This is a genomic window from Bradyrhizobium sp. AZCC 1578 (genome assembly GCF_036924675.1).
GTDB lineage: Bacteria > Pseudomonadota > Alphaproteobacteria > Rhizobiales > Xanthobacteraceae > Bradyrhizobium.
In genome coordinates, this window is sequence record NZ_JAZHRZ010000001.1 from 4,203,861 (window position 1) to 4,431,754 (window position 227,894).

The window sequence follows — 227,894 nt, forward strand, 5'->3', positions numbered from 1 at the left end:
GCTGCCGCATCTGTGGACCGGCATCACAAAAGTCCGCCCCGGCGCCGGCATTGCCGTAGTCGGCAATCCCGTCCAGTGCGCCGACACGCTGCAGCAATTCATCGACGCCGGCTGCCACTCGTTCTGCCTGTCCGGCTATCTGCATGACGAGGAAGCCGAGCGTTTTGGCCGGCTGATCCGGCCCATTCTCGCCGAGAACAATCGCGGCCGGTGGGTGGCGTAGCGCGGACGGCGGATGCCGGCCGTCATGCTGCAGTGCAGCCGAATGCCCGATGACGCCGGGCGCATTGCTGCGCTGCGCCGAGGCAAACTCTTTATATCGCTATATCGCTCGCGGTGGTGTGTGGGCGGCGCTAAAGTCGGGCCGCGAATTCAACTGGGTACCGCCAAATGAGTGGATCGAGCTCGGTACTTGCGTGGAACTCCGCGTTGGAGGAATTCGCGCTGTTTCGAACGCTCAGTTCCGAACAGCGGCTAAAAGCCCTCAACGCCATGGTCCGCCAGGATCTGGTGCGCGGGCAAATGCTGGTCGCGCAAGGCGGGCCGTCGGACTCGCTCTTCCTGGTGCTGCACGGCGCGCTGGCGGTGCGCAAGACCGGCTATCTCGAACCGATTGCCGAGCTGCGCGCTGGCGAACTGGTCGGCGAAATCGGCTTCTTCGCCGATGTCCCGCGCACCGCTGATGTGATCGCCATCCGCGACACCAGCGTGCTGGCGTTGACGCGTCCGGCCTATCAGAAGCTCGTCGAAGAAGCCCCCGCCATCGTGGAGGCGCTGCTCGCGGCGCTGGCGCGGCGGTTCGCCAAGGAGACCGCGCGCATCACGCCGTTCCCCACTTCGCCGAAAGCGCGAACGGTGGCGCTGATCGACGGCGGATTGGAGCCTCTGCCGGAAACCTTCGATCGCCGGATGCGCGAGGGGCTGGCTGCGACCCATGCCGAGATCGTCGATGCTGCGCGTTTGCATGCGATGTTTCCCGGGCGCGCGCTCGATGCGCATGAAGTCACCGAATGGCTCAACAGGCTCGAACACGCCGCGCCGCTGGTGGTCTATCTCGGCGGCCGCGAGGCTCAGCCCTGGGCGCGCAAGGCGATCCGTCAGGCCGACATGGTCGTGTTCGCCTGTCGCGGCGATGCGCCCGCGGCCCCATTGACGGAAATCGAGGCTTTCGCCTGCGAGGTTCATTCGATTTCGGCCCGCCGTCTCGTCCGCATCCATGACCGGCGAAGCGGCGAGGTCTCCGGCACCGCGGCATGGCTCGCCCGGCTGCCGGCCTTCATGCACCATCATGTCGCGCTCGAAGACCAAATCGATATCGACAGCCTGATTCGTTTTCTATGCGGCCGCGCCGTCGGCTTCGTCGCCGCCGGCGGCGGCAGTTTTGGAACCGCGCATGTCGGAATCTACAAGGCCTTTCGCGAGCGCGGCGCGATGTTCGACATCTTCGTCGGCACCAGCGTCGGCTCGGCCATGGTCGCCGGTTTTGCCAAAAATCTCGAAGCCGAGCATCTCGAACGCGGCACGCATGAAATCTTCGTCAGGAGCCGAAGCTTTCGGCGGCCGACCTGGCCGCGCTACGCGCTGTTGGATCACAAGGCGTTCGATCGGGCGCTCGCCAATCAATACGGCGCTGACTGCCGGATCGAGGATTGCTGGCGGCCGTTCGCGGCCATCGCTACCAATCTTTCGACGCACAATCTCGAACTGATCCGCACCGGGCCGCTTTGGCAGGCGGTCCGCGCATCGAGCGCGATACCCGGGCTGTTGCCGCCGTTCTACACGGCTGAGGGCGCGATGCTGGTCGATGGATGTCTGATCGACAATGTGCCGGTGGCATCGATGCACCAGCTCAAGAGCGGCCCCAACCTGGTCGTGCATTTCGGCGAACCGGCGGCGGAGATGTTCGATGTCGATTATGCCTCGCTACCGGGACGGCTGGAATTGATCGCCGCGATGCTGACGCCGTTCCGTAAAAAACTGCTTCCGGCGGCGCCGAGCGCGGTGAACGTTTTGTGGCGAAGCCTGGTGGCGCACCAGCGCTACGATACGTTGCCGGTCGGGCCGTTCGATACGGTGATGCGGCCGCCGCTTCCGCTCGATATCGATGTGACGGATTTCGATCGCCACACGGAAATCTTCGAAGCTTCCTACCTCTGGGCCAAGGGGGCCATCGCGGCGCTGGAAGCGGGAGGCAGTTCGGCCATCTCAGCCATCCTCGACGCCGGCGCGCTGGAGCGGCGTCAGGCGACGGCTGTCGCGGCCTCCAATCGCCCACCCAGCAATCGTCTCGCCTCGGCCGCCGGCTTCGGCGCGCTGAACAGATAGCCCTGCATCTGGGTGCAGCCGAGCTGGCGCAGCAGCTCGCGCTGCTGCTCGGTCTCGACACCTTCCGCCGTCGTGCTCATGTTGCGGGCGGCTGCAATGTTCACCACTGCCTGCACGATCGCCGCCGAGCCGTCGACCTCGATGTCGCTGACGAAGCAGCGGTCGATCTTGATCTTGTCGAACGGGAATCGTTTCAGATAGCTCAGCGAGGAGAAGCCGGTGCCGAAATCGTCGAGCGCGATGCGCACGCCGATGGCGCGAAGCTGATGCAGGATGGCGAGAGCCGTTTCGTCGTCATGGATCAGCACCGCCTCGGTGATTTCGATCTCGAGCCGGTCGGGCGGCAGGCCGGAGGCGGCCAGCGCGCCGGTGATCCGCAGCGCCAGCGTCGGCGACTTCAACTGGATCGGAGAAACGTTGACGGCGAGCCGAACCCGAGACGGCCAGCTAGCCGCCTCGGTGCAGGCGGTCTGCATGACCCAATCGCCGAGTTCGTTAATCAGGCCGGTGTCTTCGGCAATCGGAATGAATTCGGCCGGAGAGACCATCCCGCGTTCGGGATGCCGCCAACGCAACAGCGCCTCGCAGCCCGTCACCTCACCGCTCGCGAGATCCAGCAGCGGCTGGTAGTGAATTTCGAAGCCGCCGTCGGCCAATGCCTGTCGCAGATCCTGCTCCATGGTGAGCCGTGCCTGGGCGCGCGCATCCATCGCTGGCTCGAAGAAGCGATGGGTGCGGCGTCCCTCGGCCTTGGCGGCGTACATGGCAAGGTCGGCGTGCTTGATCAACTGGTCGAGTTCGATGCCGTCCTCCGGCGCGAGCGCGATGCCGATGCTCGCATCAGTCGAGAGATGATGGCCGAGGCACCGATAGGGCTGCCGTATTGCCTCGTAAATGCGGGCCACGAATTCCTCAACCTCCGTGCGGCCGGCGATCGCGGTCTGGATCACTGCGAATTCGTCGCCGCCGAGACGGGCAATCAGATCGCCGGGCTTGATGCAATCCTTGAGGCAGGCTGCGACCGCCTTCAGGAGTTCGTCGCCGACATGGTGTCCGAGCGAGTCGTTGATGCCCTTGAACTCGTCGATGTCGATATAGAGCAGTGCGAATCGGTCTCCGCCTGCGGCCTTGCGGAGCTCGCGCTCGATCTGCTCGCGGAACAGCACCCGGTTCGGAAGGTCGGTCAGCGCGTCGTAATGCGCCAGATGCGCGATCTTCTCGTTGGCAAGCCGGCGCTCGGTAACATCGTCGACGACGTTGATGATGTAATGCGCCTGGCCCGCCGAGTTGCGGATTCCGAGCCGTTTGGAGGTGACGTAGCGCGGGCCCATCCCCTGGGTTTCCCAGACATGCTCGTCCTTGAACAGGCCGTCGGGGGATTGCAGCGTTTTCTCTTCGTCGGCCGCGATGATCTCGGCGGCGGCCTGCGGAAAGATGTCGGAGGCCGTCCTGCCGATGATCAGGTCGCGCGAGATGCCGAACTGGGCTTCCGCCACGCGGTTGACCAGCAGATAGCGCCGGTCGTGCACGTCCTTCACGGTGATCTGGGAGGGGATGTGATCGATGATCTGGCTCAGGAAGGCGTAGTTGCGGTCGCGCTCCTGCTCGAGGTTGCGCCGCTCGGTGATGTCTTCCATGGTGGCGATCCACCCGCCATCCGCCAGCGGCTTTCTCACCGTCAAGAATGTGCGCCCGTCGGCGCACTGGATGACGCTGTGACCCGCCTGGCCGCGCGCGATGTTCTGCACGACCGAATCGCAGAATTCATCGACGTCGCCATCGAACGAGCCGCGATCCTTGCGATGCTGCATCAGGTCGCGAAGATGACAGCCGGGCTTGACCACGTCTGCCGACAGATTGTGCATGTCGATGTAGCGCTGGTTGAAGGTGACGAGGCGAGCCGAGGCGTCGAACGTCGCCAGACCCTGAATCATGTTGTTCAGGGCGATATCGAGCCGGCCCCGCTCCGTTTCCAGCCGCTGCTGCGCTTCGCGGCTCTGCCGGGTGATCTGGCGGACGATCAGGAACAGGATCAGGGCGATCACCACCGCGGACAGCGTTGCCGCGATGAGCAGGAATCTGGTTTGCTCCTGCCAGTCGGCGAGTGCGGCGGCAACCGTGTTGGTCGCGACCACCACGCCCGAGTGGTGCGCGAGTGGAGCCGCAGATCCCAGCCTGGCAGTCTGGTCGATCGGACTTTGCACGCGCAGCGTCTGCGCGCTGCCGCTTTCCCGCACGCGCTGCAGCAGCGGCGCGTTCGAAAAATTCTGACCGATCAGTGCGTCAACACGCGGATAGCGGGCCAGCAAGGTGCCGTCGGCATGAAACATCGAAATAGCGGCGCCGGTTCCGAGCGCGACGGAAGCGAAGAATTTTTCGTAGTTGGCAGGGTTGATGCGCCGCGTCATCACGCCGAGGAAGATGCCGTCTTCGCCCTTCAATCGATGAGCAATGACGGAATTCAGGTTGCCCGTCAGATAGCCGCGAACCGACTCGGCTAGAATGGAAGGTGATCGCGAATCGAACTTGAAGCTCTTGAAGTAGGCCCGCTCGGAAATGTTGAGCTTGGGCGCCGGCAGCGGCCGCGACCAGTTGATCATGTCTCCATTGGAATCGAAGATCGAGATGTCGCCGAGATAGGACAAGACGCCCGCCTTCGATCTCAGGACTTCGTGCGCTTCTGCGCTCGCGACGCGTTGCCGGAATTCCTTCTCCGAGCCGATGCCGGAAATCTGCAGCCGGGAGATCACGTCGTCGGCGAGCGTGTCGGAGTCCTCGAACTGCTGGTCGAAATGGCGGGTGAGCAGAAGAACGGTGTTCTCCAGCTCGCGCTCGCTGTTGACGAGCGCGCGCTCACGGAAATCGCCGGCCATCATGATGGTACCGACGAAAATCGCTGCGACCAGCAAGCCGCCGCAAAGGGTCAGCCACAACACCGGGCCCCGGATCGTTGCGGCAAGGTGCCGTCCGGCGGCCGCGGTTCGGGCCCTCATGCCTCGCAGGTGGTGAAACAGGTCGCGCATTCTCCCTTCTCCCCGGGAACATGCATACGATGCGCGCATGTCATAAGCCGTTAGGAAATCCGGTTACCTAAGTCTTAATCGAGGGTCCTTCGGGGCAATCGCCGGGTCTAACGGCGATAGCCACCGGCTCGCGAATAGGTGGGGCGGTTTTCCTGTGCCGGCCGGCTAGTCTGGCTGGCGCGCGCCTCGCTGGCGCGCGGGGTCGTCAGTTTGAGGTCTTCCAGGAAGATCGGCTTTGAAAAATAGTAACCTTGGGCGTAGCGGATCTTGGTCGCTGCTTGCAGGTAGGCCAGTTCCTCGAAAGTTTCGATGCCTTCGGCGATCACGGTCATCCCGAGCGCTTCGCTCAGGGATTCGATTGCCCGCAAGATGCCCTGGCTGCGCGGACGCTTATGGATATCGGTGATGAAGGAGCGGTCGATCTTGATCTCGTCGGCGGTAATGTCGGCCAACGCCGACAGCGACGAATAGCCGATGCCGAAATCGTCGATCGAGATCTTGACGCCGAGCTTGCGGAAGATCGGCAGGATCTCGTCCTGGAAATGCGTCTTGGTCACGAAGGCGTCTTCCGTCACCTCGATCATGAAGCGCTTTGGAAATCCGGTGGCTTCGATCGCCTGGGCGAACGGGCGCATGAATTCGAGATTGCCGGCCTGTTTGGCCGCGACGTTCATGCTGATCGTGGTGTCCGGGCCGAAGTTTTCGTTGATCAGGTCGATCGATTTGACGATCTCGGCAAGCACCAGGTGGGTCAATTCGTCGATCAGGCCGAGTTCGGTGGCAAGATTGATGAAGGTGCTGGGGGCTTGAATCACCCCTTCGTCGTCGCGCAGTCGCACCAGCGCCTCGACGCCCATGAGCTCCTGGGTCCGGATATCGACCTTGGGCTGGAACGCGCAGCAGAAGCGCTTTTCCAGGATCGCCACCCGCAGCGCCTGCTCGACCTTCATCCGCGCCAGCGCTTCGCGTTCCATGCTGGCGTCGAAGAACGCGGCGGCGCCCTTGCTGCCGTTCTTGACGCGGTACATCGCGATATCGGCGTTTTGACGCAACTCTTCATAGCTGCGTCCGTGCTCGGGGTAGAGGCTGACGCCGATCGAGGTGGAGGCGAAGATTTCAGACTGGTCGATGAAGAACGGCGCCTTCAGTCGCTGCAGAATGAAGCGGATGAATTCGGCGACCTCGCTCTCGCTCTGGACCGGGTTGAGCAGCAGCACGAACTCGTCGCCGCTGATCCGCGACAGAATGTCGGTGTCGCGCAAATCAAGTCCCACCCGCTTGGCGATCTCCGCCAGCAGCCCGTCGCCGACCGAATGTCCGTAGTAGTCGTTGATGTGCTTGAAATTATCGACGTCGAGGAAGGCCAACGCGAAAAGGCCCTGTCCGTTGTCGTACTTCAAGAGACTGTTGACGCGATGTTCGATCACGCGCCGCGTCGGCAGCCCGGTCAACTCGTCGTAGTAGGCGGAGCGGAACAGATGCTCCTCGAACGCCTTCTGTTCGGAAATGTCGGTCGAGCTCGAGATCAGTAGATTGCGCTCGGCGATCCGAACCGGCCGGTGGGATGTCAGGAATACCTGCTTGGCTTTGCCACCGGCAATGGATTCTTCCAGCACCGCCGGGCGGCCGGAACGCAGCAATTCGAGGCAGGTTTCGCGGCGATCGTTCAGGTGCGAGGCCTCCGGCGCGGCGGTGGCCATCTGCAGCGCGGCTGCCGCGGCGTCGTTCACCAGCACGAACTCGCCGTTCTCGTCCTGAACCGACACGCCGGTCGGAAGCAGCCTGAAGATATCCTTTAGGATATTCAGTTCGGATTCGAATGCGCTTTCGTTGCCGGCCTGCGTAGCCGCCGCCTGAAAGTCGTTCTTGTAGGGACTTTGCATGCCGCGGAGCTTGGCAAAGCCGGTTGTAGTATTGGTTAAGCGCACTTCCGAAAAGCCGCAACAACCGTAGGAGTCGGCGATTTCGAACCGCACCGGGCTCGATCGTCATTAACAGAGTGTCAACGCAATGCGAGAGAGTTCGCGCGTGCCGGCGGCAATCGCCTAGCTCGCCGGGATCTTGCATTGCATCGTGCAATGCACGCCGGTCTTCAGGAAGCTGATCTCGGTCTTGCCGTCGAACGAGCGCAGTGCCGATTGCAACAGCTTGGTGCCGAAGCCCGGCGGGCCGACGCCTTCGATCACGGGGCCTTCGGTTTCATCCCAGGTGAGATTGAGGCGATCGTCCGACACCGACCACGACACCTGCAGCAGCCCGCGGGCCGAAGAAAACGCGCCGTACTTGCCTGCATTGGTGGCCAGCTCGTGGAAGATCAGCGCCAGGCTGACCGCGAGTTTGGCCGGCAGAAACAGCGCATCGCCGTTCAAATTGAACCGGACATGGCCGTAGGGTCCGAGCTCGGAACGCAGCATATCCTTGATGTCACAGCCGCTGCCGTCCAGCCGCGCGATCAAATCGTCGGTCGCCGACAATGCGCGGAGGCGGCGATCGATACTGCCCCAGATCTGCGGCTGGTCCTGCAGGACCTGGTGCAGCACGGCGTGGATCGTCGATGTCTTGTTCTTGAGCCGGTGCTGCAACTCCTCGACCAGGAGCTTGCGATATTCCTCTTCCTGGACCAGGCGTTTGGCGTCTTCCCGTTGTTGCGCGACGATCCTCCGGTAATGGTCGACGCCCCAAATGGCAAAGCCGCAAACTGCCCAGAACATCACGAGCAGCGCAAACCGTGCGGAATCGGCCGTGGCACTGCTGAAATTGACGAAGACGCCGAGCGCGCCTCCCGCGATTGCCGTCGCGATCCCGACCCGGGCGCCGCCGACGGCGGCGGCCAGGAACACGGCTGGAAAATAAGGCGTGAAGAATACGTCCGGACGAATCTGGGCAATGCCCCACCGGGCGATCGTCGACAAGGCAAGACAGCCGGCCGCGAACACGGTGCTGGAAAGCAGGGAGGGCTGGGAGATCCCCTGCCAGCCGTGCCTGAGCTCGTCGATCAATTTCTTCATCGGGGTTGTCACTTCACGTGATCAGCGCATCCAAAATATGGCCGATCATACCGAAAATCGGGGATTTCGTGGCGCGGAAGGCAGCAAGGCCAGCCGAGCGCCGGGCGATTGCGATGGAACAAGCTCGCTTGCCTTGTCCTTGAGAGGCGGGAATATTGGCATCAACGAATTTCGACGGGGGTAACAACATGGGACGGCTGGACGGCAAGGTCGCAGTGATCACCGGCGCGACCAGCGGCATCGGATTGCACACCGCGGAGCTATTCCTCGCCGAGGGCGCAAAAATCGTCATCGCCGGGCGCCGCGCGCCGGAGGGCGAGGCGCTGGCCACGAAGCTCGGCGCCAACTGCATCTTCCGCCAGACCGACGTCACGGTGGAAGAACAGATGAGCGCGCTGATCGGGCTTGCGGTGGAAAAGTTCGGCCGCATCGATTGCCTGTTCAACAATGCCGGCGGCCCGGCGCAGACCGGCGGCATCGAAGGCCTCGAGGTCGAGCGGTTTGACGCCGCGATGGCGACGCTGGTGCGCAGCGTGATGCTCGGCATGAAACATGCGGCGCCGCATATGCGCAAGCAGGGTTCCGGCAGCATCATCAACAACGGCAGCATTGCCGGCCGCCTCGCCGGCTTTTCGTCGTCGATGGTCTATAGCGCGGCAAAGGCCGCCGTCATTCATCTCACCAAATGCGTGGCGATGGAGCTCGGCGAAGCCAACATCCGCGTCAATTCGATTTCGCCCGGCGCGATCGCGACCGGCATTTTCGGTAAAGCGCTCGGCCTGTCGGTGGAAGCCGCCGAAAAGACCTCGGCCGTGATGCGCGAGGTCTACAAGGCCGCGCAGCCGATTCCGCGCGCCGGTCTGCCAGAGGATATCGCGCACGCCGCGGTGTTTCTGGCCAGCGACGAATCCTCCTTCATCAACGGCCACGATCTGGTGGTCGACGGCGCCATGACCGGCGGCCGCAATTGGAGCCAGCAGCAGCAGGGCTATGTCACGCTGAGGAAGGCGTTCGATCAGGGGTAGGGTCACGGCTACAAATTGCAAGCGGAGACGCAAATGTCTGCAACATTCCGGCTGTCACAACCAGCCAACTCTCGCCCGTTCTATCTCGCCATCATCGCCGGGGTCGCCTGTGCCTTCGTCATCAGCAAGACGCTGCCGTCGACTATGGACGCGGTGTCAGCGATCATCGAGCCGCTCTGCGCCAACAGCGTGACCGGTTCGACGCAGGATGTCGTCGAGCCGATCAGCTCGCATGCACTGCCGAACGTGCCGGGCAAGCGCGTTACGATCGTGCGCGTATTCTACGGCCCGGGCGGCTTTACGCCTGCGCATCAGCATGCCGGCTCCGTTACCGCCTACGTCACCAAGGGCGAGATCCGCTCGCAGCTTGCCGGCGGCCCGATCGAGACGTTTGGGGTAGGTCAGTCGTTCTTCGAGCCGCCTGGCTCGACCCACCTGGTCTCGGCCAATGCCAGCACTACGGAGCCGGCGGAATTGATCGCGGTGTTCGTGGCCGATGAAGGCGCGCAGCTCACGACGCTGGTGAAGTAAGAGCGCACCCCGATCCCAACTCGTCATGCGCAGGCATAGCCGTTCGAAGAACGGCGTCGCTTCCGCTCGCCTATGCCCCGCGCATCCATCGAAAAGAATCAAGCGAAGCGCGATGGATTGCCGGGTCAAGCCCGGCAATGACGGCTAGATCGCCTTCACCACCACCCGCAGCCCGTCCCGCGGCTTCGGGATCGGCCACATCTGCCAGTCCGCCTTGTAACCGGGCTCCAGCGACACTTCGAGATTCTGCAGGAAATGCCGTGCAAAGGTCTTCGCCTGCATGTAGGCGAAGTGCAGGCCGAGGCACATATGCGCGCCGCCGCCGAACGGCACCCAGGCGAAGCGGTGGCGGGTGCGCTGCGCCTCGTCGGAGAAACGCATCGGATCGAACTTGTCCGGCTCGGGCCAGATCTCCGGCATATGGTGCGTGAACAGCGGATTGACGCCGACCAGCGTGCCGGCGGGAATGTCGTACCCCTTAAACGAAAAGCCGCGCACCGCGCGGCGCGGCATCGACGGCACCGGCGGCTTCAGCCGCAGCGCCTCCTTGAACGCCATTTCCGACAGCGGCATCTTTTCGAGATTGTCGATGCTGGAGGGATCGTTGGCCTCGATACCGAGGCCTTTGACTTCCTCGCGCAACTGCTGCTGCCATTCGGCGTGGGCGGCAAGCTCGCCGACAAAGGATGTCAGCGACGATGTCAGCGTGTCATGCGCCGCCATCATCAGAAAACTCATGTGGTCGATGATGTCCTGGGTCGACAGCAGCGCACCGTCCTCGTGCGTCGCCTGGCATAGCTGCGAGAACAGGTCATCGCCGCCGCCACGCGCGCGGCGGATCGGAATCTGCTCGGAGAAGTAGGCAACGATCCGCTTGCGGCCCGCAACGCCGCGACCCATCTGCGTGAACGGCAGCGGCCGCCGGATCGGCGCCACGGCGGCGGCCACCATGTCGATGAAGGCGCGGGTGATCTCGTCGACCTCAGGCCCGATATCGGCGCCGAGGAACGACGTCGCCGCCAGATCGAGCGTGAGCTGCTTCATCGCCGGATACACCAGCATCTCGCCTGGCTGCGCCTTCCACTGCTTGACCCGCGCGGCAATGCCGCGGTCGAGATCGACGAGGTAGGACTTCATCGGTCCCGACTTGAACGCGACCGACAGCGCGCGGCGGTGCAGGCGGTGCTCTTCAAAATCCAGCAGCATCAGCCCGCGCGGAAACAACAGGCCGAGGATCGGCCCCCAGCCATGGGTGGAGGAGAACAGGCGCGCCTGGTCGAATAGCACGAGCTCGTTGGCCTCGGGCCCGAGCATCGTCACGCTGGTCTCGCCGAACAGATGGGTGCGGTAGATCAGACCGTATTTGGCGGCCGACTTCTCAATCTGTCCCTTGGGGTCGGCCAGCACCGCCAGCGTGTTGCCGATGAACGGCCACCCCTCGTTACCGGGAATGTGCCGTAACGCCTTGGGGTTCGGCGGCACCGGGATATTGACGGGGGAAGCCACACTCTGCATCGACATGGCAATTGCTCCGGTTGAGCTTCGGATTGCGAGTATTATCGCCCGTGTCAGCGGCTTTGTCGCGGCCTTAAATTGTCTCCCGGTATGGCAATAGGGCAAAGCTGCCAACCCCGTCATTGCGAGCGTAGCGAAGCAATCCATGTCCCCCGCTTGTGGCGCTATGGATTGCTTCGCTTCGCTCGCAATGACGGGGACAGATCTCGTTGCCCCTCACAAAGCCCACTACGCCTTGCGCTTCGCCGCTTCCTTCTGCAGGTCGGGCGCATTCACGGCGGGAATCGCGACGCGGCCGGGGCCGGTGTGCTGCAAGGCGGCGGCGGCCTTTTCGTTTTCCATGATCTTGGCCATCACGGCCTGGCCCGCGCGCTCGAACACCGCGCGGTTCTCGACCAGGAATTTTTGCGATTCGCGCAGTTTCGCGACATAGCCGTTGATTTCGGGGATCACGTAGCGCGCGACCATGTCCCAGCTACGCCTTGTGTTTTCCGGATTGGCCCAGTCGTGCACGAAGCCGATGATGGCACCGACGCCGCCCGAGACCTGCATCAGGTTCTTGATGGTTTTGACCAGATCATCCGGCGTGCCGATGGTGGAGGCGGCATTTTCGCCGCCGGCGGTTTTCTCGATCGCGTCCTCGGGTGAGGTGAACGGCTCCAGCCCCGGCCGCTGCAGCGTGCGCACATTATATTCGTTGTGCCAGCGCATCAGGCCGGCACCGGCCTCGCGCTGCGCCTGTTCGCGCGTCTCGGCAATGTGCCAGCTTAGCAGCACGCGCCAGTCCGAACGGCTCACGGTGGTGCCGGCCTTTCTGGCGGCATCCTCGGCAAAGCCCCATTGCGTCGGCAGCGCCATCAGGCCCTGCGTCGACATCGAGCCGAGCGAGATGATGCCGATGCCGTATTTGCCGGCAAGCGTCATGCCTGACGGTGAAATCTGCGACGCCACCACGAACGGCATGTCTTCCTGCAGCGGCAGCAATTGCAGCGCCGCGTCCTGCATGGTGAACCAGTCGCTCTTGGCGGTGACGCGCTCGCCCCTGAACAGGCGGCGGATGATCGCGATCGCCTCGTCCTGGCGGTCGCGCTGCGTCATCGGATCGATGCCGAGCGTGTGCGCGTCGGAGGCGAGCGCGCCCGGACCTGAGCCGAAAATGGCGCGGCCGCCAGTCATCCAGTCGAGCTGCACCATGCGCTGCGCGACATTGTAAGGGTGGTGATAGGGCAGCGAGACCACGCCGGTGCCGAGCTTGATGCGCTTGGTGCGCTCGCCGGCAGCGGCCAGAAACATTTCCGGCGAAGCGATCATTTCCCAGCCCGAGGAATGGTGCTCGCCGCACCAGAATTCGTCGAAGCCAAGCGTGTCGATCTGTTCGACAAAGTCGAGGTCGCGACGAAATTGCAGCAACGGATGCTCGCCAATCGGATGATGCGGGGCGAGAAAGGCTCCGAATTTCAGGCGTGCCATGGGTGGTTCTCTCCGGATCTATTGTTCTTTGGAATTGCTTGGCAGGAAACCTACGGGGTGGGCCGTAGCAAGGCAACCTCGTCAGCCCGCCGGCAGCGCATGGTTGTCGCGCGTAGCTGGCTGACTTGCCGCCGCCCGGAATTATGCGGGCCTTCCCGACTGAATTTGAGGAAAGTTACCCGTCAGGTAATCGCCGGGATGATCAGGGCTTGAGATCATCGGGCTCAAGGACCCCGGACAAGGCCGTTCTCATGCATCAGATCGTCTCCAATCCCGTCGATACTTCGCGTCGCTGGCTCGTGCTCGCGACCGTCGTTGCGGCACAGTTCATGTTCGGGGTCGATGCCTTCATCGTCAATGTCGCGATCCCGACCATTGCGGCCGAGCTGCACGCGAGCGCGGCGCAGATCGAGGCGGTCATCGCGATATACCTGATCGCCTATGCCACCCTCGTCATCACCGGCGGAAGGCTCGGCGATATCTACGGCACGCGCAACGTGTTCATCGCAGGCGTCGCGGGCTTCACAATTACCTCGCTGTGGTGCGCGCTGGCGCAATCCGGTCCCGAACTGATCGCCGCGCGCTTGGCGCAGGGCGCGACCGCGGCATTGATGGTGCCGCAGGTGCTCGCCACCATTCACCTCTTGTTCGCGGACGCCTCGCGCGCCCGCGCCTTCGCAATGTACGGCATCGTGCTCGGGCTGGCCGGTGCCGCCGGCTTTCTGCTCGGCGGCGTTCTGGTGACGCTCGATCTCGCAGGCGTCGGCTGGCGCGCGGTGTTCTTCGTCAATGTACCCTTTGGCGCTGTCATCATGGCTGCGGCTTTCAGGATCATGCCGATGGCGCCGCGCCGGGCCGGGACGCGGCTCGATATATCAGGCGCCATCGTCCTGTTTCTCGGGCTGTTGTGCCTGATCGGCCCGCTGCTGTTCGGCCATGACCTGCACTGGTCGCTAGCGGTCTGGCTGGCGATGGCGGTGGGTCTTGCCATCATCGCCGCCTTCCTGCGGCTGGAGCGTGCGGTCGCCTGCCGCGGCGGCATGCCGCTGATCGATCTCTCGTTGCTGTCGGATGCCGCGTTCATGCGCGGATTGGCTGCGGTGTTCTCTTTCTTCTTCGCCAACCTGTCGTTCTATCTCGTTATGACAATTTACATGCAGAAGGGACTGCACATTCCGCCGCTGCAGGCTGGCCTCGTCTTCCTGCCGCTGGCGCTGACCTTCGTGATCGCCTCGCGGCATAGTGGAATACGGGCCAAACATCGCGGCACGCTGGTATTGATCGAGGGTTGTGCGGTGCAGATTGCGGGCCTTGCGGTCCTGGCGGCAGCGGTCGAATGGATCGAGGCGCCGTCCGCGATCGTACTTGCGCTGGTGCTGACGATTTTCGGTTATGGCCAGGGGCTCGTGATGGCACCGTTGTCGAGCGCCGTGCTCTCGACTGTGAAACCGGCAAGCGCCGGTGCGGGCTCCGGCATGTACGGCACGACCGCGCAAATCGCCAACGCGGCCGGCGTGGCCGCAATCGGCGCGGCCTTCTTCGCGATCGAAGCCGCCCAGTCGGCGCGGCCGGCGCTGCTCGTCGCGTGCGCGCTGTTTGCGTTGTCGATCATCGTCTGCGCCGCATTCCTGACATGGATGCGTCGGATCACAGGATGACAAATTAACGTCAACTGCCAAAATTTGATTGTGGGGAATGACAGTGCACGGCCTTTCTATTTTGCAGTGCAACAACTATCTGTTCTGGGTAGCGTGATTTAAGAACAATCGCCCCAGGAGCCTGTCGTTGTCTCTCGCCAAGAACGTCGAATTCTTGCGCCATTTCCCGAAGCTGAACGGGTTCAATGGCCTGGGAATCTATGGCCGAAGCACGTTGCCCGGGGCCGGCAGTCCGCTCGTCGAAATCAGCGGATTCGGCACCAATCCAGGCGCGCTCAAAATGTTCGCGTTCGTGCCGGAGCAATTGCTGCCCGCACGCGCCCTTGTCGTCGTGCTGCATGGCTGCGGCCAGACCGCGGCCGGTTACGATTTCGGCACCGGCTGGTCGACGCTCGCCAAACGCTACGGGTTTGCGTTGCTCATGCCCGAGCAGCAGGCGTCGAACAACGCCAACACCTGCTTCAACTGGTTCAATCCGGGCGACATCGCGCGCGGCCGCGGCGAGGCCGCTTCGATCCGTCAGATGGTTGCGCGGATGGTCGCCGATCACAAACTCGATTCGCGCCGCATCTTCATCACGGGGCTTTCCGCCGGCGGCGCGATGACCTCGGTGATGTTGGCGACCTATCCGGACGTGTTTGCGGGTGGTGCCATCATCGCCGGTCTGCCCTACGGTATCGCCAGCAATGTCCGCGAAGCGCTCGGCGGCATGATGCAGTCGACATCACGCCCCGCCGGCAAGCTGGGCGATCTCGTGCGCAAGGCCTCCAAGCACAGGGGGCCATGGCCGAAAGTATCGGTATGGCACGGCAGCGCCGACCGCACCGTCAACCCGGGCAACGCCAATGAGATCGTCAAGCAGTGGCTCGACGTCCACGGCCTGCCGGCGGCGCCGATGTCGATGGGAGACGTCGACGGCCATCCGCGCGAGGTCTGGTGGAACGAAGACGGCGAGACCGTCGTGGAGTCCTATACCATCACCGATATGGCCCACGGTACGCCGCTGGGGCTTGCCGGCAATGACGAGCGCTACGGCGCGGAAGGCGCGTTCCTGATCGAGGCGGGAATTTCCTCGTCGTATCACATCGCAAATTTTTTCGGCCTGACCGAGCGCGTCAGTCCGGCCAGCGAAGCGGCCAGGCCAGCGCAGGCGCCAAAGATCGTTCGGTCGGCTGCCACGGAATCCCTGCAGTCGTCCGATATCGCCGCAAGACTCTGGTCGAGGACCCACAAGCCGGTTCGCGAACACAAGCCGGCGCCGCGCGAACCGAAGCGCCGCGGCATCGATGTCGGCAGCGTCATCACCCGCGCGCTGACGGCCGCAGGCTTGATGAAGTAGCCGGACACCACAGCGTCAGCCGGACAATTTCAGCTCACATCGCGTCGGTAAGGAACGGATTGGTCAGCCGCTCCTGACCGAGGCTGGAGCCGGCGCCATGGCCGCAGATGAAGCCGACGTCGTCGCCGAGCGGCAATAGCTTTTCCCTGATCGAATTGATCAGCGTGGCGTGGCTGCCGCCGGGCAGGTCGGTGCGCCCGACCGATCCGTTGAACAGCACGTCGCCGACATGGGCGAAGCGCAATTCCTTGTTGAAGAACACGACGCTGCCGGGTGAGTGGCCGGGGCAGTGCAGGATGTCGAAGGTGAGTTCGCCGATCGAGACCTGATCGCCTTCGTCGAGCCAGCGGTCGGGCCCGAAATTGCGCACCCCGGTGATGCCGAAGCGCTCGCCGCTCGAGACGACGTTGTCGAGCAGGAATTTATCGGCGATATGCGGACCCTCGATCTTGACCTGCAGCGCGTCACGCAAATCGGCGGCGCCGCCGACATGATCGATATGGCCGTGCGTCAGCCATATCTTCTCGACCGTGACGCCGGTCTGCTTGATCGCCTCCAGAATTTTGGGAACGTCACCGCCGGGATCGATCACCACGGCCTTCTTGGAAGGCTCGTGCCAGATGATGGTGCAGTTCTGCTCGAACAGCGTCACCGGCACGATCATCGCGCCGGCCTTCGCCTGGTTCTCGGCCTGGGTATCGGTTCTGTTTTCCATCTGGGGAACATATTCATCCCCGGAAGGTCGTCAACACGGGGTTTGCGATCATTTTGTATCCGGCGTGCGATCCACACGGCTCCGTGATAGCGTTGCGCGTCGTGTGACGGGTTGGAGTGCGACGTCTTGTATCGCCTTCGCCGGCCAGTTTCGGATTTCATCGGGGTTCGGCAGTTGGGATTTCCATGAGCCAGGATTCTGCATCGAATAAGGCTTCGACATCGTCGCTGGTCGGGCCTCGCACCACGGCTCGCGCCTTCTTTGTCAGCGATCGCCTGAACACGTCGGGCCTTGAGCGCGGCGATGTCCTTGCCACCACACCGCTTGCGTTTCGCGTCAACGAGAATGGTGTCGCGATTCTCTTCCGCTATGGCGTGGTGGTCCTGATCGGACTGAACGCGCTGGAAGAAGAGGAATTCCTTCGCGGCCTTGACAAGCGCATGACCGGCAAGTTTGCGCGGCGTGACGAGGAAATCGCAATCGTCGAGCTGGCCCCGGAAAGGGAGGACCAGATTCCACCGGGCGGGCCGATCTGTCTGCAAAGCCTTTCGCCCGAGCGGCTGATCCTGATCGGCGAGGCGCTGGCGAAGAGCGTCGTTCTGGCTCGGCATGAACGCGAGGTTGCCAGCGTATTTGACACGACCGAACCGTTCGCGCGGGAACTGGCGCTGAGCGGGCGTATGCGCGGCAGCCGTCGCTCGATCCTGAAAAATATCGGCAGCGCGCTACTGGTGCGGCATCGGGTGTCGGGGCCGGTCGAGGTGGCAGAGAAACCCGACGTGCTCTGGGACAAGCCGCATTTGGAGCGGCTGTATGCCCGGCTGGAGGACGAGTACGAGCTCAATGAGCGTGCGGAATCGCTGAACCACAAGCTCGCCGTGATTGCCGAGAGCGCGCAGGTGTTGACCGATATCATCGACACGCGTCGCTCGCTTCGGCTCGAAGTGATCATCGTGCTCCTGATCCTGTTCGAGGTTCTGGTGACGATCTATCAACTCGCCATGGGTCGGCACCCCTGAGCTTTGTCGTCCCGGCCAAGCGAGCCAACGGGTCGCGCGAACGCGCGCCCGATGACAGGCTCCGCGAGCGCCGAGCCGGGGCCGGGGAACAAATTTGCGGCCGACTCGGCGAGGGACCACCTGTTGGACGGCCCGGAATCGGCTATGGTTCGAGCATCATGGAGTCACCCGCCCGCCACATCAGCCTCGTGCCTCCGCCCGACCGTCGTCAGTCGGAGACGGCGCTGGCGATCGCGCGCGGCACACCGCGGTTGCTGCGGTCGCTGGGCTTTTCGTGCGTCAGCGAATTGCCGCTACCGTCGGGCCGGCGTGCCGACCTGGTGGCGCTGAACGAGAAGGGCGAGATCTGGATCATCGAGATCAAGTCATCCGTGGAGGATCTGCGCGCCGACCAGAAATGGCAGGATTACCGGATGCATTGCGACCGGCTGTTCTTCGCCTTCACGCAGGATTTGCCGTGCGAGATCTTCCCGCAAGACACCGGCCTGATCATCGCCGACGCCTATGGCGCCTATCTGCATTGCGAGGCGCCCGAGCATCGCCTGCCGGCCGCAACGCGCAAATCGATGACGGTGAGGTTCGCGATGGCCGCCGCGCAGCGCATCAACCGGCTGATCGATCCGCAGGGTCACGGCGAGTTTTAGACCGCGAAGCGGGTTCGCCGGCGCATCCGCAATTCGAGAGCGCGTCTGCCAAATGCAGCCAACGAGACGGGCGGGCCGGTACAGAGCCCGCCGCGCTAGCGGCGCTCTGCCCCGAATTCATAATCGATGATGTCAGCTTTTGAGCGCACAGCGGACTCGGATCGGAGATTGCGCGAGGTTCGAAATGGGCCACTTCCGGACATCGCCGGACTCAACGTCACGCCACATCTCGACTGATCGATCTTCGCTCTCGCCTGTGCGGCGCGACATGGCTATTCGCTAGCAGGCAGGAACACAAAATTTGCGATCAAGGTTATACAGACGCGCTCTTCTCATCGTGCGTAGCCCTACGATAGGGAGCGGACCAGGAGTGAGCCATGGCCAAAGCGTTTAAGGTTGGCGATCACGTGAGCTGGAATTCGGAAGCCGGACGTGTGCGCGGAAAAATCATCAAAGTGCACAAACGAGCAGTCAACTATAAAGGCCACATCCACCGTGCTACACGGGAGGATCCGCAGTATGAAATCAAGAGCGACAAGACCGATCACATCGCCTTGCACAAGGCCGGGGTGTTGAGGCGCCTCGGCTGATGGCCCGACCGTGAATTCGAAAGCACTGCGGCCGGCGTGACGTCGTGTACTAAGTCCGCTTGCGCACGCCAGTGGAAACGGTCTCGTGTGCACGCACCGGGGTGCAGGTCGTGACTACGAGCGCAAACCTGCTGCACTGCCAGTCAGCGCCGAGCGCGGCGCTGGTGGGTGATGTCAGGTTGACCGACAGTAATGCCACTACGCAGGCAAACACCATCCACGCCGCGATCAGCACCGCTCCCTTGTGGGTCCTTGGGTGGGAAATCATGGCCTTGGCTCCTGTACGATGGCCGGAAGAATAAGGGGCAGGCTCCACAGTCCTTGGTGATCTAACTCACATCCTGGTCCACATTTTTCGCTAATGGCCCCACGGCGTGCGCGATTGCTGGCACTGGATCAGCGCCGCAGCCGGATTCGCGCACCGGGGCAAACAGCATCTTTATTCGATCACCTCGCCGGCACGCGGCGAGCAGCGTGGGCGGAATGTCAACGCCGAGCGCCTTGGCTGTCCTGAGATCGACGACCAGCTCAAACTTGGTTGGCTGCTCGACGGGCAGGTCGGCGGGCTTCGCGTGCGGCTGCCTGGGTTTGATCTTGATCAAGTTCAGCATCGTCGCCGCCACGATCATCACCAACACGCCACCAACGCTGAGCGTGATCTGCAGCGCAAGTCCGTCCGAGATGTCGAGCAGCGCCAGGTGGCTGGCGAACGTCAAGAGAACGCCGACGCAATAGATTGGCAGCGAGTTCTGGCCACAGAGGATCGCGCCGCGCATCACCGGTGTCATCAACCCTCGCCACTTGCGGGGCACGAGCCATGCCGCCAAAACCGCAAGGGCCAAAAAATGCAGCAGTCGCAATGGATCGAGATTCGATTTGTCCATCGGGAAAAGCACCGTCAGCAGCGCCTGCGGGACCAGCACTTCCAGCGGTTTGATGCGCCAGCTCAACGCGATGATGAGGCTGAACACCAGATAGAGAACGGCAGCCACAAGCGCGGCGCGCGAGGTCCCCCACGGCCGGGCTCTCTCGCCTTCGATCATCCACCACGCGCCAAGCACGATCAGCAGCTGCCAGGCCAGCGGATTGAAGGCCCAGTGGCCGTTTGGCCAGGCCGGGACGGTCCAGCCAAAGACATGCACCAGCGCATAAAGCGCCAGCGAGGCGCCAAGCGTCACGTTCGGCGCTCGCAGCAGCAGCCACAGCAGCGGCGCAAACAAGAGGTGAAGAAGCACGAAGACCGGCAACACGTCGGTGTTGACGGGACGGTATTGCAGGACCGCCGCGCGCGCGAGCGTTGCGCCCGGATGGTCCAGCAAGATGCGCGTATTGCTCTCGTCAGCAAGGCGGCCCGTGCCTGCGAGGTGAACCAGGATGGCGCAGGCGAGCGTGAGCAGCAGAAATGCGACATAAATGTCCCAGCTTCGCCGCAGCGTTCGGCTGATCACTCCGGTCCAGCCCTCGCAGCGCCATGCTTTGCCGTAGGCCAGCGCGCAGGTTACGCCCGAGACGAACATGAACACTTCCGCGGCATCGCTGAAGCCGTAGTTCCGCAGCGTCAGCCAGCTCCCGATGTTGTTGGGGACATGGTCAAGAAAGATGCACCAGAGCGCGATGCCCCGGCAGGCATCTATTCGCAGGTCACGACCCTGGCCTTTCAGCTCCGGCAGCGCGCCTACCAATGGCTTCGGGGTGGCGGTTCGATCATCCATCTGGTTGCCCCATCCGGCGTGCGAGCGCGCTTCAAGAGGGACCGAATTTGATAAAAAACATCGCCGCCGCACTGCCGGATCGTGACAACGCCGCAGTCTAGAGCTGCTTCACGCCGAACTCGGCCACGAAAAGCTATTGCGATAACGACCATATGCGCTTGGTAGAATCTCCTAGCGCGTGAGGCTATCCGTTGACGATTATCGTTCAGCGGCACGGCGCGCGTAAATCAGCCGGAGGTCCACACAGACAGGTTCCTAGGTCCTATGATTAAGGTACCGTAGAGATCTCGGCATCAATTGATGGACGGATTCGGGAGCCAGTCTTCCGCCAGCCTCTTCCTCGCCAAAGACCCGAAGGTGGGTATATGATATTCTTTTCAATTGGATCTCCGTGCAATGGGATGACGGAGAGCTTTTATGAAAGTTCTTATTGTCGACGATCATGCATTGATTCGCGAGGCGTTGCGCGGTGTCCTGAAACAACTGAAGCGAGACGCCGTCATATTTGAAGCTTCGAACAGCCGTCAGGCAATGCACATAGTCGAGGAACATCCCGACATCAGCCTCATTTTGCTTGATATCAATTTGCCTGATCGAGATGGCTTCTCTGTCCTCCGCGAACTGCGAGACCGCTATGCGACCATTGCTATCATCATTCTCTCATCCTCGGATGATCAAGATACAGTCAAGCGCGCTTTCAAACTTGGCGCTCTGGGTTTCATCCCGAAGACTACCGAACGTGAGGTCATGCTCAACGCCATTAAGTTAGTGTTCTCCGGTGGTATTTACATTCCCTCGGAGATTCTGGAGGAAACAACGTCTCCGCGGCTTACAAATAAGCTAGCAACGCACGACTCTCTTAAGGATCTCGGGTTGACTGATCGGCAGATTGAAGTGCTTGCGCTCCTGATGAAGGGAAAAAGCAACAAGGTCATTGCCAAGACCCTCAATATGGCGGTGCCGACAGTGAAGAACCACGTCACGGTCGTTCTCAAGGCACTCGGCGTAACAAGCCGCACCGAGGCAGTAATTAAAGTAGGAAAAATGGGCTGCGAATTGTCGCCGAAATCTGAGTCATAAAGCCGTCCCGGTGTCTCTCCTATCGTCATGATCCATAAAGAGCTCGCGCATAACAGCGCGGAGCCGCATTGGGTCGACAGGCTTGTGCAGCAAAATGTATCCTCTATCCTTAGCGTCACGTAATGGTTCAGGTGCCGTATCGCCGCTGATGAGAATAGCTGGAATTGATGAACCAAACGCCGCATTGATTTGTTCAATTGCTCGAATCCCGGTCTTGCCGCTCGCAAGATGATAGTCCGAGATTATAAGATCGGGGCGTTGTTCGCGCTCAGCAAGTCGGTAAAGTGCAGCTTCGTCGGACCCGGCGGTAAGGACGGAGTATCCCCATTTGCCAAGCAATCCGCCCGTTCCCTCCTGCACAATTGGAGCATCTGCAATAACAAGAATTACCTTGCCTTCGACAGCGAATGCTGCGGGTTGAGGTGGGTCGACCGGCTCGGTGGACGTGACGCATTGATCTGCCATCGGAACCAGGATCGCGAATCGCGAACCTCGGCCCACAGTCGAAGCTAACTCGATTTGATGGTTGAGAAGCAGGCGAAGCCTGTCGACAATGGCTAAGCCAAGCCCCAGGCCGCTGTACTGGTTCCGTCCGGGGGCAGGAACTTGGAAAAACTCGCCGAAGATATTCTGCTTCTGATCCTCAGGAATGCCGGGACCGCTATCCCATACTTCGATACGCAACATTTCACCGCGGCGACGACATCCAACAATGATCCCGCCCTGCAAGGTATAGCGCACAGCATTGGATACCAGATTGAGCAGTATGCGTTCGAGCAGCATGGCGTCGCTGCGCACCCAGGCGTCACTTCGCCTAACACGTAGACGCAGGCCTTTTTCTCGCGTTGCCTGATCAAACCTCGTCTCTAGCGTTTCCAACAGGCGCGCGATCGGGAACTCGGTAATTTTGGGGGTAAGCATCCCAGCATCGAGCCTGGAGATATCCAGAAGCGAATTGAACATATCGTCCATTTCTTTACGCGTTGCATCGACCCGCTCGATCGTCTTTGTTCTTTCCCGCGATTTGAGAGGCGTGCGCAACTGTGCAACGAACAGGCCTAGTGCATGTAAGGGTTGCCGCAAATCATGGCTTGCCATGGCAAGAAAGCGCGATTTTGCTGCATTGGCGAGTTCCAGCTCTTGCGTTCGCTCTGCGACCTTCCGTTCGAGTTCGATCTGCGCGCGGCGCAGACTTTCCTCCGCTTTCTTGCGCACCTCGACATCAGCACTCAGTAACAAGCTTGGAACGGTAATACTGATCAAGAACATCAACACCAGCAGGAATGAAGCGTTGAGATCCGCAGTCGTGAAGGGACCGCCGCCCATTAGCGTCCCCCAAATCGTGATGCCCGCAAGCACCAGCGCAACCGTTGCGGTGTCGCGTGGACCGCGGCGCAGCGCCGCCCACAACATTGGCAAGATCGCAAGAAAACCCAATGGATCTCGGCTTGGCGTTTGCTCGATCAGGGGACTGAAAGCAATGAGTCCAACAGTCGCTGCGGTCGCGAGGACGCCGACCGTCTCCAAAAATTCATTGCGGTTGAAAGCGTGATAGTGGCTTGATGCCCAAAGCACAATAACAGGGGCAATGACCAGCGCACCGGTCACATCTCCCAGCCACCATGTGACCCAGGCGTCCACGAAATTCGTCGGTTCGATGTACCCGGCGGTTGCAAGGCTGATCAGTCCAATGCTGGCGCTGATTGGTGTCGCGATCACGAAGCAAATCAGAGCAAACTTCGCGACAGAATTTGGCATCGAAAACGTATTACATCCGCCCGACCATCGATTGATCAGGTAAGCGCCAACAATCGCTTCAAGAGAGTTACCGGTCGCAATCGCAATTGCGGTGGCAACCGAGCCGGCGGTCGTCGCATTGGCGATCACCGCCGCCGTGAAAATTGCGGGCCAAGTCCGATATCCCCACAATAGCACCGCCCCCAGCGCGACACCCGTCGGTGGCCAAATTGGTGTTGCACTGGGATGAATAGAGGCGAGAGCAAGGCCGCCTTTTGCCAGGGCGAAATAGATCAGTCCAATTGCGACCAGACCGCCGGCATAGCTAATGCCTCGGCGGAACTTTATCTCCGGCGTTAGTGATCGTGGATCGGACATCGTTGACGCCTGGACTAGGCAGTTGGATCGTCTGCCTGACTGACCCACCCCGGCGGCCACCGCAATTGCCCTGCATAATCGCAATTCGGGTTCGTTGAGAAAACTACCCAGAGGTAGCAGAACGCGCAGCTGGCAGTAAGCCTTTGCCCCGCGAAGTCTGAAAAGGGGTCATTCTCGGACATCGCGGCTAGACCCTCGAGGTCCGCTCTTCCCTGACCAGCGGACATTTGTCGGGACGTCGATCACGGCCACCAAGTGCCAAGGGCGGAAGTCGATCAGCGTGTGCCCGGCATGTCACCCCCTAACGTTTGGCTCGGTCTTCCCAGTCGACCCACTCTACGTCATGGACTTCCAGGTAGCCGGAAACGGCTGCGCCGACGGTTGGGAAAAAGCAATTCTCGCCAAGCTGCGCCAACAGTCCGAATTTTTTCAGCTTGTCCTTTACGGGATCCTTGAGTTCGGCAAAACAAAGCTCGATACCCTGTGCGTGCAACGTCTCGTCCAACACGGCGAGCGTATCGCCGGCGGTGACGTCAACGCTGGTGACCGGCTCCGCCGCAACGACCAGCCAACGGACGGGCGTCGGGGATTTCGCAACCGCGTCCAGAGCGCGCTCCTTGAAAAATTCAGCATTGGCGAAGAACAGAGGCGCATCCCATCGGAACAGAACCAGCCCAGGGATCTGGCGTGCATCCGCATATCTCGTGATGTCGTGATAACCTTTGACGCCGTCGGCGCGCCCCAATACGGCGGAGTGCGGGCGCCAGGCGTCCCATAGAAATTCGGCAATGGCGATAGCGATTGCCAGACCTATTCCCGGAATCACTCCGAGCGCGACGACGCCGGCAAAGCAGACGATCGATAGCCAGAACTCCCACGGCTGAATGCGGAAGATCCGCTTGAGGTCGGTGACCTCAATCAAGCTGATCGCAGCGGCGATGACGACAGCGGCCAACGCAGCGTTAGGCAAATACTGAAGGAGGTTGGGCGCCACCAGCAGAAGGAAAGCGATGGCAAGCGCACCAACGACGCAGGTCAGTTGAGTGTGGGCGCCGGCGGCTTCCGCAACAGGCGTACGCGAACTGCTGCTGCTGATCGGAAAACCTTGAAAAAGACCGGTTGCCAGATTGGCGGCGCCGAGCGCCACCATCTCCTGGTTGGGATCAACGTGATCGCCCAATCGTGCGGCATAGGCGCGCGAAAGCACGCTGGTATCTGCAAAAGATACCATGGCGATCGCGCAACCGCCGATCAGCACCGGAACTAAATCGCCAGGACCGATCCAGGGAACGGCGAAACCCGGCAGACCCTGCGCAAGGGGACCCAGAACCGCCACGCTGTAACGCGTCGTAAGGTCCAGCGCAGCGACAGCGGCGGTTGCCCCGACGACTGCAATCAGAATGCCCGGCAGCCGCTTGTATTTCTGGAGCAGCAGGATAACCGCCAACGTGCCGAGCCCGATCCCGAAGGCCACCCAGTTGGTCTTTCCTTCAAGGACGGCACCGGCGATCGCCCACAAGCTCCGCAAAGATCCTTCGCTCTCGATCGAGAAGCCGAACAGCTTTGGCAGCTGGCTGATCAATGCGGTCAATGCAATTCCGTTCATGTAGCCGTAGCGTATCGGCTTGGAGAGCAGCTCGGTCACAAAGCCCAGGCGCGCGATGCCTGCCAGAATGAGTACCGCCCCGGAAACGATGGCCATCATGCCGGCCAAGGCTGCCGCACGGACCGGATCCCCGCCAGACAACGGAACGACAACGCTAAGGATGATAGCTACAAGCGCCGAGTCCGGTCCCAGCACGAGGATGCGGCTTGGGCCGAACAATGCGTAGGCAAAGAGCGGAATGATGGTTGCGTACAGACCGTAGATGCCGGGCAAGCCCGACGCCTCCGCGTAGGCAATGCCAACCGGGACCAGCATGGACGACAGCGCGAGCCCGGCGAGGATATCGTGCCTGAGCCACCCCGCTTCATATCGAAGGAGGGTGTCGAGACCTGGCAGCCAGCGCATCCAGTGCTTCATTGCCGGTCACTCCCAAGCCTAGCCGGGCGCGCTTGGGCTCGGCGCCGTTGCGACCGGTCTTCACGCATACCCTGCCGTGCGAGATTTTCCGTTGATCCGGGCTGATTATAGCCGATGCCTGCGGCGCAGGACGACGGCCGCCTTCGGCAAACCTGGAGGGGCCCCGAGATGATCGGGGATTGACAGCGGGGGACTACCGCGGCGCGCGCTTGGCGAGAATGCGCTGCAGGGTGCGGCGGTGCATGTTCAGACGCCGCGCGGTTTCGGAGACGTTGCGGTTGCACATTTCATAGATGCGCTGGATGTGTTCCCAGCGCACGCGATCCGCCGACATCGGATTGGACGGCAGCTCGGATTTCTCGGTGCCGCTGGCGAGCAGCGCCGCGACCACGTCGTCGGCGTCGGCAGGCTTCGAGAGATAGTCCACCGCGCCCATCTTCACCGCCGTGACGGCGGTTGCGATGTTGCCGTAGCCGGTCAGCACGATGGTGCGCGCGTCGGGGCGCTTGCGCTTGAGCGCCGACACCACATCGAGCCCGTTGCCGTCGCCGAGCCGCAGATCCACGACCGCAAAGGCCGGTGCTGACTTGTTGATCTGCGCCAGCCCGTCAGACACGGTGTCACAGGATGTCACCGCGAAACCGCGGGTTTCCATCGCTCGCGACAGGCGCTCCAGAAACGGCTTGTCGTCCTCGACGATCAGCAGCGAGCGGTCGGCGAGATCGTTCAGTTCGGCGATGTCGTTCAAGGCAAGGTATCCCGGTTGCGGATGCGGAGCACTTATAGACCATATGGCGCGGTAATTTTGCACTGCCAAGGGCCCCAGCGTCGAGCAGCCCCGGTTTCCTGAATCTTAACGCCTTTTAATCCACTGGCCCGGCAGCACTTTCCTCGGCCTCGAAGCGGACGCGCGGCCACGCGATCCGCACCACGGCGCCGTGATCGGGAAAGGTCCGGTTGGAGAACGAAACTTTCGCGCCGGTGCGTTCCAGAAGCGTCCGGGCGATGAACACGCCAAGGCCGAGGCCGGCGCGTTCGCGGTGGGGTTCATCGGCGCTGCGGCGCCTTGATAAATAGGGCTCGCCGATCCGTTTCAGCATGTCGGGGGCGATGCCGGGGCCGTCATCGGAGATGACGATTTCGACCGTATCCGCGTTCCACCAGGCGTTAACCTCTACCGTCGTCCGCGCGAAATCGACGGCGTTCTCCAGGATGTTGCCGACGCCATACAGAATCGCCGGGTTCCGGGCACCGACAGGCTCCCGGGTGGCTGCGACAGCAAGCCGCACCCTGATCGTGACGCCAAAATCGCGGTGTGGCGCCACCACTTCCTCGATCAGCGTAGACAGCGGCATGAGGTCGAACGGCGCCCCGGACGAAGATAGCTGGGTGATCTTGGCGAGGATGTCGCGACAGCGCTGCGCCTGCTCGCGCAGGGTCTTCAGATCGGAGGCCAACTGGTCATTGCTCTCGACGGTCTTTTCCAGCTCCCGCGAAATCAGGAAGATCGTCGATAGCGGCGTGCCGAGTTCATGCGCGGCAGCCGCGGCCAGCCCGTCGAGCTGGGTCAGATGCTGCTCGCGCGTCAGCACCAGCTCGGTTGCGGCCAGCGCGTCGGAAAGTTTGCGCGCCTCCTCGGTCGCCTGGAATGCATAGAGACTGGTGACGCCGATCGCGAGCACGATCGAGAGCCAGACGCCGAACAGATAGATCGGCGGCAGCACCAGCGGGTCTTCGCTGTCCCAAGGGAGCGGCAGATGGAAGAACACCAGCGCCGAGGCGCAGGCGACCGCCAACAGCCCGAGGCCAGCCGTCATCCGGATCGGCAGCACCGTCGCCGAGATCAGGACGGGGCCGAGGAACAGAAATGAAAACGGGTTCTGCAAGCCGCCGGTCAGGAACAACAGCGCGGCCAATTCGACGATGTTGAGCGCGAGCAGCGTCGCCGCATAGACCGGTTCCAGCCGTTGCATCGGGTTGAAGGCAACCTGCAGCGCAAGATTGAGCAGCGCCGAGATCCCGACGACGGCCACGCAGGCAACAACGGGAAAGTCGAACTCCAGTCCATGCGCCACGATAAAGATCGCGGTGAGCTGGCCGAGCGCCGCCAGCCAGCGCAGCCGGAGGATCGTATCGAGACGGACATAGCGGTGCGGATGGCGGAAATCGGAGGCTGCGACATCGGACATTGCTGGAGTTTAGCTGTCGCGGCGCGCGATCACAAATTCGTTGGATCGCGTGTGGGGCAGGGCCTCATGGCCACGAAGTTCAAAGCCTTGCGCTCATCCCCGCGATGGCCCAATGAACGGATTGCATGACGACAGGTGACGCCACGCCAGCGCAATCGCCCGCGGCCGGGCCGCAAGGTCCCGCCGCGATCGAGGTTGCGCATCTGATAAAACTCTACAAGACCACCCGCGCGGTCGACGACATCTCGTTCCGGATCGCGCGTGGCAGCGTCACCGGGCTGCTCGGCGGCAATGGCGCCGGCAAGACCACGACCATTGCCATGATCATGGGGCTGGTGCTGCCGACCTCGGGCCGCGTCCAGGTGCTGGGACACGCGATGCCGGAGCAGAGCGCCGAGGTGCTCGGGCGGATGAATTTCGAGAGCCCGTATGTCGACATGCCGATGCGGCTCACGGTGCGGCAGAATCTCACCATTTTCGGCCGGCTCTATGCCGTGGAGAATCTCGCCGAGCGCATCGAGCAGCTCGCCTCGGACCTTGACCTGAAAGATTTTCTCGATCGCGCCAATGGCAAGCTCTCGGCCGGGCAGAAGACCCGCGTCGCGCTGGCAAAGGCGCTGATCAACCAGCCGGAGCTGCTGTTGCTCGACGAGCCGACGGCCTCGCTCGATCCGGATACCGCCGACTGGGTGCGGCAGCATTTGCAGAACTATCGCAGGACCCATGACGCGACCATCCTGCTGGCCTCGCACAACATGCTGGAAGTGGAGCGGCTGTGCGACCGCGTCATCATCATGAAGCGCGGCCGCATCGAAGATGACGACAGTCCCGACCAGATCATGGCGCGCTACAACCGCACCACGCTGGAAGACGTGTTCCTCGACGTCGCGCGCGGCCGGGTGGCGGAGACCGCGCCATGAGCGCTACCGCCACCCATCACGGGATTTCCGCGCACCGCATCCAGGCGATGGTGCTGCGCTACTGGTATCTCCTGATGTCGTCGTGGCCGCGGCTGTTGGAGCTGATCTACTGGCCGGCGCTGCAGATCATCACCTGGGGTTTTCTGCAGAACTACATCGCGCAGAATGATAATTTCTTCGCGCGCGCCGGCGGCACGCTGATCGGCGCTGTGATCCTGTGGGACATCCTGTTCCGCGGGCAGCTTGGCTTTTCGATCTCGTTTCTCGAGGAGATGTGGGCGCGCAACCTCGGCAACCTCATGATGAGCCCGCTGAAGCCGATCGAGTTCCTGATCTCGCTGATGATCATGAGCCTGATCCGGCTCGCGATCGGCGTGATTCCGATGACGCTGCTGGCGCTGTTCTTCTTCGATTTTAATTTCTTCGCCATCGGCCTGCCGCTGATCGCGTTCTTCTGCAATCTGATCTTCACGAGCTGGTCGATCGGGATCTTTGTTTCAGGCCTGGTGCTGCGCAACGGGCTGGGTGCCGAGAGCATCGTCTGGACGATGATGTTCGGCCTGATGCCGCTCGCCTGCGTCTACTATCCGGTCGCGGTGCTGCCGGCCTGGCTGCAATGGATCGCGTGGATGCTGCCGCCGACCTATGTGTTCGAGGGCATGCGTACGCTTCTGATCGATCACGTGCTCAGGATCGACCTGATGGTCTGGTCACTGGCCATCAACGCGGTGCTGTTTACCGCTTCCTTTGCGATCTTCCTCGCTCTTTTGCGCAGTGCCAAACATCACGGATCTTTGCTCGGGGGTGGCGAATAAGTCACAGTTTCCCGTGGTTTTCCGGGGTTTCTACGCCTTTTGGCGCGTGGACAGGCCCGTTCGGCGCATTGACGCATTATTTTGCATTCTGCACTATGCTGCGGCGCAAACAGAAGGTCAGAAATAAAATGCCGATTGGTGAGTTTGGCGGCGCACCGCCGCTGGTGGCCGAAGGCAGTCCGGCGCTCACGACGCCGATGTACTGGATGTACGAAATGGGCCACGCGTCGCTCAATCCGGCACGGGCCGTGACCGACGCCACCAAGATACTGTTTCAAAACCCGCTTAATCCGTGGTCGCACACGCAATTCGGCAAATCGGTCGCGGCGGCCTGCGAATTGTTCGAGCGCACCACGCGCCGCTACGGCAAGCCCGAATGGGGGCTCGACTTCACCGAAGTTAACGGCATCCAGACGCCCGTCGAGGTCCGCTCGATCTGGGAAAAGCCGTTCTGCCGTTTGCTGCACTTCGATCGCAAGCTGACCCGGCCGCTGCGCGCGCCCCATCCGCGCGTTTTGATCGTGGCGCCGATGTCCGGCCATTACGCGACGCTGCTGCGCGGCACGGTCGAGGCGTTCCTGCCGACGCATGAAGTCTACATCACCGACTGGTCCGACGCGCGCATGGTTCCCCTCACCGAGGGCCGCTTCGATCTCGATGACTACGTCGACTACGTCATCGAGATGCTGCATGTGCTCGGTGGCAACATGCATGTGATCGCGGTGTGTCAGCCTTCGGTGCCCGTGGTGGCGGCGGTCTCCGTGATGGAAGCCGTGCGCGATCCCTTCGTGCCGCTGTCGATGACCTTGATGGGCGGCCCAATCGATACCCGCCGCAACCCGACCTCGGTGAACAACCTTGCGGCCGAACGCGGCATCGACTGGTTCCGCAACCATGTCATCACCAAAGTGCCGTTCCCGCATCCCGGCGTGATGCGCGACGTCTATCCGGGCTTTTTGCAGCTCTCGGGCTTCATCAGTATGAACCTCGACCGCCACACCGACGCGCACAAGGCGCTGTTCAACAATCTGGTGAAGGGCGACGGCGACATGGTCGACAAGCACCGCGAGTTCTATGACGAGTACCTCGCGGTCATGGATCTGACGGCGGAGTATTACCTGCAGACCGTCGATCTCGTGTTCGTCAAGCACGCGCTGCCCAAGGGCGAGATGACTCATCGTGGCACGCCGGTCGATCCATCAAAGATCCGGCGCGTGGCGCTGATGACGGTGGAAGGCGAAAACGACGACATCTCCGGGCTCGGCCAGACCGAAGCGACGCACGCTTTATGCCCCCATATTCCCGATCATCGCCGCGTCCATTACGTGCAAAAGGGCGTCGGACATTACGGCGTGTTCAACGGATCGCGATTCCGTTCCGAAATCGTGCCGCGCATCTCCGATTTCATGATGTCGGCGACGAATACCAATGAGTCAGCGGCTAAGATCAAGCCAACATTGGTCCGTGCGGCCGAATAGTGCGCCGGCGGCACCGATTCCGTGTCGCCCATAAGTTGCTGGGAAGATTCAAACAATCCGGATTTCGGTCGAATCAAGGGGTGAGTTCAGACTCACTCCTTGAGACCGCTTTTGACGTCCGGTTCCAACCGAAATTTTGAGTTCCAGGCCCATCCCCTAGGGGCGATTCGTCGCCAAGCCCCTGTATATTGGGCAAATGATTTGTTTTTTGCGCCGAGCAATTTAGATGCGATTTCCCTGGCGGCGGATATGGCAGAATCCGGGCGAACTCCTGCTCCCCGGACTCCAAGAAATGGCTACTCGCGCCCTCCTTTATCGGCGGCCCGCCGAACCCGCGACTCTTTTGGTCAAACACTGCTCGCAAGTCTTTGCGATCAGGCTGCGCCGACATCGGCGGGCGCGGCGTTACACCTTACGCATTCACCCAACCGATCGCGAAGCCATCCTGACGATGCCGCCGCGCGGCACGCTCGCGGAAGCCAAGGACTTTGCGCAGCTTCACGGCGGCTGGATCGCCGCCCGTCTCGGCCGTTTGCCGAAGGCTGCGCCCTTTCAACCCGGCACGATCGTACCGTTGCGCGGCGTGCCGCATCGCCTGGTGCATCGCGCCGGCGAACGCGGCACGGTGTGGACTGAAACCCGCGACAGCGGCGAGAGGATTCTGTGCGTGGCCGGCGGCTACGATCACATGGACCGGCGCGTCCACGACTTCCTCAAGCGCGAAGCGCGCAAGGATCTGCACAAGGCATCGCTCGCCTATGCGGCGGAACTTGGCGTGCGGGTCAGGCGGGTGTCGATCCGCGACCAGTCGAGCCGCTGGGGTTCGTGCACCTCGGCCGGGTCGTTGTCGTATTCCTGGCGATTGATCCTCGCGCCGCCCTATGTGCTGGACTATCTCGCCGCCCATGAGGTCGCGCATCTCGTCGAGATGAACCACTCAGCCAGGTTCTGGAGGGTCGTCGACCGCATCTGCATTCATGTCGAACGCGCCAAGCGCTGGCTCGACACCCATGGCAACGATTTGCATCGCTATGGGGTCGAGGATTAGGTCCCGTCGCCCCTGCGAACGCAGGGGCCCATAACCACAGCAGTTCGTTGCGCGTAAAGGCGTCTACTCCATCGCCCACCCGACAGGCCGCGGCGTATGGATCCCTGCGTCGCAGGGACGACGGATTGGTTTGCGGCTCGCTACCTTCCGAACAGCCGGTCCACCAGCCAGCCATCGAGTCCTGCAGCCGCCTCGGGGCGCGCATTTGGATTGGGTGGCGGCGCGGAAGTTCGTGCCGGCGCAGGCCGATATCCGCCGCCTGATGGGACCGGCGCGGACTGCGGCGGCTGTGCACTGACCTGCGACGCGGTCTGGAACATGTTCGACAAAAATCCGCCCCGCTGCGCGTTCGGCAGGCCTGCCACCGGCACGCCCTGATGCGCGGAGCGCATGAAGCGGGTCCACACTTCCACCGGCAGGCCGCCGCCGGTCGCCTTCTTGGTCGGCGAGTTGTCGTCATTGCCGAGCCAGACGCCGGTGACGAGATTGGCCGTGTAGCCGATGAACCAGGCGTCGCGGAAATCCTGGCTGGTGCCGGTTTTGCCGGCGGCCATCCAGCCTGGAATCTCCGCTTTCCGCGCGGTGCCCGAGAGCAACGTCTCCTGCATCATCGCGTTCATCATCGCGACATGGCGCGGCTCGATCACCTGCCCGAGCGGGTCGGCCGTGCGCCTGTACAGCACTTTGCCTTCGTTGGTGCGAATCTTCGTCACCACATACGGGGACACGCCGAGCCCGCCATTGGCAAACGGCGCGTAAGCGCCGACCAGCTCAACTACCGAGACTTCAGAGGTGCCGAGCGCAATCGAGGGATTGGCCTCGAGTTTTGATGAAATCCCGAGCCGGTGTGCGGTCCGCACCACGTTCTTCGGCCCCACTTCCAGGCCGAGCCGCACCGCGACCGTGTTGAGCGACATTGCCAGCGCCTGTGTCAGCGTCACCGAGCCGAAATATTCATGCGTATAGTTCTCCGGCCGCCAACCTTTCAGGTCGAGCGGCGCGTCCTGTCGGATCGTTTCCGGCGAAAGCCCGCCCTCGATCGCGGTCAGGTAGATGAACGGCTTGAACGCCGAGCCGGGCTGGCGTTTGGCGGTGACTGCACGGTTATACTGGCTCTCGGCGTAGTTCCGTCCGCCGACCATGGCGCGCACCGCGCCGTCGGGCGTCATCGCCACCAGCGCGCCTTGCGTGACATGGAACTTCACGCTCTTGGCCGCCAGCTCATCGATGATCGCGGCTTCCGCCACGCTCTGCAGCTTCGGATCGATCGTGGTCTCGACCACGATGCTCAGGTCGATCTGGCCGACGAGATCGTCGAGCACTTCGCCGATCCAGTCGGCGACGTAGTTGATGGTGCCGGCGCCGGCCGGCTTCACGTTGTAGGAGGGATGTCCGATCGAGGCCTTGGCCTGGGCGTCGCTGATGAACTTGGCTTCCGCCATCGCCGCGAGCACGATTCCGGCGCGCGCTTCCGCGCCTTCGGGGTTGCGGTTCGGCGCCAGCCGCGACGGCGACTTGACGAGGCCGGCCAGCATCGCGGCTTCCGCGACGGTGACGTTCTTCGCCGACTTGCCGAAATAGCGCTGCGCCGCGGCCTCGACGCCATAGGCGCCGGAGCCGAAATAGACGCGGTTCAGGTAAAGCTCGAGAATTTGGTTCTTGGAATGCTTGCGCTCCAGCCATAGCGCGAGCTCCACTTCCTGCAGCTTGCGCGCAATCGTCCGTTCCTGGGTCAGGAACAGGTTTTTCGCGAGCTGCTGCGTCAGCGTCGAGCCGCCTTGCGAAACGCCGCGATGCAGGATGTTGGCGACCGCGGCGCGTGCAATGCCCACGGGATCGATGCCGTAATGCGAATAGAAGCGGCGGTCCTCGATGGCGATGAACGCCTTCGGCAGGTAGGGCGGCAGATCCTTCAGCGCGACATTGGCGCCCGGCGCTTCGCCGCGCGAGGCCAGCACGCTGCCGTCGATGCCGACAATCTGGATGGTCGGCGGGCGCTTTGGAATTTCGAGCGACTGGATTGCCGGCAGATGCGCGCCGACCCAGACCACGACGCCGATGATCGCGATCGCCGCCCACAGGCCGAGCACCGCGCCCCAATAAACGAGACGGCCGAACCTGAAGCGGCGTTTCGAGCGCCGCTTCGCGCCGCTTTTGGCGCCACGCGGCTTGCGCTCGCGCGGCGGCTCGTCCTCGTCGTCTTCGTGCTTGCGCTTCGGCACTGGCTTTTTCGATTCGTCGTCGTCGGTGGCAGCCGGAATGCGATCCTCGGGCGAGAGACGCAGCTCCGCCAGCGCTGCCGGAAGCCCGAACAGCGGCTCCTTGCGTCCGCCGCTCCTTTTCCGTCCCCACGCCATGCCAAACGCCGTTCACACCCGTCTCGCCGCACGCTAGCGGTCGCTGTTTAAGGGTCGGTTACGGAAAGGTTAATGCGGGATTAGGAGGTGCGGCGGGGCCGTATTAGGATTGACGCAAACGGCAGCGTTCTAAGGAGAAAGCGGCATGGGCCACATCGATCCCACCAAGGAAGTGTTCGCGCAATTCAAAGCCAATGACCGGCCGGGTCCGATCCACATGCTCAACCTCGTCCGGCTGCGCGTCGAGGCGGCCTATCCCGACGGCCGCAAGGCGACCGGCGCGGAAGCCTATGCTGCCTATGGGCGCGAAAGCGGACCGGTGTTCGAACGGCTCGGCGGACGGATCGTATGGCAGGGCAGGTTCGAACTGATGCTGATCGGGCCGCAAGACGAGCGCTGGGACCATTGCTTCATCGCCGAATACCCTGATGTCGCAGCGTTCGCGGAAATGATCCGCGATCCCGTCTACCGCGAGGCGGTGAAGCACCGCCAGGCCGCGGTCGAGGATTCCCGCCTGATCCGCCACGCTGTGCTGCCGGCCGGCAAGACGTTCGGGGAGATTCCTAAGTGAGTGCCCACCCTACAAAAAATCGGCGGTCCCCGAAGGACCGCCGATCGCTCTTCCGCCGATCGTTCTCTTCGCTCAACGGGCCTAACCCGCCGCGCCCTTGTCCTCGAGGATCGGGCCGAACATTTCCCAACGCTCGCCGTTGAACTTCATCATCTGCAACTGCTTGTTGACGCGGTAGTCGGTCGGCGTGGTGCTGACCGAGATGCCCGGCAGCAGCAGGTCGAGCTGAACGTTCTTCAGGTTGGTGGCCTGTTTCAACACGTTCTCGCGGGTCAGATTGTCGCCGCATGCCTTGAGCACATGGATCAGCAATTGCGTGGTCATGTAGCCATAGGAGTTGAAGCTCGAATCCTTGTCGCCTTCAGGATAGTACTTCGCCATGAACTCGAAATACTTCTTCATGCCGGCGTCGTCCTTCCAGGTCGGATCGAGCGGATCCTTACCGTAGTTGACACTGATCACGCCCTTGGAAGCCTCGAGGCCTGCCGGCTTCATCACCGCGCCGACCGAGGTGGCGTTGATGTCGAGGATGTGCACCGGCTTCCAGTTGAGCTCGGCGATCTTCTTGATCGCCTGCGCCGCCTGCTTCGGTGTCGACGCCGAGAAGAACAAGTCCGCGCCGGCGTCCTTGATCTTGAGGATCTGCGAATCGATGGTCGGATCGGAGACTTCGTAGGAAGCTTCCGCCACGATCATCTTCGCCGCCTTGTCGCCGAGGCCGGCCTTGATGCCGTTCAGATAGTCCTTGCCGAGGTCGTCGTTCTGGTAGAGCACGCCGATCTTGGCGTTCGGATGTTCTTTCAGGATGTACTGGCCATAGATGCGCCCCTCGACGAAGTAGTTGGGGTTGAAGCCCATCGTCCACGGAAAATTCTTCGGATCGGTGAACTTCGACGCGCCGGTGGCCGCGAATAGCTGCGGCACCTTCTTCGCGTTCAGATACTTTTGAACCGCTGCGTTCGAGGGCGTACCGAGAACCTGGAAGGTGAGCAGCACCTCGTCGCTCTCGACCAGCTTGCGTACCTGCTCGACCGCTTTCGGCGGCGAATAGGCGTCGTCATACTGAATCAGATTGATCTTGCGGCCGTTCACGCCGCCCTGATCGTTGATCATCTTGATGTAGGCCGCCTGGGTCTTGCCGATCGTGGCATAGGAGGAGGCCGGTCCGCTGAATGGATTGGTCTGGCCGATCTTGATCTCGGTGTCGCTTGCGCCGGTGTCGTATTTTTTCTGCGCCGACGCCGTCGAGACCGACAGCGCAAGTGCGAGCGCCGTGCCGGTGGCCAGATGGAAAATACCCTTCCTCATAATGCTGCATTCCTCGTTTGTTTTATGATTGGCGCTGATCTGTCCGCCGGCCGGTCCGGCCGCACGGATGTCGTCGCTGCCACAATAGTGGCGGAAGCCATGTTGCAATGCAAGGCATCCAAAAGCCGGGTTTCGGGCGTCAGGTTCCGTCTGCTCAAAAAGAATCCATTGCTTGTGTCAGCCGCAAAATGATGCACGGCCGCGCGGGCATTGCGTGGCCCAAACAAGCAAAGGCCGCCGGCATCGTGTGATGCCGACGGCTGCTGTCTTGAATCGGGCAGGCGCTAACCGCTCGGTCCGGTATCCTCGATGATCGGGCCGAACAGTTCCCAGCGCTCGCCGTTGAACTTCATCATCTGCATCTGCTTGTTGATGCGGTAGTCGGTCGGTGAGGTGTTGGTGACCATGCCAGGTAGCGACAGGCTGCCGGTGACGTTCTTCAGATTGGCGGCCTGCTTCATGATGTTTTCGCGCGTGAGGTTGTCGCCGCATTGCTGCAGGATCTTCACCAGCAATTCCGCGGTCCCATAACCGTAGACGTTGACGGTATTGAGCTTGTCGCCCTCCGGGTAATATTTGTCCATGAAGGCGAAATAGGCCTGGATGCCGGGATCGTCTTTCCACTGCGGATCGCCCGGATCCTTGCCGTAGTTGGTCGAGATGATGTCCTTGGAGATGTCGAGACCCGCCGGCTTCAGCGTCGCCGAAACCGGGCTCGCATTGATGTCGAGGATATGGACCGGCTTCCAGCCGAGGTCGGCGACCTTCTTGATCGCTTGCGCCGCAAATTTCGGAGTCGAGGCGTCGTAGAGCAGGTCGGCGCCGGCGGCCTTCAGCTTGACGATCTGCGAGTCGATGGTCGGATCGGTCAGCTCGTAGGAGACTTCGGCGACGATCATTGACGCGGCCTTGGAGCCGAGCCCTTCTTTCAGGCCCGTGACGTAGTCGCGGCCGAGATCGTCGTTCTGATACAGAATGCCGATCTTGGCGTTGGGATGATTTTGTAGAATGTATTTGGCGTAGATGCGCCCTTCCGACTGGTAATTGGGATTGTATCCCATCGTCCAGGGAAAGTTCTTGGGGTCGGTGAATTTCGAGGCGCCGGTCGCGGCGAGGAGCTGCGGCACTTTTTTGGCGTTGAGATATTTCTGCACGGCGGCGTTCGAGGGCGTGCCGATGATCTGGAAGGTGAACAGCACCTCGTCGCTCTCGACCAGCTTGCGCACCTGCTCGACGGCTTTCGGCGGCGAGTAGGCGTCGTCATACTGGATCAGGTTGATCTTGCGGCCGTTGATGCCGCCTTTTTCGTTGATCATCCTGAAATAGGCGGCCTGCGTCTTGCCGATGCCGGCATAGGCCGAGGCCGGGCCCGAGAACGGAACGGTCTGGCCGATCTTGATCTCGGTATCGCTCGCGCCGGTATCGTATTTCTTCTGCGCGTTGGCGGGTGACGCCAGTGCGATCGCGACCGCCGTGCCTGCGATCAGATGAAGAACGCCACTTCTCATATAGTTGCTCCCTTCCCTTGATCTCGACCGATGATCCTGTTCCGGTCATCCGTTCGGAAGGCCGGACGTCATCGTTGGGAGCGAGTGTGGCGGAACGGTTTTGTCAATGCAAGGCAGTACGGGAGAGGCCGTTACGCCGGCCAGAGCAGCACCAAGGCGAGCGCCACGGGCGCCGCCTGCACGCTGAGGATCCGGCCAACCGGCAGCGGAATTCGGGTGGACACTAATACGCCGCAGGTGAAAAGTGCGGATCGCTTGCCGATATCTTTGTAGGGATGACGATGCCAGAGAATTTCAACCTCGACCGCCTGCCAACGCCGATCGGCACGGCGCTATTGGTCACCGATGCGGACGGCCTGCTCCGCGCGCTGGACTGGGAAGACTATGAGCCGCGCATGAAGCAGTTGCTGCGTCTGCATTATGGCGAGGTGAATTTGAACAACGGGCGGGCGCCGCGTGGTTTGCGCGCCGCCTTGACCGGCTATTTCAAGGGCGACCTCGACCGCCTCGCGGCAATCGAATGGCGCGTCGCCGGCACGCCGTTCCAGCAGAAGGTCTGGAACGCGCTGCCGAAGATCGCGGCAGGGACGACGATGAGCTATGGCGCGCTCGCCGCAAAACTTCGGATGCCGCGCGCCGTCCGCGCCGTCGGCCATGCCAACGGTTCGAATCCGATCAGCGTGGTCCTGCCCTGCCACCGCCTGATCGGCGCCAATGGTTCGCTGGTGAAGTACGGCGGCGGGCTGGAGCGCAAGCGCTGGCTGCTCAAGCACGAGGGCGTGGAGATTGCGTGCTCGGGAACAGGAGAGGCGGATCGGCTGGGCGCGTTGCGCTCGGCGTCGTCACCCGTTTCAAGTCAATCGGGGTCACGGGGCGCGTTTCGCATGTCGCGAAGGATATAGATGAATACAATCAGCAGAGGCCCCCACGCCAGTAACGCGCCCACCAGCATCGCATTTACTGTTGCCATGCTGGCTCCTCCGCGATCACCGGCACGATAGATGGTCTCTGTGCGCCGCAGATTCCGGCACCTGGTAGAGCCACTTCCAATAGGTCCGGTTGCGCTCCAGTTGACGCTTGTAGATCTCTCGGCACTTCGACGAACAAAACTGCTGGAAGTACCAGCTACGCCGGACCAGCCCGAAGGGTCGCTTGCATTCCGGATTTCCGCAACAATTTTTCATGACGCAATCTCCGCATCGGCACGCCGTAACCAGCGAATGAAACTCTCGTGGCCCTTGTCGAGACAGAAGCGCCCGCAGTAGCGCTCGCGCGCTGGATTTCGCAGAGAGATGATTTTGGGGCCTTCGCTGTCACACTCGGAGCAACGCGGTTCTGTACGCATGGCGACCTCCTTCCGGGGAATTGCCATTTTCCGATCAAAATGTGTGATGCTTTGCGCCCTTCGTTTCTCGAAGGGTGATGCGAAGTCTGGCGTGGTCGGGGCTTGTCTGCAATTCGTCCAGATGTTTGGCGAGATCATCCTTACGTATGCTGGCTCGCCCTGGAGCGTTTTCCAGCGAAGTGGACACCGGTTCGCGTCAAGAAAACGCGTCAAGACAAGAATCTAGAGCCCGGTTCTGATTCAATCAGAACCGAGAGGCTCTAGGGCCGGATCGGTTCATTTGGTTGCCGCCGCGCCATTTGGCGCCAGCGCGGCTTCGAGGCACTTGATCAGCGCTTCCCCATCGCACGGCTTGCTCAAGAAGCAGGTCGCTCCCGCCTTCATGGCCCGGGCGCGGTCGCTTTCGACCGAAAAGGCCGTGACGAATATGAAGGGAAAGCGATGGCCGGTGGCGAGTAGATGAGCTTGCAGCTCCAGCCCGCTCATGGCGGGCATTCTGACATCCGTTATCACGCACGAAGTGTCATTCAGATGCGGCGATTGCAGGAACTCCTCGGCCGATGCAAATGAATGGACGACGTAACCAAGCGACCTGACGAGATTATGGGTCGCGGCGCGAACCGACCCGTCGTCGTCGATGATTGATATGGCCCGATTGGACAAGGCGATCCTTTATCTGGAGACGACCAGAGGATGTCTTTTGCTGTGCCGCCGCGTCTTGGGAGAGTGCGCTGCAAATCAGCGAGGGAAAATCATACTTAGGTTTGCGACCGGCCGGATGCAGGCCCGGTCCCGAGTAGCTCGGCCATCCGTACCAGATCGGGCAGCGACTTCGCTCCCATTTTCCGCATGATATGCCCGCGATGTATCTTCACGGTGATCTCCGCCAGGCCGATTTCGGCTGCGATCTGCTTGTTCATGAGCCCCGACGTCACCAGCGCCATCACCTGCCGCTCGCGGGGAGTTAGCGTCGCGAAAAGCGCTTGTAGCTCCGAGAGAACCATCGCTTCGCCGCGGCTGTTGCGGTCGCGCTCGATTGCCGCGGTTACGGCATCCAGCATGTCCTGATCGCGGAATGGCTTGGTCAGAAAATCGACGGCGCCGGCCTTCATTGCGCGAACCGTCATCGGAATATCGCCATGACCGGTCATGAAGATGATCGGAATGTGAATGTCGGCCTTGGCCAGTTCGGCCTGAAAGTCGAGGCCGCTCAGCCGGGGCAGCCTGATGTCAAGAATCAGGCAACTGGGGGCATTCGGAAGCTTGTACTGCAGAAACTCGTGAGCCGAACCGAACACCTCGACGCGCAATCCCACTGAGCGAAAGAGATTGCTCAGTGACTCACGTACCGATGCGTCGTCGTCGATGACGAACACGACCGGTTCCTCGACGCTTGCGAGGCTGGAAGGCGATGCCGGCCGCGCGTTCACGCTGCATCCTCCTGAGTTAACGGCAAGGTGAACTGGAATGTCGCGCCAGGGCCGGCATTTCCGGACGCGGACAGCCGCCCACCATGAGCGCCGATGATGGAGCGGCAGATCGACAGGCCCATTCCCATGCCGCTGGATTTGGTGGTGAAGAAGGCGTCGAACAGCCGGCCAGCGTTCTCGGCTGCGAGGCCAACGCCGCAATCCTTCACCGTCACCACGATCTGCCCGTCTTCGTCCTGGCCTGTCCGGATCACCAGTTCCCGCGGCCGGTCCGTGACCGGCTGCATCGCCTCGATGCCGTTGATGACCAGGTTGAGAATGACCTGCTGCAACTGGACCCGATCGGCGATGACCAGCGGCAGGTCGGGCGAGAGCTCCAGCCGCAACGATACCTGGTGGCTGAGTAGCTCATGCTGCACCAGGCTGATGACCTCGTTGATGACATCGTTAATGTGAAGCGCTGTCTTCTGATCGGTCGCCTTGCTCACGAGCGCGCGGACCCGCTGGATCACTTCGCCGGCACGATTGCCGTCCTTGATGATCGCCTCCACGGTCCCGCGCGCTTCCTTCAGATCGGGAGGCTCGCGGTCGAGCCAACGCCGGCATGCGGCGGCATTGGTGACCACGGCAGCGAGCGGCTGGTTCACCTCGTGGGCGATCGAGGCGGCAAGTTCGCCAAGCGCAGTCACGCGCGTGACATGCGCAAGCGTCGCCTGCGCTTCATGCAATTCCATCTCGGCTCGCTTGCGCGCCGTGATATCGGTTACCGCCCCAACGAATTCGATGCTGCCAGATGCATCCTTCACCACATGCGCGGTGGCGTGGACATGCTTGATCGATCCATCGGGCATCAGCAATCGATAGCTATGCGCGAAGCCCTTGCCCTCGCTGGACGCGCGGTCGATGGTCCGTTGCACGCGTCCGCGATCGTCCGGATGAATGCGTTGAATGACGGTGGCGAGCTTGATGGAGGGGGCCTTTCTGAATCCAAATATTCTGAACGTCTCTTCCGACCAGATGATTTCGCCGCTGGCGACGCGCAAGCCGAAGCTGCCGGTGTGGCTCAATCGCTGGGCTTCGGCCAAATACATTTCGCTCTGCCGCAGCGCATTTTCAGCCTGCTTGCGCTCCGTGATGTCCTCGCACGCGATCAGGACGATCAATCGGCCGTCCAGCCGCCGCACGGCTTTAGCGTTCTCGCGAACCCAGAGGGTTGAGCCGTCCTTGCGTACCTTGCATATCTCCCAACTGTGGGTCTGGCCGATATTCTCCAGGCATATGGCGACGTTGCTCTGGGCGGCGGGTTGCTCTTCGGCCGGAAAGACTTTCAGCACGGATTTCCCGAGCAATTCGCTGACGGAGTAGCCAAGTTGTGCGGCGCCGAATGTATTGACGGACAGCACGGTTCCCGTCGCATCGACCATGAAGTACATCACCGGGTTATGCTCGAACACCTCCCTCCATTGCGCCTCGCTGTGGCGCAGCGCCTCGATCGCGCGCGTTTCGGGCGCTCAGTCGGCCCTCAAGCACGGCTTCCATCTGCCGTCGGGTACGCCCCACCAGGCCCATCATGACCAATGAGGCGGCAAGCGAAGCAATCAGCAGCACGAACGCAATGAAATGAGGCGCGGCCATCGGCACTGGGCCGAGCAGCAGCCAGATTCCGGCCACCGCTCCCAACGCCAGCGCCATGCTGCCGAGCAGCCATTGCTCGGCCGAGCTCCCGGACTTTATCGTCGGCTTACGCATCATCAGCACTGACACTCGGCCATCCCGAGCGGCGCTGCGTCGCCAGGTGTTCGCGACCATCAGCGGCGACAACGTCGCCCTCCTAACGGGCTGGATACTAGCAGCTTTTCGGATTTCCGGCGGGTAAAATCGGCTGATCATCCGCGGCTCTTTAACGTTCGGGCGCGCGATCTTTCGTGGGCGAGGGCCAGACTGCGATCCTAAACCTCGGTATGATCCGCCCAACCGAATGGAATGTTTGGATCAACCTCCGTTCAATGGTCCGCTCCCCCTCGACGATTACGCTGATTGGCTATCCGGATGGCGGCAGAGCGCAGGTTTTGCCATGCGGGAAGAGTGTTACGGAAAGGCCCAACGACCTGACCCCTTGCCGGCCCATCGCCGTGGTCAAACCCGCTTCGTTGGGGATCACCGACCGAACTCAGGGGATTGATATGCCGAAAGCACATTTGCATTTGATCCGTTGCTCTGACGACATCGAACCCGCAACAAATGGCCGCGACCGCAGGTTTCAGCCTATCGTTATCGATGGAGGCAGGCGAGCAAACGTCGTCCCGGTAGAGAGCCCGTGGGAACGCCTATTTGACCTGTTCGATCTGGGCATCCTGATTGCGCAGGCAAGCTATCTTACCTTCGTCGCGGCGAGCTTGGCCGCACTCGAGTCTCACGCTCGGGCTGCGGCAGAACGGACTACTTAGCAGCGCAGGGTGGGCAAAGGCGCGCATGCGCCGTGCCCACCATCTCTCGGCGATCGCACTTCTCTGATGCGCGTCGTCCCTGCGAACGCAGGGACCCATAACCACCGTACTTCGTTGTTGAAGCAAAGCCGTCTCGCAGTGTGCCATTTCCGCGGGCCGCGGCGTATGGGTCCCTGCGAACGCAGGGACGACAGTCGAGTATTGCGTTGCTAGTTCCGCGTCATTGCGACCCGTTGGCTCGCAATGACGGCTGGACCGCCGCGAGAGCAACGACATATCACGCCGCCGGCTTGGCGACGTTGTCTTCGGCAGAGAGCAGATGAAGCAGCGCGCTCTTGATCGCGGCCTGCCGGGTCGGCGCGTTGATCTGGGCGCCGAGCAAATCGGTGACGTAGAACACGTCGCGGGCGCGTTCGCCGAAGGTCGCGACATGAGCGGAGGCGATGTTGAGGTTGAGCTTCGAGATCGCGGTGGTGAGCTGATACAGCAGGCCCGGGCGGTCGAGGCCGGAGACCTCGATCACGGTGTAGCGATCCGACCACTGGTTGTTGATGATGACCTCGGGCTCGACCGCGAATGCACGCACCTTGCCGCGGTTGGCGGCCTTGCGTGCCACCACTTCGGGCAACCGCAATTTGCCTTCGAGCACGTGCTCGATCATCTCGCCGATCCGGGTCGCTCGCCGCCCCTCGTCCTCGTCGCGGTCGTATTCCCTTGATATCGCGATGGTGTCGAGCGCGCGGCCGTCGGTGGTGGTGTAGATCTGCGCGTCGACGATGTTGGCGCCGGCAGACGCGCAGGCACCCGCAATGATCGACAGCAGCCACGGATGGTCGGTCGCCAGTATCGTCAATTCGGTGACGCCGCGCGCCTCGTCGAAGCCGACATTGATCGCGAGCTGATGTCCGGCCTGTTCGCTGGCGCGGATAAAGCGCGCCTGGCGGATTTTTCGCTGCAGATCGACCTTGAGCCAGTAGGCGGGATAATGCCGCCCGATATAGGCATTGAGCTCCTCCTCCGGCCATTCCGTGAAGGCGGTGCGGAATTCGGCCTGCGCCACTGCGATGCGCTGGGCGCGGTTCACTTCCGAGAAGCCGCCGGTCAGGACCGGCTCGGTTTCGTAATAAAGCGTGCGGAGCAATTGCGCCTTCCAGCCGTTCCACACGCCGGGGCCGACGCCCCGGATATCTGCGGTGGTCAGGATGGTCAGCAGCTTCATCTGTTCGACGGATTGCACGACGGCGGCAAAATTCTCGATCGTCTTGCGGTCGGAGAGGTCGCGCGACTGCGCCACCGTCGACATCGTCAGATGCTCTTCGATCAGCCAGGCCACCAGCTCGGTGTCGGCGGTGTTGAAGCCGAGCCGCGGGCACAGTCGCCGCGCCACCCTGGCGCCCGCGATCGAATGATCCTCCGGGCGGCCCTTGGCGACGTCGTGCAGCAGGGTCGCGACATAGATCACCGCGCGATGTTCAGGCTGAATCTTGCGGAACAGGTCGCTGGCGACCGTGAACTCGTCATTGCCGCCGCGTTCGATCTCCTGCAGGAAGCCGGTGCAGCGGATCAGATGCTCGTCCACCGTATAATGGTGGTACATGTTGAACTGCATCATCGACACGATCTTGCCGAAGGCGCGGATGAAGTGACCGAGCACGCCGGTCTCGTTCATCCGCCGCAGCACGGTCTCGGCGTCGTTCGACGTCAGGATCTCCATGAACAGCCGGTTGGCTTCCGGATTTTCGCGGAGCTGGCTGTTCACCAGTTTCAGCGAGCGCGTCACCGTCCGCATTGCGTCGGGGTGGAAAGCGAGGTTGTTCTTCTGCGCCAGATGGAAGATGCGGATCAGGTTGACCGGGTCGTGCTTGAAGACGTCGGGCGCGGCGAGATTGATGCGGTTGTTGTCGATGATGAAGTCGTCGCTGTCGGGCACCCGCCGGCGCTTGGGGGCCGGCCGCAGCCGCGCCACCATCCGGCTCAGGACCGGCGCGGGCTTGGCCTGCTCCTCTTCCAGCTTGGCGCACAGGATCGCGGTGAGGTCGCCGACGTCCTTCGCCACCAGGAAGTAGTGCTTCATGAAGCGCTCGACATCCTGCATGCCGGGGTGCGAGGTGTAACCGAGGCGGACTGCGATCTCGCGCTGCATGTCGAAGGACAATCGTTCCTCGGCGCGACCGGAAACAAAATGCAGATTGCAGCGCACCGACCACAGGAAATCGGCGCAGCGGCGGAACGTGCGGTATTCCTGCGCGTCGAACACGCCGCGCTCGACCAACTCCCCGGTCTCGCGCACGCGGTAGACGTATTTGGCGATCCAGAACAGCGTGTGCAGGTCGCGCAAGCCGCCCTTGCCGTCCTTGACGTTGGGCTCGACCAGATAGCGCGATTGCCCGGCGCGGCGGTGTCGCTCCTCGCGCTCGGCGAGTTTGGCGGTGACGAATTCGGCAGCCGTGCCCTGCACGACGTCCTTGTCGAACCGGGCCACCAGCTCGTCATAGAGCGGCCGGTCGCCGGTCAAGAACCGCGTCTCCAGGATCGCGGTGCGGATCGTCATGTCGCCGCGCGCCTGGCGGATACACTCATCGACCGAGCGCGTGGCGTGGCCGACCTTCAATCCCATGTCCCACAGGCAATAGAGAATGGCTTCGGCGACCTGCTCGCCCCAGGCGGTCTGCTTGTAGGGCAGGATGAACAACAGATCGATGTCGGATTCCGGCGCCATCAGGCCGCGGCCGTAGCCGCCGGTGGCGACGACAGCCATGCGCTCCGCGCCGGATGGCACGTGCGAGCGATAGAGATGCCGCGTCGCGGCCGCATAGAGAATGCGGATGATTTCGTCCTGCATGAAGCAGAGCCGCTCCGCGCAGCGGCGGCCATGGCGATCCTTCAAGAGCACGGCCTGCGCGGTGGCGCGCGCCGCGATCATCTCGGCCTTGAGCAATTGCGCCAGCGCCGAGCGGAACACGTCCTCGCGGCCGGCATGTTTTTCGGCCAGCGCATCGACCGCTGCGGTGATCCGCGCGGTATCGAAACGGTCATCCGCCCCGGCGCGGTCCTCTGTCACGATGCTGTCCATGATCTCCCCGATATCGGACGGCGCAGGGGCTGTCACGGGCGATTGTACGGTCAACGCAAAGCTATGCCGCCGCCTCGGTGAATGCCAGCCATAACCCGTTGGAAAAGTGGGGATTTCCGATGGAGCATGCGGGCAGCCACGAGGGTGTGTGATGACAGCGCGTCGATAGCCCAGTATATCCGATGCACAAAAAAATCCGGGAGTAGAAAATGGACGCCGCCGAACTCCGAGCGATGCAGGCCCCGATCAAGGAACGCTACAAGTCCGATCCCTCGGCCGCGGTCATTACCCTCAAAGCCAAAGGCTCGATCGACCAAGAAGGCATTGCCTGCAAGGTCGAGACCGGCCGCGCGCTGGCAGTTGCGGGGCTGCACCCCGCCACCGGCGGCTCCGGCCTGGAACTCTGCTCCGGCGACATGCTGCTCGAAGCCCTGGTCGCTTGTGCCGGCGTGACGCTGAAGTCGGTTGCCACCGCCACCGATATTCCCCTGAAGACCGGCAACGTCATCGCTGAAGGCGACCTGGATTTCCGCGGCACCCTCGGCGTCGACAAGGAAGCCCCGGTCGGCTTCGAGGAGATCCGCCTGCGCTTCGAGGTCGCAACCGACGCGCCGCAGGACAAGCTCGATCTGCTGCTCAAGCTGACGGAGCGCTATTGCGTGGTCTATCAGACCATCAAGAACGGCCCGAAAGTCTCGGTGTCGATGAAGCGGGTGTGAGGCACATTGCTCGACGTCGTCCCTGCGAACGCAGGGACCCATAACCACCGAAGTCCATTGGTGAGGAAGTAGAAGAGCCGCACCGCCCATAATCGAAACGCCGCGGCGTATGGGTCCCTGCGTTCGCAGGGACGACAGGTAAATGTCCCCCGAACTCGCCTTCATCCTGACGCTCGGCCTGCGCATGGCGATCACCGCGGCATTCGTGGTGACGGCTTCCATCGTCACCGAACGCTCGGGCCCCGTCATCGGCGCGCTGATCGCGACGCTGCCGATCTCGGCGGGGCCGTCCTACGTATTTCTCGCGCTCGATCATGACGCGGCCTTCATCGCCGAGGGCGCGCTGGCGAGCCTGCCGATCAATGCCGCGACGATCTTCCTGGGGCTGACCTACGTCGTGCTGGCGCAGCGCCACGGCGCGCTGCTCAGTTGCCTCGCGGCGGTCGCCGTATGGCTCGCGTTCGCCGCGATCATCCGCTCGGTGCAATGGTCGCTCGCCGGCGGTCTGATCGTGAACGCCATTGCGTTTGCCATCTGCGTCCCGCTGCTTGCCCGCTACCGCCACGCCAAAATGCCGCCGATCCGGCGGCGCTGGTACGACATTCCGCTGCGCGCCTCGCTGGTCGCAACCTTGGTGGCGACGGTGGTCACGACATCCAGCTGGGTCGGTCCCAAGATCAGCGGCATGATCGCGCTGTTCCCGATCGTGTTCACCTCGATGATGCTGATCCTGCATCCCCGGATCGGCGGCCCGCCGACCGCGGCCGTGCTCGCCAACAGCGCCTGGGGCTTGATCGGATTGGGCATCGCGATCGCCGTGCTGCATGTCGCAGCACCGCAGTTCGGCTCGGCGGTTGGGTTGAGCCTCGCGCTCGCGACGTGTATCGGCTGGAATCTGAGCCTGTGGTGGCTGGGGCGGAGCAAGGCGGCGACCTAGCCGTCATTGCGTCGCTCGCAATGACGATGGACTACCCCTTCGGCAGCTTCGCCTTCAGTGCATACAACGCCTCCAGCGCCTCGCGCGGCGACATCTCATCGGGATGCAAGGCCTTCACCGCTTCCACCAGTTGCTCCGCCTCGCTCGGGGCCGCGGCTTCGGCGGCAGCGCGGGAGGGGACGGCGAACAGCGGAAGATCATCGGCGAGCGCGCGGGCGGTCTGGCCGCGGTCCTGCGCCTCGAGCTTGGCCAGCACCGACTTGGCGCGCGCGATCACCGCCGGAGGCAGGCCCGCGAGCTTCGCCACCTGGATGCCGTAGGACCGATCGGCCGAGCCCGGCAGCACCTCATGCAGGAATACGACATCGCCCTGCCACTCCTTGACGCGCACGGTGGCGTTGAACATCCGCGGCAGCTTGGCGGAGAGCGCGGTCAGCTCGTGATAATGCGTGGCGAACAGCGCGCGGCAGCGATTGGCCTCGTGCAGATGCTCGATCGCGGCCCACGCGATCGAGAGGCCGTCGAAGGTGGCGGTGCCGCGGCCGATCTCGTCGAGGATAACCAGCGAGCGCTCGCTGGCCTGGTTCAAAATCACGGCGGTCTCGACCATCTCGACCATGAAGGTCGATCGTCCCCGCGCGAGATCGTCGGCCGCGCCGACGCGTGAGAACAGGCGGTCGACGACGCCGATCCGGGCGCGCGATGCCGGCACGTAGGAGCCGATCTGCGCCATCAGCGCGATCAAGGCGTTCTGGCGCAGGAACGTCGACTTACCGGCCATGTTCGGGCCGGTGATCAACCAGATCTGACCCGACTTCTGGCCAGGCCCCGGCGAGAGGTCGCAGGCATTGGCAATGAACGGCTGGCCGTCGCGCTTCAGCGCCTGTTCGACCACCGGATGCCGGCCGCCCTCAACGGCGAAGCCGAGCGAGCCGTCGACCTCTGGCCGCACGTAATTGTCGTCTATCGCAAGCTTCGCGAGCGCGGTCGCGACATCGAGCAGCGCGAACGCATGCGCCGCGGCGCGCAGATCGTCGCTGGCGGCCAGCGCCATGGCGCAAAGCCGCTCAAAAATTTCCAGCTCCAGATTGAGGGCGCGGTCGCCGGCATTGGCGATCTTGGCCTCGATCTCGCCGAGCTCGGACGTGGTGAAGCGAACCTGCCCCGCGAGCGTCTGGCGGTGTATGAAGGTCGCGTTCAGCGGCGGCGCCATCAGTCTGTCGCCGTGCTGCGCCGTGACCTCGACGAAATAGCCGAGCACGTTGTTGTGCCGGATCTTGAGTGCCTTGATGCCGGTATCGTCCGCGTAGCGCGCCTGCATCGCGGCGACCACGAGGCGGGAGGCGTCGCGCAGGTTTCGGCTCTCGTCGAGCGCGGTATCATAGCCCTCGCGGATGAAGCCGCCGTCGCGCTTGATCAGCGGCAGTTGCTCGGCGAGTGCGCGTTCGAATTCGCGCGCGAAATCGCGCGAGGGGCGGCGCAGCGCCTCCATCACGGCGATGATTTCAGCCGGTGCGGCTTCGAGCTGCACGAGGCGCGCCAGCGCCTGGTCTGCCGCGAGAATGCCGTCGCGCAAAGCGGCGAGGTCGCGCGGGCCGCCGCGACCGACCGACAGCCGCGCCAATGCACGCGACATGTCGGGTGCAGCGCGCAGCGTGGTCCTGATATCGTCACGTGCGGCGCTATCGGTAACAAATGTCGCAATCGCATCCAGCCGCCGGGCAATCGCGGCGCTGTCGGTGAGAGGCGCGGCGAGCCGTTGCGCCAGTAGCCGGGAGCCTGCGGCGGTGACCGTGCAGTCAATCGCATCCAGCAGCGATCCGCGCCGCTCGCCGGCGAGCGTCCGGGTCAGTTCGAGATTGGCGCGGGTGGCGGGATCGATCGCCATCGTCGTGCCCGCAGCCTCCCGCGATGGTGGCGACAGCGGCGGACGCTTGCCGACCTGGGTGCGGTCGATATAGGTGACGGCGGCGGCCGCAGCGGTCGCCTCCAACCGCGTCATCGCGGAAAGACCATCCATGGTCGCGACCGCGAAATAGTCACAGAGGCGCCGCTCCGCGGTGGCGCCGTCGAAGACGTCGCGGGTCAAGGGCGTCACTGACGGCAGTTCGCGCAGCAGCGGCCCCAAATCAGGATCGCCATAGAGCGCGTCGGTGACGATGGCCTCGTTCGGATTGATCCGCGCCAGCGTCGCCGCCAGTTCCGCGGTCGAACATTCCGTGACCATGAACTCGGAGGTCGAGATATCGATCCAGGCGAGGCCAATGCGGTCGCCTCCGGAGGAGGCGCGGGCGCGCGCGATTGCCAGCAGATAATTGTTGGTGCGGGCATCGAGCAGGGTGTCTTCGGTCAGCGTGCCCGGCGTCACCAGCCGCACCACGCCGCGCGCCACCACGCTCTTGTTGCCGCGGGCGCGCGCGGCGGCCGGATTCTCGGTCTGCTCGCATACGGCAACGCGATGGCCGGCATTGATCAGGCGATGCAGATAATCCTCGGAGCGTTCCACCGGCACGCCGCACATCGGGATATCCATCCCCTGATGTTTGCCGCGCTTGGTCAGCACGATGCCGAGCGCCTTCGAGGCGATCTCGGCGTCCTCGAAGAACAGCTCGTAAAAATCGCCCATCCGGTAGAACAAGAGCAGCCCGGGGTGGGCAGCCTTGATCTCAAGGTACTGTTCCATCATCGGCGTGACGCGCGAAGGTGCATCGGTCGCCGGCGTGGCCTCGGGAGCTGCGGGGGCGGGGATGGATTGCTGGATGGTCATGCGGGCGGCAAACTACAGAATTTCGCCGCTCGGTCCTATTCCCTTACCTGCGTTGTCAGAGTTTTCCACGCCTGGGCCGCTCGACCGATTATACGCCCGGAGCATGACGGCCCCTCCGCGAAACCGCCGCGGGGCAGCCATGCCTCAATTGACCTGCCGCGGGTGCGCTCCTAAAACTCGCCATCAAATCTGGGTCAACGCCTAAAGCACGGCATTCAGGGAGAGATTCTATGCGTGATGTATTCATTTGCGATGCCGTCCGGACCCCGATCGGCCGTTTCGGCGGATCGCTCGCCAAGGTGCGTGCCGACGATCTGGCCGCAGCCCCGATCAAGGCGCTGATGGCGAAGCATCCCGATCTCGACTGGTCGCAGGTCGACGAAGTATTTTTCGGCTGCGCCAACCAGGCCGGCGAGGATAACCGCAACGTCGCGCGGATGGCGCTGTTGCTCGCGGGCATGCCGGAATCGGTTCCCGGTCAGACGCTGAACCGCCTCTGCGCGTCGGGTCTCGATGCGGTGGGCGCCGGAGGCCGCGCGATCCGCGCCGGGGAAATCGACTTCGCGATTGCCGGCGGCGTTGAATCGATGACGCGGGCGCCGTTCGTGATGGGCAAGGCGCCGGAAGCGTTTGCGCGCTCGGCCGAGATTTACGACACCACGATCGGCTGGCGCTTCATCAATCCCCTGTTGAAGGCGCAGTATGGCGTCGATGCGATGCCGGAGACCGGCGAGAACGTCGCCGAAGAATTCCAGGTATCGCGCGCCGACCAGGATGCGATGGCGATCCGCTCACAGCAGCGCGCCTGTGCTGCGATCGCCTCGGGCTATTTCGCCGAGGAAATCACGCCGATCCAGGTGCCCGGTGGCAAGGCAGGTCCCATCACCGTCGACAAGGATGAGCATCCGCGTCCCGAAACGACGCTCGAAGGATTGGCAAAGTTGAAGCCGATCGTGCGCAATCCCGGCACGGTGACGGCGGGCAATGCATCCGGCGTCAATGACGGCGCGGCGGCGATGATCCTTGCCTCTGAGCTAGCTGTGAAGAAGCACGGGCTGACGCCGCGGGCGCGCATCCTCGGGCTTGCTTCGGCCGCGGTGCCGCCGCGCATCATGGGCATCGGTCCGGTGCCGGCGACGAAGAAGCTGATGGAGCGGCTTGGCATCAAGATCTCTGACTTCGATTTGATCGAGCTCAATGAAGCCTTCGCTTCCCAGGGCATAGCCTGCCTGCGCCAACTGGGCGTCAAGGACGATGCCGACTTCGTCAACCCGCATGGCGGCGCGATCGCGCTCGGCCATCCGCTCGGCATGAGCGGCGCGCGGCTGGCGCTGACGGCGGTGCACGGCATGGAGAAGCGGGGCGGAAAGCTTGCCTTGGCAACCATGTGCGTTGGCGTCGGCCAAGGCGTCGCGGTCGCGATCGAAAAGGTCAATTAAGACAATGGCTTGGGAAGGTGAAAAATCGCTCTTTCCCAAATTAGTTATGTCATATAATGATCCGGCGGCGCGGCTCAGCGACAAAATCGCAAAGCATTTTGCGCGGCGACTGCGATGCGAGGGAGGAATTCGTCATGACATTGGTCTATCCAGTGCAAAGTCTCGCGGCGCATCCGCCGCGGCTGTCTCCCGCCTACAAAAGCACGGTCAAGCGTTCGCCCTCCAAGCCGCTGATTCCGATGCGTCATACGCTGTCGGAATTGACCGGGCCGGTCTATGGCCACGAGACCGTGCGCGCGAACGATCATGACCTCACCGTTCACGGCAAGGGCGAACCGATCGGCGAGCGCATCATCGTGCACGGCCATGTGCTCGATGAAGACGGCCGCGGCGTGCCGAACACGCTGGTCGAACTCTGGCAGGCCAATTCCTGCGGCCGCTATGTCCACGTCGTCGACCAGCATCCCGCGCCGCTCGATCCGAATTTCACCGGCGCCGGCCGCGCGCTGTCCGACGCGCAAGGCTACTATCGCTTCGTCACCATCAAGCCCGGCGCCTATCCCTGGGGCAATCACCACAACGCCTGGCGGCCGGCCCATATCCACTTCTCGGTGTTCGGCCACTCCTTCGTCTCGCGCCTGGTGACGCAGATGTATTTCCCCGGCGATCCGCTATTCCCGTTCGATCCGATCTTCAACTCGGTCACCGACGAGAAGGCGCGCAACCGGATGATCTCGTCATTCGATCTGGAGAACACCAAGCCGGATTGGGCGCTGTGCTACCGCTTCAACATTGTGCTGCGCGGGCGCAACGCCACGCCGATGGAGAACAGTTAAGTGCCTCAGACCAAACCGGACGGCATTACCCCGTCGCAGACCGTCGGTCCGTATTTCGCCTATGGCCTGACGCCGAATGGCAAATACGACTGGAACGATGCGTTCAACAACAATCTGGTGACGCCGGACACCTCGGGCGAGCGCATTCGCGTCGAGGGCACGGTGTTCGACGGCGACGGCGTGCCGGTGCCGGACTGCATGCTGGAGATCTGGCAGGCGGACGCGCAGGGCCGGTTCTCCGATCCGCAGGACAAGCGGGCATTGCCGAATACGTCATTCAAGGGATTCGGCCGCATCGGCACCGATGCCAAAGGCGGCTATGCGTTCGACACGATCAAGCCGGGCGTGGTGCCCGATCCCGACGGCAAGCCGCAGGCGCCACATATCGTGCTTGCGGTGTTCGCACGTGGCATGCTCCTGCATAATTACTCGCGAATTTATTTCGACGGCGAGGCGGCCAATGCCGCCGATCCGGTGCTGGCGCTGGTCCCGGCCGAGCGCCGCTCCACGCTGATCGCGACGCGCCAACCGGGCAGCGGCAATGCGATCTATCGTTTCGACATCCATCTGCAGGGCGATAACGAGACGGTGTTCTTCGACGTGTAGCCGCGACTGCATCGCAGGAGCGGCGCGACAGGCAAGACTTCGCACATGATGACGCTTCGCCAGGTCGAGGTGATCCGCGCCGTGATGGTGACCGGCACGATCGGCGGAGCTGCGAGACTTCTGAACGTATCCGCGCCGGGCATCAGCCGGCTGGTAAAATATACCGAGAAGTCGCTGGGCGTCCGGTTCTTCCAGCGCCAGAACGGGCGCTATTTCCCGACAGCGGAAGCCCGCAACATCTTCGAGCAGATCAACGGCGTCTACGAGAAGATGGATGATCTCTCCGAGATCATCTCCAAGATTGGACGCGGCGACCTGTCGGAGCTGCGCATTGGCTCGGTGCCGAGCATCTCGCAGGTGATGGTGCCGCGCGCGATCGAGCGGGTGCGGCGCCGCTATCCCGAATTGCGGATCGACATCAACATCCTCAAGATCGAAGAAGCCGTCGACTACCTGTTGCTCGGCCGCGGCGATTGCGTCGCCATGAGCTACCGGCTCGAGCATCCCGGCCTCGACTTCCTGCCGCTGGCCTCGGGCGAGTTGTTCTGCATCGTGCCGGCGGGACATGAGCTTGCGGGATGCAAGCAGGTCTCGGCCAAGGAAATCATCCGCTATCCGCTGATCGGCATCGATCCCAACGATCCCTATGGACGGATCATGGCGGAGATATTTGCGCGCAACAAACTCGACTACGACATCACCATCCGCGCGCGCTTCGGCACCACGGTGTGCGCGCTGGTGAAAGCCGGCCTCGGTATCGCCGTGATCGACCAGTTTACCGTCGCGCATGGCGGCTATCCCGGCGTCGAACTATTGAAGATCGTCGAGCCGACCAGGTTCGACACCTACATCGCGGTAAAGCGCGGCGCGCCGCTGTCGCTGCACATCGAGCATTTTATCGACTGCCTGCGCTCGGAAATGCGGGCGGTGGGGCCGGGCAAGGCGGCGCTGCGAAAGCCCGATTCCAAGCCGCGCAAGAAATAACATGATGTTATCTATCTGGCATAAATGGGTAATTGTGTTAGGTCGGCAAAGCGCTATCGTTCGGCCGGATCGGGACGTTCCCGAGCCGTCCGCTGGCCCTTACGCGCATTTGCGCCCGACGACGAGATCATGAGCCCTGCCGCCCGCCCGATTGCTCCGGCCGATCGCCGTTTCCTCACCGGCCTGATCGGCGCGCCGATTGCGCATTCAGCATCGCCTGCGATGCATGAGCGGGCCGCCGAAGCGCTCGGCGCTCATTGCCACTACCAGCTTATCGAAGTTGCCGGTGCAGGCCGCGAAGAGTTGCGGTTGCTGCTCGACGGCGTGCGGCGCCTCGGCTTTGCGGGCGTCAACGTCACCTTCCCGTACAAGGAAACGGTGGTTTCCCTGCTCGACGAATTGTCGCCCGGTGCGCGCGCGATCGGCGCCGTCAACACCGTCGTGGTCCGGGATGACCGGCTGATCGGGCACAACACCGACACAACGGGATTTGCCCGGGCGATCACCGAACTCGTCCGCGATCCCGCGCAGAGCGTTGTCGCCGTGATCGGCGCGGGCGGTGTTGGCAAGGCGATTGCCTTTGCGCTTGCCGGAATTGGCGTGGCGGAAATCAGAATCTTCGACACTGATGCAGCCAAGGCAACGCAACTTGCCGGCCTGATCGAGAGCCGTGGCAGCACAAAGGTTGCCGATAGCGTCGAGGAAGCCATGCGCGGCGTCAGCGGCGTGGTCAATGGCTCGCCGGTCGGCATGCTGCCGAACCGTCGCACGCCTGTGCCGGATGCGCTGCTGCACAGGGATATTTGGGTGGCGGACGCGGTCTACACGCCGCTCTGGACGCCGCTGTTGAATGCCGCCAAAGCGAAGGGCGCCGAGGTCATGACCGGACGCGAGCTCGCGATCTACCAGGCGGCGGACGCCTTCGAACTGTTCACGGGACTGAAGCCATCGGCCGTCGAGATGGGAAATGCATTCGACGCCGTGATGGCCAAACGCTACGCTAAAGTGAATGCGGCGTAACAGCACGGCCGCTTACAAGGCCGTCTTTTTGAAACAACAAGAGGGGATGGAAATGAGATCTGGAATCTTTGCCGGGCTATTGCTCGCTACCGTATCGGCCGCAACCGCATTTGCGCAGGGAGCACCGATCAAGCTCGCCGATGTCGCCGAACTGTCGGGCGGCGGCGCCACCGTCGGCAACAACTGGAAAAACGGCATCGATCTCGCGATCGAGGAGATCAACGCCAAGGGCGGCGTGCTCGGCCGCAAGCTCGAAGTCACGCATGCGGATTCGCAATCGAATCCCGGCGTTGCGCGCGCGCAGGTGCAGAAGGCGCTCGACAATGAGCCCTACGTCCTGCTCGGGCCCGGCTACTCGGGCTCGGTCAAGGTTACCTCGCCGCTCGCCGCGGAAGCCGGCATCACCCAGATCATGGGGGGCGAGGCGGCTGAACTGACACAGGGCGGCAACAAGTTTCTGTTCCGCACCTCGTTCGGCCAGCAATCCTCGATGCCAAAAGTCGCGAAGTACATCAACGATGAGCTGAAGGCCAAATCGGTCGCGATCGTCTGGGTCAACAACGACTTCGGCAAAGGCGGACGCGACGTCATCACTAAGGAATTCGCCAAATACAACATCAAGGTCGCGGCAGACCTTTCCACCGAAGCGGGGCAGGCCGATTTCGCCGCCGACGTCAGCAAGATCAAGGCCGCGGCGCCCGATGCGGTCTTCGTCTACCTCAACGAGGAAGAAAGCGCGCGCATCCTGAAAGAGCTGAAGCGCCAGGCAGTCGCTGCGCCGCTGGTGGGCGAGACTACCCTGGTTGGTCAAAAGGTCGTCGAACTGGCTGGAGACGCGGCCAACGGCGCGCGCGGCCACGTCGGGCTTACCACCGACGCACCCGTCGATCTGGTCAAGGCCTTCCGGGAAAAGTTCGTCAAGAAGTACAACTACGTGCCCGATCACAACGGACTCAAGGGCTATCTCGCGATCTACATGGTCAAGGCGACCACCGAGAAGATGGGCAAGGTCGACGCCAAAAAATTCGCCGATACGCTTCACGGCCTCACCATCAAGGCCGCGAGCGAGCCCGGCATCCTGATGGATGTGACTTTCGATGAGAAAGGCGACATCGATCGCCAGGGATTCCTGGTCGAGATCGTCGAGGGCAAGCAGGTCGTCAAGCAGGTGCTGCCGAAGCTAAATTGAGTTACGGCGACGGTGGCGCGCGGAGGGGCGCGTCACCGCCGCGATCAGAAATTTCGAAACAGCATTGATATCGTCCGCGTCTGACGGGTGAGGGAGAAGCATGTCCAATCTGCTCGATCTGCTCGTGGCAGGCCTAGCGACCGGGGCGATCTATGCCCTTGTCGCCGTCGGTTTCACGCTGCTGTGGCAGACGTCGCAAACCATCAATTTCGCGCAAGGCGAATTCGTGATGCTGCCGGCGTTCCTGATGCTGGCGGTAATGCATGCGGGCGCGCCGTTCTGGCTCGCCATCATCCTTGGCATCCTGCTGTCGCTGCTGCTGTTGGGGCTCGGCTTTAAGCTGCTGCTGGTCGACCCGATGCTGCGGCACGGCGTGCTGCCACTCGCGATCGCAACCATGGCGCTCGCGATCGGCATGAAAGAGGCGGTGAAGCAGTTCTTCAGCGCGGAAGCCTCGCCGTTCCCCTCTATCGTGCCGGTCGGTGATGTCTGGATCCTCGGCCGCGTGGTCTCGTTGCAGAGCCTCGGCGTGCTCGCACTTGCGATCGCCGTGGTGATCGGCCTGACTGCGCTTTTGAACCGCACGTCGATCGGTCACCAGATGCAAGCGACCGCACAGAATCCGACGGTTGCCCGCATCATCGGCGTGCCGGTCGAACGCATGATCCTGCTGACGTTCCTGATCAACGCGTTTCTGGTGGCCTTGGCGTCGCTGCTGATTACCCCGATTTATCTGGCGAAATTCTCCTCCGGCGAAGTGCTGGGGCAGGCGGCGTTCATCGCGGCGATCGTCGGCGGCTTCAACCAGGTGCGCGGCGCCATTGCCGGTGGGCTGTTGATCGGCGTCGTCGACAATCTGGCGGCGGCCTATGTATCGACGCAGTACCGTGCCGCGGTGCCGTTGATCCTGCTGATCGTCATCATCCTGTTTCGTCCGCAGGGGCTGCTCGGCCGGCCCGAGGAGCGCACGGTATGACCGCAATCGGAAAATACTGGCGTATTGCCCTCGGCGTTGCCGTCATCGCGGCGCTGATCATCGTGCCGATGAATTTCAACCGCTATGGCCTGTATATCCTCAGCCAATGGGCGGTGATGACGATTGCCGCAATGGGGCTCAATCTGACGCTGGGATATGCCGGCCAGGTTTCGCTGGCGCAGGGCGCCTTCGTCGGCATCGGCGCCTACGCGGCAGCGATCATGACCACGCAGGGCATGCCGCTGATTGCGGCGCTCGGCGTTGCGATCGTGCTGTGTTTTGCGATCGGATGGATCCTGGGCTATCCGGCGCTGCGCGTGCAGCACCATTACCTTGCCTTCGTGACGCTGGCGTTCTCGACGCTGGCCTTCCTGGTGTTCCGCAACGAGGACTGGCTCACCAAGGGCATCTACGGCATCTCCAATATTCCGCGGCCGAATGTCCTTGGCTTCGCGACCAACCGGCCGCTGCCGTTCTATTATTTCTGCCTCGGCTCGCTCGGCATCGTCTCGCTGGCGATGTGGTGGCTGATCCGCTCGCCCTGGGGCCGCGCTTTCGTGGCGCTGCGCGAAAATCCGGTGCGGGCGCTATCGCTCGGCATCGACACGCGCCGCTATACGCTGATGGCGTTCGCAATCGGGTCGGCCCTGGGCGGCGTCGCCGGCACGCTTTATGCGCCGCTGACGCAATATATCGATCCGGTTCCGTTCAACCTCTCGCTCTCGCTCGATCTATTGATGATGGTGATCGTCGGCGGCTCTGGATTCTTCTTCGGGCCGTTCCTCGGCGCAATGATTGCGGTGCTGCTGCCGGAATGGCTGCGCTTCACGCAAGGCTACTATTTGATGCTCTATGCGGTCGCCGTGATGCTGCTTCTGATCTATTCGCCGACCGGCATTCTCGGCATCCTCGATCGCTATCTGACCGAGCGTCGCACCAAGGTGGCGTCCGCCTTGCGGGCGGTCGCTAAATCCCGGCTGGAGACGGCACCATGACCGCAGTCCTCGAAGTCAGCAACATCAAGAAGAGTTTTGGGGGCATCAAGGCGGTCGACGGCGTCAGCTTCGACGTGCAGGAGGGCGAGATCCTCGGGCTGATCGGCCCGAACGGCTGCGGCAAGTCCACGCTGTTCAACTGCATCCTCGGGCAACTCACGCCGACCGATGGCGAGGTAAAGGTCGACGGCAAAACCGTCACGGGATTGCGGCCGTCCGAACTGAATCGTCTGGGCGTCAGCCGCACCTTCCAGCTTCTGCAGGTATTCCCGAAACTCTCGGTGCGCGAAAACCTGATCCTTGCTGGCCAGGAGCATCAGGGCAACATGGTGTCGCGGCTGTTCGGCCCCTCCGATGCCGGGCTGAGCGCGGCGGCCGACCAGATCATCGGCTTCTTCAAGCTCGACCATCTCGCCACCGAAGCCGCAGGCGGGCTGTCGTACGGCCAGCAAAAGCTGCTCGACGCCGCGATGGCGTTCATGGGTGGCCCGCGGCTGGTGCTGCTCGATGAACCGGCCGGCGGCGTCAACCTCACCATGCTCGGGGATCTCAAGGAACGGCTGGCCGCGATCAACCGCGAGAAGCGCGCCACCTTCGTCGTGATCGAGCACAACATGGAATTCGTGATGTCGCTTTGCACCCGCGTCATGGTGATGGCGGAAGGCAGGCTGCTGGCGATGGGCACGCCTGGCGAAGTCCGCGCCGATCCTGCCGTCATCGAAGCCTATCTCGGCCACTAAAGGGATCGATCCATGAGCGATGCTATCCTGGATGTTCAAGGCCTCATCGGCGGGTATGGCAAGATGACGATTCTCAACGGCACCAGTTTTTCGGTGCCGGCGGGCTCCATCACCACCGTAATCGGCCCGAATGGCGCTGGAAAATCCACCGTGTTCAAGGCGATCTTCGGCCTGTTGAAGCTGCGTGAAGGCAGGATCGTATTCAAAGGGCGGGACGTTACCGGGCTGAGGCAGCGCGAATTGCTGACGTCGGGCATCTGCTACGTGCCACAGGGACGCAACATCTTCCCCGAATTGTCGGTGCGCGACAACATCCAACTCGGCGCCGTCGTCGCCGGGCGGGACATCACCGATCTGCCCGCGCGGATCGAGGCGGCGCTCGACAAGTTTCCTGCGCTGCGCAAAAGGGCAACGCAGCAGGCGTCCACGCTGTCTGGCGGCGAGCAGAAGCAGCTCGAAATCGTCCGCGGGCTGCTGCTCAATCCGCAACTGGTGCTGATCGACGAGCCCTCGATCGGGCTATCGCCGCTGATGGTGCAGCAGACTTTCAACATCCTGAAGGAATTGCGCGACCGCGGCGTGTCGATCCTGATGATCGAGCAGAATGCGCGCTCGGCGCTGGAGATTTCCGACTACGGCATCGTGCTCGAACTCGGCCAGACCCGGCTCGTCGACAAAGCGGAGCGGGTGCTGAACGATCCCCGCATCGGGCAACTGTTCCTGGGTGGCGCCATGACGGAAACTGCAGCATGAACCAGCGCTCGATCGCTACCGTTTCGCTCAGTGGCGCGCTCGACGAAAAGCTGCGGGCGATCGCTGCATCCGGATTCGACGCCGTCGAGATCTTCGAGAACGACCTGCTGTCGTTCGCAGGCAGCCCGCGCGACGTCGGCCAGATGTGCCGGGATCTCGGGCTGTCGATCTGCGCCTTCCAGCCATTTCGCGACTTCGAGGGCATGCCGGAGCCGCAGCGAGGGCGCAATTTCGCCCGCGCCGAGCGCAAGTTCGACTTGATGCAGGAATTGCAGACCGACTTGATGCTGATCTGCAGCAACATCTCGCCGGCCTCGATCGGCGGCATCGACCGCGCGGCGGCCGATTTTCGCGAACTGGGTGAACGGGCCGCCGCGCGAGGCTTGCGCGTCGGCTATGAGGCGCTCGCCTGGGGACTTCACGTCAACGATTATCGTGACGCCTGGGAGATAGTGCGGCGCGCCGACCACAAATCGATCGGCATCATCCTCGATAGCTTTCATGCGCTGGCGCCGTCGTTCCCGACGCTGCCGATTCAATCGATCCCGGCCGACAAGATCTTTCTGGTGCAGCTCGCCGACGCGCCAAAGCTCGGCCTCGACGTTTTGTCGTGGAGCCGGCATTTCCGCTGCTTCCCGGGGCAGGGCGATCTTCCGGTTGCCCGTTTCGTGGAAGACGTGCTCGCTACCGGCTATGCGGGCCCGCTGTCGCTGGAAATATTCAACGACCAGTTTCGCGCCGGCTCGGCGGTGCGCACCGCGACCGACGGGCTACGCTCGCTGATCCTGCTCGAGGATGACGTCCGAACCGCGGCGTCGAGCAGTCCTGCGATGCCCTTGCCGCCGAAGGCGCGCAGCCGCGGCTTCGGCTTCATCGAATTCGCCGTCAGTGAAGAGAAAGCCAGCGACCTCGCGGCGCTGTTCGGCCAACTCGGCTTTCGCAAGACGGGAGCGCATCGCAGCAAGGACGTCGAGCGTTGGTCGCAGGGCCATATCGATCTCGTGATCAATTGCGAGCCTGATAGCTTTGCGCATTCGCATTTTGTCGCGCACGGTCCCGGGGTCTGCGCTATCGCTGTTGATGTCGATGACGCCGGCAGCACCATGGCGCGCGCCGAAGCGCTGCAGGCGCGCACCTTCTATCAGCCGGTAGGGCCGGGCGAGCTTGAAATCCCGGCGATCCGCGGCGTCGGCGGCAGTCTGCTGTATTTTCGGGAGCAGGCCGGCAAGAACTGGGAGCTCGATTTCGAGCCGCTGCGCAGCGATGCGGCTACCGATCGTCTCGACGCCGTCGACCACATCTCGCAATCGATGCCCTACGATGAGATGCTGTCGTGGCTATTATTCTATACCGGCATTCTCGATCTGAAGCGTCTGCCTCAGTTCGAGATCGCCGATCCGGTCGGCCTGGTGCAGAGCCAGGCGCTGATCAACGCCAACGAAAACCTGCGGGTGGTTCTGAACGGTTCATCGGCGACACGCACGCTGTCGGCCCGCTTCATCCACGAATTCTTCGGCTCCGGCGTCCAGCACGTCGCGTTCTCCTGCCGCGATATCTTTGCAGCCGTGGCCGACATGCGCGCGCGGGGTGCAGATTTCCTGAAGATTCCCGACAATTACTACGACGATATCGAGGCCAAATACGGCCTCGACGCCACGACGATGGCGGCGCTGCGCGACAATCAGATTCTCTACGATCGCGAAGGCGAGGGCGAATTCTTCCAGGCCTATACCCATGCCTTCGACGAGCGGTTTTTCTTCGAGATCGTCGAGCGGCGCGACTATCACGGCTTCGGCGCTGCCAACGCCGCGATCAGGCTAGCCGCCCAGACCCGGGAATCCCGGCCGTTTACCATGCCACGGGCCTGAGCGGCCGCGAATTCTGCGGCCACAAGAAACCCGCGGGAACGCGCGCGGCTTCGGAAAGTTCACCTCTGGGAAGGCTGTCGACGCCGTTCCGGAGGATCATGACCGATGAAGCGGGGGTCGGCCCGGCTGGCACTGTGGGTTATGCTCGTCGTGGTGCTGACGGCCACGTTGGCCGAGGCGGCTGAAGACGCCACGCGTCCCTCCGAATTCATCCTCATCCTTCAGATCGTGCTGTTGATCACGATCGGCCGCGGGCTCGGCGAGATCATGCAGCGGATCGGCCAGCCGTCGGTGATCGGCGAACTGCTCGCGGGGCTGCTGCTCGGCCCGTCACTGTTCGGATGGGTCTGGCCCTCGGCGCACGCGGCGATTTTTCCGCCCTCCGCTGAGCAGAAGGCCCTGATCGAAGGTCTCGCCCAGTTCGGCATTCTGTTGTTGCTGCTGCTGACGGGAATGGAAACCGATCTGAAACTGGTCAGGAAAGTCGGCAGGGCCGCGATCATCGTTTCCATCGCCGGCATCGTCGTTCCCTTCCTGTGCGGCTTTTTGCTCGGGCAAATCCTGCCCGATAGCCTGCTTCCGCATCCGGAGGCACGGTTGGTCGCCTCGGTGTTCCTGGGCACGGCGCTATCGATTTCTTCGGTGAAGATTGTCGCCGTCGTCGTTCGCGAGATGAATTTCATGCGCCGCAATGTCGGCCAGATCATCATCGCGACGGCGATCATCGATGACACGATCGGCTGGATCATCATTGCGGTGATCTTCAGCCTTGCCGCGCAGGGCACGTTCGACCTGGTCTCGGTGGGGCAGGCGGTGCTGGGGACGCTGATCTTCCTGGCCGTCAGTTTCACGATCGGGCGGCGGCTGGCATTTCGGTTGATTCGCTGGGCCAACGATACGCTGGTCAGCGCCTCCGCCGTGATCACGGTGATCCTCCTGCTGATGGGCGGCATGGCCCTGATCACCCATGCGATCGGCGTGCACACAGTGCTCGGCGCGTTTGTCGCCGGCGTGCTGGTCGGCGAATCGCCGATCCTGACCCGGCAGATCGACGAGCGATTGCGCGGGCTGATCACCAGCCTGTTCATGCCGGTATTCTTCGGTCTGGCGGGATTGAACGCGGACCTGACGGTTCTGAAGGATCCGAATTTGCTATCGCTCACGGCGCTGCTGGTGCTGATTGCAAGCATTGGAAAATTCGGCGGCGCCTACGTCGGCGGCAGTCTCAGCGGAATGAACCGCTACGAGTGCTTTGCGCTGGCAAGCGGCATGAATGCGCGAGGGTCGACGGAGGTCATCATCGCCAGCATCGGCCTTTCCATGGGCGTGCTGAGCCAGAACCTGTTCTCGATGATCGTCACCATGGCGATCCTGACCACCATCGCCATGCCGCCGATGCTGCGCGCTGCGCTGTCGCGGCTTCCCATGAAGGCGGACGAGAAGGAGAGGCTTGAACGAGAGGAACTGGAAGAGAAAGGATTTACCGCAAATCTGGAGCGTTTGCTGCTCGCGGTGGACGAGAGTGCCAACGCGAAGTTTGCATCCCATCTCGCCGGCCTCCTCGCGGGCGCGCGGGGTATTCCGATCACCGTGCTGCATATCGGCGCCCGTGCGAAGCGTCAGGAAGGAAAGCGCGACGAGGAAGAAAGCCCTGAAAGCGCGGTGAGGAGCGCGGCAAGGAGCATCGTCGATTCCGGCCCGGACGAGGCCGCGCGTGAGATCGACGTCACGACGCGCGCCAAGAGCAAAAGGCCGGCGGATGCCGTCATCGACGAGGCCCGGAAGGGGTTCGATCTGCTGATTGTCGGAATGGAAAAGGTGATCGGGACCAGGAACGGGTTTGATGAAAGAATCGAGAACGCTACATCGGGCTTCGATGGCCCGCTCGCAATCGTCGCCGCGAGGGGCAGCCATCTCAAGCAGCCCGCGGCAAGCTCTTCATTCAGGATTCTGGTCCCCGTGTCGGGTAGCGGCATCTCGCGCCGGGGTGCCGAAGTGGCAATTGCGCTGGCCCGTCCGGGTTCGACATCGGTCCGGTTCATCCATGTCGCTACGACCAGGGATCGGGGAGGACGTGGCGGTGCCAATATTTCATTGCCGCAACGGGAGGCGATCCTGAAAGCCGCCGGTTCGCTTGCTGCACATTACGGCATCGAGGCAACGACGGCGATCCGCGCCGGCGTATCACCCGAGCACGCGATCCTTCGCGAAATCGAAAGCAGCGGCGCTGATCTGGTTGTCCTGGGAGTCGACCGCATACAAGGCGAGACTCTCAGCTTTGGAGGCGTTGCGTCTGCCGTTCTGAAGAACTCGAGCGCCTCGGTCTTGCTGATATCAACCTAAGTAGCCGACCGGAACAAAGATCAAGAACCGCCGCGTGTCCAACGCGGGCGGTGAGCCATGGCTGCCCGGTTTCCAGATTTCATCATTGACATAACAGAAGAATTATATAATATATCAGTTATATAACTGACTTGAGATCCACGATGTCGAACCTTGATGCTGCCTTTTCCGCGCTGGCCGACCCGACTCGCCGGGCGATCCTGGCGCGCCTTGCGCTAGGCGAGGCCACCGTCATGGAATTGGCTGAGCCGTTCGAGATGACGCAGCCCGCCATCTCCCGCCACCTCAAGGTCCTCGAAGGCGCCGGCCTTATTCTGCGCCGCGTCGAAGGCACGAAACGGCCATGCCGGCTGGCGCCTGCGGCCGTCGCCGAGATCGACCAATGGCTTGCGATGCTGCGGCAGACGCTCGCGGCAAACTACAACCGGTTGGACGACGTGCTGGCCGAAATGAAAACCAAAGAGTGAAAGGCAATCCCATGAGTAAGTTGACGCTAAAGACCGAAGGCGACACCCACGTCGTGGTTACCAGGCGGTTTACCGCCACGCCGGAGGCGGTGTTTCGCGCGCACACCGAGCCGGCGCTGATCCAGAAGTGGCTGCTTGGTCCGGAAGGCTGGACGATGCCGGTCTGCGTCAACGAGGCACGCCCGGGCGGCAAGATCCGGTACGAATGGAGTGACGGCAAGGGCGGCGGCTTCCACCTGACCGGCGAATTTATCGAGGTGGTGCCGTTTAGCCGCCTCGTACATGTCGAACGGATGCATCTGCCGGACCCGACACCTGACAATCACGTCGAAACAAACTTCGCGCCGGACGGAGCCGGCACCTTGATGACCATGCGAATGACGCTGCCAGATGCTGCGACGCGGACCATGATGCTGTCGAGCGGCATGGAGCAGGGAATGGAAGCGAGCTACGTCCGGCTCGAGAGCTTCATTAATTCGCTCCCTCGCGCCTAGCTGCCGACGCATCAGCAGCGACGCTCATCCCAGCAACATTTCAATGAGGGCACGCCGTGATCGAACCACTTCGTATTCTTCAAACCACCCCGCAGCTCACGGCCTCCATCCCGATCAAGGTGCCGCGCGAGGACGTTCGCAAGGTGATGGGACCCGGGCTCGCCGAATTGAAGGCTGCCGTCGCCGCACAGAACGTCGCAGTCATCGGGCCATGGTTCACACACCATATCCGCAACCCCGGCGAAGTCTTCGATTTCGAGATATGCCTTCCGGTCGCCACGCCCGTGGCGCCGGTCAATCGCATGAAGCCAGGGCAATGGCCCGCCATGAATATCGCCCAAACCACCTATCATGGCGGCTATGAAGGGCTCGGCAGCGCCTGGGGCGAATTCCTCGGCGCCATCAAGGCCGCAGGACACAAGACTGCAGACGGCCTTTACGAGTCCTATGCGGTTGGCCCGGACATGAGCGCTGATCCCTCTGCGTGGCGGACGGTGCTCAGCAAGGAATTGCTGGCGTCCTAGAGCGTTTTCAAGCGAAGTGGACACCGGTTCGCGTCAAGAAAACGCGTCAAAACGAGAATCTAGAGCCCGGTTCTGTTTCGATCAGAGCCGAAAAGGCTCCAGATCCTACTCCATCACCGCATGATCCGGCGCGGTCGATTGTTGGCGCAGGGTTGCCTTGGACGAGCCGATCATGATGGCGAGCGGGATGGCGCAGGCGGTGAAGATCATCACGAGCTGGTAGTCGTACGAGAACGCGATGATCTGCGCCTGTATTTTCACCATCATCTCCGCCATGGCGCGGCCCTTGTCGGTGGCGAGATCGATCATGCCGCTCACGGCGGGCATCTGCAGGGCGTGATTGAAGGGGTTGATATGCTCCGACAGGACCGCGTAGGTGTAGCGCGTGCCTTGCGTCAGTTGCGAGATCACGAGCGATATCCCGATCGAGCTGGCGACATTGCGCATCAAGGTCAGCATCGAGGTGCCGTCGGTGCGCAGATGATTGGGTAGCGTCAGGAACGCCACCGTGGAGAGCGGCACGAATACCAACCCGAAGCCAAAGCCCTGGACCACGCTGATGATCACGATCTCGGTCACGCCGGTCTGGTCGGTCCAGGCAGTCATGTAGAACAGCGACAGGCAGGTGATGCCGAGCCCCGAGACGATCAGCGTCCGCGCTTCGATATGGCGCATCATGCGGCCGACCAGCATCATAGCCACGAACGTGCCGCAGCCGCGGCTTGCCAGCAGAAGGCCCGCGGTAATGATCGGATAGCCGATCACGTTTTGCAGGAACGGTGATGACAGCGCCATGGTCGAGAACAGCACCAGCCCCATCACGGCCATGAACACGCAGCCGCCGACGAAATTCTTGTCCTTGAACAGTGCGAACTGGATAAACGGATGTTGCGTCGTTAGCGAATGCGCCAGGAAATAATAGAAGCCGACGGCTGATATAATGAACTCGGCGATGATCTCGTTGGATTCCAGCCAGCCGAGCTGCTCGCCGCGGTCGAGCGCGAGCTGCAGCGCGCCGATCGCGATTGCGAGCGCGGTGAAGCCGAACCAGTCAAACCGCAGCTCGAGGTCCTTCTTGGTCTCGTCCATGAAGATGACGAGGCCAAGCACGGTGATAATGCCGAACGGCAGGTTAACGAAGAACACCCAGTGCCAGGAATAGGTTTCCGTCAGCCAGGCGCCGAGCGACGGGCCCATGATCGGCCCCATCATCACCCCCATGCCCCAGATCGCCATCGCCTTCGCGCGTTCGTGCAGTGCGTAGGAATCGAGCATCACGGCCTGCGACAGTGGCACCAGCGCCGCGCCGAACACGCCTTGCAACAGACGAAACACCACCATCTGGCCGATGTCCTGCGCCAATCCGCATAACACCGAGGCGATGGTGAAGCCGGCCGAACAGATGATGAAGATGCGCTTGCTGCCGAAGCGGTTGGCGATCCACCCGACCGGCGCGGTCATGATCGCGGCAGCGACGATATAGGACGTCAGCACCCAGTTGATCTGGTCCTGCGACGCGGACAGCGTGCCCTGCATGTAGGGCAGCGCGACGTTGGCGATCGTCGTGTCCAGTGCCTGCATGATCGTCGCCGTCATGGCGCAGATCGTCACCATGTTCCGGCGCAGGCCCGGAACGGATGCCGATGGCTGGCCCGGCGTCGCCATGGCGCTAATCGTGGTCCTGGTTCGCCGTCGCCGGCGAAAGGCCGAGCAGGGCTGAGAGCGAGCGCCGATGGTTGGTGTCGATGGTGGCGTAGACGCTCATGCCGGCCTTCAGCTTGCGGACGAATTTGTCGTTCTTGTCGAAATAGATCCGCACCGGCACGCGCTGCACCACCTTGACGAAATTGCCCGACGCGTTCTGCGGCGGCAGGATCGCAAACTGGGCACCGGTGCCGGGCGAGAGCGAGCCGACCGTACCCTTGAAGGGGTGATTGGGGAACGCATCGACCTCGAGCGTCACGGACTGGCCGACCGCGACATAGGTGAAATCTGATTCCTTCGGGTTGGCGTCGACCCACGGGTTCGAGGTGTCGATGATACTGAACACCGGCGTACCAGCCGTGACGAAGCGGCCGAGCTGGATCTGCTCGACCTGCGTGGCGATGCCGGCCATCGGCGCGCGCATCACGGTGTGGTCGAGATTGCGCTGGGCCTGGTCGAGCGCCGCCTTGGCCTGGGCATAGGGCGGGAATTCCTCGAGCGGTAGATCGGGATTGCCGAGCAGTTGGGCCTTTGCGGTCGCAATCTTCTGCTGCAGCAACTGATACTGCGCGCTCGCGGTGACGAGGGCGGTCGACGCGTTATCGAGGTCAAGCTGCGAGCCGAAATTGTTCTTCACCAGCGAAGACTTGCGCTCCACGTCACGCCGCTTCAGGTCCATGCCCTGCTGCGAGAGTTCGCTCATCTGGCCATAGATTTTCAGGTCGGCGATCAGATTGTCATAGGTGACCTTGGCTTGCGCGAGGTTGGCCTTGGCCTGCGCCACGGCGAGGCGGAATGGCACCGGATCGATCTCAAACAGGATGTCGCCTGGATTGACCTGCTGGCCTTCCTTCACCACGACCTTCTCGATCTTGCCGGAGATGTCGGGCGTGATCAAAACCTTCTGCGCGCCGACATAGGCGTCGTCGGTGGTCACGTAGCGGCCACCGTTGAGATAGAACGTCACGCCGGCGACCAGCGCAACCAACGGCAACACCACCAACAGCAGGAAGCGCCGGTAGCGCCGCATGCCGGCCATCAGCCGGCGGCGCGGCTCGGCCGCGAGTTTCGGCCGTGACGGCGCCCCGGGGGCGCCCTTCTGCTCGGGCGGGAATTTGAGGACGGGATCAGCCATAGCGCTGCTCCTTTCTGGGAGGTTCGCCGGCCGGATTCTGGATCGCGTTGCGAACGTTTTCCTTGATCAGATCGAGTTGGTCGAGCAGGCGGTGGGCATCAGTGGGATTGATGCCGTCGAGCGCGGTCGCCGTCAGTTCGGAGCGAAGCCCGGCGAGCTTGCCGAGCAGCGGCCGCGCGGCCTTGCGCAGATACAGGCGGTTGACGCGCCGGTCATTCTCGTCGCCGCGGCGTTCGATCCAGCCATTGTCGCAGAGCTTGTCGATCAGCCGCGTCAGCGTGATCGGCTGCATTTCCATCAGTTCGGCAAGTTCCGACTGCTTGAGGCCCTCGGTGCGCTCGACCTTGGCCAGCACCGCCCATTGCGCACGGGTGATGCCGTAGCGCGCGGCCTGCCGGTCGGCATAGGCGCGCACCATCCGTTGCACCTCGCCAAGCGTAAACAGGAAGTTCATGTCCACGGAACCGCGCATGCCCAAGCCTCCATAAGCCTGCAATACAATAAGCTTGCTTATGAATTCTGCACGGCGAGTTAATAATGGCCTGATCCGCTTCCAGCACATGGCTGGGAGCCAATGCGTGCGCGGGCTTTAGGATTGGCCCTCAAACTGATACAAGGTCTGACATGAGCCTGACAAAGCCGACATTTCCTGCGCCCGGCCACGATCACGGCCGCTGCACTGCGGAAGCGATCGCGCATGCCGAACAGGTTTGCGCGCGGCGGGCGCAAAAATTTACCCCGATCCGGCGTCAGGTGCTGCAGGCGCTACTGTCGAGCCACCGCCCGCTCGGGGCCTATGAGGTGATCGACGAGCTCGCCAAATCGATGCCGCGGCCGGCGCCGATCACGGTCTACCGCGCGCTCGATTTCCTGATGGAAAACGGCCTGGTCCACCGCATCGAGAGCCGCAATGCGTTCCTTGCCTGCGCGCATGATCATGACGAGACCTCGATGGTGGCGTTTTTGATCTGCGAGCTCTGCGGCTCGGTCGGCGAAATCCCCGCAGCCCCCGTGGCGCAAAGCCTCAATGCGGCGGCGCGGGCCTCCGGATTTGCGCCAAAGCTCTCCGTCGTCGAGATCGCCGGCATCTGCGCGCATTGCCAAAAATAAGAAGCGGCGCCAAGCCGGCCACGAGGATAGATGTCATCCAAGCCAGTAGAACCTTCCGCCGGGCGTGCGCTCACCCCGGGCGCCATCGCCTTGATGCTGATGTTGTGCCTGAGCTGGGGCTTCAACCAGATTGCGGTGAAGCTAACGCTGCCCGATGTGCCGCCGATGCTGCAGGCCTTGATCCGCTCGGCCGGCGCGTTGCCGGTGATGCTGCTGGCCGGTTGGCTGCGCGGCGTAAAATTCTTCGAGCGTGACGGCTCGCTCGGCCCCGGCCTGCTGGCGGGCACGTTGTTCGGTATCGAATTCGTGCTGATCTTCAGCGGGCTGGTGTTCACATCGGCGTCGCGCGCCGCCGTGTTCCTGTACACTGCTCCGTTTTTCGTCGCGCTCGGCTCCTACCAGTTTCTCGGCGAGCGCCTGAGCATGATGCAATGGAGTGGGCTGGGCCTCAGCTTCGCCGGTGTCGCGCTGGCAATCGGTGTGCCGCAGGCAAATGTCGACGCAAAAGTGTTGCTGGGCGACCTGCTGGTGGTCGGCGGCGGCGCGCTGTGGGGCGCGACCACGCTTATCGCCAAGGGCACGAAACTTCGTAACGCAGCTCCGGAAAAGGCGCTCGGATATCAGGTGGCCGTATCGATCCCGATCCTGGGCTGCGCATCCCTGCTGTTCGGCGAGAAGATCACCCACATGCCGGGCGCGCTGTCGATCTCGTTGTTGGCTTATCAGGCGATCTGGGTGGTGGGCTGCACCTTCGTGCTGTGGTTCGCGCTGGTGAAGACCTATTCAGCCAGCAAACTATCGTCGTTCACCTTCGTCACGCCATTGTTCGGCGTCGTCGCCGCCTATTTCATCCTGCACGACACGCTGACCATTGCCTTCGGCGTTGCAGCGCTGCTTGTCATCGCCGGGCTCTATCTCGTCAACAAGCCGGATCCGAAGGTGGTGCCGGATCCGAACGTGCCGGCGTGATTCTTTCCGTCATTCCACAGGTACGCAAAGCACAAGCCTTCACCGTCATTGCGAGCGAAGCGAAGCAATCCATCCTTCCGCGCACGCTGAAAGATGGATTGCTTCGTCGCTGCCGCTCCTCGCAATGACGTGGAAGGAGTGCGGGTCTATGTTCTACCCCGTCTCGATCGGCAGCGACGCATCCTTGGCCCATTCGCCCATCGAGCCATCGTAAAGCGTGAGGTTGTCGTAACCGAGCTGGTAGAGCAGGAACAGGTCGACCGTCGCCGAGATGCCGCCGCCGCAATAGGCGATCACGCGCTTGTCCTTGGTGATGCCCTGCGCCTTGAATTTTGCTTCCGCCTCGCCAAGCGGGACGAACGCCTTGGTTTTCGGGTCGAGCAGTGTGGCCGCCGATACGTTGCAACTGCCGGGAACGCGGCCGGGCCGGCCATAGCGGCTGGGCTCGAGGCCTTTGTGAAATTGCGGGCCGAGCGCGTTGACGATGACGGTGCCTCGCTCGGACGTGGCGGCAAGCGTTTCGTGCTTGTCGACGAAGAAACCTGGCCTCGGCTTGGCCGTGAATGTTGCCGGCACGTATCCCTTCGCCGGCCCGGTTTCGAGCGGGCGTCCCTCGAACTTCCATTTGTCGAGACCGCCATCGAGCACCGCGACGTTCTCGAAGCCGAGCGATCTGAGCATCCACCAGAACCGCGTTGCCCACATCGGCGTGCCGATGCTGTACAGCACGACCCGGCTTTGATTTGAAACGCCATGGCGGCCGAACGCCCGTTCGAGCCGCGCCACATCCGGCATCGTGAAGCGAAGTTCGGTGTCGGGATCGGAGAACTCGCCCTGCAGATCGAGAAAGTCCGCGCCCGGAATATGTCCGGCCTCGAAGCTGTGCCGGCCTGGCACGGTGAGATAGGGTAGGCTGGAGCCTTCAGGGGCGGGTTCGAGGTAGGTGGTGCAATCGAACAGGCGCAGATCGGGCTGACTGAGAAGGTCGGTGAGTTCCGCCGTCGTGATCAGCTCGTTTCGCGCCGGCATACCCGCCTCCCATTATTTATGTTTCGGCAATGCTAGGGCTCGCATCGGGCCATGAAAAGGCCGCCAGACGCATGCTCGCCCTTTCAATTCGGCGATTCCTGTCCAATATAGCGGTTAACGAAGACTGAGGTCTTTTGCCCTGCTTTCGGCCGCTGCGGCTGGCCTAAGCTGTTGAACACACAAGATAAAAATCCGCCATGTGACAAGGCGCACACTGCCTTCGCCGCCCCCTTGGTACATGTCACCAAAACCTGATATTCGAGGCCCCATGAACAAGCCCGAAATAATCCCGCAAGACGACGTCGCCGGCCCGAAGGCCCGGCACAAAACCACCCAGGTCATGGTCGGCAATGTTGCCGTCGGTGGGGGGGCGCCGATCGTCGTGCAGTCGATGACCAATACCGACACCGCCGATGTCGAAGGCACAATCGCACAGGTCGCGGCGCTATCGCGCGCCGGATCGGAGATGGTGCGCATCACGGTCGACCGCGAGGAAGCTGCTGCCGCCGTTCCGCACATCCGCGATGGCCTGCGCAAGCGCGGCATCACCACGCCCCTGATCGGTGACTTCCATTATATCGGCCACAAGCTGCTGGCCGAATATCCGGCATGTGCCGAAGCGCTCGACAAGTATCGCATCAATCCCGGCAATGTCGGCTTCAAGAACAAGCGCGACACGCAGTTCGCCGACATCATCGAGATCGCCAACAAGAACAACAAGCCGGTGCGCATCGGGGCCAATTGGGGCTCGCTGGATCAGGAACTGCTGACCAAGCTGATGGACGAGAATACGGCCTCGCCGAACCCGCGCGATGCGCGCGCGGTAACGCGCGAGGCCATGGTGCAGTCGGCCTTGCTGTCGGCCGCCCGCGCCCAAGAGCTCGGCATGCCCAAGAACCGCATGATTTTGTCGGCAAAAGTTTCCGCCGTGCAGGACCTGATCGCAGTCTATCAGGAGCTGGCGCGCCGATCGGATTACGCCATTCACCTCGGCCTCACTGAAGCCGGCATGGGATCGAAGGGCATCGTGGCTTCATCCGCCGCGCTCGGCATCCTGCTGCAGGACGGCATCGGCGACACCATCCGCATTTCGCTCACGCCTGAGCCCGGCGGCGACCGCACGCTGGAAGTTCAGGTCGCGCAGGAATTGCTGCAGACCATGGGCTTCCGCACCTTTGTGCCGCTGGTCGCGGCATGCCCGGGCTGCGGCCGCACCACCTCGACGACATTCCAGGAGCTGGCGCGCTCGATCCAGGATTTCATCCGCGAGGAAATGCCGGCTTGGAAAACGCAATATCCCGGCGTCGAGCAGCTTAACGTCGCGGTGATGGGCTGCATCGTCAACGGCCCGGGCGAATCCAAGCACGCCAATATCGGCATCTCCCTGCCCGGCACCGGCGAAGCGCCGGCCGCGCCCGTGTTCGTCGACGGCAAGAAGTTCCGCACCCTGCGCGGTCCGACCATTGCCGCCGATTTCAAGGCGCTGGTGATCGATTACATCGATCAGCGCTACGGCAAGGGCAACAAGACGCCCGAGAGCGCGGTGACCGCAGCGGAGTAGGCTTTCTCTGCCTGTCGTCCCTGCGAAGGCAGGGACCCATAACCACCAGCCTGCATTGTTGAAACGCAGCCGTCGCCCCGCGTACCCATTCCGCCGGCCGCGGCGTATGGGCCCCTGCGTTCGCAGGGACGACATGTTGAGGGGTTCTCGCCTCTATTCCGTCGTCTCCGCGAACGCGGGGACCCATAACCACAGGTTTTTGTGGTTTATGCCGCGCTGTAGCTCCAGCCCCTACAACAACAATCTCTTGTGATTATGGGTCCCTGCGTTCGCACTAGTGGATGCACACATGTTGCAGTGCGATTCAGGCTTCATATGCAATTTTAGAATCGAAGATGCGAGCTCATCGAAATTTTGGAATCGAGGCTGGCGTTTTCGCGCAAGATCGGAATCCAGCGCTTCGGTGGGGTGGAGAGCGCGCGCAGCAAAACTACGTCGCAACACTTGAGAAGTGCAAAAACCCTTGGCTTTTCATGAGTATTTGCGGCGCAACAAGTGTGCATGCCCTAGTGCGTTCGCAGGGACGACGAGCTACGTGCATTGCACTTCGTCTCGCCTGCGCTACGATGCGTCCCAATCAAGAACGATTGGGAGAACGCCCATGTCATCGCTGTCCGGCAAGCAGGGACCGCGCTACCGGCACGTCGCCGACGAAGCCGAACCTTACGAGACCATTGCGGTCGAGAAACTCACACCAATCATCGGCGCGGAAATTTCCGGCGTCGATATCGGCAAGCTCGTCTCGGACGACGCGCGCTCCAACCGGCAGATGGACGAAATCCATCGCGCGCTCGCCGAAAACCTCGTCATCTTCTTTCGCGACCAGCATATCACTCCGCAGCAACATCTCGCTTTCGGGCGCAAGTTCGGTGAACTGCATGTGCATCCGGCGGCGCCCAACGAGGGCGACCCGGCGCTGATGAAGATCTATGCCGACAAGGATTCGCCGCGCGCCAATGGCGAGGGCTGGCACACCGACGTGTCCTGCGACGTCGAGCCGCCGATGGGGTCGATCCTCTACATCAAGCAATGCCCGCCGCGCGGCGGCGATACGCTGTTTGCCAACATGTACGCCGCCTATGAGGCGCTGTCGGACCGAATGAAAACCTATCTCGACAGGCTGACCGCATTGCACGACGGCGAGCAGACCTATCGCGGGCTCTACGCCAACTATGGCGTCGCCGACCGGGTGGAATATCCGCGTGCCGAACACCCCGTGGTGCGCACGCATCCCGTCACCGGCAAGAAGGCGCTCTACGTCAATCGCGGCTTCACCCGCTATATTGTGGGTATTCCCCGCGACGAGAGCGATGCCATGCTCGCCTATCTCTACCAGCACGCGGAGAACCCGCTGTTCCAATGCCGCTTCCGCTGGACGGAAAACGCCATCGCGTTCTGGGACAATCGCTGCGCCCAGCACCGCGCGATGTGGGACTACTGGCCGCACACAAGATCGGGGACGCGCGTGACGGTGAAAGGGGAGCGGCCGGTTTAGAGGCGCGTTGACGTATCGCGCCCCCTGCGCCAAGTTCGGCCAAAAGCAACAACAAATCCCGGAGGACGCCCCATGCTCCGCGCCGAAGACAACAAATTCCTCACCGAGAGCGGCGCCGGCACCGGCATGGGTGAATTGCTGCGCCGCTTCTGGATTCCGGTGCTGCTGTCGGAAGAGTTACCTGAGGCCGACGGCCCGCCGAAGAAGATCGTCGTCATGGGCGAGGAGCTGCTCGCCTTCCGCGATACAAGCGGCGTGGTCGGCGTCATCGATCAATATTGCCCGCATCGCGGCGCCAATCTCTGGCTTGGCCGCAACGAGGAGTGCGGCATCCGCTGCGTCTATCACGGCTGGAAGTTCGACAGCGACGGCCGCTGCGTCGACATGCCGACCTCCTATCCCGACCTCAACGCCAAGGACATGATCCGCATCAAGTCCTATCCGGTGCGCGAGTGGGGCGACATGATCTGGGCCTATATGGGTCCCGCCGAAGAGGTGCCCGAGCTGCCCGATCTGGAAATGGCGCTGGTGCCGCCCTCGCATCGCTACGTTTCGAAGAAATGGCAGGACTGCAACTGGGTGCAGGCACTGGAAGGCTCGATCGACACCGCGCATTTTACCTTCGCGCATCTCTCCTTCGAAAAGGAAGAGAACGAGATCCTCGATATCAAGAAGCACTTTGTGAATCCGCTTGTGCGCGTGGCCACCGATCACATGCGCTGGATCGCGGAAGATCCGCGCCCCGTCATCAAGATCAACCCGCATGACGCCGGGCTGACGATTGCCGGCGGGCGTCTCACCGGCAGCGATAGTATCTACTGGCGTATCGCCCAGTTCCTGATGCCGGTGCATGCCTATGCGCCGAGCGCGATGCCGGGCGAGAACATCTTTGGTCAGAGCTTTGTGCCGGTCACCGATACCAATTGCTGGATCTATACTTATGCCTGGAATCCGGAACGGCCGATTACGGATGCCGAGCGTGAGGCCTACGATCGCGGCAACGGCGTCATTGCGGAAGTCGACGAGAACTATGTGCCGCTGCGCAACAAGTCGAACAACTACCTGATCGATCGCAAGCTGCAGAAGACCCAAAGCTACACCGGCATCAAGGGCGTGTCCGAGCAGGACGCCGCCGTGCAGGACAGCCAGGGCCCGATCGCCGACCGCACGCGCGAACATCTCGGCCCGACCGACCTCGGCATCATGCATTTCCGCAAGCTCGTAATGGACGCCGCCCGGGCGCTGCAGAAGGGCGAGGCGCCGCCGCACCTGAAGCATCAGGACCGCTACGCCGTGCGCTCGGGCGCCTGCGTCACCAGCAAAACCAAGGACCTCACCGCTGTCATGATCGAGCGGTTCGGCGATGCGGCCGGCTATGTTGGCGGTCCCGGCAGGAACGCGGCGGCAGAGTAGGGGCAGGCCTGAGCAAATATTACTCGCGCAGATCGTAGCGGTAGGATTTCGAGACGATTTTCCAGCCGTCCCGCAGCTTCATCGCCACCAGATAGTCGGTGAAATAGCGCGGCGGCAACTGGCAGCGCACTTTGATGAAGGCGGTCTGATCATCCGAGCGATCGATCGTCACGATGAAATCCTCGCGCGGCTTTCCTTCAGCCTTGGCGGAGGGCCGCTTGCGTACCCGGTCGAGCCAGTCCGGTACGGTCAGCACCTGCAACTCGCCCTTCTCCAGCCAGCGCAAATCGGCGCTTGCGTCGAAGATCGCGCCGAGCTTGTCGGCATCGCCCTCATAAAGGCCATCGAAATAGGTCTGCACCACGGCTTCGACGGTCGATCGGTCTGAGCTCACGGCTATTCCTCCCGGACAAGACAGAAATCATTCGGGGTGAATTTAGTCATGGACCGGCGGATTGCGCTATTGAGAAAAGGCGAACGCTCGCATCGTTGCCGAGGAATGCACCTGTCCCGCGGGCTGCGCCGGGAACCCCGGTGGAAACGGGCAATAGCGGTGGCCGAACCTGCGGGCCTGTTCGCCTGACTAAGAATATAGCGAGGGGCGCGATTCACGTCTCCGTGGTTCGTGACCTAACTCACAAAGCCCGCCTGATCCTTCTGATAGGCAGACCGGTGTGGTAAAAAAGTACGAGGCTCCGGAGGAGTCGTGATGATGTCTGGATCGCTAAAATTGTGCCGATGGGCACTTGCAGCCGTCGCCTTCCTGCTGGTGAGCGAGCCGGCCTTTGCCGAGAAGCGCGTCGCGCTGATTCTCGGCAATTCCGCCTACCAGAATGTCGCACCCCTCACCAACCCGGTTAACGACAGTTCCAAAATCGCGGCGACGCTGAAGGACGCCGGTTTTGACGTCGTCGATTCCCGCCGCGACTTGCCGGCAGCCGAAACCCGTCGCGCGCTGCGCGACTTCGCCGATCGCGCGCGCGATGCCGATATTGCCGTGGTCTACTACGCCGGCCACGGGATCGAAGTTGACGGCGCGAATTACCTGATTCCCGTCGATGCCCGGCTGGAACGCGATACCGACATTTATGACGAGGGGCTCTCGCTCGATCGCATCCTGATCGCAATCGAGCCCGCCAAGAAGCTGCGGCTCGTGATTCTCGACGCCTGCCGCGACAATCCGTTTGCCCGCACCATGAAGCGCACCATCGCGTCGCGCGCGATCGGGCAAGGCCTGGCCAAGGTCGAGCCGACCAGCCCCAACGTCCTGATCGCCTATTCGGCCAAGGCCGGTTCGACGGCGGCCGACGGTGACGGCAAGAACAGCCCGTTCACGTCGGCGCTGTCGAATCATTTGACGAAGCCCGGGCTCGACGTCCGCCGCGCGTTCGGCTTTGTCCGCGACGAGGTGCTCAAGACCACCAATAATCGACAGGAACCCTTTGTGTATGGTTCGCTGGGCGGTGAAGACGTGCCACTGGTGCCGGCGCGTCCGGCGCCTGCGGCGGCAGCTCCTGCGCCAGCCCTCAGTGCGCAGGCCGAAGCCCGCCGCGATTACGAACTCGCGCTGCAGATCGGCAACAAGAGCGCGCTCAACGCCTTCCTTGGGCAATATCCCGACGGCTTCTATTCGAGCCTTGCAAAACTTCAGCTCGACAAGATCGCGGCCGAGGAGGCGCGCGTCGCGGCGACCGAGAAGGCGCGGCTCGCCGAGCAGGAACGGGCCCGGCTCGCCGCCGAGGGCGCCCAGAAGTCGCAGCAGGCAAAGGCCGAAGCGGAAGCCAAGGCCGCCGAGCAGGCGCGCGTCGCGGCTGAAAAGGCCAAGCAGGTGGCGCAGGAGCAGGCGGCCGCGGCCGAGCAGAAGCGCGTCGCCGCCGAAAGCGCTGCCGCCGACAAGGCGCCTGCCCCGGCATCCGCTGACAAGGACAAGACCGTGAACGTTGCTGCCCTCACGTCAGGGCCGCCGCAGGCCGACGTCACCAAGTCGGTACAGGCCGAACTGCAACGTGTCGGCTGCCTGACCGGCAACGCCGATGGCAACTGGAATCGCGCCTCGCAGCGGTCGCTGACCCTGTTCAACCGCTACGCCGGAACCAAGCTCGACACCAAGGTCGCCAGCGTCGATACGCTCGATACGATCAAGCTGAAGTCGTCGCGCGTGTGCCCGCTGGTCTGCGAGCACGGCTTCAAGGCCGAGGGCGAGCGCTGCACCAAGATCACGTGCGCGGAGGGCTCGTACCTCAACGACGACAACGAATGTGAGAAGCGTAGCGCCAGGAAGCCGGTCGCCAAGCGCGAGAAGCCCGAACCGCGGCAGGCGCTGGAAGCTAGGCCGTATCAGGTGCCGCGGGGCAGGCAGGCCACCGCCGGGCGTTATCAGGGACGGGATCCGAGCATCGGGGCCAGTGGCCGCCCGCTCACCGGCCTCGAACGCCAGCAGGGCTGCAATGGCTACCAGGCCATCATGTCGGGCGTGTGCCCGTAACGGCGGCCTGCATCAGATCAAGTCCACATTGGCGCCGCGACAGCGGGGCCAATTGCTTTTCAGATCACGCTCGCCGCGATATTCACCATCAAGGCCAGCAGCGCGGTGTTGAACACGAACGAAATGATGCCGTGCACGGTCGCGGTGCGGCGGATAATCCTGTCGGTAATGCCGACGTCGGAGACCTGCGCGGTCATGCCGATCACGAACGAGAAGTAGACGAAATCCCAGTAATCCGCATCCTCGTGCGGGTCGCCGCTTGGAAACTGCAGGCCGCCGGGCCTTTTGCCGCGATAGAAATCATGGGCGTAGTGCAGCGCAAAGGCGGTATGCACAAGCGCCCATGACAATGCGATTGTCGCCGTCGCCAGGATGAGCCCGGCCGGATTGCCTTTCGAGGCGCCGAGCTCGAACGCGATCGCGCCAAGGCTTGCAAGGGCGCCGAACGCGGTCACTAGCAGGATCAGGAAACGCCCGTCATCCTGCAACACTGCGCTGCGCCTTATATGGCCGACGTCGCAGCGCAGCATCATGATGTAGGCAAGCACGAGATACAGTGCGGCGAAGATATCCCAGCCGACGATGAGACGTGTCGCCAGCCGAAACGTATCAGGCACCAGGAAGAAGACGGTCACGCCAACCGCGAGCGCGATAAAGGTCCGCGGCCTTCCGTAGACGACGCGGACCGGCATCGGCAGGTTCTGGAAGCGAACAAGGTGTTTCTCGAATTCCTTGTCCATCCGCTGGCCTTCGATACGCGCTATAGCGTTTTCGAGCGAAGTGGATACCGGTTCGCGTGAAGAAAACGCGTCAAAACATGAATCCAGAGCTTCGGTTCTGATTTCAATCAGAGCCGAAGCTCTAGTTCCTGCGCTCCGCGACAAAGCGCGCGGCTGCCCGCAATATGTCGCCCTTCGCGCCGAAGATCGACAGTGCGGAATCGGCGCGCGCCAACAGATCGCGCACGCGCTGCTTGGCGCCGTCGATGCCGAGCTGGGTGACGAAGGTCGTCTTGCCCAGCGCCGCATCCTGGCCGGTCTGCTTGCCGAGCGCTGCGGCGTCGCCCTCGACGTCGAGCAGGTCGTCGGCGATCTGGAACGCCTCGCCGAGCGCGCGGCCGTAATCGTCGAGCGCCTGGTATTCCTTCGGCGTGGACTGGCCGAGGATCGCGCCGGCGATGCAGCCATAGCGCAACAGCGCGCCGGTCTTCATCTGCTGCAGCCGCGCCACGTCGACCGGCTCGCGGTCGCCGAAGCGGCCTTCGCCGGCGAGGTCGAGGATCTGGCCGCCGACCATGCCGCCGATGCCGGAACCGCGCGCCAGTGCCCGCGTCAACAAGAGGCGCACATTGGCGTCCTTGTGGATCTCGTCGCGGGTGACGATGTCGAACGCCAGCGTCAACAGCCCGTCGCCAGCGAGGATCGCGGTGGCGTCGTCGGTCTTCTTGTGCAGCGTGGGCCGGCCGCGGCGCAAATCGCTGTTGTCCATCGCCGGCAAATCGTCATGGATCAGGGAATAGCAATGGATGCATTCCAGCGCCGCGCCGACCAGCAGCGCGGCCTCGCGCGGGACGCCGAACACCGCCGAGCTTTCGACCACCAGAAAGGGCCGCAGCCGCTTTCCGCCGCCGAGGCTGGAATAGCGCATCGCGTCCATCAGCCGCTTCGGCCGCGCGATCTCGTCGGGCAGCAGCGTATCGGACAACAGCTTCGCCAGCAGCGCTTCAGTGTCCTCCGCGGTTTGGTCCAGTCGTTTGGCAAAATCGGCAGTGGCGGTGGTCATTAAGAATAGCTCCAGATCAATTTGGCCCGGACAATGTTTGATGGCGGGCGCTTCGTCAATTCCATGACCCCCGTCACAAAAGCGCTGGAAAACGCCCGAAATATCATGGAGATGTCACATGGGTGGGGCCTGTTCAGCGGTCCCGGCGCGCCTAAGCTGAACCGGAAGCATCCATTTTGCGCATTGTCCGAATTTTCGTGCTGATCCTGCTGGCGGTGCTGTTGCTGCCCTATCTGGTGACGCCGTTCTACCGCACCGGGCATCCGGTCTCGGCCCTGATGGCCTGGCGCTGGCTCAAGGGCGCGCCGGTGTCGCGGCAATGGATCGATTTCAAGGCGATTTCGCCCTACCTGCCGCGCTCGGTGGTCGGCTCCGAAGACGCCAGATTCTGCAGCCATCGCGGGGTCGATTGGGGCGCGCTGCAGGACGCAATCGACGACGCCGAGGACGGCGAACCCACCCGCGGCGGGTCGACAATTACCCAGCAGGTGGCGAAAAACCTGTTCCTGTGGCCGGGCCGCAGCGTGGTCCGCAAGGTGCTGGAACTACCGCTTGCGATGTGGATCGATCTGGTGCTGCCCAAGCAGCGGATCCTGGAAATCTATCTCAACATCGCTGAACTCGGCCCGTCCGGGCAGTTCGGGGCAGAAGCCGGTTCCCTCTACGCCTTTGGCCGTTCGGCCTCGGCCCTGTCGCCGCGCGAGGCCGCCTTGCTGGCGGCGATTCTGCCCAACCCTGTCAGGCGCAGCGCCCGCAACCCCGGCCCCGGCGTGCGCCGTCTGGCCGCCACCTACATGGCGCGGGCCAATGCCGCGGCGCTACAGCGCTGCTGGAGCGAGAATCGCGCTTTTTGAGCCAATTTTCGGCCGGTTTTACCGCAACCTGCCCTAGCTTTACGCCGGCCCATCCTCTATAAGCGCGGCCTTATCGGCATCGCAGCCCGTGCGCGAAGCGCTGGGCGGTCTGGTTTCGGACGGATGCCTCCGACAAAACACCCCTAGAGGACTGTTATGGCCGTTCCCAGAAGAAAAATATCGCCCTCGCGGCGTGGCATGCGCCGCTCGGCGGATGCACTGAAGAAGCCGACCTATGCCGAGGACAAGGATTCGGGCGAGCTGCGCCGTCCGCACCACCTCGACCTGAAGACCGGCATGTACAAGGGCCGGCAGGTGCTGAAGAAGAAGGAATCCTGACCGGATAGGGGATTAAGGCACCGCTTCCAGTGGCGCCTGCCCGAATTTGGCCAACGAGTGGGCCAACGGTTCCACAGGGCGAAGCGATGCTTTGCCCGGGGACGTTTCCGGTTTTCCTAGCAAGGCGCGATACCCATGGTCGGTTTTCCGCTGCTTCTGATTCCGCTCGCGATCTACAACATCATCGTCTTCCTGATGCCGGAGGTATCGTTCACCGATCCGCTGGTGAAGCTGACCTTGATGTCGGGTGCGGAATGGACCGTGACGCTGAGCGACGTGCTGCTCACGCTCAGCATCTTGCTGCTACTCGCCGAAGTCATCAAAGGCGCGCGGCCCGGCGCGAAATATCTCACCGACCATCTGCTGTCGCTGATCGTGTTCGGAGCGGCGGCGGCTGAATTCATGCTGTGGCCGAAGTTCGGCACCTCGACCTATTTCCTGATGACAGCCCTGTCGCTGGTGGATTTCCTCTCCGGCCTGGCATTGCGGACACGACGCCGTGCCGTCGTCGCAGCGGCGGCGCCTGCGCCTACGCCTCCAGCAAAAGACGCCGAAAAGGCCGAGGCCCCGGCAGCCGAGCCCAAAATTGAGCCTGCACCGGCAGCAGCAGCACCTTCGCCTGCCCCTGCTACACCAGCGGCAGCCTCTGTTGCTGAATCCGTGTTGAAGGATCGCGCCGAGCCGAAACCGGTGCAGCCCGCCGCCGCGCCCGAGGCGGCTTCAACGGCAGCCCCGTCGCCCGCAGTGTCGTCATCGGAAGTTCCTGCGCCAGAAGCCCCTGCACCCCAAAGCCCTGCACCCCAAGGCCCCACGCCCCAAGGCCCTACGCAAGGCCCTACGCCCCAAGTCTCGTCGCCAGGACTGCAGCCGGGCTCAGGCCCTCCGCCCTCGGATAAGCCCGATACGCCTCAGCGCTGATCCTCTAGATGGATTGCCGCGTCCGGAAGCCGGTGCTGCTACACCGGATCTGGCTGGCGCCATAGGCCGTCTGCGCATCCGCCAGCGATGCCCGCCTCAGGCCGCGGGTTTGCGGTGTCTGATCGGCGGTCGCGATCAACTGCGCGAGGAAGGTCGGATCGGGCCGCGGCATCGCCCCTCTCTGTGACCAGTGTACGGACTGGGCGACCGGCACCAGTTCGACGCAGACCGGCTCGTCGAGGTTGACGAACTCGCCGTCCAAAATTTCCTCTGGTCGATCGATGTCCAGCATCGCGCACCGCAACCGGCTAAAACTGTCACGTTTCGGGACGAAACGCCCCACTGCGATCTGACCTCGCAAGGCCTATGCCGCTCCCTTCCGCTTCGTTCCCGGCTAACCCGGAAAGTCCGTGAAACATGGTTTCCGGATTATTTATCAACTTAGCCTAGCCTCTCGTTCGAAACAGCCACTATCCTCAAGGCCCAAGGGAATCACCAGGGAATCACCCGGCGGTGTCCCGAATCGAGGCAATCTAATGCCCCCTGTCCCGCAAGCCTCCAGCATTCTTGCCTCGCTAGGCCAGGCGGCTTTCGTTTGGGACCTGATAGCGGACACCATCGCCTGGAGCGACAATGCCGGCGCGGTTTTCACCGACATTCCGGCGGACGCGCTGGCGAGTGGCGCCGGGTTCGCCGGGTTGATCGAGCCCTCCCGTTCGATCCGGACGGACGCCCTCACTCGATCGCCACCGCCGCGGGACGGCGAAGGCGTCGCCTACCGGGTCGAATATGGCGTGCGAGCCTTAAGCTCCGCGCCGGTACTCTGGATCGAGGAAACCGGTTGCTGGTTCGCAGGGCCCGACGGCAAGCCGGTGCGCGCGCAAGGCATTGTCCGCATCAACAATGAGCGCCGTGCCCGTGACCAGCAATTGCTGAAGCTCTCCATGCACGATCCGCTGACCGGTGAACTCAATCGCACGCATCTCATCGCCTCGCTGGCGGAAGCGATCGAGGAAGCCAAGCGTCTCCGATCGACCTGCGCCTTCATGCTGATCGGCATCGATCATTTGGCGCGCGTCAACGACGCCTTCGGCTTCGATGTCGCGGACGCCGTGATTGCCGAAGTCGGAAAGCGCATCCGTGCCAAGCTGCGCGGCGGCGACGTGCTCGGGCGCTTCTCCGGCAACAAGTTCGGGCTGATCTTGAGGAACTGCAGCGTCGACGACACCAATATCGCGGCCGAGCGCTTTCTGGCGGGGGTCCGAGACGAGGTAATCCCGACCAAATCCGGTCCCGTTTCGGTGACTGCCTCGATCGGCGCGATCAGCATCCCCCGTTACGCCCGCAATGCCGATGAGGCCGTCAACCGCGCCCAGGAAACGCTCGATGGCGCCAAGCGCCGCCGCGCCGGATCATTCGCGCTGTGGAAGCCGGACGTCGAGCGCGACGCCCAGCGCCGCGTCAACATCCGCGTCACCGACGAGATCGTCACTGCATTGAACGAGCGGCGGATCGTCACCGCCTTTGAGCCCGTGGTCGAAGCGCGCTCGCGGCAGCCGGCGTTCTATGAATGCCTGGTACGGATGGAGCAGGAGGACGGGCAGGCACTGCTGGCGCCCGATATCGTTCCTGTCGCCGAACGATTGGGCCTGATCCGGCTGGTCGATCATCGCGTGCTCGAACTCGCGGTCGCCGAACTCGCGGCGTCGCCGAACGTGCGGCTCAGCCTCAACATCTCGCCCGACACCACCATGGACCCGGACTGGTGGACCGGAATCGAATCGCTGATGCAGGCGCATCCCGGCGCCGGCGAGCGGCTGATCGTCGAGATCACCGAAACGGTTGCGATCCAGGACATCGACGATATCAGGGGCTTCATTACACGACTGAAAAGCTTCGGCAGCCAGATCGCGATCGACGATTTCGGCGCCGGCTACACCTCGTTCCGCAACTTGCGCAAGCTCGGCGTCGATATCGTGAAGATCGACGGCGCCTTCGTGCAGAACATCGCACGCTCCGCCGACGATCGCGCCTTCGTGCATACGCTGATCGATCTGGCCAACCGCCTGCAGATCAAGACGGTAGCCGAATGGGTGCAGGACGAGGAAACCGCCGTGATGCTGCGCGAATGGGGCTGCGATTACATCCAAGGCCGCCTGATCGGGCTGGCATCGCCGCAGCGGCCGTGGGCTACGCAAACTGAGACGATATTGCCGGCAGCGGGCTAGCTCTCTCCGCCAGTCGTCCCTGCGAACGCAGGGGCCCATACACCGCGGCCGGCGCAAAGGGCACAAGGGGCGACGGCTGCGCTTCGACAATGTAGGCTGGTGGTTATGGGTCCCTGCGTTCGCAGGGACGACAGTAGAGATAGTGAAACGAAGGAGAGTCCTACTCTTCCTTCTTCGGCTCTTTCGACATGCGCTCGAGGCGTTCCTGCATGTCCTTCATCTGGCGGCGAAGATCGTCGATATTGTCTCCGTCGGTCGAGGGCTCCGGCACCTTCTCCGGCTCCGGCGAAGTCGATCCGGCGCGCGGCGGCACGAACGGCTTGAACATCGAGAACGTCTGCTGAAACAATTCCATGTTGCGGCGGACATGTTCCTCGAGCGGCGCGAACGGCGTGCCGCTGAAGGTATTGGTGAGCTGCTTGCGGAATTTTTCCTGCTCGCGCGTCAGCGTATCGATCGACTGCTCCAGATATTTCGGCACCACCAACTGCATGCTGTCGCCGTAGAAGCGGATCAACTGCCGCAGGAAAGTGGTGGGCAACAGATTTTGTCCGGCCTTGTTTTCCTGTTCGAAGATGATCTGCGCCAGCACCTGACGGGTGATGTCGTCGCCGGTCTTGGCGTCATAGACGAGAAAATCCTCGCCTTCCTTCACCATCGCTGCGAGATCCTCGAGCGTCACATAGGTGCTGGTGCCGGTATTATAGAGCCGCCGGTTAGCATATTTCTTGATGGTCGTAGGTTGGTCTGACTTTGCCATAAGCTCACACATCGACACCGAGAGCAGGGAACCCGGCGGCTTCGCCGACGGGCAGACGAGCAACGCAAACGCAGCAAAGTAAGCATTTTCAATGCGGTTCGGCTACCGTTTTGTGCGGCACGGTTAATTCCAAGGCATAGACGCTGCTATGGAAACCCCCGGGGGATCAATTTGAATGCGCCGCGGTAGGATTTTGGGCGCCGGCCGATTGACATGGGTCAACGAGGTTAACAACATAAGGTGAGAGACAGGCACGCCACCCCGGCCGCCCGCCGTCCAACCAACTCAAGCCCAAGAAACCCCATAAGGAGATGTCCATGTCAGACGATGTCGTCATCGTCAGCGCCGCCCGCACTCCGGTCGGCAGCTTCAACGGCGCGTTCGCCACCACCCCGGCCCATGACCTCGGCGCCATCGCCATCAAGGCTGCGCTGGAGCGGGCGGGTGTCGAGCCGGGCCAGGTCTCCGAAGTCATCATGGGCCAGATCCTGACCGCGGCGCAGGGCCAGAACCCGGCCCGCCAGGCCTCGATCAACGCCGGCATTCCGGTGGAGAGCCCGGCCTGGGGCGTCAACCAGCTCTGCGGCTCGGGCCTGCGCTCGGTCGCGCTCGGCTACCAGGCACTGCTGAACGGCGATTCCTCGATCGTGGTCGCGGGCGGCCAGGAATCGATGAGCATGGCGCCGCATGCGCAATATCTGCGTGGCGGCGTGAAGATGGGCGGCCTGGAGCTGGTCGACACCATGATCAAGGACGGCCTGTGGGACGCCTTCAACGGCTATCACATGGGTAACACCGCCGAGAACGTTGCCAAGCAGTACCAGATCACCCGCGCCCAGCAGGACGAGTTCGCCGTTGCCTCGCAGAACAAGGCCGAGGCCGCGCAGAAAACCGGCAAGTTCAAGGACGAGATCACGCCGGTCACCATCAAGACCCGCAAGGGCGACGTCGTGGTCGACACCGACGAATATCCGCGCCATGGTGCTACCCTCGATGCGATGGGCAAGCTCCGCGCGGCCTTCGAGAAGGACGGCACCGTGACCGCCGGCAACGCCTCGGGCATCAATGACGGCGCCGCCGCCGTGGTGCTGATGACCGCCAAGGAAGCAGCCAGGCAGGGCAAGAAGCCGATCGCCCGCATCGTCTCCTGGGGCCAGGCCGGCGTCGATCCCAAGATCATGGGCACCGGCCCGATCCCCGCGTCGCGCACTGCGCTGAAGAAGGCCGGCTGGAACGTCGGCGACCTCGACCTGATCGAGGCCAACGAGGCGTTCGCGGCGCAGGCCTGTGCGGTGAACAAGGATCTCGGCTGGGACACCAGCAAGGTCAACGTCAATGGCGGCGCGATCGCGATCGGCCACCCGATCGGCGCGTCGGGCGCGCGCGTGCTGGTGACGCTGTTGCACGAGATGCAGAAGCGCGACGCCAAGAAGGGCCTCGCCACGCTGTGCATCGGCGGCGGCATGGGCATCGCGATGTGCGTTGCACGCGACTGAACTAAAGGCAGAGTGAGCGGTTGAATGATGAAAAGATCATCTCGCAACCGCGGCTCGAATTGGTAAAGATGAAATGCCCGGTCTTCGTGCCGGGCATTTTCATCTTGTGGGTGCGTTTCCAAGAACGCTTTCAAAAAGATTGAGACTCGTCAAAAGACCGGGACAATTCCGGCGTACTAAGCGATTACCAAGGAGGACTACGACATGGCACGTGTTGCATTGGTTACGGGTGGTACGCGGGGCATCGGCGCTGCGATCAGCAAGGCGCTGAAGGCTGCGGGCTACAAGGTCGCGGCGAGCTACGCCGGCAATGATGCCGCCGCCGAGAAGTTCAAATCCGAGACCGGCATCCCCGTCTACAAATGGGACGTCAGCTCCTTTGATGCTTGCGCCGAGGGCATCAAGAAGGTCGAGGCCGATCTCGGGCCGATCGACGTGCTGGTCAACAATGCCGGCATCACCAAGGACGGCGCCTTCCACAAGATGACGCTCGAGCAATGGAACGCGGTTATCAACACCAATCTCGGCTCGCTGTTCAACATGACACGTCCGGTAATCGAGGGCATGCGCGCCCGCAAGTTCGGCCGCATCATCAACATCTCCTCGATCAATGGCCAGAAGGGACAGTTCGGCCAAGTCAACTATTCCGCCGCCAAGGCCGGCGACATCGGCTTCACCAAGGCGCTGGCGCTGGAGAATGCCAAGGGAGGCGTGACCGTGAACGCGATCTGCCCCGGCTACATCAACACCGAGATGGTGCAGGCGGTGCCGAAGGACGTGCTTGAGAAGAGCATTCTGCCGCTGATCCCGATCAATCGTCTCGGCGAGCCCGAAGAGATTGCCCGCGCGGTGGTGTTCCTGGCTGCCGACGAGGCCAGCGGCATCACCGGCTCGACCATGACGATCAACGGCGGCCAGTACTTGGTGTGATGATCGTCGCGTCATCGCGCGAAGCCGTTGCGTGCAGCAGCGACCAGTAAAAAGTCGTCATGCCCGGGCTTGTCCCGGGCATCTATGTCTTTACAACTGGCGGCAAGAAAGACGTGGATGGCCGGGATAAACCCGGCCATGACGGAAGAAGCTGAACACTTTTCAACGCATGACCTCCCGCACCGCTACCCTGATCGGACTGACCGCGATCCTGATGTGGTCGCTGCTGTCGGTGTTGACGGTCGCGACCGGAAAAATTCCGGCGTTCCAGCTCGCCGCCATGACGTTTGCGATCGGAGCTTTGGTCGCCTTCGCAAGTTTTCTGTTCCGGCCTTCTGCGTTTGCAGCCTTAAAGCAGCCAGCGGTCGCCTGGTTCGTCGGCGTCGGCGGATTGTTCGGCTATCACGCGTTGTATTTCCTCGCGCTGCGCTACGCGCCGCCGGCCGAGGCCGGCCTGCTGAACTATCTCTGGCCGCTGCTGATCGTGCTGTTCTCGTCGCTGCTGCCGGGCGAGCGGCTGGCGCCACACCACATCATCGGTGCGCTGCTCGGGCTTGTCGGCACGGTGCTGCTGTTCGCCGGCAACGGCGCCAGCTTTGCGCCAGGCCAGATCCCAGGGCTGGCTGCGGCCTTCGTCGCCGCCTTTGTGTGGGCCGCCTATTCGGTGATGTCGCGCAAGCTCAAGGCGGTGCCGACCGATGCGGTGGCCGGCTTCTGCCTCGCCACCGCGCTGCTCGCCGCGCTCGTCCACGCCATGGTGGAGAAGACGGTCTGGCCGGAAACGATCGGGCAGTGGCTTGCCGTCATCGCGCTCGGCGTCGGCCCTGTCGGTGCTGCGTTCTTCGTCTGGGATATCGGCATGAAGCGCGGCGATATCCGCGTGCTCGGAGCGGCATCCTACGCGACGCCGCTACTATCGACCTTGTTTCTGATCCTCGCCGGTTTCGCGCAACCGACGGCCACGATCGCCGTCGCCGCAATCCTGATTGCGGGCGGCGGGCTGATCGCGGCGAAGGATATGGTGTGGCGGAAATCTTAGGCCGCCGGCTTCCAGGCGGCTTGTACATCGCCTCCGGAATCTGCCCAAGCTCGGAGCGTTGCAGCTTCTCCGGCATCAGCCCGTAGAACTGCTGGAAGCTCATGATCAGCGGCCGCCATTTGTCGGGATCGATACGGTTGGGCTCGTCATCCATCATGATTCCCGGATGCGCATGCACGCGCGTGATGCGCACCTCGATCGCGGCAAGATTGCCGCGCCAGACCGCATCCTCCTCGGCCATCCCGTGGACGCGTGCGACCTTGGCTTCGATCTGCACCGGGCATTCCAGCGCGCGCGGCGCCGCGACGGTTTCGCCCGGCATCGCGCTCAGGCCGCACAGGCTAAACTTGTCACGCGCGTGCCGATAGCCGCGCATCCGCTTGCCCGGCGGCACCGGATCCGAGCCGGTCGTGCGAGCCAGACGATCGACCGCGCCGACCAGTGCGGCCGACGGCAGATTGAGCACGCACTCGCCTGTCCGGATCATGTTCTCGGTGGTCTTTGAGTTGGCCGCTAACCCCAGCATGCAGCGCCAACCAACCCACCATGCCGACGACATCGGCGCGAGGTTGAATGAACCGTCCTCATTGGTCGAGCCGATCAGAACCACCGGCGTGCCGAAATAGAGAATCGCCGGTTCGATCTGGATGTTCGAAATTCCAAAAGTGCCGTGCATTTTTCCGCTCCTCTTGATGCGAGCGCAAACTATTGACGCGAATGCGCGGAACCCACCCGATTCCCGATCGCGATTTTTCATTGCGGCGGGAACGAATGACGACTAGGTCGGCTCCCAGCCCTTCGGCGCCAGCTCGAATTTCGCAAACTCAAATCCTGGCGCCACGGTGCAGCCGACCAGCGTCCAACTGCCGGTGCTCTCGGCGGCCTGCCAGGCGTGCGGCGGGACGATCGCCTGCGGCGCCTCGCCGGCGGCAAGATTCGCGCCGAGCTTCACGCTGCGTTGCCCATCACTATCAGCGATCCAGAGCGTCAGCGCCGCGCCCGCGTAATAATGCCAGGTCTCGACCGCATCGATGCGATGCCAATGCGAGCGTTCGCCGCGTGCCAGCAGGAAATAGATCGCGGTGGATCGCGAACGCCCGGCGGCGTCCACGCTTTCATCGCGAAACGTCTCGCGAAAGTGCCCGCCTTCGGGATGCGGCTTCAGGTCGAGCCGCGCGATGATCTCGGCGGCTTCTCGCGGCAGCGCCATCAGGACTTGTTCTTGCGTTCGCGGAGTTCGCCGAACACTTCGACGGCGCTGGCGCCCTTCATGTGCAGCTTGGCCGCCACCTCAGGCTCGTCGGCGCGCAGGAATACGTTGGCTTTTTTCTCCTCGCCCAACAGCACCGGGATCGTCGGCTTGTTGTCCGCGCGCAGCCGCGTCACTTCCTCGGCGCGCGCCTTGAGTGCGGGGTTGTCGCCGTCGACGGTGAGAGCGAACTTGACGTTAGCGGCAGTATATTCATGTCCGCAATAGAGCTTGAAATCGTCCGGCAGCGCACGGAGCTTCAACAGCGAATCCCACATCATCGGATAATTGCCCTCGAACACCCGTCCGCAGCCGATCGAGAACAGCGTGTCGGCGGCAAACACCGCCTTTTCGGTATCGAACACGTAGGAGATATGATCGAGCGTGTGCCCCGGTGTTTCCAGCACCCGGGCCAGCAGGCTGCCGACCTTGATGACGTCGCCATGGGCCGCGCGCAGGTCGACATTGGCAATCTTGGTGGACTTGTCGTGCGGTGCAACGACGCGGCAATTATATTTCTGCTTCAGCTCGGCAACGCCGCCGACATGGTCGTGATGGTGATGAGTGACGAGAATATCCGTCAGCGCCCAGCCTTCGCGCTCCAGCGCCTTGATGATCGGGGCGGCTTCCGGCGCGTCGATCGATGCGGTGGCCTTGGTCGCGGGATCGTGGATCAAATAGCCGAAATTGTCGCTGAGGCAGGGGAAGGTACGAATTTCCGCGGCCATGACAGCTCCGTGGTTAAGGCTTTCAGCCCCGTCAATCCGCAAGAAATATGGCGTTAACGCTTGCGCGGCAATGCCATTTTCGGCACGCCGCAATGAAACACGGTATGGTAGATTGTGCCCATGACTATCGACGTCATCGATCTCCGGGATTTCTATTCGCAGCGCCTCGGCATCGTGGCGCGGCAGTTGATCAACCGCGGCATTCGGGCGCGCTGGTCCGACGCGGCGGGGCAGCGGGTGCTCGGGCTCGGCTATCCGACGCCCTATCTCGGGCTGTTTCGCGAGGATTCGGAGCGCTGCATCGCTTTCATGCCGGCGGCGCAGGGCGTCCTGAAATGGCCGACGGGGCGGCCGGCGCTGGCATCTCTGATCGATGAATTCTCGATGCCGCTGCCGGACGCCGCGGTGGATCGGATCTTGCTGGTTCATGCGCTGGAGATGTCGGACGATCCGGAGCGCCTGTTGCGCGAGGTGTGGCGGGTGCTGGCGCCGTCCGGGCGGCTGATTGCGGTGATCCCGAACCGGCGGGGCGTGTGGACGCGCACCGACAATACGCCGTTCGGTCACGGCCGGCCCTATTCGCGCGCGCAGATCACGCAATTGCTGCGGCAGACTTGGTTCACGCCGGCGGCGTGGGGCGAGGCGCTGTTTCTGCCGCCGGTCGGCAATAGTTGGTTTCTGCGCTCAGCGATGGCGTGGGAGCGTGTCGGCGCCGCGCTGTCGCTGCCGTTCGCCGGCGTCCATATCGTGGAAGCGACCAAACAGGTCTATCGCGCGATCCCCGCGGGCCGCGAACGTGCGCGGCTGATTCCGTCGCTGGAGCCGGCGCTGGTGCCGTCATCGACGGCAACGCGGGATAAGGCGTAGTCTCTCCGCGGGTCGTCCCCGCGAACGCGGGGACCCATAACCACAGGCGGTATTTGTTTGAAAGATCGTCGAGCCACGTGCCTCAAATGAAGGCCGCGGCGACGCGATGAGCGCAATTACGCTCACGCTCGGGGTCCCTGCGCCGAGTGCGCGATTGCGCACGGAGGCAGGGACGACGATTGTGGGTGAACTACTTATTCATTCCCCGGATTGAAATCTTCGCTTGGCGCGGCGGGCGCGGCCATGCTGTCGGGGCGCGGGCCGTGCGGCCGGCGACGCCGGCGCGGGAAGCGCTCGCCGCGGCCCTCTTCATATCCGCCGGGCGCACCGTTCACCTGCGGCTGCGGGCCGGTGATGAAGGAGGGCAGGCGGTCGACGCCGCCGGTATCGGCAATCACCGGCTGCGGCTGGGCTTGCGGCTGATATTGCGGCTGCGGACGGTGCTCGCGTTCGCGATGGTGTTCGCGCGGCTGTTGGTCGCGCTGGTAGGGCTGGTTGTCGCCGCGCTGTTCGCGTTCGCGCGGATTGTTGTCGCGAATATATGGCTGCGGCTGCTGCGGGACGAAGCCCGGCTCCTGGCCGAAATGCGAAAAACTCTCGCCGTCGTCGTCACCGTCTTCCGTCGGCTGCATTTCGGTGTCGATGCGCGGCTGCGGCTGGTTCTGCCGGAACTGCTCCTGCGCAGCAGCGATCAGGCGGAAATAATGCTCGGCGTGCTGGTAGTAATTCTCGGCCGCGACCGGGTCGCCGGAAGAGCGCGCGTCGCGCGCTAGCTGAACGTATTTTTCCGCAACGTGCGAAGCGGTGCCGCGGATCTTGATGTCAGGCCCGTTGGATTCGAACACCCGGGTCATCGGGTTCTGACCGCGCCGGCCATCGTTCCGGTTACTGCCTTGGTTCCGGTTACGCATCCGCTTGTTGTTTTGACCGTTTCTCATGTCTCGCCTTTATTCCAGCCCTGATGTTTTGCAGTTGCCGTCGTAGCCTGATCCGACCCGGCGCGCACTCAGGCGCACCGAATCACGATGCCGTTCAAACTCATGTCGTCGATTTCGCCAACCCTCGCGTTCAGCAAAGACGCGTTCCCCAATCGGCGGCGTACATTTGCCCGCCGGATCAAATCATTCAGCCTGCCAAAACCAGTCTAACCGTCTTGCATGACGGCCTCGCGTGACTGGCTGTTGCGTAAGTCTTCAAGCGCAATATCAGGCTTTCGTTCGCTTTACGGTCGAGAGCAGCACAGCTCCAGCTATTGCGCTCGATTCGACCTGCGTTTGGAACCTTTCACCCGGCGGGCTCTCGTTTCGAGAAACTCTGGCCTCACCCGCATGATCTTACGGGGCCAGCAACCCTGGACCGATGTTATGAGCGGAACGTAGTCGCTCCGGGCGAATATTCCAAGGGGTTTTTTTGCGTTCCAAAAGGACTTTATCGGGCCATTTTGTGGCCCGCGACCGCCCTCGGAATGCCCGCCAGATCGGCCTTGGGCGCCGTTGCAGGCATCAAGCCTGCGCTCGTCATCAGGGCCTGGATTGGGCCGCTTTGGCCCTCTCCAGCCTCCACGACCAAGGCTGCACCCGGGGCGAGGAGGCCGGCCGCCTGAGGGATCAACGCGCGGTAGGCGTCCAGCCCGTCGGCGCCACCATCGAGCGCGGCGAGCGGGTCATGATTTCTCACCTCTACCGACAGCCGCTCGATATCCGCCGACCGGATATAGGGCGGATTCGAGACGATCAGATCGAATGAACCGGATAGTCCACGCGCGTAATCGCAGGCGATGAACGTCGCGCGCTCCGAGAGGCCGGCGCAGGCGGCATTGGCCGCAGCGGTTTGCAGCGCCGCTTCGGAGATGTCGGTTCCGAATCCCTCGGCCGCCGGCAATTCGGACAACAGCGCAAGAAGAATTGCGCCGGTGCCGGTGCCGAGATCGGCGATACGCATCGGACGAGCGAGATCGCCGCCGGCGCGTAGCAGTTCCAGCGCCAGTTCGACCACCGTCTCGGTATCGGGTCGCGGCACCAGCGTTGCGGTTGAGAGTCGTAAGGGCAGACCCCAAAACTCCTTCTCGCCGATGATGCGGGCGACCGGCTCGCCTGCGAGACGTCGGCGGGCGAATTCCTCAAGGCGTGTCGATTCGTCCGGCGTTAGTTGGCGCTGGGCGGCCGCGATCAAGCCGGTCAGATCGAGACCGAGCGCGTGACCGATCAGAAGCCGCGCGTCGAGCGCGGCGGAATCGATGGCGGCGGTTTTGAGTCTCGCTGCGAGCGCGCGCCGCGCGGCCTCGACGGTCTGGCCGACGAAATCCGTCATGCGGCGAGCCACAATCTCGACGTCGTCCCTGCGAACGCAGGGACCCATAACCACCGGCCTTTATTGTTGCGAGAGGTCTCGACCCCCACCGCCCACCTTGCGGGGCCGCGGCGTATGGGTCCCCGCTTTCGCGGGGACGACAGCCGGATGTTACTCACGCCGCCGCGCCCTGTGCGGCGAGCTGGGCGGCCTGGTGCTCGGTCGTCAACGCGTCGATCAGTTCGCCCAGCGCTTCGCCCGAAATCACCTGCGGCAATTTGTAGAGCGTCAGGTTGATGCGGTGATCAGTGACGCGGCCCTGCGGGAAATTATAGGTGCGGATGCGCTCGCTTCGGTCGCCGGAGCCGACCTTCTCCTTGCGGTCTGCGGAGCGCGCGGCATCGGCGCGCTGGCGCTCGGCGTCGTAGATGCGCGAGCGCAGGATGTTCATCGCGGAAGCGCGGTTTTTGTGCTGCGAGCGGCTGTCCTGCATCATCACCACGATGCCGGTCGGAATGTGCGTGATACGGATCGCGGATTCAGTCTTGTTGACGTGCTGGCCGCCGGCGCCTTGCGCGCGCATGGTTTCGATCCGCAGATCTTCATTCTTGATGTCGACATCGACATCTTCGACCTCGGGCAGTACCGCCACCGTTGCGGCCGAGGTGTGAATCCGCCCCTGTGTTTCCGTGTCGGGCACGCGCTGCACGCGGTGCACGCCGGATTCGAATTTCAGCTTGGCGAACGCGCCGCGGCCCTGCACCTCGGCGATGATTTCCTTGTAGCCGCCCACGGTACCTTCCGAGGCCGAGATCACCTCGACCTTCCAGCCCTGCAAGGCGGCAAACCGCTCATACATGCGGAACAGGTCGCCGGCGAACAACGAGGCCTCGTCGCCGCCGGTGCCGGCGCGGATTTCCAGCATCACGTTGCGGTCGTCCATGGCGTCCTTGGGCAGCAGCGCCACGCGAATCCTCTGCTCGAGGTCAGCAACGCGCGCCTGCAGCGTTTCGAGCTCGGCTTCGGCCATGCTGCGGATTTCGGGATCGGTACCGGCATCAGCCAAGAGCGATTCGGCGCCCGCAATCTCGGCCCGCGCCGTCCGATAGGCCTTGACCGCATCGATCAGCGGATTGAGCTCGGCGAGCTCGCGCGTGATCTGGACGTATTTTTCCGAATTCACCTGGCCCAGCAACTCGGCCTCGAGCGAGGCATGATGGGCGAGCAGGATATCGAGTTTGGCTTCGGGCAACATGGCGTATTTCTCAGGCAGCGGATACGGAAAGGTGGCGTTGTCGGGACAGAGCCTCGCTACAACGACAGCCCCTCGGCTTCCGCGAATTCCGTCAGCTTCTGCCGGATCGAGACGCTGCCGGCTGGCGCGTCGAGCAGCGGCATCAGGACAGCTTCCGCCTTTTTGGCGTCGAGGTCGAGGATCATCGCCTTGACCGGGCCGTGCGCGGTGGCCGACAGCGACAGCGAGCGGTAGCCGAGCGCGATCAGCGCCAGCGCGCCGAGCGGCTTTGAGGCCATCTCGCCGCATAGCGAGGCCATCTTCTTCGCAGCTTGGGCTTTCCGCACGATATCGCGCAGCGCGCGCAGGATCGGCACCGACATGGTGTCGAACCGTTCGGAAACTTTTGCGTTGCCGCGGTCGACCGCAAACAAGAACTGGAACAGGTCGTTCGAACCGACCGAAACGAAATCGACCTTCTTCAAGAGTTCGTCGAGTTGATAGAGCAGCGCCGGCACTTCCACCATGGTGCCGACGTCGATACGTTCCGGCAGCGCGTGGCCGTGCTGGCGCAGGTATGTCAGTTCGCGCTCGACGATGGCCTTGGCCTGGTCGAATTCGGCGACATCCGAAATCATCGGAAACATGATCTTCAGCGCCCGGCCGCCGCCGGCCCGCAGCAGCGCGCGAATCTGGCCGCGCAATAGTCCGGGACGGTCGAGCCCGAGCCGGATCGCACGCCAGCCGAGCGCCGGGTTTTCCTCGATCACGGTCTCCATATAGGGCAGCGCCTTGTCGCCGCCAATGTCGAGGGTGCGGAACGTGACCGGCTTGGAACCGGCGGCGTCCAGCACGGTGCGATAGAGCGCGAGTTGGTCGGAAGCGCGCGGCAGGCTCTGGCCGACCATGAACTGCAGCTCGGTGCGGAACAGCCCGATGCCGGCGCTGCCGGTGTCGTCGATATGCGGCAGGTCGATGACGAGGCCCGCGTTGATCATCAGTTCGACCGGCTGGCCGTCCTTGGTCACACAGGGTTTGTCGCGCAGCGCGGCGTACTGCGCCTGCCGCCGCGCGCGGAACCGCACCCGCTCGGCATACGCCGATTCGATCTCGGCCGAGGGGCGGACATAGATCGAGCCCGAGGTGCCGTCGACGATGATGGGATCGCCGGGGTCGGCAATGCCGGGTGCGTTCGGGACTTCGCCGACCGCAGGGATTCCGAGCGCGCGCGCCACGATCGAGACGTGGGAATTCGCGGTGCCTTCCTCCAGCACCAGGCCGCGCAGCCGCTTGCGATCGTAGTCGAGCAGCGCCGCCGGTCCCATCGCGCGCGCGATCAGAATGGCGTTTTCGGGAAGCTGCTCGCGCGAGGGCGCGTGATCCTGGCCGACCAGTTGCCGCATCAGGCGATGGCCGAGATCTTCCAGGTCGTGCAGGCGGTCGCGCAGATAAGGATCGGTCGAGCGCAACATGCGCGCACGAGTATCGGACTGCACGCGCTCGACCGCGGCTTCCGCGGTGAGGCCGGTGGCGACCGCCTCATGCAGCTTGTGCGACCAGCCGTGGTCGTTGGCAAACATCCGGTAGGCTTCCAGCACCTCGCGGTGCTCGCCGCCGTCGGCGACGTCGCCGCGCTCCAGCATGCGGTCGAGGTCGGCGCGCAGCTTGGTCAGTGCCGCGTCAAGTCGTTTGATTTCCTTCGGCAGGTCTTCGGCGATGTAGTTGGTGATGACGACGCGCGGCTCGTGCAGCACGACATGGCCGAGCGCGATGCCGTCGGAGAGGATCGCGCCGGTCTTGTGCAGGGAATGCCGCGCCGCCGGTTCCGCGCCGGGCTGCGCCAGCGCTGCCAGTTCGCCAGAGGCGATCATCTCCGCCAACACCATGGCGGTGGTCTGCAGCGCCTCGACCTCTTCCTCGACATAGGTGCGCTTGGCGCGGTTCTGCACCACCAGCACGCCGAGGGTGTTGCCGGCGCGCAGGATCGGGACGCCGAGGAACGAATGGTAGATTTCTTCGCCGGTTTCCGGGCGGAACGAGAACGCCGGATGGCTCTGCGCGTCCGAGAGGTTGAGCGGGCTGGCCTCGCTGGCGACGAGGCCGACGAGACCCTCATGCGCGTTCAGCACGGTGCGGTGCACCGCGTCGCGGTTCAGACCCTCGGTGGCGTAAAGCTCGAGCGTGTTATCGATGCGCAGCACGTAGCAGGAGCAGACCTCGGCCACCATGTTGGCCGCGATCAACACCACGATCTTGTCCAGGCGTTCCTGCGCCGAGACCTTCTCCGCCATGGTCTCGCGGAGCCGTCTCAACAAGACGCGGGGACCTCCCGACGTGCTCCGCATGTATCAATATCCTCCCCCGCAAAGCCAGCCCGCCGGGTGGCCGGTCGCTGGCGTGAAACGCACGAAACGCTACGATTATATTCATTCGGCGCCGCCGCTGGCCACCGATCCAGGCCGAATCGAGATCGCCTTTGGTGCAGTTTGCGGCAACGCACCTCACAGGCCGTATAGCCAATCGAGGCTTGCTTTGCCAAGCAAAACGCCTGCCAGAAGCAATAACGTGTGGGTCAGGGCCGATGCTGCGCCAGCGAAACGCATGATCCGCCAAACCAAGCCGGTCTGGGATCAGACCATGCGCTAAATTTGAGAGAAAATCGTTCTAAGTCTGATCGAGCCCGTAGAGCGTGTGCAGCGTGCGCACCGCTAGTTCGGTATAGGCGGCGTCGATCAGCACCGAAAACTTGATCTCCGAGGTGGTGATGGCGCGGATATTGATGTTGCGCTCGGACAATGCCTTGAACGCCTTCGCCGCGACGCCGGCATGGCTGCGCATGCCGCTGCCGATCACCGAGACCTTCGACACGTCGGTGGCGCTGTCGAGCCGGGCATAGCCGATCTTGCCTTTCGACGAGGTGATGGTGTCGCGGGCGCGGTTATAGTCGGAGGCGGGAACGGTGAAGGTGAGATCGGTGGTCTTGCCGTCTTCGGAGACGTTCTGCACGATCATGTCGACATTGATATTGGCCTCGGCCAGCGGGCCGAAGATCGCGGCGGCAACGCCCGGCTTATCCTCGATCTGGCGGAGCGAAATCTGGGCTTCGTCCTTGGAGAAGGCGATGCCGGTGACGACGTGGCTTTCCATCATGATTTCCTCCTCGCTGCAGATCAGCGTGCCCGGCGGTGTGCCGTGCGGGTCGATATCCTCGGGCCTGTCGAAACTGGAACGAACGAACACAGGTATGTTGTGCACCATGCCGAGTTCCACCGAGCGCACCTGCAGAACCTTGGCGCCCAGCGAGGCCAGTTCCAACATGTCCTCGAAGGCGATCTTGTCGAGCCGGCGCGCCTTGGGAACCACCCGCGGATCGGTGGTGTAGACGCCGTCGACGTCGGTATAGATGTCGCAGCGGTCGGCCCGGATGGCGGCGGCGATCGCCACCGCCGAGGTATCCGAACCGCCGCGCCCGAGCGTGGTGATCCGGTTGGTCTGCGGGTTGATGCCCTGGAAACCGGCAATGACGGCGACTTCCTGGCGATCCTTGAAGCGAGCGGTGATCTCGCTGCCGTCGATCTCGAGAATCCGCGCCGAGGCGTGAGCGTCGGAGGTCTTGATTGCGATCTGCCAGCCCTGCCAGGAGCGGGCCTGGATGCCCATGCCCTGCAGCACGATCGCAAGCAGGCCGGCGGTCACCTGTTCGCCGGATGCCACCACGGCGTCATATTCGCGCGCATCATGCAGCGGCGAGGCGTCACGGCACCACTCCACCAACTCGTTGGTCTTGCCGGCCATGGCCGACACGACGACGGCGACGTCGTGCCCGGCGTCGACTTCGCGCTTGACGTGACGCGCGACGTTGCGGATTCGGTCGATGTTGGCGACGGACGTGCCGCCGAATTTCATCACGAGGCGGCCCATGACGACGCGTGCATTCCCTGTGAGGATAAGTTAGGTGACCCGCACGGAAAGTGGAGCGCCCGGGCCGAAAGCGGCGTATACATAGCGACGCGGTCCGGTGCAAGCACCCCCGGTTCCGTTTTCGACCCAAAAGTGACGGAAATTACTGTAGTAGCGGGTTAATTCAGGGCGAGCGTATGGGGCGTTATATCGATGATATCCTGCAGCCCGGCGAGAGGGTGCTGTATTCGACCAATGCGCACTGGATCTTCTTTTTGCCGGCGATCATCGGCTGGATTGTGGCGGGCCTATTCCTGGTGATCTCGGGTATGGTGCCAGCGGGCTCATCCGTACTGATCTGTCTGTCGCTGGCGGCGATATCAGCCATCGCTGCGTTGTACAAAACGGCCACCGCCTGGTTCCATCGATGGACCACCGAGACCGACGTCACCAATTTCCGTGTCGTCCACAAGACCGGCTTTGTTCAGCGGCAGACGTTCGAGATGAGTGTGGACAAGGTCGAGAGCGTCGACGTCAACCAGAGCATCCTCGGCCGCATCCTCAACTACGGCGACGTAACGGTCTCGGGGGTCGGCGAGGGTGGCAAGACCCTCGACACCATTGCTTCGCCACTGGCGTTTCGCAATGCCATCACGGCACGACCGGCCGGTACGTAACTCATGGCCATGCAGCAAAACGCTTCCGCCGCCACAGGCTCCACCGTCGACCCGGCAGAGGTCGCGAAATTTTCGAAATTGTCGGAGGAGTGGTGGGACCCCAAGGGCAAGATGGCCCCGCTGCACAAGATCAACCCGCTGCGGCTCGCCTATATCCGCGACGCCGCCTGCCGCAAGTTTGAGCGTAACGCCAGGAGCCTGAGTTGCCTCTCGGGCCTGCGTATCCTCGATATCGGTTGCGGCGCTGGCCTGTTGTGCGAGCCTTTGACGCGGCTGGGCGCGCAGGTGATCGGGATCGATCCGTCCGCGACCAATATTGCGGCTGCCAAGCTGCACGCCGACAAGGGGCATCTGTCGATCGATTATCGCTGCACCACCGTCGAGCAGATGGACCACCGCGAGCGGTTCGACGTCGTGCTGGCGATGGAAGTGATCGAGCATGTCACCGATGTCGGCGCGTTCCTCGCCCGCTGCGCGGCGATGGTCAAGCCGGGCGGGATGATGGTGGTCTCGACGCTGAACCGCAACTGGAAGAGCTTTGCGCTCGCGATCGTCGGCGCCGAATATGTGCTGCGCTGGCTGCCGCGCGGCACCCATCAATGGGACAAGTTCGTCACGCCGGACGAACTCGCCCGGCATCTCGCCAGCAACCGCCTCACCATCACCGAGCAGGCCGGCGTGGTCTACAACCCGCTCGCCGACCGATGGAGCATCTCGTCCGACATGGACGTGAACTACATGGTGGTGGCGGAAGGGGTGTGACTGACGGCGGCACTTTTACCGCATCACCAGTGTCGTCCCTGCGAACGCAGGGACCCATAACCACCGGCTTACATTGTCGAAGCGCAGCCGTCGCCCCGAGTGCCCATCCGCGAGGCCGCGGCGTATGGGCCCCTGCTTTCGCAGGGGCGACATGCTGAGAGGTTCTCGCCTCTATCCCGTCGTCCCTGCGAACGCAGGGACCCTAACCACCAGCTTACATTGTTGAAGCGCAGCCGTCGCCCCGAGTGCCCATTACGCTGGCCGCGGCGTATGGGTCCCTGCGTTCGCAGGGACGACGGCGTGTTTTTGTGGTATCGCGCAATCCTGTCATGACGCCGGTTCTGTTGACCTGACGCATCGCGCCCGGCACGGTGCAGCAGCATCCCGCCGGTATTTCCCATGCTCTCCGTCGCCACGCTCTGGATTCCCTTCACCATCATCGCTGCGCTGGGCCAGGTCGCGCGCAATGCGATGCAGCGGTCGTTGACGGGACCGCTCGGGACCTGGGGCGCGACCAATATCCGCTTCCTGTTCGGCTTTCCGTTCTCGCTGGTCTTTTTCGCGATCGTGATCGCTGTAACAGGCGATACCGTGCCGTGGCCGACGGCTGTGTTCTGGCCGTGGCTATTGCTCGGCGCGCTCAGCCAGATCGTCGCCACCGGCCTGATGCTGCTCGCGATGAACGATCGCTCCTTTGTCGTGACGACGGCCTACCTCAAGACGGAGGCAATCCAGGCCGCGATCTTCGGCTTCATCTTCCTCGGCGATCATCTGACGCTGCTGAAAGTGGTCGCGATCGTGATCGCGACCGTCGGCGTGGTCATCACCGCGCTGCGGCCGGGCGGCGAAAAGGGCTTTGCGGAGTTGAAGCCGACCATCATCGGCTTGGTTGCAGCGGGCTGCTTTGCGCTGTCGGCCGTCGGCTTTCGCGGCGCCGTGATTGTGGTGCCCGGCGTCTCCTTCGTCACTGCAGCGTCTTATACGCTGGTGTTCAGCCTGTTTGTGCAGACGCTGGTGTTGACGGTCTATCTGCTCGCCCGCGCGCCTGATGTGCTCAAGGCGATCCTCGGACTGTGGCGGCCCTCAATGCTCGCGGGCTTCATGGGCGCATTCGCCTCGCAATTCTGGTTTCTGGCGCTTGCGCTGACGGCGGCGGCCAATGTGCGCACGCTGGCGCTGGTCGAGGTGCTGTTCGCGCAGGCCGTGTCGTATTATTCGTTCAAGCAGCCGATGTCGGCGCGCGAACTGTCGGGAATCGTGTTGATCGTGGTGGGCGTCGCGCTGCTGGTGGCGGTGTGAGAATTTTGCTCCAACCGTCATTGCGAGCGAAGCGAAGCAATCCATTGCGCAACAAGTTGAAAGCTGGATTGCTTCGTCGCTTCGCTCCTCGCAATGACGAGGGACTTGGCACGCTCCGCATCAATTCCTATCTTCCGGCAGCACCGGCAGCGGGGAGACCTCGACGCCTTCGTCGATCAGCGCGCGCGCCTCATCCGGCGTGGCCTCGCCGTAGATCGGGCGGTGCTCGATATCGCCGTAATGCATCTTGCGCGCTTCGTTGGGGAAGCGCTCGCCGACATTGTCGGCATTCTTGACGATGTGATCGCGCAATTCCTTCAGCTTGGCGCGCAGCTCGCGCTCCTGCGCCATCAACAGCGGCGTCGATTCTGATCCGGTTGCTTCCGCAGGCGCGGTCGGCGCAGGCGCGGCTTGCTCGCGGCCCTTCTTGCTGACGATCTGCGGAGCCATGATGGCGCGTTCGACCTTGACCGAGCCGCAATTCGGGCAGCTCACCAGTCTGCGCTTTTCCTGGGTCTCGTAAGCCGCGGAGCTTTGAAACCAGCTTTCGAAAGCATGGCCCTTCTCGCAGCGAAGGTTGTAGCGGATCATGCCGAGCCCCGAACCAGGTGCAGATGCTCGGGGCCGGCCTTGGGATCGGCAATGCCGAAGCGCCTGCCATGCTGCAGCGACGGCACGGCTCTCCGAGCCGTCTCGACCCTGGATGTGTCGATCTTGGCGAGGAATACGCCAGGCTCGACGCCGCCCTCGGCGAGGATCTCGCCCCAGGGGTCGATGATCAGTGAATGCCCGTAGGTCTCGCGCTTGTTCTCATGCATGCCGCCCTGCGCCGCGGCGAACACGAAGCAGCCGGTCTCGATGGCGCGGGCGCGCAATAGCGTGTGCCAATGTGCCTCGCCGGTTTTCCTGGTGAAGGCCGAGGGCACGGTGAGGAACGACGCGCCGGCCTCGGCCAGCGCGCGATAGAGCGCCGGAAACCGCACGTCGTAGCAGATCGTCAGCCCGATCCGCCCCCACGGCAGATCGGAAATCACGGCAGTTTCGCCCGGCTGGTAGTTGGCGGATTCGCGATAGCTCTCGCCGCCGGGCAGGTCGATATCGAACATGTGGATCTTGTCGTAGCTGGCGAGCAAATTACCGTCGGGCCCGATCAGAAACGAGCGGTTGACGGCGCGCTCGGGCGAGAAGCGCAGCGCCAGCGAGCCGATGTGAAGATAAATCTTCAGCTCCGCGGCCAGCGTGCGATAGGCTTTCAGCGAGGGGTCGTCTGCTTCCGATGCAAGATGCTCGAACAGCGCCTTGCGGTTCAATTGCATCATGTTGCTCACCTCGGGCGTGAGCACGTAGTCGGCGCCTTGCGCTGCGGCCTCGCGGATGAGGTTGATGCCCTGTTCGAGGCTCGGTTCGGGCAGCAGCCCGGTGCGCATCTGCACCATGGCAGCGGTGAAGGTGGAACCGGCGCTCATGAGGGGGCCTTTTCTCCCGCCAGCAAAGCGTCGAGCTTGCCCGCGCGGTCCAGTGCATAAAGCTCGTCACAGCCGCCGACATGGGTTGTGCCGATGAAGATCTGAGGGAAGGTCGAACCGTGGCCCGCGCGGTCGTACATCTGCTCGCGATAGCCCGGGTCGGTGGCCACGTTCAGTTCGGTGAACGCGGCGCTCTTGCGCGTCAGCAGCGATTTGGCTGCGGTGCAGTAGCCGCAGCCCGGGCGGGTATAGATTTCAATGGCAGTCATGGCGCGCTCTGATTGGCAAGTCTTTGAACTACAAGTCTTTGAATTATATGGGAGCCCGATGGCTGTCCACAACCCGCGCGAATACCAGCACGTCGACCTGCGCGGCCTTGGCGCGCAGTAGCGCCCGAGCGCAAGCGTCGGTCGTGGCGCCTGACGTCAGCACGTCGTCGATCAGGATGACGCGGCGGCCCTGGATGTCGGCCGCGCGGTCGGCGGCGACCTTGAAGGCGCCCTGCACATTGCTGGCGCGCTGTGGTCGGGACAGCCCGATCTGCTGCTCGGTCGCGCGAATGCGGCGAAGCGCCTCAGAGGCCAGTTTGACGCCGGTTTGACGTGAAATCACCCGCGCCAGCGCGCCGGATTGGTTGTAGCGGCGGCTCCAACCGCGCCGCCAGTGCAGGGGAACTGGGACCAGCACGTCGGCCTCATCAAGCAATTCCTTGCCCGCACGGGCCATCCAGCGGCCCATCGCGGGCGCCAGATCGGTGCGATCCTGGTACTTCAGCGCATGAACCAGGGTTCGCGCGACGTCGTCATAGCGCACCGCGGCGCGGGCGCGCTGGTAGGCCGGCGGATTGGCGATCGCCTCCATCGACAGCAGTTCGGGGCCGGGATCATAGACGAAGGGGATGCCGAGTCGCGGACAGAACGGTGGTGCGATGAACGACAGTTTCGCCCAGCATGCCGCGCAAACGCCCTCGCCATGAACCGGTTCGCGGCAGGAAACGCACTGCGTCGGCAGTGCGATGTCGAGCGCGAGCCGCGGCAGATGCGCGAATGCGTCGCGGCAGGCGCCGAGCGCGCCGCGAAGCTGGCTGGAAATGGAGCGTGATGGTGATGCCTCGGCGTCCATGGCGTGAGGCTAGCGCCGTGTCGCGTGCGGCTCAAGCACGGCATTGCCAGAGATAGGCAGCCAGCGTACCAACCGGCATGGCTTCGAACCCGGCCAGCGCGCCCATCCTGTTCGACCGTGCGCTCTTGCGCGCGCGGCTTGACCGCGCGCGGCGCGGCGGGCCGGCGACATTCCTGCTCGATCGTATCAGGGAAGATTTCGAAGAGCGGCTGCAGGCGGTGACGCGAAGTTTTGCCGATGTGGCCGATATCTGGACGCCGGGCGAGCTCTTGCAAAAACCATTGGCCGATCGCTTCTCATCCATGACCCGCATCGATGTCGATCAATCCGAAACCCTGCACTTGCCCCCGCAATCGCTCGATCTCGCTGTTTCTGCGCTGGCGTTTCAGTTCGTCAACGATCTGCCCGGCGTGCTGGCGCAGATCCGCCGCGCGTTGAAGCCGGATGGGCTGTTGCTGGCGGCGATGATCGGGGGCGATACGCTGACGGAGCTCCGGCAGAGCTTTGCCGCGGCGGAAGCCGAATGCGAGGGCGGGGTATCGCCGCGCGTCGCGCCGTTTGCGGATTTGCGCGACATCGGCAGCCTGCTGCAGCGCGCAGGGCTCGCGCTGCCGGTCACCGACGTCGATCGCGTCGTGGTGCGCTACGACAGCGCGTTCGCGCTGATGGTTGATCTCAGGCGGATGGGTGCGACCAATTTTTTGATCGAACGGCGACGGACGCCGACCCGGCGCACCACCATGTTGCGGATGGCGCAGATTTACGGCGAGCGCTTCGCCGATCCTGACGGCCGCATCCGCGCGACCTTCGACGTGATCTGGCTCTCCGGCTGGGCGCCGCATGAGAGCCAGCAGAAGCCGTTGAAGCCCGGCTCGGCGAAAGCAAGCCTGGAGGCGGCGGTGAAGAAAACTGTTCCCAAATAGACAACCCAAAGCGGGATGAGATCGGGTTGGGCCGTGACGACGGACCATTTTTCTTCTCGTGCTCCGGACGCAAGCAGCACGCGTGCGGCGAGCCGGCCCCATTCTACTTTGCATGGGGTTGTTTTCGCGATTTTGTGTCTGGGCTCTGCGTACGCAGCCGCTTACATCAACAGATCGATCAGATGCGGGATCAGCGGAATGTCCGCGGGCGGCATCGGGTAATCGCGCAGTTTGTTGGCGCGGACCCAGGCCAGTTGCTGGCCTTCGCGCGCCATCACCATGCCTTCCCAGCGCCGGCAAATATAGAGCGGCATCAACAGATGAAAGCTGTCATAGGCGTGGCTCGCAAACGTCAGCGGCGCCAGACATGGCTCGCTGACGTCGATGCCGAGCTCCTCATGCAGTTCGCGGATCAAGGTCTGCTCCGGCCGCTCGCCGGGCTCGACCTTGCCGCCGGGAAATTCCCACAAGCCCGCGAGCGCCTTTCCTTCCGGGCGCTGCGCGATCAGCACGCGCTTGTCGGCATCGACGAGGGCGCAGGCGACCACGAGAGTAAGCTTGATGTCAGCCATGCGCCGCTTTCTCGCTTACGACCGGTAGTCACCGTTAATCGCGACATATTCCTTGGTGAGGTCGCAGGTCAGCACACGGTCGCGGCCCTTGCCGAGGCCAAGCGCAACCTTGATCTGGATCTTCGGGTTCTTCATCACCTCGGAAACCTCTGCCTCGTTGTAGGACGGATCGCGCGCGCCGCTCTTGGCGACGCGAATGCCATTGAACGAGATCGAAAGCTTGTCGCGGTTGGCGGGCTCGCCGGCCTTGCCGACCGCCATCACCACACGGCCCCAATTGGCATCCTCGCCAGCGATCGCCGTCTTCACCAGTGGCGAATTCGCGATCGACATGGCGATCTTGCGCGCGGAGTTCTTGGTGGTCGCGCCTTCGACGATAACCTCGACCAGCTTGCGCGCGCCTTCGCCGTCGCGGGCCACCTGCTCGGCAAGGTCGGCCAGCACACCTTGGAAGGCCTTGGCAAACGCCTTCAGGCGCGGATCGCTGGCGCGGCTGATCTTTGGCGCGCCATCGTCGGCGGCCGCGCCGGTGGCGAAGGCCAGCAGCGTATCCGAGGTCGAGGTGTCGCTGTCGATGGTGATGGCGTTGAAAGTGTCCTCGACGCCGCTCTTGAGCAGCGACTGCAGCACGGCGGACGACAGCGGCGCATCGGTGAACACGAAGGATAGCATGGTCGCCATATCGGGCGCGATCATGCCGGCGCCCTTGGCCATGCCGTTGATCGTGACCTTGGCCTTGCCGAGCTTCACCGTGGCGGTTGCGACCTTCGGAAAGGTATCGGTTGTCATGATGGCCTTCGCCGCGTCCATCCAGTGGTCGGACGTGGCGGCATCCGCCAACGTCGCCAGCACACCGTCGAACTTGGTGGCGTCGAGCGGCTCGCCGATCACGCCGGTGGAGGCGAGGAACACGTCGCCGGTGGTGCAGCCAACCGCCTTCGCGGCGGTTTGCGCGGTCAGCGCCGTCGACTGCTTGCCGGTCTTGCCGGTGAATGCGTTGGCATTGCCGGAATTCACCACCAGCGCGCGGGCTTGTCCCCGGCCGAGCTTGGCGCGGCACCATTCCACCGGCGCGGACGGGCATTTCGATTTGGTGAACACGCCGGCGACCGTGGTGCCCTTGTCCATGACGGCGAGCAGCACGTCGGTTCGCCCCTTGTAGCGGATGCCGGCGGCGGCGGTGGCGAGCTTCACACCCGCAATCGCGGGCATCTCGGGAACATCGGTCGGGGCGAGGGGGGAAACGGCGGCGGACATGCGAGCACCTTCTTCAACCAGATCAACCATCGCCGGACCTGCGCCGGCATCGACGTCTTCAGGGCCTGACAACCGGTCCCCGGACATGGAACGGCCGGGCGCTTCGGCCCGGCCATGACGATGGTAGATACTATCGGTCTCGAAGAAGTGACAGCGATTTTTTACTTCTTCGTCGGCGCCATCTTGGAATCCGAGGGCTTTGCTGCATCCGGCTTGGTGGCCTCGGCCGGCTTATCCATGCGCTCGACCTTGGCGGCTTCGCGCAGCTTGGCGACGTATTCGGCCTGCGCCTTGCGCGTCACATAGGTTTCGATCTGGGCCTTGACCTGCTCGAACTCGGGCGCCTTGCGGGCGCGCTTTTCCTCGACCTTGATGAGGTGCCAGCCGAATTGCGACTTGACGGGGTCGGAAATCTTGCCGGGTTCGAGCGTGAAGGCGACGGCGGAGAATTCCGGCACCATCTGTTCCTTGGTGAAGAAGCCGAGATCGCCGCCATCGGAGGCGCCGGGGTCCTTGGACTTCTTCTTTGCCAGTTCGGCGAAGTCGCCGCCCTTCTTCAGCTCTTCCGCGATCGCCTTGGCCTCATCCTCGGTCTCGACCAGGATGTGCCGGGCGTGGACTTCCATTTCCCCCGTGATCTGCTTGGCGGCCTCCTCATAGACCTGCTTCATGGCCGCTTCGCTGGTCGCGGCCTTGCCCTCGGTGGCGAGCAGGCTGTCCATCAGCAGGCGGCTGCGCGTGAACGCCAGGCGCTTCTTGAAGTCTTCGGAATTCTCGACCTTCTTTTCCTCGGCGGCCTTGGCGACGATCTTCAGGTCGATCAGGAAGGCCAGCACGTTGTCCTTCTTGGTCGCCGGGTCCATTTGCGCGAGGCTGGGGCCGAGTTCCTCTTCCGCGAGCGCGACGTCGCTCTGGCGGATCTCCGCGCCGTTAACTTTGGCAAGAACGGGGTTGTCCTGGGCGCGAACCGGCAGGCCGGCGGCAAGAACCGCAGCCAGACAGGCCATTACGGCCAAAGAACCCCGTGAGCAGGCCGTGCCGAAGCGCAGGCCGGTTTTCGTTTCCGGGAACGAGGTGGTCATGGAAAATCCTTGTCTTGAAGAGGGGCGCCAAAGGCGGCGGGACACTCGCCCAATCATGCGGCCTTGGCAACGCGAAAAGTCTGTCAAAATGATGAATTCCTTGACATATGGACCCACGTTGACAAGGCCCGAACCCGGCCATATCTGTGCCGGATCGTACAACGGCGATAGCGCTTATTTTGCTGCGTTTTTTGCCGTTGAACCTTGGATTGCTTAATTCCCACTCATTAGGCGGATGACGCCCCGGAACGGGGTATTTGCCGCCGTGCGTCACGGTGAGTTGATAGGCAACTTGGTGGTCCATCACGGCTTGCAACGCAAGTAACGGCAAAGGCAGGAATTGGCATGATCGGCGCGCTCGCCCGCAAGTTTTTCGGCTCCGCCAACGACCGGCGGGTGAAGGGATATCAATCCCGCGTCAACGCCATCAACGCGCTTGAGCCCGAGCTCGCGAAACTCTCGGATGAGGCGCTGAAAGCCCGCACCGCCGAATTCCGCCAGCAGCTCGCCGACGGCAAGACGCTCGACGACATTCTGGTTCCAGCCTTCGCGACCGTCCGCGAGGCCGCCAAGCGCACCCTCGGCCAGCGGCATTTCGACGTCCAGTTGATCGGCGGCATGGTGCTGCACGAGGGCGACATCGCCGAGATGAAGACCGGCGAAGGCAAGACGCTGGTGGCGACGCTCGCGGTCTATCTCAACGCGCTGGCCGGCCGGGGCGTCCACGTCGTCACCGTCAACGACTATCTCGCCCGCCGCGACAGCGAATGGATGGGCCAGATCTACAATTTCCTCGGCTTGACCGTTGGCGTCATTGTTCATGGTCTCGATGATGGCGAGCGCAAGGAAGCCTATTCGCGCGACATCACCTACGGCACCAACAACGAATACGGTTTCGACTATCTGCGCGACAACATGAAGTACCGGCTGGAGGACATGGTCCAGCGCGGCCATTTCTACGCCATCGTCGACGAAGTCGACTCGATCCTGATCGACGAGGCGCGCACGCCGCTGATCATCTCCGGCCCGCTCGACGACCGCTCGGATTTCTACAACACCATCGACACCTTCTTCCCCAAGCTCGACAAGACCGACTACGAGGTCGACGAGAAGCAGCGCACGGTGACGCTGACCGAAGCCGGTATGGAGAAGATCGAGACGCTGCTGCGCGATGCCGGCCAGCTCAAGGGCGAGTCGCTCTACGACGTGGAGAACGTCTCGGTCGTGCACCATATCAACCAGGCGCTGCGGGCGCATTCGCTGTTCACCCGCGACAAGGACTACATCGTCCGCGACGGCGAAGTCATCATCATCGACGAGTTCACCGGCCGCATGATGCCGGGACGGCGCTACTCGGAAGGCCTGCACCAGGCGCTGGAAGCCAAGGAGCACGTTCAGGTCCAGCCGGAAAACCAGACGCTGGCCTCGATCACGTTCCAGAACTATTTCCGGATGTACGAAAAGCTCGCGGGCATGACCGGTACGGCTGCGACCGAAGCCGACGAATTGTTCGACATCTACAAGCTCGAGGTCGTGGAAATCCCGACCAATCTGCCGGTGGCGCGTCTCGACGAGGACGACGAGGTCTACCGCACCCAGACCGAGAAATACGCCGCCATCCTGGCCGAGATCGAGCGCGCCAATGCGCGGCTGCAGCCGGTGCTGGTCGGCACCGCCTCGATCGAAAAGTCGGAAGTGCTGGCCGACTATCTGAAGAAGCACGGCTACAAGCAGATCGATTTCGGCAACGACGTCGCGCTGGAGAAGCTCTATGCCGCCGCGCGCGCCGGCAAGCCGGCAAAACTGTTTGCGGTGCTGAACGCGCGCTTCCACGAGCAGGAAGCCTATATCGTTGCCGAGGCCGGCGTGCCCGGCGCGATCACGATCGCGACCAACATGGCCGGCCGCGGTACCGACATCAAGCTCGGCGGCTCGCTCGAGATGCGGATCCTTCAGGAGACCGCCGACATCACCGACGAGGCCGAGAAGGCCAAAAAGATCGAACAGATCAAGGCCGACATCGAGCGCTTCCGCGAGATCGTGCTGAAGGCCGAGGAAGTGGTGGAGCTCGAGCCTGCCAAGGGCTCAAAGGCGGCCAAGACCGTGACCAAGCCCGGCGGGCTCTACATCATGGGCTCGGAACGCCATGAATCCCGGCGCATCGACAACCAGCTCCGCGGCCGCTCCGGCCGCCAGGGCGACCCCGGCCGCTCGAAATTCTTCCTGTCGCTGGAAGACGATCTGATGCGGATCTTCGGCTCCGACCGGCTCGACACCATGCTGCAGCGGCTTGGCCTGAAGGAGGGCGAGGCCATCATCCATCCGTGGATCAACAAGGCGTTGGAGAAGGCGCAGCAGAAGGTCGAGGCGCGCAACTTCGATATCCGTAAGAACCTGCTCAAGTTCGACAACGTGCAGAACGACCAGCGCAAGGTGATCTTCGACCAGCGCGTCGAGCTGATGAGGAGCGACAGCGTGGCCGAAATGGTCACGGACATGCGTCACGACTTCATCGACGACATCGTCGCCAAGCACGTGCCCGAGCATGCCTATGCCGAGCAGTGGGATGTCGCCGGCCTCAAGGAAGAATTGAAGCGCGTGCTCGACATCGACCTGCCGGTCGATGAATGGGCCAAGGAAGAAGGCATTGCCGACGAGGAACTGCTGACGCGGATCGAGCAGCGCGTCGACGAGCACATGGCGGCCAAGGTCGCGCAATGGGGTCCCGACGTGATGCGCTACGTCGAGAAAACCATCCTCTTGCAGACGCTCGACCACCTCTGGCGCGAGCACCTGATCATGCTCGATCATCTGCGTCAGGTGATCGGCCTGCGCGGCTATGGCCAGCGCGATCCCTTGCAGGAATACAAGTCGGAAGCTTTCGGCCTGTATGAGGCAATGACCGCGCATCTGCGCGAGGCGGTGACGGCGCAATTGATGCGCGTCGAGATCGTGCCGCCGGAAGAGCAGCAGCCGGTGCTGCCGGCGATGGAAGCGCACAAGTTCGATCCCAATACCGGCGAAGACGAGATGGCCTTTGCCAACGCCTCGCTGGTGCCCCAGGCTCCGGCGGCCGATCGCGATCCGAAAAACCCCGCAAGCTGGGGCAAGGTCGGCCGTAACGAGGATTGCCCTTGCGGAAGCGGCAAGAAGTACAAGCACTGCCACGGCAAGTACGCTTGAGCGCAACGCAGCGCGGCTTCCGCACATGCAAATGTCTCGGAGTACCGGACGCCTCGCCTTCGCGGGCGATGACGATCAAATGCGTACGCGAATTTAGCTGACCGCTGCGAAGGCGCGGATCATCCTCTAGTTCGAGCTGTCGATCAGGCTCTCGAGCAGGCGCTTGAGCTCGTTGGTCGATTTGTCGCCATAGCTCTCGACGATGTGCTCTTCCTGGCTCACCGCCAGCGAGTTCAGCCGCTTGCTCAGCGCCTTGCCGCGGTCGGATACGAACATCAGGACCTTGCGGCGGTCCTTGGGGTCCTGAACGCGGTAGACCAGCGCGTCTGACACCATGCGGTCGACCATCTTGGTCAGCGTGGGATGGTTGAGCAGCACCGCGTCCGCAAGCTCGCCCATCGAATGGCCGTTGCCGTCGGACAGAACTTTAAGGATGCGCCATTGCTCGACAGGTACGCCTTCCTTGCTCAAGCGCATTTCTAGCTGCCGGTTGATCTCCCGGTTGGCTTGCGCGAGCAAATAGGCGAGGTGTTCTGTGATGGGGGAATTGTCTTTCGGCGGTTTGGCCACGGCTGAAACTTCGTCTTGATCCGAATGTGAGTGAATGTCCGGCAACGAGTGCCGTTTCTATATGCACTTCAATTGTTGAATATTCAATATTTTCCAATAAGCTATTTCTCCAACTAAGAAGGGCGGATGCCGCGGCCGCCCGCGGGATGTGTGTTTTGGTCTGGTGCCAGACAGGAGTTGGCGTGCGTTCGACGGTAAACTTCCCGGCTTCAGGCGGCCCTACGTTTCCGCCGCAGTTGCTGTTTCGAAACCTGTCGGCGGCAGCGGATGATCGCGCCTTGTCGCCGGACGATCATGCCTTCTTCAGGCGGCGCGGCGCCGGGAACAGGCTTCGGATCGGGGGCTTCATATGCTGCACCGGCTCTCCCGGGGTTTGGGGCCCATCCGCCACGAGCAGTGCGCAGCTTGCGGTCGCGGAGATCAACAAGCGCGGCGGTATCCTTGGACGCGAGATCGAGCTTTCGATCTACGATGCAGGCGGGCCGCTCGACGACGTCCTGCGTCGCGCCGAGCAGGCAATCGGGTTCGACGAAGTCGATCTCATCGTTGGCTTGCACACCAGTGCAGTCCGCGTGGCTCTGCGCAAGATTACACGTGGCCGCGTGCCCTATGTCTACACCCCCGTTTACGAAGGCGGCGAACAGACGCCGGGCGTGATGGCGATCGGCGAGACGCCGCGCTGGCAGATCCGACCGTCGATCCATTGGCTCAGCGAGGTCAAGAAGGCCGCGCGCTGGTATCTGATAGGCAGCGACTATGTCTGGCCCTGGCAGTCGCATCGCGCGGTGAAGCGGTACATCAAGGAAGCCGGCGGCCACGTTGTCGGCGAGGAGTTCGTCCCGCTCGGTGAGGACAATCACGAGCCGCATCTGGCGCGCATCCGCGCCGCGCGGCCCGACGTTGTGCTGATCTCCCTGATCGGAACCGACAGCATCACCTTCAATCGCGCCTTCGGCGAATCCGGGCTCGCCGCCACCATGCTGCGGTTCGCCGGAGCGATGGACGAAACCGTGTTGCTCGGCATCGGCGCCGACAACAGCGAGAACCTGTTCTGCGCGTCCGGCTACTTCCCCTGTGTCGGCTCGCGCGCCAATGACGAATTCATGGGCGGCTATCGCGCGATGTTCGGTCCGAATGCCCCGCCGATCGGCTCGCTCGGTCAATCGAACTATGAAGGGTTGCGATTTCTTGAAGCCGCGGCCAACCAGGCCGGCACGCTGGCGATGGCGCCCTTGTTCGCGGCGGGGCGCAATGTCGTTTATAGCGGCGCACGCGGACCGGTGATCGTCCGTGATGGTCGTGTTCGGATGCAGATGTATCTCGCCGAGGCCGATGGCCTCGATTTCAAGGTGATCAAGGCAATCTAGCAACGACGGAACAATCTTATTCAGTCGAAATCCGAAATAATGCTTGAAAAGGAAAATATTTCCGTTTTGAATACCTGCGCAAAGGCCACGGTTCGCACGCGATAAGCGGGCCGCCGGCTGCACGCCCAGGGATCAAAAAGCTTCAGGAGAGCGTCGTGTCAGTCGTCCTTCCAACACCAACGCAACTTCGCGCCGTCGCCGAGCAATGCGGCCTGTCACTCACCGACGAGGACGTCGCTTCGTTCCGCAGTCTGATGCAAGGTTCGATCGATGCCTACAATCTCGTCGCAGCGATGCCGGACGAGCTGCCGGAAGTGAAGTATCCGCGCACCCCCGGCTACCGCCCCTTGCCGGAAGAGAACCCGCGCAACGCCTGGTACCGCAAGTCGACCGTGAAAGGCGCCGCTTCCGGCAAGCTTAAGGGCAAGACGGTCGCGCTGAAGGACAACATCATGTTGGCCGGCGTGCCCATGATGAACGGATCGGCCACGCTGGAAGGCTACGTGCCCGATTTCGATGCCACCATCGTCACGCGGATGCTGGACGCGGGCGCCGAAATCGCCGGCAAGGTTCACTGCGAATCCTTCTGCATGTCCGGCGGCAGTCACACCAACGCGGTGGGACCTGTGCACAATCCGCACAAGATGGGCTATTCGGCCGGCGGCTCTTCGTCGGGTAGCGGCGTCGTCGTTGCGCTTGGCGAGGTCGACATGGCGATCGGCGGTGACCAGGGCGGTTCGATCCGGATGCCGTCCTCGTTCTGCGGCACATACGGGATGAAGCCGACCTGGGGACTGGTTCCGTACACCGGTATCATGCCGATCGAAATTTTCGTCGACCATACCGGGCCGATGACGGCAACGGTGGCCGACAACGCGTTGTTGCTGGAGGTGATCGCCGGCGACGACGGCTACGATCCGCGCATCAAGGCGCCGAAGGTCGAGGAGTATACCAAGGCACTCGGCGGCGGCGTCAAAGGGATGAGGATCGGCATACTCAAGGAAGGTTTCGAGCAGCCAATGGCGGAAGCTGCGGTGAATGAGAGCGTGCGCGAAGCGGCCAAGCGCTTCCGCGATCTCGGTGCCTCGGTCGAGACGGTCTCGATCCCGATGCATTTGACCGGCCCTGCAATCTGGACGCCGATCGGCACCGAAGGCATGACGCAGACCATGATGTATGGCGACGGCTACGGGCTGAGCCGTGGCGATCTCTATTCGACGTCGCTGATGGATTTCCATCGAGGCTGGCGCCGGCAAGCCGACTCGCTGTCGGAGACCACGAAGCTGTTCCTGCTGCTCGGCACCTACATCAACAACAATTTCGGCCCGCGCTACTATGGCAAGGCGCTCAATATCTCCAGGCGGCTGACCGCTGCCTACGACAAGGCCTTCAAGGACTACGATCTGCTGCTGCTGCCAACGACGCCGATGAAGGCGACGCCGCTGCCGCCGGCCAATGCCAGCCGCGAAGACTACGTCGCCCGCGCGCTGGAAATGATTTCGAACACCGCGCCATTCGACATCACCCATCATCCCGCAATGTCGTTGCCCTGCGGCATGGTGGACGGTCTTCCGGTGGGCTTGATGCTGGTCGGCCGGCTGTTCGAGGAATCCACGATCTATCGCGCCGCGCACGCCTTCGAGCAAATCGGCGACTGGAAGAAAATGTGAGCGGCGTTTTGTCGCGGGCCGGTTGGATCGCAAGGCATGGCTAGCACCTTCGTTGCGGCGTTCGAGATCCTGAGTTTTGGCGCGATCATCGTGCTGGTCGTGCTCGGGCTCGGGATCATCGCCAGCATGATGGGGATATTCAACTTCGCGCAGGGCGAGTTTGTCCTGCTCGGGGCTTACGTCACCTATCTGGCGCATAGCCGCGGGATTCCGATCTGGGTGGGCATGGCGGCTGCGCCATTCATCGTTGGCGGCCTCGGCTTCGTGCTGGAGGCGCTCATCATCCGGCGCTTCTATGCCGCGCCCATCGTGGCGATGCTTGGCACCTATGCGCTCGGCCTGATCATCCGCGAAAGCGTGCGCGGCCTGATCGGCGGTTTCTATCTGACCGTGCCGGAGCCGATCGGCGGCTCGATCGATATCGGCACGATGCACATTTCGACGTGGCGCTTCACGATCATCGTCATCACGCTGCTGGTGATGGGCGGCTGCTATCTATTGCTGTCGCGGACCAGCTTCGGCCTTCGCGTGCGCGCGACGTTGGAAAATCCGGCGCTGGCGCGGGTGTCGGGAATCTCGACGCCCCTGATCTACGGCGCCACGTTTGCCTTCGGCGCCGCGCTGGCGGGGCTTGCCGGCGCGTTGATCGTGCCCGTGTTCAGCTTGTTCGCCGACCTCGGTATCCGGTTCCTGATTCAGGGCTTTGTCGCAGTCATGGTCGGCGGCGTCGGATCGTTTATCGGGCCGGTCGCCGGAGCCGGCTTGATCGGAACGCTCAGCGCGGCGCTACCCTGGGTCATGGCGCCCGTGGTCGCCGACGTTCTCGTCTTCCTACTCGCCATCGTCTTCATCAAATTCCGGCCGCAAGGCCTCATCGCTGGAAAAGGGGTTTAGTCGCATGTTTGCCGATCGCCTTGATTTGACGCGCCGTCGTTTCCTCAGCGGCTTTGCTTTCACGACCGGCGCGATTGCGACCGGGATCGGTAGCTGGGTGGTCAGGCCCGACTGGGCCAATGCCGCCGAAGGCCCGATCAAGGTCGGCATCGCAACCGACCTGACCGGCCCGATCGCCTATGCCGGCAATGCCGACGCCAATGTCGCGAAGATGGTTATCAAGCAGATCAACGCTGCCGGCGGCCTGCTCGGCCGGCCGCTCGAGCTATATATCGAGGATACTGCCTCCAACGAATCGGTCGCCGTCGGCAACGTTCGCAAGCTGATCCAGCGCGACAAGGTCGACATGGTGCTCGGCGGCATCACCAGTTCGATGCGCAACGCGATCAAGGATCCGATCGTGGCGCGCGGCAAGACGCTGTACATCTATCCGCAGCTTTACGAGGGCAAGGAATGCACGGCCAATCTATTCTGCACCGGCCCGACTCCGGCGCAGCAATGCGACGAGTTCATACCCTGGCTGATCAAGAATGGCGGCAAGAAGTTTGCGCTGCCAAGCGCGAACTATGTCTGGCCGCACACGCTCAACGTCTATGCACGCAAGGTGATTGAATCCAGCGGTGGCGAGGTCGTGTTCGAGGAGTACTACCCGCTCGACCAGGTCGACTTCTCGGCCACCGTCAACCGCATCATCTCCAACAAGGTCGATGTCGTCTTTAACACTGTAATCCCTCCCGGTGTCGGTCCGTTCTTCAAGCAGCTCTACGAGGCTGGCTTCCTGAAGAATGGGGGACGGCTGGCCTGCGTGTACTATGACGAGAATACGCTCAACATCAATCAGGCCAGCGAGATCGAGGGTCTTGCGAGCTGCCTTGACTACTTCAAGGCGCTGACCAAGGACGATCCGGTCAGCGCCAAGATCCAGGCGGCCTACGAGAAGGATTTCCCCGGCAATTTCCTGTTCGCCGCCGGCAGCGCGGCGACCGGCACCTATCGCGGGCTGAAGCTATGGGAAGCGGCGGTCAAGGAAGCCGGCAAGATCGACCGCGATGCGGTGGCCGCGGCGCTCGATCACGCCAAGATCGCGGAAGGCCCGGGCGGACCGGCCGAGATGGTGCCGGGCAAGCGGCACTGCAAGATGAAGATGTATACCGCCGTTGCCAAAGGCGGGAACTATGAGATCGTGGGCCGCAGCGACGGCCTCGTCGATCCCAAGGAGTGCTGAGTGATCCATGGGTGCAGCAAAGCAGGCCCTTCGCGCAACGGTGAGTCGGGGGCCCGACGTTTCGATGGCTGACGGTGGATTGGATCGAGCATTGCCGGCGCGACTGGCGGCGGGACGGAAGGTGCTCCCGATCGTGGAAGGGGCGGTGCTGATCGCTGCGCTGATCTTGCCGCTGGTTCTGCAGGACTACCTCACGGTGTTCGCTACCCGCGTCATTATTCTCGCCCTGTTCGCGCTCTCGTTCGATCTGGTGTGGGGATATGCCGGCATCATGAGCTTCGGTCAGGCGCTGTTCTTCGGGTCGGCCGGTTATGGCGTTGCACTGATGGCGCGCGACCTCAACATCACCTCGATCTTTCTCGTACTGCCGGCGGGAACGCTGATCGGGCTCACCACCTCGCTGCTGCTCGGTGGCTTTCTGCTGCTCGGCCGGCATCCCTCCAGCGTGATCTTCGTTGCACTCGGTACCCTGACCGGATCCTACGCGGCCGACCGCCTGGCGCGCGGCTGGTACTATCTCGGCGGACAGAACGGCATTCCCTCGATTCCGTCGATGTCGCTCGGTAACTACGACGTTACCGAAGGACCGGTCTATTACTATTTCGCGCTCGGCACTCTGGTTGTCGTCTATCTGCTGTGCCGCTTCCTGGTGCGCTCGCAGTTCGGCCTGGCACTGGCGGGGCTTCGCGAGAACGAGCAGCGCATCGCCTTCTTCGGATACAAGGCGCAACACCTGAAGGCGATTGTTTTCGCCGTGGGCGGCACCATCGCAGGCCTTGCAGGTAGTCTCTACGCATTTCACGAGGGCTTCGTCTGGCCCAATATGGTCGGCGTGGTAATCTCGACGCAGGTCGTGCTTTACGTTTTATTCGGCGGATCGGGCACATTGATCGGCGCGGTTATCGGCGCCGTTATCATCGAGGGCGTCAGCTTCTGGCTGTCGGACAATTATCGCGACATCTGGCCTATCCTTCTCGGCGTGTTGCTGCTGCTGGTGATCCTGTTCCGCCCGCTCGGGCTGATCAGCTTCGTGCTCGGCGAACGCGAGCGCGTCGGCAGTTTTGGGGCGGGACCGAAGGAGAAGCACAATGCCGCTCCTTGAGGCGACCGGCATCGTCAAGGTGTTTGGCAAGCTCACCGCGCTCGATGGTGCCGCGCTGACGATAGGCGAAAACGAGTTTCACGGCCTGATCGGGCCGAACGGCTCGGGAAAAAGCACCCTGATGAAGTGCGTCGCAGGCGCCGAGATGCCGACCCAAGGGAAGGTCACCTTCATCAACCGCGATATCACCCAGTTGTCGCCGACCGAGCGAGCCCGCGCCGGCATGAGCCTGAAATTCCAGATCACTAGCGTGCTGCCGACACTGACGCTGTACGACAACATCCTGCTGGCGCTGCAGGCGCAATCCTCGCTGTTCGATCTGGTGTTCTCGCGCACGCGCGGCGTGCTGCACGATCAGGTAATGATGATGCTGAGCCAGTTCCGCCTCGCCGATCGCGCGCATGATGCTGCCGCGGCGCTGTCGCACGGGCAGCAGCAATGGCTGGAAATCGCTATGGCGCTCGCAGCCAAGCCGCGGCTGCTGCTGCTGGACGAGCCGACCGGCGGCATGAGCCTGGAAGAACGCCGCGTCACCGGCGAACTCCTGCAGCCTATCAAGCAGCATTGTTCGCTTGTGATCGTCGAACACGATCTGGATTTCATCCGCGATATCTGCGACCGCCTGACCGTGATCGACCAGGGTCGTGTGCTCGCGTCCGGAACGGTCGCCGAGATCCAGGCCAACAAGAGCGTCCAGGAGATTTATCTACGTCGTGCCTGAACAGACATTTCTCGACATACGGCATCTCGAAGCCGGTTATGGCCGCAGCCAGGTCCTGTTCGATGTCAACATCGGCATTCCCTGGCGTGGCGGCGTCGCGGTGCTCGGCCGTAACGGAGCCGGCAAGACCACACTGATGAAGACGATCGTCGGCGAGCTTGCGAGCTCGAATGGTGAATTGTTTTTCGACGGCCGTGACATCACCCGGCGCCGGACCGAGGAGCGGGTCCGCTCGGGCATCGGCTACGTGCCCCAGGAACATGCGGTGTTCGCTCGGCTCTCGGTGCGCGACAATCTCGCAGTCGGCTCGCTGTTCAACGTTGATCCGACGGCGGTCGATCGGGTCCTGAGCATCTTCCCGAAGCTCGGGCAGCGGCTCGACCAGCCGGCCGGCACGCTGTCGGGCGGCGAGCGCAAGATGCTGGCGATCGGACGCGCGATGCTTGGCAATCCCAAATTGCTGCTGCTGGACGAGCCGACCGAAGGCGTATGGGTCGGTGTGATCGAGGAGATCACCGAGCGGCTCATCGAGTTGGCCAAGCAGATCGCGGTCGTCATCGTCGAGCAGCATCTCGATCTCGCGCTGCGCGTCGCCGATTATGCCTATGTGCTCGATCGCGGCAGGGTGGCGCTGCAAGGCGCTGCTGGCGAGGTGCGGAGCGATCCGGAATTGTTGCGCTATCTCGCACCGTAGCGTCCGCCGAAGGCGCATCGGCGTCGATGGCTGATCCGGCTATGAAAGTGTTGCCGCGCCTTACTTCACCGCCCCGAAGCGGCTGTCGAACGAGTTCGTGGACATGATCGGTGCAGAGCCTGCGACTTGATTGTCCTTGGCGGCAGGTGCCGGGGTATCCGACACGGACGGCTTCAGCGGCGGGCGGCTGGCAGCGGCGTGTTTGACGTCGGGCTTCGCTGCCGTCGTCGTCTTCGGCGCGGCGGCTTCAGGACGCGGCTGCTGCTTGGCCTCGGTCGCCGCCTTCGGCTTGGACGGTGGCGTGCTGGCGGTGGCGTCGGCTGCGCCGCCCAGGCCAACCTTGCGGGCGAGGCTGGAGAAGAAACCGTCATTCTGCTCAGTCGGCGGCGCCGCATTGGCGACCCGCGTCGAAGCTGGGGCAGAGGCAGGAGCAGCAGCCGGTACTGCGGCCAGTTTCGGCTGCTCCGGCGGACCCATCAGCAGGTTTTCGGACGGAGCTTTGGGCGGATTGACGTGGGAGGGAACGGTGCCTGGCGCGCGTGCCATCAGTGACAGGCTTGAGCCGTCGCCGGGCTCCGAAAGCCCGGTGCTGCCTTCGGGTACGCGGGCGGCGAACACCTTGTGCATGCCGCCGTCGATGCCGGTGTTGATCCGCGCCATCGGCGTTCCCTTTGCGATCAGCCGCGCGGTCTCGGCAATATCGGTCGCCTGCTTCTCGCGCACGGCGTCGGCGATTTCATCTGATATCGCATAGGCGGGACACTTGGAGGATGCCTCGAACACCGGGTCCTTGGTGGCGCCCGGCGGCTTGACCGCATCGAACACGTATTTCTTTTCGCAGAAATCGACCTTCGGCTCCTGCCGCGTCACCTCGAAATGATCATTGCCTTCCTTGATCATTTTCCAGAACGGCATGTGCGGGTTGTTGCGGTGCTTGGCCATATTGGCCGGCGTCATCCGGAACGGGTAGGCCTGCAACTGGAACGACTTCTGGCCGCCAAAGAAGGATTCGCGGCCCAGCGAATAGATTTCTGCAATCTGCTCGTCGGTCATCGCGTAGCAGCCGCGCGAGGAGCAGTCGCCATGCACCATCAACTGCGAGCCGGTGCGCCCCAATGCTTTGTCGAACGCATTGGGATAGCCGGTGTTGAAGGAGAGGTAATAGGCCGACTGCGGGTTCATCTGCGCCGGCGAGATCGAGTAGAAGCCTTCCGGCGCCTGGCGGTCGCCTTCGCGAACCTTTGGGCCGAGATCGCCCGACCAGCGGCAGATCGGATACGTCTTCAACAGCGCGAAACGGCCGGAGCGGTCCTGCTTCCAGATCTCCAGTTCGGCTTCCTGCTTGAACAGCCGGACCAGGATCGGGGACTGCAGGTCCATGTCCTTCGCCGTCATGTCGGCGATCAGTTTTGGCGGGACTGGCTGGTTGGCCTTGGCGTTGTTGGCCAGCGAGATGCCGTCACTGTTGCAGCCGGCCATCAACACGCCTGCGCCCACGAGGACAGCCGACGTGACGAGCGCGCGAACCAGCGAGCGGTTAATCAAAGGCTAAGCTCCACACCCACCGGGCATTCTCGCACCCCAAATCAACAGCGACATGCCCTGAAGCCATTGTCTAAAATACTACCCATTGCCCCCCTGCGCCGCAACCCGAACGACGCCGTCCAGCGGCTGCCGCGGCAGGCATGGTCAACAAAAACTAAAGACTGGGCTCGGGGCCTAATTGCGGCCGAATCATGCGCGCTGGCGAAAATAATGGCCGTTTAGAGGTCGTTAATCCATTGGGGCGAGTAGGCTCGAGCGAACTTACCGAGGCGGCGTAGACACGGACGAAGCGATCAGCCGAGCTTGCGGCCGATATCGAGGAATTTCTGCCGCCGATGCCGGCGGACAGCATCCGCGTCGAGATTGCGGAGATCATTGAAGGCCTCCGCGATGGCATCGCCGGTGGCCGAGATCATGGCGGCAGAATCGCGATGGGCGCCGCCGGCGGGCTCTTTCAGGATCTGGTCGATCACGCCGAATCGCAGCATGTCCTGCGCGGTGATCTTCATGCTGGTGGCAGCTTCCTGCGCCTTGGTGCCGTCGCGCCACAGGATCGAGGAGGCCGCCTCCGGCGAGATCACGCTGTAGATCGCGTGTTCGAACATCAAGACCTTATTCGCGGTGGTGATGGCGATCGCGCCGCCGGACATGCCTTCGCCGGTGACGATTGCGACATTGGGTACGCCGAGCGATAGGCAGGCGTCGGTGGAGCGCGCGATGGCTTCCGCCTGGCCGCGTTCCTCAGCGCCGATGCCAGGATAGGCGCCGGCGGAATCGACGATCGACAGCACGGGAATGCCGAAACGATCGGCCAGCTCCATCAGCCGCACGGCTTTGCGATAGCCTTCAGGCCGGGCCATGCCGAAATTATGCTTGATGCGACCCTCGGTCGAGGCGCCCTTTTCCTGGCCGACGACGCAGATGCTCTCGCCGCGGAAGCGGCCGAAGCCACCCATCAGGGCCTCGTCCTCGCCGAATTTGCGGTCGCCCGCCATCGGCGTGAAGTCCGTGATCAGCGCATTAACGAAATCGGTGAAGTGCGGGCGCTGCGGATGGCGTGCCACCAGCGTCTTCTGCCACGGCGTCAAATTGGCGTAGAGATCGGCCAGCGCCTGGGACGCCTTGTCCTCGATGCGCGCAATCTCGTCGCCGATGTCGCTGCCGGACGCCGCCAGCGCGCGCAATTCGTCGATCTTGGACTCGAGTTCGGCGACTGGTTTTTCGAAGTCGAGATAGCTGCGCATCTGTTCCGGCATCAAGACAATATAGGTAACAACGCGCTGTGAGGCGAAGCGGTTTTCGATTCACCTCAGGAAAGCACGCATCTTCAATGACTTAGCGTGCATCTCGGTCCGGATAGCCCGGTTTGCCGAAAGCGCGCCAAACAAGGCCGCGGGCGGGATGGCTGTTTCAGGGGAGAAGCCGCGGAAGTCAAGGCGGGAGTTCATCTACCTGTCATCCCTGCGTTTCGCAGGGACGACTACGACTTCTCCGCCAGCGGGTGCAGGTCGCGCACGAGGCTCTTCAGCCGTTCCTCGACCACATGGGTATAGATTTGCGTAGTCGAGATGTCGGTGTGGCCGAGGAGGGTCTGCACGATGCGCAGGTCCGCGCCGTTATGCAGCAGATGGCTGGCAAAGGCGTGGCGCAGCACGTGCGGCGAGACCAGCCGCGGCGCGAGGCCTGCCGCCGCCGCCAGTTCCTTCAAATCGCGCGCAAAGTGCTGGCGCGTCAGATGGCCGCTCTCGCCGAAGGAGGGAAACAGCCACTTCGATACGGCGGCGTTTTTCTTCTTCTCGGGCCTGAGCGCTTCCATGGCGGCGAGATAACCGGCCATCGCCTGCCTTGAGGCTTCGTTGAGCGGCACCAGCCGTTCCTTGTTGCCCTTGCCGCGCACCATGATCATGCGGGCATCGCGCCGTGCGGCCGATAGCGGCAGCGCCACCAGCTCCGAGACCCGCAAGCCGGTGGCGTAGAGCACTTCCAGCAGACAATACAGCCGCATCGCGCGCAGCCGCTGTTGCGGCGAGCCGTTCTCGGCCTCGGTCAATTGCTTGGCTCGCGTCAGCATGCGGTCGACATCCGATATCGACAGCACCTTCGGCAGCCCGCGGCCGCGCTTCGGGCCGGACAGGATCGCCGCCGGATCATCGGTGCGGATGCGCTCGTTGAGCAGGAAGCGGAACAGATGCCGCATCGCCGACAGCCGCCTCGCCACGCTGGAGGATTTGAAGCCGCGGGTGTCGAGATCGGCGAGGTAGTCGCGCAGCACGTCGGTCCCGGCACGGGTAAAGTTCTGGCCGGCTTGCCCGAGAAATTCGGAGAAATCTGTGAGGTCGCGCCGATATGCGTCGAGCGTATTGTCGCCCGCCCCCTGTTCCGCCGCGAGCATGTCGAGGAACAGGTTGATCAGTTTCGCGTCGGAGGGTGTCGTGCGCATTCGCTATGATACCGCATGATCCGGGCAGGACGGAGGCTTTTCAAACACGCGCCTGGACGCAGCGTTCGGAAGGCCAGACCGTTTTCAAGCGAAGTGGACACCGGTTCGCGTTAAGAAAATGCGTCAAAGCAGCCCGGTTCTGATTCAATCAGAACCGAAAGTCTCTAGGACATTTGACTGATCGCCGTGGCCTGCGACCAGACGACCATCCACCGCCCGTCGCGATATTCGTAAGTGTCGGTGTGCCAGTATTCGCCGGGTGCGACCTGGTGGCCACCGAACACGATCTCGAGCCTGGCGCGATACCGGATCACGGCATGGCCCTTGTGCTGCCGCACGGCGATAGGTCCGGGTTCCCACATGAGATATTTGATCTGGCCGCTCGTGATCGCACCCAGATATTCGTCCTTGGATAGCGGCATTCCGATCGGCGTAATCAACTGGAACTCCGACGCATGAAGCGGCCCTGCCGCCTCCATGTCGCCGGCGACGAGGGCGCGAAGCCGGGACCGTTCGGCGTTGCGGATGTGCTCGGCTTCCGGCGAGCCGTCCATGTCGGTGGTGTGCGTTGGCATCGGTGTTGTCCAATTCTGTAAGGGGAGGATTAGAATGCGTTGCGACGGCGCAACCTGCGGGTTGACCCTGATTGCGCGAGTAACGGGGCTGCCGCTCTACGCCTTGGTGATCAGGCCATAGTCGATCAGGCTTTGTGCGCTGGCGCGAATGCAGTCCTCGTCGGGCCGCGGTCTCCAGTTCAGCACGCGATGCGCCTTGGCCGCGCTTACGCTGAGGTCGCGATCGAGTTCATGAATGATCATGCGCGAACGCGGGCTAAACGGAGCCATTGCCCTCACCATCCAGTTCGGCACTTCGCCGCCGGGCAAATCGGGAGCATAGGCTGGGAACGATTTTGCCAGCACGGCGGCCAGTTCTCTCAACCAGAAAAATCCTCCGCCGATGATGAAGCGCTGGCCGGAGGCATCCGGACAGGTCATGGCGCGGATATGGGCATCGGCCGCATCACGCACGTCCACGACCGCGAAGCCGAAGCGCGGGACGCGCTTCAGCTTGCCGCTCATCATTTGCTGGATCAGCCCGACCGATGTGCCGTATTGCGGACTAAGCAGCGGACCGAAGATCATGCCCGGGTTGATGACGGCCAGATCGAGTCCGGTCTCCTTGGCAAAGGTCCACGCCGCCTGTTCGGCCAGCGTTTTCGACCTGTAGTAAGGCGTGGCCCGCGCGCTGGTCGGATTAGTCCAGTCGCTCTCGGTATAGGGAGCCTGACCGTTGCCATGATTGGTAGCGGCGACCGAGGATGTCAGCACCACACGCGCGACACCGGCATGATGGGCCGCGCGCAGCACTCGTAGCGCGCCGTCTCGCGCGGTCTCGATCAATTCTTCCGCGTCCCTTGGCAGGCCCGCCGGGAACGGCGAGGCGGCGTGGATGACATAGCGGCACCCATCTACCGCGGCATCCCAACCGGCATCGGAGCAAAGATCGGCCTGAACAAAGCTAAGCGCCTCGGCGTGAGCGGGCGCGGCGACACCAAGCTGGCTCCTGATCCGGTCACAGGCGGTAAGGCTACGGACGGTGCCGCGAACGCGAAAGCCGCTCGCCAGCAATTGCCTCGCGATATGTCCGCCGAGAAATCCGCCGATGCCGGTGACGAGCACCGTAGCGGCCGCGGGATCATTCAACTTGTTAGGCATGTCGATGCGATCCTTTAGGGCTACCGATGGCCGTTATTAGACAGGTGGACAGTTGTTGTCTAATCGTCTTTTGACGGATTAGACAAATGCTGTCAATCTGTCTCGGATGAATCAGAGCGACCAAAAATCTGAGGCTATTCTCGACGCGGCGCTCCCGGTCTTTGTCCGTCACGGTTTTCGCAAGACGTCTATGGCCGACATCGCGCGCGCCGCGGGCATGTCTCGCGCGGCGCTCTATCTAAGCTTCAACAGCAAAGAAGAACTGTTTCGGGCGGGGTCGGCGCGGGCGCACGCCCGGGCGATGCGAAAGGTCGAAGCCGCGCTCGCTGGTGACGGCGATGTTTTCAGTCGGATTGAGGCGGCAATTGCCGCCTTCCAGCGCGAGTTAATCGCGCCTTTCACCGGCAGCGGCGACGCGGCGGAACTGTTCGAAACAAACATGGCGTTGGCCCGAGACGTCACGCTGGCGGCGCGCGCCGAGTTGGTGGCCCTCCTTGCCCAAGCGCTAACCAATGCGCAGGCGACAGGTGCGATCACCTTGGATGCTCTGCATGCCACGCCTGCCGATGTAGCCGCCATCATTGTTGCGGCCATGGAGGGTATCAAGGACGCGCAAGTGGCGGGCCACGATCTGCTCGAAGATACGCGGCTGTTCCTGCGTCTACTGCGCAAAGCGCTGAGTCGCTAACTTGCTATCTCTTGAGGAACTTGTCTGCGGGAATGGTAACCGTCATTTCCCGGGGGCTTGGATTGACGAAATTCGCCAGCGCGAAAACCACGCCATAGATCACCCCGGCTATCACGCCGACGACCGTCAGAAAGCGGAACAAGCTGGGCATAGGGGCTCAGGGCGGCGAATTAACCAATGAAATCATCCAACATGTTCCCTTCGCCGTGGCAAGAGTCTCTGGCAACTGCGTCAGTCGGGGTAGTATAGGTGTCACGAAGCGGTGGAAATCCGCAAAACCACAGAGCTTTTTGATGTCCGAGACCGTCGCACCGGCCCAGGCGAGCGCCCCCCAGGAGGCCGACATTATGTCGGCCCTGGGACGGCGTTCGGTTGTGCTGGTTGGCATGATGGGGGCCGGCAAGTCGACCATCGGCCGCCGGCTGGCGGCGCGGCTGCGGCTGCCATTTCTCGACGCCGATATCGAGATCGAGGCGGCCGCCGGGATGTCGATTCCGGATATTTTCGAAACCCACGGCGAGCCGCATTTCCGGGACGGCGAGGCGCGGGTGATTGCGCGGCTGCTCGACAGCGGCCCCGCCGTGATCGCCACCGGCGGCGGCGCCTTTATGCGCGAGGACACCCGCAATCGCATCCGCGACAAGGCGGTCTCGATCTGGCTCAAGGCGGACGTCGACGTCATCATGAAGCGCGTGAGGCGCCGCGCCGACCGGCCGCTGCTGCAGACCGAGGATCCGACTGCCACCGTCAGCCGTCTGCTCGAAGCGCGCGAGCCGGTCTACCGGAGCGCCGACGTGACCATTCTGTCTCGCGACGTGCCGCACGACCGAATCGTCGACGAATGCATCGAGGCCCTGCGCGCCCGGCTGTGTGCCGGCGCCCCGGCCGCCCAGCCAACAACCGACGGGATGAACGTCACGCCATGACTGCGCCGCTGAAACATTCCGCCGACATCACGGTCGACGTCGCCCTCGGCGACCGCGCCTATGACATCGTGATCGGCCGCGGCGTGCTGGATACGCTCGGCGCGCGCGTTGCTGCGCTGCGTCCTGGCGTGCGAACCGCCATCGTCACCGACCGCACCGTCGCAAAGCACTGGTTGGAGCAAACCGAGCGCTCGCTTACCGAAGCCGGCATCCCGATGTCACGCGTGATCGTCGAGGAAGGCGAGGTGTCAAAGACCTATGCCGGTCTCGAAAAGGTCTCCGAAGCGCTGATCGCGGCGAAGATCGAGCGCAACGATCTGGTGATCGCGCTCGGCGGCGGCGTGGTCGGCGATCTCGCCGGTTTCGCGGCGGCGATCCTGCGTCGCGGTGTCGATTTCGTGCAGGTGCCGACCTCGCTTTTGGCCCAGGTCGATTCCTCGGTCGGCGGCAAGACCGGCATCAATTCGCCGCAGGGCAAGAATTTGCTAGGCGCGTTTCATCAGCCGGTGCTGGTGATCGCCGATACGTCGGTGCTCGACACGCTGTCGCCGCGCCAGTTCCGCGCCGGCTACGCCGAGGTCGCCAAATATGGCGTGCTCGGCGATGAAGCCTTTTTCACCTGGCTCGAAGCCAACCATGCCGACGTCTTTTCCGGGGGCGCGGCACGCGAGCACGCGATTGCAACCTCCTGCCGCGCCAAGGCCGCGATCGTCTCCCGCGACGAGCGCGAAAATGGCGACCGCGCGCTGCTCAATCTCGGCCACACCTTCGGCCATGCGCTGGAGGCCGCGACCGGCTTTTCCGACCGCCTGTTCCACGGCGAGGGCGTCTCCGTCGGCATGGTGCTGGCGGCGGAGTTTTCGGCGAAACTCGGCATGATCTCCGAGGCCGATGCCGCCCGGGTCGAGCGCCATCTTGCTTCCGTCGGCCTGCCGACCCATTTGCAGGACATCGCAGGCTTTGCCCAGGAAGGGCTGGCCGATGCCGACGCCCTGATGGCGCTGATGGCGCAGGACAAGAAGGTCAAGCGCGGCAAGCTGACCTTCATCCTGATGCAGGCGATCGGCCGCGCGGTGGTTGCAAACGACGTCGAGCCGGCGCTGGTTCGCGATTTCCTGCAACAGAAGTTGTCGGGATGACGGGATTATCGGGCGGCTTGACGCAAGCGTTGCGCGGGGCCGGAGCCGTCACGAGGAATATATGAGTTCGACCGCGTTCAATCTGCTGCTGGCGATCTTGCTGCTCGCCGCCAACGCGTTTTACGTGGCCGCCGAGTTTGCGCTGGTCAAGAGCCGCGGGTTTCGCATCAAGGCGATGGTCGAGCAGGACCGGTTCGGCGCGCACTTGCTGCATGGCATGATGGGCAATATCGAGGCCTATCTCGCCTGCTGCCAACTCGGCATCACCATGGCTTCCCTCGGTCTCGGCTGGGTCGGCGAGCCCACCGTTTCGGCGCTGCTCGAGCCGCTGCTTGTCCCGCTCGGAATGTCGGAACGTACGCTGCACTTCGTCTCGTTCCTGGCGGGCTTTTTGGTGTTCTCCTCGCTGCACATCGTGATCGGCGAGCAGGTGCCGAAGACATTTGCGATCCGCCAGCCGACGCCGGTCTCGCAATGGATCGCGTACCCGCTCTATTTGTCCTATCTGGTGTTCTATCCGCTGAACTGGCTGCTCAACGCCGCCTCCCGCGGGATCCTGCGCATGTTCGGCGTCAAGGAATCCTCCCAGCACGAAATCCTCACCGACTCCGAGATCGAGGGCCTCGTGGAGGAATCGGCCGTGCACGGCGGCATCGAAAGCGGCGAGGCCGAGTACATCCACAATGTCTTCCGCTTCGGCGATCTCGCCGTATCTGATGTCATGGTGCATCGCACCGCGATGGTGATGATCAATGCCGACCTGCCGCCGGATGAACTGGTGCGCGAGGTGCTGGCGACCGAGTACACCCGCATCCCCCTGTGGCGCGACAAGCCGGAGAACATCATCGGCGTGCTGCACGCCAAGGACCTGCTGCGCGCGATCCGTGCGTCCGAAGGCGACACCTCGCGCATCGACGTTTCGGCGATCATGCTGCCGCCCTGGTTCGTGCCGGAGATGCGGCCCCTGTCCGAACAGTTGAAGGCGTTCCGCCGCCGCAAAACCCACTTCGCGCTCGTCGTCGACGAATATGGCGAGGTCGAAGGCATGGTGACGCTGGAAGACGTTCTGGAAGAGATCGTCGGCGACATTTCCGACGAGCATGACGTCGTGGTCGCCGGCGTCCGCGTCCAGGCCGACGGCTCCGTGGTGGTGGATGGCTCCGTGCCGATCCGCGACCTCAATCGCGCCATGAACTGGGATCTGCCCGACGAGGAGGCGACAACGGTCGCCGGCCTCGTGATTCACGAGGCGCGCTCGATTCCCGAACGCGGCCAGAATTTTACCTTCCACGGCTGCCGTTTCCGCGTACTTCGCCGCGAGCGCAACCGTATTACGGCGCTGAAGATCACGCCGTTGCCGCGCGAAACCGACGCGGAGTATCCGAAGCCGAAGCGGGCAGGGACGGCGTTCTGAAAGTCGGCGCCATAACGGCGTCAGCTATTCAATATCGATGGTGACGCCGCTGAGCTTCCATTGGCCGTCGGAGGAAATGAAGCCGAGCTGGTACTTCACCTTTTTCGGCGTGGTGTCGAAGCGGCCCTTCAGGCGCAGCACGCCCTTGTCATCGATCTTTGCGTCCTCCTCCGGAATGACCGGGCGGGCGACGATCGCGTCGAACACGGCGTGCTTCTCGACCAGGTCCTTGAAGACAGCCCGCAGCTTGTCGGGCGGAAACTGATCGCGGAACGGCTTTGAAATCTTGGCGTGCAGGACCGTGAAATTGTCCGATGCCACCGCGTCGTTGAGCGTCACGAGAATGCTCTTGATCAGCACTTCCTGGACAAAGGGGCTCGGCATGTCCAGCGCGTGTGCCTTGGTTGACGAGACTGCAACCAGGACTATCACGGCCACGGCCCATCTGAAGCGTACCCAATGCTGCATCGGACGACCCTATCGAGCGGCGATGAGATTGGGGCCGCTACGGCCCGGTTCGGATGGAACTGCGCCCATCGCCCTGGCAGTCAACAGATAGATCAAAACGGTTGTGCCGTCTGCGCGATCTTGAGCAAAAGCCACAGGTCTTCGGCCTGTCGGCGCACTTCAAGATCGGGTTGGGTTCTTCAGCCCTGACCTTCCCGGGGCGCCTGCGCCTTGATGGCGAGTGCATGGACGGAGCCCTTGAGTTCCGCGTCAAGCGCCGTGTTTACCATGCGGTGGCGTTCAACGCGGCTCTTCCCTTCGAAGGCCGGAGACACAATATAAACCCTGAAATGCGTCTCGCCTCCAGGCCTGTGGCCGGCGTGGCCCTCATGCAGATGAGATTCGTCCGCGACGTCGAGGCTTTCTGGCAAGAAAGCTTCACGCAACTTGTTTATGATAATGTCCCTGGTGCTCATGATGGTGGCAGATAATTCTGTGTCGGCTTCCGGTCAATGGCACATCCGAATAGAGGTATTCGCAATGTCAAGACTTGAAGCCTTGCGCATTGCGTAGTCAAAGTCAGCCATGCCGATTGATTCATCCAAGTTCTTCGATTCCATTCGCATCAAGCCCAACAAGCTGAGTGCGAAGCAGCAGGCGCAGGCGCGCGAGGAAGCCGCCATGTGCGAGTGGGCGGGCTGCCAGAACAAGGGCCCGCACCGGGCGCCCAAGGGCCGGGAGAATTCCCGCGAGTACTGGCACTTCTGTCTCAACCATGTGCGCGAATACAACCAGTCCTACAATTTCTTTCAGGGGATGAACGCCGATGCCGTCGCGCGCTACCAGAAGGATGCGCTGACCGGCCATCGCCCGACCTGGAAGATGGGCGCCAACACCGCCGGCAAAAAGGGCAAGCAGCCCAGTGCCGAGGACTTTGACGGCGCCGCCGATCCGTTCAGCATGTTCTCCGAACTCAACGGCCGCGGCCGCTGGCGACCCGGCCCGGGCGCGCAGGCCAAGGCCGAGACGCGCAAGGTGATGAACGCCGAGCGCAAGGCGCTGCAGGTGATGGGGCTTTCCGCCGAGGCAACGCTCGATGACGTCAAAGCCAAGTACAAGGCGCTGGTCAAGCAGCACCATCCCGACGCCAATGGCGGCGACCGCTCCACCGAGGACCGCCTGATCGAGATCATCAAGGCGTATAATTATTTGAAGACGGTGGTACGGGCGTAGCGCGCTATTCATCGTCGCAGGGGCCCATAACCACCGGCAGTAATCGATAGAGAAAGCTGTCTACCCGTATGCCCTATCCACGGGCCGCGGCGTATGGGTCCCTGCGTTCGCAGGGACGACAGCGGAGATTTTGGCTCCGCTGCTGCCTTGCACGAAGTTTTGGTCCCGCTCACCCTGGCATCGGCCCGACATACGCCGAACTCGGCCGGATCAGCCGGCCGCCACGCTGCTGCTCGCGGGCATGCGCGGTCCAGCCTGCGGCGCGCGCCACCGCAAAGATCGGCGTAAACGCCTGTCGCGGAATTTTCAGCGCGTCGAGCAGGATTGCGGTGAAGAATTCCACATTGGTGTCGAGCGGGCGGTCGGGGTTTTTCCGCCGCAATGCGTCGCGGATGTAGGCCTCGACCTCGCCCGCGAACGGCAGATCGGTGCCGCCTCCTGCGAGCCGCTCGATCGCGCGCTTGAGCACGTCTGCGCGCGGGTCGCGGACGCGATAGACGCGGTGGCCGAATCCCATCAACCGCTCGCCGCGGGCCAGTGCGCTGTCGACCCACGGCTTGATGCGCTCGGTCGAGCCGATCGCATCCAGCATCTCCAGCACCGGCTCAGGGGCGCCGCCATGCAATGGCCCGGTCAGGGCGCAATAGCCGGCCGTGACGGCTGCGAACAAATCCGCTTGCGTCGAGGCTACGACGCGCGTCGTGAAGGTCGACGCGTTCATGCCGTGGTCGCACACCGTGACGAAGTAGGTGTCCAGCGCGGTGATCTCGCGCGGTTCGGCTTTGCGGCCGCGCAGCATCGACAGCGTGTCGGCGGCATGGCCAATGGTCGGGTCGGGCGCGATCGGGTCCTCGCCTTTGGCCCGCTGCAGCAGCGCGCCGGCAATCACAGGCAACGCGCCGACGATGGTCGCCTCGTGCTCAAGTCCGTTTTCGCCGCGCAGGCCGGCAACGGCTGCGCGAAAGCCGTCGACAATCGACATGCCACGCGTTGCCGGCAGCAATTCGGGTAGCCGAGCGAATGAGCGTTCCCGTGCCGCGCCGAGCCTTGAGCGCACATTGGCTTCGTTGAGCGAGGTTCCCATTGCGGCGTTCCACAGCCGCGCGGTGACGCCTTCGAAACTCGACTTGCCCGCGAGGTCGCCGACCCGTTCGCCGGCTATGATCAGTTCGCCGCGCTCGCCGTCGACATGGCTGAGGACGGTTTCGGCGGCCGGAATGCCGTCGAGGCCGATCGGGGTCTTGGAAATCTGCATGTTCATGAGGGCTCTCCTTTGCCTCCTGCAAAGGTCGGGTCCCTCGACAACTTGATCAATCTTGATTATGTAAATCAATATGAAAAAATCCTCCGGCCTTTACCTCTCGGCCCGCGAGGCCTCCGCCGAACTCGCGATCTCCCAGGCAACCCTCTACGCCTATGTGAGCCGTGGCTTGATCCGGTCGGAACCAGCGGAGGATTCTCGCAGCCACCGCTACCGGGCCGAGGACGTCCGCACGCTGAAAGAGCGGCGCGCGCCGTCGCCGGAGCCGCGCGGCCTGCGCAGCTTCGACGCCGATCTGCCGGTCATGGACTCAGCCGTCGCAACCATCACCGAGGACGGCGCGATCTATCGCGGTGTCAACTGCATCGATCTCGCCGAGCGCGACACGCTCGAACATGCCGCGACGCTGTTGTGGGATGTGACGGGCGTCGATCCCTTCGATCAGAACAATTGTCCCGTTGTGTCGGACGAAATGCGCGCAGTGGCCGAGGCCGCACGTGGGGCTAATGCGATCGATCGCGCCATCGCCGTGCTGGCGCTCGCCGCCAGGGCTGACCCGCGGGCCTTCACCCGCGCCGACGAAGAGCGCGCGATGCTGGGTGGCCGCATCATGCGCCTCGTGGTCGCGACCATGCTGAACGCCAAATTCTCGGCAAAGCCGCTTCACTTGCAGATCGCACGCGCCTGGGCGCCGGAGCACAAGCACGCGGCCGATCTGATCCGCCGCGCGCTGGTGCTGCTGGCCGATCATGAGCTGAATGCCTCGACCTTCACGGTGCGCTGCGCGGCCTCGACCGGGCTAAATCTCTACGATGCCATGATCGCCGGTCTCGTCGCGCTGAAAGGCCCGAAGCACGGCGGCGCCGGCGTGCTGGCGGCGCAGCTTCTGAAGACGCTTGCCAGTGGCGAGGTCGCCCCCGTCATCCGCGAGCGCGTCGCGCTCGGCGAACGCTTCGCGGGCTTTGGTCATGGGGTCTATAAGCATGGCGATCCCCGTGCGTGGGCGCTCTTGGAGGCGTTGGCACGCTCGGGCGCGGACCGCAAGTTTACCCACGAAATCCCGGAGCGGATCGCCGAAGCGACCGGCGAGTTCGTCAATATCGACTATGCCCTTGCGGTGCTGGTGCACACACTCGGCCTGCCGACCGGCCATGAACTGGTGTTGTTTTCCATGGCGCGAACGGTCGGATGGATCGCGCATGCCTGCGAGCAATTGCGTCATGGCCGGCTGATCCGGCCCCGCGCGCGCTATGTCGGCCCCGCACCGGGACGGAGCCCCGTCCGCGCCTGACGGCGGCGCAGCGTCCAGACGCCGAGCGCGATGATCGCCGCCGCGAACACGGCCAGAATCCACAGATGCTTGCCGGTGTGTTGGTGATGCGGCAGACCGGCATATTCATGTAACGCCGAGACCGCGAGCACGCCTGGCAGTACATGTGCCAAAGCCCAGGCGAGTACCGCGGGAATATTGACGCCGAAGAAAACTGCCGGCGACATCCCGAGCGCGCCGGCCGTGACCGGTACGAAGGCGCGGATCGGCGGCACAAAGCGCGCGAACAACACCGCCAGCGTTCCCCAGCGGTGGAAGAACGTCTCGCTCTGCGCCATCACGCCTGGATATTTCGACATCGGCCAGGCGCCCAGAATTTCGCGTTGCGAGCGATGGCCGGCCCAGAACGCCGAGCCGTCGCCGAGTATGGCGCCGGCGATCGCGGCCGCCAGCACGCCCCACAGCTTCAGTTCGCCGCCGGGCACCAGCGCACTCAGCGCAAGGATGATGGTCGAGCCCGGCACCAGCGCGCCTGCGACCGGGATCGCTTCCAAAAAGGCCGCCAGAAATAGCGTCAGGTAGGCCAGCCACGGATGGGCCGATACGACTGCAATCACGGGATCGAGGAAGGAAGTCACAACCTTGCTGTCCGATAGGTGGGCTGAACTCAGAGCTACCAAGCCCGGGCAGGGGTTGAAAGTGCCGGTTATGCGCTTGGCGGGTGGCCAAGGCGGCAAAAGTGCGGCGTGATTCGCAGAGCAGCCCTCCAAAAACCTGAGAGATGGCTTATCTCAATGATAAGGCAATGGAACTTTGATTGCGCCGCGGGCTTCTGCCGGCCCCTGCTCTCTGCTAGGTTCGCGTTAGCCCCCATCCGCAGCCATTCGACAGATCTGGTTTCGGGAACGCCCGGGACCTCGGAGGATTGATGACGACCGCCGCCATGAGCAAAGTTTCGGAGCCCGTCGGACTGCCCGACATGAAGGTGTCGGTCCGGCAGGTTTTCGGTATCGACAGCGACCTCGAAGTGCCGGCCTATTCCGAAGTCGACCCGCATGTGCCGGAAGTGGATTCGGACTACCGCTTCGACCGCGCCACCACCCTCGCGATTCTCGCCGGTTTCGCCAAGAACCGCCGCGTCATGGTCACCGGCTACCACGGCACCGGCAAATCGACCCATATCGAGCAGGTCGCCGCAAGGCTGAACTGGCCGTGCGTGCGCGTCAACCTGGACAGCCACATCAGCCGTATCGATCTGGTCGGCAAGGACTCGATCGTCATCAAGGACGGCAAGCAGGTCACCGAATTCCGCGACGGCATCCTGCCCTGGGCGCTGCAGCACAACATCGCGCTGGTGTTCGACGAATACGACGCCGGCCGCCCCGACGTGATGTTCGTGATCCAGCGCGTGCTGGAAGTCTCCGGCCGCCTGACTCTGTTGGACCAGAACAAAGTGATCAAGCCGCACCCGGCGTTCCGCCTGTTTTCGACCGCCAACACGGTCGGCCTCGGCGACACCTCGGGCCTCTATCACGGCACCCAGCAGATCAACCAGGGCCAGATGGACCGCTGGTCGATCGTCACCACGCTGAACTATCTGGCGCATGACGAGGAAGTCGAGATCGTGCTGGCCAAGGCGCATCACTACCGCACCCAGGAAGGTCGCGATATCGTCAACAAGATGGTGCGGCTGGCCGATCTCACCCGTAACGCATTCGCCAATGGCGATTTGTCGACGGTGATGAGCCCGCGCACCGTGATCACCTGGGCCGAGAACTCCGACATCTTCGGCGATATCGGCTTCGCGTTCCGCGTCACCTTCCTCAACAAGTGTGACGAACTGGAGCGGCCGCTGGTGGCCGAATTCTATCAGCGCTGCTTCAACCAGGAGCTGCCCGAGAGTTCGGTGAACGTGGCGCTTTCGTAGCTGTCGTTCCCGCGAAAGCGGAACCCATACGCCGAGGACTTTCGATGGAAGGATGCTGCCAACGTCGGGTGAATTGACGACCGCTGGTGATTATGGGTCCCTGCTTTCGCAGGGACGACGGGTGATAGAAACGTAATGACGACGTCGAACATCAAATTCCGCACCGGATCCAAGGAAGCCCCGACCGAACCGTTCAAGCGCGCGGTGACCTCGTGCCTGCGCGCGATCGCGAAGGCGCCGGAACTTGAAGTGACGTTCGCGGCCGAGCGTCCCGGTCTTGCACCGGGCAAGGCGCGGTTGCCGGAACCGGCCCGCAAGATGACCAAGCGGGATGCTGCGATCGTGCGGGGCCACGCCGATTCGGTCGCGTTGAAGCTCGCCTGTCATGATCCCAAGGTGCATCGCAAGCTGATGCCGGGAAATCCGCAGGCGCGCGGCGTGTTCGAGGCGGTGGAGCAGGCCCGTGTCGAGGCCATCGGCTCGCGGCGAATGGCGGGTGTGGCGAAGAACCTTACCGCGATGCTCGACGATCACTTTCATCGTGGCAAATACGACGAGATCACCGACCGCGCCGATGCGCCGCTGTCCGATGCACTGGCGATGCTGGTGCGCGAACGGCTGACGGGCCTTGCGCCGCCGGCGGCTGCGAAAAAAATGGTCGATCTCTGGCGTCCGGCGCTGGAAGACAAGATCGGCACCCGGCTCGACAAGCTCAGCCGCGTCACCGAGGACCAGGCCAAGTTTGGCGATCTCGTGCACGACCTGTTGTCAGCGCTCGACCTCGGCGACGACCGCGATGCGGACGCCGATGACGACGAAAACGATGACGAGAATCCGGACGGCGAGAGCGATCAGTCCGGCGCCGAGGGCTCGCCCGATTCCGATGCCGCGCAGGAAATGAGCGCCGACCAGGCGCAGGCTTCCACCGACGAAATGTCGGAAAGCGCGATGGAGAGCGCGCAGGCTTCCACGTCAGATACGTTCGACGACGGCGAACTCGGCGACGACGAGACGCCGGGCGAAGCGACGCGGCCGAATATGCGTGGCGCCAACGAGCCGCGCGGCCCGGAATATCACGCCTTTGCCCCGAAATTCGACGAGGTCATCGCCGCCGAAGATCTCTGCGATCATGACGAACTGGAGCGGCTGCGCTCCTACCTCGACAAGCAGCTCGCGCATCTGCAGGGCATCGTGGCGCGGCTCGCCAACCGGCTGCAGCGCCGCTTGATGGCGCAGCAAAACCGCGCCTGGGAGTTCGATCTCGAGGAAGGCATTCTCGACCCCGCACGGCTGTCGCGCGTGGTCACCGATCCCTATCACCCGCTGTCCTTCATGCACGAGAAGGAAGCGACCTTCCGCGACACCGTGGTGACGCTGCTGCTCGATAATTCCGGTTCGATGCGCGGCCGGCCGATCACGGTGGCGGCCACTTGCGCCGACATTCTCGCGCGCACGCTGGAGCGTTGCGGCGTCAAGGTCGAGATTTTGGGTTTTACCACCCGCGCCTGGAAGGGCGGCCAGTCCCGCGAGGCTTGGCTCGCGGCCGGCAAGCCGGCCAATCCCGGCCGGCTCAACGATCTCCGCCACATCATCTACAAGTCCGCCGACGCGCCCTGGCGCCGTTCGCGCAAGAATCTGGGCCTGATGATGCGTGAGGGCCTGCTGAAGGAAAACATCGACGGCGAGGCGCTGGATTGGGCGCACAAGCGACTGCTCGGTCGCGCCGAGCAGCGCAAGATCCTGATGATGATTTCGGACGGCGCGCCGGTCGACGATTCCACGCTGTCGGTCAATCCCGGCAATTACCTCGAGCGGCATCTGCGCCACATCATCGAGGAGATCGAGACCCGTTCGCCGGTCGAACTGATCGCGATCGGCATCGGCCACGACGTCACGCGCTATTATCGCCGCGCGGTCACTATCGTCGATGCCGAGGAGCTCGGCGGCGCCATCACCGAAAAGCTCGCCGAGCTGTTCAGCGAAACCCACGGCGCCGCGCCTGCCACGAGCCACCACCGGCCGCGCCGCCTGCATTCGTGAGCGCATGCCCCCGCTCATAGGCCGCCGCCGCCTTTTGAAATATGCAGCGGCGGGGCTTTCCATGGCTGCCGTGCCCGGCGCTGCATTGGCGCAGACCGCCGTTCAGCGGCCGCCGAGGCAGACTGTTCCCGACGAGTTCTCGGTCAGTGCGCCGGTCTCGATTGAGGTCAATGCAAGGCCGCTGCAGTCGTTCGATACCCGCGACCGCTCGCGTGTGCGGTTCGGCGAACTCGAATTTCGCAGCGGGCTGATCCTGACGTCGCGGTTCCGCGGTTTCGGCGGCTTGTCCGGCCTGCGGCTGGATCCAAAGGGCGAGCGCTTCATCGCCATCAGCGACAAGGGGGGCTGGTTCACCGGCCGCATTGTCTACAAGGGCCGCGAGATGACCGGACTCGACGATGTCGAGGCCTCACCGGTGCTTGGCCACGACGGCAAGCCGATCACCTCGCGCGGCTGGTACGACACCGAGGCGCTCGCGCTTGACGGCTCGCTGGTCTATGTCGGCCTCGAGCGCGTCAATCAGATCCTGCGCTTCGACTTCGCCAAGGGATTTACGCGCGCGCAGGGCGAATTGATTCAGTTGCCGCTGGGCGTGCGCAAGCTGCCCTACAACAAGGGAATCGAGGCGCTTGTCGTGGTGCCGAAGGGCTTGCCGCTGGCGGGAACGCTGATCGCGATCTCCGAACGCGGGCTCGACGCGCAGGGCAACATCACGGCCTTCCTGATCGGCAGGACGCTGGGGCTGTTCAGCATCCGTCGCAGCGACAATTTCGATGTCAGCGACGCGGTGCTGCTGCCGTCCGGCGGGCTGCTGCTGCTCGAACGCAAATTCTCCTGGCTCGGCGGCGTCGGCATACGCATCCGCCGCATAGCACTTGCCTCTATCGCCCCCGGCGCGGTGATCGACGGCCCCGTGATCTTCGAGGCCGACCTCGGCAGCGAGATCGACAATCTGGAAGGCATCGACGCCCATGTCACGCCGGAGGGCGAAACGGTCCTGACGCTCGTCTCCGACGACAATTTCTCGATGATCCAGCGCAATCTGCTGCTGCAATTCGCGCTGGTGGAGTAGGGGTGGGTTGCAGCCGGCGCGGGTTGAGGCGACAGGGCCGGCTCGTTACACCATAAGGCTCGCTGTCCTCCAGTCCGGATAATGTCCCCATGAGCGCTTTGTTTACCCCGATCAAGCTGCGCGGCCTTAACCTCGCCAACCGCATCATGGTGGCGCCGATGTGCCAATATTCGGCCGTCGACGGCGAGGCCAATGACTGGCACTTCACCCATATCAATTCGCTGGCGCTGTCGGGGGCGAGCGTTTTCTGTATCGAGGCGACGGCGGTGGAGCCGACGGGCCGGATCACGCCGGGCTGCCTCGGCCTCTACAATGACGCCACCGAAGCCGCGCTGAGACCGATCCTGGCGTCCGTGCGCAAGCGTTCGAAGGCCGCCGTGATGATGCAGCTCGCGCATGCCGGCCGCAAGGCGTCGAGCCACACGCCGTGGGAGGGCGGGCAGTTGATCCCGGTGACTGAGGGCGGCTGGCGGGCGGAGGGGCCGTCGGCGATCCCGCACAAGGAGAGCGAGCCGCCGCCCGTTGCCTTCGATGCCGCGGGGCTTGCGCGCGTGCGCGATGCGTTCGTGGCGACCGCGAAGCGCGCCGAGCGCCTCGGCATCGACGCGATCGAGGTGCACTCGGCGCACGGCTATCTGCTGCACCAGTTCCTGTCGCCAATCGCCAACCGGCGCACCGATCAATATGGCGGCTCGTTGCAGAATCGCATGCGCTTTCCGCTCGAAGTATTCGACGCGATACGGGCGGCGTTCCCGCATGACAAGCCGGTGGGATTGCGCGTCTCCTGCACCGACTGGGTCGAGGGCGGCTGGGATCTGGCGCAGACCATCGAGTTCGCACAGGAGCTGAAAAAGCACGGCGTCGACTGGATCGACGCGTCCTCGGGTGGCGTGTCGCCGCTGCAAAAAATTCCGCTCGGCCCCGGCTACCAGGTGCCGTTCGCGCAAGCGATCCGCGAGGCGACCGGGCTGACCACGATTGCCGTCGGCCTGATCACGGAAGCCAAGCAGGCCGAGGAGATCGTGGCCTCCGGAAAGGCCGACATGGTCGCGCTCGCCCGCGCCATGCTCTACGACCCGCGCTGGGGCTGGCACGCCGCGGCCGAACTCGGCGGCGAGGTGTTCGCCCCGCCGCAATACTGGCGCTCGCAGCCTTCGACCCAGAAGGCGCTGTTCGGCGCCACGACATTCGGGACGCGGTAGCGCGCGCTCGCCGTCATCATGTTCCTCAACGCGGCGGCTTCGGCGCCGCGTCGACGGGACGGACCTGCCAGAAGCGCAGCAGGCGGCGGGCGCTCTCGACCGTCAGCTTGGCGTATTGCTCTCTCGCTTTCGCGAGCTCGTGCCGGCCCATCGAGCCGGCGGCGAAGCGGCTATCGAGCACGGCGGCCACCGTGTCCCAGTTCAGCCCGGCGACGCGGCAGGGGATCAGCACGCCGTCGTCGCGCAGGCTCTGCATCACCGGGCGGATCACCTCGACGCTCGAGCCCGATAGTTCGGCGAGCGCTGCGACCGTCTCGGCGTATTTCCGCTCTCTCGCAAAGGCCAAGAGCGCCGGCTCGTTCAGTTTGCCGTGTTTGGCGAGCGCGGCGACGAAGCGGCGGGCGGCGGTGAAATCGCGCGTGCGCGACATTTCGCGGCTGGCGCCGGTCGAGGCGGCGGCGATCGCGTTCCGGATCTCCTCGAACAGATGCGGCGGCGCGCGCGACAACAGCCGCGTGCGCACGGCTTCCGTTGCGTTCTGCAGCAGTTGCCGGCGCTGTTCGGCCGGCAGGTCGATGCGGATGCCGGTCTCGACCGCCAGATCTGGATCGCTCTCCGCCTGCTTCAGCACGATCGCAAAACCGCTCGCCGACATTCGCGCGCCTGGATTGGTGACGAGGCGCCGGCTGACGGAAGGATAATGCCGCTTCAACAGCGCGTCGGTGACGATCTCGGTCAGCCACCAGCGCCCGGAGATCGCCAGCAGATGCTGTTCGCCCTTGGTCTGCGCCAATTCCACCAGATCCTCGGCCGTCAGCCGCGCCGATTCGGTCAGCACCGGACGCGCGATCGTAATCTCGTCATTGTGCGCGAGCCGTCGGACCACGCGAGGCGGCGCCTGCTTCGCGGACGCGAGCTGCGTGCTCAATTCGGCGAGCGCAATGCGCGCGGCGACGTCGGCCAGCGCCCGCAGCTCGATGGTGCGGATCAGCCGTTCCAGCACGTCGCCGAACAGCTCGATCTGCTCGCCGGAGTAGCCGTCGGCGGACAGCAGAAACAGGTCGGTGACCTGCCTCAACGCATCCAGATGCTTTTCCGCCGAGCCGGCCTGGATGGCCGCCTCGACCTCCTCGGTGATCGATCGTTCCAACATCGCTCGTCCTGAGCGTTCAAGCCGGTTCTGGCGCCAGATAGGTGAGATTAGGGAGCAGAGTTGAACGATTCGTAAACCATTTGGGTTCCGCGGCGGCAGCAATGCGGCCGTAAGGTTGCGGCGGTGCTAGGCCAGTGGCCGAGTGATGCGCGCGGGATGGGTGGACTATCGGTTCGATCATCGCTGCCCGCCCCACAAAAGGTGCGTCCCCTCTCCCCTTGCGGGAGAGGGTTAGGGAGAGGGGTGGCGGCATCGGCGGTGCGTGTTGTGACTAGAATCGCACTGGCAAGACTGTCGGCAATCTGGCCTGTCTGTGCTCGTGGAGAGAACCCCTCTCCCCAGCCCACGAGCGAGCTTCGCTCGTCTCGGACCCCGCAAGGGGGGAGGGAGCTCACCGCCCGTGTGGTGACGGTGTGCGCATGATCCGCGGTCTACGCTTCCGCCGCGACGTCCTCCGCGCTCGCATGCGCCGGCGGTATCGGCATCGGGAATTTCTCGTACTGCTTCGGCAGGTTCACCGGCCGATAGCTCGGCAGCGCGTCTATGCGCTGCAGCGCCGACTCGTGGATCACAGCGCCGTCCGGGATCAGCCGCGGCTCGGCGTCGGGGATGTAGTAGCCGAAATGGCTCTCGCGTGCCGGCCATTCCTTGTATGTCGCGCGCTTCGGCAGGTATTCGAGCAGCCACCACGCCCCGCGCAGCGACTCGTGCGCTTCGCCGCGCACGTCAGGCGCGACATAGGAGAACGGGCTGCCCTTGCGCTGGATGCCCCAGGCGAGCTGGTTGACGGTGGCCTGGTTCACCTTCAGCCCGCATTTGACCGCCTCGTCGATCATCCAGAGCAGCGGATATTTTGAAAGCCCGCTTTGCTTTTCCCGATAGCCGCCGCCGATATCGGCATGGACGCCCGAGAACCACACCTGCAAAATATCCTGCGCGGTGGCGTGGACGTCGTTGAAGCGGACGGGTTTATAGGTTTGCGGATCGTCCCACTTTTTCAGGCGGAACATGCGGCGCCTCTCGTCGATCGAGATCGCCTGCCGGAACGTCTGCACGCTCGGGTTCGCAGTGGTGAACGCCAGCTCCTCCAGGCTCGGCCAATAGAAGCGATCGGCCCGCGGCACGATCACGCTCGCGACCGCATCCCAGACGCCGACGAAGCGGATCACAGGCCAGCGGGTCGAGGTGATGCGCGCGAATTGGGCTGCATTGTCGAACGCGGTCTGCGGCAGCGGCCCTTGCGCGTCGCCGGCATCGCTGAGCAGCTTCATCTCGCGGCGCAGCTTCGGCGCTTCATCCGAGGAGAACTGCTTGTAGGCGATCAGCCCCGAACCTGCGAGATTGACCTGCTCGGGCGAGATCAATCCAATCTTGTGCACCAGCCCCGCCAGCACCCGCACGGTGTAGGCGCCGCGGGAAAAGCCGAACAGATAGATCTGATCGCCTTCGCGATAATGCTGGACCAGGAAGCCATAGGCCGCGAGCACGTTGTCATCGAGCCCATAGCCGGTGGCGAGCCCCAGGATGGCGTTGAAATCCTGCTTCAGCTTGTGCCACGGGTCCGGCCGCTCCAGCGTGCCGACGCCGGGATCGTAAAACACCATCTGCCGCGGCTCGGTCTTCTCCGTCTTGCGCAGGCAGCGATAGAGCTTGAGCACATTGGAGATGTTCTCGGAAATCTCGTTTCCGGTGCCGTCGCAGCAGATGATGATGTTGCGCATGGTGATGCTCCCCGGTGCTACCGGAGCGAGTATAGCGGAACTTTGGGATTTTGGATGGCGGGGCGTATCGCCGCGTCACGCCGCCTCGGTGACCGCGCGAATCTTCAGGTGCACGCCGGTTTCTTCCTGCAGTGCCCCAATGACGCCGAGCAGGTTCTCGGCAGTGGGGTTGCCGTCCGGCCCGAACATGCGCATCAGGCTCTTCGGCGAACGCCCCAGCACCTCGCCCAGCCGGTCGAAGCCGACGGTCGCGTTGATGTAGGCCCGCAGCGCCGCGCGGCCCTGATCAGTCTCGCCCTCGAGCGGCGCCTGCACCGCCTCCTGAAACAGCGCCCGGCGAAAGGCGGGCTCGCGTTCCGCCCGCGCCCGCACCGTGTCGCGAAAACTCCGGGTCAGTGGCATGGTTTCATCCTTCGCGGCGTTTTCGCTTCCTGTAGTCGCGCCAGCAGCGCAACGTGGGGTCGATGTTGTTCTGCTGCGGTGTTTATTTGGCTCTTGCAATCAACTCTTTGTAGAAATCGATCATGCCGGGAAGTGACGCTCTCAGTCTCTCCGCGGAGTGAATGGCTTCATTGCGAAGCCCCTTGGCTGCGAGTTCGCCAATCAGGTTCTTCAATTTGCCGCGATGATCGTGGTTTGGTGTATGCTCATCAAGCATACGCTCCAAAATCTTGGCAACCGAGGACGGATTTGCGTCTACAAATCTTGCAAGCTCTTCGATCATCTGGCTTTCCAGGTGGTCGGAGTGTGCATAAGGAGCAGTCGCAAGAAGCAATGCTTCAGCATCTGAATCCAACTCCTTAAGATATGGGCTAAGCCGGCTCAGGCGCGCATGAAACTTTGCAGGCGGCGGATCCTGTAACGTGCACCACGACAGACACTTCCTCCAAAATGCCAGGATCTTTTCGACCTGATCGCTTGTTAATTTCTCGCCGCGGACACTCCAAAAGAAATCAGCCACTTCTTGAAGATCATCAACGCCAGCTGCAAATATGAGGCTGAAGAGCGGCGCATCCAGCGTGGTCTCTCCCCAAAGATAGCCTAAGGAGACCCATTGTATGATTCGCTCGCGGCTATGTTGGTCGTTGAAATCTAGTTTGAGGGCGTTATCGAAAACGGCGTTGTCCGCAAGCATTTTGTAAATCTGACGCGTTGGCCTTGCAAATGCTAGGCCGCCCAAAGCTACTGCAAAGTTTGTTGGATACTTCGTTGCTGGAAATAACTTAGCGACATTTGCAGCCAGCCAATTGTGACTCATGAATTCAAGGTTTCCGATGTAAGAGGCCGAAAGAGTAGAAAAGTCAAAATTTGCCTCTCGACACTTTGAAATTTCAGTATCAAAAGCGTCTTGAAGATTGTGCCATGCGACCTCGATCGGTAAACCTTTTTGCTTCGCCACGCGACATACGCGCAAGGCGTGATTATACATCGCACAAATGAGCCTGCCCTTTTCTGTGTTAAGGGCATGAGTCATCGGGTCTGTCAGATTAGCCTTATCGTCTTCCGGGGCGCGGGCTAGAAGTTTGGTGATGATCATCCAACCCTGAGGCAACAGTTCTGGTGCGTATGCGCTCTTGTCGACTTTGGTGCCGGCCTGCAAGAAATCAGCGATTAGGGTCACCATCCAGCCGCGGCTCGGCGTACGATCAGGATTATCGCTCTGATTGTCTGGCTGAAGTATCAAATCATCGACACTCTCAGTGAAGTAATTGATCAACTTGGGCCAAGCCGCATCCCAATCAAACTCCTGTTTCGATTGGTCCGATAGCTCGAACAGCCGCTTAAAACCTGCAATGATAGCGTGACGAAACGGGAGCTTGGCTTCGTGCAAAGAGGCGAGAATTGCAAGAAAGGGATTCGGCGAATTAAGAACAGCACCTTCAAGTGCTTCGAGAAGGCCACCGAGCGTTGGACCTTTCCAGGAGCTCGCTTCTTTGAATTCGTTGAGTCGAGTGACGAGGGTGCCTTCTTCAGCGAAGGCAACCAAGGCTTCTCTTGCGAAGGGTGAGGGCCCCGGTCCGGCCCAGGTTTCGTGATAGGTTGAAAAATCGGGATGGTCGCCGAGTGGGCCGAGTGTGTGGTCGGACAGCAGCTCGTTGTACCACTCGGACGCTTCTGGTTGATCTTTAATTGCGCTGAGCCAGTCGCGCTGCATCCATTTCAGACGACGCTCTCGGTCCTCTAGGGTGTCAGGTAAGGATAGATCACGTAAAGACGAAAGGACTGCGTCCTTGCCATCTTTTGAGAGAGAGCCGAAGTGTTGTCGTAAGAGTCGATACAGCTCATGTACGTGGCCGGAAGTGAACAGGGTTGGCTCGATCGCTGCTTCAAATACCTCCCTGAGGTTTTCGAAATGCTCTGTCACCGTATGAATCGCGAGGCGTCGGATGATTTCTGAGTTGTCTCTAAGGCTTCGCGCGATAAAGGGAATTCCCTCCTCTGGATTGATTTCGAGCCATCCTGCAATGGCATCGCGCGTTCCCTCAACAAACCGGTTTTCAGGCCCCCTGAAATCCATGTTTTGTTCATGATCTTCCACGGCCGGTCGCCAGAAGGAGCTGCCGAAGCTGCGACGATCATCTGAAAAAATGCTCCGCAGCCCGTCTAAGAAGATATCGACGGCTTGAAGACCAGCTCTTGCCCCGAGCTGCTTGGCATTTTGATCGATGATCTCACGCAGCCAATAGTCATCGATTGCCGTGATAAGATCGTCGCTAGATTTTGCGTTATTTGTTGCCCACCGGAAGGAAAGGCACTCCTTCATCAGTTGGCAGGCCTTTTCTGTGTCTTCCGAACTCTTACTTCTCACAAGCTTCTTCAAAAGCCCCTCGCTGAGAGCGCTCCCTACTAGGCTGTTGTCAAACTTAGAGGTGAGCCAAATGCGAACCAGCTGGATGTCACTGATTGTTATTACAGCAACAGGCAAAATCCCAAAGATTTCCGCAAACTTGTGAAACGTGTGATAGTTGTCGCGAACTTCGCCGTTCGCATCGCGATAGTTTGTCACGTTGCGTATTACGGTCATAATCTTATTGGCTAGCTCAAGATCATTTAGTTGATCTGCTCGTTTCGCGACCGCTCCCAAATAGTCCAATGCCCCCCAAAATGGAATCTGGACAAACCCAGGCTCTGTTGAGGGAACGGGTCCTGAATTGTTTTTGGGGTCAAAGAACTGAGCGTCACTAATCGCATCGAAGTAGCGCTCGGGGTCAGGTCGTTTGGACAATAGATTGAAGCCGTACCGAGCGAATTCACTTTCCCGGTGCATCATTGCGATAAACGATTCAAGCTTCGCGCCGAGCTTAATCAAGTAGGCTCTCCATCTCCATTTGCATTTGGAGGTTCAGCGGGGCTGCAGCGGGAATAGCATCGGAAAATCTCTCAAGCACCTCCACCAACTGCGCCCAGTCTGTGTAATCTCGCAAGAACGGGATTAATTGAATGCCGCACTGTTTGTAGTATTGGCTCATGCTGCGCATAAGCTCGTTCTCGTGCGAGAAATAGCCTTGTAGCATAAAGTGTCGTGCTTGCGTCTCGACTGATAGTGCGGGTACGCGAGCTTTTTGAACAACGTACTCCAGGATCTCTAGGTCCTCTAAGCCGTAGCCGACAAAGAGAACCGTCTTTGTTTGAAACAGATGACTGAGGAATGTGAGTGTTCGGTTTTCGTGTTGCGGGTCGCTCGCGTTCCGATCGTTCGCGTACCGCGCAATGTAATCGCGGGTGCTGATGACCATCCCGGTTGGATCAGAAAGCGAGCCGTGAATGTGAAAGACTGACTTGGACTGGTTTAGGTTTGCAGGCGTGAACTCGTTTGCTTCCCATATTGACTTCCGTCTCGACGGAGTGGCTGCCGCAGTATCCTGCTCCTGCCCAGGAGCGCTCACTGACAAGTTTGGGTCTACAATTTCTGTGTCGAGCCAAGAATCGTAGTTGGTGGTAACGAACGTTTGCCCGAGTTTGCCGAGACTGCGATACACACGCCGACCGACTTCGTTGTTTTCGTATCCGCTCTTTGGGTTGATCAACTTGGCATAGTCGATTCGAAGACCGTGCTCTTTCTCAAGTTCTCGCGCTATCGAAAGTTTGACCCGAGGAGATAAGTGTTTGATTTGAGCCAGCTGGCTGTGAGTGAATTTTTGGGCGTCAACACATGCCCGGAGCGCGCCGTCAGCAAGTTCGTTCCATGTCGGGCATCCGGTAAGGACGGAAACCCCAGCCCCTACAAACGGAATCAAAACACCTCTTTCAGCCGCTTCGCGTAGACCCGGAGGAATTGGTGGAATCGGAAGTATTGCGCTACGCATCAATGGCCGTTGTGATTCGTCTTCGGTTCAACCATTCATTGCGTAGCATTAGTATTGTCAAAAAACAAAAACGGCCGGGTCTTCCGACCCGGCCGCTCCAAACTTCGATCCGCCGATTTTAGCTTCGCTCAGCTCGCCTTCTTCACGAAGGCGGGCTTGCCGACCTTCTTCTCGATCGCGCGCTTCAGTTCGAGGGCGCGGGGGGAGAGGACGTCGGCCTTGGCCTTGAGGAGATAGGCATCGAGGCCGCCATTGTGGTCGACGCTCTTGAGCGCATTGGTCGAGACGCGCAGGCGCACGTTGCGGCCGAGCGCGTCCGAGATGAAGGTGACGTTGGCCAGGTTCGGCAGGAAGCGCCGCTTGGTCTTGATGTTGGAGTGGCTCACCTTGTGGCCCACCTGGGGGCCCTTGGCCGTCAGTTCGCAGCGCCGGGACATTCCGAAAAATCCTCTTCCATCCCCGCCAGGGCCAAGCCGCTTCTCGCGGGCGCCGCGGGGGTCCAAAATCGCGTCCATTTCCAGGAACCGCGGACGTATAGGGGGAGACGGCCACGGGGTCAAGGTTCTTGGGTTGGTAAAGTCAGCTGTAACGGCTGGTTTACCAGGGGTTCCAGCCACTTAAGGGATCATATAAAGGGCGTAATCCGCGCCGACACCATGGCTTTCGAAAAGAACCGGCCCCAAGCCCCCGCAAGCGGTGGGAGGCCAGGGAGAGGTCGGGTAGAGGCGTGGTTTTCGCGATAACCCGCGTTGTTTGCCGGATATTTTTGCCTAAATGAACATCAGCTCGCGCCGATCCTGGGATTATTCATTCGTGACTGCCAGATGCGCCGTTTCGCGCCAAACTCTCTCCGCCAGGCTCGGCCTCGTCGTCGGCCTGTGCGCCGCCGCGTGGGGCTTACTCGCGCCGCAGACAGCTTCCGCGCAGGGGCGGTTGGACGCTCATTATGAGGCGACGCTGGCGGGCATCCCCGTCGGCAAGGGAAGCTGGACCATCGAAATCGGCGACGATGTGTTTTCGGCCTCCGCGCAGGGCGGCACCGCCGGGCTGTTGAAGGCGTTTTCCGGCGGCACCGGTTCCGGCGCCAGCCAGGGCCGCATCGTGAACGGCGCGCTGGTCGCGAACGCCTATACCGCGACCACCACCACGCAGAAGAAATCCGAGACCATCCGGATTTCGCTGGCCAATGGCGGCGTGAAGGATTTTTCGATCGACCCGGCGCCGCCGGTCGATCCCGGCCGCATTCCCGTCACCGACGCGCACCGCAAAAGCGTGCTCGATCCCATGACGGGCTCACTGCTGCGCGTCCCCGGCAATGGCGAAGTGCTGGCGCCGGATTCCTGCCGCACCGGAGCCGGGATTTTCGACGGACGCATGCGCTACGATCTCAAGCTCGATTACAAGCGCATGGAAACGGTCAAAGCCGAAAAGGGCTATCACGGGCCGGCGCTGGTCTGCGCGATCTATTTCAACCCGGTCGCGGGCTACATCCCCGATCGCCCCGTGATCAAATATCTCGCGAACGAACGGCGGATCGAGATCACCTTCGTGCCGATTGCGGGGACGCGCGTCTTGGTTCCCTTCCGCATGACGATCCCGACGCCGTTTGGCCTGGCGATGCTGGAAGCGACGTCGTTCGTGACATCAGCCATGCCGCCACGGGTGGCGAAGACGAATTGAGGCTTTACCGTCGTCCCTGCGAACGCAGGGACCCATACGCCGCGGCCGTGTTGATTGAGGGACTCGGAGTTGCAGCCGGCGCCAACCAATGAGCGCCGGTGGTTATAGGTTCCTGCGTTCGCAGGGACGACGGGAGAGTTGAATCCGCCTTGACTCTTCCTCACTTCTGATTCGACTCCGTCGCCCTGATCTTTTTAAGAAATTAGTCCCGAAACCGTCGCTTGTGGAGCCGCTGTAAACTTGATCTAGTGTCGCCGGGTGCGCTTCAGCGCGAGATGTTGCGGTGAACGTATCGGGTCTCGGGAGGAGTCAGCGATTCGGACGCGATTCGTTCCAGACTCGTTCCAGAGCTTAAGCCGCGACCGCATCACCGTCGCAAAGTGAAACAGAATCGGCGCAGTTGGTGCCAAACGAAAGAGAAACTCCGCGTTTTTCCGTCATTGCGAGGAAGCGAGGCGACGAAGCAATCCATACCTCCACACGTGTGGCGCTATGGATTGCTTCGCGGAGCCTGTCATCCGGCGGCGCTTTGCGCCGACCGGGTGGCTCGCAATGACGGGTTGGGCGCTCGCACCTAAATAAGAAAACACCTGCACAGAATGGCTTTCTCTCCTTCCACGTTCGCGACTGATCGCGCGCCCGGCGCGGGCGTTACCGCTGTCCTCGGGCCGACCAATACCGGCAAGACGCATCTGGCCATCGAGCGGATGCTGGGGCACTCGTCCGGCGTGATCGGGCTGCCGCTGCGGCTGCTCGCGCGCGAGGTCTACAACAAGATCGCCGATCGCGCTGGGACTGAGGCGGTTGCGCTCGTCACGGGTGAAGAGAAGATCAAGCCGAAGAATCCGCGCTACTGGGTCTCCACCGTGGAGGCGATGCCGCGGGATCTCGACGTCTCGTTCCTCGCCGTCGATGAAATCCAGATCGCGGCCGATCTCGAGCGCGGGCACGTCTTCACTGACCGCATCCTGCACCGTCGCGGCCGCGACGAGACGCTGCTGTTAGGGGCCGCCACCATGCGGCCGATCATCGAGCGGCTGCTGCCGGGCGCTTCCATCGTCACACGTCCGAGGCTCTCGCAGCTCGAATTCGCCGGCGACCGCAAGATCACGCGCCAGCCGCGCCGCACCGCGATCGTCGCGTTCTCGGCCGATGAAGTCTACGCGATCGCCGAATTGGTCCGCCGCCAGCATGGCGGCGCGGCCGTCGTGCTCGGCTCGCTCTCGCCACGTACACGAAACGCGCAAGTCGCGATGTTCCAGAACGGTGACGTCGATTATCTCGTCGCCACCGACGCCGTCGGCATGGGCCTGAATCTCGACGTCGACCACGTCGCGTTCGCCTCCGATCGCAAGTATGACGGCTATCAGTTCCGCAGGCTCAATCCGGCCGAGTTCGCGCAGATCGCCGGCCGCGCCGGGCGCGCGACGCGAAACGGCACCTTCGGCACCACGGGGCGCTGTGCACCGTTCGAGCCGGAACTGGTGAACGCGCTGCAGAACCACACCTTCGACACCGTCAAAATGCTGCAGTGGCGGAATTCGAGGCTGGATTTCTCCTCGCTCGGCGCGCTGCAGGTGTCGCTGGCGCTGCCGCCCGGGCATGACGCCTTGACCCGCGCGCCGATTGCCGAAGATCTGCGCGTGCTCGATCATGCGGCGCGCGACGGCGAGGTGAGGGACATGGCCCACGGCGCACCAGCCGTGGAACGGCTGTGGGACGCCTGCCAGATCCCGGATTACCGCAAGATCGCGCCCGCTGCCCACGCCGAACTCGTGACCACGCTTTATGCATTTCTGATGAAGAAAGGTCGGATACCCGACGCATGGTTTGCCGCCCAGGTCGACCAGGCCGACCGCGTTACCGGCGATATCGACACGCTGTCGGGCCGGATCGCGCAGATCCGCACCTGGACCTTCGTCGCCAACCGGCCGGACTGGCTGTCCGACCCCGACCACTGGCAGGGGATCACCCGTGAGGTGGAAAATAAATTATCCGATGCGCTGCATGAACGCCTTACGGAGCGTTTCGTTGACCGGCGGACCAGTGTATTGATGCGCCGCCTGCGGGAGAACTCAGTTTTGAATACGGAAATTGGCAAGACCGGCGAAGTGATTGTGGAAGGCCACGCGATCGGCCGGCTCGATGGATTCACCTTTGCACCCGATGCGGCGGAAGCCGGCTCGGACGCGAAAGCGTTGCAGGCGGCCGCCCAGCAGGTGCTGGCGAGCGAGATCAACGCGCGCGCGGAAAAGCTCTCAGCCGCGCCCGACGACCAGTTCGTGCTGACTTCCGACGGCACCATCCGCTGGACCGGCGATGCGGTCGCAAAACTCGTCGCGGCTGACGATGCGCTGCATCCGCGCATCCGCATCATTTCCGATGAGCGCCTCTCCGGCGCGCCGCGCGAGGCCGTGCAAACGCGGCTCGATCTGTGGCTGAAGACGCATATCGAAAAGCTGTTGGGGCCGCTGTTCGGGCTGTCGAAGGCCGAGGACATCACGGGTATTGCGCGCGGCATCGCATTCCAGCTCGTCGAAGCGCTCGGTGTGCTGGAGCGGAGCAAGATCGCGAGCGAGATGAAGGATCTCGACCAGGCCTCGCGCGCGACGTTGCGAAAGTACGGCGTGCGGTTCGGCGCCTATCACATCTATTTCCCGGGGCTCTTGAAGCCCGCGGCGCGCGCGTTGGCCTCGCTGTTGTGGGCCGAGAAACAGGACAATGTCGATATGTCCGCGCTGTCAGGCGCGCAGCATCTGGCGAGCTCGGGGCGGACCTCGTTCCCGGTCGACAAGGCGTTACCGCGCGATGCCTATCGCGTGCTCGGCTACCGCCAGTGCGGCGAGCGTGCAGTGCGCGTCGACATCCTGGAGCGTCTCGCCGATCTCATTCGTCCCGCTTTGGCGTGGCGCGAGACGTCGCCGGGCGAAAAGCCCGCCGGCGCGTTCGACGGCCGCGGCTTTGTGGTGACGCAGGCGATGACCTCGCTGACGGGATCCGCAGGAGAGGATTTCGCCTCGATCCTGCGCGCGCTCGGCTACCGCATGGACCGCCGCCCGCAGCTCGCCCCGAAGCCCGCGCCCGAGGCCGTCGTCGAGACGGTCTCCGCCGAAACGCCGCCGGTTGAGGCGAGCGCCGAGGCCACGGCAGAGATGCCGGCGGAAGAAGTCGCGGCCGAAGTGCCTGTCAGCGACGCGCCCGCGCCGTCGTCGGCCTCGCTGCTGCCGGATGTGACCCCGGTGGCCGCCGAACAACCCGCTGCTGCGGCGGAAGCTGCGCCCGCCGAGACCACACCGGCGGAAGCCGCGATCGCGGATGCGCCTCCGGAACAGGAGACGCCGGAAGCGGTCAGCGCTGCAGAAGCGGCGGCCGAACCCGAAACCGCGAGCGAAGCGCCTGCCGAAGCCGAAGCGCCTGCAGAAGCAGCGCCCGTCGAAGCTCCGGCAGCCGAAGCCAAGTCCGAGACACCGGCAGAGCCTGCACTCGTCGAAGTCTGGCGGCCCGGCGGCCGTTCCGACGAGCGCCGTCCGCATCACGACCGCAGCCGCCAGCGCCATCACCGCGCGGGCGAGGGCGCGCAAGCGGCGAGCGGCGAAGGCGGTGAAGGGGGGCAGCGCGAGCAGCGCCATCGCCGTGGCCGTCGCCACAGCGAGTTCAGAAAGCCCCGCGAGGGCGCACCGGCCGATGCTACGGCAGCGCCGGCCGCAGAAGGCGCGCCCGCGGCAGAAGCGCGTCCGGACCGTCCGCCGCGCGAGCGTTTTGAGAGCAAGGGCCGCGACCGCGAGGAGCGCCGCGACAAATTCGATCGCAACAAGGGCGAGCGCAAGGGTGGCCGCGACAAGGGCGAGCGCGGCGGCCGTGATTTCGGCGGACGCGACAAGGGCGGCCGCGACAAGCGCGACTCTGGCCCTTCGCACCGTCAATGGGCGACGAGCGCGAGCCCACGCGAGCGCGACCGGCCGATCGATCCGAATTCACCGTTCGCAAAGCTGGCGGCGCTGAAGGAGCAACTCGCCGGCAACCGCAAGGAATAGTCAAAGCGTTTTCAAGCGAAGTGGGTCCCGGTTCGCGGTCCAAGAAAACGCGTGAAGAATAAACTACGAGAGATTAGTTGGAGCGGCAGCGTCTCGACAAATGGCTGTGGCATGCGCGGGTGGTGAAGGCCCGCACCTCGGCTGCCGCCCTCGTTGAGGCCGGTCACGTTCGCATCAACGGCGTGCGTGAGATGGCGCCGGGACATTCGGTGAAAGTCGGCGACGTCTTGACGATCGGGCTCGACCGCACCGTGCGCATCCTGAAAGTGGTGGGATTTTCCGAGCGGCGCGGCGACGCTGCGGCGGCGCGCGTGCTCTACGATGATTTGCAGAACGGCAAACAATAACTATCTGCGCAAGGCACGCAGGGACGCTTGAAAAACAGCCGCTAGAGGCCCGCTGCTTCCCTTGCGGCAGCGCACCGCATGCGCTACGCAAACCCCGGAAAACTGATCCGTTTCGGAGCGTTGGATGACTTACGTCGTCACTGAAGCCTGCATCAAGTGCAAATATACCGACTGCGTTGAGGTTTGCCCCGTCGACTGCTTCTACGAGGGCGAGAACATGCTGGTCATCCATCCCGACGAATGCATCGACTGTGGCGTCTGCGAACCCGAATGTCCGGCGGATGCCATCAAGCCCGACACCGAGCCGGGCCTCGAGAAGTGGCTTGAGGTCAACACCGAGTACGCCAAGAGCTGGCCCAACATCACCCAGAAGAAGGACGCCCCGACGGACGCGAAAGAATTCGAAGGTGTCGAGGGCAAGTTCGAGAAATATTTTTCCAAGGAACCCGGTAGCGGCGATTAAGCCTGTGGATAAGTTGCGGGTTCGTCGAGCCTGATTTTAGCCCCAATCTGAACCGAACGCGGTGAGCGGATTTAACCCTGTTAGCGGTCTTATGACGGAAACCGCCCCGTAAGGGCCCGGAACCCGGCGTAAATCATTGATTTTTGCGGAAAATGTGCTATATTCGGCACATATAAGCCGATCCCGGCCATGCGTATCCTGTGGCCCCGGTGGGTTTTCGTAAAAACATCGAACAGGGGCGTGGCAGTTCCGCGCGCAGGCTGTGTCACAGAAAACGCGTAAAAAGAGTGCTTCCAAGACGACGAAAAAAGCCGCTCCGGCCAGCCGCAGCGCAACCAAAGGCCGTGCCAAGGCGCCCATGAAGGACGCCAAGAAGGTTTCGGCCACAAAGTCCTCAAAGAACAAAAGAAGCGCAATGCCAGAAAAGACTGCCAAGACCGCCGCGAAAGCGACGGGTTCGAAGACCACTGCGTCGAAAGTTGCTGCCAAGCATCCCGTCAAGACCCCTGTGAAGGCTGCTCCTCCGAAAGCCGCCGCGCCGAAGGCTGCTGCCAAGCCGGTTGCCGCCGCGCCGCGCGTCGAGGAACCGAAGAAGGTCGTGACCCAGCGTCAGGGCTTCAAGGCCAATGAATTCGTGGTCTATCCGGCTCACGGCGTCGGCCAGATCCTGGCCATCGAGGAGCAGGAGATCGCGGGCGCCAAGCTCGAGCTGTTCGTGATCAATTTCATGAAGGACAAGATGACGCTCCGCGTGCCGACCGCCAAGGTCGCCAATGTCGGCATGCGCAAGCTGTCCGAGCCGGCGCTGGTCAAGAAGGCCCTCGAAACCCTGAAAGGTCGTGCGCGCGTCAAACGCACGATGTGGTCGCGCCGGGCGCAGGAATACGAAGCGAAGATCAATTCGGGCGACATCGTCGCGATCGCCGAAGTGGTCCGCGACCTCTACCGCTCGGAATCGCAGCCCGAGCAGTCCTACTCGGAACGCCAGCTCTATGAAGCGGCGCTCGATCGGCTGTCACGCGAAATCGCGGTCGTGCAGCATTCGACCGAGACCGAAGCGGTCAAGGAAATCGAAAGCCAGCTCGCCAAGAGCCCGCGCCGCGGCGCCAAGGCCGAAGCCACCGAAGCTGATACTGAGGCCGACGAGGCGGATGTCGACGCCGACGGCGACGACGCCGCCGTGGCGGACGAAGCTGCCTGAAAGAATCCCAGGGATTGAAACGAAAAGCCCGGTCGAAAGACCGGGCTTTTTGTTTGGCTGCATTGCTATAGCGAGCGATTGCCGTCGCCCCTGCGAAAGCAGGGGCCCATACGCCGCGGTCGGCGGAATGGGCACTCGGGGCGACGGCTGCGCCTCAGCAATGTAGGCCGTGGTTATGGGTCCCTGCGTTCGCATGCGTTCGCAGGGACGACAGGACAGAGGCGAGAACCTCTGAACGTGTCGCCACTGCGGAAAGCAGGGGCCCATAACCACAGGGCGGCGTTGTTGAGGCAACGGCGACAAGTCGCTTGTGCGGGACGACAAGAGGCAGAATAGGCTAAACCTTGCAGTCACTTACGCGGAAAGTGGCCCAATTTTCGACTTTTTGTGACCAGAATCGGGGGAGAACCTCCCAGCCACATCCAGATCTACCGCAAGGGGGATTCGATGAAAGGGCAGGTTCAGTCAGTCTTTCTCGCCATTGTCATGGCCGCGCTGCTTCCGATCAGCGCGCCGGCCGCGCAGGTCAGGGAATGCAGCGCCGCGGTGCCGTCAAGCGCGCAAGGGCATTGGTCCTGGCGCCTGATCGACGGCCGCAAATGCTGGTACGCCGGCAGGACCGTGATTTCGAAATCGTTGTTGCGGTGGCCTGCCGCGGCGCCTGCACCCGCGCAAGCGAAGGCCGAGGCCGAGCCGGTAAGCATCGTCACAGAGAAGCGCAGCGAGCCCATGGATGCGCAGGCGCGGATGCTTGACGATGACAATAGTTTTGAGTCGCGGTGGCGTTCGCGCGTGACTATCGAGTAGCGTCGGGAGAGATCGCCGCGAAAGCAGGGCCCCATAACCACAGGGCGATGTTGCTGCGTTAGGGCGTTTGGCGGATTGCGCTATTACAGCGACCGCGGCGTATGGGTCCCCGCGCCCGGTGCGCAATTGCGCACTAGGCGGGGGACGACGACGCAGCGGCGTGCTTCCCCACTCAATCCACCACGATCTTCACGCGATCGCGCGGCTTGACCTGGGCGTGCTGGTCGAGGCCGTTGAGGATGCGGAAGCGCTCGGTGGGGCGGTCGACGCCGGTCATGCGGTGGGACAGCGATTCCACGGTGTCGCCGGGCTGCACGGTGATGACCTTGATACGCAATGGGCGCGCGGCCTGGATTTCTTCCAGCGTCAGGCGGCGGAACGAGTTGACGGTCTCGCGCGCATTTCGTTCGCTTTCGGTATTGCGCTGCTTGGCGGCGAAGATGAAGCGGTAGACGTCGCTGCCGTAACGTAGCGCATAGACCTTGAACTGCCACTGATCGCCATTCGCCGACGCCGCAGCCACCGGGAAACCGTTGATCATCAGGTCTTCGGTCGAGCCCTTGTCGACACCTTCCATCCAGCCGGAATTGAGGTAATCGGCGAGCGACTGTTCGGCCGGCACGCGCACCACGTCGAAGCGCATCGCCTGCGTGCCGCCCTCGCGCACGCCGATCACGGCCTGCGCAGTGTTGTCGAGCGTGAACGTCTCGGGCGCCTGGAAGGTGAAGCCGAGTTTCGGATGCAGGAAGCGACGCCCGCGCACAAAGCCCTCGCTGGGGTCCTCGCCATAGACGATGTTGTCGATGGCGGCGAGATAGGTCTCGCGGTCGCGCTCGCCGCTCTGCGGCGAGGTGTATTGCCGCGCGCTGGCCTGCGCGTTCTGCACGCGCTCAGGCGTTGCCGGATGCGAGGACAGAAAGTCCTGCGCGCGCGGATCGAGCGAGGTCTTGCCGGCCTTCAGCGCCGCATTGCGCTCCATCGCGGCGAGGAAGCGCGCCGCGCCATAGGGATCGAAGCGGGCGCGGGCCGAAATGCCGACGCCGATGCCATCGGCCTCGAACTCCTGCTGCCGCGAGAAGCTCGCCATCGTCAGCTTGGTTTTCGCCAGCGCCAGCGCGGTCAGATCCGGATCGTTGCTCATGTCGGTGACGACGCGCGTCACCACCGCCGCCTGCCGTGCCTGATCTTCCCGGATCGAGGCGTGCTTTGCGATGACATGTGCCATCTCGTGGCTCAGCACCGAGGACAGTTCCGAGGTGTCGCTGGCGAGCGCCACCAGCCCGCGCGTCACATAGAGTTGGCCGGTCGGCAGCGCGAAGGCGTTGACCGCGCCGGAATTGAGGATGGTCACCCGGTAGGCCTGGTCCGGACGGTCGGACGCCGCCACCAGCCGGTCGACTGTCTTGCCGATCAGGGTTGCGAGTTTCGGATCGTCATAGGCGCCGCCATAGGAGGCCAGAATGCGCTCGTGCTCGCGCTCGCTCGCCGGTGTCTGCGCGACAGTGCGGCTCGGCTTCGGCGCGGGCACCGTCGGTGCGGCGGTCTCGATCTTCCCGAGATTTCCACAGGAAGAAAGGATCAGCGCCACGCACAACAGCGCCGGCGCAGCCAGAAGGCGGCAGCCCGTGTTTCCTTCGCGCCGTTGTGCACGATGCGTCAAATCAGCCACTAAGATCACGATCCGACCAGGATCCTTGATCTCATCCCCTCTTGTTTGCGCGTGATCCCAGCGAAGACCGATGCCAGCCCTCGAATCAAACGCTATTTCCCGCCCACCACCTCAATCTGCCCCACCCGAAGCAACTCAATTCGCGGTCCTCCCCGCGACGAGACAACGCCGCGGACACGAATCCGTCGGTTTTCGAGCGACTTAGGTCCAAGGCCGGCGCTCTCGAACGCCGGTATGATGCGCCTTGAAATAGTCGCAGCAAAGTCCCGTGTCCAGTTCCGCCCGAAATTCAGGTAGGTCATTGCCCCCGCCTGCCGAACGGACAGCACTTTGCCCTCGACCACCGTAAAGTGCCCAATCGCGGCCAGAATATCGCCCGGACTTTCCGTGTTTTTTATGGCAGTTGAACTTGCCCAGATTCCCAATTTGGCATTTCTCGCCACGCCCTCGGCGGCGGACAGCGCTGCAGCGCAATTTTTGTCGGATATATCGCTCGAAACCAGGGCCTCGCCGCGGCGTAGCAGCTCGCTTTGCACCGATTGTTCCGAACCGGTCACGAACACAAAGGCCGACTGCCGGCCGTACCGATCCGGCGTGTCATCCTCGCCATGCAGGGTCACGTCGCGGCCGGTGATGATAGCCGACAATGCGGCCCTGCCGCTGGCCGCCTCGGTTCCCACGCGCTCGATGCCGGCGAGGCGAATTTCGCGGCCGTCGTCGAGGCGAAAGCCACGTGCATCGACCACTGCGGCGACGCGCCCTTCGCCCTGCCGCTCCAGCACGCAGTCGGCGGCGTCGGCCTCGCCAGCGGACGCCAGCGCGAGAAACAATGCGGCGGATGCCGTAAGCGCAGCTCTGTAACGCAATGCCGGACCGGTCATAACGCTGCTCTCTGTCCCGCTCGTTCCTGTATGCTCGATCAATGACAGCAATACTACCTGAGATTGCCACGTGGGGGGAGACAATGGAAGTCAACGGCATTGCCCATATTTTTCTCACCGCCTCGAATTACGAACGCTCCCGCGATTTCTATCGCAAGCTGCTGCCGTTTCTCGGCTTGAAGCCGGTCATCGATAGCGAGACGACCTACTACTGCGTCGGCGGCCGCACCGCGGTCGGCATCAGCGCGCCGTCGCCAGAGCACGAGGGCGCCGCGTTCGAGCAGCAGCGCGTCGGCCTGCACCACCTCTGCTTCCGCGCCCGCGAACGCGCCGATGTCGATGAGTTGCACGGCTTCCTGAAGACGCTCGGCGCCAAGATCATCCGTGCGCCGCGCGAAGACCAATGGGCGCCGGGCTATTACTCAATCCTGTTCGAGGATCCCGACGGCATCCGGCTCGAGCTCAATCACGTGCCGGGCAAGGGGTTGTTGGCATGAGTGGCGTTCCCCGGATGCTGCGCAGTGCGCCGCATCAGCGGCGTAATGCGCTGCCGATCCGGAGTCCATGTTGTGGCGGTAGGTCCCGGCTCTGCGGTGCACCGTCAAGAGACGCTGCACCGCGTCCGGGACACGAGACATGCGGGGAGAAAAATATGAAACGTCACTTGTGCTGGTTTGCATTGCCACTTGCGCTCGTTGCCGGGTTGTCATCGGCAATCGGCCAGGAAGCGGCGAGAGCGGCTGGCGATGCCGTCCTTGGGCCCGTATTTTCAAACACCGGACCGAATGCGGATATCTACGGTGCTGCGGCAGGGTTTCCGGTTGGCGACCGCGCGACTGCGGGTCAACCTCATTACCTGGTCGGGACTTACAGCCATTTTGGTGACGTGTTTCCGTCGCGTCTGGTGCGACGAGCCACGACACCCTGGCAGTTCAAGCGGGCGCCCGGGCCCTCGATTTCCTACAACTTTCGATCGGAACGGCTCTCGATCGAGAATTATCTCGCCCGCAATCCGATCACTGGGCTGTTGATAGCGAGGGGCGACACGATTTTGTACGAGCACTATCAATATGCACGCACTGATCGTGACCGATTCCTCTCGCAATCGATGGCGAAGACGATCACGGCGATGCTGATCGGCATCGCTGTCTCGGAAGGCAAAATCAAATCGATCGACGATCCCGTCTCGACCTATGTCGCCGGCCTCTCGGAGACGGAATACGGAAAGACCTCGATCCGGGACCTGCTGCATATGTCCTCGGGAGTCGCCTTTAAGGAAATCTACGACGGAAATGATGACATCGCTCAGCTCTCGCGTGATCTGTTCGGTGGCTCGGGGAAGGACGCCGTCACCAGCGTTGCCCAATTCAACACGCGCGTCGCTCCTCCCGGCACCAGATGGCATTACGCCAGTGTCGAGACCGAAATTCTGGGTCTGGTGTTGCGGGCTGTCACGGGCGGACCGGTCGCAGACTATCTTCAAGACAAAATCTGGCAGGCGATTGGCGCAGAGTCCGACGCGTCGTGGGCCATCGATAGCACCGGACAAGAAATTACTTTTTGCTGCTTCAACGCGGTCCTGCGCGACTACGCGCGGTTCGGCCGTCTCTTGGCCCATGACGGCGCATGGGAGGGACGTCAGGTGATTCCGCGGCAGTGGATGTTGGACGCCACGACGGTGCAGCCGGCCGTTGCCTATCTCGCTCCCGGCACTGCAACACCGTACTTTGGTTACGGATACCAGGTCTGGCTTCTGCCCGGCGAGGCGCGCCGGTTCGCTCTCCTCGGAATCCGGGGGCAAATAATCCTAGTCGATCCCGTCTCCAAACTTGTCATGGTGCACACTGCCGTTCGCCAGAAGCCATCGGAGCCGTCCTCCTATGCAGAGACGCTCGCGCTGTGGTTTAGCGTGCTCGCGCAGCTTGGAAAATAATCGGTACGTAGGATGCGGTGGAGCGAAGCGACTTATGCGCCAAAGTGCCGTAGGATGGGTGGAGCGAAAGCGATATCCATCATGCTTCCGCGTTGGGATTGATGGGTATCGCTATCACTCTACCCATCCTACAAGTTCATTCCGCTTAGCGGAAATCGCGCGCCTGGCGGCGTCTTTCTCTTCGCCTTGCCGCTGCTGACCCCATGCGGCATGATCCTGCCAGAGCCAAAAATTCAAAGTCGCAGGCAATGCGGCGCGTGCACAGGGAGAACTCCATGAAGAGAGCAATCACAGCCGTTTTCGCCGCCGCGCTGGCGATGTCGGCGAGCGCGGCAATGGCGCAAAGCAAGCCGCCGCTCAAGCTTGGCGGCATTCTCGATATGTCCGGGCTTTACGCAGACATCACCGGTTCGGGTTCGGAGACCGCGGCGAAGATGGCGGTGGAGGATTTTGGCGGCGAGGTGCTCGGGCGCAAGGTCGAGATCGTCGCGGCCGATCATCTCAACAAGGCCGATCTTGCCGCCAGCATCGCGCGCGACATGCTCGACAATCAGGGCGTCGAGATGCTGTACGACGTGGCGGCTTCCGCGACCGCGCTTGCCGCCGGCGAGATCGCGAAGGCGCGCAACAAGATCGTGATGTATAGCGGCCCCGCCTCGATCCGGCTGAGCAACGAGGCCTGCGGCCCCTACACCGTGCATTATTCCTACGACACGTTCGCGCAGGCCAACGTCACCGGGCTCGCCACCGTCAAGAGCGGCTTCGAGACCTGGTTCTTCCTCACCGCCGACTATGCCTTCGGGCAGGACCTGGAAAAGGACACCAGCAATGTGGTGGTGAAGGCCGGCGGCAAGGTGCTCGGCAGCGTCAAGCATCCGCTCAATACGTCGGACTTCTCCTCGTTCCTGCTGCAGGCGCAGAGCTCGAAGGCCAAGGTTGTCGGCCTCGCCAATGCCGGCGGCGATACCATCAACGCGATCAAGCAGGCGGCGGAATTCGGGCTGACCAGGAGCGGCGGCCAAAAGCTCTCGCCGCTGCTCGCCTTCGTCACCGACATCGACAGCGTCGGGCTGGAGACGGCGCAAGGTTTGTTGCTTGCCGAAGCCTTCTATTGGGACCTCAACGACGACACCCGCGCGTTCTCGAAGCGCTTCACCGAACGCGTCAAGCGGCCGCCGACCGCGGCGCAGGCCAGTGTCTATTCGTCAGTCCTGCATTACCTGAAAGCCGTCAAGACCGCGGGCACCACGGATGCGGCCGCGGTGATGAAGCTGATGAAGGAAACGCCGGTCAACGACATGTTCGCCAGGAACGGCAAAATTCGCGACGACGGCCGCATGGTGCACGACATGTATCTGTTCGAGGTCAAGAAGCCGTCCGAGTCGAAGACGCGCTGGGATTATTACAAGCTGCTGGCGACCATCCCGGGCAACGAGGCATTCCAGCCGCTGGAGGCCTCGCGCTGTCCGCTGGTGAAGAAATAAGACCGCTGCTTCCGCGTCATTGCGAGGAGCGTAAGCGACGAAGCAATCCATAGAGCGGCAAAGAAAGTATGGATTGCTTCGCTTCGCTCGCAATGACGGGGAGAGGCCGGAATTCCATCTCAACCAACGAACGAAAGCACCACCCATGAGCGCAAACGAAATGGTCCTCCAGAAGCTCGACGCTGGGCTACTCACCATCACGATGAACCGCCCCGACCGGCGCAATGCGCTCAATCCGGATATGACGCGCGGGCTGGTGGAGGCGGCACGGCGCGCGGCGGAGGATCACGAGGTGCGCGCGGTACTCTTGAAGGGCGCCGGCGGCACGTTCTGCGTCGGAGGTGACGTCAAGTCGATGGCGGAGGGCAGGGCGCCACTCGGCTTCGAGGCCAAGATGGCCAATCTGCGCCGCGGCATGGAAGTCTCGCGCATCCTGCACCAGATGCCGAAGCCCGTCGTGGCGCAGCTCGATGGCGCCGCCGCGGGCGCCGGTCTCTCCATCGCACTATCGTGCGACCTGCGCGTCGCCAGCGCCTCCTGCAAGATCACGACCGCGTTCGCCAAGGTCGGATTGTCAGGAGATTACGGCGGCACCTATTTCCTCACCCAGATGCTCGGAGCTGCGAAAGCGCGCGAGCTCTATCTGACCTCGCCGGTGCTGAGCGCGACCGAAGCCTACAATCTCGGCATGGTGACAAAGGTGGTGCCGGATGCCGACATCGATACGGAAGCGCGTGATCTCGCGATGTCTCTGGCGCAGGGACCGTCGGTGACGCTGGGCTACATCAAGCGCAACATCAACAATGCCGAGACGATGTCGCTGGAGGCCTGTTTTGACGCCGAAGCCATCCATCATTCGCGCTCGGGCGACACCGCCGATCACAAGGAGGCGGCAAGGGCGTTTGTCGAGAAGCGCAAGCCTGTATTTCAGGGGCACTGAGATGGCCGGATACCTCAGGCTGCGGCAGATCTGCCTGGTGGCGCCGCATCTGGAGCCGGTGATCTCGGACATTTCCGAGATCATGGGCCTCAACGTCTGTTACCGCGATGGCAATGTCGCCAAGTACGGACTGGAGAACGCATTGCTACCGGTTGACACGATCCTGCTCGAAGTGGTGGCGCCGATCCAGCCGGGCACCGCGGCGGGGCGCTTCCTCGACAAGACCGGCGGCCGCGGCGGCTACATGGCGATCTTCTGCTGCGACGATCCCGACGCGCGCGGCCAGCACGCCAATGCGATCGGCGTGCGCACGGCGAATGTGGTCACGCACGCGCCTTATCACGGCGTGCAACTGCACCCGCGCGATTGCCGCGCCGCGTTCATCGAGTTCAATCATACCGACGGCAGCGACGACGTGCTGGGACTTTACCCGCCGGCGGGGCCGAACTGGCAGAAGGCGATCCGCAAGGACGTGACGGTGGCGCTGACGGAAGTCGAGATGCAGAGCCCGGATCCGCAAGGGTTGGCGGAGCATTGGGGGAAGATTTTGGGCATTGCCGTCAGCAAGGGGGCAGGCGGTGAGCCGGAGTTGAAACTGCCGAATGCAAGCTTCCGATTTGTGAAAGGCGCGAGCGATCTGATGAGCGGATTGACGTTCAGGGTCGCCGATATCGCGAGGGCGCGAGATGCGGCGAAGTCGAAGGGCTGCAAGGGGGCGGGCGATGGGTTCGATCTTTGCGGCGTGACGTTCAGGCTGGTGGCGTAGCGAAATCCATCAACACGTCATCCCTGCGAACGCAGGGACCCATAACCACCGTTGCCCATCGCGAACGAAGCCGTCTCCCGTTATGCCCTTTCCGCGGGCCGCGGCGTATGGGTCCCGGCTCAAGGCCGGGACGACGCGTTGAGAGAGCGGAGTGACGTTTCGGCTGGTTTGCATGAGCGTGGATGCGGCGGTTTTGTAGCGACGAGGCTAACCTTCACCGTCGTCCCTGCGAACGCAGGGACCCATAACCACCGTTGCCTATCGCGAACGAAGCCGTCTCCCCTTGTGCCCTTTCCGCGGGCCGCGGCGTATGGGTCCCGGCTCAAGGCCGGGACGACGGGGTGAGAGAGTTGTGCTAGGTCACCTTCCCTTGAAGTTCGCCGCCCTTCGTTCTGCGGTGGCTTTGACGCCTTCCTTGAAATCTTCCGTGGCGCGGAGTCTGGTCTGCTCGGCGAGCTCGTGGTTGGTGGCGGCCATGACGCGGTCGGCGAGGCCGGCGCGCATGGTGGCGCGGGTCGAGATCAGGCCGAGCGGGGAGCATTCGGCGATTTCGGCGGCAAGCTTCATGGCCTCGGCGCGGACCTGGTCCTGCGGCACGCAGACATTGGCAAGGCCCATTCGCGTGGCTTCCTCGCCGGTGATGCGGCGGCTGGTGTAGAAGATCAGTTCGGCGTTGTTGCGGCCAACGAGTTCGGGAAGCGTCGTAGTCAGGCCGAAGCCAGGATGAAAGCCAAGTTTTGTAAAGTTGGCGGCGAAGCGTGCCTCGGGGCAGGTGACGCGGAAATCGGCCGAGACGGCTAGTCCCAGGCCACCGCCGATGGCCGCGCCATGGACGGCGGCGACGATCGGCTTCTTGTTGCGGAAGATGCGCACGGCCTGGACGTAGAGATGGTTGATCGGCAGATTGGCGGCCGGATCATTCTGCGCGCTCGCTTCCTGCTCCTGCCGCTTCGGATCGGAAAAATCCGCGCCGGCGCAGAACGCCTTGCCTTGGGCCGTGAGCACGGAGCTGCGGATTTCGATGTCGTTGTCGAACTCCTCCAGCGCATCAGCAATCTGGTTGATCAGCGAGACGTCGAAGAAGTTCAGCGGAGGTTTTCGGATCTCGATCAGGCCGACATGGCCGTGCTTCTCGACGCCGATATCAGTGTATTTGCTCATGCGGTTTCCTCGTTGAATTAGCGCAAACCTAGCCCGCGAGCGATGATGCCGCGCAGCACTTCGGTGGTGCCGCCCTGGATCGTCAGCTTGGGCGCAGTCTTGATGGCGAAGTCGAGTTGCTTTTCCAGCGTCTCGCGGTTGGTCGCGGTTTCCTCGACAAAGGCGGCGAGCTCACGCACGCGATGCGGCAATTGCTGCTCCCAGATGGTACCGATGTCTTTCACGATAGAGGCCTCGACCACCGGCTCCTTGCCGGCCTGCAGCATGCCCGCGACCGATACCGACATGCGCCGCATGGTGTGCACCTGCGCGACCAGGCGGCCGATGCCTTCGGCGCTGCGGGTGTCCGGGTTATTGCCGACGGCGCGGACCAGCTCGGTCAGGACGTAATAGGTCTCGAGGAAACGTTCGGGGCCGGACCGCTCATAGGCAAGCTCCGAAGTCGCCTGTTTCCAGGCGCCGTCGATTTCGCCGAGCACGTGATCGTCGGGAATGAAGTGATCGGTGAACACGACCTCGTTGAATTCATACTGCCCGGTGATCTGGCCGATCGGATTCACCTGGATCCCCGGCTGCTTCATCTTGACCAGAAACTGCGTCAGGCCGTGGCGGCGGTTTTCTTTGGTCGGCGGTGACGTCCGAAAAATCGCGATCATGTAATCGGCGATATGGGCCGAAGAGGTCCAGATCTTGGTGCCGTTGATCAGATAGCCGCCGTCGGTCTTGGTCGCGCGGGTCTTTGCCGCGAACAGATCGGAGCCGGAGTTCGGCTCGCTCATGCCGATCGCAAAGCAGATCTCGCCGCGGCAGATGCGCGGCAGGATTTCCATCTTGATGTGCTCGGGTGCGTATTTCAAAAGCACCGGGCCGCTCTGGCGGTCGGCGACGAAGAAGCGCCGCGTCGGCGCATTCGCCACGCGCATTTCCTCGGTCACCACATAACGCTCGAGGAACGAGCGCTCATGGCCGCCATATTTCTTCGGCCAGGTCATGCCGAGCCAGCCGCGCGCACCGACCTTTCGGGAAAATTCCGGCACGTCGGTATCTTCGCGGTTCGGCTTGTGCGGATCGAAGGTGCCGGCGGCGATTTCTTCCGCAAGGAAGGCGCGGACTTCCTTGCGCAACTGCTCGCATTCGCTCGGCAGGCGGATCGGATCGAAACGGAGGGCTGCGGTCATTGTTGTTCTCTATGCAGGCAAATCGAGATGATCTCAGCGCGAGGCCACGAGCGGCCACAACTCATCGGCGCCTCTTCGCGCCACGAGCTTGCCGAGCTCGACCGCCCAAAAACTCTCGGAGCCGAAATCGTCGCGCCATGCCAGTGCACGCAGCGAGTAGCGATGCAGGATGTGCTCGATGGTAAAGCCGATCGCGCCGTGCACCTGATGGGCGATGCCGCCGCCTTTTTCCGCCGCCTCCGCGCAGCGGATTTTCGCCGCCACCGCTTCGAGAAACACTTCGTCGTTGAAGGAGGTCGCGTTGGCAATAGCGTCCGCGGCCGAAGTGGCCGCGGCAAGTGCGGCCGCCGACTCGCCGGCGAGCCGCGCCAGATTGTGCTGCACCGCCTGGAATTTCGAAATCTTCTTCTCGAAGGCGACACGCTCATTGGAATAGCGCACGGAGATATCCAGCATCGATTCCAGCGCGCCGGCGATCTGCAGGGATCGGGCGACGCCGCCCATCAGCATGAGCCGGGCCTGGTCGAAACCTGTTGGCGCCGGCTTGATCGTGACCGGCTGCACCTTGTCCAGCGTCACGACATCAGAAGGATCGCCGCCGAGATTGAGGCCGGTCTCGATCCGGCACTTGCCGCCATCGACCAATGCGACGGAGAAATCACCCTTCGCATTGCTGGCGAGCACCGCGAAGTGCTTTGCAACCTTGGCAAACGGCACGCCGCGCGCCCTGCCCGACAGGCTGCCATCGGCATTGACGGTAATCCGGTCTTTCGGGCTCGCGGGCACTACCGTCATCTCGCCGCCGGGCGAAGTGATCTTGGCCTGCGCCAACAGCCAGCCCGCCAGCATGGTTTCCGCGAGCGGCACCGCGACCGCAAAGCGTCCCGCGGCGCTCAGCACGCTAAAGCCTTCGGCAAGAGAGGCGCCCGAGCCGCCGCAATTCTCCGGCACCCAGGACAGCGGCAGGCCGGCATCGCTCAGCGCCTGCCAGAGCGGGGCTTTCCACTCGCCCTTCTGGTCGCGATTGATGGTTTGGGCGTCGGCGAGATCGGCGAAGATTTTCTCCGCGGTCTCGGCAACGATGTTCTCACTCTCCGCCACAGCGTTCCCCGATTTGAAATTGGCATGCCAATCCCAACTGACATGGCCGGGTCGGCTGCGGTCTTTTCTTGCGCTTTATGATGGGCAAAAGCCATAGCCGTGACAAGCGCTGTCCGCAGGGCCGCATGAGGCGGCGGCATGAAGGTCGCGGCGCAAAGAATAAATTCCGCGCAACGGACTTCTTCGGATTTGCACGCCGTTGGCCGCGCGATATGGTAGCGCTCAGCCACGCCAGCGGGCGGTCAAAACTTTAATTCAAGAACAACAAAGGGAATGCGGATGTCGAAGGATGGTTTGTGCGCAATTGTCACCGGTTCTGCGTCCGGCTTGGGAGCGGCGACCGCGGCCATTCTGGCAAACGGCGGCGCGCGCATCGTCGTCAACTATTCCAACAGCAAGGCGGAGGCCGAAGCGACCGCCGATCTCTGTCGCAGCGCCGGCGCCGAAGTCGTGGTGGTGCAGGGCGACGTGTCGCGCGATGAAGACTGCAGGAAGATTGCTGCCGCGGCCGTGCCGTGGGGACGCCTCGACGTGCTGGTCAACAATGCCGGCACCACCAAGCACGTGCCGCATCACGATCTCGATGGGCTTTCGGCCGAGGACTTTCAGCGCATCTATGCCGTCAACACGATCGGCCCGTTCCAGATGATCCGCGCGGCGCGCGCGCTGCTCGAAGCGGGCGCTAAAGTTTCCGGCCAGCCGTCCGCCGTGGTCAACGTGTCGTCGGTCGCCGGCATTTCCGGCGGCGGCTCGTCCGTCGCCTATGCCGCAAGCAAGGGCGCGCTCAACACCATGACGCAATCGCTGGCGCGCGCGCTGGCGCCGCTGATCCGCGTCAACACGGTATGTCCCGGCTATATCGATACGCCGTGGTTCACCAAGGGCCGCGGCGAAGCCGGCGCGAAAGCGGTGCGCGACGCAGTGGTGGCGAAGGTGCCGCTGAAGGTCGCTTCGACGGCGGAAGATATCGCGCAGCTCGTCTGCTTCCTCGCTTCGCCTGCGTCGAGCAACATGACCGGCGAGTTCGTGCGCATGGATGCGGGGATGCATCTGGTGTTGTGACGACGCATTCATCTCCGTCATGGCCGGGCTTGATCCGGCCATCCACGTCTTACTTGCTCTTTGGAGACAAAGCGCGTGGATGCCCGGGTCAAGCCCGGGCATGACGAAGGAGAGATACGAGCCGGACCTTACCTATTCCCCGGATCCGAGATCACGCCGCGCGCTACCAGCCTGTTCCAGATGAACAGCACCACCAGCGCGCCGATGGTGGCGGTGATGAAGCCAGCGCCCTGATCGGGGCTGTAATGGCCGATCGCCTGGCCGACGAAGGTCGCCAGGAACGCGCCGGCGATGCCGAGCACCGTAGTCAGGATGAAGCCGGTCGGGTTGTTTTGGCCCGGCGAAACGATGCGCGCGATGATACCGGCGACGAAGCCGACGACGATGATCCAGATAATGCCGCCCATTTCCGTCCCTTTCCAATGCGTCGATGGTGAAGCGGCGCGGCACCTCTCGGGCGCCGCGCGTCTCGCGGCGTCAGATCCGTTCCGATATCTCGTTCTCGTTCGGCAGCCGTCCGTCCGGCGTCAGATGATTGACGACGTCGGGCAGATACTGGCTGAGGCCTTGCAGCAAATCGTCGCGCGACAGTCCGCTTTGCGCCGAGAGCTGATCGATCTGGTCGGCGCCGAGCGCATTGGCGAGATCGCCGGGCGAGACCTGTTTGTTCGGACCGTTGCTGACCCAGGAGTCCGCCTGATCGCCGAGGCCCTTCTGCTGCAGTTGATTCAGGAGGTCGCCGAGGCCGCCGCTCAAAACGGTGCCGGCCGCGCCTCCAGCAAGCAGCCCGCCCAAGCCGCCTTTGAGCATGTCGCTGAGTCCGCCGCCCATGCCGCCGCCGGGCATGCCGGCATTCACGTTGCCCGGCGCGGGCGCCGGTTGCGGTGCCGAGCCGGTCTGGTTGCCGCTGAAATGCTTGATGCCTTTCCAGGCCAGCAGCGCCAGGATCGCCATGGTCAAGGGCGACATTCCGCCGCTCTCTGATTGTGAACTGGGGCGGCTCGGGCCGCGCGGCCCATTCATCATGCCGTTGAGGACGTCGAGTAAACCCATGGTTGTCTCCTCTGCGTAGCCCCGCGTGGAACATAACGGTAGCACATGACGGTTACAAGGCGCAGGCGGTGCCACCTGCGATAGGCACAGTCCGCGCGCTCTGCTATTCGAAGCCGGTTGCAACGCGGTAGGTGACAAATGGTTTCGCGCCAAACGATCGGTATCGCAGGCGCCGGCAGCATCGGCTGCTTCGTCGGCGGCATGCTGGTGGCCGGCGGCTGCCGCGTGGCGCTGCTGGCGCGTCCGCGCGTGATCGCCGAGATCGAAGCAGGCGGCCTGCGGCCGACCAGTTTTGAAGGTTTTGACCAGACCGTCGCGCGCGATCGGTTCGTATTGTCGGAAAACCCTTCCATTTTTGCTGACGCCAGCGTGGTGCTGGTCACGGTCAAGAGCGCGGACACCGCTGCGATGGCCGAAATCATCGCTCACCATGCGCCGTCCGATGTCGTCGTTGTCAGCCTGCAGAACGGCGTCGGCAACGCCGCCGTGCTGCGCAACCGCCTGCCGGGGCGGCGCGTGCTCGGCGGCATGGTGCCGTTCAACGTGATGGCGCTCGGCAATGGGCGGTTTCATCGCGCCACCTCGGGTGACATCGTCATCGAGCAGGACGAAGCGCGCACCGCGGAGAAATTGTCGGTGCCGGGATTGACGATGCGGCCGACTGGCAACATCGATGGCGTGCAATGGGGCAAGCTGCTGCTCAATCTCAACAACGCGCTCAACGCACTGGCCGATCTGCCGCTGCGCCGGCAGCTCGCACAACGACCATGGCGGCAATTGTTCGCCGATCAGCTCGCCGAAGCTCTCGCGGCGATCAAGGCCGAAGGCATCAAGCCGGTGTCGTCGATGCCGATCCCGCCCGCCTGGATGCCGCCTTTGTTACGCCTGCCGGACCGGGTCTTCGAAGCGTTGCTGGGGCGGACGATGAAGATCGATCCCGAGGCGCGCTCGTCGATGTGGGAAGATCTGCAGCGCGGCCGCCGCACCGAAATCGATTATCTGCAGGGCGTCATCACCGAAATCGCCGAGCGCCGCGGACTGGAGGCGCCGCTCTCGCGCCGGATCGTGCAATTGATCCAGCAGGCTGAAAGCAGCGGCAAGGGCTCGCCCGGCCTGACGCCGGAGCAGATTCGCCCCCGAAATTGATTTGCCTCGGCGCCGGTCCCGCGCGAGGTTCGTTCAGGTAAGCCGATGGGAGAAGCGACATGAAACGAACGCGTCTCGCGCTGGTAGCGGTTGCCGTCCTAGTTTTTTGGGCGTCATTGCTGCCCGCTTATGCCGTGCCGCCGACGGCAACGCCATCGCCGGGCTATGAAGCGAGGCTGCAGGAGCAGCGGGCGGCATCACGTGCGGTCGTCGCACCGGTCGTCAAGCCGCGCCGCGTCAAGCGGATGCGCGCGCACTGATGCTGATTAGCCGCGCGCGCACCGCTCAGCCAGGTCGTCCCTGCGAACGCAGGGACCCATAACCACCGTCGCCAATTGTTGAAGGAAAGTCGTCGACCATCGCAGCAAGACAACATCCGCCGCGGCGTATGGGTCCCTGCGGTTCGCAGGGACGACAGAAGGATCTAGCCCTTCTTCTGCTTGGCCGGCTGCTGCTGTTGCGGATTGAACAGCCGCTTCAGTTCGTTGATGCTCTCCGAGAGCCGCGGCCATTCACACGAGAATTGGCTCTTGGCGCATTGGGCCGCCTTGATGCGTGCGGCCTGCTTGACCGGGCTCGCCACCGGTATCGGCACTCTTTCGGTTTCGACCAGCGCAGGCGCCTGCTCCGTGCGCAGCGAGACCTGTTGGATATCTTGTTGTATTCCCTGTGCTGGCGGCGGCTCCGGCTGTTGCTGCTTGGCCGCCGCCGCTGCGGCGATGTGGTTGCGGCGCTCGCGCTCGAGATAGGCAGTATATTGCTCGTCGATCTTCTTCTGCTCTTCCGGCGTCGGGTTGGGTCCCGCGATGTCGAACGTCCGGTCCTGCATGAAGTCGTAATAGGTGTAGCCGCCGCCAGGCTTGCGGCGGCCGGCGAATTTCGCGTTGCATTCAGCGAGTTTCGCCGTCTTTTCTTCTTTGGTCGCAGCCTTCTCGGCCACATCGGCGCAGGATTCGAAATCGTACGGCGCGCTACGCCACCACTGCGCATCTGAAGCCACCGGCGCGAGCACGAACAGCCCTCCGATTGCGGCAAAAACCAATGACGATGCACGTGAGGCGATCACGGACGATTTGCTCCAGTCGAATTCTTGGGAACTTTGATTGAGTCGATTGTCATCATTTTGGCAGCGCTGTCACGCCGAAATTGCACGATGTTCCCGCTGGCGTTGTGACGTTACCCGGTTCATGTGACCGACGGAACACAGTGCCAGATCGTTAAAAATCTTGAAGAAATTCAACAGCAAGGCAAGTTCCCGCAAACGATGCCTGTAGCGATTCTAAGTGCACTATCTGAGGGCGAGCGGATAAGCACGCCACATTGTGGCAAGAATCAGTCAGCGCCTCTCGCGCGAGCCAGCGTGCGCGATGCCGTTTCATGGAACACCGCGCGATAGAGTCTTGCGAATTCGCCCATGTGATGGAAGCCGTTGGCTCGGGCGCACGATGTCACGGTGATGGCGTCGGATCCCTTCACGAGCTGCGCGCGCGCCGACCAAAGCTGCTTGAGGCGCAAATAGCGATGCAGGCTCATGCCGCGGACGCTCGCCACCGCCGTGCCCAGCGTCCTCACCGACACGCCGCATTGTTCGGCGAGGTCGGCGCTGTAGATCGGCGCGGCGGAATGAAACGCGACATACTCGTCGATCATGCGAACGAGGCGGCAATAACCCCTGCTTGCAATCTTGCCTGCCACTTCCGGCGTTCGGCCGCTACGGAACATCTCGTCGATGGCGAGCAGCAGGCCTTCCTGGAGGGCCAGCGCCGAACGCCGCTCCTGCAACAGTTCCGGCCTGGCGGAAGCCGTCTGCAAAATACCTATCGTGACGGATCTGACCGTTGCGAGGGCCTCGGGGTCCGGCATGAACGGGCATGGCCGGTCCGGCGTATCGAACCATTCCCGATCCCGCAGGCCGGCGCCAAGGGTGACGATCGCGTGCAGCGATCCACGGGGTTCGACGAACTGCAAATCGACATTGCCGCGCATGCCGACAAAAGCCGGACGATTCACGGACATGCCGTTGACGGCTACGTCGTAGTCGTCCTCGATCTGGAAGATGACGACGCCATGCGCGGCGCGATAGCTGACATCGACGATACGTGGAAACGAGCGGAGCATCGTGATCTGGCAGCAGGGCAACTGCACCGCCGCGCGCGCGGTATGGAAGTTCGCAAGATTCAGCGGGACGCTGCGCGCATCGGCGACGAACTCGACCGGCCGGAAGGCGTCGATGTCGGAAAACCGGATGATTGAAAGAGCCGGCGAGGGGGCAAGGTTCTTAAATAGCATTGCAAGACAACTGGGCGGCGCGAATCTTCGCAGCCAGCGTCGGCCGGTCTGGTTAACGCCGCATTAAGAAGTGTGGCCGAGGCGAAGATTTCGAAAGCACCGACGTGACGTGCGGGGCCCCCGAGCGAGCCGCCCCGGACCCATCCAAATCCATTATACCTGCTCAAGCGGAATGCTAATTGTTTTGCAGCCACCCAAGCCATCATGTGACGGCCAATCTGGAACCCTCGCGCCGAGCGGGCCGGAGCCGCAAGAGGAAGAGGAAACAGTCTCTATGACCATCACCACGGCCATGACGAGCGTGCCGAAGCCCGCGCCTGAGCTGATCGACGCGTTCAGGAACGCGCCGACCTCGATCATTAGCGACAACCTTGCCCGGCTGCCGGGCGCCGTAGGCCTGCGGCCGTTTCATCGCGCCGGCCGGCTGGTCGGAGCTGCTTTCACGGTGCGGACGCGGCCCGGCGACAATCTTGCGATTCACCGGGCGCTTGAACTGGTCGGGCCGGGCGACGTAATCGTGGTTGATGGCGGCGGCGACGAGACGCGGGCGCTGGTCGGCGAGATCATGAAGAACATCGCCGAATACCGCGGTGCCGCGGGCTATGTGATCGACGGCGCCATCCGCGACGTCGCGGCCTTCGCTGCCTCCGACTTTCCCTGCTTTGCCCGCGCGGCGATCCACCGCGGCCCGTACAAGAGCGGACCCGGCGAGATCAACGTGCCGGTTTCCATCGGCGGCTCGGTGATTTCTCCTGGCGACGTCGTGGTGGGCGATGAGGACGGCGTGGTATCGTTCCCCGCTGCTGTGGCCGCCACATTGCTCGAGGCGGTCCGCGCCCAGATCGCGCGCGAGGAAGATACGCTGATCGCAATTCGCGAAGGCCGCTACCAGGGCAGCTACGGCAAGTCCTGATGGGGCGCGACAGCACGCAAGGAGGAACGATGAGTCAGAAGGACGAATTCCACAATCTGGATAACCCTGGCGACGGCCTGCTTCGCGAACTCGCCGCCGGCGTCACCACACGCATCTTTTCCGGCGAGCACGCCATGCTGTCGGTGGTGACGCTGGCGCCGCATTCGCAAGGCACGCTGCATCATCACCCCGAAGAACAATGGGGCGTGCTGCTTGAGGGATCGGCGATCCGCGTTCAGGGCGATGAGGAAATTCCGGTCAAAAAGGGCGATTTCTGGCGCACGCCCGGTAACGTGCCGCACACCATGCGGGCTGGACCGGAAGGCGCGCGTGTGCTTGACATCTTCAGCCCGCCGCGCCCCGAATACAAGAAGGCCGGGTCTGGCTTCGGCACCTAGAGCATGATCCGGAAAAGTGGGAACCGGTTTTCCGAAAAGATCATGCTCAAACAAGGAGAGGAGATCATGATGCGATTCCGCCTAACCGCATCATGATCTAAGACAAGTCTGCGAACAAAAACAAAAAAATCGCGGGCGATAACGGGAGGAGAGTTCTGGTGAAGATTACAAGACGCAACTTGCTTGCGGCGACGGCCGCGTTCGCGGTGACGCCGGCGCTGGCGCAGCCGGCCAAGAACATGACGCTGGTGGTGCCGTTCCCGCCAGGCGGATCGACCGACGCTCTGGCGCGGCTATTGCAGTCTCATCTGCAGACGAAGCTCGGCCGCACCGTGCTGGTGGAGAACAAATCCGGCGCGGCCGGCTCACTCGGCGCCGTGCAGGTTGCCAAGAGCGCGCCTGACGGCGCGACATTCCTGGTGACGTTCGACTCGCACGCGGTTATCCCATCGATCCTCGAAAAGCCGGGGCTGGATGTCGAGAAGGATCTGGTGCCGGTATTTCTGGTCGGCACGGCGCCTTATGTCGTCGCCGCGAACGCCGAGCGGCCTTACAAGACCTTTGCCGACGTGGTCGCGGCCTGCAAGGCAAATCCTGGCGCGGTGAAATATGCCTCCGTCGGCATCGGCACGCTCGGCCATCTGGCGATGACGGTGCTGGGCAAGAAGGCCGGCGTCGAGATCACGCATGTGCCCTACCGCGGCGGCGGCCCGGCGATGAACGACGTGCTCGGCGGCCATGTCGATCTCATCGTGGGATCGGCGGCGCTGATCACGGCGCAACTCGGCACCAACAGGCTGCGGCCGATCCTGCAGATGGGCCGCGAGCGGATGCCCGTGCTGAAGGATACGCAGACCGCGATCGAAGCGGGCTTTCCCGATTTCGAGACGCTGGCCTGGTGGGGCGTTTTCGCGCCGAAGGGAACGCCGGAAGATGCCGTCGCCGGCATGGCGAAATCGGTGAAGGAGATTCTGAGCGAGCCGGCAGTAGCGGCGCAGTTGCGCGAGACGCAGCAGATGACGCTGCTGCTCGCCGACGGCAAGGATTTCGGTACGTTCTTCGCCAAGCAGGTGAGCATCTGGGGACAGGTAGTCCGCGAGAACAACATCAAGGCGTAGCGGCAAGCGGGAAAACAAACGTGTCCCGGACGCGGTGCAGCGTCGCTTGACGATGCACCGCAGAGCCGGGACCTACGGCAGCCGCATCATGGACCCCGGATCAGCAGCGCACCACGCGGCGCGCTGCGCAGCATCCGGGGAACGCAAAGCTGGAAGGTGGGCAGAGCGTGGCGAGAGCTACGCGACAAAGGCCCTCTTGGCCCGCAAAAGGGGCGGCCCGGAGGGGCTGGCGATGCCACGCCTGCTTTGCTATGAAGCGTCCCAAGCACCTGCCTTGCCATGCAGGTCCGCGGTCCCGTAGCTCAGCCGGATAGAGCGACGGTTTCCTAAACCGTAGGTCGGAAGTTCGAGTCTTCCCGGGATCGCCAGCACGCCAGCACCGGATAGCGCAACGCCTCGCTAGACGCCCGCTTCGAGTAGCGCCTTGAAATCCGCCCGCGCCCGCTGCGCTTCTCGCTTCGCGGTCTCCGACGCCTCGCCGAGGCCGAAATAGCCGTGGATCAGGCCGAGGCCGTCGTAATAGCTGATCGGCACGCCGGCGGCCTTTAGCGCATCGGCGTAGGCCTTGCCTTCGTCGCGGAGCGGATCGAACCACGCGGTGCAGACAATCGCCGGCGCCACGCCGGCAAGGTCCCTGGCGCGCAGCGGCGAAACGCGCCAGTCGGTGCCGTGTGTTTTGTCGGCGAGGTAATGGCCGCAAAACCACTCCATAGTGGCGCGGGTGAGGAAATAGCCTTCTGCGTTCTCGCTGCGCGAGGGGAAGCGGGCGTTTTCCGTCGCGTCCGCGAAACTTCCGGCAACGTCGGTGACGGGATAGACCAGCAATTGCGCTGATAGCCTGATGCCGGCGTCGCGGCAGGCGATCGCGGTGGTGGCGGCCAGATTGCCGCCCGCGCTGTCTCCGGCGATGCCGACGCGCGCCGCATCGCCGCCGAATTCGGCGATGCGGGCGATGACGTCTTGTGTGGCCGTGAAGGCATCCTCGAACGCGCCGGGAAAGCGCACCTCGGGCGGGCGGCGGTAATCGACCGAGACGACGACGGCGCCGGTCTCGATCGCGAGCCAGCGCGCCTGCCGGTCATGGGTTTCGAGATCGCCTGCAACCCAGCCGCCGCCGTGAAAGAACACGATCGTCGGCGATTTTTCGTTCGAGTTCCGGTAGACCCGCGCCGCAAGGAATCCGGCCGCGCCTTTCACCTTGATGTCTTCCGTGCTCATCACCGGAGGCGGCGGAACTGCCGCGCGCGAGGCCGCCAATGCGCGGAGCGCATCGCGCGCGCTCTGCGGTGTCATCGTCGCGGGATCGCGCAGCGGCAGTAGCGGAATGATCTGGGCGACGACGGGATCGAGCGGCGGGATCATGCGGGGCCTCGTTGCGGAACAGGGCGGCAGCATAAGTAACGGGCGCGGCCGCCGCAATTGCGGCGTTTTCCAGAGCAGACCGGGGCCCGCATCCTTCAATTGATAATGATTCCCTCAAGGCGATATGCGGGCGGCATCGATAGAATCGCGGTCCGTTTACTTCTGGTTATCCCTAACCGAGCGCGCGCGGGGAACGGCCGGGCGCGCCGATCATTACTCCTTCCAGAGGGAGTGGTGCGATGGATCAAATTGCCGGAATGGATCGGGCGCTCGACGAAATGCTGGTGCAACTCGGCGGGATGGTGCTGAAACTGTCCAGCCCGGAAGTGACGCGGACCGCCGACGAGCGGCGCGCACTGGCGTGCTCGGTCAACCAATATTCACTGTGCGCAGCGCGCTCGGCTGATCCGCGCGTGCACCAGCTCAAGGCCGAGCTTGAGGAAACGATCAAGCCGCATTTGCGGCTGGTGGCCAGCCGTTGAGGCCAGCCGTTTGATTCCGACGCGGCGGGCCGGCGCGCAGGTGGCGACGGCCGGGCGAAGCCCGGCCGCGAAGGTGCTGGAATGACTCAGCTCGGATGACTCAGAGCGTCTTGAGGTATTCGATGAGCGCCTTTCGATCGTCGGCGGACAACTCCGGTCCGATGACGCCCTTGATCTCCTTTTCCTTGCTGAAGTCCTTCCTGAATTCGTGGCCCCTGTTCGAGTTGCCGCGAATGGATGTATCGAATTCGAATCCGTTGGTTATCGGGTCGGCCTTGTAACCGAGCTTCACGGGGTCGTATTCACGGCTGCCGAGATAGAATTTCGTCGGCCGCTTTTCCGGGTCGCCGAGCAGATCGTCGATGGTCGGCACCGAGCCGTTGTGCAGATAGGGCGGCGTCGCCCACACGCCGTTCAGCGGACGGACCTTGTAGGCTAACTCGGCCTGGATTTCGTTCGGCATATTGCCGTCCATGCGCTTGCGGTCGGCATCGCTCAAAGGCGGGTTGTGCTCACTGTAAATGAGATTGACGGTGTTCTCGACCAGATATTTGAGAGCGAAGCCGAACCTGTTGTCCGTGATTCCGAGATTCGAGGGCAGGGCAACTTTTCGGTTGGCCATGTCTTCCGCTTGCGCGGGATCGGTCCCGATATGCGAGATCGGTATGTTTTCGACCTTGAGGATCGCCTCGCCGGCCTGGTTCTTCGTCCACCACTTCTCGTTATTGTAGAACGCCTCGCTTGTCACCGGCGGCCGGTGACACACTCCTGGCAATGGGTCTTGTAGAGCTCGGCGCCCTTGTCGGCCAGCTTCTGGTCGATCGGCGGCAGAATTTCATTCGACCATTTCGGTGATTGCAGGCCCGAGAATTTGTCCTTCGCGCTCGGCGGCTTGTCGCCTTTGATCATCTGCTCCATTTTGTCGAGCGACTTCACGTCGACACTCGACTTGTAGAGGCCCTTCACCGGATCGGTCAGGTTGAGCTCCGCCGACACGCCGAGCGCTTCGCCGGCATTGCGGACCATGGGCTGCATGATTGAGCCGTTATACTGGACCCAATCGAACCACGGCGTGTTCCAGATCCTGGGAAAATGCACCGGCGCCGAGGAGCCAGCGTAGTTTTCGGGCTTCTTCAGGTCGATCGAAAACACCTGATTGCCGATCCGGTTCAGCGCATCGAGCCGTCCGTATCCTTCGATGATGCTCTGGGAGGCGACGCGTTCTTCCAGATTCTTGACCTGCTTGTATTGGGCAAGGACCTGGTCGAGCTGATACTTCAGGGTCGCGCGGTCATCGACCGTGGAGTTCGATCCAAGTACGCGATCGGCGAACCGGTCGAACCGCCCGGGCCAGTAGCGCGTCAGTAACAGCGAGATACCCATGCCCTGCTTCATCGCGAAGAGATTGGTGAGGGCCGGGCCGCCGTCGATGACGACGGCAGTGTCCTTGTAGGTGAAGCTGCCGGTGTGGCAGGCCGCGCAGGTCAGGCCGACGCCGGTCATATCCTTCTTGTTGCGCGGATTCTTCCACGGCGCGCCGGTCGGGTCCAGCATCGGACCGCCTTTCGCGAATCCGATCGGAAGCGCCTCCTTGCCGGGGATGATGGTGTCCGCAATGAAACCGTAGCGATCGAGATAGGCGGGGTCGCTGAAGAGGCCGACCTTAGTGAACGGCAGCCACGAAATCGTCGGCTGTTCGAGCGCCATGAACCACTCATAGGGAAAGCCGAAGGTCCGCGTTCCCTGATCAGCGTGATAGAACCAGCTCAACTCTTCCTTGGGGATGCCCTGGTCGAGCCAGACGGTCTTCTTCGGTGTGGGATGCTCCACGATCTTGACGTGAAGATCCTGCCAGAGCTTGGCGATGTCGTCCTTGACGGCGGCGTAACCGATGCCGACGACCGCCAGCGCGATCACAATTTTCGCAATCCTTTTGCCCCGCATGGCCTGCCCCTCGTTAAAACCGCGCCGGTGGCGCGCAATATCGGTCTGTTATCAAAAAACGCCGCAAGGCGAATCACCCTCGGCGTGCGGTTGAATATGATGCCATCTTATAGTGGCGCCGTAGGTCTGTCCATAAATCCAATTCCTTGAGGGCCGCGGGATGCGGTCCTCGCCGGTCATCTTTCGCCGGGCGTTTTCCAGTATAGAGTCTCCATCATGCAGAAAAGTGTCGGACAGATCACATGACGGCAGAAGCGGCAGAACGCTTACGAATCGAGATCGGCTCCGATCAGGCGGTTTCCGGCCTGGTGGTGCAGCCGCCACAGCCCCGCGCCTGTTACATGTTCGCGCACGGGGCCGGCGCGGGCATGACACACAAGTCGATGGAGACGGTTGCCGCGGGCCTTGCCGAGCGCGGCATTGCGTCGCTGCGCTATCAGTTTGCCTACATGGAAAAAGGCGGCAAGCGGCCCGATCCGCCTGCGGTTGCGCATGCAACAGTGCGAGCGGCCGTGGCGGAAGCTGGACGGCGCTTTGCCTCGCTGCCACTGATCGCGGGCGGCCGATCGTTCGGCGGGCGGATGACGTCGCAGGCACAGGCGCTTTCGCCGTTGCCGGGCGTTCGCGGGTTGGTGTTTCTCGGCTTTCCGCTGCATCCGGCCGGAAAGCCTTCCAGCGAGCGGGCCAGGCATCTCGCCGACGTCACAATCCCGATGCTGTTTTTACAAGGCACGCGCGATGCACTGGCGGAATTGAGTCTGCTCGAGCCGGTCGTGAAGGGCTTAGGATCGCGCGCAGCGCTGCATTTGCTTGATGGCGCCGATCATTCCTTCCACGTGCTGAAGAGTTCGGGGCGGAACGATCGCGCGGTGATGGACGAGGCGCTGGACGCCTTTGCGACATGGGTGGATCGGGCTGTCGGCTAAGCTTTCAGATGTCGTCCCTGCGAACGCATGCGAACGCAGGGACCCATAACCACTGGAGCACGTAGTTGAAAGAAGCCGTCTCTCCTTGTGCCTCTTCCGCAGGACGCGGCGTATGGGTCCCTGCGTTCGCAGGGACGACCGGGGAGAGAGTTGCGCCGCGCGCCATCTTGACTACGATACGTCATGACAAAAATCCTGATCGTCAACCCGAACACGACTACCTCGATGACGGAAACGATCGGCGCCGCAGCGCGCGCTGTCGCCGCAGCAGGCACCGAAATATCCGCCGTGACCTCGGCGATGGGGCCGGTCTCGATCGAAGGCTATTACGACGAGGCGTTTGCCGTGCCCGGCCTGATCCAGGCGCTGGTGAATGCGCCGGATGCTGACGCTGGCATCATCGCCTGCTTCGACGACACCGGGCTCGATGCGGCCCGCACCGCCGCGCCCTTTCCCGTGGTAGGCATTTGCGAGGCGGCGCTGGTGACGGCTGGCCAAATCGCAAAACGCATCGCGATCGTCACCACGCTGCCGCGCTCGATCGTGCCGCTCGAAGAGCTGGTGCGCCGCTATGGTTTTGCGGAGAGGGTGCAGGTCACCGCTTGCGACGTCGCGGTGCTCGATCTCGAAAAGCCGGGGTCCGGCGCGGAAGCCAAGCTTGAAGCCGAGATTGCCCGTGCGCTGGAGAAGCGCGCGGAGGCGGTCGTGCTCGGCTGCGCGGGCATGGCCGATCTCGCGCAAAAACTGTCGCGGAAATTCGGCGTCCCCGTCGTCGACGGTGTGGCAGCCGCGGTGAAGCAGGCCGAGGCGCTGGCTGGTTTGAAGCTCTCGACCTCCCGGCGCGGCTCTTATGCGTCGCCGGGCGTGAAGAGCTACACGGGACTATTGGAACAGTTCGCGCCGCCTGATCCGTCATTGCGAGCGAAGCGAAGCAATCCATAGCGCGGGCGCGGGGATAGATGGATTGCTTCGTCGCGGAGCCTGTCATCGGGCGCGCATTCGCGCGACCCGGTGGCTCCTCGCAATGACGGTGATTATGCGGAAGCCGGCACGCCGTAGATCTTGTCGCGTAGTCGGCGCATCCCGGCGAGCCAGCGGTCGCGGTTGGAGGTCTTGCGCTGGATGTATTCGGCGACTTGCGGGTGCGACAGGATGAGAAAACGTTCTTCCGCCATCGCCTCGATTACCATGCGTGCCACCTCTGGCGGCTGCAGCACGCCGTCGATCCGCGCGGCGCTGGGGCCGGGCGTTGTCATTCCGGTCTGCACCGATTGCGGACAGAGCACGGAAACGCAGATGCCGCGGTCGCCGTACTGAATGGCGAGATGCTCGGCGAGCGCCACCGCGGCGTTCTTGGTCACGCCGTAAGGCATCGAGTTCAGCGACGCCAGGAGGCCCGCGGCGGACGCGGTGTTGAGGAGATAGCCGGAGCCGCGTGCAAGCATGCCGGGCACCAGCGCGCGGGCCGCGAACACATGGCTCATGACATGGACGCGCCAGCTCACCTCCCAATCGGCGTCAGGCGCGGTCTCCTGGCCCTTGCGCGAGAGCCCGGCGTTGGAGAAGAACACGTCGACCGGGCCATACTTGTCCTCGGCCGCCGCGATCAGTGCCTGGATGTCTTCCTCCAGCCCGACGTCGGCAGTGATCGGCAGCCCGTCGACGTCGCCCGCGACCTTGGCGAGCTTCTCGCGCGAGGTTTTGAGGTCGGCGACGACGACGCCACGCGCGCCGGCCTCCGCATAGGCGCGCGCCACCGCCTCGCCGATGCCGCTCGCGGCTCCCGTGACGACGCAGACCTTGTCTTTGACATGCATGATGCGGTTTCCACTTCTTGATTCGACCCACCGTCATTGCGAGGAGCGCAAGCGACGAAGCAATCCACTTCTCCGCTTGCGGCGCGATGGATTGCTTCGCTTCGCTCGCAATGACGCTCGGATCTCATTGCCTACCTTGCATACAGCCCCTTGTCGCGCGCCTGTCGGATCGCCAGCGCGGCCATCATGTCGAGCATCGGTGTCGAAAGTCCGGCGGCGCGGGCGAAGGCGGCGGGCGCGCGGACCAAAACGTCGATCTCCATGGCGCGGCCGAGTTCGTAATCCTGCAGGATCGACGGCTTGTGGTCGGGCGCGGGCCCGGAGCGCGTCACGCGCTTGACTTGTGGAAAGCAGCTTTGCGCCACGCTGTTGGCCTCGTCGAGCAGGCGCGGCACGATGTCGGCGAGATCAGGATCGTCGCGTACGGCGCGCGCAGTCTGCCCGGTCAGCAAACACAGCACCGACATCGACATGTTGGTCAGGAGTTTGGACCAGATCGTTTCCCTGATCTGCGTGACCTCGGGCGAGTCGATCGAAGCTGCGTTCAGCGCTGCGCGCAGCTTCGCGACGCGCTCGCTGGCGCGGTCGTCGCACTCGCCGATCAAGAGCCGGTTGCGCTCGGGCGACAGGTTCGCGACCACGCCCGGCGCGATGACTTCATTCGATGAAAACACCACGCCGCCAACGATGCGCTCTCTGGGGATCGCCGCACGCAGGCGTCCGCCGGGATCGAGGAAGGCCAGATCCGGCACCGGCGGATGGCTTGGCGAGAGCCCGATGTCGTACCACCAGGGAATGCCGTTCTGCGCGAACACCACGGCGGTGTCATTGCCGAGCAGCGGCTGCAGCCCAGCGGCGAGGCTGGAGAGGCCTGTCGCCTTCAACGTGCAAATCACGACGTCCTGCCGGCCCAGCGCGGCTGGATCGCTGGATGCGCTGACCTTCGCCTTGAACTCGCCATCTCCAACCCGCAGCGTCAGCCCGCTGGCTTTCACGGCATCCAGGTGCGCTCCCCGCATCACGCAGGAAACGTCATGTCCTGCTAGTGCGAGCCGCACCGCAAAATGGCTGCCGACGGCGCCCGCACCGAAAACGCAAATCCGCATGGATGGAAAATCCTGCTGCGAGGGGAAGGAGTGCCGTTGCTAGTTTTCACAAGCCTTGTTCGGGCGCAACCGGCTCGGTTCGACAGGGTGGGTTGCGCGATCGCGCGGCCCCGGCCAGAGGGAACTTTGCTGTTCCGCTGGCGTTCATCAACGCGCTTTAGGGTTCGTGATGCAACGATGGTGGGGCGTGCCATGTCAAAACTCGGGCTGGGAATTGCCGTCATTGTTCTCGCGACCGCGCTGTCGGCGGCCGGATATGCCGTCGCGAAAGGCGGCCATGGCGGCGGACACGGCGGCGGTCGTGGTGGCGGGCATGGACATCATGGCGGCGGTCATGGCCACAAACATTTCGGGGCGCGCCATCATGGCGGCGGCCATTTTCACGGCAGAGCGGCGCGCTTCCGCTCGTTCCACGCTCCTCGCATCAACCGCGCCGCGGCCGGCGGCCGCGCGATGAACGCGCGTGCGCTCGCTCGCAGCACTGCCGTCCTTAGAAATCCCGCCGCCCGCGCCAGCCTGACCGCGGGCGCGGCGCTGGCAGGTTGGCAATATGGCCGGCCGCGGGGCGGTGGCTGGTGGCAGCACGGCAATGGCGGATATGGCTGGGTCGGGCCACTGTTCTGGCCGTTCGCCTACAACGATATCTACGACTATACGCTGTGGGGACCGGGCGTCGGCGCGCCGTTCTGGTACTATGGCTATGACGACATCTATGCCGGCCTCTTCGGACCTTATGACTACGAAGGCTTGGCCGGCTATTTGCCGCCGCGTGCCTCTCCTGGTGACGACCGGCTGGCGCAATTCTGCGGTGACGACAGCCGCGAAATCGCCGGCCTGCCGATCGACCTGATCGCACAGGTGATCGAGCCCACCGAGACCCAACGCGTGGCGCTCGACGATCTCGCCAATGCGTCGGTGACATCGGCGCAAAAGATCAAGGCGGCGTGCCCGACTTCGATATCGCTGACAGCCGCTGGCCGGCTCGCCTCGATGCAGCAGCGCCTCGAGGCGATGATCGCGGGCGTCGCGACCGTGCAGCCGGCGCTCGACAAGTTCTATGATCTTCTGAATGACGAGCAGAAAGCGCGGCTGAATGCGGTCGCTGAGGAGCAGGAACGAAAAGCCGAACGGCGCGGCAGAAGATCGTTTGCGCGAGCCTGCGACATCACACAATCCTCGGGCTTGAGATGGCCGACCGAGGAAGTCGAGGCACGGCTGCGCCCGACCGACGTGCAACGCACGGGCCTTACAGCCCTGCAGAATGCAAACACCAAAGCCAGCGAGATGCTGAGCGCATCGTGCCGGCCCGAGGATGGGGCCACGCCGTCGGCGCGGCTTGCGGCGGCCGGCAAGCGGCTCGATGTGATGCTGCAGGCGGTCAAGCAGGTGCGCACCGCGCTCGATGATTTCTATGTGACCTTGAACGACGAGCAGAAAGCCCAGTTCGAGGCGATCGGACCGCGGCGGACGTCCTTTGCCGACAGGGCTGACATGATGCAGCGGCGTAGCCGCCGATAGATCGTCGGCGGTGACAACGGCTGCGGTCCCGGCCTATGGTTCGGCATAAACGACATGCCGAACAGAGGGCCGCCGAATGACTGCCAATCCGGTTCTATGGAATCTCGACGCGCGCGGCGTCGCAACGGTCACGCTCAATCGCCCCGAGGTGAACAACGCCTATGATGGTGGATTGATCGGCGGCGTGCTCGCGGCGATGGACGATCTCGGCAAGAAGCAAAACCTTCGCGTCGTCGTGCTCAAGGGCAAGGGCAAGCATTTCCAGGCCGGCGCAGACCTGAAATGGATCAACGGCGTGCGGCCGAAATCGGCTGATGAGAACGAGGCCGTGTCGCGCGCGACGTTCGAGGCCGTGCAGCGGTTGAATACGCTGCCGATCCCGACGGTCGCGCTGGTGCAGGGCGGCTGTTTCGGTGGCGGCACCGGCGTGATCTCGGCCTGCGACGTTGTGATCGCCGCCGACAATGCGCTGTTCTCGATCACCGAAGTGCGCTGGGGCCTCACCGCCGCAATCATCATTCCGCAACTCTGCGACGCCATCGGCGTCCGCCAGGTCCGCCGCTATGCGCTGACCGGCGAACGGTTCGGCGCGGAAGAGGCCCGCCGCATCGGGCTGGTGCATGAGGTGGTGCCGCTGGCGGAGCTGGAAATGGCAGGCGCGAAGGTCGTCGAGCAACTGCTCGCCAACGGTCCCGAAGCGCTGGCGGAAACCAAGCGGCTGGCGATGGAGAGCTCGTTCGGCGGCATGGGCGTCGACGACGAGGCCTACGCGCGGCTGGTGAAAATGCATTCGGCGCGGCGCCAGACGGCGGAGGCGTCGGAGGGGCTCGCGTCGTTTGCGGAGAAGCGGGCGGCGAATTGGGGGGCCGGGTAAATGCCATCCAAGCGCATCGCCATTGCCGGACTGGGCGAGATCGGTCGAACCGTCGCGCGCAAGCTGGCGGACGGGTTGCCGGGCCTCTCGCTGGCGGCGATCGCGACGAGGGATCAGGCGAAGGCGCAAGCGTGGCTCGATCGCGAAGGCATTTCCTGCCCGCTGATTTCGCTCGATGAGTTGCCTGACCATGCCGACCTCGTTGTCGAATGCGCGCCGGCTGAAATTCTCGACCAGATCTGCCGGCCGATGCTCACCGCCGGCAAGCAGGTGATGGTGCTGAGCGCCAGCGCGCTGTTGCCGCGACCCGATCTCGTCGATCTGGCCCGGGTGCATGGCGGGCAGATCATCGTGCCGACCGGCGCCTTGATCGGATTTGATGCGGTTTCGGCGGCTGCCGAAGGCATTATCCATTCGGTGCAGATGGTCACGCGCAAGCCGCCCCGAGGTCTCGCCGGCGCGCCTTATCTCGTCGAGAACGGGATCTCCATGGAGGGCCTGACATCCGCGCTGCGTGTCTTCAAGGGCTCGGCGCGCGATGCGGCTGCCGCCTTTCCCGCCAATGTCAATGTCGTGGCGGCGTTGTCGCTGGCCGGCATCGGGCCCGACCGCACCACGATCGAAATCTGGGCCGATCCGGCGGTGACGCGAAATTGCCATCAGATCAGGGTCGAATCCGACTCGGCCTCGTTCACGATGTCGATCGAGAACATTCCCTCGGAAAATCCGAAGACCGGCCGCATCACCGCGCTCTCGGTAATCGCGGCGCTGCGCAAGCTCACTTCGCCGCTGCAGGTCGGAACCTGAGCATTTTCATCAGGAGAGATAGGCGAGTTGCAAGCCATCCAACGGGGATAACTCGTTTGAGGGCAGGGTCTACAACGATGGCTATGCCAGCCGTGCAGATGCATTCGCTCAAACACTAGACGGCGAGAAGCGCTCCCTCATCCAAGCGTGTGTATAGAAGTGGATCGAACGAATTTGATCGTGCTTAGGCGCCAACGATAAGTATCGATCCAACTTTGCGGCTGTTCTCAAATCTTCCATCGAGAAGAATCTTATAGCCTTGATCATAATAGGGGGGAGGGAACAGAGTATGTATGCCCAGAGTCTTCGCTTCGCCCAACCATGAAAGAGCGTCAGATAGCCTCATTCGAATTACCCCTCGTATTTGATCTGAATAATCTGTTGGTCGAAGATTTCCCTTGCCTCTTCTTCGAAACAAGACCCCATGCTGCGCGTGAGGTCTTAAAAAGATCGACGGACAGGCAACGCGAAGATCAACGAGCTCAGTCTCTGTACCTTTAAACAACCCTGGAGGGCCAGCTTGGGACGAGTCGGCCGCGACAAGCAGGATGTACGCAAATTCATGGTCGGTTGCCGGCATCCGCTTTTCAAAATGTAAGTACTGCGACTGCTTGCCGGATACGTGGGCCTCATGAGAAGCAAACCAAAGCGCAACCCAAATGTTGTCAACCAAGTCGATCCATGTAGTCGAAAGCCCGTAGTGCTGTAGTAGCGGCTCATGAGCAAACTGAGGGAATCTTGAAAAAATGTCTGCTTTGCCGACAATCTCCGCTATGAAGCGATTTTGTTCCATAACGCGTTTTGATTGAGCCGATTGATTGGGACCGATACCGCGAAACAATGAGGGAGTTAGAGTTGAATACGTTTCCGATTGACCGCGAAAATAGATAGCTTCGTTCTTCTTGCCTCTCGTGAACTTTAGGTATCCAGCAGCTTGTATCAATGCATGGGGATCTCGAACGTGCAGTACTTCTTGCCCGTGAGGATCTTTTGCAATCTCTGCATTTCTGATTGAGATGTTTCCCAATAAGTTCGCCATCTCTCCCCCCAAGTCTTCAAGAGAAAAGCATTCGTCGTCAAAATTTGGTTCCAATCACGCGTCCCGCGGCGGTGAACAGCGGCTGATACTAACTAATATTAGCCAGCTCGACATCACGATAGAAGACGTGCTGATACACAATCTTCGATGGAGGGCGTCCTGTGGACCGGGTGGCTAAATCTCCGCGCTCGGATCATGATGTGCCCGCATATGATCTAGGATACTGAACTTGCCCAAGAAAACCATCACGGAACCCGCACGCCAGATTCCGCTCTATGGCGAATATGAAGTTGCCGTGCTCGGCGGCGGGCCTGCCGGCATCGCGGCCGCCGTGGCCGCTGCGCGCGCAGGCCGCCGCACGCTTCTGATCGAACGCTACGGCTTTCTCGGCGGCATGGGCACCGCCGCCGGCGTGACCAATTTTTGCGGACTGCATGCCAACGTGCATGGCGAGATGCGCCGGGTGGTGCAGGGGATTGCGTCCGATCTGCTGGCGCGGATCGACCGGCTCGATGGGCTCAATGCGCCGCATCTTATCCTCGGCAAGATTTTCGCGCAGGCCTATGACACCGCGGCCTACAAGATTGCGGCCGACGATCTATTGGCCGCGCACAAGGTCAATATCCTCTTTCACGCACTTGGCGCCGGTGTGGTGATGGATGACGAGAAGCGCATCCACGCGCTGATGGTGGAAACCAAGGCGGGACGTCAGGCGGTACGCGCCGGCATATTCATCGATTGCTCAGGTGACGGCGATCTCGCGGCCTGGGCGGGCGCACCCTTCGAAGTCGGCGACAATGCCGGCAGCATGCTTTACCCATCGATGATGCTGCGCCTCAACGGCATCGATCCCGAAAGGGCGGGCGAGGCGTGGCGGACGATTCCGGCGCTGATGGAAAAGGCCGAAGCCGCGGGCACGCATCGTTTTCCGCGCAAGTCCGCGATCGTCCGGCCGCAGCGTTCGGCGATCGAATGGCGGGTCAATTTCACCCAGCTTGCGCGCGAGGATGGCAGCGCAGTCAGCGGCATCGATCCTGATCAGATGACGCGCGGCGAGATCGAAGGCCGCCGTCAGGCCGTGCAGGCGTTCGAATTCCTGCGCACCGTGCCCGGCTTCGAAAAATCCTACATCGTCGACCTGCCGCCGCAGCTCGGCATCCGCGAGACGCGGCGGGTGGTTGGCGGCTACATGCTGTCGGGCGAGGATGTGCTCGGCTGCGCCGCGTTCGAGAGATTCCGTCGGCGTCAATGGCTGGCCGATGGAGCAGCATGTCGCCGGCGACGTCGTCTTCAAGTTTCCGCCGATCCCGGAATCGCGCGGCTTCAACGAGTTGCCGTATCGCATGCTCGTGCCTGAGGGCATCGACAATCTGCTGATGGCCGGGCGCTGCGCCTCGATGACCCATGAGGGCCAATCGGCGGCACGGGTCTCCGGCGCCTGCTTTGCGATGGGGGAGGCGGCCGGTCTCGCAGCGGTATTGGCGCTGTCCGGAAATACGATTCCGCGCGACATTGCCGTTGAAAAGTTGCAACAAACGTTGAAACAACACGGTGCGTTCATCGGACGGAATCAGGCGGTGCCCGAGGGATTATGAAGCGATGCACTCCGGAGGATGAATCTTTTCTGTCGTCCCTGCGAAAGCAGGGACCCATACGCCGCGGCCCTTCTTTGGGCGATTGGGCAGACGGCTTTTGCTATTTCCCAGTCCTGTGGTTATGGGTCCCTGCGTTCGCAGGGACGACCCGAGTGGATAGCATGCGAATAACAAGACGTGGAGGAAACCGGATGATGAAGTTTGCGCGGCTCGCGCTGGCGGGCCTGTTGGCGATGGCGGCGGGCGGGATGGCACGGGCCGATGATGCGCTCAAGGCAAAAGTTGGCGTGCTGCGGCTGTCATCCTCGGCGCCGGTGTTCATCGCGCAGGACAAGGGCTATTTCCGCGAGGCCGGGCTCGACATCGAGCTGAAATTCTTTGATGCGGCGCAGCCGATCGCGGTGGCGACCACCTCCGGCGACGTCGATTTCGGCATCACGGCTTTCACCGCCGGGCTCTACAATCTCGCCGGCAAGGGCACGCTGAAGGTGATCGGCGGCATGAGCCGCGAGAAGGCCGGCTATCCGCTGATCGGCTATTTCGCCAGCAACAACGCCTATGCGGCGGGGCTGAAGACGCCGAAGGATCTCGCCGGCAAGCCGATCGCGGTGACGCAGGTCGGCTCCAGCTTTCACTATTCGCTGGGGCTGCTCGCCGACAAATACGGCTTCAAGCTTGCGGACGTGAAGGTGATGCCGCTGCAGTCGCTGTCCAATGCCGCCGCGGCGCTGAAGGGCGAAACCGTCGATGCGGCCTTGCTGCCGATCTCGACCGCACGGGCGCTGGTGGATTCCGGTGGCGCCAAGTTTCTTGGTTGGGTCGGCGACGAGACGCCGTGGCAGTTAGGCGCGGTGTTTGCTTCACCGAAGACGCTTGCCAACAAGGCGCTGGTGACGAAGCTTTTGGGCGCGCTGGTGCGAGCCGACCGCGAGTATCACGACGTGATCCTGGCTTCCGTGAAGGACGGCAAGGCCGAGATCAACGACAAGACAAAGCCGCTGCTCGAGATCATCGCCAAATACACCAATCTGCCGGTCGAGCAGGTGGTCGGCAATTGCGCCTATGTCGATCCCGACGGCAAGCTCGACGTCAAGAACGTCGATAACCAGATCGCGTGGCTGCAGGAGCAGGGCTTTGTCGACAAGGGTTTTGCCGCGGATGCGATCATCGCGAAGGAATATGTGAAGGCGGATTGATGCAAGTTACGCCAGTTCCGTCATTGCGAGCGAAGCGAAGCAATCCATGCTTCGGCACGGGGATAGATGGATTGCTTCCGCCTTCGCTCTTCGAGCTACGGCGGACAAGTCGTCGCGGAGTTTATCATCGGGCCGGCCGGAGGCCGGACCCGGTGACTCCTCGCAATGACGGAGCAAGTAACGAGTTCGGAACCACATGGACCTGATCGCCGACCATATCAGTCACCGATTCGGCGGCCTCGACGTGCTCGATGACGTCTCCTTCACCGTCGCCTCCGGCGAGGTGGTTGCGGTCGTCGGGCCTTCCGGCTGTGGCAAGAGCACGCTGCTGTCGATCCTGGGCGGGCTGTTGCGGCCGAGCGAGGGGCGGGCAGAGCTGCGCGGCGCGCCACCGGAGAACAGTTTCAATCCGCTGACCTTCGTGTTCCAGGATTTTGCGCTGCTGCCGTGGTGCACGGTGGAAGCGAATGTCGCGTTTCCGCTGGTTCATACCGCGCTCGATGCCGCCGCGCGTCAGGCCGTCGTCGATGATGCGCTGCGCCGCACCGGCCTGTCTGATTTTCGCGGCGCCTATCCGAAGCAATTGTCCGGCGGCATGCGCCAGCGCGTCGGCATCGCGCGGGCGCTTGCGGTGCGGCCGGCGATTCTTCTGATGGACGAGCCGCTGTCGGCGCTGGATTCTCAGACCCGCGAATTGCTGATGGAGGATTTTGTCCGCCTGCTCGCCGACGGCGCGATGGGCGCGGTCTACATTACGCATAATCTGGAAGAGGCGGTGCGGCTCGCCGACCGCGTGGTCGTGCTGTCGCGCCGGCCCGGCCGCGTGCGCGAGGTCGTGAGCATTCCGATGACGCGTGCCGAACGCGGCGGCATCGATGCCCGCGGCAAACTGCTGACGTTGCAGAACCAGTTGTGGTCGCTGATCCGCGAGGAGGCGATCGACGCCGAGCGCGAGGTTCAAGATGCTTGAGCGCGCGCCCTCGCAGGATACCCAGCAGGACGGGAGCGTTCCGCGGCCGGTCGCCTTCCGCGGTGCGGGTTTTATGCCGGGCGGTGGCCGCGCCTCCGGGTGGATCGCGCTGGCGCTGGTGATCGCGTTCTGGCAACTCGCCGGCAGCGCCGGCTGGGTCAATCCGCTGTTCCTGCCGGCGCCATCGGCGATTGCGGTCGCGATCTACAAGCTCGCCGTCAGTGGTGCACTCTGGCAGCACGTTTCCGCTTCGGTCGTTCGCATCGGCTCAGGCTGGCTGATCGGCACGGTGGCCGGCGTGATCGTCGGTTTTGCAATCGGCCTCTCGACGCTGGCGCGCGGCGTCGGCATTACCTTCATCTCCGCGCTGTTTCCGATCCCGAAGATCGCGCTGCTGCCGCTCCTGATCCTCTGGCTCGGGATCGGCGAAGAGCCGAAGATCGCGACCATTGCGTTGGGTGTGTTCTTCTCCACGGCGATTTCGGTGTATAGCGGCGTCGACGCGGTGCCGCGCAACCTGATCCGAATGGCGCAGAGTTTTAACGTGCCGTTCCATGCCATCGTCATCAGAGTGATCTGGCCCGGCGCGCTGCCCTCGATTCTTGCGGGATTCCGCATTACGGCGTCGGTGGCGCTGCTCTTGGTGGTGAGCGCGGAAATGATCGGCGCGCAATTCGGCATCGGCGCCTTCGTGCTGCAGGCCGGCAATCTGATGCAGACCGATCAGCTCCTCGCCGGCGTCGTGATCCTGTCGCTGTTCGGGCTGGCGGTGGGGAAGGCGATCAATGTGCTGGAAGCGCGGTTGTTGCACTGGCGGTAGAGGACGGATTGTAGCAAAGCGCAGCGTGCCCACCATCACGTGCGGAGTGCCCGATGGTGGGCACGTCGCTACGCTCCTTTGCCCACCCTACGATTCTTCTCGTCGTCCCTGCGAACGCAGGGACCCATACCGCGTGATCTCTCAATGTGGCGACGTAGCAAGACGCTTTTCGTAACAACGAAAGCCGGTGGTTATGGGTCCCTGCGGTCGCAGGGACGACGACAACCTCACGCATTGCCGCGGTCTTCGCGGAATAGGTCGATCTTCTGCTGCACCGGGCGGTCGGAGAAAGAGAACAGCACTGAATCAACGTCCGCCTCGTGCGTGACCCAGTGCCAGCTCGGCACCACGAACAGGTCGCGCGCGCCCCATTCGAATGTCTGGTCGCCGATCCGGGTGCGGCCCTTGCCTTCGATCGCGGCGAACACGGTGGCATCGGTGGAGCGGTAGCGCGCGGTCTTGAAACCCTTCGGCAATAGCTGGATGAAGGTGCCGATCGTCGGCATCGCGAAATCGCCTGTCTCGGGATTGGAGAATTTCAGTTTCAGCCCGTGGCAGGCGTCCCATTCGTCGCGTGCCTTGGCGCGCTCCAGCGCCTCGCGGGTGTAGCTATAGGGATAGTTGAAGATCGGCGAGGTCTTGGATTTTCGCTTCTCGTCGACCGGCAGCAAATTGTGGCCGTAGCGCGCAAAGCTGTCGCCGGCGGGCTTGGAGATCTTCTGCTGGTCCTCGTTTGACCCCTCGGCAAACGAAGCGTCGAAGAACTGCACCATCGGGATATCGAGCCCGTCGAGCCAGAACATCGGCTCATTCGTCTCGTTGGAATGATCGTGCCAGGTCATCGATGGCGTGATGATGAAATCGCCGGGCTCCATCGCCGTGCGCTCGCCGTCGACGGTGGTATGGGCGCCCTTGCCTTCGAGCACGAAGCGCAAGGCCGACTGGCTATGCCGATGAGCGGGCGCGACGTCGCCCGGAACCACCATCTGCACGCCGGCAAACAGCGAGGTCGTGACCTTGGACTGGCCGCGCAGCCCCGGATTCTCCAGCACCAGAACCCGCCGCTCGGCTTCCTTGGCGGTGATCAGTCGGCCTGCTTCGGTCATGTAGTCGCGGATCGAATCGAATTTCCAGAGATGCGGCCGGCAGGCACTGCGCGGCTCCGGCGTGACGAGATCGCCCAGCACGTTCCACAGCGCGGAGAGATTGTCGCCGTCGATCTTCTTGTAGAACGCCTCGCGTTCCGGCGTCTTCTGCACGGCTTCCATGGCAAGCCTCCCGATTTCTTATCGTGTAGATTGACAGTATACTTACAATATCGATAGCGTCAATGTGGTAAACCCGTACAGGCCAGAAGAATCAGGGAGGTTCCGATGAAGCTGCATGGCTATTTCCGCAGCAGCGCGGCATATCGCGTCAGGATCGCGCTCAACCTCAAGGGGCTCACGGCAGAGCACCTGCCGCATCACCTTCGCAAGGGCGAACAGATTGCGCCGGACTATCTCGCCCTCAACCCGCAGGGGCTGGTGCCGACGCTGGAGGGCGACGACAGCACGGTGCTGACCCAGTCGCTGGCCATCATCGAATGGCTCGACGAGACCCATCCCAGCCCGCCGCTATTGCCAAAGGATCTGCTGCGCCGCGCAAAGGTGCGCGCCTTTGCGCTCGCCATCGCCTGCGACATCCATCCGGTGCAGAATTTGAAGGTGCTGGCCCGGCTGCGCCAGCTAGGCCTGCCCGAGGAGAAGGTGACGGAGTGGGCGGCTTGGGCCAACCGCGAAGGCCTTGCTGCCTGCGAGACGCTGATCAAGGGCGAGAACGGGCCGTTCTGTTTCGGTGACACGCCGACGGTTGCAGACCTCTGCCTGGTGCCGCAGCTTGCCAACGCGCGGCGCTTCGGCGTCGAGGTTTCGGCCTTTTCCCGCCTGCTCGAGGCGGAAGCCGCGGCAAAGCAAATGAAGGCATTCACTGATGCCGCACCGGACAGGCAGCCCGATGCCGAGTAAGCCATCCCCCATCACCATGGACGCGGTCTATACCGCGCCCGGCTATCTGTTCCGGCGGATGCAGCAGATCGCGGTCTCCATCTTCGTCGAGGAATGCAGCGCGTTCGACCTGACGCCGGTGCAATATGCGGCGCTGGTCGCGATCCACACCCATCCGGGCATCGATGCCACCCGGCTGTCGGCGGTGATCGCGTTCGACCGCTCGACCCTCGGTAACGTCATCGAGCGGCTGGAGAGCAAGGCGCTGATCGAGCGCAAGCCCTCGCGCGAGGACAAGCGCGTCAAGCTGCTCTATCTCTCGAAATCGGGCGCAGCCGTGCTGCACGACATCATGCCGTCGGTCGAGCGCGCCCAGGTCAGGATGCTGCAGCCGCTGAAGCCTGCGGACCGCAAGACGCTGCTGGCGCTGTTAACGCAACTCGTCGATCTCAACAATGAAGCCTCGCGCGTGCCGCTGCGCGCCGAGGACGCGCTGGAGCATCTGGGGAAGGCGGGGTGAAGGGGCGTTAGGGATCGAGTGTCAGCGCCAAAAACTCCGCCGTCGTCCCGGCCTTGAGCCGGGACCCATAACCACAAATATTTGAGTTAGGCAGGCTGTGGCTGCAGCCTAAGGCCACAACTGATATCAGTGGTTATGGGTCCCTGCGTTCGCAGGGACGACAGCGAGTTTGCGAAGGGACGGGCGGTCGATGCCAGAAACTCCGCTGTCGTCCCGGCCTTGAGCCGGGACCCATAACCACAAATATTTGTGTTGGGGCAGGCTGTGGCTGCAGCCTAAGGCCATAACCGATATCAGTGGTTATGGGTCCCTGCGTTCGCAGGGACGACGTCGAGTTTGCGGAGGGACGGGCGGTCGATGCCAAAAACTCCGCTGTCGTCCCGGCCTTGAGCCGGGACCCATAACCACAAATATTTGAGTTAGGCAGGCTGTACCTGCAGCCAAAGCCATAACTGATATCAGTGGTTATGGGTCCCTGCGTTCGCAGGGACGACAGCGAGTTTGCGGATGGATTACATCCTCATCAACGCCTGCCGGTCGATCTTGCCAGTGCCGGTCTTCGGCAGTTCCTCGATGAAGGTGATCTCGCGCGGATATTTGTAAGGCAGCAGCTTTGCCTTGACGTAATCCTGCAGCTTCTTCGTCGCATCATCGCTGTCGAACTCGCCCTTGTTCATCACCACCACCGCCTTCAGGGTCATCCGGCGGTCCGGCAGTTCAGCCGCAAACACCGCGCATTCCCTGATGTCGGGATGCTCAGCAAGACAGAGCTCGACCTCCAGCGGATAAACCCATTGGCCTGATATCTTGACCAGGTCGTCGGCGCGGCCGCGGAAGAAATGGAAGCCATCGGCATCGCGCACGAAACGGTCGCCGGTGTAGATCCAGCCACCCTCGCGAATGGTCTCGGCGGATTTGTCCGGCCGGTTCCAGTACAGCGGCGTGTTGGAATCGCCGCGGACCCACAAAATCCCCTCTTCGTTGTCGGCGACTTCGCGGCCGTCCTTGTCCCTGAGCAGGATTTCGTAGCCGGGCACGCGCAGGCCCGCGGCGCCGAGTTTTCTCTTCTCGGGAAGGTTGGAGAGATAGATGTGCAGGACTTCCGTCGAGCCGAGCCCTTCGATGATCTCGAGCCCCGTCAGCTTCTTCCAGCCGTTGAACACTTCCGCCGACAACACTTCGGCCGCCGACAGCGCCATCCGCAGCGACGAGAAATCGGTTGCCGCCGCACCCTCGGCCTTGGTCAGCGAGGTGTAGAGTGTCGGCAATCCGTAGAACACGGACGGCCGATACTTTTCGATCGCCTGAAAGATCGTGGCCGGCTTCGGTTGTCCCGGCAGCAGCAGCGTCGCCGCGCCGACCGAGAACGGGAAAGTGATGGCGTTGCCGAAGCCGTAGGCGAAGAAAATCTTCGGCACCGAGAAGCAGATGTCGTCGGGCCCGAGCTTGAGCACGCTGCGGGCAAACGCCTGCTCGCTATAGGCCATGTCGTGCTGCAGATGCACGATGCCCTTGGGGCGGCCGGTCGAGCCCGAGGAATACATCCAGAACGCCATCTCGTCGCGGTGGGTGTCGGCTTCCGGAAGATCGGTGGCGAAGTCTTGCAGCCAGTTCGCCGCGTCGACAGTGTTCGGCACGGCGTGCTCGCCGGCTGCGCCATTGACCACAACAAGGGTTTGCAGCGGCGTATCCTTGCAGGCCTCCGCGTTGAACCGCGAGGTAAACTCGGCCTCCGCGACCGCTACCTCTGCGCCCGCGTCCGAGAGATAGAACTGCAGGAGGTCCGGCGGCGTCAGCGTGTTGATCAACAGCGGCACGAAGCCCGAGCGCACCGCGCCGAAAAACGCCGCCGGGTAGGCCGGCGTGTCGTCGAGGAACATCAAGATGCGGTCGCCGCGCTTCAAGCCCAGCGACTGAAGGCCGTGGCCCCATTGTGCTGCCTCGGCGCAGAGCTCTGCATAAGTGCGCGTGCCGCCGGGGCCGGTCAGCGCCAGCCGGTTGCCGCGGCCGGCCGCGAGATTATCGAACAGGATGCGGCTGGCGTTATAGCGTTCCGGGATCGCAAAGCCGATCTCGCGCGCGCCCGGATTGTCGCGGGGGACCAAATCGGAAATCTCTGACGTCATGCCTGGCTCCCGATCTTCTTCGCCGCCTCGTAACGCCTCATGAATTCCGGCGACATCGCGCGCAGCCGCGCGTCGGCGATCCGCCCGGAGCGGGTGATGTAGCTGTAGGCAAAATCCATCAGGTCGAGCTTCATGTGTTCGGGGAAATGTTCGTACCAGTCGGCGCTGGTGCGCGCCGCGGCCACCAGCTTCTGCACGATCGGCTTGCGCTCGGCCTGGTAGCGGGCGAGGCCTGCGGGAATAGCATTTTCCGCCTCCAGCGCTTTGGTTAGCGCGATCGCATCTTCGATGGCGAGCCGCGTGCCTGAACCGATCGAGAAATGCGCGGTGTGCAAGGCGTCACCGATCAGCACCATGTTGCGGTGTGACCAGTTCTCGTTCCAGATCCAGGGGAAATTGCGCCACACCGATTTGTTCGAGACCAGCGAGTGGCCGTCGAGAGTATCCGCGAATATTTCCTCGCAGATCGCCTGCGACTGTTCGATCGTCTTGTGCTCGAAGCCATAGGCCTGCCAAGTCGCCGCATCGCATTCGACCAGGAACGTGCTCATGGTGGGCGAATAGCGGTAGTGGTGCGCGTTGAAGAACCCCAGATCGGTCTTCACGAACGTCTGCGACAACGTGGCAAAGCGTTTGCTGGTGCCGTACCAGGCGAATTTGTTGGTCGAGTGCGAAACCGAGGCGCCGAATTCCTTCTCAAACCCGCGGCGCGCCAGCGAGTTCAGCCCGTCGGCGGCAACGATCAGGTCGTATCCGCCGAGTTCGTCGATCGACTGGATCGTGGTGTCGTATCGCGCCGCCACGCCTGCCGCGCGCACGCGCTGCTGCAGGATGGTCAAAAGTTCAAGCCGGCCGATCGAGGAGAAGCCGATCCCGTCGATCTCGACACTCTCACCACGCAAATTGAGCGTGATGTTCTTCCAGCTCTCCATCCGTGGTGTGATGGCGTCGACCGTCTCGGGGTCGTCGGCACGCAAAAAATCCAGCGCCTGTTCGGAGAACACCACGCCAAACCCCCAGGTCGCGCCTTCGGGGTTCTGCTCGAACAGATCGATCTGTGCGCCCGGGTGACGGCGCTTCCAGAGATAGGCGAAATAGAGGCCGCCGGGGCCTCCGCCAATGACGGCGATACGCACGTCTTCCTCCCAATCGACAGTATACTTACTAATTTGATGGGAGACTAATCCGCGCCGGAAAATTGCGCTACAGAAAAATGATGACGGGCGCGCGGTTCCAGGTCCGGTCACCCACCGGTGTCCATGGACTGTTTCAGCCGCGCCGGGGTGTCCGCGAACGGTTGTCCGCTCTGCGGCAACTCCGGCTCGACCAAGCCTGCGACGAAGCGCGCAGGGTTCAGGTGCAGCGGCGAACCTTCGCGCCGTTCACCCACACGGTCCTGCAAACCACAGCCGGTTTGCGCACGACGACCGCGCCGCGCGCTCCGGCGCAGCCGGCGCGATAGACGCCCTTGGCGCATACAGCGGCGTTGGTTTCAGTCGATTCAAGGGTCATGGCGGTGCCGAACGCGAAGAGGGCGGATGCAATGATCAGCAAATAACGCATGTCGGTCTCCCGGACTGGTACTGGTTGATGTTCAGGTATTGAAAGTTTCCTTTTGAAGGCTTTCTTCGGAAAGTTTTGCGGATGCTATCGCGTCGGCTTTGCGTGCCGATCTCGTTTTTCGTTGCCGGAGTATCCGCGGATCGGGCTGGCTGCCCTTCTTGCGTCCTGATCGCGGACCCGCTGTAGTGAAGCTCCCATTCATCGCCGCAAGGATAACCCAAGGAGAACTCATGGCGCAGGTCAGAGCCAAATGGCTGGCGTTCTATTCCGAACATGTCGAGCCGGTCTCCAAGGAAATATTCTCTCACGTCGAGAAGATGATCATCGGGACGTTGATCATATCCGCCGGTGCCCACGTATCGAGCAGCGAGCCGGCGGTCGTCCTGTTCGGCTATCTGCGCCACGGTCTCGTCGGCCGCGGCGTCATGCTGTTCGGTGTTGTCCTCCTGCTGCTGAACTTCGTTGACGGTCTCTACAAGCTGGCCAAGCTCAACTGGCACGTCGCGTATCAAATCCTGATGACGATCCTCTATGTCGCCCTGTCGGTACGGCTCATTCAGCTCATCCTCGCCTTTCGCGGCGGTGAATGATCGGCGATCCCCTGATCACCCCGGAGATCGCCGAAGGCGCGTGATTATCGTGCCGCGAACTGTGACAGCACGTCCTTGCAGGCCGGCGAAAGCTGGGCGGCGTTGGTCGCAAGACACTGCACGATCCGGCCACCGCCAGCGGGCACGCCGCCGCAAATCGAGCGCACGTCGGCGCCGCAGGCCGATCGCAGCACGAACAGTTCTTCACGGGGCCGCATCGGCCGCAGCACGATCACGGTCGGCGCCGCCGTTGGCGCTGCGGTAGCCGCGGCTCCCGCTGCGGCCGGAGCAGCGGCTGCTGGCGCAGGTGCCGCAGGTGCCGCGCCACCGCCGCTCGCGGCAGCGACGGCCTTCTCGCAAGCAGCCGAGAGTTTCCCCTTGTTCTTTTCCAGGCATTGCACTGCCGGCGCGCCGCCGGTCGGCACGCCCGCACAGACTTTCGGATAGTCGGAGCGGCATGCGCTGCGGATCGCGGAAACCTGGGCGCTGGACGGTTGCCCGGCAGCAGGGGCGGCGGCGGCCTTTGGCTCAGCGGACTTGGCCGGCGCCGCGGTTGCGGCAGCAGGCGCTGCGGATTTCGGTGCTGCTGTCTCGGCCGGCTTGGCGGGTTCGGCGGGCTTAGCCGCCTCCGCCGGCTTGGCAGGCGCGGCTGCCGGTGCTTCCACCGCGCGCACCGCGCTCTGGCAGCTCGATGAAAGGCTCGACATGTTCTTCTGCAGGCATTGCAGCGCGGCCTCGCCGCCCGGCGGCACGCTGGAACAACGCGCCATGTAATCGGAGCGGCACTGCGACTTGATCGCGTCGCGTTGCGCCTGGCTCGGCGCCTGCGCAAGCACGGGTGCTGCAATTGCGAATGTCGCGGCTGCCAGTAATGGTCCAAGCTTTCTCGCGCGCGTCACCGTGTTGATCATTTGAATAAATCCTTTGTCGTCGCCGGAAGCCGCCGCTCCAACCGAAGTGAAATGTGCTTTTCAGAAAAAATCGGGTCGTATCATTTTCGCTTTCCAGTTCCGCCGCAAGCGGATTGTTGCTATTTTCATGGGATGGCGGAAAGCCGATTTCCGAATAAAGCCTTTTCGAGAACAAGACCGATTGAGGCACCAAAAATGAAGGCTTCGCGTTCGCCTGCACGCTTGAGATCACACGACACCGCCGCGCAAAAAGGTGCTGCCGCCTGCCGCGCAGCTTTCGCCGTTGCTGCGATGGGCATCTTAAGTGCCTGCGAACAAAATACTTTTGTCCCGCCTCCGCCGCCGAAGGTCGAAGTTGCGCCGCCCCTGCAGCGCCCTTTCACGCGCTACCTGGAAGCGACCGGCAATACGGCGGCGATCAAGAATGTCGATCTGGTCGCGCGCGTGCAGGGCTTTCTGCAATCGATCAACTACACGGACGGCGCCTACGTCAAAGAAGGCACATCCCTGTTCACGATCGAGCCGGACACCTACAAGCTGAAGCTCGAACAGGCGCAGGCCGCGGAATCCGGCGCGCAGGCCTCGGTGCGACAGACCGAGGCGGATTTCAAGCGCCAGCAGGAGTTGGTGCAGCGGCAGGCCGTTTCCCAGGCCACGCTGGATAATTCCACCGCGGCCCGCGACAATGCGCAGGCGAGCCTGCTGCAGGCCCAGGTCAATACCAAGATCGCGGCAGTCAACTACGGCTACACCAATGTGGTCGCGCCGTTCGACGGCGTCGTCAGTGCGCATCTCGTCTCCGTCGGCGAACTCGTCGGCGCCTCGTCGCCGACGCAACTCGCTACCATCGTGGCGCTCGACCCGATCTATGTGAATTTCAACGTCAACGAACAGGACGTGCTGCGGATCCGCGAGGAAGCGCGCCGGCGCGGCCTGACGCCCGATGATCTCAGGCAAGTACCGATTGAGGTCGGATTGCAGACCGAGACCGGCTTTCCGCACCAGGGCAAGCTCGACTATGCCGCCACGACGCTGAATCAGTCGACCGGCACGCTGCCTGTGCGCGGCGTGCTGCCCAACGCGGACCGCGCGCTGCTGCCGGGATTCTTCGTCCGAATTCGCGTGCCTTTGGACCAGGTGCAGAACGCGCTGCTCGTGCCCGACGTCGCGCTCGGCAGCGATCAATCCGGACGTTATGTGCTGGTCGTGAACGGCGAAAATGTCGTCGAGCAGCGCAAGGTGCGCGTCGGACCGCTGGAAGGCGAACTACGCGTCATCGAGGAGGGCCTCAAGCCCGATGACCGCGTGATTACCGCCGGGCTGTTGCGTGCAATCCCCGGCCAGAAGGTCGATCCGCAAGTGAAAACAGTCGAAGCGCAGCCGGCGTCGGCCAAGTAGGAGCCGGCCATGATTTCAAAATTTTTCATCGAGCGGCCCGTTCTTTCCAACGTCATCGCGATCCTGATGATCCTGATCGGCGGCGTCTGCCTGTTCCGGCTCGCGGTTGCGCAATATCCCGATGTCGTGCCGCCCACGGTGCAGGTCACCACCCGCTATCCCGGCGCCAGCGCGAAAACCGTGATCGACACCGTGGCGCTGCCGATCGAGCAACAGGTCAACGGCGTCGAGGACATGCTTTACATGCAGTCCTACAGCGGCGCCGATGGCTCCTACTCGCTGACGGTCACCTTCAAAATCGGCACCGACCTCAACTTCGCTCAGGTGCTGGTGCAGAACCGGGTCTCGAGCGCGCTCTCGCAACTGCCGCAATCGGTGCAGAACCAGGGCGTCATCGTGCAGAAGAGGTCGACGGCGATCCTCTTGTTCGTGACGCTGACATCGCCGAAAGCGACCTATGACAGCCTGTTCCTGAGCAATTACGCCACCATCAACATTCGCGACGAGCTGTCGCGCCTACCCGGCGTCGGCAATGTCACCGTGTTCGGGGCCGGCCAGTATTCGATGCGGGTCTGGCTCGATCCGAACAAGCTGCAGGCGCGCAACCTGATGCCGCAGGACGTGATTTCGGCGGTCCAGCAGCAGAGCCAGCAGGTCACCGCAGGCCAGGTCGGGGCGCCGCCGGCGCCTGCAGGGCAGGCGTTTCAATATACGCTGAATGTCAGCGGGCGGCTCGACGACGTCAGCGAGTTCGAGAACGTGATCGTCAAGACCGGCAACAGCGGCGACGTCACCCGTGTGCGCGATGTCGGTTGGGTGGAACTCGGTGCCCAGACCTACAGCCAGATGTTCTCGCTCAACAACAAACCGGCCACCGGCATCGGCGTGTTCCAGTCGCCGGGCGCCAACGCGCTCGAGGTCGAGCAGGCGGTTCAGAGAAAAATGGCGGAGTTGGCGAAGGGATTCCCACAGGACATCAAGTACGACACGCCGTTCGACACCACCAAATTCGTCTCCGAATCGATCAACGAGGTCTACAAGACACTTATTGAGGCCGGCTTGCTTGTGCTCGTCGTGATCCTGATCTTCCTGCAGGACTGGCGCGCGATGCTGGTGCCGGCGACGACGGTGCCGGTGACGATCATCGGCGCGTTCGCGGCGATGGCGGCGCTCGGCTTCACCGTCAACATCTCGACGCTGTTTGCGATCGTGCTCGCGATCGGCATCGTGGTGGATGACGCCATCGTCGTTGTCGAAGGCGCAGCCCATAATATCGAGAAGGGAATGTCCGGCCATGACGCCGCGATCAGCGCGATGGACGCGCTGTTCGCGCCGATCATCGGCATCACGCTGGTGCTGGTCTCGGTGTTCTTGCCGTCAGCGTTCCTGCCGGGCTTGACCGGGCGGATGTATGCCCAGTTCGCGCTGGTCATCGCCGCCACCGCGCTGCTCAGTGCCATCAATGCGGCAACGCTGAAGCCGACGCAGTGCGCGTTGTGGCTGCGCCGGCCCGCGCCGCCGGAACAGCGCAACTTCTTTTACCGGGGTTTCAACGCGGTCTATAACCGCCTAGAGGCCTGGTATAGCCGGCTGATCAGCCGGCTGGTCGCGCACAGCAATATCTCGGTGATCTGCGCGCTGATCCTGATCGCGATCGGCGGCTATGGCCTGTCGCGGGTGCCGACCGGCTTCATCCCGATCGAGGACCAAGGCTATCTGCTGGTGGCGGTGCAATTGCCGGATGGCGCGGCGCTCGACCGCACTCAGCGTGTACTCACCCGCGTCAGCGACATCACCAGTAAAACCGCGGGCGTCGAGCAGGTGATCACGATCGCGGGCATTTCCGCGCTCGACAATTCCTCCAGCCTCGCCAATGCCGGCGTGGCCTATCTGATCCTCAAAGAGTGGAGTGCGCGCGGCGAGGGCGAGGATCTGCGGTCGCTGTTCGTCGGCCTGAACGAAAAACTGTCTGTGATCGAGGAGGCGCGGATCCTGGTGGTCCCGCCGCCGCCGATCCAGGGAATCGGCAATGCCGCCGGCTTTGCGATGCAGGTGCAGCTCCGCGACGGCAATTCCGACTTCAGCAAGCTGCAGGCAATCACGGGCGCGATGGTTTCCAATGCGGCGTCGCAAAGCGCGCTGCAGCGGGTCAGCTCGCCGTTCCGCTCGACGGTGCCGCAGTTCGACGTCGAGGTGGACCGGGTCAAGGCCCAGACCATGCATGTCACGACCGACCAGGTCTTCTCGACATTGTCATCCTACATGGGGTCGAGCTACGTCAACCAGTTCAACAAGTTCGGCCGCACCTTCCAGGTCTATGCGCAAGGAGATGCGCAATTTCGCCTGACGCCGCGCGACATCGAAAGGCTGACGGTGCGCAACAGCCAGGGCGACATGATCCCGCTCGGCGCGGTGGCGAAGATCACGCCGGCGGTCGGGCCGTCGCTGATCAGCCTGTATAATCTCTATCCATCGGCCACCATCATCGGGCTGCCGGCCACGGGCTACAGCTCCGGCCAGTCGATGAATCTGATGGAAGAGATCGCCGCCAAGACGCTGCCGCCGGGCACCGGCTTCGAGTGGACGGCGATGTCGTACCAGGAGAAGGTCGTCGGCGGCCAGATCTACTGGGCGTTTGGTCTCGCCCTGCTGCTGGTGTATCTCGTGCTGGCCGGACAATATGAGAGCTGGTACGCGCCGGTCTCGGTCATTCTCGCGGTGCCGTTGTCGCTGCTCGGGCCGATGCTGGTGCTGAGCGGGCTGAGGATCGAGAACAACCTCTACACCCAGATCGGCATTATTTTGTTGATCGCGCTGTCGGCCAAGAACGCCATCCTGATTGTCGAGGTGGCGCTCGAGCTCCACATGCGCGACCGCAAGCCGCTGTTGGAATCCGCCGTCGAGGCAGCGCGGGCCCGTTTCCGTCCGATCCTGATGACGTCGTTCGCCTTCATCCTCGGCGTCGTGCCCTTGGTGCTAGCCACCGGCGCCGGCGCCAATGCGCGGAAGTCGATCGGCATCACCGTGTTCTCGGGCATGCTGGCGTCAACCTGCCTGGCCGTGCTGTTCGTGCCGACGTTCTTCGTCGTGATCCAGCGGTTCGAGAACTGGCTGAAGGAGCGGAAGGTAAAGAAGGCGGGGATGAAAGCGGCGCCGCAAGCGCCGGCGGCGCATTAGTCAACAATTTATCCGTCGTCCCTGCGAACGCAGGGACCCATAACCACAGGTTTTCATGGTTATGGCGAGCTGGAGCTCCAGCTCGTCGCCAAACTCGATGCGGTGGCTATGGGTCCCGGCTCGCGCTTCGCTTCTTGGCCGGGACGACGGCTGATAGAGAGTCTACACCTTCACCATGCGCTTGCCGCGGTTCTCGCCGGCGAGCAGGCCGATCAGCGCCTTCGGCGTGTTCTCGATTCCGTCGATCACGTCCTCCTGCACCTTCAATTTGCCGGAGGCGACCCAGGACTGCAGATCGGCCAGCGCCGCAGCGCTCTGGTCCATAAAGTCCATCACGATGAAGCCCTGCATGACGAGGCGCTTCACCACGATCAGGCCGGGCACGCCGCGCGGACCGTGGGCCAATGGCACGCCGTCATATTGCGAAATCGCGCCGCAGCAGGCGATGCGGCCGCGGTTGTTCATCAGTGAAAGGCAGGCTTCGAGAATCTCGCCGCCGACATTGTCGAAATAGACGTCGATGCCCTTCGGCGCGGCTGATCGCAGCGCCTTGAAGGTGGCGCCGTCCTTGTAATCGACCGCGGCGTCAAAGCCGAGTTCGGACGTGAGCCACTGACACTTGTCCTTGCCGCCGGCAATGCCGATGACGTTGCAGCCCTTGATCTTGGCGATTTGTCCGACGATCGATCCGACGGAGCCGGCGGCAGCCGACACGACGACGGCCTCACCTTGCTTCGGCTTGCCGACATGCAGGAGACCAAAATAGGCAGTGAGGCCGGCGATGCCGTAGACGCTGAGCAGATGCGTCATCGGCTCCATCTTCGGCATCTTGTTCAGATGCTTTGCCGGCACGGCGGCATAATCCTGCCAGCCGGTATCGCCGAATACGATATCGCCCGGCGCGAGGCTTGAAGCCCTGGAGGCGACGACCTCCGCGATGCTGCCACCAGCCATCACCGTGTTGGCCTCGACGGCGGCGCGATAGGTGGCGCCGTGCATCCACGCGCGGTTGGCGGCATCAAGCGAAATATAGCGCGTCCGCACCAGCGCCTCGCCATCCTTCGGCTCGGGCACCGTGCCCTGGACTATCTTGAAATGCTCCGGCCCGAGCTTGCCGGTCGGTTTCTCGACCAGCAGGATCTGACGATTGACGGTATCGCTCATGGTGTTTCTCCCTCGGTGTCGCATTCTGGCGCTTTCCGATGCCGCGGAAAGGTCGCTCGACTGCACGGATTGTGCGCCACGTTCAGAAAAAATCCAAATCCTCTGCGCGGCCGCCCTTTGCGACGGTTGCATATTCGATCGCCAGGAATAATCCACCCGCCACATACACTCTGCGCTTTTGTTCGAGAGCCATCTCCTGCGAGAGCCTCACGGCATCCGCGATTGTCGCCGCGACATGAAGGGTTGCTTCGGAATTGCCAAGCCGCGCGGCGGCCGCGATGGCCTGCGGGTCCGCGCCCTTGTGGTGCGCCGCCGTGCAGATGATCGTATCGAACGACGGCGCCAGTGCGCCGACGATCTCGTCGGCCTTCTTGTCGCGCGAGGCGCCAGTGACGAGAATCCAATCGTCGCGGCCGTGAATCGACATGAGGCTCGCCAGCGATTGCCGGATGCCGTCCGGCGTATGGCCGACGTCGATCACCGTGAGCGGGTCTTGCTCGATGACCTCCAGGCGGCCGGGCCAGCGGACATTGCGCAGGCCCGAACGGATGGCCGCTTCGATCCGTTCGGGAGCCTTGCGCGGCTGCTCGCGTTGCAGCCAGAGCAGGAACAAGGTCATCGCGATGGCGGCGTTGTTGAACTGAAACGCGCCGGGCAGGCCCAGCTCGATGTGACGAAAATCATGATAGCCGAACTGGAAATCGAAATGCTGCCCCGACGCGGATTGGGCCTCGTTGTCGACACTGATCTCGTCACGGACGAACAGTGGGCTGCAGCCGCGCCAGCGATGATACTCGACGAGATGTCGCCGCAGGTCGCGGCAGTTTTCACCATAGATAATCGTGCCGCCGGCGGCGCAGGCGTCGCTCTTGTCGGAGGCGATCAGTTCAAGCGAGTTGCCGAGCAGATCGACATGCTCGAAATCGACCGAGGTAACGCAAGTCTCGCGCGCGCCGATCAGGCGGACCGGATCATAGCGGCCGCCGATGCCGGCCTCGAACACCGCGAAATCGCATTCGCTCTTCTGGAAGTGCAAGCAGGCGAGCGCAAACAGCGCTTCGAAAGTACCGAATTGTTCACCGCGACGGCTCGAGACGTCGGCGACCACCGCCTCTACCTTACGCCTCAGAAGGGCGAGCGCGTCGTCGTCGATTTCGATGTTGTCGACCTGGATCCGCTCGTTGAAACGAAACAGATGCGGGGAAGTGAAGAGGCCGGTTCGGAGGCCGTAGTCGCGGCCAATGCTGGCAGCCATCGCCGCCGTGCTGCCCTTGCCGTTCGAGCCGGTCACCACGACCGAGACGCGCTGCAGCCACGCGCGATCGATTCTGAGCTCATTCAACAGTTCGCCCATGCGCGCGAGGCAGACGCCGTCGCCATATTTCGGCAGGTCGAACACTACAGCAATCCCATCGTCGAGAAGGTGTGATGCCAGATCTTCAGGATTAGGTCGCCGCGGTCGGAGACCTCCAGCAGCCGGATCGCCGGATTGGAGTTGACCTCGATGACTTGCATGGAATCCGGTTGGCCACCGATATCTACGAACATGTCGATGGCCGCTACGCGTAGTCCGATCGCGCGCGCAGCCTGCCGCGCCAGCACGATGGCCTGTTCGGACGGTCCATCCGCCAGCACCATCGTGCCGCCAGCACTGAGATTCATCCGCCCGGGGATCTCGCGCCGTTCGCCATTTGCCGGCACAGTGTCGAGTGTCGGGTCGTGATCGGGCAGCGAAGCCGGCGAAAGGCCGCGGGCCCGCAAAGCGTCATTATGGGCCGTCAGCAGTTCGCGGAACGTACGCACGCCATCGCCCGAGATGAACGGCGGGCGTTTTCGCGCGCAGTAGAGCGCGTCATCGTCGAGCAGGAAAACGCGATACTCGGTGCCATCGACGATCGGCTGGATCAGAACGGCGTCATAATACTGCATCACCGCATCGAGATAGCGAACGAGCGCCGCTTCGCCGTGGACAGCTTGCGCGAAATCGCCGCGCGCTCCGGTGAGCGGCTTGACGAAGGCCGATCCACCCAATGCCTTGAAGCAGGCAATCGCGTCGCTGCGTTCATGGCCCGCCGGGCGATGCGCGCGGTGGCGATCGTGCAGGAAGAAATACTCGCCGCCGAGCGCGGGCACGCCGGCGTCTCGCAGAATCCTGCTGGCAAAGAACTTGTCCGACGCCAGCGTCGAAGCCGTCGCATTGTTCTGCGGATACCAGGAGCATCGGCCGGCGCCGAAATGAAGCAGCCTGTCGCGCGAGGCGATGCTGAAGATCAATCCCGAGCCGCCGTCGAGGTCGCGAAATGTCAGCCCGAATTCGGCAGCAGCAAACTCTGCATAAACCGCCTGGTCCGGATAGAAGCCCGGTTTTCCCTTTCGAAACTCAGTTGGGCTTCGCATGCGATCTCTTTTGAAACGTTGTTAATTCGACGTAGTCTTTTATTGCCAGATCGGCGCCGAATTCAGCAAGTTAATTGCGCGAGAAAGCGTTAACGAAGGCGATCGAACCTTTTTGCAAATTAGACCGACAGCCATTCCGAGTTCTCAATTGTGCTGCAGGTCATATTGACTATGTGTCTGCTGTGCGCAAATGAAGCGCCAAATCGCCGATGATTTCGCTGATTTTTGGCACTTTGAGGCCCAAAGACCGAAACGTTCTACATCGAGACGTCAGGAAAAACGAAAACACATGAGCGCGTTCTATAGAGAGAAAGTCCTTTCTGTCCGCCACTGGACCGATACGCTTTTCAGCTTCCGGGCCACCCGCGATTCCGGTTTCCGCTTCCAGAACGGCCAGTTCGCGATGATCGGCCTCGAGGTCGAGGGCCGGCCGCTGCTGCGCGCCTACAGCATGGCAAGCGCCAATCACGAGGAAGAGCTCGAGTTCTTCTCGATCAAGGTCGCGGACGGGCCGCTGACCTCGAAGCTGCAGAAGATCCGCGAGGGCGACGAGATTCTGGTCGGCCGCAAGGCGACCGGCACGCTGATCACCGACAATCTGATTCCGGGCAAGCGCCTGCTGCTGCTCTCGACCGGCACGGGCCTCGCGCCGTTCGCCAGCCTGATCAAGGACCCCGACGTCTATGAGCGGTTCGAGACCATCGTGCTCGTTCACGGCTGCCGTCAGGTCTCCGAACTTGCTTATGGTGAAGATCTGGTCGCCAAGCTGCGCGACGACGAGCTGTTCGGGCCGCTGCTGTCGGAGAAGCTGTTGTACTATCCGACCGTGACCCGCGAGCCGTTCCGCAATCGCGGCCGCATCACCGACCTGATCTCATCCGAGCAGTTGTTCAACGACATCCACCAGCCGCCGCTCAATATCGAGACCGATCGCATCATGATGTGCGGGAGCCCGGCCATGCTGGAAGAACTGAAGCAGATGTTCGAGTCCGGCGGCTTCATCGAAGGCAGCGGCAACACGCCCGGCCATTTCGTGATCGAAAAAGCGTTCGTCGAGCGCTGAGACTTCTTGTCCCGGACGCGGTGCAGCGCTTCTTCGGCGGTGCGCCGCAGAGCCGGGACCCCGCCGCCATGGATGGACCCCGGACCAGCAGCGCACCACGCCGCAAGTGCGGCGCGTTGCGCAGCATCCGGGGAACGTTACCTCCAATCTCCCTCACTGCTAAAACCACTCTCGGACGTCGCGCGGCTCGTTGCCCGCGACGGTTGATAGAGCGTGCGTGCCGGTGCGCGATGAGGTTGTGCGGCAAGGACTGCCACGCCATTACGCTGCACTGCAAAAAGGCGACAGGTTCATTCGGACCGGGAGCATCCCGTTTATTTTTCAAGCTGCCGTCACTTCCTTGAAGGTCGTTCCGTATATCGTGTAGCGCCCGTTCCGGCGATTGGACTAAGCTGCCGTCCGGCAAGGATAATTTGGGTGAGGGGTTCCATGGAAACGCTGCTGCTTCCGTTCTCGCCACGCTACATCGTGCTGACGATCTGCGCCGTCATCACGGCATTGCTGATCGGCATCGGGATCTTCGACAATAATCTGAAAGTGTGGGAGTTGCTGCTCCTGCCGATCGTGATCTTCGGCGCGTTTACATTGCTGGGCATTCGCGATCTCCTGCAGAAGAACCACGCAGTGTTGCGCAATTATCCGATCTCGGCGCACATTCGTTTTTTGCTCGAAGAAATTCGTCCGGAGATACGGCAGTACTTCTTCGAGAGCGAGAAGGACGGCAAGCCGTTTTCCCGCGACACCCGCGCTCTGGTGTATCAGCGTGCCAAGATGGAGCTCGACAAGCGGCCGTTCGGCACCCAGGAGGACGTCTATCGCGACGGCTACGAATGGATGCACCATTCGATGGCGCCGAAGTCTCGTGCCGTCGAGCAATTTCGCGTCACCATCGGTGGTCCGGATTGCACCAAGCCGTACTCGGCCTCGGTCTTCAACATCTCGGCGATGAGTTTTGGGGCGCTCAGCCCCAACGCCGTGCGGGCGCTGAACGCTGGTGCGAAAAAGGGCAGCTTTGCGCACGACACCGGCGAGGGTGGCGTCAGTCCTTACCACCGCGAGCACGGCGGTGACATCATCTGGGAAATCGGCTCGGGCTATTTCGGCTGCCGCAACCGCGACGGCACATTCAACCCGGAAGAATTTGCCCGCGTCTCCAGCGGCGATCAGATCAAGATGGTCGAACTCAAGATCAGCCAAGGAGCCAAGCCCGGACATGGCGGGGTCCTTCCGGCGGCCAAGGTCTCCGAAGAGATCTCCAAAATTCGCGGTATCCCCATGGGCGAGGATTGCATTTCGCCGGCCACGCACCGCGCGTTCTCGACGCCGCTGGAAATGATGGTTTTCATCGGCGAGATGCGGCGACTATCCGGCGGCAAGCCGGCCGGGTTCAAGCTGTGCGTCGGCCATCCCTGGGAATTCCTGGCGATCTGCAAGGCGATGCTGCAAACCGGGATATATCCTGATTTCATCGTGGTGGACGGCAATGAAGGCGGCACCGGTGCTGCGCCGCTGGAATTCATGGACCATTTGGGTATGCCGATGCGGGAAGGCGTCAATTTCGTCCATAATGCACTGATCGGCATCAATGCGCGTGACCGCGTCAAGATCGGTGCCGCCGGCAAGATCGCGACCGCATTCGACATGGCGCGTGCGATGGCGATCGGCGCCGACTGGTGCAATTCTGCGCGCGGGTTCATGTTCGCGCTCGGCTGCATCCAGTCGCTGAGCTGCCATACCGATCGATGCCCGACTGGCGTGAGCACCCAGGATCCGCTCCGCGCCCGCGCGCTGGTGGTGCCGCACAAGATTGAGCGGGTCTACAACTATCATCACGCCACCCTGCACGCCCTGTCCGAGCTTATCGCCGCGGCCGGCCTCGACCATCCGCGGCAATTGCGGCCGATCCACTTCTCGCAGCGATCCTCCACGAATGACACGTTGTCATTCGCGCAACTCTATCCGTCGCTGCGTCCGGGCGAGTTGATCGAAGGCACCCAGGATCCGCGCTTCCGCGATGCATGGGCGATGGCGCGCGCAGATTCGTTTCAGCCGGCGGGATAAAATCCTAACAGTTTCCCGGCTGCCGCCTGCCGCTTCAAAGGCGAATGCCGAATTTGGCGAGCATCCAGGCGGTGAGGAAGTAAAGAGCAATCGTCACCGCGCAGCCGGCGGCGAGGCTGGGCCAGAAGCCCACGCCCGCCCTGAGCAGCGCCGGCAACATCAGGAACAGCGGTAGCGACGGCAGCACGTACCAGAACGTCGATTCCGCCACACCGGCAATGCGCTCCGCATCGCCGGTGTCGTGCCAGAGCCACAGGAAGCTCAACAGCGAAAGCAGCGGCAGCGACACGATGAGCGCAGCGAACGCCGGGCTGCGCTTGGCGATTTCCGACACCGCCGCGATGATAATGCCGGACAGGGCGCATTTGATCACGAAGTAGAGCATGGGGTGCCTCAAGGGCACTAGAACTCTCCGTGCAGCCTGCCGGAGAACACATGGACCGGGCCGCGGTCGGCATTGTAGGCGGGATTGGTGATGAACTGGTAGTCGGCGGTGAGCGTGAAGTTCTTGTCGATGGCGTAGGCGTAGTAGGTCTCGAGGATTCGTTCGTTGCTGTAGTTGAGACGGCCGTCGCCGATCAGCAGGCCGAGACCGCCGGCCGCCAGGAAATCGCGGTGCGCGCTAGAGAGACCATTGATTGCGCCGCCCAAACCGAATGTATCGCTCGGGCGTCCCCAATAGCTGCCCTTGACTGACAGGCCTGCCGAGACGCTGCGGTCGATGTCGGTAAAGGACAGGATTTCGTTGCGGCCGTCGTTCCAGCTCGCGCGGGCGAACACGCCGACATTATTCATGATCTGTTGTTCGGCGTTGACGTAGAAACCGTATTTCAGGTTTTCGCGCCGGATGCTGGGCATGATGTCGTTGATGTCGAGCGTCGGATCTGCGGCGCTGATCGCCAGCGCATTGCGGTAGTTGCCGGTATTGCCGCGATTGGCGAAGATGCCGAGCCGCAATTTGCCGGGCTGATCGAACACAGTGTGACGTTCTTCGAATTCGACAACAGCTCCGCCGGTCTTGAAGGTGAGGACATCGCTGTTGGGAGCAGAGGGCACCTGAAACACGCCCGCGCGCACGGCCCAGTCCTTGCGATTGAGTTCGACCACCGCGCCGCGGGTAAATCCGGGGAGATCGGCCGGAAAGTCATAGGCCGCGGACGCCCACATTGCCCAGTTCATGAAATCCACACGCGGGTCTTTTGCGTAGGAATTGCCGTCAAAAAAATCTCCGACGGCAAATCGCCCGACCGTCACCGTGATCCGGTCGATGTCGCGCTTGCCCGGCAACTGATTGGCCGCATCGGCCACTTCTTCCTGTTCGCCGCCCAGCCCGAACGTCTGCCGGAAGTAATAGCGCTGTGCGCGGAATCTCGGATATTCGGCGCCGCCTTTTTGCGCTTCGCCGTTTGAAAAACCTGCCAGGCCTAATGTGCCGCCGATTCCGAAGCCCTGCGCAAGCTCCGGACCAAAATAGAACTCTCCGCCGTCCCACAACCGCCAGCCGAGAAAGGCTCCGACCGTCCAGGTCTCTCTGACGCGTCCGGCGCCCGGTAGGCTGTTCGTACCTTGATACGGCGAGCGGAAGCTTGGATAGCCCTGCGGAAGGAATGTCGTCTGGGCGTGGACGTTCCAGTCCTTGGACGCGGGAGGGGTGGGTGGCCTGATGGCGTAATCGCTCGATGTCGCAGAACCCGGCCCGTCCCAGATCTTGTAGTTCAATCCGAGCTTGACCGTATGGACCTTGGGATCGACCCTGACGTCCGGCAGCGGCACGTCCGCAAGCCCATAGGCTCGGGCTCCCAGATCGATGTAGTCGTATTCGAGTTTTGCGCTCCATCTGGCGTCGGCGGCATACTCGACGCCAGCGCCTGCGGTCCAGCCGAGATGTGTATGCCCGCGCGTAGATAACACGCTTCCGTCGACATCATTGATGTCGACATGGGTCCGGGCCCAGGCGACGCCGCCGGTCACATAGGGCAACAGCGTTCCGAAGGCGTAACCGACGCGGCCCCGGGCCGTGGCAATATAGTCGAAGGTCGTGTTGAAGGGAGCCGGCGCAAGCCTCGGACGATCCAGCGTGCTCAGGAACGAAACATCCGCTTCGCCCCCCAACACCAGGTTGTTCGGGAGCTGAAAATTGTAGCCGGCCTGATAGCCGCCGATCAGGCCGGTGATGCTGTGGGGAAAAAACACGCCTTGCAGCGGCAGGGGATTGGTATCAGGGCCAAAGCTGCCTCCGCCATAACCGACATGGCCGCCGAGATAGAAGCCGCTCCAGTTGTAGACGGCGCTCAGCGCCGGTGCCTTCAACGGCATATCTGCAGCGGTGGCAACGCCGTCGAATGCGAGCAGGCTCAGGCCTACGCCTGCCAGCAGATACTCGCGGGATCGGCTGCGACGGGTCATCGTGTGGGTACTCTGGGCGCTAACGTTCCGGCGATCGCTCTTATCACTGCAGATTTGCCGGCGCGCTACCACCAAAGAGATCGCCTGAAATCATCGGCCCAGCCTCTTTTTGTGGATTAGCGGCTGTTCCCGGCCGAAGCCGGATCGAGCAGGAGCGCAATCCGCTTTGCGAGCTTTGTTGGGAACAATTCGCAATTGCAAGAAGCATTGAACTGCTTCGTCTAAATGACATCGTTACGTGACATGGCTGCAACATCGGCCGGTGCGCCGAGATTCAAAAAGGTGACCCGCCCCGGGGGGCAACCGGGCGGGTCGGGTGCGGCACGGGGTGGATGAGGCGCCCGTGCCGGACGCTGATCCACGAGAAGCGCTTTCAGGGTCTGAAGTGGTTTGCCTGCAAGGAAATCGCTTCTCAAACAGCAACCAAGTCAGCCGCAGAAATCAGTAAGCGCAGGTCCGGACGCGGCCGATGTAGTTGCCGAAAGCGTCGAACTGGCGAACCCAGCCGCAGCGGCGATAGCCGTCATAGTAGTAATGGGGACCCGAAGCTGCGATGGCAGTGCCGACGATGGCTGCGCCAACGAGGCCGGCGCCGACACCCCAGTGCAGCGGCTTGGCCTGAGCCTGGGTGGAAGCCATGCCGCCGGTAACGGCAAGGGTAGCGAGAGCGAGAGCGGCGAACTTGGTCTTGATCGACATGGAAGTCTCCATCCTTAAGTTAAGCGGCCATTGTGGTCCGCATGCCCAGTTGGACGGAGCACGTTGAAAGGCGGTTCGAGGCGGCAGCCGGAAATATGGTTTCGTCGTTTATTTCTTCGATATTTCAGATGGTTAGGAGAATAAATCGCGATTTTATGCTTTACGAAGAAACAATTCCGGATCGAATTTGTCGACGTCATCGAGCAGTTCGCAGAACGCCCGCGCGCCGTGATCGAGCAGTTGTTCGCCCTTCTCCGCAGTGGCTTTGGTGGCGTCGCCCACTGCGCCGCTTTCGTTAAGGTCCTGCGCCTGCCACGCGAAAGGGACTGGCCGATGCGCCGAGAGCCAACGAAATTTTTTCTCCATCGCGATGCTGGCGGGGCGAAAATCGGCGATCGCCTCGCTCCGCACCGTGTGCGGATAGCGCGCCAGCATGATGGAGGTCTCGACCGCGCCGCCGTGAATGCCGTGACGCAGCTCTTCGGCCGAAAACAATCCATCCGGCGCGCCGAAGCGCGACCAGCTCGTGGTCACCACGAGCAGCCCGTGATGGGCGCGCAGATCCTGCGCGACCAGCGACATCGCCGCGCTGTTGCCGCCATGGCTCGTCACGATCACGAACTTGCGGATGCCGGCTTGCGCAACGCGCTCGCCGGTCGCCATCCACTCCTTCAATGCGGCTTCGGTCGGCAGCGTCAGCGTGCCCGGAAAATCGATGTGCTCGGTGGAAATGCCGACCGGCTGCAGCGGCAGAAAGGTGACGGGCAGCGCGACCGGCAGCAGCTCGCGCACCCGCGCCAGATAGGCCTCGCCGATCAGGACATCGGTTTCCAGCGGCAGATGCGGGCCGTGCTGCTCGGTGGCTGCCAATGGCAGCACCGCGATCCAGCGCGCGGCGTCGGCCTTAGCGCCATTCTTGGCAATGTCGGACCAGCGGATGTCGGTCCAGTCGCGGGGCGGAACGGTCGAGGCCATCGAGCGAAGCGTTTCTTTGGATGAATTTGCAGGGTAGTTTGTTAGATAGTCCGGGAACGGTCCGATCCCCGGACAAAACCTCCTGGGGACGTTGTCCTTAGTCTCTCATCATGGGCCAGAATGATCGACGGAGTCCAACCATGAACCCGGCCTTTTTGCTGCGAGCGTTAACCGCAGGTCTTCTGGCGTTGGCCGCAGGACCGACGCAAGCGCGTGCCGAAACCCTCGACAAGGTATCGTTCGGAACCAACTGGGTCGCGGAGGCCGAGCATGGCGGCTTCTTCCAGGCGGTCGCCGACGGCACCTACAAGAAATACGGCCTCGATGTCACCATCGTTCCCGGCGGGCCCAACACCAACAACCGCATTCTGCTGACCGCCGGCAAGCTCGACTTCTTCATGAGCGCGAACACGCTGCAATCGTTCGACGCCGTTGCCAACAACGTGCCGCTGATTGCGGTCGCCGCGACCTTCCAGAAGGATCCGCAGGTATTCCTCACGCATCCGGAAACCAGGATTGCAAAACTCGAAGATCTCAAGCCGCTGACGCTGCTGGTGTCCAAGGAAGGTGTCGCGAGCTACTTCCAGTGGTTGAAGTCTGAATATGGGTTCAGCGAGAGCAAGGTAAAGCCCTACACCTTCAATCCGCAGCCTTTCATCGTGAACAAGCAGAGCGCGATGCAGGGTTACGTTACCTCCGAGCCCTACGCCGTCGAGAAGGCAGCCGGCTTCAAGCCTGGCGTGATCCTGCTCGCCGATCACGGCTTCAACGCCTATTCGACGCTGATCGAGACCCGCCGCGAGATCGTCGACAAGAAGCCGGATCTGGTGCAGCGCTTTGTCGATGCCTCCGTCATCGGCTGGTACAACTATCTCTACGGCGACAATTCCGCCGGCAACGCGATGATCAAGAAGATCAACCCCGAAATGACCGACGAGCTGCTCAGCTATTCCGTCGCCAAGATGAAGGAATACGGCATCGTCGATTCCGGCGATACGTTGCGCGACGGCATCGGCGCCATGAACGACGCGCGCGTGGCGAGCTTCTTCGACAAGATGGTGCGGGCCGGCGTGGTTCGCCGCGATATCGACTACCGCCAGGCCTACACGCTTCGCTTCGTCAACAAGGCCGTCGGTCTCGATCTGCGGCCGAAGAACTGACGCGAGATGGCCGGGCCCGCTTTGTCGGAGATGGATAGCGATGCGGCGGGCCTTGCCGTGCGTCTGCGCGCGGTGAGCAAGACCTATGACAATGGCGTGACCGCGCTGGGGCCGCTCGATCTTGATGTCGCAAAGGGTGACTTCGTCTCGCTGCTCGGGCCTTCCGGCTGCGGAAAATCCACCGCGCTGCGGCTGATCGCGGGGCTCGGTGCGCCGAGTGCGGGCACGGTGAGCGTTCCCCATCGCGCCAACAAGGCGGATGGGCGACATCCCATCGGTTTTGTGTTTCAGGAGCCCACGCTGATGCCGTGGGCGAGCGTGCGCGACAATGTTTGCCTGCCGCTGAAGCTTGCGCATGCGGCGCCGGCCGAAGCCGACCGGCGTATCGAGGGGGCGCTGGCGCAGGTTGGTCTTGCCGAATTCGCCGGTGCATACCCCCGCGAATTGTCGGGTGGCATGAAGATGCGGGTGTCATTGGCGCGGGCGCTGGTCACCGATCCGGACATTCTGCTGCTGGACGAGCCGTTCGCGGCGCTCGACGAGATCACGCGCTTTCGGCTCAACAACGATCTGCTGGCGCTGTGGCGGAAGCTGCACAAGACCGTCATTTTCGTCACCCACTCGGTATTCGAGTCGGTCTATCTGTCGCAGCGGGTGATCGTGATGACGGCGCGCCCGGGGCGCGTCAGTGCCGAGTTTCGCATCGCGACGCCGGAGCCGCGCGGCGAGGAGTTTCGCACCTCGGCCGACTATGCCGGCTATTGCCGCGAGGTCTCGAATGCACTGGCGCCTTCCTATTCCGGGCAGCCTAGCGCATGAGTTCCCTGCAGAACGTCGGCCGCATGCTGCTTCCCGTTGTCGTGCTCGCAGCGGGCCTGGCGTTGTGGGAATTCGTCGTCCGCGTCAACGATATCCAGCCCTACGTTCTGCCGAGCCCGACAACGGTTTTTCAGACGCTCGTCAGCGACTGGCCGGTGCTGTCGGAATCGCTGGGCGTCACCTTGCTCACCACGCTGGAAGGTTTCATCGCCGCAGCCGTCGGCGGCGTCGCGCTGGCGCTGGTGTTCAACCAATCGAAATGGCTGGAATATTCGCTGTTTCCCTATGCGGTGATCCTGCAGGTCACGCCGGTGATCGCAGTTGCGCCGTTATTGCTGATCTATCTGCCGCAGCAGACCGCGGTCATCGTCTGCGCCTGGATCGTCGGTTTCTTTCCGGTTCTGTCCAACACCACGCTCGGGCTGAATTCGGTGGACCGCAATCTGGCCGGACTGTTTCAACTCTACGGCGCGTCACGGCTTCAGACGTTGCGGTACCTGAAATTGCCGGCGGCGCTGCCTTATATTCTCGGTGGCTTGCGGATCGCGGGCGGCCTGTCGCTGATCGGCGCCGTGGTCGCCGAAATCGCCGCGGGCACGGCAGGCGCCGGCTCCGGCCTTGCCTTCCGGATCGCCGAATCCGGTTATCGCCTCAACATTCCCCGAATGTTCGCGGCGTTGTTGTTGCTGTCGGTGGCCGGGATTGTCATCTATGGGCTGCTGGCGCTAGTTTCGCATCTGGTACTACGGCGCTGGCATGAGAGCGCGCTTGGAAAGGAAAATTGATGGCTGCCGCGAATATTTCGTCCGAGAAGATCGATCTGTTGATCTACGGACCTGTCAGGCCGATCCTGGAAACCGGCTTTCCGGATCAGTACGTCCTGCATATGGCGGAGAGCCGGGCTGACCTCGAGCGCTTGACGCCCGATGCGGTCGCAAAAATCCGCGGCATGGCGGTCACCTACCACATGGTGCCGGCCGACGCGAAGGCGCTGTCGCAATTTCCGAAGCTTGAAATCGTCGCGAGCTTCGGCGTCGGCTACGACCACGTCGACTCGGCTTATGCGCGCGAGCACAATATCGTCGTCACCAACACGCCCGACGTGCTGACGGAAGAAGTCGCCGACGTTGCGATGGGGCTTCTGATCGCGACCTTGCGCGAATTCGTCAAGGCCGACCGCTATCTGCGCGCTGGCCAGTGGCAGACCCAGAACTATCCCTTGAGCGCCGGTTCGCTGCGCGACCGCAAGATCGGCATCGTCGGCATGGGTCGCATCGGACAGGCGATCGGCCGCCGGCTCGAGGCCTCGCGCGTGCCGGTTTGCTATCATTCACGCAATCCGTCGCCGGCCGTGTCCTACCAGCATTATCCCGATCTCCTGGAAATGGCGAAGGACGTGGACACGCTGGTCGTGATCGTGCCCGGCGGCGCCTCGACCGCCAAGATGATCAATGCCGAAGTGTTGCAGGCGCTGGGTCCGCGCGGCGTTTTGATCAACGTGGCGCGCGGGTCCGTCGTCGACGAGCCGGCGCTGGTCGCGGCGCTGAAATCCGGCACCATCCTCGCCGCCGGGCTCGATGTGTTCGCCAACGAGCCGAACGTGCCGGACGAGTTGATGGCCATGCAAAATGTCGTGCTGTTGCCACATATCGGCTCAGCTTCGGTGGTAACGCGCAACGCCATGGATCAACTGGTCGTCGATAACCTGAAAAACTGGTTTGCTGGCAAGGCGCCGCTGACGCCCGTTCCGGAAACCCCAGTGAAGGGACGCTGATGGTGCTTGGGCGTTCGGGCATTACGGCAGCAGCGCTGACAGTGCTGCTCGCGCTTGCGCCGCAGGTGGCGGCGCAGGATGCCGCGGCGCTGAAGAAGGAAATGATCGGGCAGTGGGAACTCGCCACCACCGAGCGCAGCAAGACTTGCGTCATCACGATGAAGGGCGATGCGACGCCGCAGGGGCTCAAGCTCGAGCTTGAGCCCGGTTGCGCCAAGGCATTGCCGTTCACCAAGGACATTACGGCCTGGAACATCAAGGGGCTGGACATCGTACGGCTCCAGGACGCGGCAGGCCAGCCGGTGATCGACTTCACCGAAGTCGAGAGCGGCATTTTCGAGGGCCTGCGGACCGGCGAGGGTGTCTACATCCTGCAGAACCTCGCGGCCGCCCGCTCGCTCGCCAAGTCGATGGACCAGATGATCGGCGACTGGTCGATGGTTCGCGGCAATGGGCAGACGGTCTGCGGCCTGACGCTGACCAACACCGAGGCGACCGGGGATAATTTCCAGGTGTTCCTGAAGCCGAAATGCGATCCGGGGGTTGCGGCCTTTGCGCCAAACCAGTGGCGGCTGGAGCGCGGACAGATGATCCTGATGTCGGCCAAAGGCGAGACCTGGCAATTCGAGGCCGACGACAATGCGCAGTGGCGGAAGGTGCCCGATACCGCCGATCCCCTGATCATGATCCGGGGACAGTAGCCGGTATCCCCGGGGGCCTGGATTTTTTTACAAGCGCATGTCGATCCGGCCGTGGCCGGATCGTCGTTCCCTGTAGCGAGACGGAATGGCCGGCCTGATGCCGCCAACTCGCAGCACAGGAGTTGTTCATGCGCTTCATGTCCATCGTTACCTCCCCGCAACCGATGAAGGCCCCGACGCCCGCCCTGATGGAAGCGATGGGCAAGCTTGCCGAACGCGAGATCAAGGCCGGCCGGATGATCGACATGGGCGGGCTGACCCCGTTGCAGCAGGGGGCGCGGGTCTCGATCGACGGCGGCAAGCTGCGAGTCACCGACGGCCCGTTCGTGGAGGCCAAGGAAGTGGTCGGTGGCTACGCCATCTTCGAGTTCCGCGACAAGGAGGAAGCGCTCGCCATGGCCCAGGAATTCATGCAGCTTCATCTCGACCACATGCCCGGCTGGGAAGGCACCTGCGAGCTGCGCGCCATGGCCGGCCACGGCCTGGAAACGACCTGCGGCGACGTCGAATCCCCCGCGCACGCCTGATGGCGCGGCATAGCCGATCTGGTCGGCGGCGATGACGGCCGCCGACGTCAATCGCACCATCCTCGCGGTCTGGCGCATCGAACAGCCGCGCCTGATCACGGGTCTGTCGCGAATGCTGCGCGACGTGCCGCTGGCGGAGGATTTGACCCAGGAAGCCTTGGTCGCGGCGCTGGAGCATTGGCCCGCCAGCGGCGTGCCGGAGAAGCCCGGGGCGTGGCTGATGGCGCTGGCCAAGCGCCGTGCGCTGGATCATCTGCGCCGCCGCAGCATGCTCGCGCGCAAGCATGAGATGCTGACGCGCGACCTCGAGCAGGAGCAACAGGCGATGCCGGATCTGGACGCCGCACTCGACGACGATATTGGTGACGAGTTGCTGCGGCTGATCTTCACCGCCTGCCATCCAAAACTGTCGCGCGAGGCGCGCGCGGCGCTGGCGCTCCGAATGATCTGCGGTCTGACCACGGAAGAGATCGCGCGCGCTTTCCTGCAGCCGGAAGCGACCATCGCCCAGCGCATCGTGCGGGCGAAGCGGACGCTGTCCGAATCCGGCCTAGCCTACGAAACGCCGCGCGGCGTGCAGCTTTCGGAACGGCTCGCCTCGGTGCTGGAGGTCGTCTATCTCATCTTCAACGAAGGCTATACGGCCGCCCGCGGCGACGAATGGCTACGGCCGCAGCTCTGCAACGACGCGCTGCGCATGGGCCGTGTGCTGACGCTGGTCGCGCCGCAGGAAGCTGAAGCCCACGGCCTGCTCGCGCTGATGGAGCTGAATGCTTCGCGCACCGCGGCGCGCACCGACCCAGCCGGCGATCCGATTCTTCTGATGGACCAGAACCGCGCGCTGTGGGACCGGCTGCAGATCCGCCGGGGATTGCTGGCGCTGGCACGAGCCTACGAGCTCGGCGGAGCGGGCGGATTCTATGCACTGCAGGCTGAGATCGTCGCCTGTCACGCCAGGGCCGTTACACCTGATGAAACCGAGTGGCCGCGCATCGCCGAGCTCTACGCCAAATTGGGCGCGCTGGTGCGCTCGCCGATCATCGAGCTCAACCGGGCCGTGGCTATCGGTATGGCCGAAGGGCCGGCGGCTGCGCTTGCGATCGTGGACGGATTGGCCGGCGAGCCCGCGCTGAAGACCTATCACCTGTTCCCAAGCGTCCGCGGCGATCTGCTGCACAAACTCGGCCGCGTTGCAGAAGCCCGCGCTGCGTTCGAGCTCGCGTCAACACTTGCAACCAACAAGCGCGAACGCGAATTGTTGCGGCGGCGCGCCACTGAGACGAGCAGTGGCGCGCCGAAGCCGTTCTGACTTCAGATGAACCGGAATTGCGACCGCTCGCGCTTGGCGAGTTTCGGAATCGCCTGCCCGAGAATGATGTTCTTGAAGTGGTCGGTCTGCTGATGCTCGGCGAAGGCCGCTTCGCCTGCGAATACCTCGTAAAAGAAGAATTCTCGTGGCTTTGCGATGTTCTGGTGAATCTGGAATGCCTTCACGCCGGGCTCACGCTGTGCCTGCGGCAGAAAATCTTTCAGAAGCTCCGCGACGGTGGCTTCCTCGCCCGAATTGACTTCCCAGAATGCGGTGACGACCAGGTTCTGGTTTGCGTTGTTGGTGGTAGCCATAACGTTCTCCTGTGACATTCAGCGCACGCTCGTTGGAGCGGCGATACGGACCACAATGGCTGATCTTGCGACAAGAATGCTTCGGTGAATGTCGAATGATGCTGTCAAATGTCGAAGCCGGAACCTGTTCGACGATGCGCGCGTTTTCCCGGAGATCATTTTGCCTGGAGCAGCCGCATGGCCAAAAAGACCGTACTCGCCATCGGCATCGAGCCTTCCTTCGTCGACTTTAGCGCCTTCCCCGGGCTCACGGCCGAACTGATGACGAGCTATGTTGGAGCTCAGATCGAACAGCTTCGCGCGATGGGCTATGAGGCCGATAGCTGCCTGATCGATCTCGGCGATACCGCCGAAGCCGTCGCCGCCGCGGCGCTGGGCGCAAAGCATTATGACTGCGTCATGATCGGCGCCGGGCTGCGCGAGCCGCGAGAGCGGCTGCACTTGTTCGAGCGGATCATCAATCTGGTTCACCTCGCCGCGCCGCAAACGCGCATCTGCTTTAACACCACACCGGCCGACACTGCCGAGGCGGTGCAACGATGGGTCGCGCCGTGAGCGCGCTTGCGCTCAAGTGGTGCGGAAGGCGCCGAGCAGGCTGCCGATGATCTTTTGCCCGCGGGCTCGGAGCCTTTTCGGATTCTCTGCCCCGGGCAGCAGCAGCGCCACTTCGCAGATCATCGCATCGACCATGCGGCTCAGGAGCTCGATATCCTCGAAATCGAGCTCGCCTTGGCGTTTCAGCGCGGCAAGCGTCGCGGTGAGCAGGGCCATCGGATGGGCTTCCTCGATCTCCCGGTAGCGCGCATTGCCGAGCACCGCCGGCGCTTCCTGGATGACGATGCGCGCATAGGCCGGTTCGAGGCAGGCGTCGAGATAGGCTTCGATGCCCTCGGTCAGGCGGTCCCATACCTTACGCTCCATCTTCGCTCGCGCTTCGATCCTGGCCGCGGCCTCGATCTGCAGAGCGACGACCACGGCGTCGAACAGCGCCTTCTTGTCCTCGAAGTGGTGGTAGAAGGCGCCCCGCGTCACGCGCGCGGCGCGCGAGATCGCCTCGATTCCCGCCGCCTGATAGCCCTCGCTCGCGAAAATGTCCCGGCCGGCCGCCAGCAGCGCCTGCCTCGTGGCTTCCGTGTACTCCTCGCGGCGGGTTCGTTCGCGTCCAGCTTCCTGCATGCCCCCGACATACCACTTGACGCTTATGATACTACTAACATATAACATACATATAGTATGTGAAAGACACTTGGTATGAATTCGAGCAGGAGAGCTCGAGGGAAAGCTATGGGAGGAGGGCATGAACAGCGATCGAATGTTCGAATTGGCGCAGGCCCTGGCGGAGGCAAAGAGCCGTCAGGACGTGCCGGCGGCGTTGAAGGTCCTCCACGACGACATGGTGCTGGAAAACCCGGCCTTCGGAACTACCGCCCGTGGCCTTGCCGAGAACGAGAAGGTGCTGAGCCGGTTCTTCGCTTCGTTCCCGGATTACAATGTCGTCCTGCAGGGCCGCGCCAACCAATGACGATACGCTCGTTTGCTGGGGCCGCGTGCAGATGACACTGACCGGCGATCGCTTCGGCGTGGTGCCGAACGGCAGGCGCGCAGACCTCCCGGTATTCATCCAGTTTGCGTTCAAGGACGACCGGATCGTCCACGAGCGATTCTTCTTCGACCTTGCCGAACTCTGCGCGCAGTCCGGCGTCTCGACCGATGCGGTACGCCGCAGGATATTTGGCGATGCCGGCGTCCGGCAGCTTGTCGCCGAATGACTTCCTCCCGCGAACCAGGACCCAGATGATGACAGTAGATCCACGCGTCAAACCGGTCGCCGCGATCAGGACAGCACCATTGTTCGACATCGTCGTCGATCTCAATCCAAGGCTGAACATCGGCGATGGTCCGCTTGGCCGCCGCATCCTGTTCGGCGCGGCCGGCGGAAGCTTCGAAGGCCCAAAGCTGCGCGGCGAGGTGGTGCCCGGCGGCGGCGACTGGGCGCTGTTCCGCAGCGATGGCGCGATGTCGCTCGACGTCCGCCTGACGCTGCGCACGCATGACGGTGCGCTGGTGCACATGACCTATGGCGGACGCTGGATCACGCCGCCCGAATTGCGGTCAGAAATGGCTGATCCCGCCAAACGATCTCAGGTTGACCCGTCGCGCTATTACTTCCGCACCAACCCGCTGTTCGAAACCGGGGCGGAACAATATGCCTGGATGAACGACATCGTCTGCGTCGGGTCGGGATACCTGGTCGAGGGCGGCATCGCCTACAACGTCTGCCAGATCGTCTGATGCATGTGCCTTCACGCGGCCGGAAGCGACCCGCGCTGGCGGATGATCGTCCAGATCCAGGCTGCAGCGGTAAGCGCCACGGCGGCAGCAGGGGCCCAGGCTTGCGGTTCTCCCATCGTCCGCAGCGTTATGCCGCTCAGGAGACACCAGAGCACGGGGATCGGCAGCAGCCATGGCACAAGCCCGCCGCGGGCGAGGAGCAGAACGCCGAGCGTCGCGATCGCCGTCGGATCCGGCGCGATGCCAAGGACTTCGGATGAGGCCCAGCCGCGCCCCTGTAGCGGCGCAAGCAATGGCTGTCCGGCAATTCCGAAGACAAGGAGGAGATATCCTGTCCAAGCGACTGGCCCGCGGCGGTCGAACGCAAGACCATCGCGCAAGGACAAGACGAGGAGCAGCCCACCTTCAATGGCGAAGGCCGGCGCGATATAGGCGGCAGCCCAGTTGATGCCCGAATAGTGATTCCACAGGAACGACCACCCGACGAAGATCCAGAGGATCGCCAGGATGAGTGTGATCCAGCGTGCAAAGACTCCCGGCCGCCACGCGATCAGCAGGATGAGCAGGCCGGCGGCAAGCGTCACGACGTGCAGAGGCCAGAGCGCCGCGTTGTGCGTTTCGAACATGCGCCAGTAGACGCGCGGCGAAAACAGCAGGAAATCCTCCGCGCGATAGGTCCACCATTCCGACATCAAAGCGCCTGCACGTGGGCCGAGATGCGCTGCCGCGTGGCGAGGTCCGGCATCGGTCCGGCGGCGGCCGAGAGGTTTTCCCGCACGTGGTCGACGCGCGTGGTCGCGGGAATTGCGACGGTGACGGCCGGGTGAGACAGGATGAACTTCAGCATGAGCTGCGCCCAGCTTGACACCCCGAGTTCGGCCGCCCACTCCGGCAGCGGCCTGTTCCTGAGGCGATTGGTCAGCTCGCCCTGCCGGAACGGCCGGTTCACAATCACCGCAATCCCGCGCTCTGCCGCCAGCGGCAGCAGCCGTGCCTCCGCCTCGCGATCGACGACATTGTAGGAGAACTGCACGAAATCGATCGGCTCGTTTCGCATGATCTGTTCGACAAGATCATGACGGCGGCCTTCGGAGGTGGTGATTCCCACGTAACGTAGCGTACCGGCGGCTTTCATCTGGAGGAGCGTCTGCAGATGCGCCTGCCAGGCGAGCAGATTGTGAACCTGAACGAGGTCGAACTTCGGCACGCCCCAGAAGCGACGCGATTGCTCGATCTGGGCTGGACCTGCCGTCGCCGAGGACGTCCAGACCTTTTCGGCCGAGAAGAGCGCAGCCGGCCGCCCGAGCTTCTGGAGGCCGTAGCCGACCACCGGCTGCGACGACCCATACATGGGGGAGGAATCGATCATGCGACCGCCAGCCTCGAAGAAGGCGGCCATGACACCAGCGCATTCGTCCCTGAGCCCCGGATCGTTGCCGACGTTGAAGGTGATCCAGGTCCCCAGTCCGACGATCGGCATCTCCTCGCGGCTCGAGGGAATAGGACGGCGCGCGGGCTGGCCTTGCTGGGCACGCAGAGAGGTCGGCAAGAGCGCGGCAGCGGACGTTGCAAAGGATGTTTGCAGGAACGTTCGGCGTGTCGTGCGCATCCGATGCTCCATCATGGCGGCGGGCTGACCCAATATGCGTCTCGCGCGCCGTCCTCAGCTAAACAGCATTAGATGAGCTTCAGTCCCCTCAAACTTGCGTGACCGTTCCTGCCGACGAGACGCTTCGCATAAACAACGCCTCTGGCGCGACGGATCCTCATGAGCAAAAGGGCCGCCCCATTTGAGGCGGCCCTTTGTGTGGTTCGACCGTGTCATCGCGCTTTAGTCGCCGGATCAATCGTACAGCATCCTGGTTCGCGCCTCGTTGCGGGCCAATCCGTCGATTTCCGCAAGCGCCAGCGCGCCCCTCAGTTCCTCAAGCCAGTCCAGAAATTTGTCGACCAGGTGCTCCGGGCTCATCGAAAGAGCCGCGCCTCTCATCCGCTCTGCTAGCTGATTCATCATCGATCCCCTCTCAATCGAGAATGAGCTATCCCCTCTCATCCGATGAACAACTCTCTCACGCATTCGCCAAAGCGCGAAGCGGAGAGTTAATAAATGGTAAATGCAGGCGACTAGCTAGATCAGCAGCCCTGAGACGGCAGGCCGCGCCGATGGCTCAGAACGATCCCGCCACCGAGCCGAGCGCGATGACGGCAACGAGGGCGATGAGTGCGCCGACGATGCCGACCACGACGATGTCGCGATAGCTGTCCCGGTGCGTCGATCCGCAGACGGCGAGCAGCGTGACGACCGCGCCGTTATGCGGCAGGCTGTCGAGCGTACCCGAACTGATCACCGCCACGCGATGCAGCAGCGCGGGATCGAGACCGATCTCCGCCGCGCGCGCCATATACGTCGCCCCGAGTGCGTCGAGCGCAATGGTCAGCCCGCCCGATGCCGACCCCGTGAGCGCGGCGAGCACGTTGGTCGCCACCGCGAGCGAGACCAGCGGTCCGCCGCCGATCCCGAGCACGGTGTCGCGTACGACATCAAAGGCGGGCATCGCCGCCACCACGGCGCCGAAGCCGACCAGGCTCGCAACGCTCAGGGCCGGCAGTACGGCGGCGTTGGCGCCGGCGTCCATGGTTGCACGCAGGGCCGGCAATCGCCGATGGCTGACGGCGAGGACCGTCACGATCGCACAGGCCAGGGCTGTGATGACAGCCCATACGCCGCCGACGGCCGCGAGCGACGTTGCGCCCCAGCGAGCTTCGGCGAGAAAGCGGGTGTCCAGTGCCGGCAGGATGAGCAGCGACATCGCGAGATTGACGATAATCACCACAACGAGCGGCAGTGCGGCGAGTACAACCGACGGCGGAACGTCGGTCATCGCACCGTGTACGATCTCCGCCGGATCGAACTCCCGCGCGGTGGTGGCGCGTTCGCGCAGCTTTTCGTCGGTGGCGAGGCGGGCGGAAGGCATCGGCACGCCGTCGCCGAAGCCTTCGCCGTTTCTTTTTGAGTTGGCCACGTCGCGGTTGAGCCACCACAGGCCGAAGCCGAGCATGATCAACGATGCCAGAATGCCAAGGCCGGGCGCGGCGAATGGCGTGGTGCCGAAGAACGGCATCGGGATCGCGTTCTGGATCGATGGCGTACCGGGCAGCGCCGACATGGTGAAGGTGGAGGTGCCGAGCACGATCGCCGCCGGCATCAGCCGCCGCGGGATGCCGGCGTTGCGAAACAGCTCGTGCGCCATCGGTGCGAGCACGAAGAAGGCAACAAACAGACTGACGCCGCCATATGTGACGAGCGCTCCGGCGAGCACCACCGCGAGCACAGCCCGCCGCGTGCCCAGCCGCTGCGTCATGAAGCTCGCGATCGCGGCGACCGAGCCGCTGTCTTCCATCAGTTTGCCGAACAGGGCGCCGAGCAGGAACAGCGGAAAGAACTGGGCCAGAAAGCCTGCTGCGCTGACCATGAAGGTCTGGGTCCAGTGGGCCAGCAGCGGCTCGCGGGAAAACAGCGCGGCAACCAGCGCGGCAAGCGGCGCGAGTAGCAGCACGCTCCAGCCCCGATAGGCGAACGAGATTAGCAGGCCGAGGCCGATCAGGATGCCGAGAAGTCCCACCAGGGTCATCGCCCTCAGCACTCCAAAAGCAGTGCATCGATATCGGCGGTGGAGCGCCGGCCGAGATCGTCAGCATGCGACTTGAGGAATGCGTCGGCGCTCCTGCGCCCCTCTTCCTTGAGCAGCGAAACGAACTCCCATTCAGCGTTGAGCTTAGATGATGCGCCGAACTCCGTGAGTGCGTCGGTCATGATCCGGTGCGTGCGCATTCCGGCCCAGCGCGCGCCCTCGCCGTGTCCGGGGTCCGCCACCTGGCGCAGTAGCGCGATCATGCGCAATTCCTTCATGAGCGGCGAGTTGAAGGAGATTTCGTTGAGGCGGTTGAGAATTTCGTTCGCCGTACGCGGCGGTTTTGGTCGTTCGCGCGGATTGATCTGCACCAGGATGGTGTCGTGAGCGTCGCTTTCACGCACCAGCGGCGTGAGGGTCGGATTGCCGGCATAGCCGCCATCCCAATAGGGTTCGCCGTCGACCTCGATCGCCTGAAACATGGTCGGTAGACAAGCCGAGGCAAGCAGGACGTCGGCCGTGATCTCCGCATTGCGGAAGATTCGGCCGCGGCCGGTGCGCACATTGGTCGCGGTGACGAACAGCCTGATGGATGCCCGGGCCAGTCGCTCGAAATCGATGCTTTCGGCGAGGATGGCACGCAGCGGGTTGAGGCCGAGCGGATTGAGATCATAAGGCGAAAGCACACGTGCCATCAGGTCCATGGCGACATA

The 227,894-nt window shown here is 62.9% G+C and carries 210 protein-coding genes, 1 tRNA gene and 3 pseudogenes (2 of these 214 cut by a window edge); 116 read left to right on the forward strand and 98 right to left on the reverse strand.

The annotated features are described in order from the left end of the window. Both V1290_RS20050 and V1290_RS20055 read left to right on the forward strand, forming a co-directional pair. Nucleotides 1–223, forward strand: partial view of an LLM class flavin-dependent oxidoreductase gene (locus V1290_RS20050; RefSeq protein ID WP_334366003.1) — the 3' portion only. It extends 857 nt beyond the left edge of the window; 223 of the gene's 1,080 nt are visible here — the last part of the coding sequence; its start codon lies off the left edge, out of view; its stop codon occupies nt 221–223. A 167-nt stretch (nt 224–390) separates the two neighbouring features. Beyond that, nucleotides 391–2,325 carry a patatin-like phospholipase family protein gene (locus tag V1290_RS20055; RefSeq protein WP_334366004.1) on the forward strand — a complete coding sequence of 645 codons (1,935 nt, stop codon included), beginning with the start codon at nt 391–393 and terminating at the stop codon, nt 2,323–2,325. Here the strand turns inward: V1290_RS20055 and V1290_RS20060 are convergent. The 4 genes from V1290_RS20060 to V1290_RS20075 form a co-directional block, all read right to left on the reverse strand. After that, the gene (locus V1290_RS20060) at nt 2,241–5,348 is read right to left on the reverse strand and encodes a bifunctional diguanylate cyclase/phosphodiesterase (protein ID WP_442895000.1); all 3,108 of its coding nucleotides are present in this window, start codon (nt 5,346–5,348) and stop codon (nt 2,241–2,243) included. The genes V1290_RS20055 and V1290_RS20060 overlap by 85 nt on opposite strands. A gap of 107 nt (nt 5,349–5,455) precedes the next feature. Next, nucleotides 5,456–7,231, reverse strand: coding sequence for a putative bifunctional diguanylate cyclase/phosphodiesterase (locus V1290_RS20065; RefSeq protein WP_334366005.1), 1,776 nt, complete (start codon nt 7,229–7,231; stop codon nt 5,456–5,458). 162 nt (nt 7,232–7,393) lie between these two features. Continuing rightward, a complete protein-coding gene (locus V1290_RS20070; protein WP_334366006.1) occupies nt 7,394–8,356 on the reverse strand; it encodes a sensor histidine kinase in 963 nt (320 codons plus the stop codon). Nucleotides 8,357–8,369: 13 nt separating this feature from the next. After that, on the reverse strand, nt 8,370–8,546 hold the full coding sequence (locus V1290_RS20075) for a hypothetical protein (RefSeq protein ID WP_334366007.1): 177 nt from the start codon (nt 8,544–8,546) through the stop codon (nt 8,370–8,372). Here V1290_RS20075 and V1290_RS20080 point away from each other — a divergent pair. Then, nucleotides 8,545–9,381: an SDR family NAD(P)-dependent oxidoreductase gene (locus V1290_RS20080; RefSeq protein ID WP_334366008.1), complete on the forward strand. Its 837-nt coding sequence runs from the start codon at nt 8,545–8,547 to the stop codon at nt 9,379–9,381. The genes V1290_RS20075 and V1290_RS20080 overlap by 2 nt on opposite strands. 33 nt (nt 9,382–9,414) lie before the next feature. Then, the gene (locus V1290_RS20085) at nt 9,415–9,912 is read left to right on the forward strand and encodes a cupin domain-containing protein (RefSeq protein WP_334366009.1); all 498 of its coding nucleotides are present in this window, start codon (nt 9,415–9,417) and stop codon (nt 9,910–9,912) included. A 144-nt stretch (nt 9,913–10,056) separates the two neighbouring features. Here V1290_RS20085 and V1290_RS20090 read toward each other — a convergent pair whose 3' ends face one another. Both V1290_RS20090 and V1290_RS20095 read right to left on the reverse strand, forming a co-directional pair. After that, nucleotides 10,057–11,433 carry a cytochrome P450 gene (locus V1290_RS20090; RefSeq protein WP_334366010.1) on the reverse strand — a complete coding sequence of 459 codons (1,377 nt, stop codon included), beginning with the start codon at nt 11,431–11,433 and terminating at the stop codon, nt 10,057–10,059. A gap of 222 nt (nt 11,434–11,655) precedes the next feature. After that, the gene (locus V1290_RS20095; protein ID WP_334366011.1) at nt 11,656–12,897 is read right to left on the reverse strand and encodes an LLM class flavin-dependent oxidoreductase; all 1,242 of its coding nucleotides are present in this window, start codon (nt 12,895–12,897) and stop codon (nt 11,656–11,658) included. A gap of 251 nt (nt 12,898–13,148) precedes the next feature. On the opposite strand from V1290_RS20095, the gene V1290_RS20100 reads away from it, so the two are divergent. Together V1290_RS20100 and V1290_RS20105 are read left to right on the forward strand one after the other, a co-directional pair. After that, nucleotides 13,149–14,555: an MFS transporter gene (locus V1290_RS20100; RefSeq protein ID WP_334366012.1), complete on the forward strand. Its 1,407-nt coding sequence runs from the start codon at nt 13,149–13,151 to the stop codon at nt 14,553–14,555. A 127-nt stretch (nt 14,556–14,682) separates the two neighbouring features. After that, entirely contained in the window at nt 14,683–15,894 is a 1,212-nt protein-coding gene (locus V1290_RS20105; protein ID WP_334366013.1) for an extracellular catalytic domain type 1 short-chain-length polyhydroxyalkanoate depolymerase, read from the forward strand. Between the two features lie 34 nt (nt 15,895–15,928). Here V1290_RS20105 and V1290_RS20110 read toward each other — a convergent pair whose 3' ends face one another. Continuing rightward, on the reverse strand, nt 15,929–16,609 hold the full coding sequence (locus V1290_RS20110) for an MBL fold metallo-hydrolase (protein ID WP_334366014.1): 681 nt from the start codon (nt 16,607–16,609) through the stop codon (nt 15,929–15,931). Nucleotides 16,610–16,794: 185 nt separating this feature from the next. Between V1290_RS20110 and V1290_RS20115 the strand changes: the two genes are divergently transcribed. From V1290_RS20115 to V1290_RS20125, 3 genes are all read left to right on the forward strand, one after another. Beyond that, complete coding sequence (locus V1290_RS20115; protein WP_334366015.1) at nt 16,795–17,628, forward strand: RMD1 family protein; 834 nt, start codon at nt 16,795–16,797, stop codon at nt 17,626–17,628. Nucleotides 17,629–17,786: 158 nt separating this feature from the next. Further along, nucleotides 17,787–18,272: an MmcB family DNA repair protein gene (locus V1290_RS20120; RefSeq protein WP_334366016.1), complete on the forward strand. Its 486-nt coding sequence runs from the start codon at nt 17,787–17,789 to the stop codon at nt 18,270–18,272. 377 nt (nt 18,273–18,649) lie between these two features. Beyond that, nucleotides 18,650–18,862 carry a DUF2945 domain-containing protein gene (locus V1290_RS20125; RefSeq protein ID WP_334366017.1) on the forward strand — a complete coding sequence of 71 codons (213 nt, stop codon included), beginning with the start codon at nt 18,650–18,652 and terminating at the stop codon, nt 18,860–18,862. 49 nt (nt 18,863–18,911) lie between these two features. On the opposite strand, the gene V1290_RS20130 is transcribed toward V1290_RS20125, so the two are convergent. Next, nucleotides 18,912–19,130 (reverse strand): hypothetical protein, encoded by a 219-nt coding sequence (locus V1290_RS20130; RefSeq protein WP_334366018.1) that lies wholly within the window; start codon nt 19,128–19,130, stop codon nt 18,912–18,914. Nucleotides 19,131–19,191: 61 nt separating this feature from the next. Further along, nucleotides 19,192–20,574, reverse strand: a complete 1,383-nt coding sequence (gene opgC, locus V1290_RS20135; protein WP_334366019.1) for an OpgC domain-containing protein — start codon at nt 20,572–20,574, stop codon at nt 19,192–19,194. Between the two features lie 417 nt (nt 20,575–20,991). Between opgC and V1290_RS20140 the strand changes: the two genes are divergently transcribed. Next, nucleotides 20,992–21,654 (forward strand): response regulator transcription factor, encoded by a 663-nt coding sequence (locus V1290_RS20140; RefSeq protein ID WP_334366020.1) that lies wholly within the window; start codon nt 20,992–20,994, stop codon nt 21,652–21,654. On the opposite strand, the gene V1290_RS20145 is transcribed toward V1290_RS20140, so the two are convergent. The 4 genes from V1290_RS20145 to V1290_RS20160 form a co-directional block, all read right to left on the reverse strand. Next, nucleotides 21,649–23,769, reverse strand: coding sequence for an MASE1 domain-containing protein (locus V1290_RS20145; RefSeq protein ID WP_334366021.1), 2,121 nt, complete (start codon nt 23,767–23,769; stop codon nt 21,649–21,651). The two genes, V1290_RS20140 and V1290_RS20145, sit on opposite strands and share 6 nt — an antisense overlap. Before the next feature lie 301 nt (nt 23,770–24,070). Continuing rightward, complete coding sequence (locus V1290_RS20150; RefSeq protein ID WP_334366022.1) at nt 24,071–25,792, reverse strand: SulP family inorganic anion transporter; 1,722 nt, start codon at nt 25,790–25,792, stop codon at nt 24,071–24,073. 193 nt (nt 25,793–25,985) lie between these two features. Then, nucleotides 25,986–26,540 (reverse strand): ActR/PrrA/RegA family redox response regulator transcription factor, encoded by a 555-nt coding sequence (locus V1290_RS20155; protein WP_028347745.1) that lies wholly within the window; start codon nt 26,538–26,540, stop codon nt 25,986–25,988. Nucleotides 26,541–26,655: 115 nt separating this feature from the next. Further along, nucleotides 26,656–27,981 carry an ActS/PrrB/RegB family redox-sensitive histidine kinase gene (locus V1290_RS20160; protein WP_334366023.1) on the reverse strand — a complete coding sequence of 442 codons (1,326 nt, stop codon included), beginning with the start codon at nt 27,979–27,981 and terminating at the stop codon, nt 26,656–26,658. Between the two features lie 125 nt (nt 27,982–28,106). On the opposite strand from V1290_RS20160, the gene V1290_RS20165 reads away from it, so the two are divergent. The 4 genes from V1290_RS20165 to V1290_RS20180 all read left to right on the forward strand — a co-directional run bounded on the left by V1290_RS20165 (nt 28,107) and on the right by V1290_RS20180 (nt 32,242). Next, a complete protein-coding gene (locus tag V1290_RS20165) occupies nt 28,107–28,901 on the forward strand; it encodes an ABC transporter ATP-binding protein (protein WP_334366024.1) in 795 nt (264 codons plus the stop codon). After that, nucleotides 28,898–29,716 (forward strand): ABC transporter permease, encoded by an 819-nt coding sequence (locus V1290_RS20170; RefSeq protein ID WP_028347742.1) that lies wholly within the window; start codon nt 28,898–28,900, stop codon nt 29,714–29,716. Before V1290_RS20165 ends, V1290_RS20170 begins: the two co-directional genes overlap by 4 nt. A 128-nt stretch (nt 29,717–29,844) precedes the next feature. Continuing rightward, a complete protein-coding gene (locus tag V1290_RS20175; protein ID WP_334366026.1) occupies nt 29,845–31,194 on the forward strand; it encodes a polyhydroxyalkanoate depolymerase in 1,350 nt (449 codons plus the stop codon). A 226-nt stretch (nt 31,195–31,420) separates the two neighbouring features. After that, nucleotides 31,421–32,242 (forward strand): M48 family metallopeptidase, encoded by an 822-nt coding sequence (locus tag V1290_RS20180; protein ID WP_334366027.1) that lies wholly within the window; start codon nt 31,421–31,423, stop codon nt 32,240–32,242. 140 nt (nt 32,243–32,382) lie between these two features. Here V1290_RS20180 and V1290_RS20185 read toward each other — a convergent pair whose 3' ends face one another. Then, nucleotides 32,383–34,599: a transglycosylase domain-containing protein gene (locus V1290_RS20185; protein WP_334366028.1), complete on the reverse strand. Its 2,217-nt coding sequence runs from the start codon at nt 34,597–34,599 to the stop codon at nt 32,383–32,385. A gap of 145 nt (nt 34,600–34,744) precedes the next feature. Here V1290_RS20185 and V1290_RS20190 point away from each other — a divergent pair, with 145 nt between their 5' ends. Next, nucleotides 34,745–35,170: a DUF1330 domain-containing protein gene (locus V1290_RS20190; RefSeq protein WP_334366029.1), complete on the forward strand. Its 426-nt coding sequence runs from the start codon at nt 34,745–34,747 to the stop codon at nt 35,168–35,170. An 81-nt stretch (nt 35,171–35,251) separates the two neighbouring features. Here the strand turns inward: V1290_RS20190 and V1290_RS20195 are convergent, their stop codons facing one another. Both V1290_RS20195 and V1290_RS20200 read right to left on the reverse strand, forming a co-directional pair. After that, nucleotides 35,252–36,478 carry an ABC transporter substrate-binding protein gene (locus tag V1290_RS20195; RefSeq protein WP_334366030.1) on the reverse strand — a complete coding sequence of 409 codons (1,227 nt, stop codon included), beginning with the start codon at nt 36,476–36,478 and terminating at the stop codon, nt 35,252–35,254. Between the two features lie 284 nt (nt 36,479–36,762). Then, nucleotides 36,763–37,986 carry an ABC transporter substrate-binding protein gene (locus tag V1290_RS20200; protein ID WP_334366031.1) on the reverse strand — a complete coding sequence of 408 codons (1,224 nt, stop codon included), beginning with the start codon at nt 37,984–37,986 and terminating at the stop codon, nt 36,763–36,765. A gap of 275 nt (nt 37,987–38,261) precedes the next feature. On the opposite strand from V1290_RS20200, the pseudogene V1290_RS20205 reads away from it, so the two are divergent. Further along, nucleotides 38,262–38,774: pseudogene (locus V1290_RS20205) on the forward strand (methylated-DNA--[protein]-cysteine S-methyltransferase); the annotation flags it as partial. A gap of 833 nt (nt 38,775–39,607) precedes the next feature. Here the strand turns inward: V1290_RS20205 and V1290_RS20210 are convergent. From V1290_RS20210 to V1290_RS20225, 4 genes are all read right to left on the reverse strand, one after another. After that, nucleotides 39,608–39,994, reverse strand: a complete 387-nt coding sequence (locus V1290_RS20210) for a response regulator transcription factor (protein ID WP_334366032.1) — start codon at nt 39,992–39,994, stop codon at nt 39,608–39,610. Between the two features lie 95 nt (nt 39,995–40,089). Then, on the reverse strand, nt 40,090–40,761 hold the full coding sequence (locus V1290_RS20215; RefSeq protein ID WP_334366033.1) for a response regulator transcription factor: 672 nt from the start codon (nt 40,759–40,761) through the stop codon (nt 40,090–40,092). Continuing rightward, nucleotides 40,758–42,215 carry a PAS domain-containing sensor histidine kinase gene (locus V1290_RS20220; RefSeq protein WP_334366034.1) on the reverse strand — a complete coding sequence of 486 codons (1,458 nt, stop codon included), beginning with the start codon at nt 42,213–42,215 and terminating at the stop codon, nt 40,758–40,760. Before V1290_RS20220 ends, V1290_RS20215 begins: the two co-directional genes overlap by 4 nt. Continuing rightward, nucleotides 42,202–42,582, reverse strand: coding sequence for a hypothetical protein (locus V1290_RS20225; protein WP_334366035.1), 381 nt, complete (start codon nt 42,580–42,582; stop codon nt 42,202–42,204). The genes V1290_RS20220 and V1290_RS20225 overlap by 14 nt, the downstream gene beginning before the upstream one ends. 104 nt (nt 42,583–42,686) lie before the next feature. Between V1290_RS20225 and V1290_RS20230 the strand changes: the two genes are divergently transcribed. Continuing rightward, the gene (locus tag V1290_RS20230; protein WP_334366036.1) at nt 42,687–43,208 is read left to right on the forward strand and encodes a hypothetical protein; all 522 of its coding nucleotides are present in this window, start codon (nt 42,687–42,689) and stop codon (nt 43,206–43,208) included. 277 nt (nt 43,209–43,485) lie between these two features. Here V1290_RS20230 and V1290_RS20235 read toward each other — a convergent pair whose 3' ends face one another. Continuing rightward, entirely contained in the window at nt 43,486–46,281 is a 2,796-nt protein-coding gene (locus V1290_RS20235) for a [protein-PII] uridylyltransferase (protein ID WP_334366037.1), read from the reverse strand. 209 nt (nt 46,282–46,490) lie between these two features. On the opposite strand from V1290_RS20235, the gene V1290_RS20240 reads away from it, so the two are divergent. Together V1290_RS20240 and V1290_RS20245 are read left to right on the forward strand one after the other, a co-directional pair. Further along, nucleotides 46,491–47,000 carry an OsmC family protein gene (locus tag V1290_RS20240; protein ID WP_334366038.1) on the forward strand — a complete coding sequence of 170 codons (510 nt, stop codon included), beginning with the start codon at nt 46,491–46,493 and terminating at the stop codon, nt 46,998–47,000. A gap of 142 nt (nt 47,001–47,142) precedes the next feature. Then, nucleotides 47,143–47,937, forward strand: a complete 795-nt coding sequence (locus tag V1290_RS20245; RefSeq protein WP_334366039.1) for a hypothetical protein — start codon at nt 47,143–47,145, stop codon at nt 47,935–47,937. 31 nt (nt 47,938–47,968) lie between these two features. On the opposite strand, the gene mutS is transcribed toward V1290_RS20245, so the two are convergent. Beyond that, complete coding sequence (mutS, locus tag V1290_RS20250) at nt 47,969–50,704, reverse strand: DNA mismatch repair protein MutS (RefSeq protein ID WP_334366040.1); 2,736 nt, start codon at nt 50,702–50,704, stop codon at nt 47,969–47,971. Nucleotides 50,705–50,934: 230 nt separating this feature from the next. Here mutS and pcaF point away from each other — a divergent pair, with 230 nt between their 5' ends. The 15 genes from pcaF to V1290_RS20325 all read left to right on the forward strand — a co-directional run bounded on the left by pcaF (nt 50,935) and on the right by V1290_RS20325 (nt 65,938). Beyond that, entirely contained in the window at nt 50,935–52,143 is a 1,209-nt protein-coding gene (pcaF, locus tag V1290_RS20255) for a 3-oxoadipyl-CoA thiolase (RefSeq protein ID WP_334366041.1), read from the forward strand. Nucleotides 52,144–52,277: 134 nt separating this feature from the next. Continuing rightward, a complete protein-coding gene (pcaH, locus tag V1290_RS20260) occupies nt 52,278–52,979 on the forward strand; it encodes a protocatechuate 3,4-dioxygenase subunit beta (protein ID WP_334366042.1) in 702 nt (233 codons plus the stop codon). Then, nucleotides 52,980–53,585, forward strand: coding sequence for a protocatechuate 3,4-dioxygenase subunit alpha (pcaG, locus tag V1290_RS20265; RefSeq protein WP_334366043.1), 606 nt, complete (start codon nt 52,980–52,982; stop codon nt 53,583–53,585). Nucleotides 53,586–53,630: 45 nt separating this feature from the next. Beyond that, on the forward strand, nt 53,631–54,569 hold the full coding sequence (locus V1290_RS20270) for a LysR family transcriptional regulator (RefSeq protein ID WP_334366044.1): 939 nt from the start codon (nt 53,631–53,633) through the stop codon (nt 54,567–54,569). A 129-nt stretch (nt 54,570–54,698) separates the two neighbouring features. After that, entirely contained in the window at nt 54,699–55,589 is an 891-nt protein-coding gene (locus V1290_RS20275) for a shikimate dehydrogenase (RefSeq protein ID WP_334366045.1), read from the forward strand. A 52-nt stretch (nt 55,590–55,641) separates the two neighbouring features. Continuing rightward, nucleotides 55,642–56,778, forward strand: coding sequence for an ABC transporter substrate-binding protein (locus V1290_RS20280; RefSeq protein ID WP_334366046.1), 1,137 nt, complete (start codon nt 55,642–55,644; stop codon nt 56,776–56,778). Nucleotides 56,779–56,878: 100 nt separating this feature from the next. Further along, nucleotides 56,879–57,754, forward strand: coding sequence for a branched-chain amino acid ABC transporter permease (locus V1290_RS20285; protein ID WP_334366047.1), 876 nt, complete (start codon nt 56,879–56,881; stop codon nt 57,752–57,754). Further along, the gene (locus V1290_RS20290) at nt 57,751–58,749 is read left to right on the forward strand and encodes a branched-chain amino acid ABC transporter permease (RefSeq protein WP_334366048.1); all 999 of its coding nucleotides are present in this window, start codon (nt 57,751–57,753) and stop codon (nt 58,747–58,749) included. Before V1290_RS20285 ends, V1290_RS20290 begins: the two co-directional genes overlap by 4 nt. After that, nucleotides 58,746–59,489: an ABC transporter ATP-binding protein gene (locus tag V1290_RS20295; protein ID WP_334366049.1), complete on the forward strand. Its 744-nt coding sequence runs from the start codon at nt 58,746–58,748 to the stop codon at nt 59,487–59,489. Before V1290_RS20290 ends, V1290_RS20295 begins: the two co-directional genes overlap by 4 nt. Nucleotides 59,490–59,501: 12 nt before the next feature. Further along, nucleotides 59,502–60,242 (forward strand): ABC transporter ATP-binding protein, encoded by a 741-nt coding sequence (locus V1290_RS20300; protein ID WP_334366050.1) that lies wholly within the window; start codon nt 59,502–59,504, stop codon nt 60,240–60,242. Next, complete coding sequence (locus V1290_RS20305; protein WP_334366051.1) at nt 60,239–62,110, forward strand: bifunctional sugar phosphate isomerase/epimerase/4-hydroxyphenylpyruvate dioxygenase family protein; 1,872 nt, start codon at nt 60,239–60,241, stop codon at nt 62,108–62,110. The genes V1290_RS20300 and V1290_RS20305 overlap by 4 nt, the downstream gene beginning before the upstream one ends. Before the next feature lie 105 nt (nt 62,111–62,215). Next, nucleotides 62,216–64,453, forward strand: a complete 2,238-nt coding sequence (locus tag V1290_RS20310; RefSeq protein WP_334366052.1) for a cation:proton antiporter domain-containing protein — start codon at nt 62,216–62,218, stop codon at nt 64,451–64,453. 143 nt (nt 64,454–64,596) lie between these two features. Then, nucleotides 64,597–64,920, forward strand: coding sequence for an ArsR/SmtB family transcription factor (locus V1290_RS20315; protein WP_028347718.1), 324 nt, complete (start codon nt 64,597–64,599; stop codon nt 64,918–64,920). A gap of 11 nt (nt 64,921–64,931) precedes the next feature. Continuing rightward, nucleotides 64,932–65,414 carry an SRPBCC domain-containing protein gene (locus tag V1290_RS20320; RefSeq protein WP_334366053.1) on the forward strand — a complete coding sequence of 161 codons (483 nt, stop codon included), beginning with the start codon at nt 64,932–64,934 and terminating at the stop codon, nt 65,412–65,414. Between the two features lie 56 nt (nt 65,415–65,470). Then, nucleotides 65,471–65,938 (forward strand): GyrI-like domain-containing protein, encoded by a 468-nt coding sequence (locus V1290_RS20325; RefSeq protein ID WP_334366054.1) that lies wholly within the window; start codon nt 65,471–65,473, stop codon nt 65,936–65,938. A gap of 105 nt (nt 65,939–66,043) precedes the next feature. On the opposite strand, the gene V1290_RS20330 is transcribed toward V1290_RS20325, so the two are convergent. The 3 genes from V1290_RS20330 to V1290_RS20340 are packed head-to-tail and all read right to left on the reverse strand — an operon-like array spanning nt 66,044 to nt 69,249. Next, complete coding sequence (locus V1290_RS20330) at nt 66,044–67,603, reverse strand: MDR family MFS transporter (protein ID WP_334366055.1); 1,560 nt, start codon at nt 67,601–67,603, stop codon at nt 66,044–66,046. A gap of 4 nt (nt 67,604–67,607) precedes the next feature. Further along, complete coding sequence (locus tag V1290_RS20335; protein ID WP_334366056.1) at nt 67,608–68,777, reverse strand: HlyD family secretion protein; 1,170 nt, start codon at nt 68,775–68,777, stop codon at nt 67,608–67,610. Continuing rightward, a complete protein-coding gene (locus tag V1290_RS20340; RefSeq protein ID WP_334366057.1) occupies nt 68,770–69,249 on the reverse strand; it encodes a MarR family winged helix-turn-helix transcriptional regulator in 480 nt (159 codons plus the stop codon). The genes V1290_RS20335 and V1290_RS20340 overlap by 8 nt, the downstream gene beginning before the upstream one ends. A 152-nt stretch (nt 69,250–69,401) precedes the next feature. Here V1290_RS20340 and V1290_RS20345 point away from each other — a divergent pair, with 152 nt between their 5' ends. Both V1290_RS20345 and V1290_RS20350 read left to right on the forward strand, forming a co-directional pair. Then, on the forward strand, nt 69,402–69,887 hold the full coding sequence (locus V1290_RS20345) for a Fur family transcriptional regulator (RefSeq protein WP_028347712.1): 486 nt from the start codon (nt 69,402–69,404) through the stop codon (nt 69,885–69,887). A gap of 30 nt (nt 69,888–69,917) precedes the next feature. Next, complete coding sequence (locus V1290_RS20350; RefSeq protein ID WP_334366058.1) at nt 69,918–70,856, forward strand: DMT family transporter; 939 nt, start codon at nt 69,918–69,920, stop codon at nt 70,854–70,856. A gap of 153 nt (nt 70,857–71,009) precedes the next feature. Here V1290_RS20350 and V1290_RS20355 read toward each other — a convergent pair whose 3' ends face one another. Beyond that, the gene (locus V1290_RS20355; protein WP_334366059.1) at nt 71,010–71,885 is read right to left on the reverse strand and encodes a sulfurtransferase; all 876 of its coding nucleotides are present in this window, start codon (nt 71,883–71,885) and stop codon (nt 71,010–71,012) included. 268 nt (nt 71,886–72,153) lie between these two features. Between V1290_RS20355 and ispG the strand changes: the two genes are divergently transcribed. The 3 genes from ispG to V1290_RS20370 all read left to right on the forward strand — a co-directional run bounded on the left by ispG (nt 72,154) and on the right by V1290_RS20370 (nt 76,354). Further along, nucleotides 72,154–73,446: a flavodoxin-dependent (E)-4-hydroxy-3-methylbut-2-enyl-diphosphate synthase gene (ispG, locus tag V1290_RS20360; protein ID WP_334366060.1), complete on the forward strand. Its 1,293-nt coding sequence runs from the start codon at nt 72,154–72,156 to the stop codon at nt 73,444–73,446. 601 nt (nt 73,447–74,047) lie between these two features. Then, on the forward strand, nt 74,048–74,941 hold the full coding sequence (locus tag V1290_RS20365) for a TauD/TfdA dioxygenase family protein (protein WP_334366061.1): 894 nt from the start codon (nt 74,048–74,050) through the stop codon (nt 74,939–74,941). 72 nt (nt 74,942–75,013) lie between these two features. Further along, the gene (locus V1290_RS20370; RefSeq protein ID WP_334366062.1) at nt 75,014–76,354 is read left to right on the forward strand and encodes a Rieske 2Fe-2S domain-containing protein; all 1,341 of its coding nucleotides are present in this window, start codon (nt 75,014–75,016) and stop codon (nt 76,352–76,354) included. Between the two features lie 19 nt (nt 76,355–76,373). Here V1290_RS20370 and V1290_RS20375 read toward each other — a convergent pair whose 3' ends face one another. Then, nucleotides 76,374–76,748, reverse strand: a complete 375-nt coding sequence (locus tag V1290_RS20375) for a nuclear transport factor 2 family protein (RefSeq protein ID WP_334366063.1) — start codon at nt 76,746–76,748, stop codon at nt 76,374–76,376. A gap of 318 nt (nt 76,749–77,066) precedes the next feature. Between V1290_RS20375 and V1290_RS20380 the strand changes: the two genes are divergently transcribed. Then, nucleotides 77,067–78,839 (forward strand): caspase family protein, encoded by a 1,773-nt coding sequence (locus V1290_RS20380; protein WP_334366064.1) that lies wholly within the window; start codon nt 77,067–77,069, stop codon nt 78,837–78,839. Between the two features lie 59 nt (nt 78,840–78,898). On the opposite strand, the gene V1290_RS20385 is transcribed toward V1290_RS20380, so the two are convergent. Together V1290_RS20385 and V1290_RS20390 are read right to left on the reverse strand one after the other, a co-directional pair. Continuing rightward, nucleotides 78,899–79,579, reverse strand: coding sequence for a DUF1345 domain-containing protein (locus V1290_RS20385; protein ID WP_334366065.1), 681 nt, complete (start codon nt 79,577–79,579; stop codon nt 78,899–78,901). Nucleotides 79,580–79,700: 121 nt separating this feature from the next. Then, nucleotides 79,701–80,621, reverse strand: a complete 921-nt coding sequence (locus V1290_RS20390; RefSeq protein WP_028347703.1) for a polyprenyl synthetase family protein — start codon at nt 80,619–80,621, stop codon at nt 79,701–79,703. A 176-nt stretch (nt 80,622–80,797) separates the two neighbouring features. Here V1290_RS20390 and mtgA point away from each other — a divergent pair, with 176 nt between their 5' ends. From mtgA to V1290_RS20405, 3 genes are all read left to right on the forward strand, one after another. Next, nucleotides 80,798–81,475, forward strand: a complete 678-nt coding sequence (gene mtgA / locus V1290_RS20395; RefSeq protein ID WP_334366066.1) for a monofunctional biosynthetic peptidoglycan transglycosylase — start codon at nt 80,798–80,800, stop codon at nt 81,473–81,475. A 156-nt stretch (nt 81,476–81,631) separates the two neighbouring features. Next, nucleotides 81,632–81,814, forward strand: a complete 183-nt coding sequence (gene rpmF / locus V1290_RS20400) for a 50S ribosomal protein L32 (RefSeq protein WP_334366067.1) — start codon at nt 81,632–81,634, stop codon at nt 81,812–81,814. 135 nt (nt 81,815–81,949) lie between these two features. Next, nucleotides 81,950–82,732: a hypothetical protein gene (locus tag V1290_RS20405; protein ID WP_334366068.1), complete on the forward strand. Its 783-nt coding sequence runs from the start codon at nt 81,950–81,952 to the stop codon at nt 82,730–82,732. Nucleotides 82,733–82,736: 4 nt separating this feature from the next. Here V1290_RS20405 and V1290_RS20410 read toward each other — a convergent pair whose 3' ends face one another. After that, nucleotides 82,737–83,024: a hypothetical protein gene (locus tag V1290_RS20410; protein WP_334366069.1), complete on the reverse strand. Its 288-nt coding sequence runs from the start codon at nt 83,022–83,024 to the stop codon at nt 82,737–82,739. 244 nt (nt 83,025–83,268) lie between these two features. On the opposite strand from V1290_RS20410, the gene V1290_RS20415 reads away from it, so the two are divergent. Continuing rightward, the gene (locus tag V1290_RS20415) at nt 83,269–84,960 is read left to right on the forward strand and encodes a putative bifunctional diguanylate cyclase/phosphodiesterase (protein WP_334366070.1); all 1,692 of its coding nucleotides are present in this window, start codon (nt 83,269–83,271) and stop codon (nt 84,958–84,960) included. Nucleotides 84,961–85,120: 160 nt separating this feature from the next. Here V1290_RS20415 and phaR read toward each other — a convergent pair whose 3' ends face one another. After that, nucleotides 85,121–85,720, reverse strand: a complete 600-nt coding sequence (gene phaR / locus V1290_RS20420) for a polyhydroxyalkanoate synthesis repressor PhaR (RefSeq protein WP_334366071.1) — start codon at nt 85,718–85,720, stop codon at nt 85,121–85,123. Between the two features lie 317 nt (nt 85,721–86,037). Here phaR and V1290_RS20425 point away from each other — a divergent pair, with 317 nt between their 5' ends. The 3 genes from V1290_RS20425 to yddG all read left to right on the forward strand — a co-directional run bounded on the left by V1290_RS20425 (nt 86,038) and on the right by yddG (nt 89,185). Then, complete coding sequence (locus tag V1290_RS20425; RefSeq protein ID WP_334366072.1) at nt 86,038–87,216, forward strand: acetyl-CoA C-acetyltransferase; 1,179 nt, start codon at nt 86,038–86,040, stop codon at nt 87,214–87,216. Nucleotides 87,217–87,420: 204 nt separating this feature from the next. Further along, a complete protein-coding gene (phbB, locus tag V1290_RS20430; RefSeq protein WP_334366073.1) occupies nt 87,421–88,146 on the forward strand; it encodes an acetoacetyl-CoA reductase in 726 nt (241 codons plus the stop codon). A gap of 169 nt (nt 88,147–88,315) precedes the next feature. Then, nucleotides 88,316–89,185 carry an aromatic amino acid exporter YddG gene (gene yddG / locus V1290_RS20435; protein WP_334366074.1) on the forward strand — a complete coding sequence of 290 codons (870 nt, stop codon included), beginning with the start codon at nt 88,316–88,318 and terminating at the stop codon, nt 89,183–89,185. A 10-nt stretch (nt 89,186–89,195) separates the two neighbouring features. On the opposite strand, the pseudogene V1290_RS20440 reads toward yddG, so the two are convergent. The 3 genes and pseudogenes from V1290_RS20440 to gloB form a co-directional block, all read right to left on the reverse strand. Then, nucleotides 89,196–89,861, reverse strand: a pseudogene (locus tag V1290_RS20440) (flavin reductase family protein); the annotation flags it as partial. A 102-nt stretch (nt 89,862–89,963) separates the two neighbouring features. Then, nucleotides 89,964–90,395: a cupin domain-containing protein gene (locus V1290_RS20445; protein WP_442895001.1), complete on the reverse strand. Its 432-nt coding sequence runs from the start codon at nt 90,393–90,395 to the stop codon at nt 89,964–89,966. Next, a complete protein-coding gene (gene gloB / locus V1290_RS20450; protein WP_334366075.1) occupies nt 90,395–91,162 on the reverse strand; it encodes a hydroxyacylglutathione hydrolase in 768 nt (255 codons plus the stop codon). Before gloB ends, V1290_RS20445 begins: the two co-directional genes overlap by 1 nt. A gap of 120 nt (nt 91,163–91,282) precedes the next feature. On the opposite strand from gloB, the gene V1290_RS20455 reads away from it, so the two are divergent. Then, nucleotides 91,283–92,029 carry a methyltransferase domain-containing protein gene (locus V1290_RS20455; RefSeq protein ID WP_334366076.1) on the forward strand — a complete coding sequence of 249 codons (747 nt, stop codon included), beginning with the start codon at nt 91,283–91,285 and terminating at the stop codon, nt 92,027–92,029. A 194-nt stretch (nt 92,030–92,223) separates the two neighbouring features. Here V1290_RS20455 and V1290_RS20460 read toward each other — a convergent pair whose 3' ends face one another. From V1290_RS20460 to V1290_RS20480, 5 genes are all read right to left on the reverse strand, one after another. Further along, nucleotides 92,224–92,967: a DUF4167 domain-containing protein gene (locus V1290_RS20460; RefSeq protein WP_334366077.1), complete on the reverse strand. Its 744-nt coding sequence runs from the start codon at nt 92,965–92,967 to the stop codon at nt 92,224–92,226. Nucleotides 92,968–93,457: 490 nt separating this feature from the next. Continuing rightward, nucleotides 93,458–94,339, reverse strand: a complete 882-nt coding sequence (prmC, locus tag V1290_RS20465) for a peptide chain release factor N(5)-glutamine methyltransferase (protein ID WP_334366078.1) — start codon at nt 94,337–94,339, stop codon at nt 93,458–93,460. Between the two features lie 154 nt (nt 94,340–94,493). Next, nucleotides 94,494–95,573: a peptide chain release factor 1 gene (gene prfA / locus V1290_RS20470; RefSeq protein ID WP_334366079.1), complete on the reverse strand. Its 1,080-nt coding sequence runs from the start codon at nt 95,571–95,573 to the stop codon at nt 94,494–94,496. A gap of 56 nt (nt 95,574–95,629) precedes the next feature. Further along, nucleotides 95,630–97,897: a phosphoenolpyruvate--protein phosphotransferase gene (ptsP, locus tag V1290_RS20475; RefSeq protein WP_334366080.1), complete on the reverse strand. Its 2,268-nt coding sequence runs from the start codon at nt 97,895–97,897 to the stop codon at nt 95,630–95,632. A gap of 319 nt (nt 97,898–98,216) precedes the next feature. Continuing rightward, nucleotides 98,217–99,473, reverse strand: coding sequence for an aspartate kinase (locus tag V1290_RS20480; RefSeq protein WP_334366081.1), 1,257 nt, complete (start codon nt 99,471–99,473; stop codon nt 98,217–98,219). 176 nt (nt 99,474–99,649) lie between these two features. Between V1290_RS20480 and V1290_RS20485 the strand changes: the two genes are divergently transcribed. The 3 genes from V1290_RS20485 to V1290_RS20495 all read left to right on the forward strand — a co-directional run bounded on the left by V1290_RS20485 (nt 99,650) and on the right by V1290_RS20495 (nt 102,190). Beyond that, nucleotides 99,650–100,129: a PH domain-containing protein gene (locus V1290_RS20485; protein ID WP_334366082.1), complete on the forward strand. Its 480-nt coding sequence runs from the start codon at nt 99,650–99,652 to the stop codon at nt 100,127–100,129. A gap of 3 nt (nt 100,130–100,132) precedes the next feature. Then, the gene (ubiG, locus tag V1290_RS20490) at nt 100,133–100,891 is read left to right on the forward strand and encodes a bifunctional 2-polyprenyl-6-hydroxyphenol methylase/3-demethylubiquinol 3-O-methyltransferase UbiG (protein WP_334366083.1); all 759 of its coding nucleotides are present in this window, start codon (nt 100,133–100,135) and stop codon (nt 100,889–100,891) included. A 399-nt stretch (nt 100,892–101,290) separates the two neighbouring features. Beyond that, nucleotides 101,291–102,190 carry an EamA family transporter gene (locus V1290_RS20495; protein WP_334366084.1) on the forward strand — a complete coding sequence of 300 codons (900 nt, stop codon included), beginning with the start codon at nt 101,291–101,293 and terminating at the stop codon, nt 102,188–102,190. A 120-nt stretch (nt 102,191–102,310) separates the two neighbouring features. On the opposite strand, the gene V1290_RS20500 is transcribed toward V1290_RS20495, so the two are convergent. From V1290_RS20500 to V1290_RS20515, 4 genes are read right to left on the reverse strand one after another with little or no spacing between them, the layout of a single operon-like run. Next, entirely contained in the window at nt 102,311–102,781 is a 471-nt protein-coding gene (locus tag V1290_RS20500; protein WP_334366085.1) for a DUF1178 family protein, read from the reverse strand. Next, a complete protein-coding gene (locus V1290_RS20505) occupies nt 102,778–103,656 on the reverse strand; it encodes a carbon-nitrogen hydrolase family protein (RefSeq protein WP_334366086.1) in 879 nt (292 codons plus the stop codon). Before V1290_RS20505 ends, V1290_RS20500 begins: the two co-directional genes overlap by 4 nt. Next, nucleotides 103,653–103,925 (reverse strand): glutaredoxin 3, encoded by a 273-nt coding sequence (gene grxC, locus V1290_RS20510; RefSeq protein WP_334366087.1) that lies wholly within the window; start codon nt 103,923–103,925, stop codon nt 103,653–103,655. Before grxC ends, V1290_RS20505 begins: the two co-directional genes overlap by 4 nt. Before the next feature lie 43 nt (nt 103,926–103,968). Then, nucleotides 103,969–104,778: a ComF family protein gene (locus V1290_RS20515; protein ID WP_334366088.1), complete on the reverse strand. Its 810-nt coding sequence runs from the start codon at nt 104,776–104,778 to the stop codon at nt 103,969–103,971. Nucleotides 104,779–104,855: 77 nt separating this feature from the next. On the opposite strand from V1290_RS20515, the gene V1290_RS20520 reads away from it, so the two are divergent. Then, on the forward strand, nt 104,856–105,701 hold the full coding sequence (locus V1290_RS20520; RefSeq protein ID WP_334366089.1) for a methyltransferase domain-containing protein: 846 nt from the start codon (nt 104,856–104,858) through the stop codon (nt 105,699–105,701). Nucleotides 105,702–105,862: 161 nt separating this feature from the next. Here the strand turns inward: V1290_RS20520 and V1290_RS20525 are convergent, their stop codons facing one another. The 3 genes from V1290_RS20525 to V1290_RS20535 form a co-directional block, all read right to left on the reverse strand. Next, a complete protein-coding gene (locus tag V1290_RS20525; protein WP_334366090.1) occupies nt 105,863–106,273 on the reverse strand; it encodes a (deoxy)nucleoside triphosphate pyrophosphohydrolase in 411 nt (136 codons plus the stop codon). 15 nt (nt 106,274–106,288) lie between these two features. Further along, nucleotides 106,289–107,530, reverse strand: a complete 1,242-nt coding sequence (gene argJ, locus V1290_RS20530) for a bifunctional glutamate N-acetyltransferase/amino-acid acetyltransferase ArgJ (protein ID WP_334366091.1) — start codon at nt 107,528–107,530, stop codon at nt 106,289–106,291. Nucleotides 107,531–107,691: 161 nt separating this feature from the next. Then, the gene (locus tag V1290_RS20535; RefSeq protein ID WP_334366092.1) at nt 107,692–108,612 is read right to left on the reverse strand and encodes a peptidylprolyl isomerase; all 921 of its coding nucleotides are present in this window, start codon (nt 108,610–108,612) and stop codon (nt 107,692–107,694) included. Nucleotides 108,613–108,957: 345 nt separating this feature from the next. Between V1290_RS20535 and secA the strand changes: the two genes are divergently transcribed. Continuing rightward, complete coding sequence (secA, locus tag V1290_RS20540) at nt 108,958–111,795, forward strand: preprotein translocase subunit SecA (protein WP_334366093.1); 2,838 nt, start codon at nt 108,958–108,960, stop codon at nt 111,793–111,795. 126 nt (nt 111,796–111,921) lie between these two features. Here the strand turns inward: secA and V1290_RS20545 are convergent, their stop codons facing one another. Beyond that, the gene (locus V1290_RS20545) at nt 111,922–112,365 is read right to left on the reverse strand and encodes a MarR family winged helix-turn-helix transcriptional regulator (protein ID WP_028347666.1); all 444 of its coding nucleotides are present in this window, start codon (nt 112,363–112,365) and stop codon (nt 111,922–111,924) included. Between the two features lie 182 nt (nt 112,366–112,547). Between V1290_RS20545 and V1290_RS20550 the strand changes: the two genes are divergently transcribed. The 7 genes from V1290_RS20550 (at nt 112,548) to V1290_RS20580 (ending at nt 120,038) form a co-directional block, all read left to right on the forward strand. Beyond that, the gene (locus tag V1290_RS20550) at nt 112,548–113,732 is read left to right on the forward strand and encodes a substrate-binding domain-containing protein (RefSeq protein WP_334366094.1); all 1,185 of its coding nucleotides are present in this window, start codon (nt 112,548–112,550) and stop codon (nt 113,730–113,732) included. A gap of 155 nt (nt 113,733–113,887) precedes the next feature. Beyond that, complete coding sequence (locus V1290_RS20555; RefSeq protein WP_334366095.1) at nt 113,888–115,402, forward strand: amidase; 1,515 nt, start codon at nt 113,888–113,890, stop codon at nt 115,400–115,402. 36 nt (nt 115,403–115,438) lie between these two features. Then, entirely contained in the window at nt 115,439–116,296 is an 858-nt protein-coding gene (locus V1290_RS20560; protein ID WP_334366096.1) for a branched-chain amino acid ABC transporter permease, read from the forward strand. A gap of 4 nt (nt 116,297–116,300) precedes the next feature. After that, a complete protein-coding gene (locus tag V1290_RS20565; protein WP_334366098.1) occupies nt 116,301–117,521 on the forward strand; it encodes a substrate-binding protein in 1,221 nt (406 codons plus the stop codon). 64 nt (nt 117,522–117,585) lie between these two features. After that, nucleotides 117,586–118,623, forward strand: a complete 1,038-nt coding sequence (locus V1290_RS20570; RefSeq protein WP_334366099.1) for a branched-chain amino acid ABC transporter permease — start codon at nt 117,586–117,588, stop codon at nt 118,621–118,623. Next, the gene (locus V1290_RS20575) at nt 118,610–119,344 is read left to right on the forward strand and encodes an ABC transporter ATP-binding protein (RefSeq protein ID WP_334366100.1); all 735 of its coding nucleotides are present in this window, start codon (nt 118,610–118,612) and stop codon (nt 119,342–119,344) included. The genes V1290_RS20570 and V1290_RS20575 overlap by 14 nt, the downstream gene beginning before the upstream one ends. Then, nucleotides 119,337–120,038 (forward strand): branched-chain amino acid ABC transporter ATP-binding protein, encoded by a 702-nt coding sequence (locus V1290_RS20580; RefSeq protein WP_334366101.1) that lies wholly within the window; start codon nt 119,337–119,339, stop codon nt 120,036–120,038. Before V1290_RS20575 ends, V1290_RS20580 begins: the two co-directional genes overlap by 8 nt. Nucleotides 120,039–120,098: 60 nt before the next feature. On the opposite strand, the gene V1290_RS20585 is transcribed toward V1290_RS20580, so the two are convergent. From V1290_RS20585 to V1290_RS20605, 5 genes are all read right to left on the reverse strand, one after another. Continuing rightward, nucleotides 120,099–121,583, reverse strand: coding sequence for a L,D-transpeptidase family protein (locus tag V1290_RS20585; RefSeq protein WP_334366102.1), 1,485 nt, complete (start codon nt 121,581–121,583; stop codon nt 120,099–120,101). A gap of 293 nt (nt 121,584–121,876) precedes the next feature. Beyond that, the gene (locus V1290_RS20590) at nt 121,877–122,839 is read right to left on the reverse strand and encodes an acetyl-CoA carboxylase carboxyltransferase subunit alpha (RefSeq protein WP_334366103.1); all 963 of its coding nucleotides are present in this window, start codon (nt 122,837–122,839) and stop codon (nt 121,877–121,879) included. 224 nt (nt 122,840–123,063) lie between these two features. Continuing rightward, on the reverse strand, nt 123,064–124,023 hold the full coding sequence (gene xerD / locus V1290_RS20595) for a site-specific tyrosine recombinase XerD (RefSeq protein WP_334366104.1): 960 nt from the start codon (nt 124,021–124,023) through the stop codon (nt 123,064–123,066). A gap of 164 nt (nt 124,024–124,187) precedes the next feature. Next, the gene (locus V1290_RS20600) at nt 124,188–124,598 is read right to left on the reverse strand and encodes a nuclear transport factor 2 family protein (protein ID WP_334366105.1); all 411 of its coding nucleotides are present in this window, start codon (nt 124,596–124,598) and stop codon (nt 124,188–124,190) included. A gap of 96 nt (nt 124,599–124,694) precedes the next feature. Continuing rightward, a complete protein-coding gene (locus tag V1290_RS20605) occupies nt 124,695–125,738 on the reverse strand; it encodes an SDR family oxidoreductase (RefSeq protein ID WP_334366106.1) in 1,044 nt (347 codons plus the stop codon). Nucleotides 125,739–125,844: 106 nt separating this feature from the next. Here V1290_RS20605 and V1290_RS20610 point away from each other — a divergent pair, with 106 nt between their 5' ends. After that, complete coding sequence (locus V1290_RS20610) at nt 125,845–126,426, forward strand: TetR/AcrR family transcriptional regulator (protein ID WP_334366107.1); 582 nt, start codon at nt 125,845–125,847, stop codon at nt 126,424–126,426. Between the two features lie 4 nt (nt 126,427–126,430). On the opposite strand, the gene V1290_RS20615 is transcribed toward V1290_RS20610, so the two are convergent. Next, on the reverse strand, nt 126,431–126,577 hold the full coding sequence (locus V1290_RS20615) for a histidine kinase (protein WP_334366108.1): 147 nt from the start codon (nt 126,575–126,577) through the stop codon (nt 126,431–126,433). Nucleotides 126,578–126,719: 142 nt separating this feature from the next. On the opposite strand from V1290_RS20615, the gene V1290_RS20620 reads away from it, so the two are divergent. From V1290_RS20620 to V1290_RS20630, 3 genes are all read left to right on the forward strand, one after another. Further along, a complete protein-coding gene (locus V1290_RS20620) occupies nt 126,720–127,352 on the forward strand; it encodes a shikimate kinase (protein WP_334366109.1) in 633 nt (210 codons plus the stop codon). Beyond that, the gene (gene aroB, locus V1290_RS20625) at nt 127,349–128,491 is read left to right on the forward strand and encodes a 3-dehydroquinate synthase (protein ID WP_334366110.1); all 1,143 of its coding nucleotides are present in this window, start codon (nt 127,349–127,351) and stop codon (nt 128,489–128,491) included. The genes V1290_RS20620 and aroB overlap by 4 nt, the downstream gene beginning before the upstream one ends. A 61-nt stretch (nt 128,492–128,552) precedes the next feature. Next, complete coding sequence (locus tag V1290_RS20630; protein ID WP_334366111.1) at nt 128,553–129,905, forward strand: hemolysin family protein; 1,353 nt, start codon at nt 128,553–128,555, stop codon at nt 129,903–129,905. Nucleotides 129,906–129,929: 24 nt separating this feature from the next. Here V1290_RS20630 and V1290_RS20635 read toward each other — a convergent pair whose 3' ends face one another. Together V1290_RS20635 and V1290_RS20640 are read right to left on the reverse strand one after the other, a co-directional pair. Further along, the gene (locus V1290_RS20635) at nt 129,930–130,343 is read right to left on the reverse strand and encodes a hypothetical protein (protein WP_334366112.1); all 414 of its coding nucleotides are present in this window, start codon (nt 130,341–130,343) and stop codon (nt 129,930–129,932) included. 209 nt (nt 130,344–130,552) lie between these two features. Then, nucleotides 130,553–130,828, reverse strand: a complete 276-nt coding sequence (locus V1290_RS20640) for a BolA family protein (RefSeq protein WP_334366113.1) — start codon at nt 130,826–130,828, stop codon at nt 130,553–130,555. 109 nt (nt 130,829–130,937) lie between these two features. Here V1290_RS20640 and V1290_RS20645 point away from each other — a divergent pair, with 109 nt between their 5' ends. Beyond that, nucleotides 130,938–131,585 carry a J domain-containing protein gene (locus V1290_RS20645; protein ID WP_065746619.1) on the forward strand — a complete coding sequence of 216 codons (648 nt, stop codon included), beginning with the start codon at nt 130,938–130,940 and terminating at the stop codon, nt 131,583–131,585. A gap of 169 nt (nt 131,586–131,754) precedes the next feature. On the opposite strand, the gene V1290_RS20650 is transcribed toward V1290_RS20645, so the two are convergent. After that, nucleotides 131,755–132,846, reverse strand: a complete 1,092-nt coding sequence (locus V1290_RS20650; RefSeq protein ID WP_334366114.1) for a citrate synthase/methylcitrate synthase — start codon at nt 132,844–132,846, stop codon at nt 131,755–131,757. A 73-nt stretch (nt 132,847–132,919) separates the two neighbouring features. On the opposite strand from V1290_RS20650, the gene V1290_RS20655 reads away from it, so the two are divergent. Next, nucleotides 132,920–134,137, forward strand: coding sequence for a citrate synthase family protein (locus V1290_RS20655; protein WP_334366115.1), 1,218 nt, complete (start codon nt 132,920–132,922; stop codon nt 134,135–134,137). Here V1290_RS20655 and V1290_RS20660 read toward each other — a convergent pair. Further along, nucleotides 134,095–134,754 (reverse strand): DedA family protein, encoded by a 660-nt coding sequence (locus V1290_RS20660; RefSeq protein WP_334366116.1) that lies wholly within the window; start codon nt 134,752–134,754, stop codon nt 134,095–134,097. The two genes, V1290_RS20655 and V1290_RS20660, sit on opposite strands and share 43 nt — an antisense overlap. Nucleotides 134,755–135,044: 290 nt before the next feature. Here V1290_RS20660 and cobS point away from each other — a divergent pair, with 290 nt between their 5' ends. The 4 genes from cobS to V1290_RS20680 all read left to right on the forward strand — a co-directional run bounded on the left by cobS (nt 135,045) and on the right by V1290_RS20680 (nt 140,357). Then, nucleotides 135,045–136,043, forward strand: a complete 999-nt coding sequence (gene cobS / locus V1290_RS20665; protein ID WP_065746623.1) for a cobaltochelatase subunit CobS — start codon at nt 135,045–135,047, stop codon at nt 136,041–136,043. Between the two features lie 135 nt (nt 136,044–136,178). Next, nucleotides 136,179–138,083, forward strand: coding sequence for a cobaltochelatase subunit CobT (gene cobT, locus V1290_RS20670; RefSeq protein WP_334366117.1), 1,905 nt, complete (start codon nt 136,179–136,181; stop codon nt 138,081–138,083). Nucleotides 138,084–138,087: 4 nt separating this feature from the next. Next, nucleotides 138,088–139,155, forward strand: coding sequence for an esterase-like activity of phytase family protein (locus tag V1290_RS20675; RefSeq protein ID WP_442893696.1), 1,068 nt, complete (start codon nt 138,088–138,090; stop codon nt 139,153–139,155). An 89-nt stretch (nt 139,156–139,244) separates the two neighbouring features. Beyond that, nucleotides 139,245–140,357: an NADH:flavin oxidoreductase/NADH oxidase gene (locus V1290_RS20680; protein WP_334366119.1), complete on the forward strand. Its 1,113-nt coding sequence runs from the start codon at nt 139,245–139,247 to the stop codon at nt 140,355–140,357. A 25-nt stretch (nt 140,358–140,382) separates the two neighbouring features. On the opposite strand, the gene V1290_RS20685 is transcribed toward V1290_RS20680, so the two are convergent. The 6 genes from V1290_RS20685 to rpmB all read right to left on the reverse strand — a co-directional run bounded on the left by V1290_RS20685 (nt 140,383) and on the right by rpmB (nt 147,975). Then, entirely contained in the window at nt 140,383–141,510 is a 1,128-nt protein-coding gene (locus tag V1290_RS20685; protein WP_334366120.1) for a DUF2336 domain-containing protein, read from the reverse strand. A gap of 431 nt (nt 141,511–141,941) precedes the next feature. Continuing rightward, on the reverse strand, nt 141,942–143,231 hold the full coding sequence (locus V1290_RS20690; RefSeq protein ID WP_334366121.1) for a DUF2235 domain-containing protein: 1,290 nt from the start codon (nt 143,229–143,231) through the stop codon (nt 141,942–141,944). Nucleotides 143,232–143,306: 75 nt separating this feature from the next. Then, nucleotides 143,307–143,633, reverse strand: a complete 327-nt coding sequence (locus V1290_RS20695; RefSeq protein WP_334366122.1) for a transcriptional regulator — start codon at nt 143,631–143,633, stop codon at nt 143,307–143,309. Between the two features lie 82 nt (nt 143,634–143,715). After that, nucleotides 143,716–146,541 (reverse strand): hypothetical protein, encoded by a 2,826-nt coding sequence (locus tag V1290_RS20700; protein ID WP_334366123.1) that lies wholly within the window; start codon nt 146,539–146,541, stop codon nt 143,716–143,718. Continuing rightward, the gene (locus V1290_RS20705; protein WP_334366124.1) at nt 146,534–147,469 is read right to left on the reverse strand and encodes an SIR2 family protein; all 936 of its coding nucleotides are present in this window, start codon (nt 147,467–147,469) and stop codon (nt 146,534–146,536) included. Before V1290_RS20705 ends, V1290_RS20700 begins: the two co-directional genes overlap by 8 nt. 197 nt (nt 147,470–147,666) lie before the next feature. Next, nucleotides 147,667–147,975: a 50S ribosomal protein L28 gene (gene rpmB / locus V1290_RS20710; protein ID WP_171579080.1), complete on the reverse strand. Its 309-nt coding sequence runs from the start codon at nt 147,973–147,975 to the stop codon at nt 147,667–147,669. Between the two features lie 337 nt (nt 147,976–148,312). Here rpmB and V1290_RS20715 point away from each other — a divergent pair, with 337 nt between their 5' ends. From V1290_RS20715 to V1290_RS20740, 6 genes are all read left to right on the forward strand, one after another. Next, nucleotides 148,313–149,218, forward strand: a complete 906-nt coding sequence (locus V1290_RS20715) for a DUF3108 domain-containing protein (RefSeq protein ID WP_442895002.1) — start codon at nt 148,313–148,315, stop codon at nt 149,216–149,218. 599 nt (nt 149,219–149,817) lie between these two features. Beyond that, entirely contained in the window at nt 149,818–153,252 is a 3,435-nt protein-coding gene (locus V1290_RS20720) for a helicase-related protein (protein WP_334366125.1), read from the forward strand. 77 nt (nt 153,253–153,329) lie between these two features. After that, a complete protein-coding gene (locus V1290_RS20725) occupies nt 153,330–153,599 on the forward strand; it encodes an RNA-binding S4 domain-containing protein (RefSeq protein WP_171709375.1) in 270 nt (89 codons plus the stop codon). 124 nt (nt 153,600–153,723) lie between these two features. Next, entirely contained in the window at nt 153,724–154,062 is a 339-nt protein-coding gene (gene fdxA, locus V1290_RS20730) for a ferredoxin FdxA (RefSeq protein ID WP_334366126.1), read from the forward strand. Between the two features lie 415 nt (nt 154,063–154,477). After that, nucleotides 154,478–155,263, forward strand: coding sequence for a CarD family transcriptional regulator (locus V1290_RS20735; RefSeq protein WP_334366127.1), 786 nt, complete (start codon nt 154,478–154,480; stop codon nt 155,261–155,263). A 447-nt stretch (nt 155,264–155,710) separates the two neighbouring features. Continuing rightward, on the forward strand, nt 155,711–156,070 hold the full coding sequence (locus V1290_RS20740; RefSeq protein ID WP_334366128.1) for a hypothetical protein: 360 nt from the start codon (nt 155,711–155,713) through the stop codon (nt 156,068–156,070). A 172-nt stretch (nt 156,071–156,242) separates the two neighbouring features. Here V1290_RS20740 and V1290_RS20745 read toward each other — a convergent pair whose 3' ends face one another. Together V1290_RS20745 and V1290_RS20750 are read right to left on the reverse strand one after the other, a co-directional pair. After that, nucleotides 156,243–157,730 (reverse strand): M48 family metalloprotease, encoded by a 1,488-nt coding sequence (locus V1290_RS20745; RefSeq protein WP_334369113.1) that lies wholly within the window; start codon nt 157,728–157,730, stop codon nt 156,243–156,245. A gap of 101 nt (nt 157,731–157,831) precedes the next feature. Beyond that, nucleotides 157,832–158,620 carry a thermonuclease family protein gene (locus tag V1290_RS20750; RefSeq protein WP_334366129.1) on the reverse strand — a complete coding sequence of 263 codons (789 nt, stop codon included), beginning with the start codon at nt 158,618–158,620 and terminating at the stop codon, nt 157,832–157,834. An 83-nt stretch (nt 158,621–158,703) separates the two neighbouring features. Between V1290_RS20750 and V1290_RS20755 the strand changes: the two genes are divergently transcribed. The 5 genes from V1290_RS20755 (at nt 158,704) to V1290_RS20775 (ending at nt 163,743) form a co-directional block, all read left to right on the forward strand. Beyond that, nucleotides 158,704–159,117 (forward strand): VOC family protein, encoded by a 414-nt coding sequence (locus V1290_RS20755; RefSeq protein ID WP_334366130.1) that lies wholly within the window; start codon nt 158,704–158,706, stop codon nt 159,115–159,117. 14 nt (nt 159,118–159,131) lie between these two features. Further along, the gene (locus V1290_RS20760; protein WP_334366131.1) at nt 159,132–160,553 is read left to right on the forward strand and encodes a serine hydrolase domain-containing protein; all 1,422 of its coding nucleotides are present in this window, start codon (nt 159,132–159,134) and stop codon (nt 160,551–160,553) included. 275 nt (nt 160,554–160,828) lie between these two features. Beyond that, entirely contained in the window at nt 160,829–162,037 is a 1,209-nt protein-coding gene (locus tag V1290_RS20765; RefSeq protein WP_334366132.1) for an ABC transporter substrate-binding protein, read from the forward strand. Between the two features lie 145 nt (nt 162,038–162,182). Then, the gene (locus V1290_RS20770) at nt 162,183–162,977 is read left to right on the forward strand and encodes an enoyl-CoA hydratase (RefSeq protein ID WP_334366133.1); all 795 of its coding nucleotides are present in this window, start codon (nt 162,183–162,185) and stop codon (nt 162,975–162,977) included. Nucleotide 162,978: 1 nt separating this feature from the next. Next, the gene (locus tag V1290_RS20775; RefSeq protein WP_334366134.1) at nt 162,979–163,743 is read left to right on the forward strand and encodes a hypothetical protein; all 765 of its coding nucleotides are present in this window, start codon (nt 162,979–162,981) and stop codon (nt 163,741–163,743) included. Between the two features lie 360 nt (nt 163,744–164,103). Here V1290_RS20775 and V1290_RS20780 read toward each other — a convergent pair whose 3' ends face one another. From V1290_RS20780 to V1290_RS20790, 3 genes are read right to left on the reverse strand one after another with little or no spacing between them, the layout of a single operon-like run. Then, on the reverse strand, nt 164,104–164,904 hold the full coding sequence (locus V1290_RS20780; RefSeq protein WP_334366135.1) for an enoyl-CoA hydratase/isomerase family protein: 801 nt from the start codon (nt 164,902–164,904) through the stop codon (nt 164,104–164,106). A 17-nt stretch (nt 164,905–164,921) separates the two neighbouring features. After that, the gene (locus V1290_RS20785; protein WP_028347625.1) at nt 164,922–166,082 is read right to left on the reverse strand and encodes an acyl-CoA dehydrogenase family protein; all 1,161 of its coding nucleotides are present in this window, start codon (nt 166,080–166,082) and stop codon (nt 164,922–164,924) included. Between the two features lie 33 nt (nt 166,083–166,115). Continuing rightward, nucleotides 166,116–167,183: an acyl-CoA dehydrogenase family protein gene (locus V1290_RS20790; RefSeq protein ID WP_334366136.1), complete on the reverse strand. Its 1,068-nt coding sequence runs from the start codon at nt 167,181–167,183 to the stop codon at nt 166,116–166,118. A gap of 279 nt (nt 167,184–167,462) precedes the next feature. Between V1290_RS20790 and V1290_RS20795 the strand changes: the two genes are divergently transcribed. Next, a complete protein-coding gene (locus V1290_RS20795) occupies nt 167,463–168,245 on the forward strand; it encodes an SDR family NAD(P)-dependent oxidoreductase (RefSeq protein WP_334366137.1) in 783 nt (260 codons plus the stop codon). A gap of 128 nt (nt 168,246–168,373) precedes the next feature. Here the strand turns inward: V1290_RS20795 and V1290_RS20800 are convergent, their stop codons facing one another. Together V1290_RS20800 and V1290_RS20805 are read right to left on the reverse strand one after the other, a co-directional pair. Next, nucleotides 168,374–168,652 carry a GlsB/YeaQ/YmgE family stress response membrane protein gene (locus V1290_RS20800; protein ID WP_334366138.1) on the reverse strand — a complete coding sequence of 93 codons (279 nt, stop codon included), beginning with the start codon at nt 168,650–168,652 and terminating at the stop codon, nt 168,374–168,376. A gap of 70 nt (nt 168,653–168,722) precedes the next feature. Then, nucleotides 168,723–169,298, reverse strand: a complete 576-nt coding sequence (locus V1290_RS20805) for a YidB family protein (protein ID WP_065746641.1) — start codon at nt 169,296–169,298, stop codon at nt 168,723–168,725. Nucleotides 169,299–169,436: 138 nt separating this feature from the next. On the opposite strand from V1290_RS20805, the gene V1290_RS20810 reads away from it, so the two are divergent. After that, on the forward strand, nt 169,437–170,444 hold the full coding sequence (locus V1290_RS20810) for a 2-dehydropantoate 2-reductase (protein ID WP_334366139.1): 1,008 nt from the start codon (nt 169,437–169,439) through the stop codon (nt 170,442–170,444). 59 nt (nt 170,445–170,503) lie between these two features. Next, nucleotides 170,504–170,704: a hypothetical protein gene (locus tag V1290_RS20815; protein ID WP_334366140.1), complete on the forward strand. Its 201-nt coding sequence runs from the start codon at nt 170,504–170,506 to the stop codon at nt 170,702–170,704. Between the two features lie 164 nt (nt 170,705–170,868). On the opposite strand, the gene V1290_RS20820 is transcribed toward V1290_RS20815, so the two are convergent. Further along, nucleotides 170,869–171,510 (reverse strand): hypothetical protein, encoded by a 642-nt coding sequence (locus V1290_RS20820; protein WP_334366141.1) that lies wholly within the window; start codon nt 171,508–171,510, stop codon nt 170,869–170,871. 266 nt (nt 171,511–171,776) lie between these two features. After that, nucleotides 171,777–172,733 carry a helix-turn-helix domain-containing protein gene (locus V1290_RS20825; RefSeq protein WP_334366142.1) on the reverse strand — a complete coding sequence of 319 codons (957 nt, stop codon included), beginning with the start codon at nt 172,731–172,733 and terminating at the stop codon, nt 171,777–171,779. A gap of 274 nt (nt 172,734–173,007) precedes the next feature. On the opposite strand from V1290_RS20825, the gene V1290_RS20830 reads away from it, so the two are divergent. The 4 genes from V1290_RS20830 to V1290_RS20845 all read left to right on the forward strand — a co-directional run bounded on the left by V1290_RS20830 (nt 173,008) and on the right by V1290_RS20845 (nt 175,530). Then, entirely contained in the window at nt 173,008–173,646 is a 639-nt protein-coding gene (locus tag V1290_RS20830; protein ID WP_334366143.1) for an RraA family protein, read from the forward strand. Nucleotides 173,647–173,675: 29 nt separating this feature from the next. Further along, nucleotides 173,676–174,044 carry a cupin domain-containing protein gene (locus tag V1290_RS20835; protein ID WP_334366144.1) on the forward strand — a complete coding sequence of 123 codons (369 nt, stop codon included), beginning with the start codon at nt 173,676–173,678 and terminating at the stop codon, nt 174,042–174,044. A gap of 158 nt (nt 174,045–174,202) precedes the next feature. After that, nucleotides 174,203–175,162, forward strand: coding sequence for a Bug family tripartite tricarboxylate transporter substrate binding protein (locus tag V1290_RS20840; protein ID WP_334366145.1), 960 nt, complete (start codon nt 174,203–174,205; stop codon nt 175,160–175,162). A 291-nt stretch (nt 175,163–175,453) separates the two neighbouring features. Next, nucleotides 175,454–175,530 (forward strand) — tRNA-Arg (locus V1290_RS20845). A 31-nt stretch (nt 175,531–175,561) separates the two neighbouring features. Here V1290_RS20845 and V1290_RS20850 read toward each other — a convergent pair. Further along, nucleotides 175,562–176,524: an alpha/beta hydrolase gene (locus V1290_RS20850; protein ID WP_334366146.1), complete on the reverse strand. Its 963-nt coding sequence runs from the start codon at nt 176,522–176,524 to the stop codon at nt 175,562–175,564. A gap of 239 nt (nt 176,525–176,763) precedes the next feature. On the opposite strand from V1290_RS20850, the gene V1290_RS20855 reads away from it, so the two are divergent. Next, nucleotides 176,764–177,006, forward strand: a complete 243-nt coding sequence (locus V1290_RS20855; protein ID WP_334366147.1) for a hypothetical protein — start codon at nt 176,764–176,766, stop codon at nt 177,004–177,006. Between the two features lie 100 nt (nt 177,007–177,106). Here V1290_RS20855 and V1290_RS20860 read toward each other — a convergent pair whose 3' ends face one another. Next, nucleotides 177,107–177,754, reverse strand: a complete 648-nt coding sequence (locus tag V1290_RS20860; RefSeq protein ID WP_334366148.1) for a di-heme-cytochrome C peroxidase — start codon at nt 177,752–177,754, stop codon at nt 177,107–177,109. Further along, nucleotides 177,751–178,950 (reverse strand): di-heme-cytochrome C peroxidase, encoded by a 1,200-nt coding sequence (locus V1290_RS20865; protein WP_334366149.1) that lies wholly within the window; start codon nt 178,948–178,950, stop codon nt 177,751–177,753. The genes V1290_RS20860 and V1290_RS20865 overlap by 4 nt, the downstream gene beginning before the upstream one ends. Before the next feature lie 242 nt (nt 178,951–179,192). Between V1290_RS20865 and V1290_RS20870 the strand changes: the two genes are divergently transcribed. Then, nucleotides 179,193–179,876 (forward strand): alpha/beta hydrolase family protein, encoded by a 684-nt coding sequence (locus V1290_RS20870; RefSeq protein ID WP_334366150.1) that lies wholly within the window; start codon nt 179,193–179,195, stop codon nt 179,874–179,876. A 183-nt stretch (nt 179,877–180,059) separates the two neighbouring features. Beyond that, nucleotides 180,060–180,818: an aspartate/glutamate racemase family protein gene (locus tag V1290_RS20875; RefSeq protein WP_334366151.1), complete on the forward strand. Its 759-nt coding sequence runs from the start codon at nt 180,060–180,062 to the stop codon at nt 180,816–180,818. 92 nt (nt 180,819–180,910) lie between these two features. On the opposite strand, the gene V1290_RS20880 is transcribed toward V1290_RS20875, so the two are convergent. Both V1290_RS20880 and V1290_RS20885 read right to left on the reverse strand, forming a co-directional pair. Further along, nucleotides 180,911–181,693: an SDR family oxidoreductase gene (locus V1290_RS20880; RefSeq protein ID WP_334366152.1), complete on the reverse strand. Its 783-nt coding sequence runs from the start codon at nt 181,691–181,693 to the stop codon at nt 180,911–180,913. A gap of 131 nt (nt 181,694–181,824) precedes the next feature. Continuing rightward, entirely contained in the window at nt 181,825–182,799 is a 975-nt protein-coding gene (locus tag V1290_RS20885; protein WP_334366153.1) for a ketopantoate reductase family protein, read from the reverse strand. A 192-nt stretch (nt 182,800–182,991) separates the two neighbouring features. Here V1290_RS20885 and V1290_RS20890 point away from each other — a divergent pair, with 192 nt between their 5' ends. The 3 genes from V1290_RS20890 (at nt 182,992) to V1290_RS20900 (ending at nt 185,998) form a co-directional block, all read left to right on the forward strand. After that, nucleotides 182,992–184,317 carry a Spy/CpxP family protein refolding chaperone gene (locus tag V1290_RS20890; RefSeq protein ID WP_334366154.1) on the forward strand — a complete coding sequence of 442 codons (1,326 nt, stop codon included), beginning with the start codon at nt 182,992–182,994 and terminating at the stop codon, nt 184,315–184,317. Nucleotides 184,318–184,393: 76 nt separating this feature from the next. Next, nucleotides 184,394–185,191: an enoyl-CoA hydratase-related protein gene (locus V1290_RS20895; RefSeq protein WP_334366155.1), complete on the forward strand. Its 798-nt coding sequence runs from the start codon at nt 184,394–184,396 to the stop codon at nt 185,189–185,191. Beyond that, nucleotides 185,192–185,998 (forward strand): aspartate dehydrogenase, encoded by an 807-nt coding sequence (locus V1290_RS20900; protein WP_334366156.1) that lies wholly within the window; start codon nt 185,192–185,194, stop codon nt 185,996–185,998. A 184-nt stretch (nt 185,999–186,182) separates the two neighbouring features. Here the strand turns inward: V1290_RS20900 and V1290_RS20905 are convergent, their stop codons facing one another. Continuing rightward, nucleotides 186,183–187,091: an FRG domain-containing protein gene (locus tag V1290_RS20905; protein WP_334366157.1), complete on the reverse strand. Its 909-nt coding sequence runs from the start codon at nt 187,089–187,091 to the stop codon at nt 186,183–186,185. Nucleotides 187,092–187,266: 175 nt separating this feature from the next. On the opposite strand from V1290_RS20905, the pseudogene V1290_RS20910 reads away from it, so the two are divergent. The 4 genes and pseudogenes from V1290_RS20910 (at nt 187,267) to V1290_RS20925 (ending at nt 191,618) form a co-directional block, all read left to right on the forward strand. After that, nucleotides 187,267–188,632 (forward strand): annotated as a pseudogene (locus V1290_RS20910) (FAD-dependent oxidoreductase). 191 nt (nt 188,633–188,823) lie between these two features. Continuing rightward, complete coding sequence (locus V1290_RS20915; protein WP_334366158.1) at nt 188,824–189,828, forward strand: ABC transporter substrate-binding protein; 1,005 nt, start codon at nt 188,824–188,826, stop codon at nt 189,826–189,828. A gap of 196 nt (nt 189,829–190,024) precedes the next feature. Next, nucleotides 190,025–190,798 carry an ABC transporter ATP-binding protein gene (locus V1290_RS20920; RefSeq protein WP_334366159.1) on the forward strand — a complete coding sequence of 258 codons (774 nt, stop codon included), beginning with the start codon at nt 190,025–190,027 and terminating at the stop codon, nt 190,796–190,798. Next, entirely contained in the window at nt 190,791–191,618 is an 828-nt protein-coding gene (locus V1290_RS20925) for an ABC transporter permease (protein ID WP_334366160.1), read from the forward strand. Before V1290_RS20920 ends, V1290_RS20925 begins: the two co-directional genes overlap by 8 nt. Nucleotides 191,619–191,845: 227 nt before the next feature. Here V1290_RS20925 and gtdA read toward each other — a convergent pair whose 3' ends face one another. Further along, on the reverse strand, nt 191,846–192,886 hold the full coding sequence (gene gtdA / locus V1290_RS20930) for a gentisate 1,2-dioxygenase (RefSeq protein WP_334366161.1): 1,041 nt from the start codon (nt 192,884–192,886) through the stop codon (nt 191,846–191,848). Nucleotides 192,887–192,991: 105 nt separating this feature from the next. On the opposite strand from gtdA, the gene maiA reads away from it, so the two are divergent. Beyond that, nucleotides 192,992–193,624, forward strand: coding sequence for a maleylacetoacetate isomerase (maiA, locus tag V1290_RS20935; RefSeq protein ID WP_334366162.1), 633 nt, complete (start codon nt 192,992–192,994; stop codon nt 193,622–193,624). Further along, the gene (locus V1290_RS20940) at nt 193,614–194,123 is read left to right on the forward strand and encodes a MarR family winged helix-turn-helix transcriptional regulator (protein ID WP_334366163.1); all 510 of its coding nucleotides are present in this window, start codon (nt 193,614–193,616) and stop codon (nt 194,121–194,123) included. Before maiA ends, V1290_RS20940 begins: the two co-directional genes overlap by 11 nt. A 512-nt stretch (nt 194,124–194,635) precedes the next feature. Here the strand turns inward: V1290_RS20940 and V1290_RS20945 are convergent. The 3 genes from V1290_RS20945 to V1290_RS20955 form a co-directional block, all read right to left on the reverse strand. Beyond that, entirely contained in the window at nt 194,636–196,249 is a 1,614-nt protein-coding gene (locus tag V1290_RS20945; RefSeq protein ID WP_334366164.1) for a benzoate-CoA ligase family protein, read from the reverse strand. After that, nucleotides 196,246–197,385, reverse strand: a complete 1,140-nt coding sequence (locus tag V1290_RS20950; RefSeq protein ID WP_334366165.1) for an FAD-dependent monooxygenase — start codon at nt 197,383–197,385, stop codon at nt 196,246–196,248. The genes V1290_RS20945 and V1290_RS20950 overlap by 4 nt, the downstream gene beginning before the upstream one ends. A 217-nt stretch (nt 197,386–197,602) precedes the next feature. Further along, nucleotides 197,603–197,812, reverse strand: a complete 210-nt coding sequence (locus V1290_RS20955) for a hypothetical protein (RefSeq protein WP_334366166.1) — start codon at nt 197,810–197,812, stop codon at nt 197,603–197,605. Between the two features lie 230 nt (nt 197,813–198,042). Here V1290_RS20955 and V1290_RS20960 point away from each other — a divergent pair, with 230 nt between their 5' ends. Beyond that, a complete protein-coding gene (locus V1290_RS20960) occupies nt 198,043–198,402 on the forward strand; it encodes a hypothetical protein (protein WP_334366167.1) in 360 nt (119 codons plus the stop codon). A gap of 44 nt (nt 198,403–198,446) precedes the next feature. Here V1290_RS20960 and V1290_RS20965 read toward each other — a convergent pair whose 3' ends face one another. Together V1290_RS20965 and V1290_RS20970 are read right to left on the reverse strand one after the other, a co-directional pair. Further along, on the reverse strand, nt 198,447–199,313 hold the full coding sequence (locus tag V1290_RS20965) for a hypothetical protein (RefSeq protein WP_334366168.1): 867 nt from the start codon (nt 199,311–199,313) through the stop codon (nt 198,447–198,449). A gap of 125 nt (nt 199,314–199,438) precedes the next feature. Next, nucleotides 199,439–199,612, reverse strand: a complete 174-nt coding sequence (locus V1290_RS20970) for a hypothetical protein (RefSeq protein ID WP_334366169.1) — start codon at nt 199,610–199,612, stop codon at nt 199,439–199,441. On the opposite strand from V1290_RS20970, the gene V1290_RS20975 reads away from it, so the two are divergent. Further along, nucleotides 199,605–200,711, forward strand: a complete 1,107-nt coding sequence (locus V1290_RS20975) for an efflux RND transporter periplasmic adaptor subunit (RefSeq protein ID WP_334366170.1) — start codon at nt 199,605–199,607, stop codon at nt 200,709–200,711. The two genes, V1290_RS20970 and V1290_RS20975, sit on opposite strands and share 8 nt — an antisense overlap. Before the next feature lie 9 nt (nt 200,712–200,720). After that, entirely contained in the window at nt 200,721–203,888 is a 3,168-nt protein-coding gene (locus tag V1290_RS20980; protein WP_334366172.1) for an efflux RND transporter permease subunit, read from the forward strand. 162 nt (nt 203,889–204,050) lie between these two features. Here the strand turns inward: V1290_RS20980 and V1290_RS20985 are convergent, their stop codons facing one another. From V1290_RS20985 to V1290_RS20995, 3 genes are all read right to left on the reverse strand, one after another. Continuing rightward, nucleotides 204,051–205,052 carry an NADP-dependent oxidoreductase gene (locus V1290_RS20985; protein ID WP_334366173.1) on the reverse strand — a complete coding sequence of 334 codons (1,002 nt, stop codon included), beginning with the start codon at nt 205,050–205,052 and terminating at the stop codon, nt 204,051–204,053. A gap of 82 nt (nt 205,053–205,134) precedes the next feature. After that, nucleotides 205,135–206,451: a bifunctional folylpolyglutamate synthase/dihydrofolate synthase gene (locus tag V1290_RS20990; protein ID WP_334366174.1), complete on the reverse strand. Its 1,317-nt coding sequence runs from the start codon at nt 206,449–206,451 to the stop codon at nt 205,135–205,137. Beyond that, nucleotides 206,451–207,449 (reverse strand): hypothetical protein, encoded by a 999-nt coding sequence (locus tag V1290_RS20995; RefSeq protein WP_334366175.1) that lies wholly within the window; start codon nt 207,447–207,449, stop codon nt 206,451–206,453. Before V1290_RS20995 ends, V1290_RS20990 begins: the two co-directional genes overlap by 1 nt. A gap of 289 nt (nt 207,450–207,738) precedes the next feature. On the opposite strand from V1290_RS20995, the gene V1290_RS21000 reads away from it, so the two are divergent. Together V1290_RS21000 and V1290_RS21005 are read left to right on the forward strand one after the other, a co-directional pair. Continuing rightward, on the forward strand, nt 207,739–208,512 hold the full coding sequence (locus V1290_RS21000) for a ferredoxin--NADP reductase (RefSeq protein WP_057841999.1): 774 nt from the start codon (nt 207,739–207,741) through the stop codon (nt 208,510–208,512). Between the two features lie 429 nt (nt 208,513–208,941). After that, on the forward strand, nt 208,942–210,573 hold the full coding sequence (locus tag V1290_RS21005) for an FMN-binding glutamate synthase family protein (protein WP_334366176.1): 1,632 nt from the start codon (nt 208,942–208,944) through the stop codon (nt 210,571–210,573). A gap of 34 nt (nt 210,574–210,607) precedes the next feature. Here the strand turns inward: V1290_RS21005 and V1290_RS21010 are convergent, their stop codons facing one another. From V1290_RS21010 to V1290_RS21025, 4 genes are all read right to left on the reverse strand, one after another. Then, nucleotides 210,608–210,958 carry a DUF3147 family protein gene (locus tag V1290_RS21010; RefSeq protein ID WP_334366177.1) on the reverse strand — a complete coding sequence of 117 codons (351 nt, stop codon included), beginning with the start codon at nt 210,956–210,958 and terminating at the stop codon, nt 210,608–210,610. Between the two features lie 17 nt (nt 210,959–210,975). Next, complete coding sequence (locus tag V1290_RS21015) at nt 210,976–212,979, reverse strand: carbohydrate porin (protein ID WP_334366178.1); 2,004 nt, start codon at nt 212,977–212,979, stop codon at nt 210,976–210,978. Between the two features lie 441 nt (nt 212,980–213,420). Next, on the reverse strand, nt 213,421–213,678 hold the full coding sequence (locus V1290_RS21020; protein ID WP_028351026.1) for a hypothetical protein: 258 nt from the start codon (nt 213,676–213,678) through the stop codon (nt 213,421–213,423). Nucleotides 213,679–213,831: 153 nt separating this feature from the next. After that, nucleotides 213,832–214,653 (reverse strand): creatininase family protein, encoded by an 822-nt coding sequence (locus V1290_RS21025; RefSeq protein ID WP_334366179.1) that lies wholly within the window; start codon nt 214,651–214,653, stop codon nt 213,832–213,834. A gap of 140 nt (nt 214,654–214,793) precedes the next feature. Here V1290_RS21025 and V1290_RS21030 point away from each other — a divergent pair, with 140 nt between their 5' ends. The 7 genes from V1290_RS21030 (at nt 214,794) to V1290_RS21060 (ending at nt 220,943) form a co-directional block, all read left to right on the forward strand. Beyond that, nucleotides 214,794–215,813: an ABC transporter substrate-binding protein gene (locus V1290_RS21030; protein ID WP_334366180.1), complete on the forward strand. Its 1,020-nt coding sequence runs from the start codon at nt 214,794–214,796 to the stop codon at nt 215,811–215,813. A gap of 6 nt (nt 215,814–215,819) precedes the next feature. Beyond that, nucleotides 215,820–216,632, forward strand: a complete 813-nt coding sequence (locus V1290_RS21035) for an ABC transporter ATP-binding protein (protein ID WP_334366181.1) — start codon at nt 215,820–215,822, stop codon at nt 216,630–216,632. After that, the gene (locus tag V1290_RS21040; protein WP_334366182.1) at nt 216,629–217,417 is read left to right on the forward strand and encodes an ABC transporter permease; all 789 of its coding nucleotides are present in this window, start codon (nt 216,629–216,631) and stop codon (nt 217,415–217,417) included. The genes V1290_RS21035 and V1290_RS21040 overlap by 4 nt, the downstream gene beginning before the upstream one ends. Then, nucleotides 217,417–218,406 carry a 2-hydroxyacid dehydrogenase gene (locus V1290_RS21045; protein ID WP_334366183.1) on the forward strand — a complete coding sequence of 330 codons (990 nt, stop codon included), beginning with the start codon at nt 217,417–217,419 and terminating at the stop codon, nt 218,404–218,406. Before V1290_RS21040 ends, V1290_RS21045 begins: the two co-directional genes overlap by 1 nt. Beyond that, nucleotides 218,406–219,107, forward strand: a complete 702-nt coding sequence (locus tag V1290_RS21050) for an AprI/Inh family metalloprotease inhibitor (RefSeq protein WP_334366184.1) — start codon at nt 218,406–218,408, stop codon at nt 219,105–219,107. Before V1290_RS21045 ends, V1290_RS21050 begins: the two co-directional genes overlap by 1 nt. A gap of 128 nt (nt 219,108–219,235) precedes the next feature. Further along, nucleotides 219,236–219,634 carry a YciI family protein gene (locus V1290_RS21055; protein ID WP_334366185.1) on the forward strand — a complete coding sequence of 133 codons (399 nt, stop codon included), beginning with the start codon at nt 219,236–219,238 and terminating at the stop codon, nt 219,632–219,634. A gap of 31 nt (nt 219,635–219,665) precedes the next feature. Beyond that, complete coding sequence (locus tag V1290_RS21060; protein ID WP_334366186.1) at nt 219,666–220,943, forward strand: RNA polymerase sigma factor; 1,278 nt, start codon at nt 219,666–219,668, stop codon at nt 220,941–220,943. Nucleotides 220,944–220,945: 2 nt separating this feature from the next. On the opposite strand, the gene V1290_RS21065 is transcribed toward V1290_RS21060, so the two are convergent. Continuing rightward, nucleotides 220,946–221,257: a putative quinol monooxygenase gene (locus V1290_RS21065; RefSeq protein ID WP_334366187.1), complete on the reverse strand. Its 312-nt coding sequence runs from the start codon at nt 221,255–221,257 to the stop codon at nt 220,946–220,948. Nucleotides 221,258–221,434: 177 nt separating this feature from the next. Between V1290_RS21065 and V1290_RS21070 the strand changes: the two genes are divergently transcribed. Then, a complete protein-coding gene (locus V1290_RS21070; RefSeq protein ID WP_057841987.1) occupies nt 221,435–221,812 on the forward strand; it encodes a hypothetical protein in 378 nt (125 codons plus the stop codon). 12 nt (nt 221,813–221,824) lie between these two features. On the opposite strand, the gene V1290_RS21075 is transcribed toward V1290_RS21070, so the two are convergent. After that, nucleotides 221,825–222,433, reverse strand: a complete 609-nt coding sequence (locus tag V1290_RS21075) for a TetR/AcrR family transcriptional regulator (RefSeq protein ID WP_334366188.1) — start codon at nt 222,431–222,433, stop codon at nt 221,825–221,827. Between the two features lie 121 nt (nt 222,434–222,554). Between V1290_RS21075 and V1290_RS21080 the strand changes: the two genes are divergently transcribed. Genes V1290_RS21080 through V1290_RS21090 form a run of 3 tightly spaced genes read left to right on the forward strand, consistent with a single transcriptional unit; the run spans nt 222,555 to nt 223,549 of the window. Beyond that, nucleotides 222,555–222,779 carry a nuclear transport factor 2 family protein gene (locus tag V1290_RS21080; RefSeq protein ID WP_334366189.1) on the forward strand — a complete coding sequence of 75 codons (225 nt, stop codon included), beginning with the start codon at nt 222,555–222,557 and terminating at the stop codon, nt 222,777–222,779. 31 nt (nt 222,780–222,810) lie between these two features. Continuing rightward, on the forward strand, nt 222,811–223,026 hold the full coding sequence (locus V1290_RS21085) for a hypothetical protein (protein ID WP_334366190.1): 216 nt from the start codon (nt 222,811–222,813) through the stop codon (nt 223,024–223,026). Between the two features lie 28 nt (nt 223,027–223,054). Beyond that, on the forward strand, nt 223,055–223,549 hold the full coding sequence (locus V1290_RS21090) for a DUF3237 domain-containing protein (protein ID WP_334366191.1): 495 nt from the start codon (nt 223,055–223,057) through the stop codon (nt 223,547–223,549). A gap of 11 nt (nt 223,550–223,560) precedes the next feature. On the opposite strand, the gene V1290_RS21095 is transcribed toward V1290_RS21090, so the two are convergent. The 5 genes from V1290_RS21095 to V1290_RS21115 form a co-directional block, all read right to left on the reverse strand. Continuing rightward, on the reverse strand, nt 223,561–224,241 hold the full coding sequence (locus V1290_RS21095; protein WP_334366192.1) for a DUF6064 family protein: 681 nt from the start codon (nt 224,239–224,241) through the stop codon (nt 223,561–223,563). After that, nucleotides 224,241–225,158, reverse strand: coding sequence for an aldo/keto reductase (locus tag V1290_RS21100; protein WP_334366193.1), 918 nt, complete (start codon nt 225,156–225,158; stop codon nt 224,241–224,243). Before V1290_RS21100 ends, V1290_RS21095 begins: the two co-directional genes overlap by 1 nt. A gap of 234 nt (nt 225,159–225,392) precedes the next feature. Further along, a complete protein-coding gene (locus V1290_RS21105) occupies nt 225,393–225,560 on the reverse strand; it encodes a hypothetical protein (protein WP_334366195.1) in 168 nt (55 codons plus the stop codon). Between the two features lie 157 nt (nt 225,561–225,717). Beyond that, entirely contained in the window at nt 225,718–227,172 is a 1,455-nt protein-coding gene (locus V1290_RS21110) for a GntP family permease (RefSeq protein WP_334369114.1), read from the reverse strand. Nucleotides 227,173–227,186: 14 nt separating this feature from the next. Then, on the reverse strand, nt 227,187–227,894 hold the 3' portion of the coding sequence (locus tag V1290_RS21115) for a patatin-like phospholipase family protein (protein WP_334366196.1). It continues 321 nt past the right edge of the window; only the last 708 of its 1,029 coding nucleotides appear in the window; its start codon lies off the right edge, out of view — the gene reads right to left on this strand; the stop codon is at nt 227,187–227,189.

Bases quoted from the DNA above. Each gene is read 5' to 3' on its own strand.
- V1290_RS20055 (WP_334366004.1), top strand. From the start codon at position 391: ATGAGTGGATCGAGCTCGGTACTTGCGTGGAACTCCGCGTTGGAGGAA.
- V1290_RS20060 (WP_442895000.1), bottom strand. From the start codon at position 5,348: ATGCGCGACCTGTTTCACCACCTGCGAGGCATGAGGGCCCGAACCGCG.
- V1290_RS20065 (WP_334366005.1), bottom strand. From the start codon at position 7,231: ATGCAAAGTCCCTACAAGAACGACTTTCAGGCGGCGGCTACGCAGGCC.
- V1290_RS20070 (WP_334366006.1), bottom strand. From the start codon at position 8,356: ATGAAGAAATTGATCGACGAGCTCAGGCACGGCTGGCAGGGGATCTCC.
- V1290_RS20080 (WP_334366008.1), top strand. From the start codon at position 8,545: ATGGGACGGCTGGACGGCAAGGTCGCAGTGATCACCGGCGCGACCAGC.
- V1290_RS20075 (WP_334366007.1), bottom strand. From the start codon at position 8,546: ATGTTGTTACCCCCGTCGAAATTCGTTGATGCCAATATTCCCGCCTCT.
- V1290_RS20085 (WP_334366009.1), top strand. From the start codon at position 9,415: ATGTCTGCAACATTCCGGCTGTCACAACCAGCCAACTCTCGCCCGTTC.
- V1290_RS20090 (WP_334366010.1), bottom strand. From the start codon at position 11,433: ATGTCGATGCAGAGTGTGGCTTCCCCCGTCAATATCCCGGTGCCGCCG.
- V1290_RS20095 (WP_334366011.1), bottom strand. From the start codon at position 12,897: ATGGCACGCCTGAAATTCGGAGCCTTTCTCGCCCCGCATCATCCGATT.
- V1290_RS20100 (WP_334366012.1), top strand. From the start codon at position 13,149: ATGCATCAGATCGTCTCCAATCCCGTCGATACTTCGCGTCGCTGGCTC.
- V1290_RS20110 (WP_334366014.1), bottom strand. From the start codon at position 16,609: ATGGAAAACAGAACCGATACCCAGGCCGAGAACCAGGCGAAGGCCGGC.
- V1290_RS20115 (WP_334366015.1), top strand. From the start codon at position 16,795: ATGAGCCAGGATTCTGCATCGAATAAGGCTTCGACATCGTCGCTGGTC.
- V1290_RS20120 (WP_334366016.1), top strand. From the start codon at position 17,787: ATGGAGTCACCCGCCCGCCACATCAGCCTCGTGCCTCCGCCCGACCGT.
- V1290_RS20125 (WP_334366017.1), top strand. From the start codon at position 18,650: ATGGCCAAAGCGTTTAAGGTTGGCGATCACGTGAGCTGGAATTCGGAA.
- V1290_RS20130 (WP_334366018.1), bottom strand. From the start codon at position 19,130: ATGATTTCCCACCCAAGGACCCACAAGGGAGCGGTGCTGATCGCGGCG.
- opgC (WP_334366019.1), bottom strand. From the start codon at position 20,574: ATGGATGATCGAACCGCCACCCCGAAGCCATTGGTAGGCGCGCTGCCG.
- V1290_RS20140 (WP_334366020.1), top strand. From the start codon at position 20,992: ATGAAAGTTCTTATTGTCGACGATCATGCATTGATTCGCGAGGCGTTG.
- V1290_RS20145 (WP_334366021.1), bottom strand. From the start codon at position 23,769: ATGTCCGATCCACGATCACTAACGCCGGAGATAAAGTTCCGCCGAGGC.
- V1290_RS20150 (WP_334366022.1), bottom strand. From the start codon at position 25,792: ATGAAGCACTGGATGCGCTGGCTGCCAGGTCTCGACACCCTCCTTCGA.
- V1290_RS20160 (WP_334366023.1), bottom strand. From the start codon at position 27,981: ATGTCCGATGTCGCAGCCTCCGATTTCCGCCATCCGCACCGCTATGTC.
- V1290_RS20165 (WP_334366024.1), top strand. From the start codon at position 28,107: ATGACGACAGGTGACGCCACGCCAGCGCAATCGCCCGCGGCCGGGCCG.
- V1290_RS20170 (WP_028347742.1), top strand. From the start codon at position 28,898: ATGAGCGCTACCGCCACCCATCACGGGATTTCCGCGCACCGCATCCAG.
- V1290_RS20175 (WP_334366026.1), top strand. From the start codon at position 29,845: ATGCCGATTGGTGAGTTTGGCGGCGCACCGCCGCTGGTGGCCGAAGGC.
- V1290_RS20180 (WP_334366027.1), top strand. From the start codon at position 31,421: ATGCGATTTCCCTGGCGGCGGATATGGCAGAATCCGGGCGAACTCCTG.
- V1290_RS20185 (WP_334366028.1), bottom strand. From the start codon at position 34,599: ATGGCGTGGGGACGGAAAAGGAGCGGCGGACGCAAGGAGCCGCTGTTC.
- V1290_RS20190 (WP_334366029.1), top strand. From the start codon at position 34,745: ATGGGCCACATCGATCCCACCAAGGAAGTGTTCGCGCAATTCAAAGCC.
- V1290_RS20195 (WP_334366030.1), bottom strand. From the start codon at position 36,478: ATGAGGAAGGGTATTTTCCATCTGGCCACCGGCACGGCGCTCGCACTT.
- V1290_RS20200 (WP_334366031.1), bottom strand. From the start codon at position 37,986: ATGAGAAGTGGCGTTCTTCATCTGATCGCAGGCACGGCGGTCGCGATC.
- V1290_RS20235 (WP_334366037.1), bottom strand. From the start codon at position 46,281: ATGGACAGCATCGTGACAGAGGACCGCGCCGGGGCGGATGACCGTTTC.
- V1290_RS20240 (WP_334366038.1), top strand. From the start codon at position 46,491: ATGGACGCCGCCGAACTCCGAGCGATGCAGGCCCCGATCAAGGAACGC.
- V1290_RS20245 (WP_334366039.1), top strand. From the start codon at position 47,143: ATGTCCCCCGAACTCGCCTTCATCCTGACGCTCGGCCTGCGCATGGCG.
- mutS (WP_334366040.1), bottom strand. From the start codon at position 50,704: ATGACCATCCAGCAATCCATCCCCGCCCCCGCAGCTCCCGAGGCCACG.
- pcaF (WP_334366041.1), top strand. From the start codon at position 50,935: ATGCGTGATGTATTCATTTGCGATGCCGTCCGGACCCCGATCGGCCGT.
- pcaH (WP_334366042.1), top strand. From the start codon at position 52,278: ATGACATTGGTCTATCCAGTGCAAAGTCTCGCGGCGCATCCGCCGCGG.
- V1290_RS20270 (WP_334366044.1), top strand. From the start codon at position 53,631: ATGATGACGCTTCGCCAGGTCGAGGTGATCCGCGCCGTGATGGTGACC.
- V1290_RS20275 (WP_334366045.1), top strand. From the start codon at position 54,699: ATGAGCCCTGCCGCCCGCCCGATTGCTCCGGCCGATCGCCGTTTCCTC.
- V1290_RS20280 (WP_334366046.1), top strand. From the start codon at position 55,642: ATGAGATCTGGAATCTTTGCCGGGCTATTGCTCGCTACCGTATCGGCC.
- V1290_RS20285 (WP_334366047.1), top strand. From the start codon at position 56,879: ATGTCCAATCTGCTCGATCTGCTCGTGGCAGGCCTAGCGACCGGGGCG.
- V1290_RS20290 (WP_334366048.1), top strand. From the start codon at position 57,751: ATGACCGCAATCGGAAAATACTGGCGTATTGCCCTCGGCGTTGCCGTC.
- V1290_RS20295 (WP_334366049.1), top strand. From the start codon at position 58,746: ATGACCGCAGTCCTCGAAGTCAGCAACATCAAGAAGAGTTTTGGGGGC.
- V1290_RS20300 (WP_334366050.1), top strand. From the start codon at position 59,502: ATGAGCGATGCTATCCTGGATGTTCAAGGCCTCATCGGCGGGTATGGC.
- V1290_RS20305 (WP_334366051.1), top strand. From the start codon at position 60,239: ATGAACCAGCGCTCGATCGCTACCGTTTCGCTCAGTGGCGCGCTCGAC.
- V1290_RS20310 (WP_334366052.1), top strand. From the start codon at position 62,216: ATGAAGCGGGGGTCGGCCCGGCTGGCACTGTGGGTTATGCTCGTCGTG.
- V1290_RS20315 (WP_028347718.1), top strand. From the start codon at position 64,597: ATGTCGAACCTTGATGCTGCCTTTTCCGCGCTGGCCGACCCGACTCGC.
- V1290_RS20320 (WP_334366053.1), top strand. From the start codon at position 64,932: ATGAGTAAGTTGACGCTAAAGACCGAAGGCGACACCCACGTCGTGGTT.
- V1290_RS20330 (WP_334366055.1), bottom strand. From the start codon at position 67,603: ATGGCGACGCCGGGCCAGCCATCGGCATCCGTTCCGGGCCTGCGCCGG.
- V1290_RS20335 (WP_334366056.1), bottom strand. From the start codon at position 68,777: ATGGCTGATCCCGTCCTCAAATTCCCGCCCGAGCAGAAGGGCGCCCCC.
- V1290_RS20340 (WP_334366057.1), bottom strand. From the start codon at position 69,249: ATGCGCGGTTCCGTGGACATGAACTTCCTGTTTACGCTTGGCGAGGTG.
- V1290_RS20345 (WP_028347712.1), top strand. From the start codon at position 69,402: ATGAGCCTGACAAAGCCGACATTTCCTGCGCCCGGCCACGATCACGGC.
- V1290_RS20350 (WP_334366058.1), top strand. From the start codon at position 69,918: ATGTCATCCAAGCCAGTAGAACCTTCCGCCGGGCGTGCGCTCACCCCG.
- V1290_RS20355 (WP_334366059.1), bottom strand. From the start codon at position 71,885: ATGCCGGCGCGAAACGAGCTGATCACGACGGCGGAACTCACCGACCTT.
- ispG (WP_334366060.1), top strand. From the start codon at position 72,154: ATGAACAAGCCCGAAATAATCCCGCAAGACGACGTCGCCGGCCCGAAG.
- V1290_RS20365 (WP_334366061.1), top strand. From the start codon at position 74,048: ATGTCATCGCTGTCCGGCAAGCAGGGACCGCGCTACCGGCACGTCGCC.
- V1290_RS20370 (WP_334366062.1), top strand. From the start codon at position 75,014: ATGCTCCGCGCCGAAGACAACAAATTCCTCACCGAGAGCGGCGCCGGC.
- V1290_RS20380 (WP_334366064.1), top strand. From the start codon at position 77,067: ATGTCTGGATCGCTAAAATTGTGCCGATGGGCACTTGCAGCCGTCGCC.
- V1290_RS20385 (WP_334366065.1), bottom strand. From the start codon at position 79,579: ATGGACAAGGAATTCGAGAAACACCTTGTTCGCTTCCAGAACCTGCCG.
- V1290_RS20390 (WP_028347703.1), bottom strand. From the start codon at position 80,621: ATGACCACCGCCACTGCCGATTTTGCCAAACGACTGGACCAAACCGCG.
- rpmF (WP_334366067.1), top strand. From the start codon at position 81,632: ATGGCCGTTCCCAGAAGAAAAATATCGCCCTCGCGGCGTGGCATGCGC.
- V1290_RS20405 (WP_334366068.1), top strand. From the start codon at position 81,950: ATGGTCGGTTTTCCGCTGCTTCTGATTCCGCTCGCGATCTACAACATC.
- V1290_RS20410 (WP_334366069.1), bottom strand. From the start codon at position 83,024: ATGCTGGACATCGATCGACCAGAGGAAATTTTGGACGGCGAGTTCGTC.
- V1290_RS20415 (WP_334366070.1), top strand. From the start codon at position 83,269: ATGCCCCCTGTCCCGCAAGCCTCCAGCATTCTTGCCTCGCTAGGCCAG.
- phaR (WP_334366071.1), bottom strand. From the start codon at position 85,720: ATGGCAAAGTCAGACCAACCTACGACCATCAAGAAATATGCTAACCGG.
- V1290_RS20425 (WP_334366072.1), top strand. From the start codon at position 86,038: ATGTCAGACGATGTCGTCATCGTCAGCGCCGCCCGCACTCCGGTCGGC.
- phbB (WP_334366073.1), top strand. From the start codon at position 87,421: ATGGCACGTGTTGCATTGGTTACGGGTGGTACGCGGGGCATCGGCGCT.
- yddG (WP_334366074.1), top strand. From the start codon at position 88,316: ATGACCTCCCGCACCGCTACCCTGATCGGACTGACCGCGATCCTGATG.
- V1290_RS20445 (WP_442895001.1), bottom strand. From the start codon at position 90,395: ATGGCGCTGCCGCGAGAAGCCGCCGAGATCATCGCGCGGCTCGACCTG.
- gloB (WP_334366075.1), bottom strand. From the start codon at position 91,162: ATGGCCGCGGAAATTCGTACCTTCCCCTGCCTCAGCGACAATTTCGGC.
- V1290_RS20455 (WP_334366076.1), top strand. From the start codon at position 91,283: ATGACTATCGACGTCATCGATCTCCGGGATTTCTATTCGCAGCGCCTC.
- V1290_RS20460 (WP_334366077.1), bottom strand. From the start codon at position 92,967: ATGAGAAACGGTCAAAACAACAAGCGGATGCGTAACCGGAACCAAGGC.
- prmC (WP_334366078.1), bottom strand. From the start codon at position 94,339: ATGACGGATTTCGTCGGCCAGACCGTCGAGGCCGCGCGGCGCGCGCTC.
- prfA (WP_334366079.1), bottom strand. From the start codon at position 95,573: ATGTTGCCCGAAGCCAAACTCGATATCCTGCTCGCCCATCATGCCTCG.
- ptsP (WP_334366080.1), bottom strand. From the start codon at position 97,897: ATGCGGAGCACGTCGGGAGGTCCCCGCGTCTTGTTGAGACGGCTCCGC.
- V1290_RS20480 (WP_334366081.1), bottom strand. From the start codon at position 99,473: ATGGGCCGCCTCGTGATGAAATTCGGCGGCACGTCCGTCGCCAACATC.
- V1290_RS20485 (WP_334366082.1), top strand. From the start codon at position 99,650: ATGGGGCGTTATATCGATGATATCCTGCAGCCCGGCGAGAGGGTGCTG.
- ubiG (WP_334366083.1), top strand. From the start codon at position 100,133: ATGGCCATGCAGCAAAACGCTTCCGCCGCCACAGGCTCCACCGTCGAC.
- V1290_RS20495 (WP_334366084.1), top strand. From the start codon at position 101,291: ATGCTCTCCGTCGCCACGCTCTGGATTCCCTTCACCATCATCGCTGCG.
- V1290_RS20500 (WP_334366085.1), bottom strand. From the start codon at position 102,781: ATGATCCGCTACAACCTTCGCTGCGAGAAGGGCCATGCTTTCGAAAGC.
- V1290_RS20505 (WP_334366086.1), bottom strand. From the start codon at position 103,656: ATGAGCGCCGGTTCCACCTTCACCGCTGCCATGGTGCAGATGCGCACC.
- grxC (WP_334366087.1), bottom strand. From the start codon at position 103,925: ATGACTGCCATTGAAATCTATACCCGCCCGGGCTGCGGCTACTGCACC.
- V1290_RS20515 (WP_334366088.1), bottom strand. From the start codon at position 104,778: ATGGACGCCGAGGCATCACCATCACGCTCCATTTCCAGCCAGCTTCGC.
- V1290_RS20520 (WP_334366089.1), top strand. From the start codon at position 104,856: ATGGCTTCGAACCCGGCCAGCGCGCCCATCCTGTTCGACCGTGCGCTC.
- V1290_RS20525 (WP_334366090.1), bottom strand. From the start codon at position 106,273: ATGGCTGACATCAAGCTTACTCTCGTGGTCGCCTGCGCCCTCGTCGAT.
- argJ (WP_334366091.1), bottom strand. From the start codon at position 107,530: ATGTCCGCCGCCGTTTCCCCCCTCGCCCCGACCGATGTTCCCGAGATG.
- V1290_RS20535 (WP_334366092.1), bottom strand. From the start codon at position 108,612: ATGACCACCTCGTTCCCGGAAACGAAAACCGGCCTGCGCTTCGGCACG.
- secA (WP_334366093.1), top strand. From the start codon at position 108,958: ATGATCGGCGCGCTCGCCCGCAAGTTTTTCGGCTCCGCCAACGACCGG.
- V1290_RS20560 (WP_334366096.1), top strand. From the start codon at position 115,439: ATGGCTAGCACCTTCGTTGCGGCGTTCGAGATCCTGAGTTTTGGCGCG.
- V1290_RS20565 (WP_334366098.1), top strand. From the start codon at position 116,301: ATGTTTGCCGATCGCCTTGATTTGACGCGCCGTCGTTTCCTCAGCGGC.
- V1290_RS20570 (WP_334366099.1), top strand. From the start codon at position 117,586: ATGGCTGACGGTGGATTGGATCGAGCATTGCCGGCGCGACTGGCGGCG.
- V1290_RS20575 (WP_334366100.1), top strand. From the start codon at position 118,610: ATGCCGCTCCTTGAGGCGACCGGCATCGTCAAGGTGTTTGGCAAGCTC.
- V1290_RS20590 (WP_334366103.1), bottom strand. From the start codon at position 122,839: ATGCCGGAACAGATGCGCAGCTATCTCGACTTCGAAAAACCAGTCGCC.
- xerD (WP_334366104.1), bottom strand. From the start codon at position 124,023: ATGCGCACGACACCCTCCGACGCGAAACTGATCAACCTGTTCCTCGAC.
- V1290_RS20600 (WP_334366105.1), bottom strand. From the start codon at position 124,598: ATGCCAACGCACACCACCGACATGGACGGCTCGCCGGAAGCCGAGCAC.
- V1290_RS20605 (WP_334366106.1), bottom strand. From the start codon at position 125,738: ATGCCTAACAAGTTGAATGATCCCGCGGCCGCTACGGTGCTCGTCACC.
- V1290_RS20610 (WP_334366107.1), top strand. From the start codon at position 125,845: ATGAATCAGAGCGACCAAAAATCTGAGGCTATTCTCGACGCGGCGCTC.
- V1290_RS20615 (WP_334366108.1), bottom strand. From the start codon at position 126,577: ATGCCCAGCTTGTTCCGCTTTCTGACGGTCGTCGGCGTGATAGCCGGG.
- V1290_RS20620 (WP_334366109.1), top strand. From the start codon at position 126,720: ATGTCCGAGACCGTCGCACCGGCCCAGGCGAGCGCCCCCCAGGAGGCC.
- aroB (WP_334366110.1), top strand. From the start codon at position 127,349: ATGACTGCGCCGCTGAAACATTCCGCCGACATCACGGTCGACGTCGCC.
- V1290_RS20630 (WP_334366111.1), top strand. From the start codon at position 128,553: ATGAGTTCGACCGCGTTCAATCTGCTGCTGGCGATCTTGCTGCTCGCC.
- V1290_RS20640 (WP_334366113.1), bottom strand. From the start codon at position 130,828: ATGAGCACCAGGGACATTATCATAAACAAGTTGCGTGAAGCTTTCTTG.
- V1290_RS20645 (WP_065746619.1), top strand. From the start codon at position 130,938: ATGCCGATTGATTCATCCAAGTTCTTCGATTCCATTCGCATCAAGCCC.
- V1290_RS20650 (WP_334366114.1), bottom strand. From the start codon at position 132,846: ATGAACATGCAGATTTCCAAGACCCCGATCGGCCTCGACGGCATTCCG.
- V1290_RS20655 (WP_334366115.1), top strand. From the start codon at position 132,920: ATGAAAAAATCCTCCGGCCTTTACCTCTCGGCCCGCGAGGCCTCCGCC.
- cobS (WP_065746623.1), top strand. From the start codon at position 135,045: ATGACGACCGCCGCCATGAGCAAAGTTTCGGAGCCCGTCGGACTGCCC.
- cobT (WP_334366117.1), top strand. From the start codon at position 136,179: ATGACGACGTCGAACATCAAATTCCGCACCGGATCCAAGGAAGCCCCG.
- V1290_RS20675 (WP_442893696.1), top strand. From the start codon at position 138,088: ATGCCCCCGCTCATAGGCCGCCGCCGCCTTTTGAAATATGCAGCGGCG.
- V1290_RS20680 (WP_334366119.1), top strand. From the start codon at position 139,245: ATGAGCGCTTTGTTTACCCCGATCAAGCTGCGCGGCCTTAACCTCGCC.
- V1290_RS20685 (WP_334366120.1), bottom strand. From the start codon at position 141,510: ATGTTGGAACGATCGATCACCGAGGAGGTCGAGGCGGCCATCCAGGCC.
- V1290_RS20690 (WP_334366121.1), bottom strand. From the start codon at position 143,231: ATGCGCAACATCATCATCTGCTGCGACGGCACCGGAAACGAGATTTCC.
- V1290_RS20695 (WP_334366122.1), bottom strand. From the start codon at position 143,633: ATGCCACTGACCCGGAGTTTTCGCGACACGGTGCGGGCGCGGGCGGAA.
- rpmB (WP_171579080.1), bottom strand. From the start codon at position 147,975: ATGTCCCGGCGCTGCGAACTGACGGCCAAGGGCCCCCAGGTGGGCCAC.
- V1290_RS20715 (WP_442895002.1), top strand. From the start codon at position 148,313: ATGAACATCAGCTCGCGCCGATCCTGGGATTATTCATTCGTGACTGCC.
- V1290_RS20720 (WP_334366125.1), top strand. From the start codon at position 149,818: ATGGCTTTCTCTCCTTCCACGTTCGCGACTGATCGCGCGCCCGGCGCG.
- fdxA (WP_334366126.1), top strand. From the start codon at position 153,724: ATGACTTACGTCGTCACTGAAGCCTGCATCAAGTGCAAATATACCGAC.
- V1290_RS20735 (WP_334366127.1), top strand. From the start codon at position 154,478: ATGCCAGAAAAGACTGCCAAGACCGCCGCGAAAGCGACGGGTTCGAAG.
- V1290_RS20740 (WP_334366128.1), top strand. From the start codon at position 155,711: ATGAAAGGGCAGGTTCAGTCAGTCTTTCTCGCCATTGTCATGGCCGCG.
- V1290_RS20750 (WP_334366129.1), bottom strand. From the start codon at position 158,620: ATGACCGGTCCGGCATTGCGTTACAGAGCTGCGCTTACGGCATCCGCC.
- V1290_RS20755 (WP_334366130.1), top strand. From the start codon at position 158,704: ATGGAAGTCAACGGCATTGCCCATATTTTTCTCACCGCCTCGAATTAC.
- V1290_RS20760 (WP_334366131.1), top strand. From the start codon at position 159,132: ATGCTGCGCAGTGCGCCGCATCAGCGGCGTAATGCGCTGCCGATCCGG.
- V1290_RS20765 (WP_334366132.1), top strand. From the start codon at position 160,829: ATGAAGAGAGCAATCACAGCCGTTTTCGCCGCCGCGCTGGCGATGTCG.
- V1290_RS20770 (WP_334366133.1), top strand. From the start codon at position 162,183: ATGAGCGCAAACGAAATGGTCCTCCAGAAGCTCGACGCTGGGCTACTC.
- V1290_RS20775 (WP_334366134.1), top strand. From the start codon at position 162,979: ATGGCCGGATACCTCAGGCTGCGGCAGATCTGCCTGGTGGCGCCGCAT.
- V1290_RS20780 (WP_334366135.1), bottom strand. From the start codon at position 164,904: ATGAGCAAATACACTGATATCGGCGTCGAGAAGCACGGCCATGTCGGC.
- V1290_RS20785 (WP_028347625.1), bottom strand. From the start codon at position 166,082: ATGACCGCAGCCCTCCGTTTCGATCCGATCCGCCTGCCGAGCGAATGC.
- V1290_RS20795 (WP_334366137.1), top strand. From the start codon at position 167,463: ATGTCGAAGGATGGTTTGTGCGCAATTGTCACCGGTTCTGCGTCCGGC.
- V1290_RS20800 (WP_334366138.1), bottom strand. From the start codon at position 168,652: ATGGGCGGCATTATCTGGATCATCGTCGTCGGCTTCGTCGCCGGTATC.
- V1290_RS20805 (WP_065746641.1), bottom strand. From the start codon at position 169,298: ATGGGTTTACTCGACGTCCTCAACGGCATGATGAATGGGCCGCGCGGC.
- V1290_RS20810 (WP_334366139.1), top strand. From the start codon at position 169,437: ATGGTTTCGCGCCAAACGATCGGTATCGCAGGCGCCGGCAGCATCGGC.
- V1290_RS20815 (WP_334366140.1), top strand. From the start codon at position 170,504: ATGAAACGAACGCGTCTCGCGCTGGTAGCGGTTGCCGTCCTAGTTTTT.
- V1290_RS20825 (WP_334366142.1), bottom strand. From the start codon at position 172,733: ATGCTATTTAAGAACCTTGCCCCCTCGCCGGCTCTTTCAATCATCCGG.
- V1290_RS20830 (WP_334366143.1), top strand. From the start codon at position 173,008: ATGACCATCACCACGGCCATGACGAGCGTGCCGAAGCCCGCGCCTGAG.
- V1290_RS20835 (WP_334366144.1), top strand. From the start codon at position 173,676: ATGAGTCAGAAGGACGAATTCCACAATCTGGATAACCCTGGCGACGGC.
- V1290_RS20850 (WP_334366146.1), bottom strand. From the start codon at position 176,524: ATGATCCCGCCGCTCGATCCCGTCGTCGCCCAGATCATTCCGCTACTG.
- V1290_RS20855 (WP_334366147.1), top strand. From the start codon at position 176,764: ATGGATCAAATTGCCGGAATGGATCGGGCGCTCGACGAAATGCTGGTG.
- V1290_RS20865 (WP_334366149.1), bottom strand. From the start codon at position 178,950: ATGCGGGGCAAAAGGATTGCGAAAATTGTGATCGCGCTGGCGGTCGTC.
- V1290_RS20870 (WP_334366150.1), top strand. From the start codon at position 179,193: ATGACGGCAGAAGCGGCAGAACGCTTACGAATCGAGATCGGCTCCGAT.
- V1290_RS20875 (WP_334366151.1), top strand. From the start codon at position 180,060: ATGACAAAAATCCTGATCGTCAACCCGAACACGACTACCTCGATGACG.
- V1290_RS20880 (WP_334366152.1), bottom strand. From the start codon at position 181,693: ATGCATGTCAAAGACAAGGTCTGCGTCGTCACGGGAGCCGCGAGCGGC.
- V1290_RS20885 (WP_334366153.1), bottom strand. From the start codon at position 182,799: ATGCGGATTTGCGTTTTCGGTGCGGGCGCCGTCGGCAGCCATTTTGCG.
- V1290_RS20890 (WP_334366154.1), top strand. From the start codon at position 182,992: ATGTCAAAACTCGGGCTGGGAATTGCCGTCATTGTTCTCGCGACCGCG.
- V1290_RS20895 (WP_334366155.1), top strand. From the start codon at position 184,394: ATGACTGCCAATCCGGTTCTATGGAATCTCGACGCGCGCGGCGTCGCA.
- V1290_RS20900 (WP_334366156.1), top strand. From the start codon at position 185,192: ATGCCATCCAAGCGCATCGCCATTGCCGGACTGGGCGAGATCGGTCGA.
- V1290_RS20915 (WP_334366158.1), top strand. From the start codon at position 188,824: ATGATGAAGTTTGCGCGGCTCGCGCTGGCGGGCCTGTTGGCGATGGCG.
- V1290_RS20920 (WP_334366159.1), top strand. From the start codon at position 190,025: ATGGACCTGATCGCCGACCATATCAGTCACCGATTCGGCGGCCTCGAC.
- V1290_RS20925 (WP_334366160.1), top strand. From the start codon at position 190,791: ATGCTTGAGCGCGCGCCCTCGCAGGATACCCAGCAGGACGGGAGCGTT.
- gtdA (WP_334366161.1), bottom strand. From the start codon at position 192,886: ATGGAAGCCGTGCAGAAGACGCCGGAACGCGAGGCGTTCTACAAGAAG.
- maiA (WP_334366162.1), top strand. From the start codon at position 192,992: ATGAAGCTGCATGGCTATTTCCGCAGCAGCGCGGCATATCGCGTCAGG.
- V1290_RS20940 (WP_334366163.1), top strand. From the start codon at position 193,614: ATGCCGAGTAAGCCATCCCCCATCACCATGGACGCGGTCTATACCGCG.
- V1290_RS20945 (WP_334366164.1), bottom strand. From the start codon at position 196,249: ATGACGTCAGAGATTTCCGATTTGGTCCCCCGCGACAATCCGGGCGCG.
- V1290_RS20955 (WP_334366166.1), bottom strand. From the start codon at position 197,812: ATGCGTTATTTGCTGATCATTGCATCCGCCCTCTTCGCGTTCGGCACC.
- V1290_RS20960 (WP_334366167.1), top strand. From the start codon at position 198,043: ATGGCGCAGGTCAGAGCCAAATGGCTGGCGTTCTATTCCGAACATGTC.
- V1290_RS20965 (WP_334366168.1), bottom strand. From the start codon at position 199,313: ATGATCAACACGGTGACGCGCGCGAGAAAGCTTGGACCATTACTGGCA.
- V1290_RS20975 (WP_334366170.1), top strand. From the start codon at position 199,605: ATGGGCATCTTAAGTGCCTGCGAACAAAATACTTTTGTCCCGCCTCCG.
- V1290_RS20970 (WP_334366169.1), bottom strand. From the start codon at position 199,612: ATGCCCATCGCAGCAACGGCGAAAGCTGCGCGGCAGGCGGCAGCACCT.
- V1290_RS20980 (WP_334366172.1), top strand. From the start codon at position 200,721: ATGATTTCAAAATTTTTCATCGAGCGGCCCGTTCTTTCCAACGTCATC.
- V1290_RS20985 (WP_334366173.1), bottom strand. From the start codon at position 205,052: ATGAGCGATACCGTCAATCGTCAGATCCTGCTGGTCGAGAAACCGACC.
- V1290_RS20995 (WP_334366175.1), bottom strand. From the start codon at position 207,449: ATGCGAAGCCCAACTGAGTTTCGAAAGGGAAAACCGGGCTTCTATCCG.
- V1290_RS21000 (WP_057841999.1), top strand. From the start codon at position 207,739: ATGAGCGCGTTCTATAGAGAGAAAGTCCTTTCTGTCCGCCACTGGACC.
- V1290_RS21005 (WP_334366176.1), top strand. From the start codon at position 208,942: ATGGAAACGCTGCTGCTTCCGTTCTCGCCACGCTACATCGTGCTGACG.
- V1290_RS21010 (WP_334366177.1), bottom strand. From the start codon at position 210,958: ATGCTCTACTTCGTGATCAAATGCGCCCTGTCCGGCATTATCATCGCG.
- V1290_RS21015 (WP_334366178.1), bottom strand. From the start codon at position 212,979: ATGACCCGTCGCAGCCGATCCCGCGAGTATCTGCTGGCAGGCGTAGGC.
- V1290_RS21020 (WP_028351026.1), bottom strand. From the start codon at position 213,678: ATGTCGATCAAGACCAAGTTCGCCGCTCTCGCTCTCGCTACCCTTGCC.
- V1290_RS21025 (WP_334366179.1), bottom strand. From the start codon at position 214,653: ATGGCCTCGACCGTTCCGCCCCGCGACTGGACCGACATCCGCTGGTCC.
- V1290_RS21030 (WP_334366180.1), top strand. From the start codon at position 214,794: ATGAACCCGGCCTTTTTGCTGCGAGCGTTAACCGCAGGTCTTCTGGCG.
- V1290_RS21035 (WP_334366181.1), top strand. From the start codon at position 215,820: ATGGCCGGGCCCGCTTTGTCGGAGATGGATAGCGATGCGGCGGGCCTT.
- V1290_RS21040 (WP_334366182.1), top strand. From the start codon at position 216,629: ATGAGTTCCCTGCAGAACGTCGGCCGCATGCTGCTTCCCGTTGTCGTG.
- V1290_RS21045 (WP_334366183.1), top strand. From the start codon at position 217,417: ATGGCTGCCGCGAATATTTCGTCCGAGAAGATCGATCTGTTGATCTAC.
- V1290_RS21050 (WP_334366184.1), top strand. From the start codon at position 218,406: ATGGTGCTTGGGCGTTCGGGCATTACGGCAGCAGCGCTGACAGTGCTG.
- V1290_RS21055 (WP_334366185.1), top strand. From the start codon at position 219,236: ATGCGCTTCATGTCCATCGTTACCTCCCCGCAACCGATGAAGGCCCCG.
- V1290_RS21060 (WP_334366186.1), top strand. From the start codon at position 219,666: ATGACGGCCGCCGACGTCAATCGCACCATCCTCGCGGTCTGGCGCATC.
- V1290_RS21065 (WP_334366187.1), bottom strand. From the start codon at position 221,257: ATGGCTACCACCAACAACGCAAACCAGAACCTGGTCGTCACCGCATTC.
- V1290_RS21070 (WP_057841987.1), top strand. From the start codon at position 221,435: ATGGCCAAAAAGACCGTACTCGCCATCGGCATCGAGCCTTCCTTCGTC.
- V1290_RS21075 (WP_334366188.1), bottom strand. From the start codon at position 222,433: ATGCAGGAAGCTGGACGCGAACGAACCCGCCGCGAGGAGTACACGGAA.
- V1290_RS21080 (WP_334366189.1), top strand. From the start codon at position 222,555: ATGAACAGCGATCGAATGTTCGAATTGGCGCAGGCCCTGGCGGAGGCA.
- V1290_RS21085 (WP_334366190.1), top strand. From the start codon at position 222,811: ATGACACTGACCGGCGATCGCTTCGGCGTGGTGCCGAACGGCAGGCGC.
- V1290_RS21090 (WP_334366191.1), top strand. From the start codon at position 223,055: ATGACAGTAGATCCACGCGTCAAACCGGTCGCCGCGATCAGGACAGCA.
- V1290_RS21095 (WP_334366192.1), bottom strand. From the start codon at position 224,241: ATGTCGGAATGGTGGACCTATCGCGCGGAGGATTTCCTGCTGTTTTCG.
- V1290_RS21100 (WP_334366193.1), bottom strand. From the start codon at position 225,158: ATGCGCACGACACGCCGAACGTTCCTGCAAACATCCTTTGCAACGTCC.
- V1290_RS21105 (WP_334366195.1), bottom strand. From the start codon at position 225,560: ATGAATCAGCTAGCAGAGCGGATGAGAGGCGCGGCTCTTTCGATGAGC.